The sequence below is a fragment of the Flavobacterium sp. TR2 genome (genome assembly GCF_025252405.1).
Taxonomy (GTDB): domain Bacteria; phylum Bacteroidota; class Bacteroidia; order Flavobacteriales; family Flavobacteriaceae; genus Flavobacterium.
This window is the reverse complement of the sequence record NZ_CP104307.1, coordinates 1-230,686: the sequence shown is the minus strand read 5'-3', so window position 1 is coordinate 230,686 and position 230,686 is coordinate 1. Positions and strand designations below refer to the sequence as shown.

General features: G+C 35.3%; 206 protein-coding genes, 10 tRNA genes, 6 rRNA genes, 2 pseudogenes and 1 riboswitch (1 of these 225 cut by a window edge). Of the genes and pseudogenes, 93 read left to right on the top strand and 131 right to left on the bottom strand.

Annotation, left to right across the window (positions count from 1 at the left end):
* The 4 genes from N4T20_RS01120 to N4T20_RS01105 form a co-directional block, all read right to left on the bottom strand.
* On the bottom strand, positions 1–110 hold the beginning of the coding sequence (locus tag N4T20_RS01120; RefSeq protein ID WP_260671327.1) for an antibiotic biosynthesis monooxygenase. The gene continues 238 nt to the left of window position 1, outside the view; the window shows 110 of its 348 coding nt (coding positions 1–110); it begins with the start codon at positions 108–110; the stop codon falls past the left edge of the window.
* Positions 111–164: 54 nt separating this feature from the next.
* On the bottom strand, positions 165–1,025 hold the full coding sequence (locus tag N4T20_RS01115) for an alpha/beta fold hydrolase (RefSeq protein WP_260671326.1): 861 nt from the start codon (positions 1,023–1,025) through the stop codon (positions 165–167).
* A 170-nt stretch (positions 1,026–1,195) separates the two neighbouring features.
* A complete protein-coding gene (locus N4T20_RS01110) occupies positions 1,196–1,975 on the bottom strand; it encodes a zinc ribbon domain-containing protein (protein ID WP_260671325.1) in 780 nt (259 codons plus the stop codon).
* Between the two features lie 3 nt (positions 1,976–1,978).
* Complete coding sequence (locus N4T20_RS01105) at positions 1,979–3,073, bottom strand: Nif3-like dinuclear metal center hexameric protein (protein ID WP_260671324.1); 1,095 nt, start codon at positions 3,071–3,073, stop codon at positions 1,979–1,981.
* Between the two features lie 225 nt (positions 3,074–3,298).
* Between N4T20_RS01105 and N4T20_RS01100 the strand changes: the two genes are divergently transcribed.
* The 3 genes from N4T20_RS01100 to lpxK are packed head-to-tail and all read left to right on the top strand — an operon-like array spanning position 3,299 to position 4,826.
* The gene (locus N4T20_RS01100; protein WP_260671323.1) at positions 3,299–3,541 is read left to right on the top strand and encodes a DUF2683 family protein; all 243 of its coding nucleotides are present in this window, start codon (positions 3,299–3,301) and stop codon (positions 3,539–3,541) included.
* Positions 3,517–3,798: a Txe/YoeB family addiction module toxin gene (locus N4T20_RS01095; protein ID WP_260671322.1), complete on the top strand. Its 282-nt coding sequence runs from the start codon at positions 3,517–3,519 to the stop codon at positions 3,796–3,798. Before N4T20_RS01100 ends, N4T20_RS01095 begins: the two co-directional genes overlap by 25 nt.
* A 5-nt stretch (positions 3,799–3,803) precedes the next feature.
* Positions 3,804–4,826 carry a tetraacyldisaccharide 4'-kinase gene (lpxK, locus tag N4T20_RS01090; protein WP_260671321.1) on the top strand — a complete coding sequence of 341 codons (1,023 nt, stop codon included), beginning with the start codon at positions 3,804–3,806 and terminating at the stop codon, positions 4,824–4,826.
* On the opposite strand, the gene N4T20_RS01085 is transcribed toward lpxK, so the two are convergent.
* From N4T20_RS01085 to lipA, 3 genes are all read right to left on the bottom strand, one after another.
* Positions 4,823–6,994, bottom strand: a complete 2,172-nt coding sequence (locus N4T20_RS01085; RefSeq protein WP_260671320.1) for an ATP-binding protein — start codon at positions 6,992–6,994, stop codon at positions 4,823–4,825. The genes lpxK and N4T20_RS01085 overlap by 4 nt on opposite strands.
* A 29-nt stretch (positions 6,995–7,023) precedes the next feature.
* Complete coding sequence (gap, locus tag N4T20_RS01080; RefSeq protein ID WP_260671319.1) at positions 7,024–8,019, bottom strand: type I glyceraldehyde-3-phosphate dehydrogenase; 996 nt, start codon at positions 8,017–8,019, stop codon at positions 7,024–7,026.
* 102 nt (positions 8,020–8,121) lie between these two features.
* A complete protein-coding gene (lipA, locus tag N4T20_RS01075) occupies positions 8,122–8,988 on the bottom strand; it encodes a lipoyl synthase (protein ID WP_260671318.1) in 867 nt (288 codons plus the stop codon).
* Positions 8,989–9,314: 326 nt separating this feature from the next.
* Here lipA and N4T20_RS01070 point away from each other — a divergent pair, with 326 nt between their 5' ends.
* Positions 9,315–10,181 carry a M48 family metalloprotease gene (locus N4T20_RS01070; protein WP_260671317.1) on the top strand — a complete coding sequence of 289 codons (867 nt, stop codon included), beginning with the start codon at positions 9,315–9,317 and terminating at the stop codon, positions 10,179–10,181.
* Between the two features lie 56 nt (positions 10,182–10,237).
* On the opposite strand, the gene N4T20_RS01065 is transcribed toward N4T20_RS01070, so the two are convergent.
* From N4T20_RS01065 to N4T20_RS01035, 7 genes are all read right to left on the bottom strand, one after another.
* Entirely contained in the window at positions 10,238–10,618 is a 381-nt protein-coding gene (locus N4T20_RS01065) for a PH domain-containing protein (protein WP_260671316.1), read from the bottom strand.
* 125 nt (positions 10,619–10,743) lie between these two features.
* Positions 10,744–11,571 carry an energy transducer TonB gene (locus tag N4T20_RS01060; RefSeq protein WP_260671315.1) on the bottom strand — a complete coding sequence of 276 codons (828 nt, stop codon included), beginning with the start codon at positions 11,569–11,571 and terminating at the stop codon, positions 10,744–10,746.
* Positions 11,572–11,729: 158 nt separating this feature from the next.
* Positions 11,730–12,281, bottom strand: a complete 552-nt coding sequence (locus tag N4T20_RS01055) for an RNA polymerase sigma factor (RefSeq protein ID WP_177212169.1) — start codon at positions 12,279–12,281, stop codon at positions 11,730–11,732.
* Positions 12,272–13,378, bottom strand: a complete 1,107-nt coding sequence (locus N4T20_RS01050) for a glycosyltransferase (protein ID WP_260671314.1) — start codon at positions 13,376–13,378, stop codon at positions 12,272–12,274. The genes N4T20_RS01055 and N4T20_RS01050 overlap by 10 nt, the downstream gene beginning before the upstream one ends.
* Before the next feature lie 85 nt (positions 13,379–13,463).
* Positions 13,464–14,078 (bottom strand): FMN-binding negative transcriptional regulator, encoded by a 615-nt coding sequence (locus N4T20_RS01045; protein ID WP_260671313.1) that lies wholly within the window; start codon positions 14,076–14,078, stop codon positions 13,464–13,466.
* 120 nt (positions 14,079–14,198) lie between these two features.
* A complete protein-coding gene (gene murB, locus N4T20_RS01040) occupies positions 14,199–15,212 on the bottom strand; it encodes a UDP-N-acetylmuramate dehydrogenase (protein WP_260671312.1) in 1,014 nt (337 codons plus the stop codon).
* A 108-nt stretch (positions 15,213–15,320) separates the two neighbouring features.
* Positions 15,321–16,424, bottom strand: coding sequence for a pyridoxal phosphate-dependent aminotransferase (locus N4T20_RS01035; RefSeq protein WP_260671311.1), 1,104 nt, complete (start codon positions 16,422–16,424; stop codon positions 15,321–15,323).
* 177 nt (positions 16,425–16,601) lie between these two features.
* On the opposite strand from N4T20_RS01035, the gene N4T20_RS01030 reads away from it, so the two are divergent.
* The gene (locus tag N4T20_RS01030) at positions 16,602–17,333 is read left to right on the top strand and encodes a hypothetical protein (RefSeq protein WP_260671310.1); all 732 of its coding nucleotides are present in this window, start codon (positions 16,602–16,604) and stop codon (positions 17,331–17,333) included.
* Between the two features lie 91 nt (positions 17,334–17,424).
* Here the strand turns inward: N4T20_RS01030 and N4T20_RS01025 are convergent, their stop codons facing one another.
* The 3 genes from N4T20_RS01025 to recF form a co-directional block, all read right to left on the bottom strand.
* Positions 17,425–18,471, bottom strand: a complete 1,047-nt coding sequence (locus tag N4T20_RS01025; protein ID WP_260671309.1) for a glycosyltransferase family 4 protein — start codon at positions 18,469–18,471, stop codon at positions 17,425–17,427.
* A gap of 86 nt (positions 18,472–18,557) precedes the next feature.
* Positions 18,558–19,235 carry a DUF2461 domain-containing protein gene (locus N4T20_RS01020; RefSeq protein ID WP_260671308.1) on the bottom strand — a complete coding sequence of 226 codons (678 nt, stop codon included), beginning with the start codon at positions 19,233–19,235 and terminating at the stop codon, positions 18,558–18,560.
* Between the two features lie 158 nt (positions 19,236–19,393).
* Complete coding sequence (gene recF, locus N4T20_RS01015) at positions 19,394–20,473, bottom strand: DNA replication/repair protein RecF (RefSeq protein WP_260671307.1); 1,080 nt, start codon at positions 20,471–20,473, stop codon at positions 19,394–19,396.
* Positions 20,474–20,716: 243 nt separating this feature from the next.
* Here recF and N4T20_RS01010 point away from each other — a divergent pair, with 243 nt between their 5' ends.
* The 7 genes from N4T20_RS01010 to N4T20_RS00980 all read left to right on the top strand — a co-directional run bounded on the left by N4T20_RS01010 (position 20,717) and on the right by N4T20_RS00980 (position 27,790).
* The gene (locus N4T20_RS01010; protein WP_260671306.1) at positions 20,717–21,499 is read left to right on the top strand and encodes a tetratricopeptide repeat protein; all 783 of its coding nucleotides are present in this window, start codon (positions 20,717–20,719) and stop codon (positions 21,497–21,499) included.
* A gap of 86 nt (positions 21,500–21,585) precedes the next feature.
* Entirely contained in the window at positions 21,586–22,158 is a 573-nt protein-coding gene (ribH, locus tag N4T20_RS01005; protein WP_260671305.1) for a 6,7-dimethyl-8-ribityllumazine synthase, read from the top strand.
* A gap of 234 nt (positions 22,159–22,392) precedes the next feature.
* Entirely contained in the window at positions 22,393–22,974 is a 582-nt protein-coding gene (locus N4T20_RS01000) for a DUF6624 domain-containing protein (protein WP_260671304.1), read from the top strand.
* 159 nt (positions 22,975–23,133) lie between these two features.
* Entirely contained in the window at positions 23,134–25,074 is a 1,941-nt protein-coding gene (gene mutL, locus N4T20_RS00995; RefSeq protein ID WP_260671303.1) for a DNA mismatch repair endonuclease MutL, read from the top strand.
* Positions 25,071–25,820, top strand: a complete 750-nt coding sequence (locus N4T20_RS00990) for a rhomboid family intramembrane serine protease (protein ID WP_260671302.1) — start codon at positions 25,071–25,073, stop codon at positions 25,818–25,820. Before mutL ends, N4T20_RS00990 begins: the two co-directional genes overlap by 4 nt.
* A gap of 42 nt (positions 25,821–25,862) precedes the next feature.
* Entirely contained in the window at positions 25,863–26,726 is an 864-nt protein-coding gene (locus tag N4T20_RS00985; protein WP_260671301.1) for a rhomboid family intramembrane serine protease, read from the top strand.
* Positions 26,727–26,743: 17 nt separating this feature from the next.
* Complete coding sequence (locus N4T20_RS00980) at positions 26,744–27,790, top strand: endonuclease/exonuclease/phosphatase family protein (RefSeq protein WP_260671300.1); 1,047 nt, start codon at positions 26,744–26,746, stop codon at positions 27,788–27,790.
* A 148-nt stretch (positions 27,791–27,938) separates the two neighbouring features.
* Here N4T20_RS00980 and N4T20_RS00975 read toward each other — a convergent pair whose 3' ends face one another.
* The 7 genes from N4T20_RS00975 to N4T20_RS00945 form a co-directional block, all read right to left on the bottom strand.
* Entirely contained in the window at positions 27,939–28,553 is a 615-nt protein-coding gene (locus tag N4T20_RS00975; RefSeq protein ID WP_260671299.1) for a WbqC family protein, read from the bottom strand.
* 97 nt (positions 28,554–28,650) lie between these two features.
* Positions 28,651–30,204: a signal peptidase I gene (lepB, locus tag N4T20_RS00970; RefSeq protein WP_260671298.1), complete on the bottom strand. Its 1,554-nt coding sequence runs from the start codon at positions 30,202–30,204 to the stop codon at positions 28,651–28,653.
* Positions 30,205–30,262: 58 nt separating this feature from the next.
* A complete protein-coding gene (gene dapB, locus N4T20_RS00965) occupies positions 30,263–30,964 on the bottom strand; it encodes a 4-hydroxy-tetrahydrodipicolinate reductase (protein WP_260671297.1) in 702 nt (233 codons plus the stop codon).
* A gap of 40 nt (positions 30,965–31,004) precedes the next feature.
* Positions 31,005–31,565 (bottom strand): DUF5683 domain-containing protein, encoded by a 561-nt coding sequence (locus N4T20_RS00960; protein ID WP_260671296.1) that lies wholly within the window; start codon positions 31,563–31,565, stop codon positions 31,005–31,007.
* Complete coding sequence (locus N4T20_RS00955; protein ID WP_260671295.1) at positions 31,565–32,467, bottom strand: ParB/RepB/Spo0J family partition protein; 903 nt, start codon at positions 32,465–32,467, stop codon at positions 31,565–31,567. Before N4T20_RS00955 ends, N4T20_RS00960 begins: the two co-directional genes overlap by 1 nt.
* A 5-nt stretch (positions 32,468–32,472) precedes the next feature.
* Complete coding sequence (locus N4T20_RS00950; protein WP_008464569.1) at positions 32,473–33,240, bottom strand: ParA family protein; 768 nt, start codon at positions 33,238–33,240, stop codon at positions 32,473–32,475.
* 211 nt (positions 33,241–33,451) lie between these two features.
* Positions 33,452–33,856: a septal ring lytic transglycosylase RlpA family protein gene (locus tag N4T20_RS00945; RefSeq protein WP_260671294.1), complete on the bottom strand. Its 405-nt coding sequence runs from the start codon at positions 33,854–33,856 to the stop codon at positions 33,452–33,454.
* A 227-nt stretch (positions 33,857–34,083) separates the two neighbouring features.
* On the opposite strand from N4T20_RS00945, the gene N4T20_RS00940 reads away from it, so the two are divergent.
* Positions 34,084–36,255, top strand: a complete 2,172-nt coding sequence (locus tag N4T20_RS00940; protein WP_260671293.1) for a glycoside hydrolase family 55 protein — start codon at positions 34,084–34,086, stop codon at positions 36,253–36,255.
* 380 nt (positions 36,256–36,635) lie between these two features.
* Here the strand turns inward: N4T20_RS00940 and N4T20_RS00935 are convergent.
* Positions 36,636–36,710, bottom strand: a tRNA-Pro gene (locus N4T20_RS00935).
* Positions 36,711–36,887: 177 nt separating this feature from the next.
* On the opposite strand from N4T20_RS00935, the gene trxB reads away from it, so the two are divergent.
* Complete coding sequence (gene trxB, locus N4T20_RS00930; protein WP_260671292.1) at positions 36,888–37,835, top strand: thioredoxin-disulfide reductase; 948 nt, start codon at positions 36,888–36,890, stop codon at positions 37,833–37,835.
* A 138-nt stretch (positions 37,836–37,973) separates the two neighbouring features.
* Here trxB and N4T20_RS00925 read toward each other — a convergent pair whose 3' ends face one another.
* From N4T20_RS00925 to N4T20_RS00905, 5 genes are all read right to left on the bottom strand, one after another.
* A complete protein-coding gene (locus tag N4T20_RS00925) occupies positions 37,974–38,834 on the bottom strand; it encodes a DUF2807 domain-containing protein (protein WP_260671291.1) in 861 nt (286 codons plus the stop codon).
* Between the two features lie 83 nt (positions 38,835–38,917).
* Positions 38,918–39,652 carry a head GIN domain-containing protein gene (locus tag N4T20_RS00920; protein WP_260671290.1) on the bottom strand — a complete coding sequence of 245 codons (735 nt, stop codon included), beginning with the start codon at positions 39,650–39,652 and terminating at the stop codon, positions 38,918–38,920.
* Positions 39,653–39,655: 3 nt separating this feature from the next.
* Positions 39,656–41,413, bottom strand: a complete 1,758-nt coding sequence (locus N4T20_RS00915; protein WP_260671289.1) for a PspC domain-containing protein — start codon at positions 41,411–41,413, stop codon at positions 39,656–39,658.
* Positions 41,414–41,416: 3 nt separating this feature from the next.
* The gene (locus N4T20_RS00910) at positions 41,417–41,749 is read right to left on the bottom strand and encodes a PadR family transcriptional regulator (RefSeq protein WP_008464689.1); all 333 of its coding nucleotides are present in this window, start codon (positions 41,747–41,749) and stop codon (positions 41,417–41,419) included.
* 153 nt (positions 41,750–41,902) lie between these two features.
* Positions 41,903–42,382, bottom strand: a complete 480-nt coding sequence (locus N4T20_RS00905; RefSeq protein ID WP_260671288.1) for a DUF4870 domain-containing protein — start codon at positions 42,380–42,382, stop codon at positions 41,903–41,905.
* 230 nt (positions 42,383–42,612) lie between these two features.
* On the opposite strand from N4T20_RS00905, the gene N4T20_RS00900 reads away from it, so the two are divergent.
* On the top strand, positions 42,613–43,065 hold the full coding sequence (locus N4T20_RS00900) for a DUF4442 domain-containing protein (protein WP_260671287.1): 453 nt from the start codon (positions 42,613–42,615) through the stop codon (positions 43,063–43,065).
* A gap of 177 nt (positions 43,066–43,242) precedes the next feature.
* Here the strand turns inward: N4T20_RS00900 and N4T20_RS00895 are convergent, their stop codons facing one another.
* The 7 genes from N4T20_RS00895 to N4T20_RS00865 form a co-directional block, all read right to left on the bottom strand.
* Complete coding sequence (locus tag N4T20_RS00895) at positions 43,243–43,404, bottom strand: hypothetical protein (protein ID WP_260671286.1); 162 nt, start codon at positions 43,402–43,404, stop codon at positions 43,243–43,245.
* A gap of 100 nt (positions 43,405–43,504) precedes the next feature.
* Entirely contained in the window at positions 43,505–45,748 is a 2,244-nt protein-coding gene (locus N4T20_RS00890) for a multicopper oxidase family protein (RefSeq protein ID WP_260671285.1), read from the bottom strand.
* Between the two features lie 186 nt (positions 45,749–45,934).
* Positions 45,935–48,475 carry a heavy metal translocating P-type ATPase gene (locus N4T20_RS00885; protein ID WP_260671284.1) on the bottom strand — a complete coding sequence of 847 codons (2,541 nt, stop codon included), beginning with the start codon at positions 48,473–48,475 and terminating at the stop codon, positions 45,935–45,937.
* 315 nt (positions 48,476–48,790) lie between these two features.
* Entirely contained in the window at positions 48,791–49,351 is a 561-nt protein-coding gene (locus tag N4T20_RS00880; RefSeq protein WP_260671283.1) for a helix-turn-helix domain-containing protein, read from the bottom strand.
* A 2-nt stretch (positions 49,352–49,353) separates the two neighbouring features.
* Complete coding sequence (locus N4T20_RS00875) at positions 49,354–49,881, bottom strand: DUF3347 domain-containing protein (RefSeq protein ID WP_260671282.1); 528 nt, start codon at positions 49,879–49,881, stop codon at positions 49,354–49,356.
* Between the two features lie 99 nt (positions 49,882–49,980).
* Positions 49,981–50,337 (bottom strand): hypothetical protein, encoded by a 357-nt coding sequence (locus N4T20_RS00870; protein WP_260671281.1) that lies wholly within the window; start codon positions 50,335–50,337, stop codon positions 49,981–49,983.
* Between the two features lie 69 nt (positions 50,338–50,406).
* Positions 50,407–51,240: an AraC family transcriptional regulator gene (locus tag N4T20_RS00865; RefSeq protein WP_260671280.1), complete on the bottom strand. Its 834-nt coding sequence runs from the start codon at positions 51,238–51,240 to the stop codon at positions 50,407–50,409.
* Between the two features lie 103 nt (positions 51,241–51,343).
* Here N4T20_RS00865 and N4T20_RS00860 point away from each other — a divergent pair, with 103 nt between their 5' ends.
* The 4 genes from N4T20_RS00860 to N4T20_RS00845 all read left to right on the top strand — a co-directional run bounded on the left by N4T20_RS00860 (position 51,344) and on the right by N4T20_RS00845 (position 59,805).
* A complete protein-coding gene (locus tag N4T20_RS00860; protein ID WP_260671279.1) occupies positions 51,344–52,510 on the top strand; it encodes an MFS transporter in 1,167 nt (388 codons plus the stop codon).
* Positions 52,511–53,133: 623 nt separating this feature from the next.
* Complete coding sequence (locus tag N4T20_RS00855; protein WP_260671278.1) at positions 53,134–56,376, top strand: TonB-dependent receptor; 3,243 nt, start codon at positions 53,134–53,136, stop codon at positions 56,374–56,376.
* A 17-nt stretch (positions 56,377–56,393) separates the two neighbouring features.
* Entirely contained in the window at positions 56,394–58,196 is a 1,803-nt protein-coding gene (locus tag N4T20_RS00850; protein WP_260671277.1) for a RagB/SusD family nutrient uptake outer membrane protein, read from the top strand.
* Between the two features lie 37 nt (positions 58,197–58,233).
* Entirely contained in the window at positions 58,234–59,805 is a 1,572-nt protein-coding gene (locus tag N4T20_RS00845) for a DUF4957 domain-containing protein (RefSeq protein ID WP_260671276.1), read from the top strand.
* Positions 59,806–59,932: 127 nt separating this feature from the next.
* Here the strand turns inward: N4T20_RS00845 and N4T20_RS00840 are convergent, their stop codons facing one another.
* The 4 genes from N4T20_RS00840 to N4T20_RS00825 form a co-directional block, all read right to left on the bottom strand.
* Complete coding sequence (locus N4T20_RS00840) at positions 59,933–60,505, bottom strand: pentapeptide repeat-containing protein (RefSeq protein ID WP_260671275.1); 573 nt, start codon at positions 60,503–60,505, stop codon at positions 59,933–59,935.
* A 25-nt stretch (positions 60,506–60,530) separates the two neighbouring features.
* Positions 60,531–60,731, bottom strand: a complete 201-nt coding sequence (locus N4T20_RS00835; RefSeq protein ID WP_260671274.1) for a hypothetical protein — start codon at positions 60,729–60,731, stop codon at positions 60,531–60,533.
* Between the two features lie 70 nt (positions 60,732–60,801).
* Entirely contained in the window at positions 60,802–61,722 is a 921-nt protein-coding gene (locus N4T20_RS00830) for a helix-turn-helix domain-containing protein (RefSeq protein WP_260671273.1), read from the bottom strand.
* Between the two features lie 2 nt (positions 61,723–61,724).
* On the bottom strand, positions 61,725–62,288 hold the full coding sequence (locus N4T20_RS00825) for a DUF6642 family protein (RefSeq protein ID WP_260671272.1): 564 nt from the start codon (positions 62,286–62,288) through the stop codon (positions 61,725–61,727).
* Positions 62,289–62,458: 170 nt separating this feature from the next.
* Here N4T20_RS00825 and N4T20_RS00820 point away from each other — a divergent pair, with 170 nt between their 5' ends.
* From N4T20_RS00820 to N4T20_RS00805, 4 genes are all read left to right on the top strand, one after another.
* Positions 62,459–63,064, top strand: a complete 606-nt coding sequence (locus N4T20_RS00820; protein WP_260671271.1) for a nucleosidase — start codon at positions 62,459–62,461, stop codon at positions 63,062–63,064.
* A 320-nt stretch (positions 63,065–63,384) separates the two neighbouring features.
* Positions 63,385–65,187: a glycoside hydrolase family 2 protein gene (locus N4T20_RS00815; protein ID WP_260671270.1), complete on the top strand. Its 1,803-nt coding sequence runs from the start codon at positions 63,385–63,387 to the stop codon at positions 65,185–65,187.
* A 98-nt stretch (positions 65,188–65,285) separates the two neighbouring features.
* Positions 65,286–65,915 carry an MgtC/SapB family protein gene (locus tag N4T20_RS00810; RefSeq protein WP_260671269.1) on the top strand — a complete coding sequence of 210 codons (630 nt, stop codon included), beginning with the start codon at positions 65,286–65,288 and terminating at the stop codon, positions 65,913–65,915.
* A gap of 11 nt (positions 65,916–65,926) precedes the next feature.
* Complete coding sequence (locus N4T20_RS00805) at positions 65,927–66,451, top strand: GNAT family N-acetyltransferase (protein ID WP_260671268.1); 525 nt, start codon at positions 65,927–65,929, stop codon at positions 66,449–66,451.
* Between the two features lie 9 nt (positions 66,452–66,460).
* On the opposite strand, the gene N4T20_RS00800 is transcribed toward N4T20_RS00805, so the two are convergent.
* On the bottom strand, positions 66,461–67,261 hold the full coding sequence (locus N4T20_RS00800; RefSeq protein WP_260671267.1) for an AraC family transcriptional regulator: 801 nt from the start codon (positions 67,259–67,261) through the stop codon (positions 66,461–66,463).
* Positions 67,262–67,328: 67 nt separating this feature from the next.
* On the opposite strand from N4T20_RS00800, the gene N4T20_RS00795 reads away from it, so the two are divergent.
* Positions 67,329–68,465 (top strand): Atu1372/SO_1960 family protein, encoded by a 1,137-nt coding sequence (locus tag N4T20_RS00795; protein WP_260671266.1) that lies wholly within the window; start codon positions 67,329–67,331, stop codon positions 68,463–68,465.
* A gap of 75 nt (positions 68,466–68,540) precedes the next feature.
* Here the strand turns inward: N4T20_RS00795 and N4T20_RS00790 are convergent, their stop codons facing one another.
* From N4T20_RS00790 to N4T20_RS00770, 5 genes are all read right to left on the bottom strand, one after another.
* Positions 68,541–69,380 (bottom strand): DUF4249 domain-containing protein, encoded by an 840-nt coding sequence (locus N4T20_RS00790; RefSeq protein WP_260671265.1) that lies wholly within the window; start codon positions 69,378–69,380, stop codon positions 68,541–68,543.
* A 4-nt stretch (positions 69,381–69,384) separates the two neighbouring features.
* On the bottom strand, positions 69,385–72,003 hold the full coding sequence (locus N4T20_RS00785) for a TonB-dependent receptor (protein ID WP_260671264.1): 2,619 nt from the start codon (positions 72,001–72,003) through the stop codon (positions 69,385–69,387).
* A 101-nt stretch (positions 72,004–72,104) separates the two neighbouring features.
* Complete coding sequence (locus N4T20_RS00780; RefSeq protein WP_260671263.1) at positions 72,105–72,947, bottom strand: FecR family protein; 843 nt, start codon at positions 72,945–72,947, stop codon at positions 72,105–72,107.
* 11 nt (positions 72,948–72,958) lie between these two features.
* A complete protein-coding gene (locus N4T20_RS00775) occupies positions 72,959–73,168 on the bottom strand; it encodes a hypothetical protein (RefSeq protein ID WP_260671262.1) in 210 nt (69 codons plus the stop codon).
* Positions 73,169–73,214: 46 nt separating this feature from the next.
* Positions 73,215–73,736, bottom strand: coding sequence for an RNA polymerase sigma factor (locus tag N4T20_RS00770; RefSeq protein ID WP_260671261.1), 522 nt, complete (start codon positions 73,734–73,736; stop codon positions 73,215–73,217).
* A 287-nt stretch (positions 73,737–74,023) separates the two neighbouring features.
* Between N4T20_RS00770 and N4T20_RS00765 the strand changes: the two genes are divergently transcribed.
* Positions 74,024–74,596 (top strand): hypothetical protein, encoded by a 573-nt coding sequence (locus tag N4T20_RS00765; RefSeq protein ID WP_260671260.1) that lies wholly within the window; start codon positions 74,024–74,026, stop codon positions 74,594–74,596.
* 3 nt (positions 74,597–74,599) lie between these two features.
* Entirely contained in the window at positions 74,600–76,720 is a 2,121-nt protein-coding gene (locus N4T20_RS00760) for a cation:proton antiporter (protein ID WP_260671259.1), read from the top strand.
* 119 nt (positions 76,721–76,839) lie between these two features.
* On the opposite strand, the gene N4T20_RS00755 is transcribed toward N4T20_RS00760, so the two are convergent.
* From N4T20_RS00755 to N4T20_RS00745, 3 genes are all read right to left on the bottom strand, one after another.
* A complete protein-coding gene (locus N4T20_RS00755) occupies positions 76,840–77,097 on the bottom strand; it encodes a hypothetical protein (protein ID WP_260671258.1) in 258 nt (85 codons plus the stop codon).
* Between the two features lie 71 nt (positions 77,098–77,168).
* Positions 77,169–77,579 (bottom strand): ACT domain-containing protein, encoded by a 411-nt coding sequence (locus tag N4T20_RS00750; protein WP_260671257.1) that lies wholly within the window; start codon positions 77,577–77,579, stop codon positions 77,169–77,171.
* 77 nt (positions 77,580–77,656) lie between these two features.
* Positions 77,657–77,730: transfer RNA gene (locus tag N4T20_RS00745), tRNA-Met, on the bottom strand.
* Between the two features lie 150 nt (positions 77,731–77,880).
* On the opposite strand from N4T20_RS00745, the gene N4T20_RS00740 reads away from it, so the two are divergent.
* Positions 77,881–78,273 (top strand): START-like domain-containing protein, encoded by a 393-nt coding sequence (locus N4T20_RS00740; RefSeq protein ID WP_260671256.1) that lies wholly within the window; start codon positions 77,881–77,883, stop codon positions 78,271–78,273.
* 54 nt (positions 78,274–78,327) lie between these two features.
* Positions 78,328–79,164 carry an aminotransferase class IV gene (locus N4T20_RS00735; RefSeq protein ID WP_260671255.1) on the top strand — a complete coding sequence of 279 codons (837 nt, stop codon included), beginning with the start codon at positions 78,328–78,330 and terminating at the stop codon, positions 79,162–79,164.
* On the opposite strand, the gene N4T20_RS00730 is transcribed toward N4T20_RS00735, so the two are convergent.
* From N4T20_RS00730 to N4T20_RS00700, 7 genes are all read right to left on the bottom strand, one after another.
* Positions 79,161–79,721, bottom strand: coding sequence for a YqgE/AlgH family protein (locus N4T20_RS00730; protein WP_129748031.1), 561 nt, complete (start codon positions 79,719–79,721; stop codon positions 79,161–79,163). The genes N4T20_RS00735 and N4T20_RS00730 overlap by 4 nt on opposite strands.
* Before the next feature lie 127 nt (positions 79,722–79,848).
* The gene (locus tag N4T20_RS00725) at positions 79,849–80,121 is read right to left on the bottom strand and encodes an HU family DNA-binding protein (RefSeq protein ID WP_008464760.1); all 273 of its coding nucleotides are present in this window, start codon (positions 80,119–80,121) and stop codon (positions 79,849–79,851) included.
* A 180-nt stretch (positions 80,122–80,301) separates the two neighbouring features.
* Entirely contained in the window at positions 80,302–81,249 is a 948-nt protein-coding gene (fmt, locus tag N4T20_RS00720) for a methionyl-tRNA formyltransferase (RefSeq protein WP_260671254.1), read from the bottom strand.
* Positions 81,249–83,144: an ATP-dependent DNA helicase RecQ gene (locus N4T20_RS00715; RefSeq protein ID WP_260671253.1), complete on the bottom strand. Its 1,896-nt coding sequence runs from the start codon at positions 83,142–83,144 to the stop codon at positions 81,249–81,251. The genes fmt and N4T20_RS00715 overlap by 1 nt, the downstream gene beginning before the upstream one ends.
* Before the next feature lie 66 nt (positions 83,145–83,210).
* Positions 83,211–83,744: an ATP-binding protein gene (locus tag N4T20_RS00710; RefSeq protein WP_260671252.1), complete on the bottom strand. Its 534-nt coding sequence runs from the start codon at positions 83,742–83,744 to the stop codon at positions 83,211–83,213.
* 392 nt (positions 83,745–84,136) lie between these two features.
* Entirely contained in the window at positions 84,137–84,703 is a 567-nt protein-coding gene (locus tag N4T20_RS00705; protein ID WP_260671251.1) for a hypothetical protein, read from the bottom strand.
* A 17-nt stretch (positions 84,704–84,720) separates the two neighbouring features.
* Positions 84,721–85,635: a S9 family peptidase gene (locus N4T20_RS00700; protein WP_260671250.1), complete on the bottom strand. Its 915-nt coding sequence runs from the start codon at positions 85,633–85,635 to the stop codon at positions 84,721–84,723.
* A 263-nt stretch (positions 85,636–85,898) separates the two neighbouring features.
* Here N4T20_RS00700 and N4T20_RS00695 point away from each other — a divergent pair, with 263 nt between their 5' ends.
* From N4T20_RS00695 to N4T20_RS00680, 4 genes are all read left to right on the top strand, one after another.
* Complete coding sequence (locus tag N4T20_RS00695) at positions 85,899–86,195, top strand: DUF493 family protein (RefSeq protein ID WP_035649758.1); 297 nt, start codon at positions 85,899–85,901, stop codon at positions 86,193–86,195.
* 4 nt (positions 86,196–86,199) lie between these two features.
* Entirely contained in the window at positions 86,200–86,919 is a 720-nt protein-coding gene (locus N4T20_RS00690; RefSeq protein WP_260671249.1) for a DUF4290 domain-containing protein, read from the top strand.
* A gap of 87 nt (positions 86,920–87,006) precedes the next feature.
* Positions 87,007–88,320 carry a UDP-N-acetylglucosamine 1-carboxyvinyltransferase gene (gene murA, locus N4T20_RS00685; protein WP_026727609.1) on the top strand — a complete coding sequence of 438 codons (1,314 nt, stop codon included), beginning with the start codon at positions 87,007–87,009 and terminating at the stop codon, positions 88,318–88,320.
* A 148-nt stretch (positions 88,321–88,468) separates the two neighbouring features.
* Positions 88,469–89,344: a cation diffusion facilitator family transporter gene (locus tag N4T20_RS00680; RefSeq protein ID WP_260671248.1), complete on the top strand. Its 876-nt coding sequence runs from the start codon at positions 88,469–88,471 to the stop codon at positions 89,342–89,344.
* A gap of 201 nt (positions 89,345–89,545) precedes the next feature.
* On the opposite strand, the gene N4T20_RS00675 is transcribed toward N4T20_RS00680, so the two are convergent.
* From N4T20_RS00675 to N4T20_RS00665, 3 genes are all read right to left on the bottom strand, one after another.
* Positions 89,546–92,035: a DUF5686 and carboxypeptidase regulatory-like domain-containing protein gene (locus N4T20_RS00675; RefSeq protein ID WP_260671247.1), complete on the bottom strand. Its 2,490-nt coding sequence runs from the start codon at positions 92,033–92,035 to the stop codon at positions 89,546–89,548.
* Between the two features lie 160 nt (positions 92,036–92,195).
* A complete protein-coding gene (gene aroQ, locus N4T20_RS00670) occupies positions 92,196–92,609 on the bottom strand; it encodes a type II 3-dehydroquinate dehydratase (protein WP_198858214.1) in 414 nt (137 codons plus the stop codon).
* Positions 92,610–92,734: 125 nt separating this feature from the next.
* Positions 92,735–93,295 carry a porin family protein gene (locus N4T20_RS00665; protein WP_260671246.1) on the bottom strand — a complete coding sequence of 187 codons (561 nt, stop codon included), beginning with the start codon at positions 93,293–93,295 and terminating at the stop codon, positions 92,735–92,737.
* Between the two features lie 305 nt (positions 93,296–93,600).
* On the opposite strand from N4T20_RS00665, the gene N4T20_RS00660 reads away from it, so the two are divergent.
* From N4T20_RS00660 to N4T20_RS00645, 4 genes are all read left to right on the top strand, one after another.
* Entirely contained in the window at positions 93,601–94,221 is a 621-nt protein-coding gene (locus tag N4T20_RS00660; RefSeq protein WP_260671245.1) for a porin family protein, read from the top strand.
* A 217-nt stretch (positions 94,222–94,438) separates the two neighbouring features.
* Entirely contained in the window at positions 94,439–95,020 is a 582-nt protein-coding gene (locus N4T20_RS00655; RefSeq protein WP_260671244.1) for a porin family protein, read from the top strand.
* A 78-nt stretch (positions 95,021–95,098) separates the two neighbouring features.
* Positions 95,099–95,995: a site-specific tyrosine recombinase XerD gene (gene xerD, locus N4T20_RS00650; RefSeq protein ID WP_260671243.1), complete on the top strand. Its 897-nt coding sequence runs from the start codon at positions 95,099–95,101 to the stop codon at positions 95,993–95,995.
* 148 nt (positions 95,996–96,143) lie between these two features.
* Positions 96,144–97,664, top strand: coding sequence for a sensor histidine kinase (locus tag N4T20_RS00645; protein WP_260671242.1), 1,521 nt, complete (start codon positions 96,144–96,146; stop codon positions 97,662–97,664).
* A gap of 74 nt (positions 97,665–97,738) precedes the next feature.
* Here the strand turns inward: N4T20_RS00645 and rny are convergent, their stop codons facing one another.
* The 3 genes from rny to N4T20_RS00630 form a co-directional block, all read right to left on the bottom strand.
* Positions 97,739–99,298, bottom strand: a complete 1,560-nt coding sequence (gene rny / locus N4T20_RS00640) for a ribonuclease Y (RefSeq protein ID WP_111363704.1) — start codon at positions 99,296–99,298, stop codon at positions 97,739–97,741.
* Positions 99,299–99,507: 209 nt separating this feature from the next.
* Positions 99,508–99,801, bottom strand: coding sequence for a cell division protein ZapA (locus N4T20_RS00635; RefSeq protein WP_260671241.1), 294 nt, complete (start codon positions 99,799–99,801; stop codon positions 99,508–99,510).
* 4 nt (positions 99,802–99,805) lie between these two features.
* Entirely contained in the window at positions 99,806–100,096 is a 291-nt protein-coding gene (locus N4T20_RS00630; RefSeq protein WP_008464802.1) for a hypothetical protein, read from the bottom strand.
* Between the two features lie 180 nt (positions 100,097–100,276).
* On the opposite strand from N4T20_RS00630, the gene N4T20_RS00625 reads away from it, so the two are divergent.
* The 3 genes from N4T20_RS00625 to N4T20_RS00615 all read left to right on the top strand — a co-directional run bounded on the left by N4T20_RS00625 (position 100,277) and on the right by N4T20_RS00615 (position 105,246).
* Entirely contained in the window at positions 100,277–101,959 is a 1,683-nt protein-coding gene (locus N4T20_RS00625; RefSeq protein ID WP_260671240.1) for a M23 family metallopeptidase, read from the top strand.
* A 12-nt stretch (positions 101,960–101,971) separates the two neighbouring features.
* On the top strand, positions 101,972–104,437 hold the full coding sequence (locus tag N4T20_RS00620; protein WP_260671239.1) for a TonB-dependent receptor: 2,466 nt from the start codon (positions 101,972–101,974) through the stop codon (positions 104,435–104,437).
* Between the two features lie 89 nt (positions 104,438–104,526).
* Complete coding sequence (locus N4T20_RS00615) at positions 104,527–105,246, top strand: hypothetical protein (protein ID WP_260671238.1); 720 nt, start codon at positions 104,527–104,529, stop codon at positions 105,244–105,246.
* A gap of 415 nt (positions 105,247–105,661) precedes the next feature.
* Here the strand turns inward: N4T20_RS00615 and N4T20_RS00610 are convergent, their stop codons facing one another.
* The 5 genes from N4T20_RS00610 to N4T20_RS00590 all read right to left on the bottom strand — a co-directional run bounded on the left by N4T20_RS00610 (position 105,662) and on the right by N4T20_RS00590 (position 111,942).
* Positions 105,662–106,363 carry a DUF2971 domain-containing protein gene (locus N4T20_RS00610; protein ID WP_260671237.1) on the bottom strand — a complete coding sequence of 234 codons (702 nt, stop codon included), beginning with the start codon at positions 106,361–106,363 and terminating at the stop codon, positions 105,662–105,664.
* Between the two features lie 126 nt (positions 106,364–106,489).
* Complete coding sequence (locus N4T20_RS00605) at positions 106,490–108,319, bottom strand: ABC transporter ATP-binding protein (RefSeq protein WP_260671236.1); 1,830 nt, start codon at positions 108,317–108,319, stop codon at positions 106,490–106,492.
* 270 nt (positions 108,320–108,589) lie between these two features.
* The gene (locus N4T20_RS00600; protein ID WP_260671235.1) at positions 108,590–110,317 is read right to left on the bottom strand and encodes a phospho-sugar mutase; all 1,728 of its coding nucleotides are present in this window, start codon (positions 110,315–110,317) and stop codon (positions 108,590–108,592) included.
* Between the two features lie 129 nt (positions 110,318–110,446).
* Complete coding sequence (locus N4T20_RS00595) at positions 110,447–111,403, bottom strand: glycosyltransferase family 2 protein (protein WP_260671234.1); 957 nt, start codon at positions 111,401–111,403, stop codon at positions 110,447–110,449.
* An 8-nt stretch (positions 111,404–111,411) separates the two neighbouring features.
* Complete coding sequence (locus N4T20_RS00590; protein ID WP_260671233.1) at positions 111,412–111,942, bottom strand: DUF4199 domain-containing protein; 531 nt, start codon at positions 111,940–111,942, stop codon at positions 111,412–111,414.
* Positions 111,943–112,190: 248 nt separating this feature from the next.
* Between N4T20_RS00590 and N4T20_RS00585 the strand changes: the two genes are divergently transcribed.
* Entirely contained in the window at positions 112,191–112,445 is a 255-nt protein-coding gene (locus N4T20_RS00585) for a type B 50S ribosomal protein L31 (protein WP_008464817.1), read from the top strand.
* A gap of 256 nt (positions 112,446–112,701) precedes the next feature.
* The gene (locus N4T20_RS00580; RefSeq protein WP_260671232.1) at positions 112,702–113,877 is read left to right on the top strand and encodes a GlmU family protein; all 1,176 of its coding nucleotides are present in this window, start codon (positions 112,702–112,704) and stop codon (positions 113,875–113,877) included.
* A 140-nt stretch (positions 113,878–114,017) separates the two neighbouring features.
* On the opposite strand, the gene N4T20_RS00575 is transcribed toward N4T20_RS00580, so the two are convergent.
* The gene (locus tag N4T20_RS00575) at positions 114,018–114,461 is read right to left on the bottom strand and encodes a PepSY-like domain-containing protein (protein ID WP_260671231.1); all 444 of its coding nucleotides are present in this window, start codon (positions 114,459–114,461) and stop codon (positions 114,018–114,020) included.
* Positions 114,462–114,704: 243 nt separating this feature from the next.
* Between N4T20_RS00575 and N4T20_RS00570 the strand changes: the two genes are divergently transcribed.
* From N4T20_RS00570 to N4T20_RS00550, 5 genes are all read left to right on the top strand, one after another.
* Positions 114,705–116,339: an ABC-F family ATP-binding cassette domain-containing protein gene (locus N4T20_RS00570; protein ID WP_260671230.1), complete on the top strand. Its 1,635-nt coding sequence runs from the start codon at positions 114,705–114,707 to the stop codon at positions 116,337–116,339.
* Between the two features lie 201 nt (positions 116,340–116,540).
* Positions 116,541–117,695 (top strand): OprO/OprP family phosphate-selective porin, encoded by a 1,155-nt coding sequence (locus N4T20_RS00565; RefSeq protein WP_260671229.1) that lies wholly within the window; start codon positions 116,541–116,543, stop codon positions 117,693–117,695.
* Positions 117,696–117,720: 25 nt separating this feature from the next.
* Positions 117,721–119,154: an anion permease gene (locus N4T20_RS00560; RefSeq protein ID WP_260671228.1), complete on the top strand. Its 1,434-nt coding sequence runs from the start codon at positions 117,721–117,723 to the stop codon at positions 119,152–119,154.
* A gap of 240 nt (positions 119,155–119,394) precedes the next feature.
* Positions 119,395–120,540, top strand: coding sequence for an OprO/OprP family phosphate-selective porin (locus N4T20_RS00555; RefSeq protein ID WP_260671227.1), 1,146 nt, complete (start codon positions 119,395–119,397; stop codon positions 120,538–120,540).
* Positions 120,541–120,560: 20 nt separating this feature from the next.
* Complete coding sequence (locus tag N4T20_RS00550; RefSeq protein WP_260671226.1) at positions 120,561–121,991, top strand: anion permease; 1,431 nt, start codon at positions 120,561–120,563, stop codon at positions 121,989–121,991.
* Here the strand turns inward: N4T20_RS00550 and N4T20_RS00545 are convergent.
* Positions 121,988–122,290: a GNAT family N-acetyltransferase gene (locus N4T20_RS00545; protein WP_260671225.1), complete on the bottom strand. Its 303-nt coding sequence runs from the start codon at positions 122,288–122,290 to the stop codon at positions 121,988–121,990. The genes N4T20_RS00550 and N4T20_RS00545 overlap by 4 nt on opposite strands.
* A gap of 292 nt (positions 122,291–122,582) precedes the next feature.
* On the opposite strand from N4T20_RS00545, the gene N4T20_RS00540 reads away from it, so the two are divergent.
* Together N4T20_RS00540 and N4T20_RS00535 are read left to right on the top strand one after the other, a co-directional pair.
* A complete protein-coding gene (locus N4T20_RS00540; protein ID WP_260671224.1) occupies positions 122,583–123,239 on the top strand; it encodes an alpha/beta hydrolase in 657 nt (218 codons plus the stop codon).
* A gap of 134 nt (positions 123,240–123,373) precedes the next feature.
* Entirely contained in the window at positions 123,374–123,880 is a 507-nt protein-coding gene (locus tag N4T20_RS00535; protein WP_260671223.1) for a hypothetical protein, read from the top strand.
* Positions 123,881–124,033: 153 nt separating this feature from the next.
* Here the strand turns inward: N4T20_RS00535 and N4T20_RS00530 are convergent, their stop codons facing one another.
* On the bottom strand, positions 124,034–124,549 hold the full coding sequence (locus tag N4T20_RS00530; RefSeq protein WP_011921618.1) for a hypothetical protein: 516 nt from the start codon (positions 124,547–124,549) through the stop codon (positions 124,034–124,036).
* Positions 124,550–124,718: 169 nt separating this feature from the next.
* Between N4T20_RS00530 and rpmH the strand changes: the two genes are divergently transcribed.
* A complete protein-coding gene (gene rpmH, locus N4T20_RS00525; RefSeq protein ID WP_008464848.1) occupies positions 124,719–124,880 on the top strand; it encodes a 50S ribosomal protein L34 in 162 nt (53 codons plus the stop codon).
* Between the two features lie 142 nt (positions 124,881–125,022).
* On the top strand, positions 125,023–127,878 hold the full coding sequence (gene carB / locus N4T20_RS00520) for a carbamoyl-phosphate synthase large subunit (RefSeq protein WP_260671222.1): 2,856 nt from the start codon (positions 125,023–125,025) through the stop codon (positions 127,876–127,878).
* 69 nt (positions 127,879–127,947) lie between these two features.
* Here carB and N4T20_RS00515 read toward each other — a convergent pair whose 3' ends face one another.
* Genes N4T20_RS00515 through N4T20_RS00500 form a run of 4 tightly spaced genes read right to left on the bottom strand, consistent with a single transcriptional unit; the run spans position 127,948 to position 130,040 of the window.
* A complete protein-coding gene (locus N4T20_RS00515; protein WP_260671221.1) occupies positions 127,948–128,487 on the bottom strand; it encodes a DUF4252 domain-containing protein in 540 nt (179 codons plus the stop codon).
* 1 nt (position 128,488) lies between these two features.
* On the bottom strand, positions 128,489–129,064 hold the full coding sequence (locus N4T20_RS00510) for a DUF4252 domain-containing protein (RefSeq protein ID WP_260671220.1): 576 nt from the start codon (positions 129,062–129,064) through the stop codon (positions 128,489–128,491).
* Between the two features lie 18 nt (positions 129,065–129,082).
* Positions 129,083–129,544, bottom strand: a complete 462-nt coding sequence (locus N4T20_RS00505) for a hypothetical protein (protein ID WP_260671219.1) — start codon at positions 129,542–129,544, stop codon at positions 129,083–129,085.
* Positions 129,531–130,040, bottom strand: a complete 510-nt coding sequence (locus N4T20_RS00500; RefSeq protein ID WP_177212268.1) for an RNA polymerase sigma factor — start codon at positions 130,038–130,040, stop codon at positions 129,531–129,533. The genes N4T20_RS00505 and N4T20_RS00500 overlap by 14 nt, the downstream gene beginning before the upstream one ends.
* Positions 130,041–130,210: 170 nt before the next feature.
* On the opposite strand from N4T20_RS00500, the gene N4T20_RS00495 reads away from it, so the two are divergent.
* Positions 130,211–131,668, top strand: coding sequence for a S41 family peptidase (locus N4T20_RS00495; RefSeq protein WP_260671218.1), 1,458 nt, complete (start codon positions 130,211–130,213; stop codon positions 131,666–131,668).
* Positions 131,669–131,746: 78 nt separating this feature from the next.
* Here N4T20_RS00495 and N4T20_RS00490 read toward each other — a convergent pair whose 3' ends face one another.
* The 9 genes from N4T20_RS00490 to N4T20_RS00450 form a co-directional block, all read right to left on the bottom strand.
* Entirely contained in the window at positions 131,747–132,775 is a 1,029-nt protein-coding gene (locus N4T20_RS00490) for a YncE family protein (protein WP_260671217.1), read from the bottom strand.
* 3 nt (positions 132,776–132,778) lie between these two features.
* Positions 132,779–134,632, bottom strand: a complete 1,854-nt coding sequence (locus N4T20_RS00485; protein ID WP_260671216.1) for a TonB-dependent siderophore receptor — start codon at positions 134,630–134,632, stop codon at positions 132,779–132,781.
* 26 nt (positions 134,633–134,658) lie between these two features.
* A riboswitch (cobalamin riboswitch) is annotated at positions 134,659–134,865 on the bottom strand.
* A gap of 65 nt (positions 134,866–134,930) precedes the next feature.
* A complete protein-coding gene (cobC, locus tag N4T20_RS00480) occupies positions 134,931–135,464 on the bottom strand; it encodes an alpha-ribazole phosphatase (protein ID WP_260671215.1) in 534 nt (177 codons plus the stop codon).
* Positions 135,449–136,234, bottom strand: a complete 786-nt coding sequence (locus tag N4T20_RS00475) for an adenosylcobinamide-GDP ribazoletransferase (protein ID WP_260671214.1) — start codon at positions 136,232–136,234, stop codon at positions 135,449–135,451. The genes cobC and N4T20_RS00475 overlap by 16 nt, the downstream gene beginning before the upstream one ends.
* Positions 136,235–136,862: 628 nt before the next feature.
* Positions 136,863–137,285 carry an IS200/IS605 family transposase gene (tnpA, locus tag N4T20_RS00470; RefSeq protein ID WP_260671213.1) on the bottom strand — a complete coding sequence of 141 codons (423 nt, stop codon included), beginning with the start codon at positions 137,283–137,285 and terminating at the stop codon, positions 136,863–136,865.
* 67 nt (positions 137,286–137,352) lie between these two features.
* Positions 137,353–139,032, bottom strand: coding sequence for a nicotinate-nucleotide--dimethylbenzimidazole phosphoribosyltransferase (cobT, locus tag N4T20_RS00465; RefSeq protein ID WP_260671212.1), 1,680 nt, complete (start codon positions 139,030–139,032; stop codon positions 137,353–137,355).
* Between the two features lie 147 nt (positions 139,033–139,179).
* Positions 139,180–139,689: a bifunctional adenosylcobinamide kinase/adenosylcobinamide-phosphate guanylyltransferase gene (gene cobU, locus N4T20_RS00460; RefSeq protein ID WP_260671211.1), complete on the bottom strand. Its 510-nt coding sequence runs from the start codon at positions 139,687–139,689 to the stop codon at positions 139,180–139,182.
* A 19-nt stretch (positions 139,690–139,708) separates the two neighbouring features.
* A complete protein-coding gene (locus N4T20_RS00455) occupies positions 139,709–140,089 on the bottom strand; it encodes a four helix bundle protein (RefSeq protein ID WP_260671210.1) in 381 nt (126 codons plus the stop codon).
* Positions 140,090–140,119: 30 nt separating this feature from the next.
* On the bottom strand, positions 140,120–140,482 hold the full coding sequence (locus N4T20_RS00450) for a DUF5522 domain-containing protein (RefSeq protein WP_260671209.1): 363 nt from the start codon (positions 140,480–140,482) through the stop codon (positions 140,120–140,122).
* A gap of 94 nt (positions 140,483–140,576) precedes the next feature.
* Between N4T20_RS00450 and N4T20_RS00445 the strand changes: the two genes are divergently transcribed.
* From N4T20_RS00445 to N4T20_RS00430, 4 genes are all read left to right on the top strand, one after another.
* Positions 140,577–141,719, top strand: coding sequence for an ABC transporter substrate-binding protein (locus N4T20_RS00445; RefSeq protein ID WP_260671208.1), 1,143 nt, complete (start codon positions 140,577–140,579; stop codon positions 141,717–141,719).
* Position 141,720: 1 nt separating this feature from the next.
* Entirely contained in the window at positions 141,721–142,746 is a 1,026-nt protein-coding gene (locus tag N4T20_RS00440; protein WP_409559628.1) for a FecCD family ABC transporter permease, read from the top strand.
* Between the two features lie 188 nt (positions 142,747–142,934).
* On the top strand, positions 142,935–143,288 hold the full coding sequence (locus N4T20_RS00435) for a GxxExxY protein (protein WP_409559627.1): 354 nt from the start codon (positions 142,935–142,937) through the stop codon (positions 143,286–143,288).
* A 97-nt stretch (positions 143,289–143,385) separates the two neighbouring features.
* On the top strand, positions 143,386–144,162 hold the full coding sequence (locus tag N4T20_RS00430) for an ABC transporter ATP-binding protein (RefSeq protein ID WP_260671207.1): 777 nt from the start codon (positions 143,386–143,388) through the stop codon (positions 144,160–144,162).
* Positions 144,163–144,292: 130 nt separating this feature from the next.
* Here N4T20_RS00430 and N4T20_RS00425 read toward each other — a convergent pair whose 3' ends face one another.
* Both N4T20_RS00425 and N4T20_RS00420 read right to left on the bottom strand, forming a co-directional pair.
* Positions 144,293–144,751, bottom strand: coding sequence for a tRNA (cytidine(34)-2'-O)-methyltransferase (locus N4T20_RS00425; RefSeq protein WP_260671206.1), 459 nt, complete (start codon positions 144,749–144,751; stop codon positions 144,293–144,295).
* Between the two features lie 39 nt (positions 144,752–144,790).
* Positions 144,791–145,369, bottom strand: a complete 579-nt coding sequence (locus tag N4T20_RS00420; protein ID WP_260671205.1) for a pseudouridine synthase — start codon at positions 145,367–145,369, stop codon at positions 144,791–144,793.
* Positions 145,370–145,770: 401 nt separating this feature from the next.
* Between N4T20_RS00420 and N4T20_RS00415 the strand changes: the two genes are divergently transcribed.
* The 3 genes from N4T20_RS00415 (at position 145,771) to N4T20_RS00405 (ending at position 150,790) form a co-directional block, all read left to right on the top strand.
* Complete coding sequence (locus N4T20_RS00415) at positions 145,771–146,145, top strand: hypothetical protein (protein ID WP_260671204.1); 375 nt, start codon at positions 145,771–145,773, stop codon at positions 146,143–146,145.
* A 154-nt stretch (positions 146,146–146,299) separates the two neighbouring features.
* Positions 146,300–147,052 carry an SDR family NAD(P)-dependent oxidoreductase gene (locus tag N4T20_RS00410; protein WP_260671203.1) on the top strand — a complete coding sequence of 251 codons (753 nt, stop codon included), beginning with the start codon at positions 146,300–146,302 and terminating at the stop codon, positions 147,050–147,052.
* A 309-nt stretch (positions 147,053–147,361) separates the two neighbouring features.
* The gene (locus tag N4T20_RS00405) at positions 147,362–150,790 is read left to right on the top strand and encodes a T9SS-dependent choice-of-anchor J family protein (RefSeq protein WP_260671202.1); all 3,429 of its coding nucleotides are present in this window, start codon (positions 147,362–147,364) and stop codon (positions 150,788–150,790) included.
* Between the two features lie 145 nt (positions 150,791–150,935).
* Here the strand turns inward: N4T20_RS00405 and N4T20_RS00400 are convergent, their stop codons facing one another.
* Genes N4T20_RS00400 through N4T20_RS00380 form a run of 5 tightly spaced genes read right to left on the bottom strand, consistent with a single transcriptional unit; the run spans position 150,936 to position 155,033 of the window.
* Entirely contained in the window at positions 150,936–151,445 is a 510-nt protein-coding gene (locus N4T20_RS00400) for a MepB family protein (RefSeq protein ID WP_260671201.1), read from the bottom strand.
* 45 nt (positions 151,446–151,490) lie between these two features.
* Positions 151,491–153,152 (bottom strand): hypothetical protein, encoded by a 1,662-nt coding sequence (locus tag N4T20_RS00395; protein WP_260671200.1) that lies wholly within the window; start codon positions 153,150–153,152, stop codon positions 151,491–151,493.
* A complete protein-coding gene (locus tag N4T20_RS00390) occupies positions 153,149–153,700 on the bottom strand; it encodes an RNA polymerase sigma factor (protein WP_260671199.1) in 552 nt (183 codons plus the stop codon). The genes N4T20_RS00395 and N4T20_RS00390 overlap by 4 nt, the downstream gene beginning before the upstream one ends.
* Before the next feature lie 51 nt (positions 153,701–153,751).
* A complete protein-coding gene (locus N4T20_RS00385; RefSeq protein WP_260671198.1) occupies positions 153,752–154,150 on the bottom strand; it encodes a hypothetical protein in 399 nt (132 codons plus the stop codon).
* 7 nt (positions 154,151–154,157) lie between these two features.
* Positions 154,158–155,033, bottom strand: coding sequence for a protease complex subunit PrcB family protein (locus N4T20_RS00380; RefSeq protein ID WP_260671197.1), 876 nt, complete (start codon positions 155,031–155,033; stop codon positions 154,158–154,160).
* Between the two features lie 186 nt (positions 155,034–155,219).
* Between N4T20_RS00380 and rmuC the strand changes: the two genes are divergently transcribed.
* The 4 genes from rmuC (at position 155,220) to N4T20_RS00360 (ending at position 158,754) form a co-directional block, all read left to right on the top strand.
* A complete protein-coding gene (gene rmuC, locus N4T20_RS00375) occupies positions 155,220–156,593 on the top strand; it encodes a DNA recombination protein RmuC (RefSeq protein WP_260671196.1) in 1,374 nt (457 codons plus the stop codon).
* Between the two features lie 44 nt (positions 156,594–156,637).
* Positions 156,638–157,186, top strand: coding sequence for an acyl-CoA thioesterase (locus N4T20_RS00370; protein ID WP_260671195.1), 549 nt, complete (start codon positions 156,638–156,640; stop codon positions 157,184–157,186).
* Between the two features lie 42 nt (positions 157,187–157,228).
* On the top strand, positions 157,229–157,624 hold the full coding sequence (locus N4T20_RS00365) for a VOC family protein (RefSeq protein WP_260671194.1): 396 nt from the start codon (positions 157,229–157,231) through the stop codon (positions 157,622–157,624).
* A gap of 563 nt (positions 157,625–158,187) precedes the next feature.
* Positions 158,188–158,754 (top strand): YceI family protein, encoded by a 567-nt coding sequence (locus N4T20_RS00360; RefSeq protein ID WP_260671193.1) that lies wholly within the window; start codon positions 158,188–158,190, stop codon positions 158,752–158,754.
* 3 nt (positions 158,755–158,757) lie between these two features.
* On the opposite strand, the gene N4T20_RS00355 is transcribed toward N4T20_RS00360, so the two are convergent.
* Positions 158,758–159,669, bottom strand: a complete 912-nt coding sequence (locus N4T20_RS00355) for a TIGR01777 family oxidoreductase (protein ID WP_260671192.1) — start codon at positions 159,667–159,669, stop codon at positions 158,758–158,760.
* 98 nt (positions 159,670–159,767) lie between these two features.
* Between N4T20_RS00355 and N4T20_RS00350 the strand changes: the two genes are divergently transcribed.
* Together N4T20_RS00350 and N4T20_RS00345 are read left to right on the top strand one after the other, a co-directional pair.
* Positions 159,768–160,427, top strand: a complete 660-nt coding sequence (locus tag N4T20_RS00350) for a TetR family transcriptional regulator C-terminal domain-containing protein (protein ID WP_260671191.1) — start codon at positions 159,768–159,770, stop codon at positions 160,425–160,427.
* A complete protein-coding gene (locus tag N4T20_RS00345) occupies positions 160,427–161,731 on the top strand; it encodes an ABC1 kinase family protein (RefSeq protein ID WP_260671190.1) in 1,305 nt (434 codons plus the stop codon). The genes N4T20_RS00350 and N4T20_RS00345 overlap by 1 nt, the downstream gene beginning before the upstream one ends.
* A 219-nt stretch (positions 161,732–161,950) precedes the next feature.
* Here the strand turns inward: N4T20_RS00345 and N4T20_RS00340 are convergent, their stop codons facing one another.
* From N4T20_RS00340 to N4T20_RS00290, 11 genes are all read right to left on the bottom strand, one after another.
* Positions 161,951–163,246: a cryptochrome/photolyase family protein gene (locus N4T20_RS00340; RefSeq protein WP_260671189.1), complete on the bottom strand. Its 1,296-nt coding sequence runs from the start codon at positions 163,244–163,246 to the stop codon at positions 161,951–161,953.
* A gap of 62 nt (positions 163,247–163,308) precedes the next feature.
* Entirely contained in the window at positions 163,309–163,779 is a 471-nt protein-coding gene (locus N4T20_RS00335) for an SRPBCC family protein (RefSeq protein WP_260671188.1), read from the bottom strand.
* 61 nt (positions 163,780–163,840) lie between these two features.
* The gene (locus N4T20_RS00330; RefSeq protein WP_260671187.1) at positions 163,841–164,281 is read right to left on the bottom strand and encodes a sterol desaturase family protein; all 441 of its coding nucleotides are present in this window, start codon (positions 164,279–164,281) and stop codon (positions 163,841–163,843) included.
* A 235-nt stretch (positions 164,282–164,516) separates the two neighbouring features.
* The gene (locus tag N4T20_RS00325; protein WP_260671186.1) at positions 164,517–165,356 is read right to left on the bottom strand and encodes a phytoene/squalene synthase family protein; all 840 of its coding nucleotides are present in this window, start codon (positions 165,354–165,356) and stop codon (positions 164,517–164,519) included.
* Positions 165,357–165,359: 3 nt separating this feature from the next.
* Positions 165,360–166,826: a phytoene desaturase family protein gene (locus N4T20_RS00320; RefSeq protein ID WP_260671185.1), complete on the bottom strand. Its 1,467-nt coding sequence runs from the start codon at positions 166,824–166,826 to the stop codon at positions 165,360–165,362.
* 39 nt (positions 166,827–166,865) lie between these two features.
* Positions 166,866–167,765 (bottom strand): MerR family transcriptional regulator, encoded by a 900-nt coding sequence (locus N4T20_RS00315; RefSeq protein WP_260671184.1) that lies wholly within the window; start codon positions 167,763–167,765, stop codon positions 166,866–166,868.
* A 211-nt stretch (positions 167,766–167,976) separates the two neighbouring features.
* The gene (locus N4T20_RS00310; RefSeq protein WP_260671183.1) at positions 167,977–168,477 is read right to left on the bottom strand and encodes a tetratricopeptide repeat protein; all 501 of its coding nucleotides are present in this window, start codon (positions 168,475–168,477) and stop codon (positions 167,977–167,979) included.
* A gap of 209 nt (positions 168,478–168,686) precedes the next feature.
* A tRNA-Lys gene (locus N4T20_RS00305) sits at positions 168,687–168,759 on the bottom strand.
* 138 nt (positions 168,760–168,897) lie between these two features.
* Positions 168,898–168,980: transfer RNA gene (locus tag N4T20_RS00300), tRNA-Leu, on the bottom strand.
* A gap of 43 nt (positions 168,981–169,023) precedes the next feature.
* Positions 169,024–169,096: transfer RNA gene (locus N4T20_RS00295), tRNA-Lys, on the bottom strand.
* Positions 169,097–169,136: 40 nt separating this feature from the next.
* Positions 169,137–169,209: transfer RNA gene (locus N4T20_RS00290), tRNA-Lys, on the bottom strand.
* Positions 169,210–169,335: 126 nt separating this feature from the next.
* On the opposite strand from N4T20_RS00290, the gene N4T20_RS00285 reads away from it, so the two are divergent.
* Positions 169,336–169,854 (top strand): shikimate kinase, encoded by a 519-nt coding sequence (locus N4T20_RS00285; protein ID WP_260671182.1) that lies wholly within the window; start codon positions 169,336–169,338, stop codon positions 169,852–169,854.
* Here N4T20_RS00285 and N4T20_RS00280 read toward each other — a convergent pair.
* Both N4T20_RS00280 and N4T20_RS00275 read right to left on the bottom strand, forming a co-directional pair.
* Entirely contained in the window at positions 169,846–170,346 is a 501-nt protein-coding gene (locus N4T20_RS00280) for a phosphoribosyltransferase domain-containing protein (RefSeq protein WP_260671181.1), read from the bottom strand. The two genes, N4T20_RS00285 and N4T20_RS00280, sit on opposite strands and share 9 nt — an antisense overlap.
* A gap of 144 nt (positions 170,347–170,490) precedes the next feature.
* Positions 170,491–170,883: an RNA-binding S4 domain-containing protein gene (locus N4T20_RS00275; protein ID WP_260671180.1), complete on the bottom strand. Its 393-nt coding sequence runs from the start codon at positions 170,881–170,883 to the stop codon at positions 170,491–170,493.
* A 79-nt stretch (positions 170,884–170,962) separates the two neighbouring features.
* On the opposite strand from N4T20_RS00275, the gene N4T20_RS00270 reads away from it, so the two are divergent.
* Positions 170,963–172,135, top strand: a complete 1,173-nt coding sequence (locus N4T20_RS00270; protein WP_260671179.1) for an FKBP-type peptidyl-prolyl cis-trans isomerase — start codon at positions 170,963–170,965, stop codon at positions 172,133–172,135.
* A 171-nt stretch (positions 172,136–172,306) separates the two neighbouring features.
* On the opposite strand, the gene N4T20_RS00265 is transcribed toward N4T20_RS00270, so the two are convergent.
* From N4T20_RS00265 to N4T20_RS00250, 4 genes are all read right to left on the bottom strand, one after another.
* Positions 172,307–173,260: a transketolase family protein gene (locus tag N4T20_RS00265; RefSeq protein ID WP_066033734.1), complete on the bottom strand. Its 954-nt coding sequence runs from the start codon at positions 173,258–173,260 to the stop codon at positions 172,307–172,309.
* 73 nt (positions 173,261–173,333) lie between these two features.
* Positions 173,334–174,185, bottom strand: coding sequence for a transketolase (locus N4T20_RS00260; RefSeq protein ID WP_260671178.1), 852 nt, complete (start codon positions 174,183–174,185; stop codon positions 173,334–173,336).
* A 246-nt stretch (positions 174,186–174,431) separates the two neighbouring features.
* On the bottom strand, positions 174,432–174,731 hold the full coding sequence (locus tag N4T20_RS00255) for a hypothetical protein (protein ID WP_260671177.1): 300 nt from the start codon (positions 174,729–174,731) through the stop codon (positions 174,432–174,434).
* A gap of 117 nt (positions 174,732–174,848) precedes the next feature.
* Positions 174,849–175,706 carry a polysaccharide deacetylase family protein gene (locus N4T20_RS00250; RefSeq protein WP_260671176.1) on the bottom strand — a complete coding sequence of 286 codons (858 nt, stop codon included), beginning with the start codon at positions 175,704–175,706 and terminating at the stop codon, positions 174,849–174,851.
* Between the two features lie 264 nt (positions 175,707–175,970).
* On the opposite strand from N4T20_RS00250, the gene tgt reads away from it, so the two are divergent.
* The 10 genes from tgt (at position 175,971) to N4T20_RS00200 (ending at position 186,261) form a co-directional block, all read left to right on the top strand.
* Complete coding sequence (tgt, locus tag N4T20_RS00245) at positions 175,971–177,101, top strand: tRNA guanosine(34) transglycosylase Tgt (protein ID WP_026727521.1); 1,131 nt, start codon at positions 175,971–175,973, stop codon at positions 177,099–177,101.
* 104 nt (positions 177,102–177,205) lie between these two features.
* Positions 177,206–178,294 (top strand): LptF/LptG family permease, encoded by a 1,089-nt coding sequence (locus N4T20_RS00240; protein WP_260671175.1) that lies wholly within the window; start codon positions 177,206–177,208, stop codon positions 178,292–178,294.
* Entirely contained in the window at positions 178,281–179,171 is an 891-nt protein-coding gene (locus tag N4T20_RS00235) for a DMT family transporter (RefSeq protein WP_260671174.1), read from the top strand. Before N4T20_RS00240 ends, N4T20_RS00235 begins: the two co-directional genes overlap by 14 nt.
* A gap of 112 nt (positions 179,172–179,283) precedes the next feature.
* Positions 179,284–180,237, top strand: coding sequence for an acetyl-CoA carboxylase carboxyltransferase subunit alpha (locus tag N4T20_RS00230; protein ID WP_260671173.1), 954 nt, complete (start codon positions 179,284–179,286; stop codon positions 180,235–180,237).
* A gap of 140 nt (positions 180,238–180,377) precedes the next feature.
* On the top strand, positions 180,378–181,922 hold the full coding sequence (gene dnaB, locus N4T20_RS00225) for a replicative DNA helicase (RefSeq protein WP_260671172.1): 1,545 nt from the start codon (positions 180,378–180,380) through the stop codon (positions 181,920–181,922).
* 128 nt (positions 181,923–182,050) lie between these two features.
* Entirely contained in the window at positions 182,051–182,401 is a 351-nt protein-coding gene (locus N4T20_RS00220) for a hypothetical protein (protein WP_260671171.1), read from the top strand.
* A gap of 15 nt (positions 182,402–182,416) precedes the next feature.
* A complete protein-coding gene (locus tag N4T20_RS00215) occupies positions 182,417–183,052 on the top strand; it encodes a hypothetical protein (protein ID WP_260671170.1) in 636 nt (211 codons plus the stop codon).
* Positions 183,053–183,082: 30 nt separating this feature from the next.
* Entirely contained in the window at positions 183,083–183,874 is a 792-nt protein-coding gene (locus N4T20_RS00210; RefSeq protein ID WP_260671169.1) for a sensor histidine kinase, read from the top strand.
* 115 nt (positions 183,875–183,989) lie between these two features.
* Positions 183,990–184,655 (top strand): response regulator transcription factor, encoded by a 666-nt coding sequence (locus tag N4T20_RS00205; protein ID WP_260671168.1) that lies wholly within the window; start codon positions 183,990–183,992, stop codon positions 184,653–184,655.
* A gap of 346 nt (positions 184,656–185,001) precedes the next feature.
* Positions 185,002–186,261: an asparagine synthetase B gene (locus tag N4T20_RS00200; protein WP_260671167.1), complete on the top strand. Its 1,260-nt coding sequence runs from the start codon at positions 185,002–185,004 to the stop codon at positions 186,259–186,261.
* A 1-nt stretch (position 186,262) separates the two neighbouring features.
* Here the strand turns inward: N4T20_RS00200 and N4T20_RS00195 are convergent, their stop codons facing one another.
* The 10 genes from N4T20_RS00195 to thrS all read right to left on the bottom strand — a co-directional run bounded on the left by N4T20_RS00195 (position 186,263) and on the right by thrS (position 196,378).
* A complete protein-coding gene (locus N4T20_RS00195; protein WP_260671166.1) occupies positions 186,263–187,066 on the bottom strand; it encodes an endonuclease/exonuclease/phosphatase family protein in 804 nt (267 codons plus the stop codon).
* A 380-nt stretch (positions 187,067–187,446) separates the two neighbouring features.
* A complete protein-coding gene (locus tag N4T20_RS00190; RefSeq protein ID WP_260671165.1) occupies positions 187,447–188,115 on the bottom strand; it encodes a response regulator in 669 nt (222 codons plus the stop codon).
* A gap of 8 nt (positions 188,116–188,123) precedes the next feature.
* A complete protein-coding gene (locus tag N4T20_RS00185; protein ID WP_260671164.1) occupies positions 188,124–189,911 on the bottom strand; it encodes a tetratricopeptide repeat-containing sensor histidine kinase in 1,788 nt (595 codons plus the stop codon).
* Positions 189,911–191,689, bottom strand: a complete 1,779-nt coding sequence (locus tag N4T20_RS00180) for a tetratricopeptide repeat-containing sensor histidine kinase (protein ID WP_260671163.1) — start codon at positions 191,687–191,689, stop codon at positions 189,911–189,913. The genes N4T20_RS00185 and N4T20_RS00180 overlap by 1 nt, the downstream gene beginning before the upstream one ends.
* A gap of 110 nt (positions 191,690–191,799) precedes the next feature.
* Complete coding sequence (locus tag N4T20_RS00175; RefSeq protein ID WP_260671162.1) at positions 191,800–192,234, bottom strand: carboxymuconolactone decarboxylase family protein; 435 nt, start codon at positions 192,232–192,234, stop codon at positions 191,800–191,802.
* Between the two features lie 105 nt (positions 192,235–192,339).
* On the bottom strand, positions 192,340–192,885 hold the full coding sequence (locus tag N4T20_RS00170) for a Crp/Fnr family transcriptional regulator (RefSeq protein WP_260671161.1): 546 nt from the start codon (positions 192,883–192,885) through the stop codon (positions 192,340–192,342).
* Between the two features lie 134 nt (positions 192,886–193,019).
* A complete protein-coding gene (rplT, locus tag N4T20_RS00165; protein WP_008464948.1) occupies positions 193,020–193,364 on the bottom strand; it encodes a 50S ribosomal protein L20 in 345 nt (114 codons plus the stop codon).
* Between the two features lie 175 nt (positions 193,365–193,539).
* Positions 193,540–193,737, bottom strand: a complete 198-nt coding sequence (rpmI, locus tag N4T20_RS00160; protein WP_026727505.1) for a 50S ribosomal protein L35 — start codon at positions 193,735–193,737, stop codon at positions 193,540–193,542.
* Positions 193,738–193,860: 123 nt separating this feature from the next.
* Positions 193,861–194,415, bottom strand: coding sequence for a translation initiation factor IF-3 (gene infC, locus N4T20_RS00155; RefSeq protein WP_095931668.1), 555 nt, complete (start codon positions 194,413–194,415; stop codon positions 193,861–193,863).
* Positions 194,416–194,431: 16 nt separating this feature from the next.
* On the bottom strand, positions 194,432–196,378 hold the full coding sequence (thrS, locus tag N4T20_RS00150) for a threonine--tRNA ligase (RefSeq protein WP_260671160.1): 1,947 nt from the start codon (positions 196,376–196,378) through the stop codon (positions 194,432–194,434).
* A gap of 1,055 nt (positions 196,379–197,433) precedes the next feature.
* Here thrS and N4T20_RS00145 point away from each other — a divergent pair.
* From N4T20_RS00145 to pafA, 12 genes and pseudogenes are all read left to right on the top strand, one after another.
* Positions 197,434–198,947, top strand: a 16S ribosomal RNA gene (locus N4T20_RS00145).
* A 132-nt stretch (positions 198,948–199,079) separates the two neighbouring features.
* A tRNA-Ile gene (locus N4T20_RS00140) sits at positions 199,080–199,153 on the top strand.
* Positions 199,154–199,262: 109 nt separating this feature from the next.
* A tRNA-Ala gene (locus N4T20_RS00135) sits at positions 199,263–199,339 on the top strand.
* 183 nt (positions 199,340–199,522) lie between these two features.
* Positions 199,523–202,405 (top strand): 23S ribosomal RNA (locus tag N4T20_RS00130).
* 166 nt (positions 202,406–202,571) lie between these two features.
* Positions 202,572–202,681: ribosomal RNA gene (rrf, locus tag N4T20_RS00125) — 5S ribosomal RNA — on the top strand.
* Together the 16S, 23S and 5S rRNA genes with 2 tRNA genes alongside form the textbook arrangement of a ribosomal RNA operon.
* A 113-nt stretch (positions 202,682–202,794) precedes the next feature.
* Positions 202,795–203,957: pseudogene (locus N4T20_RS00120) on the top strand (IS3 family transposase); the annotation flags it as partial.
* 961 nt (positions 203,958–204,918) lie between these two features.
* Positions 204,919–206,432: ribosomal RNA gene (locus N4T20_RS00115) — 16S ribosomal RNA — on the top strand.
* A 132-nt stretch (positions 206,433–206,564) separates the two neighbouring features.
* Positions 206,565–206,638: transfer RNA gene (locus tag N4T20_RS00110), tRNA-Ile, on the top strand.
* A 109-nt stretch (positions 206,639–206,747) separates the two neighbouring features.
* A tRNA-Ala gene (locus N4T20_RS00105) sits at positions 206,748–206,824 on the top strand.
* Positions 206,825–207,007: 183 nt separating this feature from the next.
* Positions 207,008–209,890, top strand: a 23S ribosomal RNA gene (locus N4T20_RS00100).
* Between the two features lie 166 nt (positions 209,891–210,056).
* Positions 210,057–210,166, top strand: a 5S ribosomal RNA gene (rrf, locus tag N4T20_RS00095).
* A 343-nt stretch (positions 210,167–210,509) separates the two neighbouring features.
* Positions 210,510–212,129, top strand: a complete 1,620-nt coding sequence (gene pafA, locus N4T20_RS00090) for an alkaline phosphatase PafA (RefSeq protein WP_260671159.1) — start codon at positions 210,510–210,512, stop codon at positions 212,127–212,129.
* Between the two features lie 124 nt (positions 212,130–212,253).
* Here the strand turns inward: pafA and ald are convergent, their stop codons facing one another.
* A complete protein-coding gene (gene ald / locus N4T20_RS00085; RefSeq protein WP_260671158.1) occupies positions 212,254–213,372 on the bottom strand; it encodes an alanine dehydrogenase in 1,119 nt (372 codons plus the stop codon).
* Positions 213,373–213,573: 201 nt separating this feature from the next.
* On the opposite strand from ald, the gene N4T20_RS00080 reads away from it, so the two are divergent.
* Positions 213,574–214,032, top strand: a complete 459-nt coding sequence (locus N4T20_RS00080; protein ID WP_260671157.1) for an Lrp/AsnC family transcriptional regulator — start codon at positions 213,574–213,576, stop codon at positions 214,030–214,032.
* Positions 214,033–214,095: 63 nt separating this feature from the next.
* Here the strand turns inward: N4T20_RS00080 and N4T20_RS00075 are convergent, their stop codons facing one another.
* Both N4T20_RS00075 and N4T20_RS00070 read right to left on the bottom strand, forming a co-directional pair.
* The gene (locus tag N4T20_RS00075) at positions 214,096–215,544 is read right to left on the bottom strand and encodes a glyceraldehyde-3-phosphate dehydrogenase (RefSeq protein ID WP_260671156.1); all 1,449 of its coding nucleotides are present in this window, start codon (positions 215,542–215,544) and stop codon (positions 214,096–214,098) included.
* Between the two features lie 200 nt (positions 215,545–215,744).
* Positions 215,745–217,145, bottom strand: a complete 1,401-nt coding sequence (locus N4T20_RS00070) for a trypsin-like peptidase domain-containing protein (RefSeq protein ID WP_260671155.1) — start codon at positions 217,143–217,145, stop codon at positions 215,745–215,747.
* A gap of 161 nt (positions 217,146–217,306) precedes the next feature.
* Here N4T20_RS00070 and dapF point away from each other — a divergent pair, with 161 nt between their 5' ends.
* The 4 genes from dapF (at position 217,307) to N4T20_RS00050 (ending at position 220,846) form a co-directional block, all read left to right on the top strand.
* Complete coding sequence (gene dapF, locus N4T20_RS00065) at positions 217,307–218,089, top strand: diaminopimelate epimerase (protein WP_260671154.1); 783 nt, start codon at positions 217,307–217,309, stop codon at positions 218,087–218,089.
* Positions 218,090–218,140: 51 nt separating this feature from the next.
* Positions 218,141–218,674: a GNAT family N-acetyltransferase gene (locus N4T20_RS00060; RefSeq protein WP_260671153.1), complete on the top strand. Its 534-nt coding sequence runs from the start codon at positions 218,141–218,143 to the stop codon at positions 218,672–218,674.
* Between the two features lie 10 nt (positions 218,675–218,684).
* The gene (mltG, locus tag N4T20_RS00055; protein WP_260671152.1) at positions 218,685–219,725 is read left to right on the top strand and encodes an endolytic transglycosylase MltG; all 1,041 of its coding nucleotides are present in this window, start codon (positions 218,685–218,687) and stop codon (positions 219,723–219,725) included.
* Positions 219,726–220,207: 482 nt separating this feature from the next.
* Positions 220,208–220,846 (top strand): peptidoglycan-binding protein LysM, encoded by a 639-nt coding sequence (locus N4T20_RS00050; protein ID WP_260671151.1) that lies wholly within the window; start codon positions 220,208–220,210, stop codon positions 220,844–220,846.
* Positions 220,847–220,887: 41 nt separating this feature from the next.
* On the opposite strand, the gene scpA is transcribed toward N4T20_RS00050, so the two are convergent.
* The 9 genes and pseudogenes from scpA to dnaA form a co-directional block, all read right to left on the bottom strand.
* Positions 220,888–223,020 (bottom strand): methylmalonyl-CoA mutase, encoded by a 2,133-nt coding sequence (gene scpA / locus N4T20_RS00045; RefSeq protein ID WP_260671150.1) that lies wholly within the window; start codon positions 223,018–223,020, stop codon positions 220,888–220,890.
* A gap of 44 nt (positions 223,021–223,064) precedes the next feature.
* The gene (locus tag N4T20_RS00040) at positions 223,065–224,429 is read right to left on the bottom strand and encodes a methylmalonyl-CoA mutase subunit beta (protein ID WP_260671149.1); all 1,365 of its coding nucleotides are present in this window, start codon (positions 224,427–224,429) and stop codon (positions 223,065–223,067) included.
* 14 nt (positions 224,430–224,443) lie between these two features.
* Positions 224,444–224,776, bottom strand: a complete 333-nt coding sequence (locus N4T20_RS00035; protein ID WP_260671148.1) for a septum formation initiator family protein — start codon at positions 224,774–224,776, stop codon at positions 224,444–224,446.
* A gap of 215 nt (positions 224,777–224,991) precedes the next feature.
* Complete coding sequence (gene udk / locus N4T20_RS00030) at positions 224,992–225,600, bottom strand: uridine kinase (RefSeq protein WP_008467967.1); 609 nt, start codon at positions 225,598–225,600, stop codon at positions 224,992–224,994.
* Between the two features lie 275 nt (positions 225,601–225,875).
* The gene (locus N4T20_RS00025) at positions 225,876–226,757 is read right to left on the bottom strand and encodes an SDR family oxidoreductase (protein WP_260671147.1); all 882 of its coding nucleotides are present in this window, start codon (positions 226,755–226,757) and stop codon (positions 225,876–225,878) included.
* Positions 226,758–226,831: 74 nt separating this feature from the next.
* A pseudogene (locus N4T20_RS00020) lies at positions 226,832–227,958 on the bottom strand (methionine aminotransferase).
* Positions 227,959–228,008: 50 nt separating this feature from the next.
* On the bottom strand, positions 228,009–228,722 hold the full coding sequence (locus tag N4T20_RS00015) for an SAM-dependent methyltransferase (RefSeq protein ID WP_260671146.1): 714 nt from the start codon (positions 228,720–228,722) through the stop codon (positions 228,009–228,011).
* Between the two features lie 60 nt (positions 228,723–228,782).
* On the bottom strand, positions 228,783–229,250 hold the full coding sequence (locus N4T20_RS00010; protein WP_260671145.1) for a low molecular weight protein-tyrosine-phosphatase: 468 nt from the start codon (positions 229,248–229,250) through the stop codon (positions 228,783–228,785).
* 8 nt (positions 229,251–229,258) lie between these two features.
* Complete coding sequence (dnaA, locus tag N4T20_RS00005; RefSeq protein ID WP_095931847.1) at positions 229,259–230,686, bottom strand: chromosomal replication initiator protein DnaA; 1,428 nt, start codon at positions 230,684–230,686, stop codon at positions 229,259–229,261.

The following is a 230,686-nucleotide window of genomic DNA, read 5'->3' as shown; positions in this document are numbered from 1 at the left end:
GAAATAAATCCTTCAATGTTATCTAATTCTGGACGCAGACTAGCTGCAATATCCAGATACTCTTCTTTCTTTCCTTCATGAGGAACAACTTCAAAAATTACAGCGATCATTTTATTTGAATTATAAATTATGAATTATGAATTATGAATTATGAGTGACCTATGTCACTTTGAATCTTCTGAAAATAAAAACTCAATCACTTTGTCATACAATTCATCATCATGCATTCCGTGTCCTAAACCAGTGGTTTCAATAAATTGACTGTTTTTCCAATTGCTGGCTATTTTTTTACCTTCGGCAAAAGCCACAATATTATCTGAAGTGTCATGGGCAATCAATCCGGGAATATTAAATCCTGAAGCAAATTTCTGTCCCGAAAAATCTTCTAGCTTGAAATTGAAGCGATCCATAAATTTGCTTTCTAAAAGTGAAAACATTTTAGTGTTGAGACTCAGCATCGAAACATAGTTGTCGATCAAAGTTTTTAGATCTGATGGAGCGCCTAGAATAACCATTTTGTTAATGCTCGTATCTGGAAATAAGTGCTGATGATAAACACAGGCAGCGCCACCAATAGAGTGCCCAATAATAATTTCTGGCTGATATTTTTCTACCGCTTTATTGATGAATTCTGCATAAAGAGGAACATTAAATTCTTTTCCGCTGCTTTGTCCGTGAGCGGGTGCATCGATGGCGATTATGGTGCTTCCTGATTTTTGAAGATGGGGCAGTGTTTTTTTCCAGCGTGCAGCATTGCTTTCCCATCCGTGGACCAAAAGAATTTTGGTTTCATTTCCTTTCCAAATATAGGTTTGAAAATGGTGTTCGTTATGATGAAATGTTTCGGTCTCGGTATGTCGCAAAACTTTTGGAAGGGCTTCTTTTTGCAGTCTTCCAATTCTTGGCTGGCTGAAAAGAGCATAAGAAAGTTCCATAGCTTTTTGCGGACGCACATAACTTAAAAAATTGATATAAGAGCCAACAGATTTTAAAGTGATAAAGCGAATTCCTTTTTTAATTTTCAAAACTTAAATTTTTTCTAAAGATAAAAAAAGGTCTGCCACAAATTGCACAAAATGACCACGTTTTTTATTCTCACTATTAATAGATGGAAAAAGAATTGGTTGAAATTAGTGGAATTTGTAGCGAATAAAAAGCAAAAAAAAAAAGTCCCGATTTAATCGGGACTTGATATTTAGAATTTTGCGAACAGTTGTTCCATTTTCTCTTTTTCTTCTTCAGCTAATTGAGTGTCAACTAAGATTCTTCCAGAGTGCTCATCTGTGATGATTTTCTTTCTTGAAGCAATTTCTACCTGAGTTTGTGGTGGAATTGTAAAGAAAGATCCAGCAGAAGCTCCTCTTTCGATAGAAACTACAGCCAATCCGTTACGAACACTGCTTCTGATTCTGTTGTAAGCGGCTAATAATCTTTCTTCGATTTGTGCAGCATACTCAGCAGATTTTTCAGTTAAGAAAGCCTCTTCTTTCTGAGTTTCAGCCATAATAGCATCCAATTCAGATTTTTTATGTTTCAAATGAGAGCTTTTAGCGTCAAGTTTTTCTTTTAAGTTAGAAATAACTTCTTTTTTGTGCTCGATAGAAGCTTTCATTTCTTTGATTTGCTTTTCAGCCAATTGAATTTCTAATTCTTGAAATTCAACTTCTTTTGTCAAAGAATTAAATTCTCTGTTGTTACGTACCGATTCTTGTTGTTTAGTGTACTTTTTAATAACCTCTTTATGCTCCTCAATAGCAATTTTCTTTGCTTTGATTTGCTCCTCAATCACTTCAAGTTCACCTTTCAGTTTCTCTGAACGAGTGCTCAAACCTGCAACTTCATCTTCTAAATCTTCAACCTCTAAAGGAAGTTCTCCTCTAACGTTTCTGATTTCGTCAATTCTAGAGTCAATAAGCTGTAAATCGTATATTGCTCTTAACTTGTCCTCAACACTTAATTCTTTCGTATTCGTCATATTTTATAAGTACTTAACTGGATTTGTATTTTCTTCCGATAAAATGATTGCAAAATTAAGAATTTTTTTTCGAAGATAATCAACAATATAATTTTTTGTATAGCGTTCGCTCTCAAAATGACCAATATCCGCCAAAAGCAGCTTGTTTTCAGCTTCGTAAAACTGATGATACTTCAAATCGGCAGTCAAAAAAGCATCGGCTCCGGCACTAATTGCGTTTTTAATGGCAAAACTTCCTGAGCCTCCTAGAACAGCTACTTTTTTTATTTTTTTGCCTAAAAAAGCAGAATGGCGAATTCCGTTGGCAATCATTTTATCTTTTACAAAATGCAGAAAGTCTTTTTCATTCATTTCAGTTTCAAATTCGCCAATCATGCCTAAGCCAATATTTTGGTGTGCGTTTTCGAGATTGTAAATTTCGTACGCTACTTCTTCGTAAATGTGATTGGCAAAAAGCGCTTTTAAAATGCGGGATTGCAAATATTTTTCAAACGTAACTTCGATTTTGATTTCTTGAGTTTCGGTCAGTTCATGACGCTCGCCAATTACAGGATTACTTTCAGAATTTCCTTTGTATGTTCCAGTTCCTTCAGAGTTAAAACTGCAATTATCGTAGTTGCCAATTGTTCCTGCACCTGCCTCAAATAATGCTTTTCTAACTTTATCGGCATTGTCGGGAACGGTATAAGTGACAAGTTTTTGAATGAAATTATTTTTAGGAACCAGTATTTTGGTGTTGGTAAGTCCTAATGCATCGCAGAAAATTTTATTGACTCCTTGCGAATGATTGTCAAGCGCTGTATGAACTGCAAAAATGGAAATATCATTTTTGATCGCTTTTAAGATGGCACGCTCGACATAATTTTTACCTGTAATCTTTTTAATTCCTGAAAACAGAATCGGATGAAAACAAACTACCAAATTGCAGTTTTTAGCAACGGCTTCGTCAATTACATTTTCTAAGGCATCATGACAGACCAAAACGCCTGTGCATTCGGTTTCAGAATTTCCAACTAAAAGCCCGACATTGTCAAAATCTTCGGCGTAAGCCAAAGGTGCCATTTCTTCAAGAGCAGATATTATATTTTTGATTTTCATTTTGAGTTTTGTTTCAAGTTTAAAGTTTCATGTTTTGTCTGTTCATCGAAACTTTAAACAAATTAACGAAAAAAATTATACTTCAAAGTTCGAAGTGAGTTGATAATTGGTTTTAGAAACAGCTTGCCTAATGTGGTTTTATAAGTAGGTCATTTACGTAATGTAAACTATGATGTAAACTAAGTTAGCGACTTTTCGTATATTTGTAAATCTAAATCAAAAGTCATGACAACTATAAAAATTAACGAACGTACAAAGACGGGGAAGGCATTTATGGAAATGTTCGAAACTTTTTTTAAAGGTCTTGATGGCATTGAAATTGTTGAATCTGATGATTATGGACAGGTTAATGAGGAACAGAGTACTTACAATCCAGAGTTTGTAGATATGGTTTTGAAATCTGCTAAGGATAAAAAAAGCACAGAAATTAATCCAAATGATGTATGGGGAAGTTTAGGATTGAAATAAAAGAATTAGCAAAAAAACAAATTATTCAGCATTATAAGTCAGGAGATAAAAAGAGTATTAAAAATATTGAGAAAATTCTTTTAGAGCTTTCTGAAACTCCTTTTGAAGGAATTGGAAGCCCTGAGCCTTTAAGATATGAACTTGCTGGTTTTTGGTCAAGACGAATAAATCAAAAAGACAGAATGATATATTATCTAGAAGATGATACTGTGACAATTTTTGTTGTGTCTGCAAAAGGTCATTATTCTGATAAATAACTTCTATGAACTTACTTCGAAAAATACTTTTCCCATTTGCCATTTTATACGGATTTATTACTTCGATCCGTAATTTTCTTTTTGACAAAGGAATTTTAAAATCTGCTTCATTTGATCTTCCTGTTATTGCTGTCGGGAATTTGAGCGTTGGCGGAACTGGAAAAACGCCGCAAATCGAATACTTGATTCGCTTATTGTCTGACAAATATAAAGTAGCGACTTTGAGCCGCGGCTACAAAAGAAAATCCGAAGGTTTTGTTTTGGCTGACGAAAATTCGAATGCCGAAATTTTGGGAGATGAACCTTTTCAGTTCTATCAGAAATTCCCAAATGTGATGGTCGCTGTAGATGCTAATCGTACTAACGGAATTCAGCAGCTGCTTTCGCAAAATGAAAAGCCAGAAATTATTTTGCTGGATGACGCCTATCAGCACAGAAAAGTAAAAGCTGGGTTTTATATTTTACTGACTTCTTACGGCGATTTGTATGCCGATGATTTTATGCTGCCAACAGGAAATTTGAGAGAAAGCAGGAGTGGAGCAGAAAGAGCTTCTATTGTTGTGGTAACAAAGTGCCCTAAAATTTTGACGGAAGAAGAGCAGACAGAAATTAAATTAAAACTGAAGTTAAAATTTCACCAGCAAATCTTTTTTACTTTCATAGATTATGATCTGGTGATTTATGGTAAAAACGAAAAAATTGCTGTTGGCGAAATTAAATCAGAGTCAAAATTGCTGCTGGCTGGAATTGCAAAACCAAAACCATTTTTTGATTATTTAAAAAATGAAAACGATGAATGTCTCACTTTTCCAGATCACCATCATTTTTCTGATGCAGATTTAAGTGCAATTCGGAACAAAGCAAACGGAAGGAAAATAATTACCACCGAAAAAGATTATGTGCGTTTGAAAGATTCTGAGTTAGTTGATTTATTGTACTATCTGCCTATCAAAAGTTCTTTCATCAACCATCAGCAAGACTTTGACGCTACAGTTTTAGAGTATATCAAAAATAGCTTAGAATCTTAGTTGAAAAACTTAGCAATAGTAGTATAGAAATCGTCTGGGACAAAAGGTTTTGTAATCACATCATCCATTCCGAAAGAAAGAAGCATATCGCGGTTTTCGTCAAGCGAAATTGCAGTTAAGGCTATAATCGGAGTAGTTTTGTCAAATTCGCGAATCAATTTCGTTGCCGTTGTGCCGTTAATGCCAGGAAGATGAACATCCATTAGAATCATATCAAAACGCTTAATTTTTAAAAGTTCAACAGCGTCTTCTCCATTATCAATAATCTCGCAGGTAATGTCTTTGTTTTCCAGCATCTTACGAGTGATCATCTGATTGATTTTGTTGTCCTCAATCAATAAAATAGATTTGTTTTTCAATTGGTTGTCATTATATGGTTTTACTTCTTCGATTACTTCCAATGGCTCGTTGTTGATTTTGAAATTTAATTTGAAGGTAAACGTAGAACCTTTGCCTACTTCACTCTTTAATTTTATTTCGCCTCCTAAAAGTTCAATCAATTTTTTTACAATAGTAAGGCCAAGACCCGTTCCGCCATATTTTCTATTTACTTCAATAGAGCCTTGAGAGAAGCTTTCAAAAACCGTTTGAAGCTTATCTTCAGGAATCCCTATTCCGGTATCAACAATTTCGAAATACACTGTCGCATTATCCTCTTCTTGCGAGTATAATTTAGCAATAACATTTACGTGTCCGTTTTGAGTAAATTTTAAAGCATTGTTGATTAAGTTAAGTATGATCTGAGATAGCTTTGTAGGATCTCCAATTAAATTGTCAGGAATCGCCTTGTCTATTTCTAAGTTGAAGTAGTTTTTGTTGGCTGTCGCCAGCTCTTTTAGCGAACTTTGAATGTTAAAAAGCAATTCTTTCAAATTAAAGCTGATATTTTCAACTTCAGCTTTGGTCGAATCAATTTTATTGATCTCTAAAATTTCATTGATAAAAGTGGTCAAATAGTTGCCCGAGAATTTTAGAGACTCTAGGTATTTTAATTGTTTTTTCTTTGGCTTATCTTCAAGCAGGATATGCGTAATTCCGTTAATAGCATTCAACGGTGTCCGGAGTTCATGGCTTACAGTTGATAAAAACTCAGATCGGGCTTTCGATGCTTTTTCTGCTTTGTTTTTAGCCAAAATCAATTCTTTGTTTTTCTCGCGAAGCAGTAAATTGTTCTGGTTTCGTATAATATTGTTTTTGTACAGCGCCAAACTCAAAAGAGACAAAATCGAAATCAAGGCAATTGCCAGAATGCTGACTAGCTTAGAATAGCGATAGGTTTTAAGCTGAAATTTTTCTTCGCTTTCCTTTTTGATGGTATTGTTTAAAGATTGATTTTTTTTGAATTTTTCGTATTCATCCAAATCAACTTTGGCATTTTTTAGTTTTAAAAGATAATTTTCGAGCTGGTAATGCTCGTCTAAATACGAATACGCGAGATCATAATTTTTGTTTTGCTTGTAATATTGGCTTATCGCTAAAACAATTTTCGATTTTTTTTGAAGATCATTGATTTTATCATTGTAGTCTAATGCTTTATCAAAATATATGATAGCCGAATCATTTCTTTTGAGTTGTCCTTCAATTAAGCCAAGCTGATAGTATGCATCTATTTTTGTTTTAATAATGGCATTATTATCTGGCTTTTTGGTGATTTTTTTAAAAGTTTTTGCAGCTGATTTAAGGTCGTTATTGGTTTTAAAAGCTAAAGCCTTTTGATAATTTAATACTTCTGCATTATCTTTAATATCCAGCTGTTTTAATAAATCCTGAGCTTTTGTGTAATATACAGAGGCTGTTTTATAGTCGCCCTTGGCGGTATTGGTTACGCCAATATAATGCAGAGCCAAAACTTTTGTGCAGCTAGGTTTTAAAGTGTCAAATAAAGAAACTGTTTTGTGAAAGTTTTTTAAAGCGTCTTCAAATTTTCTCTGGTTATAATAAATTTTACCCAGCTTGAAAGTCTGATTGGCCAGATTCTCCTTTTTGCCATTTTCCTCGCAAAAATTAATCGACTTCTCTGTGTAAAAAATGGCCTGATTGTACTTTTTATTGTCCAGATTAGAATTGGCAAGCTTGTTATAATAGGTCACGCTATCCGTATTCTTCTTGGCTTGAGAATACAAAAACGAGTTAAAAAAACAAACAACAATAAAAAGACAGTATTTCATGTATGGCAATGCTTTTACAATGAATCTTATTATTTTCTTATCAGTAAAATTAAATCAATCAATCTTGATGAATAGCCAATCTCATTATCATACCAGCCTACAACTTTTACCATTTTATCGATAACCGAAGTTAGCTGAGCATCAAATAAGCAAGAATGTGTGTTGCCAATCACATCAACCGAAACAATTGGATCTTCGGTGTAATCTAATATTCCTTTTAAATTTGTTTTTGAGGCTTGTTGAAATGCTTTATTTATTTCTTCAATGCTTACGGCGCGTTTTACATTGAAGGTTATGTCTGTTAATGAACCGTCTGGAACTGGGACTCTAATACCACAGCCACCCATTTTATTATGCAATTTAGGAAAAATTTTTGTTAATGCCTTAGCTGCACCCGTAGTTGTTGGAACAATCGACTGGCTGGCGCCTCTCGCACGGCGTAAATCCTTATGTGGCTGGTCGTGAAGGCTTTGGTCTGTCGTAAAAGAATGTATAGTGGTAATGTAAGCTTGTTCAATTCCGCACAATTCCTCGATAATTTTGATCATCGGAGCAGCATTGTTTGTGGTACAGCTTGCATTTGAAACTATATTTTCATTTCCGTCCAAAATATGTTCGTTTACCCCAAGAACTACTGTTTTTATAGTATCAACTTCTGATGGAGCCGAAAGAATTACTTTTTTTGCTCCAGCTTCCAAATGCGCATTTAATTCTTCATGCGTTTTATATTTTCCTGTCGATTCGATCACAATATCAATCGAATGCGATTTCCAATCTATGTTTGAAATATTCTTTTCGTGAAAAAAGAAAAATTGCTTTCCGTCTACTATAATATTGTTTTCATCGTGGCTTACTGCGTAAGGTAAAACGCCATGAATACTGTCATATTTAATTAAATGCGACATGGTTTTATTGTCTGCAATGTCATTTATAGCAACAACTTCGATTTCGGGATGATTTAAAAGCAAACGGAATAAATTTCTTCCAATTCTTCCAAATCCATTAATAGCAATTCTTGTTTTCAATTATTTGTTTTATTCGTTTAATTGTTAACGTTCAATTTGGTTTCAATCGTTAAGCGTTTCTGAAATTAAGCGATTTACCAAGTTAAACGATGAACCTAAAATTTATAAAATATGTTTTTGTGCTTTGTATGAAGAACGAACTAGCGGGCCACTTTCTACGTGTCTGAAACCTAATTCAAGACCAAATTTCTCATATTTGGCAAACTGTTCTGGTGTAATGAATTCTTTTACAGGAAGATGTTTTTTACTTGGCTGTAAATATTGTCCAATTGTTACAACATCAACATTTGCATTTTTCAAATCGGTCATCGTCTGAAAAACCTCTTCTTCAGTTTCTCCAAGACCTAGCATAATTCCAGATTTGGTTCTGTTGATTCCTTTTTCTTTTAAATAACGAAGAACTTCTAGGCTTCTGTCATACTTAGCCTGAATACGAACCTCACGAGTCAAACGTCGTACAGTTTCCATGTTGTGAGAAACCACTTCAGGATTTGCCTCTACGATACGATCTAGATTTCTTTCAATTCCTTGAAAATCTGGTATCAATGTTTCAAGAGTAGTCTGAGGATTCATTCTTCTGATGGCTCTTACAGTTTCCATCCAGATAATAGAACCGCCGTCTTTAATGTCGTCTCTGTCTACACTGGTAATTACGGCGTGCTTGATATTCATGATTTTAATAGAACGGGCAACTTTTTCAGGCTCATCCCAATCTACTGTTTCAGGTCTCCCGGTTTTTACTCCGCAGAATCCGCAAGAACGGGTGCAGATATTTCCTAAAATCATAAAAGTCGCTGTTCCTTCACCCCAGCATTCTCCCATATTAGGGCAGCTTCCAGAAGTACAAATGGTATTTAAACTATATTTATCAACTAAACCTCTAAGTTCAGTATATTTTTGTCCGATAGGTAATTTTACTTTCAACCACTTAGGTTTTGTGGTTTGTATATTTTCAGTGACTGTTTCCATATATCAATGTTCAAAGTGCAAAGATACGGAATGTAGTTTATTTGAAGATTTGTTTGAGCCTTAATTTAGCAGTTTGGCATCAAAAACCAGTAATACTACGCTTTAATAATGTGCAATAAAAGAGTTAAATACCTGTATTAAAGCCACTCTTTTAGATTTAATCGTGTTTTTCTTTTTGTAAAAGGCAAAAGCAGTCATAATTATGGCAAAGAGTTGTGTTTTAGTCTTTTAAAATTTATACCTTTAAATGTTAAAAAAACTAGATTTCTGATTGAAATATGAAATCAGTTTTGTAGTATATTTGTTATTAAATTAATAAAGTAAAAATGAAAAAGAAATTTATTGTATTGGGGGTTTTATTGGCTGCTTTTAGCTTTACTAAAACAAATGCGCAGATTAATCTTGGAGATAAAGCAATTGGAGCAGTTCAGAAAGGGGTTACGAGTTTTACTTTTAGTAATGCCGATGCCGCTAAGCTTTCTAAAGAAGCAGTTGATAAGTTAGATGCAGAACATGAAATTGCTGGCCCAACAGACGGTTACACCTTAAGATTAAATCGTGTTTTTGGAAAACACGCAACTGGTGACGGATTTACTTTAAATTATAAAGTGTATAAATTGAAAGAAGTAAATGCTTTTGCAACGGCAGACGGAAGCGTTCGTGTGTATTCTGGATTAATGGATATTATGGATGATAATGAATTAGTGGCTGTAATTGGGCACGAGATCGGTCATGTAGCAAACAATGATTCTAGAGATGCTATTCGTGCAGCTTACCAAAAAGAAGCGCTAATGGAAGGTGCGGCTTCACAATCGGCTACTGTGGCTACAGTGACAGACAGCCAGCTTGGAAAAATAGGAAGCGCAATTATTGATAGCAAATACAGCCGCAAGCAAGAATCGGAAGCAGATTTGTTTGCTTACAATTTTATGAAGAAAAATGGTTATGATGTAAATGCTGAAGAATCGGCTTTTAGAATTTTGGCTAAAATGAGTGAAGGAGCCGAGGCTTCATTTATTGACCAGATGATGAGCTCACATCCAGACTCTAAAAAAAGAGCTGATGATGCTAAGAAAAGAGCAGAAAAAGATGGTTTGTATAAGCCGTATGTGCAGCAAAAAATTGTAAACACAGCTCCAGCAACAACTAAAAAAACAACTACCACAAAGAAAACAACGACAAAAAAGAAATAAAAGTTGTTTCTTGAATTATAAAACCCGGCAAGTCGAAACTTGCCGGGTTTGTTTTTTTATCCTAATACGTGAAAAGCAAGAATCTTTTGCACTTCATAAACATTAACCGATTTATTGAATTGCTTTACAATACTTGGCAGCTGTTCGCTAGAAATCCAAATTTTTAATTCGGCATCTAGATCAAAAGTTCCAGCGGTTTCTACGCTGAATCTTGTGATGTTTTTGTAAGCGATAGATTTATACTCTGTCTTGCTGCCGGTAATTCCTTGTACATCTACCAAGATTAATCTTTTGTTGGTAAAAATGAAAGTATCGCGGATAAGTTTAAAACCCATTTCGATTTCTTCATTTGCTGTTAAAAGCTGTCCGTACTTCTTAATTAAATCTTCTTGGCTTACTGAACCTGCGTTTCCAAGAATAGCTGAAAATATTCCCATTATTTTGTTTTAATTAGTTAAAATGAATTCCATTTTGGAGCAGTAAATGTAGTTGATTTTAAAATGAATGTAAACAAAAAAGCAGAACCTAAGTTCTGCTTTCTCACTTTTTCAAAATATTTGTATTATTCTACTTCTGTTTTTATTGTGATTGGAAGATTGTATGCAGTTCGTACTGGCTGCCCGTTAAGAATTCCTGGAGCCCATTTTGTTTTTAATGATTTTAAAACTCTAACGGCTTCTTTTCCCATTCCATAACCAGGATCATTTCTAACAATAATGTCAGTAAGCGATCCGTCTTTTTCCACTACAAAGGATATATACACTTTTAGTGTTTTTTCTACATCAAGTTCTGGTCTGTTGAAATTGTTTCCAACATACTTGTAAAACTGAGCGATTCCGCCTGGAAATTCAGGTTGTTTGTCCAAAATTGCAGAAGAAACAGGCCCTTCAATTTTAGGCGCTACTGAAGCAACAGCTCCATTACCGTCTCCACCTCCTGTTGTAGGCATTGAATTGACTGCAGTTCCATTTCCTTTTGCATTGTCTACAGCTGGTACATTTTCTGTGTTTGGAGCAATTTTCTCAACTGCTTCTTCTGGTTTTGTAACCACTGGGTTGATTAATTGACTAGCGTCTGTCGATTTTACAGCGCTTTGCTCAACTACTGGCGCAGGCGGAGCAGGCGGCGGCGGTACAACAATTGGGTCAACGTGCACAATTGTTGGTTCGTAAATCTGAGGTTCTGGCTCAGCTTCAACAGGCGAAGTCCTAATTTTACTAATAAGTACCGGTGCACTTCCTAAAGCCGTTATTAACAATAAACCCATAAAGAGAGCTGTAACAGAATTTTTGGAATTCTCCTGGCGTAATTGGTACGCGCCGTATTCTTTGTTTTTGTTCTCGAAAACAAGATCGGTCCACTTGTTTTCATAAATGCTTAATTTAGACATAATTTTTGGGTTTTAAGGTTAAGTAACTTTAAATCATACGCAGAAAAGGTTTTAGGTTTGAGCTAACAACGTAAAAGTTGTAGTTTTAGTGTTGTGGAAATGTGTTAATTTTAAGAATAAAGCTAAGAATTGTTTATTCTTTATTTAAAGATAGTAAATTATCTATTACGTTCGATAATTTCAGCTAATAATTTTTTAGCGCGCAAAAGTTTTACTTTAACACTGCTTAAAGGCTCGTCAATCTTAGCAGCAATTTCCTGATAAGACATTTCTTGAAAATAACGAAGCTGAATTACTTCTTGGTAGTGCGGTTTAAGTTCTTTGATGCATAAGAGCAGACGAGAAAGATTCTGTTCTTTAATTAAGGCATCTTCTGCAGATGGAGTAGGGTCGGCAATATTGTATGCCTGCTGGTCTTCGTTGTCTGTGATTTCTATAAAAAGATTGGTTTTCTTTTTTCGCAGCAAATCAATGTAGACATTTTTTGCAATCGCAATAAGCCAGGTGTTAAACTGAAATTCAGGATTATAAGAGGCTATTTTGTCAAAGGCTTTAGAGAAAGTTTCTATGGTAATATCTTCTGCAGTAGTTTCATTTTCGGTACGTTTGAGCATAAAAGCATATACTTCATTCCAATAATGATCTAATAAAAAAGTAAAGGCGATCTGATCGCCTTTTTTTGCTTTTTCTATTTTAGAATTTATTTCCAATATACGGGTTTTGAAAAGATATTAGTTATAAAGATATTAATTTGCGTTAATATCAGCGCTATCTCAACAACTGGAAACCAAATTTTGATATCTTTTTCTTTTAATTTTCCTGCTGAAAATCCAACGACTGTCCATACAACAGTATAGCGTGTTGCTAAAATTGCTAATACGGCAATCCATTGAAATTGAAAAGCTAATAGTATAATAACTAATAAAAAGAAAAATAATTGTGAAAGGAAGAATAATCCCAATTGCATCTTATCAAAAAACTTATAATGTTCTGCAGTAGAAATATGCCTTCTTTTCTGAGTAAACCATTCCTTAAATGTTTTCTTAGGTTCTGAATATGTAAAACTTTCAGGCGTATAAGAAATGGTGGTGTTTGTTTTGTTTGCAGCTTGATTGATGAATAAATCGTCATCGCCAGAGCGAATCTGAATATGATCAATAAAACCATTTACATTAAAAAACTCTTCTTTTTTATAAGCAAGATTTCTGCCGACTCCCATATAAGGAAGCCCCATCTTTGCCCAAGAAAAATATTGCATAGCCGTTAGAACAGTTTCAAAACGGATAATTTTGTTTAAAAACGAACGCTCTATTTTTTCATAGCCGCCATAACCCAAAACGATCGTTTTGTTCATGGTAAACTGCGAAGTCATAGAAGTGATCCAATCTTTAGAGCTTGGAAAACAGTCTGCATCTGTAAAAAGCAGATAATCTTTTTTTGCCGCTTTTATTCCAAGTGTTAAGGCGTATTTTTTATTTCCCCAGAAAGCCTCGTTATTTTCAACTTTTACTAAACGGATATTAGAAAATTGTTTTTCAAATTCTTCAAAAACCTCAAGAGTTTCATCGCTTGATGCATCATCAATTAAGACAATTTCAAAATCAGGGTAATCTTGCTGAGCCAAAAGCGGAACGTATTTTTTTACATTCTCTTCTTCGTTTTTAGCGCACACAATTACAGAAACCGGAAGATTTTTAGGCTTCAAGTGCTGCGGTCTGGCAAAAGCAAATTTTCCAAAAACTCCGAGATAATAAAAAAGTTGAACTGCAACAATAGCAATAAAAAAGTAAAATATGTATATAAGCATCTGATTTATTTGATTCTATTAATTTCACGTTTTGCGACTGCAAATGTACTTATCAATTCGCTAAATTCAATAGCCAAAACCGATTTTACTTTCTGCATTTTGACATTTCTTTTGCAACAGCAATAGACTGAGGGTTTTCGGTTTTTTCCAATTCCGAAATTATGTTTTTATAATTGTGATCGTCGCGATTTTGGGAGAGTTTTTTGGTAGCTTGAATTTCTTCAATTTCGATTTCAAAACCAAAGATTCCTCGAGCTTCTCGCATGGTTTTTTGAGATAAATCTTCCACGCGAACTGGATTTTTAGAATTTGCTTCGTATTTATCTACCAGTTTTTTTAATTGTTCTACCGAAGTGTCGTAATCAACAATCTTGATTCTGCCATAAATATGTACGGCTATATAATTCCAAGTCGGAACATTTTCATGATCGTACCAAGACGAAGAAATGTAGCTATGCGGACCTGTAAAAATGGCCAAAACATGATCATTTGCTGCAAAACCTTCAGCTTGCGGATTTAGTTTTGAAATATGCCCTTGCAAAATTTCTTTTCCTTCGGCATTCAATTCCAATTCTATCGGGATATGCGTGGCGCATAACTTTCCGTTCGTCTGATTAATCAGGATTCCAAAACTGTTTTCTTTCAAAAAAGCTCTGATTTCTTCCTGATTTTCGTTTTTGTATAAATCTGGTGTATACATGATCTTGTTGTTTATACAATTTGTCACATTGAGCGAAGTCGAAATGTTTTTTAGCAATGACTTCAACTCTGCTCAGTCTGACAATGGGTTAAATTTGTGGCAATTAGAGAAAATGGTGCTTTAAATCACATTCACTTCTGCTTCTATTTGAATGCCGAATTTTTCAAAAACCGTTTTTTGAACTTCTTTTGAAACAGCTAAAATTTCTTGTCCTGTTGCATTTCCGTAATTCACCAAAACCAAAGCCTGATTTTTATGAACTCCTGCATCTCCAAAACGTTTTCCTTTAAAACCAGCCTGCTCAATAAGCCATCCTGCCGGGACTTTTACTTCAGTTTCTGAAACTTCGTAGAATTTCATTTCTGGAAATTTCTGGTGGATTTCTTCAAAATCAGATTTTAATAAAATTGGGTTTTTAAAGAAACTGCCGCTATTTCCCAATTCTTTCGGATCTGGCAACTTGCTTTGTCTGATGGCAATTACAGCATTGCTCACATCTTTTAAAGTTGGTTCTGTAATATTATTTTTGGCCAATTCGGCCAAAATATCTCCGTAAGAAGTATTGATTTTATGATTGCGTTTAGTCAGTTTAAAAATAACCGAAGTGATAATGTATTGGTCTTTTGCTTCATGTTTGAAAATACTTTCGCGGTAGCCAAAATTACATTCAGCGTTGTTAAAAGTTTTCATTTCCTGAGTCGCAATGTTCATAGCTTCGCAAGAAACAAAAGTATCTTTGATTTCAGTTCCATACGCACCAATATTTTGAACTGGTGTCGTGCCAACATTTCCAGGAATCAGAGACATATTTTCTAAACCGCCAAAATTGTTGTCAATTGTCCAAAGAACAAAATCGTGCCAAGTTTCTCCTGCCTGACTTTCAACCCAAACAAAGTCATCGTCTTCTTTTGTGATTTTTTTTCCTTTTAAATCGATATGAATGACCAAAGCGTCAATGTCTTTAGTTAAAAGCATATTGCTTCCGCCTCCCAAAATAAATTTTTTCTCGTTTTTGTTTGCTGATAAAATCGTTTTTAGTTCAGCAATAGAATGAACGGCAACAAATTGTTTGGCACTGGCTTCAATACCGAAAGTATTGTATTTTTTTAAAGAAAAATTGGATTGGATTTCCATAAATAAAAGGCTTTTTAAGTTCCGAAACTTCGGAAAAATTCTGAGATCAAAAGTAACGATTATAATTTATTTGAATAGATTTTCTGTAAAAAGACTTTTTTCTAAATTTTACTTTATTGCTTCAATAAATCGTTGCATTTCTTTCATGGTGCCGATAGTTATTCTAGTCCATTTTCCGTTTTCTTCGTAGATTTTTGTTCCCTGTATATTATGATTTTCCAATTGTTTGAAGAAGTCTTTTTTGTAATTATCGAGAGAAAAATAGATGAAATTTGAATGAGATGGAATACACGTTAAATTGAGTTTACTAAGCTGTTCAACAGTATATTTTTTTACTTCTTCATTGGCGGCTTTTACCTGCTCAATAAATTTAGTGTCATTTAATGATGCTATAGCGGCGTTTGTTGAGACTACAGTTACAGATAAATTGGGAGATGATTTTAAAGCGCTGAGTTCTTCAATTGTTGAAGCGGCAGCAACGGCATAGCCTACGCGTGCACCAGCCAAACCGTACATTTTTGAAAATGTTTTGGTAATAATTAAATTTTTGTTTTCGATGGCAAGGCTGCTTAATGATTTTTCTTTTGTGAAATCGAGATAAGCCTCGTCGATAAAAACAATCGCATTTTTAGATGCTTCTTTTACAAAAGAAACTAATGCTTCGTAATCGCATATTGTGCCCGTCGGATTGTTTGGATTGCAAATGTAAATCATCTTTGTATCAGAATCGATGGCTTTCAGCATTGCGGTCAGATCGTGTTTTTTGTCTGCAGTTAATGGAACGGTGATTTTTTTTAAACCCAATTTTTCGGAAGGAAATGTCCAATAATTAAAAGTGGTTTCGGCCAATATAAAATTCCCTTTTTGCAAAGCGGTATATTGCAGAACCAAATCTAAAATCTCCGTCGATCCTGCACCTAATAAAATATTTGAGTTTGAAACATTGTTTTTTGTAGCAATAAGTGCAATTAATTCGTCTGAAAGATTCCAGCCGTAACGATTGCTGCTATTAATGCTTTTTTGCATGGCAACGCGTGCAAGTGGAGAAGGACCGTACGGATTTTCATTAGACCTCAGTAGAATAGGGGAATTGTCTAAATTTTGAGAAATATGATTTTCTGCTAACGGATTGGCAAACGTTTCAAAGGGAGTAATACTTAATCCTATTGCGCCCAAACCTATTTGTTTTAACCAGTTTCTTCTATTGCTCATGATTGTTTAAGAATTAAATTAGACAATTCGTTTTTAACAATATGTCGTTGCATTTTAATAAAAGTTACGGTCTGATTTTTGCGTGCAAAATTATTTGAAGCGATTCGGTGTTAAGTTTTAAAACTGATTGATATTCGCTGATTTTTAAAGGTTTAATAGTTTAAAAAAAATAAAGAGATGGCTGTCAAGAAAAGCAAAGGATTAGATTTAAGCAAGAATATAATGACCATGTTGTTTCTTTTTGTTCAATCGATAATTTCTGCACAAGTTGATGTATATGGAGATTGGAGGATTGACAAAATATTAGGTTTGGATGATTTTCAGGAATATTCAATGGTTAGAAAAGAGGAACAGAATCATTGGGGAAATCTGCTGACGCTAAATCTTAATGGAACATTTTTGTCTGGAAATAGAGCTCCATGCGGGAATGATATTTTCAGAAGTGTTTCCGGAGATTTTATAAAGATCGATGATTCGCATATTCGCTTTATTGTAAAAAGAAAATCGTCAACCAGTTTTAATAAAGTAAATAATTCAGAATCAAAGTTGAATGAAGACTTGGGGATTTTTTATATTTATAAAGATTCAAATTCTATTAGGATGATTCCAAGTAATGGAGTTTTACAGGAAGATAAAGACAAAATGCGTTATGCTCAGATGCTCGATTCTTTTGGGAAAGAATGGAAAAAGTATGATTTTGTCTGGGAAAGTACAGCTGAAAATCAGCCGGATGAAATTCTGAAAGACTGTAAAGACAAAAGAAAAGAGATTGATTTGTCTAATTATAGAATTGTGTTTTCTAAAACTGAAAGCTACGGGAATGTTTTTCTTTTAAGAGAAAATGAAAATTATCATTATATGGTTTATGATGCTGTGAGCAAAAGAGTTTCTTTGGCTTATCCAAAATAAGTTTTGGTTTAACCGCAAAGACGCAAAGTTTGCGCAAAGTTCGCTAAGCTTCGCGTTCATAGCGTAAACGCTTGCGAACTTTAGGGTTAAATTAATTTCTAGAATCAATCAATTTATGATATCGATCAGCGATAACCTTCATATTAATATCATAATTCGCATTTTCTTCCACAAATTTTCGATTCTGAATAATTGCCTCATTTCTTAATTCAGCATTTTTAAAAGACCAGATTAATTCTTCGGCCAGCATTTCAATATTATCAATTTCAATTAACTGACCGTTTTCGCGATGCGTAATCCAGCTTTGGTTCCCAGGAATATCAGAGACTAAGGGATAACAATTGCAAGCCATTGCTTCAAATAAAGATGCCGAAACACCTTCGGTAATGGGCATACTGATATAAATATTGGATTGTTGCAGTAATTTTGGAAGTTCTGTATTCGGAATTCTTCCTGTAAAAATCACTTTGTTTTCTATTTGGAGTTCTTTTGCTAAATCTTTTAAAAATTGCAATCTATTTCCGTCGCCAACAATGGTTAAAGAAAAATCAAATCCTTTTTGGTTTAAAATTCCGAAAGCTTTTAAAATTGAATCATGACGATATTCTGGCTGGAGAGAACGCGTTACAATCGCTTTAATTTTGTTTGAATTATTGGTTGAAGGTGTGAAAAGAGATAAATCGATTCCTTTGGGAAGAACCAAAACTTTGCTCATGTCGACGCCAACTGCTTTCATGTGGATGCTCATGACGGGTCCCCATGCATGAATCAAATGTGCTTTTTTGAAAGCATATTTCTGAATGAATTTTTTAAATGGATATAATTTAGACTCTTCTGGCCATAAATCGGTCCGACCCTGCTGTGCGATAGCAATGGTTTTTGATCCTGATAATGCGGCAAGAAAACCATAACTGGTGGTTCTTTCTGCAATCACCATGTCTGGTTTTTCTTTTTTAATTATTTTTCGAATGGAAATAGGAGCGAAAAAATACTCTAAGATACGTTTCGATCTGTAGTTGTTTGATGTTTGAAGTTCCCAAGTGATAATTTCAAAATCGCCAAATTCTTTAAGGCCTTTCATCCAAGTGATAGCATCGGCGCGGTAAGATTCTCCAAGAAAAAGTATTTTCCTATTCATTTATAAAAGTTTTCCACCGCGAATTTCACAAATTTTAGCTAATTAATTTGTGCCAATTCGTGAAATTCACGGCGATCTAATCTTTTTTAGAATTCTTCAGTGTCTAAAGCGCGGTTAATGAATTCGTTTAGCGGCTTTAGAGCAATCAGTTTTTGGCTTATCTTTTTTACGAAATCTTTCTGTGTGACTTCAGAAATGTCATATTTTTGAGTCGCTGTAAAACTCTTCAATTTTAGGAACTCAATAGCCGGATGGTCTTTTTCGTAACCTCTCGGCATACTTTTTAAAGAATTATTTTCGTTGAAATCTAAACTTCCAAATTCCTTTTTAAAGTTTTTATCGTTTAAAATTTCCTGTAGATCATCATAGAAAAAAGCAATTTCTTTGCGGACTTTTTTCAAATCTTCCGATTCAGGAGAGTAGAATCCGCCTGCGATAAAACTGGCGCCTTTTTCGATATGAACATAATATCCGGTACGGTTCAAGCCTTTTGTTCCGCCAGACATCCAGATTCCTAAATGTGCTTTATAAGGCGATTTGTCTTTAGAAAAACGAATATCACGATTGATTCTAAAAGTACAGTTTTTAACTTCCAATAATTCTAATGAAGGATCGAGCGGTTTCATTGCGTCAAGAAAATCGCTTACCAATTGATGGTAATCTTTTTTGAAAACTTCGTATCGTTTTTTATTCTCCTGAAACCATTCTCGGTTATTGTTCTTTTTTAAATCGTCTAAAAATTGCAATGATTCTTTCGCTAACATATTCTGTGTTTTTTGATTGCAGTTGTTTTTATGAGTGCCGCTAATTGCACGAATTTACGCTAATTTTTTATTTCGTGTTGATCAACTTTGACAAAGTTTTAAACTTAGTCAAAGTTTTTAATTAGTGTAAATTCGTGTAATTCGTGGCAGAAAAACTCTTATAAATTGAATATCTTATAAGTTTGATGCGTCGATTTTACAATCGCTTCGGTTCTTTCTGGGTGTGTGTCTGAAATAAAAAGCTGTCCAAATGTTTCGCTGTTAACCATTTCTACAATTTTGGCTACGCGCGTTTCGTCCAGTTTGTCAAAAATGTCATCAAACAAAAGAATTGGTTTTACGCCGCTTTGTTTTTTCAAGAATTCAAATTGAGCCAGTTTCAAAGCAATCAAAAAAGATTTCTGCTGTCCCTGCGATCCGAATTTTTTTATCGGGTGCGAATCAATCTCAAAAGATAAATCGTCTTTGTGAATTCCCACACTCGTGTATTGAAGCGCGCGATCTTTATTGATGTTGTCCTGTAAAAGCGTTAGAAGGTCTTTTTCAAATAAATGGCTTTCATAAACCAGCTGTACGCTTTCTTCAGATCCGGTTATAACTTGATGATGTTTATTAAATATAGGTATAAACTGCTCTAAGAAATCTTTTCGTTTTTCAAAAATCGATTTTCCGTAACCTTGCAATTGTTCATTATATATAGATAAGGTATCATTATCAAAAACATGATTCAGTGCAAAATATTTTAAAAGGGCATTTCGTTGCGTAATTACTTTCTGATACTGTATTAATTCGTGGAGATATGTAGTGTCTAACTGTGAGATTACACTGTCCATAAACTTACGGCGCGTTTCGCTTCCTTCAATAATTAAATCACGATCTGCGGGCGAAATAATTACTAGCGGAATGAACCCGATATGATCTGAAAATTTATCATAAGGTTTACCGTTTCGCTTTAGCACTTTTTTTTGTCCTTTTTTCAAACTGCAAACAATCTGTTCGGTTCTTTCGTTCTTTTCCAGTTCTGCATCAATAACGAAAAATTCTTCGCCGTGTTTGATGTTTTGAACAGCAAGCGGATTAAAATAGCTTTTTCCGTAAGCCAGATGGTAAATAGCGTCGAGCACATTGGTTTTTCCAATGCCATTTTTGCCCACAAAACAATTGATTTTGATGTCAAAATCAAAACTTGCTTCTGAAAAGTTCTTGTAATTGAATAATGAGATTTTGTTTAAATGCATTTTTTTTGGGACTCCACGTGTAAAATTTACCCTTTTTGAACAGTAAAAATTTGAGGCTGCAAATTACCGAAAATTATCGATATAATTAGCTTTAGCACATTCTTAGGCTCATTTATTTTACCGCTTCCGCGAAAGAACAAGCGGATATGAAAAATATTTATTTTAAAATAGTGATAAAATTGAAATTTTTTACCTCAGTTTCAAGAAAAATTTTATTTTTGCCGTTCACTAAATAAATTTTAAATGGCAACTTACAATAAAAGAGGATATAAGACACCAAAAGAAAAGGAAGTAAAAGAGGTAGTTACTGAAGAGCAACAAGTAATTATTGACGAAAAGGACAGTACTACAGCTGGAGTTTTCTCAAAATTAGATGAAACTGCTTCAAAAACTGAGGACTGGGTGGCTAAAAATCAAAAAATCATTATTGGTTTAGTTGCTGGTATCGCAGTTGCTACAATTGGATATCTGGCTTACCAAAAATTTATCGCAACTCCTAAACAAGAAGAAGCTGCAAGTGAAATGTTTGTTGCTCAACAAAACTTTGAAAAAGCGGTAAATGGTGTTTCTAGCGATTCATTATTCAAATTATCATTAAACGGTTCAGAAGGTAAATTCGGATTTATTAAAATCGCTGACGAATATTCTGGAACTGATGCTGGAAACTTAGCAAACTACTACGCTGGTATTGCTTACCTAAACACTGGTAAATTTGATGAGGCAATTAAATATTTAGGTGAATTTAAATCTGATGATGTAGTCTTAAGCGCTTTGGCTAAAGGGGCGACAGGAGATGCTTACTCTCAAAAAAATCAGCAAAAAGAGGCTTTAGATTTTTATGTAAAAGCTGCTGAATCTAACAAAAATGATTTTACAACGCCTCGTTTCTTATTAAAAGCTGGAAAAACTGCTTTAGCTTTAGGACAAAAAGAAGATGCATTGAAATATTTTAATGATATTAAAGATAATTACGACAGTACTCCAGAAGCGGCGTCTGTTGATGCTTTGATTGGATTAGCGCAATAAAAATTTTATCCCGAGGCTTCGAGATTAGATTTAAGATTGTAGATTTGTAATTAAGAATTTAAAATCAAAAATCTAAAATATAAAAGATGGCTACTCAAAATAAAAATCTATCAGAATACGATAAAAACACAATCCCAAACGCGAAAGACTTTCGGTTTGGGATTGTTGTTTCTGAATGGAATGATACTATAACAGAAGGACTTTATAATGGTGCTTTTGATGCTTTGGTTGATTGCGATGTTCCTGCTCAGCAAATTATCCGTTGGAATGTTCCAGGAAGTTTTGAGCTGATTTATGGAGCAAAAAAAATGCTTCAAACTCAAAATGTTGACGCGGTTATCGTAATTGGATGCGTTATTCAAGGAGAAACAAAACATTTTGATTTTGTCTGCGAAGGTGTTACGCAAGGAATTAAAGACTTGAATGTTCAAACGGATATCCCAGTTATTTTCTGTGTTTTAACAGATAATAATATGCAGCAGTCAATTGATAGAAGCGGGGGAGCTCACGGAAACAAAGGAACTGAAGCGGCGATTGCTGCAATAAAAATGGCGTACATTCGTCAGCAGGCTTCAATGTCTCATGCTTTCAATCAGCCATTATTGACTTCGGGAGCACTTCAAATTGAAGATTCTCCGAAAAAAATAGAAAACGAATAAAGCACATTTGTTTTAAAAATATTAAAACCTATACTGTTAAAAGTGTAGGTTTTTTTTATGTTTTTTTTGTGATTCTATTAAGTTCTGTCAAATTCGGAATTATATTACATTTGAGTTAGTCTTTAATTAAGTTTCTATGAAAAAATATCTACTTTACGCTTTTGTTTTATGTTTGAGCCAAAGCTATGCTCAGAAAAAAATCAATGAAAATTTGAAAAAGAGCTCGATTCAATTATGAAATCGGATCAGATTCTTAGGGAATATATCAATTTTGGTACTTCTGAAAGTCGAAAAAAAGAAATAGTAAAAGAACTCGGGCGCGAAAATGATCCGAATTTTAGAAACGGCATTTGGCTAGAAATGCAAAAAAGAGATTCTCTTAACTTGATTAAGGTTGAAGAAATTATTAGGCAGTATGGTTATCCAGGAAAAAGTTTAGTTGGGGAACCAACCAATATTGCGGCATGGTACGTTATTCAGCACAGTTCAAAAATTGGAGATTATTTGCTAATGATTGAGCAGGAAGCGAAAAAAAAGGAGATACCTTTTACTTACTTTGCTAAAATGCAGGATCGTTATCTAACCCAGCAAGGAAAAGAACAGATTTATGGTACACAGGGTCAGATGAAACAAATAACAAACAAGCAAACAGGAAAAAAAGAGTTTTTTAATTATGTTTCTCCAATTCAAAATCCTGCTAAAGTTAATGATCGAAGAAAGAAAGCAGGATTTACAACGACGGTTGAAGAAAATGCCAAAGAAATGGGGATGGAATACAAAGTTTATACCTTAGATGAAATCAAGAAAATGGATTAGTTTTTTTGTGTCTAAACGGTAATCTTTCTGTTTTTTAGACTATTGTAGTTTTTGTTTTTTTTATGATTAATCATATTCTAAAAGCCGACCAAAATTCACTAAATTTGTACTTCTTGGTTTGCAAAAACCTAATCTAAACTTTAAAACTATTTTTGCTTAATGTCGAGTATTATTCAATTGCTTCCTGATCACGTTGCTAACCAAATTGCTGCTGGAGAGGTGGTTCAAAGACCAGCTTCAGTCGTAAAAGAATTGTTGGAAAATGCGGTCGATGCCAAAGCAACTGATATCAAATTAATTATAAAAGATGCCGGTAAATCGCTGGTGCAAGTTATCGATAATGGGGTCGGAATGACCGTTACCGATGCGCGCCTGTGTTTTGCCCGTCACGCAACTTCCAAAATACGTCAGGCAGAAGATTTGTTTTCGCTTGGAACAAAAGGTTTCCGTGGAGAAGCTTTGGCTTCTATTGCGGCGATCGCGCATATGGAAATGAAAACCAAGCAAGATCAGGACGAACTTGGAACTCATATTGTAATTGAGGGAAGTAAATTTATTTCGCAAGAAGTAGCCGTTTTGCCAAAGGGAACTTCCTTTGCAGTTAAAAACCTGTTTTTTAATATTCCTGCTCGCCGTAATTTCTTAAAGTCAGATACGGTTGAATTTCGTCACGTAATGGATGAGTTTCAGCGAGTGGCATTGGCGCATCCTAATATTCATTTTAGTTTTTATCATAACGGAAGCGAAATGTATAATCTTCCAGCAGCAGGATACCGCCAGAGAATTGTGGGTATCATGTCTGGAAAAACAAATGAAAAATTAGTTCCGGTAAACGAAGACACGGAGATTATCAACGTTCAAGGTTTTGTATGCAAGCCTGAATTTGCAAAGAAAAACAGAGGAGAACAGTTCTTTTTTGTAAACGATCGATTTATAAAAAGCAGTTTCTTGCACCATGCAGTAATGTCTGCCTACGACGGATTGCTGAAAGACGGGTCTCAGCCAAGCTATTTCTTATACTTGCAAGTTCCCCCAAATACAATCGATATTAATATTCATCCGACTAAAACAGAAATCAAGTTTGATGATGAACAGGCATTGTATGCTATTTTAAGAGCGTCTATCAAACATAGTTTGGGGCAGTTTAACGTTGCTCCGGTCCTAGATTTTGACCGCGATGCCAATTTAGATACGCCTTATCATTATAAAGATGTAGAAGCAGAAATTCCGACCATTCAGGTTGATGGGACTTTTAATCCTTTTACAGATGATAAAACCAATCAGCATTATAGTAAAGCTGCTTCAGGATCATCAGGATATAGTTCAGGGGCATCTTCATCATCTTCGTCAGGAGCGTCTTTTTCAGGATCGTCTTATTCTGGTTATTCTAAAAGAGTCGAACCAACCGCAAGCTGGGAAAGTTTATATGTTGGTTTAGATGTCGAAAATCCTGAAAGTATAGAAAGTTCGCCATTTACATTCGAAAATGAAGAGGTAACCTCTTCTTTATTTGATGATGAAGAAGTAGAACAGGCAACACAGAAAACCTATCAGATTCATAAAAAATATATTGTATCACCAATAAAATCAGGAATGATTATTGTCGATCAGCAGCGTGCGCATCAGCGAATTTTGTACGAACAATTTTTGCTGAATATGACCGTTAATCAAGCGGCGAGCCAACAGTTGCTTTTTCCTCTAGATTTATTTTATTCGGCTTCTGAAATGGAGCTGATTGAAGAACTAAAACCTTCGCTAGCCACAACCGGATTTGTTTTTGATGAAAGTAAAACAGATCATGTTGTAATTTCGGGAATCCCTGTAAATATTACTGAAAGCGAAGTTCCGCAGGTAATAGAACAATTGTTGAGCGATTTGCAGGATGGAATTCCAGCAAACAGTTACAGCCAAAATGATACAATAGCCAAATCGATGGCTAAAAGTTTAGCGGTCAAAACCGGATCTTATTTGACCGAAAAAGAACAAGATAATTTGGTAAACGGTCTGTTTGCCTGCAAAGATCCAAATATTTCACCTTTTCAAAAACCTACCTTTATCACTATGCGTGTTGAAGATATAGATAAAAAGTTTGCTTTATGATGAATATGACTCCAGTAGTTAAACAACTGCTAATTATTAATATTATATTTTTTATTGGTTCGCAATTGGTTCCAATTTCTTATGAATATCTTGCGATGTTCTTTCCGGAAAATCCCAATTTTAAAGTTTGGCAGCCTATTACCCATATGTTTATGCATGGCGGAATTATGCATATTGCTTTTAATATGTTTGCATTGGTTTCTTTTGGATCTGCTTTGGAGCATTTTTGGGGTGGTAAAAAGTTTTTGTTTTTCTACATTTCATGCGGTTTAGGTTCTGCATTGCTTCACACGGCGGTAAATTATTACTTTTTTGAGGATACAATTAATGTTTTGACGGCTAATGGTTATCATAAGGCCGATATATTGAATATTTTAAGTCAGGGGAAAATAGATACCAGATGGCAGACTTTAGTTAGTGCAGCTCAATTTGATGGGTTTACAGGCGCGTATATAGGAACTGTTGTCGGGGCTTCTGGTGCTATTTATGGTTTGCTGACGGCTTTTGCATTTATGTTTCCTAATGCAGAATTAGCGCTTTTGTTTATCCCGATTCCAATTAAAGCTAAATATTTTGTTCCTGGACTTTTATTGATGGACTTATTCTTAGGTGTAAAAGGAACTTCTTTGTTTGGCGGAGGCGGCACAGGGATAGCTCATTTTGCACACGTTGGTGGTGCAATCACTGGTTTTTTAATGATGTGGTACTGGAAAAAGAATCAGTTTAATAACAACCGTTGGAATTAATTTTTAACTTTAAAGTGCAAATTCTAAAATAAAAGAGTTTCTATGAATATTCTAGATGATTTAAAATTACAATATAGATTAGGAGGTATTGCCATGCGTGTTATGTATTGGAATATAGCATGTTTTATTGTATCGCTTATTTTCTTCTATAACTATTCAAATGGGTTATTTAATTTTCCGAGTTGGATTGCTTTGTCTTCAGATCCTCAGGTTTTTATGTTTAAGCCTTGGACTTTTTTGACCTACGCTTTTTTTCATGACGGATTTTTTCATCTGTTGTTCAATATGATGGTGCTTAATTTTGCAAGCACTTTGTTCTTGACTTATTTCACTCAAAAGCAATATTTAGGCTTGTATCTTTTAAGTGCTCTTTTTGCGGGGGTGGCTTTTGCATTGAGTTTTTATTTTTCTAATATCAGCGGTTCTATTGTTGGCGCATCGGCGGCTATCATGGCCATCTTAGTGGCAGCGACAACTTATTCGCCTTTGATGAATGTTCGCTTATTCTTATTCGGAAATGTTAAGCTTTGGCATATTACGGCTGTTATTATAATTTTGGATTTAATGCAGTTCCGTTTAGGAAATATGGGCGGACATATTTCGCATCTTGCTGGTGCTTTCTTCGGCTTCATTTATATTAAACTGCTTCAGAATGGCACCGATTTAAGCATTGTTGTTTCTAAAACGCTTGATTTCTTCGTAAATCTTTTTAGAAAATCTCCTACGACCCCATTTACAAAAGTTCATAAAAATTACAAAAGACCTGCAGAAAAGACAACGTCAAGAATTGTTACGAAAGATAAAACACAGCAGCAGATTGATGAAATTTTAGATAAAATAAGCCAGTCAGGATACGATTGCCTGACTAAGGAAGAAAAAGAGTTTTTATTTAAAGCTGGAAAATAAACTTGTAGGAGATAAATATGAAAAACCTTTCTTGGTTTAATAAAATAATGTTCTTTTTGAACATAGTGCTGACTGTGCTTACATTTAGCATCTATGTTTTGCCTTTTTTAGCACCTAAAAGTTTTCCGCTTTTATCGGTGCTTACTTTGTTTATGCCAGCCTTTTTTGTGGCCAATGTATTGTTTTTTGTCTATTGGGGCATTCAATTTAAAAAACGCCTTATTTTATCAGGGCTAGTTTTGCTGACAGGGATTACATTTATCAGTAAATTTTATAAGTTTTCTGGAAAAGAGTACGTAAAAGACGAAAAGGATTTTTCTGTAATGAGTTATAATGTCCGTTTATTTAATGTTTTTAAATGGCTGGATCGAGATGATATTCCGTCAAATATTAAAGCTTTTATAGACGAAAAAGATCCTGATATTTTATGCATTCAAGAATATTCAAATTCGGCACATTTGGATTTAAAAGTATATCCGCACCGTTACATTTTTATTGATGGCAAAAAAATTAAAACAGGCCAGGCTATTTTTTCTAAGTTTCCTATTATCGATCAAGGAAATATCATTTTTCCTAAGTCGGACAATAATGTGGTTTATGCGGATATTAAGCGCGGAAAAGATATTATTCGTGTTTACAATATGCACTTGCAATCCATTAAGATTTCTCCTGATGTAAGTGAAATTTCGGATGATATCGATAATGTCAATCAGAAGAAATCGCAGCGCATTTATGCTAGAATCAGCAAAGGATTCACGCAACAGCAAGAGCAGGCTGAAATTTTTAAAGAGAACATCAAAAAATGCAACTACCCAATCATTATCTGTGGCGATATGAATAATAGCCCGTTTTCGTATGTGTACAGAAACATAAAAGGAAAATTGAAAGATGCTTTTGAAGAAGCGGGAGAAGGTTTTGGCGCTACTTACAAATTCAAATATTATCCTGCTAGAATCGACTATATTTTTATGGATAGCAAAATGAAAGTGAAGGAATTTGAAAGCTTCTCTGATTTTGAAAATTCAGATCATTATCCAATCATGACAAGACTTTCGATGGAATGATTTATTAGTCGAAAGTCAAAAGTCGAAAGTCAAAAGTCAAAAGTCAAAAGTCAAAAGTCAAAAGTCAAAAGTCGAAAATCAAAAGTGGAAAGCCAAAGGTTAATAAAGATATATGAGAACTCATAACTCATAATCCACAACTCATAATTTAAATTATTTTCTGTGTCTTCAAGTAATCCATTGCAAATTTACCTTCGTTAAAAAGCAAATCCAAAACGCTTAAATTGTTGATGAAACCATGTTTGTCATCAAATACCTGAGTATATTTTTCAAACGAATTAGCATCTTTTTTACCGTTTGCCAAGTATCTGAAATCGGTAAAGTCGGTAACTTCATGGAAATATTCAGCTGTTTTTCCAAATTCCAGTTTCATTCGAAGGCATTTCGTGACAACGTCCAGAACTTCGAAGTTCAAGTCCATTAAAAATTGATGTTTTTTCTCAAAAATAGGAGCGATATCATCTTCGAAGTACTCAAAGAACGGAGAACTTCTGTATGCTGCTTCAAGCGATTTAAAATGCTGTTTCTGCCAATCAAATTCGTTTTCAATCAAAATGTCTTTCGTCTTCTGATGCGTCGCTTTAGAATGCTTAACGGGAATGTTTAGCAATTGAATTCCATTCGGACTATAGATGTAAGTTCTATTTCTATTGGTCTGTTTCTGAAAATTATCTTCCATTTCAAAAGTAATGCTGTCAGATTGCGCTATTACAGCAAAATGGCTAATAGATGGGAAATAAGTCGGAAGTATTAAGGAATTCATTTCGTTTTGTTTCAAGTTTAAAAGTTTCAGGTTTCAAGTTTCAAATTTTGCGTGAACTTGAAACTTGAAACCTGAATCAAAAATAACTTATTTTTTATTATGCTTTATTTTCTCTTCTTTTTTTCCAGATAAAATCTCCAACGAAGTAGATGGCAAGAAGTATTAGGAAATATTTGAAGTAAGATTGAGGCTGGCCTTCGCCGTCTACAGTGGTAAAAACTCTGTTCCAGCGAACTTTATTGATGCCTTTTCCGTTTGTATCCCAGCTCATCCAAATGAATACTGGTTTACCTACGATATGATTTTCTGGCACATAACCCCAATAGCGGCTATCTTCTGAGTTATGACGGTTGTCTCCCATCATCCAGTAATAGTTTTGTTTGAAGGTATATGTTGTTGCCGGCTTACCGTTGATTAAGAATTTTGAACCTTGTAATTCTAACGTGTTTCCTTCGTAATTTGTGATTATCTCTTTGTAAAAAGGAAGAGATTCATTTGTTAATGCAACAGTTTTTCCTGCCTCGGGAATATAAATTGGTCCCATATTGTCTTGGTTCCATTTATTGATGTGAGGGAAAATATCGTTGTTGTTTCCTGTGTCAACTTTTCTAATAACGGCAGTAACTCCAGGAGTGTTTTTAAACCTTTGAGCTCCAGCTTCTGTTAAGGCACCTAAATAAAGGGTGTCTCTTTTTTCGGTTCTAAAACCTGCAGGATCTGTGATGTCTAATTCTTTGAAGATTGTTTCAAAGTCAATAGGTGTTTTTCCGTCCAATGCTACAGCATATGAATACTGTGGTTTTGCTCTTTCTGGCAGGGCTAATTTTTTTCCGTTAATGAAAACGTAACCATCTTTTATTGATAAGCTGTCTCCAGGAATACCAACACATCTTTTTACGTAATTTGATTTTTTATCAATCGGTTTGATAACGCCCGGTCTTCCTTTTGGTTCAAAGAAATAATGCACTGTATCGACTGGCCAGTTAAAGACGACGATATCGCATCGGTTTATTTTTTGAATAGCAGGTAATCTAAAATATGGCAATTGCGGCCAGCTTAAATAAGATTTGCTTTTAGTTAAAGGAATAGAGTCATGAACCATTGGCAATGCAACAGTTGTCATCGGGACTCTAGGGCCGTAGTTTAATTTGCTCACAAATAAGAAATCGCCAATCAATAAAGATTTTTCTAATGATGAAGTCGGGATGGTGTAAGGCTGTACAACATAAGTATGCACTAATGTTGCCACTATAATGGCAAAAAGCAAAGAACTTACAGTATCTGCCGCTTTGTTTTCGGGAGTTAATTTACGGTCTTTGTTGTACTCTAATTTTTGAGTGTAGTTGACAACATAGATGTAAAAGCCTAAAGTGAAAAGACCTAAAATAGTGTCTAAAGTACTTTTTTTGCCAAAAGTTCTTAATGTTTCTACCCATACAACTGGAAACATAATCAGGTTGATGATTGGGATGAAAAGCAATAATGTCCACCATGTTGGGCGTCCGATAATTTTCATTAAAACAATTGAATTGTATACCGGAATTGCTGCTTCCCAGCTTTTTCTTCCTGCTGCCTGATACAATTTCCAAGTTCCAAGAAAATGAATGATTTGAACGGCTAAGAAAAATACGAACCAAGAGTAAAGTGTCATAATAATTGTATTTTAAGTTTCAAATTCAAGATTTGTTTTCTCTTAAATTTTAGTCAATTTATTGTAAGTTTAATACGTCTTTCATTGAGAAAACTCCCTGTTTTCCAGCAAGCCATTCTGCAGCGATAACAGCGCCAAGAGCAAAACCTTCGCGGTTATGGGCAGTATGTTTGATTTCGATGCTGTCAATAGGAGAATCGTAAGTTACTGTGTGTGTTCCAGGCACTTCGCCAATTCTTTTTGCTTCAATATGAATCTGATTGTTTTTGGCATCTTCTAAAGTCCATTCTGAATAGCTGCTGTTTTCAATAACACCTTGGGCTAAAGAAATAGCTGTTCCGCTTGGTGCATCAAGTTTGTGGATATGGTGGATTTCTTCCATCGAAACTTTATAAGAATCGAATTGATTCATGATTTTCGCTAAATATTCATTAAGTCCGAAGAAAATATTTACTCCTAAACTGAAATTTGAACTAGAAATAAAACCTCCTTTTTTCTCGTTGCAAAGCGCAATCATTTCGTCATAATGTTCTAGCCATCCTGTTGTTCCCGAAACCACAGGAACGTTAGCGTTAAAAGATGCAGAAATATTGTTTACTGCTGCTGATGGAACGCTGAAATCGATAGCAACATCAGCTGTTGAAAGTCCGTCATAGGTGTTAAATTCATCTTTCTTTAAAACTATTTCATGACCTCTTTCTAAAGCAATTCTTTCGATTACTTTACCCATTTTTCCGTATCCTAAAAGCGCAATTTTCATTATGATTTATTTTTTGATTTTTTAAATAGAATGCAATCTATTAAAACTTATAATTAAAGGTTAGTCCGACGTTTGGTTTAAATGTTACATCGTCAGGATAAATTTCTGGACGCATTGAAAGCCGTTCGTTTACGTTAAACTGTATCAATGCGGCATCAACATTGGCATCGATAATATTTAAGACATAGAATCCGACAACAAACAAAGCAGATAAATCTCTGTTTCTCTGATAGAATTTTTGCCCTTCAATAAGACGATTGTCATCCAAAAATTGATATTTGTCATCGTTATAGCCTTCTAATCTTCGTTTGTAGGCGTCGCGATAATCGTGGTATTTTTTGTTGTTGTCTATATAGAAATATAAACTCGTTCCGATTGCTCCGTAAACCAATGGGATTTTCCAATATTTTTTGTTGTATGCTTGGCCTAAACCTGGTAAAATAGCAGAATAAAAAGCTGCTTTTGCTGGTGTAAGCGGGTCTATTTCTTGTAATGCAGTAGTGTCTTTTACGACCAAAACCGTGTCTTTTTTTACCTGGGCAAAAAGAGAAACGGTTCCTGTTAGAAAGAACAATAGACCAATGGGGACAATTTTATTCACTATCCGTTTATTAATTTTATAATTCTGTTAAAGTCGGCTTCAGAATTAAATGGAATTGTAATTTTTCCTTTTCCGTTGCCAGCGACTTTTATATCAACTTTTGAGCCAAAATAATCGTTGAAAGTGTGTTTTTGTGTTTCTCTAACAATAAATCCAGCATCAGCTTTAGGTTTGCCATCTGCTTTTGGCTGCTGGCCTTCATGGTAATTTTTAACTAAAGCTTCTGTCTCGCGAACAGATAAGTTTTGGCTAACGATTTTTTGATAAATATCAGTCTGAACGTCTAAATCTTCGATGTTGATAATTGCTCTACCGTGGCCCATACTGATAAAACCATCGCGAATACCCGTTTGGATAATTGGATCTAGTTTTAAAAGACGCAAATAGTTGGCAATTGTCGAACGTTTTTTTCCAACTCTTTCACTCATTTGTTCTTGAGTTAATTGAATTTCGTCAATTAAACGTTGGTATGATAAAGCAATCTCGATTGGATCTAAGTCATGACGCTGAATGTTTTCAACCAAAGCCATAACTAATGATTCGTTGTCATTTGCAATACGAATATAAGCAGGAACATGAGTTAGGCCTACTAATTTTGATGCACGAAGACGACGCTCTCCAGAGATTAACTGGTATTTATTAAAATCTAATTTACGAACAGTAATAGGTTGAATTACACCAAGTTCTTTGATTGAAGTGGCTAACTCGCGTAACGATTCTTCATTAAAATTGCTTCTAGGCTGAAACGGATTTATTTCAATCGCACTTATTTCAAGCTCAATAATATTTCCAACAACCTTGTCAGCATTTTTGTCTTCTACTGATTTAATGTCGTTTTCCGGATCTTTTAATAAGGCAGATAATCCTCTTCCTAAGGCTTGTTTTTTAATTACTTTTGTCATAAAAACTATTTACTGTTTTTCTTTATAATTTCCTGTGCTAAATGAATGTAGTTTACGGCACCTTTGCTTGTCGCATCATAATTAATGATACTTTCTCCAAAACTCGGAGCCTCACTTAATTTTACATTTCGCTGAATTACAGTGTCAAAAACCATATCATTGAAGTGTTTTTGAACTTCTTCCACAACTTGATTAGATAAACGTAATCTTGAATCGTACATAGTAAGCAGTAAGCCTTCAATGTCAAGATCTGGGTTGTGTATTTTTTGAATACTCTTAATAGTGTTCAATAATTTTCCTAGTCCTTCAAGCGCAAAATATTCGCATTGAATAGGAATAACTACAGAATCTGCTGCTGTTAATGCATTCAGGGTTAACAGACCTAGAGAAGGGGCGCAGTCGATAATGATGTAGTCATATTCTTCTTTTGCTTCTTCCAATGCTTTTTTAAGCATATACTCACGGTTTTCCTTGTCAACCAATTCAATTTCGATAGCAACAAGGTCAATGTGAGCAGGTATCACATCTACGTTTGGTGCTGTACATTTTAAAACGGCTTCTTTTGGTGTTACAGTATGCTCAAGTATTTGGTACGTTCCGGTTTCAACTGTTTCTACGTCAATTCCAAGGCCTGATGTGGCATTGGCCTGTGGATCAGCGTCGATCAATAATACTTTTTTCTCTAAAACACCTAATGAGGCAGCAAGATTTACTGATGTAGTAGTCTTTCCAACGCCTCCTTTTTGATTAGCAATAGCAATGATTTTGCCCATTTATTTTCTGAATTTTGAACCGTAAAAATACAATTATTTATGGTTTCTGAAAATCTATTTTGTTAACATTTGCGAAAGTTTGCTTAATCGGGGATTCATGGGTGTTTGGCAGAAAATAATTTAAAATTATCTTCAAAATTTTAAATTATTTAATCGATGTTTTTGCTGTAAAAAAGCGAGAATCTAAAAATTTTATCTTTAGAAATAGAATTTATTTTACAATTTCAATAGTTACAGATAGCAAACCGCTTTTTTTATTGGAAGCAATTTCCATAAAGGCTCTTTTGCTGAGATCAATTTCTCTTCTTTTGACATATGGGCCTCTGTCAATGACTTCTACAATTGCGAATTTCTTATTTGCTTCGTTTGTTATTTTTAAGATTGTTCCAAAAGGTAATTTTTTATGGGCTGCAGTAAATTTATTATTGTTGAACCTTTTGCCGCTTGCTGTTTTTCTGCCATTAAATTTGTCATGGTAATAAGAAGCATGAGCATTTTTTTTGTATAAAACACTTTCTCTAACTGATGCAAATGTATTAATAGCTGTTTTGGTTTTTTGCCGTGCAATTGCGATGATAGAAAAAATTAAAGCAATATATAGTGCAATCTTTTTCATTTCTTTTTTCTTTCTGATTGTGGGCAAAAAAAAGCTATTCAAGAAAATCAGATAGGTTTAATAAGGTTTATTTATCTTAAAAAAAGGTAAAAACTTCCCGTTTTGTAGTGTTTTTGATGAGAAAATTGAGCCTGAAAACGGACATAAACGTTAGAGATTATTGCTATTTTGGGCTTTCTTAAAATTATAAGTATTACAATCTATCAAACCACAAAATGAACATTCTTATGAGGAAAAAAGTAATCTCATTATTGACCGTATTTGCATTTATGATGCTTTTCTGCAGTTTTGTCCCACCTTATTGGACTAACGAAAAAAATGAAGGAAGTAAAAATATAGAACGTAAAATTGTTTACAGCAAAAAGAAACATACTATCACATTATCATGGTCAGCTTTTGGTACCTCTGGAAATTATACAATTACAAGAGGAGGCAGCCGTCTAGCATCTGATTTTTTGTCGGTAGGATCAACTTCTAAATTGACATTTACCGACAATAAGCCAAATGCGAATAAATACGAGAACTATTATAAAGTTAGCCGAAATGATATTACGATTGTGATTTCGCTCGAAAATCAGATTTTTGGAGATAATATGTATTTCTATGATAGAAAACATGAAAAAGCTGATGCAGCGCGAAACGAAATTAACTCACAGTTTAGCAGTATTGGTTTAGGGGGCGCGAACGGCGAGTGGACAACAAAACGCCAGGCTTATTATTTTAAACCAAATGTTAATGGGCAGACGTATGATGTTGGCGGTTCTGGTTCGGCATCATCGGCAGAAGCCAATGCTATCGAGTTAGGGTTTTATTCTCATATTGGAGGATTGGGCAAAGTGCCTTCAGATGTTAAATTGGGAGCAATATTTACAAGGCCTCATCTTTCTGGCGGGGCAAATGCAACTTGCACATTTTGGCGCTCTGTAGAAAATATAGAGGTAATGCGCGATTTCTCTTGGGCAGTTTCTCAATCAACTAGTGCTCGAAGACTGCTGATAGAAAGCACTTCAAAATATATTTCCGATATTGGAAATACAAATTTTTGGGGCAGTGGCGGTTTTATTGCCGATGCTCATTACACAACTTCAAGGCCAAATTGGGGAGGACAGCAGCAATGGTATACTCGAAATACAGTTTTTCCATCGGGTTCTGGAGCCATGGGAGGTTCATACAATATGGTTTGGCAGGGTTGTGTAAATCCTCCGCAGGCAAATGAGTCTAATTCTCCTATTTCGACAACACCAATTATTAGAGAAAAGCCTTTTCTTTTTATTGGTGATGATGGAGAATATAAAGTGTTTATTCCGGCATGGCAAAAAGATCGAGTAGGAGTTTCTTGGTCCGCAGCAAATATGGGTGAAGGAAAAATTCAAGATTTGATTTCAAGCTGGTACGTTGCTAAAGAAGGAGATACTGATGCTGAGATTAATGCCGCATTGAAAGCAGGTAAGAATATCTTTTTTACTCCTGGACATTATGCATTGAATGCTCCTATTCAAGTAAATAGAAAGGATGCCATACTTCTTGGTGCCGGAATCGCTTCTGTAACGCTAGAGCCTACAGAAAAAAATACTTGGGGCTGCATTTTTGCAGATGATAAAGACGGAATTATCATTGCTGGACTTTTAATGGATTCATTAAATAGTACTACATATCAAGTTAGGATTGGAAATGAGGGGGCAAATGCCGATCATACCGCAGATCCTATTTTGCTTAGTGATATAACTTGCCGTGTAGGAGGAGTTCAGTCAAAAAATATTCAGATTCAAGCTTCTATGCAGATAAATAGTAATAATGTGGTGGGAGATCATTTTTGGTTGTGGCGAGCAGATCACGGTTCGCAGAAAGGCGGAGACGCACGTTGGTTGAGAGATAGATGTAAAAACGGACTTGTAGTTGCTGGTGATGATGTCACGCTTTATGCATTGTTTGTGGAGCATTATCAGGAATATGAAGTGTTGTGGCTTGGAGAACGAGGCAGAACGTTTTTCTTTCAGAACGAGCCGCCATACGATGCGCCAAACCAAGCAAGTTGGAGTAGTCAAGGTGGAAAGGTTGATGGTTACGCAGCCTTTAAAGTTGCGAATACTGTAAAAGAACATCATACAATAGGAATGGGGTCATATGCTGTTTTTACTGGTACTGACGGAAATGTGAATAAGAAAAACGGTTTTGAAATTCCAAACAGTCCAAACGTGAAATTGGAGAAAATGTGCATTACTCGTTTTGCAGGTTCTGGAAATATTCAAAATGTTATAAATGGTACAGGTGGAAGCACTGCTACAGGAGTAAAACGTCTTGCGTCATATAATAATGGAGAAGGGGTACAACCTTTTGATGAAGAATTTATTTTGCCTAATAAAGAATCTTATCCTTCTTATATAAGTATGGAGAAATAGCAGGAACGATTTTTTTGCCACGAATTCACGAATTATTTTTTCAAATCTTTTCTATCATTTGTTCGGATTAATTCGAATAATACTAGCTAAAGTGTTTAAAAAGAAAATTCGTGAATTCGTGGCGAATACTATTTATTTCGTTTCTAGTATGTTTACGAAATAGCTAACAAAGTAGCAAAGTTTTTTATTTGAGTTTAAAGCAAAAAAAAAGTCTCTTCAAATAAATGAAAAGACTTTTGTCGGGGTGGCAGTCCCGAAAGCTTTCGGGAGAATCTGCGGCCTTCCCGATCAGAATCGGGACGCGATAACCTTTTGCTAATGTTTTTATTTTGAGTTTATTGCAAAAAAAAAGTCTTTTCAAAAAAATGAAAAGACTTTTGTCGGGGTGGCAGGATTCGAACCTGCGGCCTCCTGCTCCCAAAGCAGGCGCGATAACCGGGCTACGCTACACCCCGAAGATGTAATTTTTGTTGTAGTGCCCGAAAGCGGATGCAAAGATATAAATAAATTTGATTTGTAAAAGGAAAAAATGAAAATAAATAAAACTTATTTTGAGATAGTTATTTAGGATTTATTTTCGTCTGTATTTTTTATAATAAAGTTTACATTTGCAACTCAAAAAAACTATTACTATGTCAAATACAATCGAAAAAATTAAATGCCTTATTATAGGTTCTGGTCCTGCAGGTTATACTGCGGCAATTTATGCAGCCAGAGCTAACATGAATCCAGTACTATATCAAGGAATGCAGCCTGGCGGTCAATTGACTACGACAAATGAGGTTGAAAATTTTCCTGGTTATGTTGATGGAGTTACAGGACCAGAAATGATGATTCAGCTACAGGAACAAGCAAAACGTTTTGGTGCAGATATTCGTGATGGGTGGGCAACAAAAGTTGATTTTTCTGGAGATATTCATAAAGTTTGGATTAATGATACAATCGAATTGCATTGCGAAACTGTAATTATTTCGACAGGCGCTTCAGCTAAATATTTAGGATTGCCATCAGAACAGCACTATTTAAATATGGGTGGTGGAGTTTCTGCTTGTGCCGTTTGTGACGGATTCTTCTACAGAAACCAAGATGTTGTTATTGTTGGAGCGGGAGATTCTGCGTGCGAAGAAGCGCATTATTTATCTAAGCTTTGTAAAAAAGTGACGATGCTGGTGAGAAGCGATAAATTTAGAGCTTCTAAAATTATGGAAGAGCGTGTTCGTAAAACTGAAAATATTGAGATTTTAATGAATCACGATACTGTAGAAGTTTTGGGAGATAACAACGTGGTTCATGCTGTTAAAGCTTTAAACAAAACAACTGGCGAGACAATCGAAATTCCTGCAACTGGTTTCTTCGTTGCAATTGGGCACAAGCCAAATACAGATATTTTTAAAGATTACATTACGCTTGACGAAACGGGGTATATCATAAACACTCCAGGTACATCTAAAACAAATGTTGAAGGTGTTTTTGTAGCGGGCGATGCTGCAGATCATGTATATCGTCAGGCAATTACTGCTGCAGGTACAGGCTGTATGGCGGCATTGGATGCTGAAAGATATTTGGCTTCAAAGGAGTAAGTTAAAAAGTTTCAAGTTTCAAGTTTCAAGTTCCAAGTTGTTGAAACTTTGAAATCTTTCTATAAAAAAATCCCAGTCTAACAATTTTCAGACTGGGATTTTTCTTTTCGTTATATTGATTTTTAAACTTTAAAAAGTTTACAAAGTTGTTGCTTTTGGTTTTGCTGCGCCTGGCTTTTTGATCAGTTTGGCTTCTTCGCTAAAGCGTGTAAGTTCTATTTTTGGATCACCATACAATGAAATTTCAGACTTATCTCCAGCTGCTATTGCGATCGTGTTTTCTGCTAAAATAGTAGCAATGGCAGAACCTTCAGCTGTAACATTTGCATCTTTCAAGGTAAATTTTACTCCCGTAAAAACAGTGTTATTGTCCAATCTGATGGTTGCTTTTTCAGCAATGCCTTCAATTGCAGCAGTGGCTTTTTGGTACAAATCACATTTGAATTTTATTGCAGAAACCAATGTTTTAATTCCGGCATTTTTGCTCAATTGCAGATTTCCATCTTCAGCTTTTAAATTTAGCTCTGTTCTAGATTTATCATCCGCAATTAAATTGAATTTTTTTGAATTTACATTCAAATACAATTTAGAGAAGTCCATACAATTCATTGTAATATCGTCTAATTGCAATTCTTGAATGGCATACACAATAGCTTCATTTTTAGTGATCACTTTATTCAATGATTTAGTATAAGTGACCTTAACAGATAGTTTTTTGAAAATAGTAGACTCTTTATTGGTGTATAATCGAAGCGTTTTTTCTCTTAAATCCATTCCTACAATATCGTGCAGGTTGTCATCGGCTTCAATTTTGATTTCGTTTTTTTCTCCTTGCTCCAAGTAAACCTCCAAATTATCATCGACCTCAAGAGCGTCAAAACTTCCAACTTCTTTTACTGAGGTAGTTACAATTTTAGAACCTTTAATTCTTTCTCTTTTTTGAGCAAAAGTTAGAGTTGCAACAAATAATAATAGGAGTAGGGCGGTACTTTTTTTCATTAATTCTAGATTTGATTTTGACAAATATAAAAAAATCATCCACTTGCGGTGAATGATTTCGTTTATATTTAACAGTTCATTTTTTAGCTTTTGCTTACGTTTCCTCCTGAACTTTCAGATTTTTCAACCGTTTTAGGATTGCCGCCATAATTGATGTTTCCTCCGCTAGAGGCCTCTGCTTTTAAACTTAAAATCGGACGTACAGAAATTGTTCCTCCGCTAGATGCATCGGCATGAACATCATTTGCCATTAATTTTTCTGCATCAATGCTTCCGCCGCTAGAAACCGAAGTAGTTAGGCTTAGCGCTTTTCCTTCGATATCTACAGAACTGCCGCTTCCTGCGTCTATTGAGATTCTATCAGATTCTATATTAACATCCATTGATGCTGCGCTCGAAACTTCTAAAGTAATATCTTCTCCTTGCACAAGTCCATTAGTTTCAACAGTTGATGCACTCGAAGCTTCTATTTTATGGATAGCAGGCATTTTTACGGTTACTGTTTTTGATGTAATATTGCGGAAAGAGCTGTATTTGCACTCAATAATAAGGGTTCCGTTTTCTACTTTGGTAACTATTTCTTTTTGTAGATTGTCATCGGCTTCAACTGTAATTTCTGTTACATCAGACTGCTCAACAACCAAATCGATGGCATTGCTTACAGAGATATTTTTAAACTCTCCTTGAACAGTTCTTTTTTCTTTGGTAACATTTCCGCTTCCTTCAATTGAGTTCATGTTAAAGTTGCATGAAGCAAACAATAAAGCTGTAACAGTTGCAATTATAAATTTCGTAATATGAATGATTATTTTTATCATGGTTTAGTTAATTTTGATTATCACTCCGTTTTTATCAGTAGTTAGTCTTCCTTTAGTTTTTTTTCCGTTTAAAACTTCTTTTCCATTAATTTTAACCGAAACTTCTTTTATAGTGTCATTTGCGCTATCAGTGTCATTTTCGTAATTATTCTCATAATCATTTTCATAATTATTTTCGTAATCGTTGTCATTTTCTTCGTCAGCAGGGCAGTTTAAACATTTTACTTTAGTTCCGATAACTTTGTAATTGTAATCTCCTTTATAATTCAATTCAAAGAAATTATCATCTGAATTGTAATAGTCTCTAACAGAAGAATCTGGTTTAACTAATTGCCCTTCTGGTAAATAAAGGTAAATGTCAACTTCCTGTCCTCTAAATTTATTCTTTACATCTGTCAGAAAATAGTTGTCCAAAATTAAATGATTTCCGCTAATTTGAAACTTATAATTAATTTTTTCTGCTCTCTTTTTAGCGTTTGTAAACGAGTTTCCTCTTGCGCTTTTTTCAATCTGAATGAACGGAGTCGATTCGTCTGTGTGCAATACGTGAAGACGCACATCATTTGAGTAGATCAATTCGTTGTTTGCCGAGTCTTGTACAAATTCAAATTCTCTATAGTGGTTCAAACTTTTTGTATAGTAATCATTGTATTTGAATTTAATGTATAAAGTGTCAGTTGGTTTGATTGCCAAAACTTTTTTATCTACTACTTTGTTGTCGTATGAAATTTCAGTTGCCTGTTTAATCCCAATGCTAGTAAGAATTGCAATAGAAATAATCCAAAGAGCTAAAAGCGTATATTTTGTAATGTTCCCGATTGACTTTAAGTTTGGAGACAACAGTTTAAATCCTAAAAGAGTTAAGAAGAAAAACGGAATCCCAACAGCAAAGAACATTAATAGTCCAAATGACCAAAGCGGGTATTCTGTAAAGTTTCCTGCGTCAATAAAATTCTGCCAAGGAAAATCGATAAAAATGTTAGTCCCTAAGGTAAAAACGCCAATCAATAGCATGATTAAGGTTGAAATCCCTGATATGATTAGAATCACTCCTAAAAACTTAGCAAAAATTTTAAAAACCGTCATGATAAAGTCTCCAAACGAACTACTTATTCTCCCAGCTCCCGACTTTACCTGGTTTCCCATTTTGTCATAATCTGCATTTTTGAATTTTTCAGAAAGCGAATCAATTTCTTCACGAACTTTTTTTTCGATGTTCGAAATGGTTACCGGTTCTCCAGTCATTTCCAATTTTTCTGAAGTTGTAACTGCTTCAGGAGTTACAATCCAAAGAACGAAGTAAGCTAAAATTCCTGTTCCAAAACCTGCAAAAACGAAGATTAAGAATATGATTTTAATCCATACAGCGTCAATTCCAAAGTAATGTCCTAAACCTGTAGCCACACCTCCAATCATACCTTTTTCTTTATCTCGGTATAATTTTTTGTGTTTTCTTGCACCATAATTATTGAAAGATTGATTTGGATTTTCTTCATCCTCAATTCTATAATCTTCTGGCTGTCCCATTACCGCAATCACTTCGTCAACATCTTTCAGTCCAACAACATGTTTTTCGCTTTTTTGTTTTTCTGTCAACAATTCAGAAACACGCATTTCGATGTCTTTAATGATTTCATCCTGACCAGATGAATTGTTAAGTGATCGTTTTATGGCGTCAAAGTAGCGTGTCAATTTTAAGTATGCATCTTCATCGATGTGAAAAAACATCCCGCCTAAGTTAATATTTACTGTTTTGTTCATGACTTATTGATTTTGATTGGTGATTAGATTTACGGCATCAGATAATTCTGTCCAAGTGCCGCTAAGTTCGTTTAAAAAAGTTTGTCCTATCTCGGTTAGTCCATAATATTTTCGTGGTGGCCCAGAGGTCGATTCTTCCCAGCGATAATTTAGCAAACCGTCATTTTTTAATCTAGTTAACAACGGGTAAACGGTTCCTTCTACAACTAGTAATTTTGCGTTTTTTAAAGTGTCTAATATTTCAGATGTATATGCGTCTTTTTCTTTTAGAACTGATAAGATGCAAAACTCAAGAACACCTTTGCGCATCTGTGCTTTTGTGTTTTCAATGTTCATAATTTCATTTTGTTTTTTTTTGATTGAACAATTCGTTTTTTGATTGATGATGATTTGATTGATGATGATTTGATTGATGATGATTTGATTGATGATTGATGTTTCGGCTATAACTTTTAATTTTTTAATGTCTCGCTGAGCGAAGTCAAAGTGTTACTTTATAAAAGGTATCGTGATCGGATATTTGTATAATTCTCCGTTTGAAGCTTTTATAGAAGCGTAGATTACTAAAAAGAATTCAACAAATTTTAATAATCCGAAAAGTATAACAGCTGTAATTCCGACACTTAGCATTCCAATATTTCCTTCGAAGTTAAAATTTCTAATTACAAGATTTTCGTTGTACATGAATGCTTCGATTGGGATATTTTGCAAAACAACTGTTATAAAAATTGGTATTGCAATTAGCGCTAAAATCAATGAATAAAGCAAAATACTTAATTGAAAGTTCAATGCCTGTTTTCCGTGATGGTCTGCAAATTCAGATTTGTCCTTATAGTTGGTCCAAATGATTAGCGGAAAAATATAGTTCCCAAACGGAATTATATATTGGCTTAAAGTACTCAAATGAGTAAATGCTGCTGTATTCTTTTCTGATGTTTTTTCCATGATGAGTGGTGTTGTTGTTTCCATGATTAAAAGTATATAGTAATTTCTTATGCAAATATATGTCTAAAAAACAGTATCTTGTTTTGCATAGTACTAATTATTAACAAAAATTTAACAAATTTAAAACTGTAAATCAGCCTTTAAATTGCTTGAAATCATCTGAATCCCTTGTGCTTATTGGCCTCTTTTCGATATGTCAATAATTTATTGTGCGTGCATAGTTTTTTTGTATTTTTACATAAAAAATATATCCTATGGCACTTTCGGTATCAAAACTTAATAAATTCGTCTTATTCAAATTGCCTTCTGCATACATTTGCGGGGTACGTGTAAAAGATATAAATGATAGCAGCTGTACAGTTACAGTAAAACACAGATGGATTAATCAGAATCCGTTTAACTCGATGTATTTTGCTGTTCAGGCCATGGCGGCAGAATTGACCACAGGAGCTTTGGTGATTTCTCAAATTCAGGAAAGCGGCAAAAAGATTTCGATGTTAGTAGCCAACAATAAAGGAAACTTCACAAAAAAAGCAACAGGCCGAATTACATTTGTCTGCAAAGACGGACATTTGATTGCCGATGCCATAAAAAAAACAATTGAAACAGGGGAAGGCCAGACATTCTGGATGAAATCTATTGGAACAAATGAAGAAGGCGTTCAGGTTTCTGAAATGGATTTTGAATGGAGTATTCGAGTGAAATAGTTTTAAATCTTTTGCCACGAATTTCCCGAATTGGCACTAATTTAAAGTTGGAAAACTAAATGAGTTATTCAATTTACACAAATTAATTCGCGTTAATTCTCAAAATTCGTGGCAAAAATAAGCATAAAGAAAGGCCTCAAAATATTTGAGGCCTTTTTCTTGAAATTAGATTTTCATTTATTTTTTAACGCAGCAAGATTTTTTGTCTTTTTTATCTGTCGATGTCTTTTTGCAGCAAGATTCTTTTTTAGCTTTATCTTTTGTCGCCGGTTTGGTTTCTTGCGCCATTACGCCGATTGAAAATAAAGCAACTGTTACTACGGTGATTACTTTTGTCATTTTTTTAAATGTTTTTTGTGTTAGAGATTATAATTGGTGATCCAAATATATAAAGATTCTATTGAGTTGATTCTTACAAAAAAGTTAATGTTTTTATAATTTAATAATTCAAATTAACTCCAAAACCAATTCCCATATCGCTGTCATAATGCGTTGTGATTCCGAAGTTTCGACCAACGATATATTTTAAACCAGCCATATATTCTTTATCGGTGTTCCACATTAGATTCATTCGAAGGCGCTGAGAAAGCGGAATGTCTTTTCGTTCAAATTGCAAGCGAACATTTCCATCTGTATAAACCTCAACTTGGGCTTTTATGAGCATCGGCAACGTATATTCGAGACCTGCACTAAAAACCGAACGATTGTCTTTGGTATTTTTCTGTCCCCAAAGGTTTTGTTCCTGTTCGTCTATTCCCATTTTTCGGTATCTCCAGTCAAAACCAATAAAAGGCATCAGCCATTGATTTTTTCCAATATATCGTCCAATATGCGTTTCGGTTTCATAACCATGTTTGTCGTTATAACCCAATCTCCATTCTGTTCCGATGCTCCAACGTGTGTTGCTTAACATGGCTTCACCATCGTTTCCGTTGGTTGCAAAATCATTTTCAGCCCTAAAATGAAACATTCTGTCATCCATTTTCAGCATTTTAAAGGCCATTTCAGGATGATGAATCAACGGATTTGGAGCTGAATTTTCGTAAGTAAAAATTCGTCCCATTCCAGCCATCATGTGATACAAAATATGGCAGTGAAAAAACCAGTCGCCGTCTGCATTTGCCTGAAATTCGATTGTATCGGTTTCCATTGGCATAATATCAATCACATTTTTCAAAGGAGAATAATCGCCATGTTCGTTCAAAATTCTAAAATCATGACCGTGCAAGTGCATGGGGTGGCGCATCATGGAACCGTTGTACAAAACGATGCGAACGTTTTCTCCTTTCTTAATTAAGATTTTATCGGTTTCAGAAACCACTTTATTGTCTAGACTCCAAACGTAGCGATTCATGTTTCCGGAAAGCGTAAAACGCAATTCTTTTACCGGAGCATTTTTTGGAAGGTTCGTTTTAAAAGGAGACTTCAGCATTCCGTAGTTTAAAGTCACAATTTCGGAAGTTTCAGTGCTGTCGCTTTCCATTTTCATGTCTTCCATATTATGCTTCGAATGGTCCATTGCGGGTTTTGCATTTTCGTCTTCGCCTGAAATTTCTGGATACATTACGGCATTCATATCCATTTTATTCAAAGACATATTCATGCCCATGTCATTCATGTCGCCATTCATTTTCATCATGTCGTTCATCATTTTCATGCCTTCAAAGTATTTTAATTTCGAAAGATAATGAACAGGCTGTTTTTCTCCATTTCCTAAAAACAAAGATGCAGATCCCGTTCTGTCTTCAGCCGTAGCCAAAAAGGCAAAAGATTTATGGTTCTCGGGAATTGTAACCACAACATCATAAGTTTCAGAAACGGCAATAATCAAACGATCGACTTCTACAGGTTCCACGTCATTTCCGTCGCTGGCTACGACTGTGATTTTTCCTCCGCCATAAGTCAGCCAGAAATAACTGGAAGCACCTCCATTTGCAATTCGCAGTCTTACTTTTGAGCCTGGTTTAAGATCTGAAAACTGCTGTTCGTTTTTCCCGTTGATTAAAAATTTTTCATAATAGACATCGCTGACATCCATTGCGTTCATTCGTTTCCATTCGTTGGTCACTTTAGTCGAAAAATGTCCTTGCTTAATGGCTTCGGCATAACTTTGAGTCGTTCCTTTTTTAATCGCAAACCAATCGTTGGCGTTGTGCAGCATTCGCTGAATATTCTCTGGTTTCAAATCTGACCATTCGCTCAAAATAACGGGAATTGTCGGTAAATCATCAATTCCTTTTCGAATTGTCGGATCGTCTTTTTTCTTATTGATGATAAAAAGTCCGTACAGACCAATTTGTTCTTGTAACCCCGAATGGCTATGATACCAATATGTACCGTTCTGAATAATTGGAAAAGTATATTTATGAGTCGTTCCAGGTTCAATAGGCATTTGCGTCAGGTACGGAACTCCGTCTTCTTTATTTGGCAGAAACAGTCCGTGCCAGTGCATCGAAGTCGTTTCTTTTTTTAATTCGTTGTGCACATAAATTTCCGCAATATCGCCTTCGGTAAAAGTCAGAGTCGGCATCGGAATTTGTCCGTTTACCGCAATCGCTCGTTTTTCTTTGCCCGAAAAATTGACAATCGTATCGCGAACGTGCAAATCGTAACGCACGACTTTTTGAGCCTTCAGCTGAAAAGCAATTAAAGAAAGAATCAGTATATATTTAATTTTAATCATGGATTATAATTTTAAATCAATTGAACATAATTGAATTTTAACACATAGAGACATAGATTTTTTTGTCTAAAAAAAGAGAATAAAGAAACTAGTTTCCACACATAGCTATGTGTATTGATGCAAGTGAAACGCCTTTATGCGCAATGCAAAGTTATGTCTCTATGTGTTGAAATAATTACTCCCAATTTACAATTTTAGATTTCTCAATCGCAAAGCATTGACGATTACTGAAACGGAACTCAAACTCATGGCCACTGCTGCCAGCATCGGTGAAAGCAAAATTCCTAAAAATGGATATAAGATTCCCGCAGCAATTGGCACACCCAACGTATTGTAGATAAAGGCAAAGAATAAATTCTGTTTGATGTTTGACATTACCGCATGGCTAAGGTTTTTTGCTTTTACAATTCCGTTAAGATCGCCTTTTACCAAAGTGATTTTAGCGCTTTCAATCGCAACGTCAGTTCCTGTTCCCATTGCGATACCAATATTGGATTGAGCTAAAGCAGGTGCGTCGTTGATTCCGTCTCCAGCCATTGCTACAATTTTTCCTTGTGCTTGCAGTCGTTCAATTTCTTTTAACTTATCTTCTGGAAGACAATCGGCTTTAAAAGAGCTCAAGTGCAAATGATCTGCAACTGCTTTTGCAGTATTATGATTGTCGCCTGTCATCATGATAACCTCAACGCCTTGGGCAATTAATTCTTTAATGGCTTTTGCACTATTTTCTTTGATAGCGTCGGTAATGGCTACAAAACCTAAAACGCTATTTTCTATTGCGATGTACGAAATAGTTTTTCCTAAATTCTGTTCGGCAGTTACTTTTTGTTCTAAATCATTAGAAACAGGAGCGCCAATTTCTTCCATTAGTTTTTTATTTCCTAAAGCAACTTTTATATTTTGGATAGTTCCTAAAACGCCTTTTCCCGCAATAGTTTCAAAACCTTGAACTTCTTTGAAAGAGCTGTTTTTTGCTTTCGCGAAATTGACTACGGCCAGCGCCAAAGGATGTTCGCTATGCTGATTTAGAGAAGCAATGTTTTGAAGCAGAAAATCTTCGTCATTATTAACTGCATATATTTTTTCTACAGACGGTTTTCCTTCAGTAATAGTTCCTGTTTTATCAGTAATCAAAACATCGATTTTGTTCATGTTTTCGAGTGCTTCAGCATTTTTAATCAAGATTCCGTTTTGGGCACCTTTTCCAACGCCTACCATAACCGACATTGGAGTTGCCAGTCCGAGAGCACAAGGGCAGGCGATAATTAAAACGGCAATCGCATTGATTAATCCGTAAACGTAAGCAGGTTCTGGACCAAATTTTGCCCAGACAAAAAAGGTTACAATTGAAATGATAACTACAGTTGGCACAAAATATTTAGAAACGCGATCGGCTAATTTCTGAATTGGAGCGCGAGATCTGCTGGCATCATTCACCATCTGGATAATCTGCGAAAGCATGGTTTCTGAACCTACTTTTTCGGCAATCATGACAAACGATTTTGTTCCGTTTATAGTTCCGGAAATTACGGGGTCGCCCGTTTTTTTGTCTACCGGAATTGGTTCTCCCGTAATCATAGATTCGTCGATGCTGCTTTCGCCAGTTGTTATTTTTCCGTCAACCGGAATTTTTTCTCCTGGTTTTACGCGAAGCAAATCGCCTTTTTTAATGTTATGGATCGAAATCACTCTATCATTTCCGTTTTCAACCAAAGTCGCTTCTGTTGGAGCTAATTTTAATAATTCTTTTATGGCTCCATTCGTTTGCCCGTGTGCTTTGGCTTCGAGTAATTGCCCTAACAAAACTAAAGTGATTATGACAGTTGCAGCTTCAAAATACAAATGAATGGTTCCGTGATGCGATTTGAATTCGGATGGAAATATATCCGGAAAAAACATTCCGACAATACTAAACAGGAAAGCGACGCTGGTTCCAATTCCTATTAATGTAAACATATTCAAGTTCCATGTGATAATGGATTTGTAGGCGCGAACGAAAAACATCCAACCCGCATAAAACAAAACGGGAATCGAAAATAAAAGCTGAACCCAATTCCATTTTTCTATTGACATGATATTGTACAGCGGATTATTTGGAATCATTTCTGACATTGAAATGATGAAAATTGGAAGCGTAAACAAAATCGCAATTTTCATTTTCTTCAATAAATCCAAATAGGTTTTGTTCTCTTCGCTTTCAGAAGCCTGCATTGGGACTAGATCCATTCCGCAAATCGGGCAATCGCCTGGCTCGTTTGAAACAATTTCCGGATGCATCGGACAAGTAAATTGTGTTGCAGTTATGGCAACTTGCGGCACTAAATCCATTCCGCAGACTGGGCAGTCCCCTGGTTTATCGTATGTTTTATCTCCTTCACAATGCATGGGGCAGTAATAAACGCCATTTGCACTGTGCTGGTGTACTTTTTTAGCTTCTGTTTTATGATGATTATGATCATGATGCTCTTTTTTGTGGCTTGAGCAGCAAGATTTAACGGCAGCTTCTCCATGTTTTTTAGGAGAATCCATTTCAATAGTATAATTTCCCGCGGCAGCTAAAACTTCTTGGAATTTTTCTGTCGGAATATGTTTTTCCATGGTAATGGTAGCCGTTGGCGGATTCAGCGTAACTGCTGCATGAACGCCTTCGACTTCATTCAGAGTTTTTTCTACTTTTTTGCGGCAGCCGTCACACGACATTCCTGAAATTATATATTGATGAGTCATTGTATTGGTTTTTAAGTATTACAATGCAAATTTCCGAAGTATCTCTGAGTTTGGTTTGTAGAATTTTGGGAATGATTTGTAAGATTTACTAAATGCTGTTTTTTAACGCAAAGGGCGCAAAGAATTGCGCAAAGAGCACTAAGTTTTGTTTGTTTAAGGAGTAGAGAGTTCTCAAAGCTTTGCGCATAAAAAGTTAGCCACAGATTAAAAAGATTAACACAGATTTTAAAATCCTTTTAATCCTTATAGTCTGTGGCTAAAAAACTTTGCGAACTTTGTGTAAACCTTAGTGCCTTTGCGGTTAAATAAAAAAAACTACAAATTCTCAATCTGAATACGTTTATTATCTTTTGACTGTTTGAAAGACGTAGGAGTAAAGCCTGTGATTTTCTTGAATTGATTGCTTAAATGGGCCACATTGCTGTAGTTGAGCATATCGGCAATTTCGCTTAACGAAAGTTCATTATAAATCAATAATTCTTTTACTTTTTCGATTTTTTGGCTAATGAAATACTTTTCGATAGTAGTGTTTTCTATTTCAGAAAATAAATTGCTTAGCGAATTATAGTCCTGATTCAGATTTTCGGCTAAATAATCGGACAAGTTGATTTTAAGATCGTTGTTTTTATGATGGACCAAATCGACAATCAGGTTTTTTATTTTTTCAACCGTTTTTGTTTTTTTGTCATCAATTAAATCAAAACCTAGAGCTTGAAGATTTTCTAATAGAATCTCTTTCTGCTTATCGCTGATTTCTTCGTTTAGTTCCACTTCTCCCAATTCTACAGCAGTAGGTTGAAGTCCGAGCTTTTCGAACTCAGACTTCACTACCATTTTGCATCGGCTGCACACCATATTTTTGATGTAGAGCTTCATATTTATTTGATTGTTTCTACTACATTTCCGCAAGTAAGCATAGAAGAACCATAGTAAGGGTTTTTAACTGCTTTTTCTTTGCTTAACCAATCAGCGTCTGCCATTGGGCAATATTGTTTGTAGATTGGTTCTGTCGGACTTGAAACTTTTATCAAGTCGTAAGTGCTTTTGGATAAAGATTTGAAAGACTCGCGCTGTTTTTTAAGATCTGTTGTAGCAGAAATACTTTTGGCATCGGCAGTTAGTTTTTTCATAACTTTCATCCAAACAGTATGTTCGTTGCTTTTTAATTTATCCATTTTTACCGCAGTAATTGCAGTCAGTAGGTCTTTGGCTTTTGCCGAAGCCAATTTGCTGTCGCTTTTAATCAAGGCATCTTTTACAGTAAAGTAAGCATCATAAACCGATTGCAATTGAGAATCTGCAATTTCGACCGCTGTCAATTCAGAGTTATTGTTTTTTGCCTGAATAGTATTTGCGCTAAATAATACTGTAAGCGCCGTTGCTAAAACTATGATTGATTTTTTCATTGTATATTATATTTGGTAAAGGATTTTAATTTCCTTTAAAATTAATTAAAAAATTTGATTTCAAAAAAGACCCAATATGGGCTATCACAAATACAATAATTATATTTTAGGCTTTAGCCAAATAGAAGTAAAACCAGAAGAAATAGCGGCATTACTATAAGATGAAATAGTGTTTTTTAAAGAGAAATTGAAAACATCGTTTTGTAAATCAAAATCATTTGAAGTTAAAAGAATGTTTAAGGTTGAGGTGTTGCAGCCCGAATGGCGGCATTTTCCATCACAATTATGCTTCTCTTGTTTTGAAGTTTTCTTTTCGCAGCATTTGTTAGAACAGCTGTTTTCTTCTTTAGCGGCAATTTCTTTGGTATGTCCAGTATTGCACGCATGAGCATAACTCGGATTCAAAAAGAAAACAAGTGTTATAAAAAGCATTATTATATGGATTTTCTTGCTCAAAGAAATTGTTTTAGAAATACAAATTTAGATAAAAATGTTAGAGGAAATAACTTTTTAAGATTTCGCTAACTAGAGTTTCTTAAAATCGGTTGGTTTCATGTTCCTGCGTTTTTTAAAATAATTGGTCAAATGGCTTTCGTCGGTAAAACCAAATTCGTACGCTATCTGTTTAATCGGAAGCTGATTGTTGTGGAATCTTTTTTCGATTAAAGTCATTCTCAAATTATGAATGTATTCGCGATAGCTTATGCTGAATGTCCTTTTAAAATAAGCGCTAAAATAGGTGTGGGCAATATTAAAATGTTCTGCAATCACTTTAACCTGAACCAATTTGGGCTGATAGATGTTTTGATGAATATAGTTTGCAATCTGCTCACTGTCAAAATGTGCCGATTTCATCTGAAGATTCATGCAGCGAATGGTTTCTTTAATTAAGCCAAAAATGGAAAGAATCTGATAGAAGACAATAGGCGAAGAGGTAACATCAATATATTGGTTGTAGGTTACGATATTTTCGACTGTATTTTTTAAAATCGTTCTGCAGGGTTCGTCAAACTTCAAAACGGTTTCTTTAAGGATTTTGTCCCGCATGAAACTTTCGGGTGTGTTTACCAGAAACTCATCGCAAGTCAAATTCTGTTTGGAGTTAAAATAATTATCTGTGAATTTGATAAAAATAAATCGCGTGCTTTTCTTTATATCAAAATAATGCTCATCATCTGGCGAGATAACAAATAAATCTCCCGCTTTGTATGGGAGCAGATTATTATTCAAATGATGGATGCCGCTTCCTTTCTTGATATAAATGATTTCGTAATAGGTATGCGTATGCGGAGGAAGATGAAATTTTTCTTCTTCAAACTCATCAAGAACAAGCGTTTTGAACTGGTTTAATTTCGGCATAACTTAAATATACAATTTTATGTCACAAATTTACAACTTATTTCTGGCGTAGCGGTGTTAATTTTGCCACGTAGAAATCTATTCCTTTCTACATCACATCAAAATGAAAAAAAGTCTTATTGCACTCTCATTAGGAGGGTTAACTATTGGAATTACAGAATTTGTAATGATGGGATTGCTCCCAGATATAGCTTCAGATATGAAAGTTTCAATTCCAGTTGCCGGATATCTAATTTCGTCTTATGCACTTGGAGTTGTTATTGGAGCGCCTTTGCTGGTAATAGCAGGAAGAAATTATGCGCCTAAGAAAATGCTCTTAATTTTAGCCCTAATGCTGGCCGTTTTTAATGCTTTGTCAATTATTGCTCCCGATTATAATGTTTTATTTGCTTCCCGATTTCTTTCCGGACTGCCGCATGGTGCTTTCTTTGGAGTGGGAGCGGTAGTCGCAAGCCGTTTGGCTGATAAAGGGAAAGAAGCTCAGGCGATCTCGATTATGTTTGCCGGTTTGACAATTGCCAACTTAATAGGCGTACCGATTGGAACTTATATCGGGCACCATTTTATTTGGCGCTATACTTTTGTGCTTATTGCTTTTGTTGGCTTATTGACATTTTTGGCTATTTATTTATGGATGCCAAATCTTGAAAAGGGCGAAAGTGTAAATATGAAAACACAGCTTCAGTTTTTTAAGAAAACAGAAGCATGGCTAATAATAGGTATAACCGCAATTGGTTTTGGAGGTCTGTTTGCTTGGATAAGCTATATTGCTCCTCTTTTAATTAATGTATCAAAGTTTTTGCCAGAAGATGTTTCGTCTATCTTGATTTTGGCAGGATTAGGAATGGTGGTCGGCAACTTTGCAGGCGGAAAACTCGCAGACCGTTTTTCACCAGCTCCAACAACATTGGCTTTGTTGCTTGTAATGTCTACCGATCTGGTTTTGGTTTACTTTTTCTCCTTCAACCAATATATGTCCTTATTTCTGACTTTCTTAACGGGTGCTATTTCGTTCTCAGTCATAGCTCCAATTCAAATGCTGATGATCCGTACGGCAAAAGGCGCAGAGATGATCGCTTCTGCATCTTTGCAAGGAAGTTTTAATATTGGAAATGCTTTAGGGGCCTTTCTTGGCGGATTGCCTCTTGCTGCTGGATTCAGTTATTCTTCACCAAACCTTATTGGAGTTGGAATGTCTGTGATAGGAATGGTTATTACATTCATATTGATGAGGTTACATCGAAAGCAGCTTCAAGTGCAGCCCATATAAATTTAAAACATTCAAATTTTTAAGCCCTTAACTTTTGTTTAAGGGCTTTTTTGTGCTTGTACAGATGCAAACTTATAGTCAAAATTACTTTTTCGGTTGCTTTGTAAATTTTATTTATAGGTAAAATCATTGTAAATTTTAAAATATAAACGAAATCGCCCGATTTTTTTTAGGATAGCTTTAACTTTTTAAGTGTAAAAATAACACCTGATAATTTCGTAATTAATATTCATGTAATCGATTGTTTTTTTTGTAATAATCGAATCAAATGAACGATTAATAATAATATTTTTAATATTTTAAAGTGGAATAAATTGTATATGTCACATTAAAAAGCACTAAAATTTCTGATATGTAATTTTATTTATGAAATTTTTGGGAAATTTTATTTTTCGTTTAAAAAAAATATCTATGTTTGTGTAATCGATTACAACTTTTTTTTGATTGTTCGAAATCGATTAAGTATTGAAGAAAAAATAGAGCAGAAATAAAGCTTTAATGAAGAGGTAAACCAATTACTGTTAAAATAAAACCACAAATATTAACTATATAATGAATTGAAAGTAACCACAAAAAACCACTTAAACCCAAAAGAAAACTTTTATCAACTTAAACAATCAACCATGAACTTTAAAGAACTATTAAACAAAGGAGCAAATTTTTGCTTTAATCTTGTTTTCTTACTGTGCTTATTGATCGGCAGTCAAGTATATGCACAGGGCACAACGATAGAGGGAACCGTGAAGGATGCCGCGGGACTTTCTCTTCCTGGGGTAAACGTCTTAGAAAAAGGAACTAAGAACGGAACTTCTACCGATTTTGACGGGCATTATAAATTAAAACTGACCAATCCGAAAGCTGTATTGAGTTTTTCATTTATAGGTTTTCAGAGCATTAATGTTCCAACAGAAGGAAAGACTAAAGTAAATGCAACAATGATTGAAGATGCTAATAACTTGAATGAAGTTGTTGTAATTGGATATGGTACGGCTAAGAAATCTGATTTGACTGGAGCCGTTTCTACTATTTCGGGTAGCGATCTGAAAAAAGTGCCGGTAGCAAATGTTGCCGAAGCTTTAACAGGCCGTATAGCAGGTGTACAGGTAACTGCAGCCGAAGGTTCTCCAGACGCAGATATTAGAATTAGAGTTCGTGGAGGTGGTTCTCTTACTCAAGATTCTTCGCCATTGATTATTGTGGATGGTTTTCCTATCAACAATATGAATGATATTTCTTCATCTGATATCGAAACAATGACTGTTTTAAAAGATGCCGCTTCAACTGCAATCTACGGATCACGTGGTGCAAATGGAGTAATTCTTATTACTACAAAAAGTGGAAAAGATGGAAAAATGTCGGTGAGCTTTAATATGTTCTATGGTATGAAAAAGATAGCTAAAGATATTGATGTTTTGTCGCCTGAGGATTATACAAAATGGCAATACGAATATGCTTTGCTTTCTCAAAGCGGAACAAAAGTGCCTACTAATCCAGATTCATACACTAAGTATTTTGGAAATTGGGAAGATCATGATATGTACAATGGTTTAAAAGGTGATGATTGGCAAAAACAAATCTTTGGACGCACAGGTGAGGTACAGAGCCGTGATTTAGGAATTAGAGGAGGAACAGAAAAGCTTAATTATAACTTTAATTATGCTCACTATGATGAAAAAGCGATCATGGTAGGTTCAGACTACAAAAGAAATAACTTAGCATTAGCCTTAAAAAGTAAACTAAATGATAAGATTGATGTTGCTTTTACAATGCGTTATTCAGATACAGAGATTGATGGCGGCGGGGTAAATGAGCAAAATGAGAAATCTTCTTCAGATTCTCGTATGCGTACTGTTGTGGGATATGCGCCACTTCCGGTACCAGGCCTAACATCGGGTGATACTACTGGAGACGGAACAGATGTGCTGATAAATCCTTTTACAGCAATATCAGATAATAATGCTCAACAGTTTCGTAAAAACTTTAATATGTTAGGAAGTTTTGGATGGGAGATTGTAGACAATTTAAAACTAAAAGTAGATTTAGGTCTAGATAATTCTAATATCACAGATTATCGTTTTTATGGACAATCAACTTATTACGTAAATAATGCGCCAACAGCTGTATTGCAAGGTTTGCCTGCAATGATTATGTCAGATGGTAAACAGGAACGCTTTAGAAATGCTAATACGCTAAATTATGACTTCAAAAAAATAATGGGAGAAGATCATCATTTGACTGCTCTTATTGGGGAGGAAAGTATTACATATAGTACAAATACTGTAACAAGTACAATACATGGATATCCTAGTTTTTTTGATTTTGAAAAAGCAAAAACACTTACTACGCAGGGTACTCCTCAAGCAGTAGATAATTATTATAGCCCTGATGACAGATTATTATCTTTCTTCGGACGTGCAAATTATGACTACAAAAACCGTTATATCCTTTCGGCTACATTTCGTGCAGATGGATCTAGTAAATTTTTAGGGGCGAATCGTTGGGGATATTTCCCGGCTTTTGCAGGCGCATGGAAAATGTCAGAAGAAAATTGGCTAAAAAATAAAAGTTGGTTAAGCCTTTTAAAATTAAGAGCAAGTTATGGTGAAGCAGGTAATAACAATATCCCTGTTGGACAGCAAATTCAAATTTTTCAGTCAACACCAACAACATGGATTAATGGAGTTACCAGTGTTTGGGCACCTTCTAAAACAATGCCTAATCCTGACTTGAAATGGGAAACGACAGTTACTCAGAATATTGGTTTAGATTTTGCATTTTTCAAAAATCGCTTAAGTGGTAATTTTGATATCTACAAAAATCTAACGAACGACTTATTGCTTAATTTCCCAGTTTCAGGAGTTGGATATGATTTTCAATACCGTAACATGGGACAAAACCAAAATAAAGGTTTCGAGGCTACTATAAATGTTGTTGCAATTGAAAAAGCTAATTATGGATTGAATTTTTCATTAAATATGGCAGTAAACAAAAATCGTGTTAACTCATTGGGTATTATGAGTGACTTTGGGCAAGCTACAGGATGGGCTTCTTCACAAATTGGAGACGATTATCTTATCGCAGTTGGTTCTTCGTTAGGAAGTATGTACGGCTACAAAAATGATGGAAGATATGAAGTTGCAGATTTTGATTATGTTGGAGGAAAATATGTTTTAAAAAGCGGGGTAGTTAATACTTCTACTTCTTTAGTTGGTGATGGAAGTAGTCTTAAGCCTGGAGATATGAAATTAAAAGATATTAATGGAGATGGTAAAGTAGACATTAGCGATAAAACAGTTATTGGTCATTATAACCCTAAAAGTTCAGGAGGTTTTGTTATTAACGGTAATGCTTATGGCTTTGATTTAATGGCCGCTTTTAACTGGAGTATTGGTAATGACGTATACAATGCTGATAAAATTGAATTTTCGACAGCTACTGCTTCGGGAGAATATAAGAACTTAAATTCTACGATGGCAGATGGAAAAAGATGGACAAACTTAGATCCTGCTACGGGTCAATTGGTAACTGATCCAACAGCATTGGCAAATTTAAATGCAAATACAACTATGTGGTCTCCGTACATGAGACAAGCTATATTTACTGATTGGGCAGTTGAAGACGCATCGTTTTTAAGATTAAATACTTTAACATTAGGATATTCAATGCCAGAGATGTTTACATCGAAACTTGGAGTTTCTAAATTGAGATTTTACTTGACAGGAAGCAATATTTTTGTTTGGACGAATTATTCGGGATCAGACCCAGAAGTTTCAACAAAAAGAAAAACTCCACTTACTCCGGGGGTTGATTCAAGTCCTTATCCAAGAAGCAGACAGATGATCTTTGGAATGAATCTTAATTTCTAATTTTAAACAATCACAAAATGAAAAATAAAATAATAATAGCGGGATTGATTATTGCGGCTTTATTTAGTTCTTGCCAGCAATTTGAAGATGACTATTTAGAAACAGATGCAAAATCAACATTAGAACCATCTTTGATATTTTCTGAAGTTGCACTTGCAAAAGGAGCTATTGATGGAATAAAAGTGCCATTTGCAGAGACTAATTCTTATAGAGGAAGATTTTTACCATATTATGGATTAAATACAGATACAGAATGGTACAATACCTCACAAACAGCGGGAGATAAAGCAGATTTGTGTGTGTATGATGCGAAGCCAACCAATACAGAAATGAATACAACTAATAATGCTTTTTCAATGATGTACTCTGGTATTGAGCGTGCTAATATTTGTATTAAAGGTCTTCGTCAGTATGGGAATCCTGAACCAGGAACAGAAATGGGACAGCTATTAGGAGAAGCTTTAACATTAAGAGCGATCTATTATGCTGATTTGCTTAAATCGTTTGGCGATGTTCCTGCTCGTTTTGAACCTATCACTACTGCTACGTTATATTTGCCTAAATCTAGTAGAGATGTTATTTATAAACAATTAATTGCAGATTTAGGTGAGGCATCGACATTGGTGGCATGGCCAAATGAAACGGCTTATACAAATACGGTAGAACACGTAAATAAGGCTTTCGTAAAAGCATTCAGAGCACGTTTGGCTTTGGCTGCAAGTGGTTATCAGCAATATCCTGATGGAGTAAGAAGAAGCAGCGATCCAGAGCTTTCAGTTGCGAATATGTATGCATTGGCACTAAAAGAATCTCGTGAAGTGATTCAAAGTGGTTCTGCTCATTTAGAATCTACTTTTGAAGGATTATGGAGAAAATACAATCAAGAAGTTACTACTGCTGGAGGAGAATCGCTTTGGGAACTGCCTTTTTCTGATGGACGTGGTAGAATGTTGTTCACTTTTGCTGTAAAACACACGGCTGCTGCAGATCAATTTCAAGCGAATGGAGCTAACCGTGGAGGTGTAGCAGGTCCGTTGCCATTTGTTTTCTATGACTATGATCAAGCCGATACACGCAGAAATGTTACGTGCGTACCTTACAAATATGGTAATGCAGTAAATGGTATTGCAAAACAAGAATTGGGTACTCTAGATACATGGTACTTTGGTAAATATCGTTACGAATGGATGAAACGTTATGTGACTTCAACCAACGATGACGGGGTTAATAAAATGTATATGCGTTATGCAGAAGTGCTTCTTATTGCAGCAGAAACTGCAAACGAATTAGAAGGTCCAAGTGCAGCGATGCCTTATTTGAAAGAAATTCGCAGAAGATCATTTTCGTCGGCAGATCAAGCTGTAAAGGTTGAAAACTATGTAAATGCTTTAACTAGTAAAGACGCAATGTTTAATGCTTTAGTTGAAGAAAATAAATACGAGTTTACTGGAGAAATGGAGCGCAAACAAGCACTTATCCGTTGGAACTTGCTTAAAGCAAACCTAGATAAAGCGAAGCAAAAAATGGCAGAATTGTCTACTCGTACTGGACAATACGCAGATGTGCCGGCAACTCTGTATTATAAATATCAAGCAGATAATGTAAGTTTAGATATCTACGGACTTAATCGTGGAGAAACTACAAATCCAGGAGTATTGTATTCTTCTACTCCATGGACATGGACAGGAACTGCTGCAGATGCTAAGATAGCTTCATTGTATAAAGCAGGAGTGAACCCTGATAACAGACAATTCTGGCCAATATGGCAAGTGTTTCTTGATGCAAGCAATGGTCAGTTAAAAAATGATTACGGTTATTAAAATCTTTCAAAAAACTAATAATAAATTATAAGTTATTATGATGAAAACAATAAAAATATTTAAAGGATTAATAACCGTATTACTTCTTTCAGTGGCAGTTTCTAGCTGTGAAAGTTATAATGAAGCGTTATTAGACGATATAGGAAATACAAGAGAATTTTCTCCCATTGGACTTAAAGCCACTATCAGAAACTCAACCACAGTTGAGTTAAATTGGACGGTTAAATCAGGTGAAAATGCAGATCACTATGTAGTTGAATTTAGTGCTGATGATCCTAGTTTTACAACAATTTATAAAACGGTAAATGTTGCCCCTTCAGAACTTCCTGTAAAAGTAGCATTAGAAGGAGAAACAGTTTATTCTATTAGAGTAAAAGCAGTAACTAATGGCTTAGAAGATTCTAAATGGTCAGTAATAACAGCTACAACATTATCAGAACAGATCATGTTTCCAGTTCAAGATGCAGATATTCAAGCAACTCAGGTTACATTGAGATGGATTCCTAATAGTACTGTAACACAAATTACGGCCATGCCTGGAAATATTGTCCACACCATTACAGCAGCTGAAAAAACTGCGGGAGTAGCTACACTTACAGGTTTAACACCAGAAACTGCTTATACTGCAATTTTATTAAATGGAACAAAGAAAAGGGGGAATGCAACTTTTACTACCGGAATTGACATTGGAACTGGAATATTAGTAAAAGAAGGAGATAACTTCATTCAGAAAATTACTGATGCGCCTTCTGGATCTGTTTTAGTTTTCATGCCAGGTGATTACACAGCTCAAACAGGTACAATAGCGATAAATAAAACAATAACGCTAAGAGGTTTAAGACCAGAAAACAAGCCAAAACTAAAAGTTAATTTTACTTTGGCTAATAATTCTGCAAATTCAGCAGAAATAGTGAATTTCTCTTTAATTGATATTGATTTAAGCGGAGCAGGAACAACTGGTGGCGCGATTGCAATTAGTTCTCCAGCAGCAACAAATTTAGGAGATGTTTTAATTAGCGGTTGTTATGTTCATGATTTCCCATCTCAATTAATGTATGGAAATGCATTGGCGAAATTGAAATCGTTCTCTGTTGATAATAGTATTATTAAAAATGTAAATACTGCTTCTGGTGCTGATTTCATCGACTTTAGAACTGCTTATGTTGGAAGTGTTTCTTTAACAAAAAGCACATTTGATACTTGTTCATCTCGTGATTTCATACGTTTGGACGCAGCAACAGGTTTAACAGGAACAGGTTTAACAAGCAATGTCTTAATTGATGGATGTACAATCTATGCGCCTACATTGCCAGCAGCAAGCAGAATTTTGTATGTGCGTTTTGTTTCAAATGCCTCAATAGTACGTAATACATTACTTGTGGTTGGATCAGCTTCTTATACGAACAATGCGGCAACTGCTGCTCCAGGGTTTTCAAACAATAATAATTTTAATTCGCCTAATTTGCAGGTTACAGGAAGTAATAATAGACCAGATGCTTCTGCAACTATATTAGATCCTCAATTTACAAGTGCGGCGACAGGCGATTTTACAATTAAAAACCAAACATTAATTGATAGAAAAGTAGGAGACCCTCGTTGGATAAAATAAAAATCGTGGTTGATTAAATAGAAAAAGCGGGATGCAGTTTAGATTGCAATCCCGCTTTTTATTTTCAGCCTTAGTTTTTAGTCATGGGGGGTATTTGAAAACGAGACTGGAACTAAAATTTAAGCAATCACTCGATCAATAAATCAAATTTCCCTAATAGACCTGCAAGTGCTGCTTGCGAAACTTTAGTCCCTTTAATTCTATTTTCTGACGGATCAAATGCATAGTTTCTAGAAGTTCTAAAATCGGTTTTTTCTAAAATGCTTTCCACGAAAGTGGCACCAGAAAGATCGCAGTTTTTAAAAATTGCCAGCGATAAATCGGTATTGGAGAAATCAGCTTCCTTTAAAGAACAATCTGTAAAATTAGTTTTCTTTAGCTTTTTATAAATAAATGTTGAATAGTCCAGAATGCAGTCTTCAAAGTTCATGGCAAATAAAAAGCTATTGCAGGCACTAAAATCCAATCCCATTAATTTGCAGCCAATGAATCTGATGTTTTTCAATCCAGTGTTTCTTAAAACGGCCAATGAAAGATTGCAGTTTTTAAAAGTAGAATCCATAAAATCAATATGGCTCAAATCACTTTTAGAAAAATTGCAGTTAATGAATTCGCAGTTTGCAAATTCGGTATTGGCTAAACTTTGCTCCGAATAATCGATCGATTCAAAAGTTTGGTTTTGGTATAATTTGGATTCCATATAAAATTTGAAGGCGTGTAAGATTCTATTCTAATTCGATGCAATCAAAAACAGGATTGTTTTGAAGTAAAGCCGCAGCATTCAATTCACTGTCAACTCGCAGAATGTTGTCGCAATCTTCGAGGTCAAAATTCCACAAAGAATCGGGCAGTAATTCGTTTAGGAGAACAGAAGCCGATTCGAATTTGGCTTGGCTATCAACGGAAGTTTTAAAAACATAAATCATAATTTGCATTTTTGAGGAAGCAAATTTCTGAAAAACGTCTGCATATTTGTTAGGACTCTCTAATCAATAATTAGGATTTATCAATCATTTTTCGGTATTGGACAGGCGAAATTCCTTCTGTTTTTTTAAAGAAACGGCTAAAGTAAGATTGATCTTCAAAGCCTACTTGCGCTGCGATTTCACCGACAGAAAGCGTGGTTTGAAAGAGCAGATATTTAGCCTCCAGCAATATGTTTTCGTCAATCCATTTTACAGCTGATTTTCCTGTTATGGCCTTAACGCATTTATTCAGATGGTTTGGAGTGATATTTAATAAAGAAGAATAATAATTTACCTGATGCTGGGTTTTGATATGATCATGAATGAGCTCTTTGAATTTTGCTGTAATGGCTTCTGCGGCAGAAATGTTTTTAACCGTTTTAACAGCATTTTTATTCATTTCATAAAATAGCGTAATCAGATACGATTGCACAATATTCAAATCTGCAATTGTAGTTTCAGAATATTCCTTTTTCAATCGTTCTAAGATATTTGCAATTGGGGCAACATCCTCGGGAGCCACTTTGATTTTTGGGTTTCCAGAAATTTTCAAAAAATCGAAATCATTCAGTAATTCACGGCTGCCGTATTTTCTAATTAAAATGTCGGGATGAAATTGGCAGATGTATCCTTTATGGATATTATTGACATTATCAAGCGAAAAAATCTGACCAGCCGGAACCATAATCATTTCGTTATCGGTTGTGATAAATTCCTGATAGCCTAATTTCATCACGTGCTGACCAGAAGAAATAAAAATTAAAGTATGGCAAGAATGTTTAGAAGGCGGAACAGGATGCTGCATCTGCATCATCTCTTCAATTTCAAGACAGAAAAAATGATCCGAATTTGATTTGAAAAGCAAATGAATAGGATTGTCTTCTCCTAAAAATTTCTCTCGAAATCCTTTCGGTCCATAAGTTTTTATTTTCTCTGCCTGCTTCTTTCTCATTTTTAATAATATAATCTAAAGTCAAGCAGTTTGCACAAATTGTAATGTTTGGCATAAAGATCTTCTACCACTTCAATCAAATTGTCGTTTTCCTGATACAGACTAAAAAAAGCTTTGTCAATAGTGCTGCAGCTGGCAATTTTATTGTAGGTAGAACCATAACCAGAAATAGCTCTTGCGCCAGTTATATCCAAAAAGTATTGCGCTTCTTCTTCGTTTAAGTCTAAAACTTTAAGATTGGCAAAATGAATGATTTTACCTTTCATTTTCCCTTCAAACAATTCGGCAATTTCTTCAATGCTGTAATAATAATCGTGGAGGCAGATGTTGTTTTCCTGACCGGGCATGGCCAGATAAATAATTTCATAATCCTTGAAATTATGATCTTCATACAGCAAGATATTCAAGCTTTCTTCTAAACCCTCGATGGTGTCGCACGTTTTATGAATGCTCGAAATGCCTTGGTCAATAGCCAATTCTTCCAGACACTTTACCACATTGGTTTGGGTATGATCGTCTATATCTCGAACGCCTTCTAGGCAGAAAATAAATTTTTCATTATCCATGCAGTTTTCCTTTCTGTTTTTAATCTTTTTGGAGGTTCTAGCAAAAGTATTTTTTATATCATAAAATCCAATAGAGAAATGAGACTTTAACGTCTTTTTTGGATTTTAAATTTAGGTTAGAGCAGCGTAAATTTTTAAGCGTATTTTTGTAAACCGAAAATAAGTTACATATGATACAAATTAACCAAACAGCATCTTTTGCGATTGAAGATATATTATTCTGTTTTGCTTTAGAATCTGAAGCGGCAGAAGTTTTTAAAGGCCATAATGTCTTATTCACCGGAATAGGAAAAGTAAATGCGGCTTACGAATTGACAAAAGCCATTCTAAAGAAAAAGCCTGCTGTTATCGTAAATCTGGGTTCGGCGGGAAGCAGCTTTTTTCAAAAAGGCGATGTAATCTGCTGCACCAAATTTGTTCAAAGAGATATGGACGTTCGCGGTTTGGGTTTTGCACTATACGAAACGCCACTTTCTGGTTTGCCGCCAGTTTTAGAATATGGATTATTAATGGACAATCTTCAAGAAGGCATCTGCGGAACAGGCGATAATTTCGAAATGGAACATAAATCTGATGCCTACAATGTGGTCGATATGGAAGCTTACGCGCTAGCCACGATCGCGATGAAAGAAAATATTCCGTTTTTGAGTTTAAAATATATTTCCGACGGAGCTGATGATAACGCCGCAGAAGACTGGACGGTTCAAGTTCACAAAGCAGCAATTGCCTACGGTAAAATTTTAGGATTGATAAAAGAGACAGAAGAAGCAGTTTAAAATTGAGATAATCGCTTTTAAGAAACTGCTCCAGTGGAGCAAAATATTTATAGCGAATTAAACACCAAAATGTAAAAGCTCCAGCGGAGCGGCACACAAGCCATTTCTTAATTGAAGTGGTTTTTTTATTTAATGCAATGCTGAGAAAGAAAGAAAAAATGACAAATTACGCTTTATACTATGAAATTGATAAGTATTTGATGGGTTATTTTTCAGTAATATGGGATGTTTGTTTTACTAGTGAATTTGAGAAACTTTTTAACTTTATAAACTTCATATTTTACTAACTAATGACCTTCACAACCAAAATGATTTTAATTATGAAAAGAATAATAATGCTGTGCTGTATGTTTCTGCTGATTGGAAAAACAATAGCACAGGAAATTCCGTTGGTGTCTAATATTTCATCTCGAAACAATGTTACTTTAAACGGAAAATGGAGCTACATCGTAGATCCGCTGGAAAATGGATATTTTAATTACCGTTTAGAGCCTTTCAAAGACAACGGATTTTTCGAAAATAAAAAATGGAACACCACAGAATTGAGCGAATACAATTTTGCAACCTCAGCAGTAATGGATATTCCGTCTGATTGGAATTCGAAAGATCAAAGACTGTTTTTTTATGAAGGAACGGTTTGGTTTCAGAAAGACTTTAATTACAAGAAAGATGCAAAAACCAAAGGAATCCTTCACTTTGGAGCGGTCAATTACGATGCAAAAGTGTATGTAAACGGAAAATTGGCAGGAACACACATTGGAGGTTACACGCCTTTTAATTTTGATGTTACCAATTTATTAGTTGACGGAAATAATTTTGTGGTTGTAAAAGTCGATAACAAACGCCATAAAGACAATGTGCCAACAGTAAATATGGATTGGTGGAATTACGGCGGCATTACAAGAGATGTGACTCTGGCTCAAGTTCCGAATACGTATATCGAAGATTATCTGGTTCAATTGGATAAAAAAGAAAAAGGGAAAATTTCGGGCTGGATAAAATTGAATAGTGAAACTGGAAATCAGTCTGTCTCGGTTTCAATTCCAGAATTAAAAATCAAAAAGAGCGTTACGACCGATGCTAAAGGAATGGCCTATTTTGAGTTTAAAGCCAATCCCGTTTTATGGACGCCCGAAAAGCCAAAATTATACGAGGTAACCATTTCTAAAGCAGATGAAAATATTGCAGACCAAATTGGTTTTAGAACGATCGAAACCAAAGGCAAAGAAATTCTGCTAAACGGAAAAAAAGTTTTTTTAAGAGGTATCAGCATTCACGAAGAAGCGCCTTTTAGATCGGGAAGGGCATGGTCGCAAGAAGATGCAATTACGTTATTGACTTGGGCAAAAGAATTGGGTTGCAATTATGTTCGTCTGGCACATTACCCGCACAACGAAAACATGGTGAAAGAAGCCGAAAAAATGGGACTAATGGTGTGGTCTGAAGTTCCGGTTTATTGGACTATTTCGTGGACAAATCCAGATACGTACGCTAATGCCGAACGTCAGTTGCACGACATGATTTATCGAGACAAAAACCGTTGCGGAATCGTAATCTGGTCCATTGCCAATGAAACTCCTCATGGCGATGATCGAGATGTTTTCTTGAGCAGACTGGCAAAATACGCGCGTACGCAGGACAATTCTCGTCTGATTAGTATGGCGATGGAAGTTACTTCGAGCTCAAATAATATCAATACGCTTCATGATAATATGAATGAGTATGTCGATATTGTAAGTTTTAATCAATATTTGGGCTGGTACAGAGGAACAAACGAGTCATGCAAGGATATGCAATGGGTAATTCCGTACAACAAACCTGTTATTATCAGCGAGTTTGGGGGCGAAGCTTTGCAAGGCCTTCATGGTGATAAAAAAGAACGCTGGAACGAAGAATATCAGGAGGAATTGTACATTCAAAATACGCAAATGTTTAATCGCATTGAAGGCTTGGCTGGTGTTTCTCCTTGGATTTTGGTCGACTTCAGATCACCAAGAAGACAGCTGCCCAATATTCAGGATTTCTTCAACCGCAAAGGATTAATTTCTAGCAACGGAATTAAAAAGAAAGCTTTTTTTGTCATGAAAGACTGGTACAAACAAAAAGAAGAAGAATACAAGTAAAGCAAAAGAAAGCAGAAAACCTTCAAAGTCATTTTTGATTTTGGAGGTTTTTTTATGTTTTTTACTTAATTTTATTTGAGAAAATTAGAAGACTTTAAATGGAATTAGAAATTGTCATAAGATTGCTATTAGCAGCATTTTGGGGAGCTTTAATTGGAGCCGAAAGAGAATACCGGGGAAAAGCGGCCGGCCTTCGAACGACCATAATGATTTCGGTTGGCGCTTGTTTCTTTACATTTATGTCCCAGTGGATTGGTGGAGCTGGAAATCCAGATAGAATAGCCTCTAACATTGTGACCGGCTTAGGGTTTCTTTGCGCTGGAGTAATTTTTAGATCAGATAATAATGTCAGTGGCATTACGACGGCGGCTACGATATGGTCGGTTGCTGCAGTAAGCATGGGAGTAGGAGCAGGATATTATTTTGCATCGGCTTGTGCGGCTGTTATGATTCTTTCAATTCTTACGCTGCTTACATTTCTTCAAGATAAAATAGACTTCATCAATGAACATAAAACGCTCCGGATAACCTTTAAGCGCTCAGATAGCGGTCATGTAAGGTGCAAAGAGCTTTTTTCAACTTACAACGTAAAATCAAAACTGATCACACAGCACCGCAATTTGGATCATATAGTTTTAGAATGGCAGATACACGGTTCTAAAAAGTCTATAGATTCTCTGTACGCAGCGCTTTTGCAGGATCCTGTTTTTGAGGAATTGGTATTATAACAATAAAAACTATGAATTTTAATTTACAGCCCATTTTAGAAAATGACTTTTGCATTTTATCTCCTTTAGAAGAAAAAGATTTTGAAGCTTTGTACAAAGCAGCTTCCGATCCTAAAATTTGGGAACAGCACCCAAATAAAGACCGATGGAAAAAAGAAGTCTTTCAGAATTTTTTTGAAGGAGCCATGAAAAGTGAAGGGGCTTTTAAAATTATTGATAAAGAAACTGGAGAAGTTATAGGAAGCACAAGATTTTACGATTTCAACCCAGAAGACGACAGCATTTTTATCGGTTATACTTTTTACGCGGTTTCACACTGGGGAAAAGGCGTGAATCAAAGTGTAAAAAAGACCATGCTGGATTATCTTTTTCAATATGTTTCAAAAGTGAAATTCCATATTGGTTCAGAGAATATCCGATCGCAAATTGCAATTTCGAGAATAGGTGCCAAGAAAATAGCCGAAGAAGAAGTGGCTTATTTTGGAGAAAAGCCAAAATTGAATTTTGTATATCAAATAAACAAAGAAGATTGGTAACCTAACGAATCATTTTCGAGTTCTAGGTTTCTCTTTAATAACTGAAAAATAAGAAGTGCTAAAAGCCGAAAGACTTTTGTAGCCAACCATAAAAGCAATTTGGGTCAAGGTATATTGATTGGTGTCAAGAAGTTCAATGCTTTTTAGAATACGAATCAACTGCAAATATTTCTGAATGGTAATATTGGTATGCTGCTTAAAAATGCGCTGTAAACTCCGAACCGACATTTGTGCGAGTTTAGCCAGTTCGTCGATATCAAAAGCATATTGATAATTTCTGTTGATTTCGTTGCAAACCGGAATCAAACGATTATCTGCGGGAACTGGAATTTGAAGGGAATTGTTTTCTTTGCAAAACGAAGGCAGACTGATTAAAAGCGCATTTAAAAAGCTGGTTTTTTCTTCATTGTCAATTAATTCTTTGTCCCATTTAGAGGCATACAAAATCATTTCTTTCAAAACAGAAGGTGCTGAAAATACGTGTACATTTTGAAAAAAATCTTTTTCAGGAATCGACTTAAAAAGCATAATCATCAGATTTACTGTTTTAGATTCTGAAGTAATGCGGTGTTCTTTGGCTGAAGGTATCCAGATAACATGATTTTGAGGAACGAGATATACTTTTTCGTCCATGTGAAAATATTGATAACCCTCTTCGACAAAAGTTAGCTGAGAACGATGATGTTTGTGTTTATAATCATCATGTTTCCAATTTGTATCATACCACACATAAGCATTGGTCGTTATGTCGTCGACATAATGGCCTTCGCTTTTTTCAGATAATCCGCATTTTAAACTGGCGTTTTGCATATACTTTTTGGCAAAGTTAATAAAAACGCCATTGCTATTTTTGTGAATCAATATAATTTAAAGTAACATGAGAAAACTGCAGCTTTTTTTAATAGCGATTTTTGCACTGACTAGTATTGTAATTACGGCGCAAAATAAAACGGCAAATGTATTAGTGCTCATTCATTCTGATAATGGAGGAACGTATGAACTGGCGAAAGAAATAGCAAAAGGAATAGAAAGCGAACCGAATGTTCGTGCAGTAATTAAGCAAGTAAAAGCTTCTGCAAATGCAAAACTTAAAGATGTGCCAGTTGCTACAGTTGATGAGCTAAAAACGTATGATGGAATTGCATTTGGCTCTCCCGTTTATTTCGGAAATATTAGTACACCAATGAGTGAATTTCTTTCAAAAACAGTTGATTTATGGACGAATCATGCATTAGAAGGAATGCCTGCAACCGTATTCATGTCGGCAGGAAGCGGGGCTGGAAAAGAATTGGCTTTACAGTCTTTTTGGAATAGCCTTGCCGTGCACGGAATGGTTTTGATTTCAAACGGAATTAGAGGGACAGAAAAAATAGATAAAAAGATTCCGCAAGGAAATTCGGTTTTAGGAACTACGAGCATGGCTTCTTTAAAAGATGTGCCAAGACCAACTAAAGATGAACGCTACTTGGCAGAATTGCAGGGTAAAAACTTTGCAAAAGTTGCATTGGCGCTAAAAGGAACTTTTTCGAAAAAAGAAATCGCAGAAAAGCCGCAAACGCCAATTAATGATGTCTTAAAAGAAAAGAATATCATATTGCCGCAGGTGCCAAAACCAGCAGGAAATTATCAGCCTTATGTACGTGCAGGAAATTTGATATTTATTAATCAGGTCGCTTTAAAAGACGGAAAGATTTTAAATCCCGGAAAATTAGGCGTAAATCTGGATGACCAGCAAGTGAAAGAAGCAACGCAAGCAACAATGCTTAATGTGATTTCGGTATTGAATGAAGCTCTTGATGGAGATTTGAACCGCGTGAAACGATGCGTACAGCTTACGGGAATTTTCAATACCAAAGATGATTACACTAAACACGCAGATTTAATGAATGTAGCTTCCAATTTGACGGTTGAAATATTTGGAGAAAAAGGAAAACACGCCAGAGCCACTTTCGGTGCTTCGTCTATACCCGTGAATTCTTCGGTTGAAATACAAGCCGTTTTTGAAGTGGAATAAAAATAAAAATGCTTTTTAAAAGAAAAACCCTTAGACAGTACTGTTTAAGGGTTTTCTAATTGGTATTGAAAAGATTTATTTCACCAAATACTCAATCTGATCGGCTTCGCAAAGTCTGAAATAGCCAAAAGCAAAATTATTGGCATCAGTAGTATTTACAATGTTTCCTCTAATATTTCCCGGCGGAACAAGAAATGGATTGGCACTTGAAGCTTCTAGAATTAATTTCCAGTAATTGAAGAAGTTTTTAGAAACGCCTCTGTGCGTAATTTTTAATGTGCTGCCCGCTTTCATATCTTCATGAGAATATCTCGTGCTGATTTCGTTTCCATTATAAAACTCATCATTTGTAATTTCGTATTCAGGATAAATCAAGAATGGACCTTGATAATCGGTTACATAAAAATTAACCTCATCTGCTGGATCGTTGTAATAAAAAGTCACTTCGATAACATCTTTTCCTCCAAAATCAGGAACAATTTTCTGTTCGATTTTATTGATTGGAGTAGCAGAAGTAAGTTTTTCGACAGCAGTAAAACTTTGTCCTTCGGCAGTAACAAGTAACTTGTAATCTGCGTTAAGTACAGGAACAAAATTGGTGCATTTGTACACTCCTGCTTCAGTTTCGTTAAACGTAAAAACATCGCCGTTGCTGTTTTCTACTCTCACTTGAGCGCCCGAGACCTTTGGTGTAGAACCGTTGTAATATGGAGCCGTTTTACTTATTTTTATAGTTTGTTCTTTTCCGTCAGTTCCTTTTTTCCAAAGAATTTCGGCATCGATAACCAATTTGGTTTCCCCAGTTTTAAGATCCAGATTGACCACATCCTCGCACGAAGCAAAAGAAAAAACAAAAAGAAGACTTATTAATGCCAGCGCTCTATTCATTATCGTATATTTTTTCAATTTATTCATAGCATTAAAATTTAAAATTATAAGAAACCCCAGGAACAATTCCGAAAATAGAAAGTCTTCTGGTTTCATTTGCGCCTGTATCTTCATTGGTCGTAAAACTCATAGAAGCGGCATTTTTTCTGTTGTAAATATTGTAAAGGCTAAATACCCAATAGCTCTGCCAGCCTTTCTTTTTGTCTGGTTTTGGCGTGTACGTAGCCGCAACATCTAAGTGATGGAAAAGTGGCAATCTGTTTTCATTTCGCAAAGAATAGTTTGGAACATGAATTCCTCCCATTTCATAATAGCCATTCGCATACGTTACCGGCTGGCCAGACTGCAAAGTGAAATTCCCATTAAAAGACCATTTCGGATTCAGTTCATAACTTCCCACAATGCTCAGATTGTGCAATTTGTCATATCCAGACAAATACCAATCGCCGTTTGCAATTCCTGGTTCTTCAGGAGTTCTTCCGGGAGTTTTTTGCTCAGCGCGAGATAAAGTGTACGAAATCCATCCGGTGAAAACGCCCGTGTTTTTTCTGAAAAGCAATTCCATTCCGTAAGATCTGGCTTTTCCGTTTAAAATTACCTGCTCAATATTGTTGTTAGCCAAGATATCAGCGCCGTCAATATAATCAATACGATTTTGAACATTTTTATAAAATAATTCGGTTTCTAAAGAGTAATCTCCGTCTCTGAAATTTCTGAAATAACCCATAGCATACTGATCCAAAAGCTGAGGTTTGGTAAATGGTCCGCTTGGAGTCCAAATGCTCATTGGCAGTGGAGACTGGGTGTTTGATAAAATATGAATGTACTGCGCCATTCGGTTGTAACTCGCTTTTATAGAAGTTTCGTCGTTAAACGCATAAGACAAAGCCGCTCGAGGCTCAAAATTATTAAACTTGCTGATGGTCTTGCCTTTTCCGTACGAAATGCTTCCGTTTGGCGTTCCTTCTTCATAAATTTTATACAGCGGATTATATACTACGGCCTGGCCATTTTCATAAGTATTGATCGTTTCGTCTCCCAAACGATAAAAGGTGCTGTAGCGAAGTCCGTAACGGAAATTCAGTTTTTCGGTAATCTGATTTTCAAAATCAACAAAAGCAGAAGCCTCTAAAGCATATTTTTTATCCAGCTGCATATAATTGAACTGAGAATCTGGAGCAGTCGGCTGTACAACACCTGGATTGAAGTTGTAATACAAACCATCGATGCCATAATTGATTTTGAACTTTTCTGACTGCTGAAAATTCCAATTGTATTTCAAGCCGTAGCTCTGAATGTTGCTGTCCCATTTGAAACTTTCAATAGGTATTTCTAGATTGAATCTGTAATCGCTGTAGAAAGTAGATAAATTGCTGTTTAAACGATCAGAAAATTTATGCTTCCAGCTTAAAATCCCCATGGTGCTTCCGTAAGTGCTTGCAAAACGATCGCTGATGTCGAATATATCATTTCCGAAGTAACCAGAAAAAGACAGCGAGTTTTTAGCATTAAAACGATAATTGAATTTTGTATTCAAATCGTAAAACATGGCAGAGTTTTTATTGTCACTTAGTTTTAGAAATAAATGTGCGTAAGATGCACGTCCAGAAACGATAAACGAACCTTTTTCTTTTTGTAAAGGCCCTTGAACAAGCAAACGACTCGAAATTAGACCGATTCCTCCGTTTACTTTATATTCTTCAAAATCTCCCGTTTGCTGCGTAACATCCAAAACAGAAGAAACACGTCCTCCAAATTTTGACGGAATTCCTCCTTTGTATAAATCTAAACCGTTTACGATATCAGCATTAAAAATAGAAAAGAATCCAAACATATGAGAGTCTGCGTACACAGGAGCGCCATCCAAAAGAATCAAATTCTGGTCGGCAGCACCTCCGCGTACATTAAAACCTGAAGAAGCTTCTCCTGCATTGGTAACTCCCGGCAAAGTTAAAATTGATTTTAACGGATCTGGCTCTCCCATGGCAACAGGAATTCTTTTGATTTCCTGCATTGTAAGCTTGTTAACACTCATTTGAGTGGTTTTAATGTCAACCGCTTTACTGTTCATTACAATAACTTCTCCCAATTGCTGACTGTCAGAATCTATGTTGAAGTTGGTTTTAGTGTCGTCTGAAATCGAAACCCGTTTTTCTTCATTTTTAAAACCAACATAGCTCACCTGTACGGTATAAGTTCCGTTTGGCAGATCAATGCTGTATTTTCCGTTAGCGTCTGTTACAACTCCCGTTTCCAGTTCTTTAATAAAAATATTGGCACCAATTACAGGCTGCCTTTCATCATCATAAACGTGGCCGGTCAGCTTGCTTTTTTTTTTGGCTGGCTTCTGGTTTTGAACTTTCTGCTTTACAAAAATATTGTTGCCGACGATCGAAAACTGTACAGTCGAAGTTTGATTTAATTCTGTAATAAGCTTGCTGATTTCGACATTTTTGTAGGTATTTTTCTGTGTAAAATACTTTTTACTGGTGTCGATCTGGTCTGTAAAAGCAAATTTAAAATCGGTTTGACTTTCAATCTGTTTGAAGAATTCTTTTAAAGTTACATTTTGATCTACAGTTACCGTGACGCTCTGGGCAGACATACTTAAACTGAATAAAAAAAAGCACGCTGAAATTATATGCTTCATGAAATTTTGTATTTTTGAATATTATTAAATGGATAACTTAATGTTATCTTGAACATTAGGAGGATGTGTAGTTTCGCGGCTTGCATCCTTTTTTGTTTTTTTTATTGAAAAGTGATCTGTCTTAAATCTTCATTTATTTCAAAGTTTAGGTTATACATTTCGGATAGTAATTGTAAAATTGTTTTTAAATCTTCTCTTTTATTGATTCGGATAGTGATTTTCTGATCGAGATTTTCTTTTGGAATATTGACTTTGTAGCCATAGTTTTCCTCAATATAACGACTGATAACAGATAGTGTTTCGTTGTCAAAATCTACAAATCGGCTAAACTCTGTTACCGAAACAGTTTGATTTCCGTATGTGAATTTATCGCCTGGTTTCAAAATCCATTTTTGGCTTTGGCCTTTTACATTCATCTGAACGCTTCCCTCAAAAAGTTCAACAGTCACGTGTTCGTTTTCAGATTCTTTAACCGTAAAAGAAGTTCCTAAAACAGTCGTGGTTGTTTCGTCGCAAAAAACCTGAAAAGGATGCTGTTTGTCTTTTTTTACATTAAAATAGGCCTCGCCTTCAATTTCTATTTTTCTGTTTAAAGCAAAATTGGCTCCATAAGAAATTTTAGAGTTTGGACTCAATTCTATTTTTGAACTGTCTGGTAAAACGACATATTTTATTTTCGCTGTCAGGTTTTCAATTACAGTCTCCGCAACCACAGCATTTTCATTGGTAGATTCGCTGCTGAAATAAAATCCAGTTCCAATAAGTGCAAAAAGTAAAACCGAAGCCGCAGCATAAAGATGCCAAGGCCTAAACTTTCTTTTCTTCTCAGAAAAAGTTTTGGCATGAAATTGTTCCCACGAGGCTTCTTTGTCGCTATCAGAATGAGAAAGGGGAGACTCTTCCCATAACTTTTTAAATTCCTCGTCAAATTTCTTTTTATCCATCTTTTTAGATTTTAAATGATTTGACAATGAAAACCTTGTTTGGTGAAGACACCGTAAACCATTTCTTTAATGTCTCGGTTGGTTTCGATTTTGAGGATGTTTTCGCGTCCCTGGCGATCAAAATTTATGATACAATCAGAAATGATAAACTGTAAATGAGCCACAAGCAAGCTTGCCTCTTTCTTTGTTTTAACATTAGTTTTATACGCTTCGATATGCATTTTTAGTTCTTGTTTTTTAGTATAACAAACGAGAACTAAAAAGTTCCTAATGGTTTTCGATTTTTTTTCGAATAAATTTACTGGCGAGATAAATATGATTGGCAATGGTCTTTTCAGAAAGATCCGTTAATTCTGCAATCTCCTTATAGCTAAGGTTTTCCAGTTTGTGTAAAGTAAATATTTTTTGCTGCTGTTCTGGAAGCTGATTAATGAAATTTTGAAGTTTTTCTTGTCTTTCTTCAAAAATTCCTGAGTCAGTGTCCTCATCCAACATTTCAACTTGAGAAGGATCAAGCTGTACTATTTTGTTTTCTCTGTTAACATGATTGATGATAATGTTCTTGCAGATAACAAACAGCTGTTTGTCGAACAAAACCTCCTCGTTAAGCAGTTCTCTTTTATTGTAAAGTCTTATGAAAGTTTCCTGTACAAAATCTTCGGGAGCAAATACAGAAGAATTGAATCGCTTGGCAATATTTATCAGTTTGTCATAATAGCTGAAGTAAACTTCCTTAAAAGCCGCTTCATTACCTTTTTTTAAACTTATAATAAATTTTTTATTGTCCATAACGAAAATATCGTGACTAGCTTCCTAGTCTAAACTCATTGGTTTCAATATTATTGTATTCTGAAATTGAGTAAATCGTAATCAAAAATGTAATAAGTTACAAAGAACCGTAATTTATTTAAGATTGGACGCTTTTGTGTAATAAATGTTACAATTCTTACGCTTCTTTTTTTATTTTTAAAAGCAGATTGGCAAACCAGATGCTTCTTAACATTGGTATTTTTGGCGGTATTGCAGTGCTAAACCAATTTTTATCCTTAAATTGTTGGTTACAAAATTTAACTCCTATGACGCTGCAAAGACTTTTAGTTTTAACCCTTATTCCTCTCTTAATTTCATGCACTAATAAAAAAGAGCAAGAACTTGCAGAAAGAGAAAACGCGCTTCTGGAACGCGAACAGAAATTTGCCGACAAAGAAGCCGAATATGAATTATTGTTGAAGATGAAAGACAGTCTTCAATTGGCTGTCCAGATAAAAGATACCGTGCCTAAAATACAAGTATGGCCAGATAGTCTAAAGATTAAATGGAACAGTAAAATGATTTGCAGAGAATCTAATTGCACCAATTATGTTATTGGAGACCAGCGCACAGAAGTCTGGGATTTTGCGTCAGATTCTACAGGAATGTATGCCAATGTATTAAGCAATAAAGAGATTAAAAGAGTTTTTAGAGGCCAGTACTTGGCCAATAAAATAGTGCTTGATTCTGCCAAAGAAAGTTCTGCTAAAAGCAATATTAAAATTAAGGTCGTATTGGATGATATTAAAAAGAATGTCATTAGAGGGACGCAGACAATAACAGGACAAGACAATTGTACCGCAAAATTTTCAGTAGAACTTACGCCATCTAAAAAATAATTTATGTTTTTGAGTATACATCATATAACTCTCCCGATAGAAGACCCGCTTTTAAAATTTCTTATCGAAATTGTCATCATATTGTGCATTCCTCTTTTGTTGAATAAAATTAAAGTGCCGCATTTGTTAGGGCTTATCATTGCAGGAGCTGTTGTTGGCCCTAACGGTTTTGGAGTGCTTTCAAGAGACAGCAGTGTTGTGGTCACTGGCACAACAGGATTGCTGTATATTATGTTTTTGGCTGGATTGGAAATTGATATGGCCGATTTCAAAAAAAATAAGTGGAAGAGCATCACCTTTTCTCTTTATACTTTTGCTGTCCCTTTTGTTTTGGGGCTTGTTGGCGGTTACTATATTTTAGGTTTTTCGTTATTGACTTCGGTGCTTTTTGCCAGTCTGTTTTCGTCGCATACTTTAATTGTATATCCCATGATCAGCAGTCTGGGAATTGCTAAAAATCTTGCGGTAAATGTAACCGTGGGCGGAACCATGATTACAGATGTTCTTTCTCTTCTTGTTTTGGCTGTTGTAGTCGGAATGTCGCAGGGGGAAGTGGGAACAGCATTTTGGCTGAAGTTATCCATTTCGATGGTTCTTTTTGCTTTAATTGTCCTGCTGGTTTTTCCAATAATTGCCCGCTGGTTTTTTAAGAAAGTAGAAGATAAAATTTCGCAGTATCTTTTTGTTATTGTTATGATTTACCTCGCTGCGCTTCTGGCAGAACTTGCAGGAATAGAATCTATTATCGGAGCATTTTTTGCTGGATTGGCATTAAACCGATTAATTCCGCATACCTCATCGCTAATGAATAGGGTAGAGTTTGTGGGGAATGCCATTTTTATTCCTTTTTTCTTAATAAGCGTTGGAATGCTTATTGATTTTAGCGCTTTTATACAAAGTTGGGAAACCTTGTGGGTGGCTTTAATTATGATGATTGCCTCAATTGGAGGAAAATATTTTGCAGCAATCTTAACTCAGAAAACATTTAAACTTACCAATGATGAAGGCAAACTGATTTTCGGAATGAGTTCGGCTTCTGCAGCAGCCACTTTGGCCTCTGTTATGGTTGGATACAATATCATTATTGGAGAAAATGATGCAGGCGAACCCATAAGGCTTTTGAACGACCATGTTTTAAATGGCAGCATACTTCTGATACTGGTTTCATGTACTGTTTCTTCATTCGTTTCTATGGCGAGCGCCCAGCGAATAGCAGATGTAGACAAAGACAATAAGGTATCGGGGAATAGTGAAGAAAAAGAAAATATTCTTTTGGCGCTTAACCATGAAGATACCGTAGAAAAAATGGTAAATCTGGGGCTTATGGTAAAAACATCGACCAATACAGATCGTATTTTTGCTGTAAATGTTATTAATGAAGAAGAAAATGAATCGTCGGTAAAAAATGCAGAAAAAATTCTGGAAGCAGCTGTTAAAGCAGCTTCCGCGGCAGATGTCAAACTGAATCCGATTACGCGCCATGATAATGATACAGCCAGCGGAATCAGTAATGTTATTAAAGAAAAAGAAATTACCGACCTCATTGTAGGATTGCAGGGCAGAAAAGGCTTTTCGGCTTCTTTTGTGTACAATTTGTACAACGGCTACCTTCGAAATAAAAACATAAATCTGATGGTTTATCATGCAGTCCAGCCTGTATCGACAATCAAAAAATATGCTGTGCTCATACCTGAAAATGCAGAAATGGATGCTGGTTTTTTTCATTCGATGTTAAGAATCTGGAACATAGGGCGCAATTCGGGTGCAAAAATGAGTTTCTACGGAAAAGACAAAACCATGCAGATTTTGAATAGAATTGTAAAGAAAGCATCAATAGAAGCTACATTCAACACAATTGGTTCTTGGCAGGAAGCCCAAGAAATTGCTTTTGATTTAGGAGAAGACGTCGGATTAATACTTATGATGGCTGATAAAGGAATGCATTCCTATGTTCCGCGTATGCAGGATGTGCCAGATCTTCTTAATAACAGAGTGAGCAATAAAAACTATATTCTCATTTATCCTTTTACCAAAACAGAAGTAAACACTACAGAGAAAAGAGCCGTCAGCAGTCACGACGATTTTGTAGAGATTGGTAAAGTCATTCGAAATATTTTTAAATAAAAACAAAACCCTTAAACAGAAATGCGTTTAAGGGTTTTGTTTTTTATATCGATAAGCTGATAAAAAGTATTGCCGATGATCTGCTTTATCTTTTAAAGCATTATATTCTCTTTGAAATATTATTCATTTTTCTGCTCCAAATCTGCTGCAGAAATTTGATCTAAAATATTAGTCTGATTCGGAGAAATGTAATTTTTGTTTTCAGTAACCTGCTCTTTCTTGAAAAGCAAATCTAATGCATTGTACAATTTTAATAAAACATCTTTGTCTTCTTTAGCAATATCCAAGGCAGTGTTGAAATTAAAAACATAATTATTAGAATTACGTACTTCTACTTTGATTGTTTTAGATGTGATCTTAAATTTTACTATGTCCATATGTTATCAAATTACCTTTGCAAAATAACTATTTTAATGGCAGTTATTGCGGTTATTTTTTGATTTTTTAATTACAAAGAATTTTTGCTGTCTTGTTTTAACTTCAACAGTACATCCATTGCCCTTAGAGCATCGCTTTCATCGACAAATATATGGTCGTGTAAATAGGCGGCAACGACATTGCAGCTAATATTAGCATTGCCCAAAGCCTGAGAAAAAGCAGCAGTCAAACCTACCGCGGCCAAAGAAGAATGAACTTCTAAGGTTATCCAAGAAGCAACGTAGGAAAAACTAAGATTAAGCTCTTCTGCGAAACGCTTTTCTAATACTACAGTAATTCCTTCCTTTTCTTTAAATAAAAACAAAATTTTTGAAAAAGGAATGTGATCTATAGAATCCACTTTTGTGAAAACATATTTTCCGTCATTCAAAACAGGATTAAGATTCTCTAAAATAGTATTCAAATTTGTTTCGCCTTCCATAAAATTAGGATAGATTTTTTATTTAAAAAATAATAAAAAACCCTTAAACATTTCTGTTTAAGGGTTTTATCTTCTTGTAGCGAGGACGGGAGTTGAACCCGTGACCTCAGGGTTATGAATCCTGCGCTCTAACCAACTGAGCTACCTCGCCTGGACTGCTATCATGAATTCCTGATTGCGGGTGCAAAGATAGAAATAATATTAAAGCACGCAAGCATAAAATGAAGAAAAAAAAATATTTTTAAAAATGCATTGTTTTTGGACATATATTCTTATATTTCGAAAAAAATTAAAGTAGCACATGGATTCAAAAATACGTTACGAAATCGAGTTTCCGATTAATTCTTCGCCACAATTATTGTATCAATATATATCAACGCCGTCAGGTTTACAAGAATGGTTTGCTGACAACGTTAATTCAAGAGGTGAATTTTTTACTTTTATCTGGAATGATTCGCAGGAAAGAGCACGTTTGGCTTCAAAAAAATCAGGAGAAAAAGTAAAGTTCAAATGGGTTGATGACAGCAGTAAGGATACTGAGTATTTTTTCGAACTCCATATTTTAGTTGATGAATTGACTAAAGATGTATCGCTTATGGTGGTAGATTTTGCTGATAAAGAAGAAATTGGCGAAGCTAAACAATTATGGGAGAACCAAATCTCAGATCTAAAACATCTTATCGGATCTGTTTAGCAAAAGTCTATTTTATACCTTATATTTGCCCTGAACAAAATTCAGGGTTTTTTTATGATTAATTTTAACGGAAACATAGCGCAAGAAGATACTATTTTAACTCAAAACCGCGCTTTTTTATACGGAGACGGTATCTTTGAAACAGTAAAAATTATTAACGGAAAAATCTTGTTTCTTGAGGATCATTATTTTCGGCTAATGGCTTCTATGCGAGTAGTGAGAATGATGATTCCGATGAATTTTACAATGGAATATTTTGAAGATCAGATTCTTGCTTTGGTAAACGAACAAGGAATTGCCAATTCTGCACGAGCAAGGATTACCGTTTTTAGAAATGATGGCGGACTCTATCTTCCAAAAACAAACGATATCTCATTCTTAATCAAAGCAACTCCGCTTGAAAATACATTCTACAGCATAAATTCAAACGAATACGAAGTAGATTTGTATAAAGACTTCTATGTTACAAAACAATTATTATCGTCTCTTAAAACGACTAATAAGATGATCAATATTACAGGAAGCATTTATGCGCATGAAAATGACCTTGCCAACTGTATTTTGCTGAATGACAGTAAAAATGTTGTAGAAGCGCTTCAGGGCAATATTTTTATGGTAACAGGCAAAAAGCTTATTACACCTCCAGTTTCAGAAGGTGCTTTAAACGGTATTATGCGTAAACAGATTTTAGCGCTGGCTAAAAAAGTAGACGGGATAGAAGTGTTAGAAGAAGTAATTTCGCCGTTTGACCTTCAAAAAGCAGACGAAATATTTCTAACTAACGTAATCATGGGAATACAGCCGATAACTAAATATCGAAAAAAGGAGTTTACAGCTAATCTGGCTCATTTACTAGTGCAGAAACTAAATGAATCCATTTCTGAAAATTAATTCAGATATGGATTTTCGGGTGCATTAGACCAAATAAGATAATCGCCGCCAAGCTCTATAATCTGCTCTTTCCAAAAGTGAGTAGTAGATTTGCCGATAATTTTATTTTTGTAATTATTATCAGCAATAATCCAAGAGTTTCCTTGCATCTCATTCTCAAGCTGATTTTCTTCCCAACCGGTATACCCTAAGAAAAAACGAATATTGTTTTTGCTTATAGATCCGTTGTTTATTAGATCCTTAGTGGACTCAAAATCGCCTCCCCAATAAATTCCATTTGAAATCTCAACACTATTTGGGATTAAATCTGGAATATTGTGAATAAAATAAAGGTTGTCTTGTTCTACAGGGCCGCCGTTATATATCTTAAAGTTAGCATCAATCTCGGGAATCAAGTCATTAATAGTATATTTTAATGGCTTGTTAATTATAAAACCTATTGATCCTTCTTTGTTATGGTCTGCTAATAAAATTACCGATCTGTTAAAAGATAAATCTCCAATTATTGAAGGCTCGGCAATAAGCAGGTGTCCTTTTTTTAATTTTTCTGAAATCATACGGTTACAATTTTTATTAAATTTAATCATAAAAAAATTAAAATCACAAAAAAAATCGTTAAACCGCATAAAAAAACCTTCCAGAAGGAAGGTTTTAATTATATTATAAGTTTAGAGAACTTTCTTATTAGTTCACTGCACCTTCTAATTCAGCACCAGCTTTAAATTTTACAACGTTCTTAGCTGCGATTTTGATAGTTTTTCCTGTTTGAGGGTTTCTACCGTCTCTAGCAGCTCTTGAAGATACTGACCATGATCCGAAACCTACTAATGAAACTCTTCCTCCTTTTTTCAAAGTAGTTCCTACATTACCTAAAAAAGACTCTAAAGCTAATTTCGCCGCAGCTTTTGTAATTCCTGCATCAGCAGCGATAGCATCGATTAATTCTGATTTGTTCATAATAATTAGTTATTAATTGTTGGTTAAAAAAAATTGTTAATACACAAATTTAGTAGGAAATCCGTTGCGTGCAAGTGTTTTCTTTGTTTTTAGCAAAAATTGTTAATAACTTGCTTTTTTTGTTCATAAAGGGTGTTGTTTGTCGATAAAAAATAGGTACAAACCCCTGTTTTACTGACTTTAATACACTTTTGCAACGTCAGAAAAACTTACCCCATTTAATATTTCGGAGGCAAGCATTCTCTTTTTTCCTGGAAATTGTAGACTTAATAACTGAATAAATCCATCTTTTATTGCAATCTTGATTTCTTTTTTACTGCTAATTAGCCTTCCAATCTCATAAGGATGTGATTCTGAGATTAGTTTTGCCTCATAAATTTTAATATTAAGCTCTTCGTTTTGGTCTTTTAAATAACACCAAGAAGCAGGATAAGGGCTCAAGCCGCGAATTAAATTGTTGATTTCTGCTCCAGATTTTGTCCAGTCAATTTTACAGTTTTCTTTATTTAGTTTGTAAGCCGTTTTGATATCGTCGTTATCTTCCTGAATTGTAGTCTCAACATTTCCATTTTCAATAACCTTTAAAGTGTCAATTACGGTTGTGCTTCCTAGGTGCATCAAGCGATCGTGCAATTGTCCGGCAGTTTCCTCTGGCTCAATGTCAATTGCAGAATTTAAAATCATTGCACCCGTATCAATTTTATCATCAATGAAGAATGTTGTAACGCCTGTTTTGGTTTCTCCGTTGATAATTGCCCAGTTAATAGGAGCTGCTCCGCGATAATTTGGAAGCAATGATGCATGAAGATTGAAAGTTCCGAGACTTGGCATTTCCCAAACCACTTTTGGAAGCATTCTAAAAGCAACTACAATTTGTAAATTAGCATTTAGCGCCTTTAATTCGGCTAAGAAATTTTCGTCTTTCAAATTGGTAGGCTGCAATAAAGTAAGATTGTTGGCAAGCGCATATTCTTTTACGGCCGAATATTTTATTTTTTGCCCGCGTCCAGCTGGTTTATCTGCAGCAGTAATTACGCCAACAACTTCATAGTTATTTTTAATAATGGTGTCCAAAATGCCAACCGCAAATTCTGGCGTTCCCATAAATATAATTCTCAATTTCTCCATTATGATTTTAAAGTGTATTTATTATTCGCTTGTATGATGATGTGATTGTTTTCGAGCAATTCTTGAAGAACCGATAAAATGTCTTTGGCGTCCATTTTTATCTGGTTTTCAATTTCTCTCGAAGTCAACGAAGCTGTTCTGAGTAAAGAAAGGATCTTGTCTGCAATAGAATCGGCTTCGGTAATTTTTCCTTTTTGCGTAATGCAGTAAGAACAAATGCCGCAGTTTTCTGTTGTTTCTTCTCCAAAATAATTCAAAACCAATCTGTTTTTGCAGGTTTTGGTGTCCTTTATATAATGAAGAACAGATAAAAGCTGTTCTTTTTTAACTTCATTTTGCTTTTCTAAATATTTTGAGACTCTATTTATTGTCAGGTCGTCTTCTCGAACTTCATTAAATAGTACAGTGGCATCATTATTTTTAGACTTATATTCAATGATTTCTTTTTCTTTTAGTTTTTCCAAAACAGCAATGACCTGCTCTTCAGATCGGTTTGATTTTTTCGCAATTAATCCCAGATTCAAATTAGATTTTACATCATAAACGCCGGGATAAGTTCTTAAAATCGCCAGAATAATTTCTTCGTCGCTTGGGTTCAAGCTCATGTATCGAATCACTTCTTTAGATTCAATTAAAAACTGAATGCTGATTTTCTCTGAGAATTCTTGGGACATCGTGATAATTCCCTGCTGATTCAAAAACTGTAAAGCGTTGTACGTTTTAAGAGTAGGGAACTCGTATTTGTTGCAGAAATGATTCAGTTTGAATGAAAAAGATTCGTCTAAACCTTCTCCGTAAGCAATCTGAAAGTAATTGCAGAGTTTAATGTACATCGTTTTCAGAAACTTTTTGTCTGGAAGAATGTTTAAAAACTGCTGCTCAGTCTGTATAGAATCTGAATTATTATACAAAAGAACCGAAAAAGCTTTAGCGCCATTTCGTCCTGCGCGTCCTGATTCCTGATAGTAATTTTCTAGATTTTCTGGAAGCTGCGTGTGAATTACGGTTTTAACGTTGTCTTTGTCAATTCCCATTCCGAAAGCATTTGTAGCCACTATAACTTGCGCCTGCTCTGACATCCACAACTGCATATTTTTGTCTTTTTCTTTTGACGAAAGTCCCCCGTGATAATACGTTGCCGTAAAACCAAGCGACTGCAATTGCGAAGACATATTCAAGCACGCCTTGCGATTTCGCACATATATAATAGACGGCTGCGGATTTTTCTTGAGAATCTGTTCGGTGCGGTACAATTTATCTTCGACTTCAAAAACCATGTAAGCGATATTTTTTCGCTCAAACGACTGCTGAAAGTGATTTGGATTTTTTAATTCTAATTGCGTTCTGATATCTTCAATAACTCTCGGAGTAGCCGTTGCTGTTAAAGCCAAAAACGGAATTTTAGGAAAGTATTTTTTTAGTTCTGCAATTTTAAGATAGGCAGGTCTAAAATCATGTCCCCACTGCGAAACGCAATGCGCCTCATCAATAGCAATTAAATTGATGGGCAAGTTTTTAATGCGCTCCAGAATCCAGTCCGATTGCAGTCTTTCGGGAGAAAGATATAAGAATTTGTAATTCCCGTATTGGCAATTGTCAAGAAGGTCAATCAATTCCTCAGTATGGATGCCGCCAGTAAGAGCAATCGCCTTAATATCTCTTTTCTGCAGATTCATCACTTGATCCTTCATTAAAGCAATCAGTGGTGAAATAACTAGGCAGATGCCTTCCCGCATCATGGCAGGAACCTGAAAACAAATAGATTTTCCGCCACCAGTCGGAAGTACGGCAAAAGTGTCCTGTCCATCAAGAACAGAATCTATAATTTCTTTTTGCAGCGGTCTAAAACTGTCGTGTTTCCAGTATTTTAGAAGAATATCCTGCGCTCCAAGCATGGCGTAAGTTTTAAAGTTAAAAATTTAGAAAACAGTTTCTAGTTTTTGCAACTTTAAACCATACTGCTAAATTTTGTCTAAGATATAAAGAATTCTGTTTTCAACCGTATCTTTTGGAACCTCAATCAGTTCGTAACCATATTTTTTATAGGTTTCCACAAGATGGTTTTGAATTTTAACTGCTTGATCGAAATTTTCGTAACGCTCTGCATCGCTTTGGTAAATTTCTTCCCATGGCGGCAGAATAAAAGTTTTAGAATATTTATAGTCTTCGCAAGCCTTAATAAAACTTTCCGGATATTCATCGCCAATGTAATCCATATAGGCTACAACATCTGGAATTCCGCGATCAATAAAAACCACATTATCAGGTTCTTCAAGAGCATTTTTGTATTGTTCAATACGACCTTCCAATAACATTTCGCTAAACAAAAGCGGCTGTTCCAGAAACAACTGTTCAATGCCTTCCTGCTGCGCTTTCATGGTAACCTGTCTAGAGATTTCAGGGTAGCAGCAAAAGCCACGAGCTACCAATTCGTTAATAAGTGTTGATTTTCCAGTACCAGGTCCGCCAAGCAAGACTATAATTTCTTTTTGCACTATTCTAAAAATAAAGCGCAAATTTACCTAAACTTATTTATAATTAAAAAGAATATTTATCAGAAACGAAAGATTTGATATTTTACTAAACAAAAGTTGCTGATTGAGGAAGGAAAATGGTTTTGTTTTAGCAAAGTGAAAAGTCCCGTGAGGGACGACATATTTATAGAAATATTGAATACAATAAATCAAAAGCTCCAGCGGAGCGACATATTTTGCGTGATTTATATGTCGCTCCGCTGGAGCTTTTGAATGGGGTGAAATTATTTTTCTATAAATATTTTGCTCCGCTGGAGCAGTTTTCATTTGAGTTGCCGTTGGTTTTAACCAATGGGTTTAACTGTTTTGAGATTTATGGCTTTAGCCTAATATCTGTAGCTATTTCTTTTTTATTATTTTGGGATATCTTCTAATAATTTTCCATCAAAATCAAGAATATATCTGTTTGATTCAAAATCTACTAAAAGTATAACATTATTTTTAATAGTAAACTCTTCACTGCCTTCAGGATTTACCCAAATATCTCTTCCTCCAAAACTCCAAATAATCTCTCCATTTTTTGTTATTCTGAAAATTTCTAATTCTCCATGAATAAGGAAATCTTCTTCAAGTTTGTAAAAACAAAAGTTGGTGAATTGATCAAACTCTTTTTGCCATATAATTTCTAATGAAGGAATCTTTAAACAGTAAATTTTATTTGAAACTCGAATCCATATTTTATCATCTTCAATAATGCATGAGTTTTCATATATTCCTGTCGCGCCCTCAGTTTCACAAATTATTACACTTGAAATTTCAATTCCATATTCTTTAATAATGACGGCATGCTTAGTGGTAGGTTGAAATTTACTTTCTTCAAAATAAATTTTTTGATATTGACGGAAATTATTATTTGAATTTAAAATGTAATTTTTATCATCAATAACTTCAATTTCAAAATTTTTATAATCAATTTTCATTGTTCTTCTTTGAAAAATTACTCACAAAACAAATATTTCCCAGAATCTTTTCCCTTTTTATTGGAAGGAACAATCAGATGCGATTGGAATTTTTTGTCCTTCAGAACATCATTCACAAAATCTAAAACATATTGCTGACCTTCGTGGAAAAGATAACCAGAGAATTCATGTCCGCCACCGCAGAAAGTAATGAGTTCGATGTCTTTATGCAAATCGGCCATTTGATTATAAACGGCATAAGAGCCAAAAAGAATCAGCCAGCCCGAAGCATTTGTTGGGCAAGAACGGTGCGAGCCTGCTGCGTACGAAACGGTGTCGTCATTATTTCCATGCGCCAATAACATCGGAATTGCTTTTTCTTTCGTAATCAGATTTATGTCTTGAATGGCTCCCGAACCTCCAATAAAACCTTTGTATTTGAAGTTTTCCGGCAGATTGCTTTTGTATAAATTCATCAATTTATAATCCCAAAAAGAAGCATGAAAGCCGATTTCGGCACCTGCACTAATTCCGGAAATAAATATTTTTGAAGTGTCAAGATTATATTTATCAGCATTCTCAATTAAAAAAGCTGTTGCTTGCCACATATCGCTTACGCCTATCTGAATTGCTTTTATTTTTTCTGTCAAAGTTCCTTTACAGCCAAAATCTTTTCCTTTCATATATAAACTATACGAAATGCTTGCTACGGCATAGCCATTTTGCGACATGAATTTTCCGAAATCTTTCTCACTTGTGCGCTCTCCGCCAGAAAAACCTCCGCCAAAAGCAAACATGATCAGCGGAATTTTCTCGCCTGCTTTTTTCTTTGGCAGATATAAATCTAAATCCAGCTTTAAAGTGTCATTTTGGAAATAAGTGAGTGTTTTTATTTCTTGTGCCTGAATTGAATTTAGCGTAAGAACGATAAAAAGTAAAAGGAATTTTTTCATTTGAAATGGTTTTAATCTCGCAAAAAGTCGTGAAGTCACAAAGTTTTTTGCCACGAATTTCACGAATTTTCGCTAATTTTTATTTTTTGATTTGCCAAGTTAATTAAAATTGGTGAAATTGAATTTAAGATTGAATAATTTGCGCTAATAAGTGTAATTCGTGGAAAAAAAACACCTTGTATTTTTAGAGTCAAAAAATCTAAAATCTAAACTCAGAAATCTAAATTCAAAAACCGTATATTTGCGTTTATTTTTAATTACGAATGGAGAACGATAAAGAAAAAAATACAGCCGAATTTTACGAAAGACTGAAATTGGAGCTTGATAATGCAAATACTTGGCCAGCAGAATACTTGTACAAATTTATTGTGCCATCTGTGGCAGATAATGTCGAGCGTGTTGAGAAAGCTTTTGATAGAATGGGGGCGGTGATTAAAACAACAAAATCGAAAACGGGTAAGTTTACCAGTGTTTCTGTAGATGTTACTATGCACAGCTCAGATGATGTGATCAGTAAATACAAAGAAGTTTCTACAATTGAAGGTATAGTTTCATTATAATCTTATGATCGAAAAATATAAAAGAGAAGCCGCAAAAGATGTTGTCTATAATTTGGAATATAATTCTGAAAGACAGCGCTTAATTATCCCAGAATATGGTCGTCATTTGCAAAAACTTATTGATCAGGCAACTGCAATCGAAGATGATGAAACGCGCAATAAAGCCGCAAAATATATCATTCAGGTTATGGGAAGCCTAAATCCGCATTTGCGAGATGTGCCAGATTTTCAGCATAAGCTTTGGGATCAGCTTTTTATTATGTCAGATTTCAAGCTGAATGTAGAATCGCCTTATCCGATTCCGTCTAGAGATGTTTTGCAGTTAAAACCAGAGACTTTGCAGTATCCGCAGAACTTTCCAAAATACAGATTTTATGGTAACAACATTAAATATATGATTGAGGTTGCCAATAAATGGGAAGAAGGCGAAATGAAAAATGCATTGATAATGGTCATTGCCAATCATATGAAAAAATCGTTCTTAAGCTGGAACAAAGACACCGTAAAAGACGATGTGATTTTTGAACATTTATATGAATTATCTGGCGGTAAAATCAATTTGCTGCACAGTACAGAAGAATTGCTGAATACAACAGACTTAATGCGTACCAATAAGCGTATGTCTAATAAAACAGCTTCTGGCGCACAGCCAAAAACTCAGAATAACAAGAATAACAAAGGCGGTCAAAAAAAGAATTTTCAAAAAAACAATAATCAAAAATAAAGAGGCTAAGATGCTAAGTTTCTAAGATGCTAAGATTTTAGCTCAGAACCTTAGAATCTCAGAACCTTAGAACCTTAACAAAAATCTATGGGAATTTTTAAAATCGAAGGAGGTACTCCTTTAAAAGGAGAAATCACTCCGCAAGGAGCAAAAAATGAGGCATTACAAATTTTATGTGCCGTGCTTCTAACAGGAGAGAAAGTGAAAATTAATAACATTCCTGATATTATAGACATCAATAAATTAATCACTTTGTTGGGGAATTTAGGGGTTAAAATTCAACGTAACGAACCAGGTTCAATTACTTTTCAAGCTGATGAAGTTAATGTAGGCTATTTAGAAACTGAAGCTTTCAAAAAAGAAGGAGGAGCGCTTCGTGGTTCAATTATGATTGTTGGTCCGCTTTTGGCTCGTTTCGGAAAAGGATATATTCCTAAGCCAGGTGGAGATAAAATCGGTCGCCGTAGATTAGATACACACTTTGAAGGGTTTATTAACCTTGGAGCAAAATTCAGATATAATAGAGAAGATCATTTTTACGGAGTAGAAACTCCTGAAGAAGGTCTTAAAGGTACAGATATGCTTCTTGATGAGGCTTCTGTAACTGGAACCGCAAACATTGTAATGGCTGCCGTTTTAGCAAAAGGAACGACTACAGTTTACAACGCTGCTTGCGAACCTTACTTACAGCAATTATGCAAGATGCTAAACTCTATGGGAGCTAAAATTACTGGAGTTGGGTCTAACTTATTGACTATAGAAGGTGTTGAAAGCCTTGGAGGATGCGAGCACAGAATTCTTCCTGATATGATTGAAATTGGTTCTTGGATTGGTCTTGCGGCTATGACAAAAAGCGAAATCACAATCAAAAATGTAAGCTGGGAAAACTTAGGTTTGATTCCAAATACTTTTAGAAAACTAGGAATTACCGTTGAAAAACGTAATGATGATATTTATATTCCTGCTCATAAAGATGGATATGAAGTAAAAACAGATATTGACGGTTCTATTTTAACTATTGCCGATGCGCCTTGGCCAGGATTTACGCCTGACTTGTTAAGCATCGTTTTGGTTGTGGCAACTCAAGCAAAAGGAGATGTTTTAATTCACCAAAAAATGTTCGAAAGCCGTTTATTCTTCGTAGATAAGCTAATCGATATGGGAGCAAAAATTATGTTATGCGATCCGCACAGAGCTGTGGTTATGGGGCATAATTTCGAATCTCAATTGAAAGCAACTACAATGTCATCTCCAGATATTCGTGCAGGAATCTCATTGTTGATTGCGGCGCTTTCTGCAAAAGGAACAAGTACGATCCAGAATATTGAACAAATCGATCGAGGATATGAGCGTATCGATGAGCGTTTGAGAGCAATCGGCGCAAAAATCGTGAGAGCTTAAATAAAAGTTAGCCACGAATTACACAAATTGCACTAATTTTTAATTTTTGAAATTCAATTACATGATTAAATATTAGTGAAATAAAACAGAATGTTAGTCTTCGTGTAATTTGTGTAATTCGTGGCAGAAAAAAAATAAATGTCTTTAAATGACAAACGAACAAAAAGCTATAAAAGCTACTATTTTTAGTATAGCCGGAAACACCTGCTTGGCCCTTATAAAAGGTCTCGCAGGTTTTTTTGGCAATTCTTATGCCTTAATTGCAGATGCAATTGAATCGACAACAGATATATTCGCATCTTTTTTGGTGCTGTTTGGAATCAAATATTCAAACAAACCAGCCGATGAAAATCATCCTTATGGGCATGGTCGGGCAGAACCTCTGATTACTTTTTTGGTTGTCGGATTTTTAATCACTTCTGCCACAATTATTGGTTACGAAAGTATTGCCAATATTGGAACTTCGCACGATTTGCCTAAATCTTGGACATTATATGTTTTAGGAGCCATTATTATTTGGAAAGAATATTCTTTTCGTTTGGTAATGAAAAGAAGCAAACAGACTAATAGCACTTCACTAGCAGCTGACGCGTGGCATCATAGAAGTGATGCTATAACTTCTGTGGCTGCATTTATCGGAATTTCGATTGCCTTGATTATGGGAAAAGGCTATGAGTCTGCTGATGATTGGGCGGCGCTTTTTGCAGCGTTTTTTATTCTCTATAATAGTTACAAAATTTTCAGACCTGCGCTTGGCGAAATCATGGATGAAAATCTAAATGAAGACTTAGTAGAAGAAATTCGCGTTGTAGCCCTTACAGTTCCTGGTATTTTAGGAACTGAAAAATGTTTTATCCGTAAAGCTGGAATGAAATACCATGTTGATTTGCATGCTATCGTTTCAGCAAAAATTTCGGTTAAAGAAGGGCATGATTTGGCACATAAACTGAAAGATACACTCAGAGAAAAAAATCCCGAATTAGGACATGTATTGATTCATGTTGAACCAGATGATTATTCTTAAGCTGCAAAGGTTCAAAGCTTCAAAGGGACAAAGGTTTTTTAGCTGAAACTTTTGTCAAAGATTGAAATAAAAAATCCGTTTATTCTTTTAAGAGTAAACGGATTTTTTTAAAATATATTTTTGTCAGTTTAAGCAAAGTCAAGAGCTGCGTTAGGGATTTTGACTTTGAACCTCTGAACCTTTGCGACTTTGAACCTTGTCTTAATCTAACGCATTCAAAATCTTCAATCCAAACACGACGCCGTTTTGCTGAATGCCGCTTTGATATGAGTGAACGTAATCGATTCGGAATAGTTTGAATTTCCCAAAACCTAAATTGTCTAAACCAACAGTAAACTCAGAATAAGGTTTTCGGTCGGGAATGGCTAAAGCGTGAAAACCAATATTCATAGTCGATTTTAAAAGATTCAGCAGCGGAATTTTATTCATGATAAATCCAGTATCATTGTATTCGGTGTGCATTTCAAAATAACTGTCGTTGGTGCTGTTAGAATAATAAGGCATCATATTAAAAACATTCAAATAGCGATCGCTTGTTCCGATATGAGTTTGGTTTCCATTAAAATGTCTGTAATCGATAAACGAAATATTCTCTGCATTAAAGAATTTGCCAGCTCTAAAATTGGTTCCTAGAAGCCCTTTGTTTCCAAGAGAGAAATCGTATTGGACAGAAGCGCCAATCCTTTCATATTCGTATTTTTTTTCGCTTGCAGCAAATGTTTTTTCGAAGGCCAGATAAACTGTAGGATATTTGTCGTTTTTGATATTAAATCTTCCATCAGGTCTTGAGATGTATTTATTTCCAAAGTTGATTCTCGTTGTCACAAGAGCTTTAAACAAATGGTGCTGGTCAAATGCTGGAGTTGTAAAATCATTTGGAGCCAAAGGATTATTCGAAGAATAGATGTCATCTTTTTTAAAGAAAGAATAATCGGTTGTATTGAAAAGCGGTTTTCGCTGTTCGTAGCCAACTTTTCCAGTAAGATTTATTCCGTTCGCAATATCTTGCCCGTAATTGATTTCTGCAAATTCCAAGTTGTACAGCTTCATATAATTGTCTTTAAAAAACAATGAGCTTATAGAATTGACAAATTTAGAAATAGGTTCGGCACTATTAAACTGAGCTACTTTTGTCCCTCCAGATCCCCAAATAGTCGCATAATTGATGTTGTTGAACCGATGGCTAAACTCACCAATAACACGAAAACGCTCATCTGAAAAGCCATAATTAAAAGTAGTGCTTATTGAAGTATTTGTTCCTTTTTCCTCATCCCATTTTTTAAAAGAGAAACCTGAATCCAGATTAAAACCTTGTACGGTATTGAAGCTTAAAGAAGTAATGTTCAATAAACCTTTATAATCAAAAGAGTATCTTTTGAAAGTGTTTTTGTAATCATAGCCCATTAAAACATCCCAAACCTTAAATTTGTTGTTTTTTGCGTCAATAGAATCGGTATATTTTTTTGATTTTCTAATAGTCTGCAGACTGTCTTTTTTGGCATAATCAGAGCTTTCTTCTATCGTTAGCGGAATTGGACGGATTTCATTCCAGAAAGCGTCGTCCTTCTTATTGGCATTGAGTTCAAAAGCAACAATCTCTTTTCCGAAAGTTTTCTTGTCAAAAGAAGCTGGAAATTCATAATTAGAATATACATAATTGAAATTGCCAGAAAATTTCACGCCAAAAATACCCGCATTAAAAGAAAGTGTCTGCGCATTTTTGGACCATATTTTGTTTTTTGTGTTGTAGCTAAAGCTCTGTTTTAGAGTCATAACTTCTGTAAATTCATTTTTCATTCGATAACCTTTGATGTCTAAATCAATGGCATAAATCGCAAAACTGTCATCGACAATATAAATGTAGCCCTCAAAAACGGGCTCTTTATCACGTTTTGGTATTACTTTGATTTTATTAATCTGCTGATTATTATCATCATAAAAAGTGCTTTCCAGTTTGTACTTGTAGTAATTGAATGCATTATCGGCAATAGGAGAGATGAGTTTTACGTCAAAATCTAAAGTGTTGTCGTAAAAATCATAAGTCGATAAAGCAGCTGTGTTGTAGCTATAACCGCGGTTGTTTCCAGAAATTTTAGAGGCTATAATTTTTTCCTTCAGGTTGTCTGGCTTTTCAAAAGTAACTTTAGAGATAGTTTCAGATAAATACAAAATTCCTGTTCCTGTCGAATCTAGATTTGAAGCCATATCATCGCCCAATTCTACTTTCTTGCCCAGAATTTTTTTAGGAAGGTCTTTAACTTTAAACATTCCTTTCGAATAAAAATCGGCTGTATATCTTCCGGTCTTGTCCGAGTTTTCTTTTTTATTTGCTATTGCACTTTTTATAATAGCGTTTGCAGGATTGTTTTTAGGATCAATGATGACTTCGTTTAATGCAAAACTTTCTTCTTGAAGGCTAACATCCATATTGACTTGCCTTGTGGCGGCAAGAACAGTTACTTTTTTGGTTTTATAGCCTAAATATTGAAAAGTGATGATGTTTCCTCCAATTTCTTTTACGTTCAGCTGATATTTCCCCTGTTCATTTGTAGTGGTTCCAGCATAAGTGTTTTCTTCAAAAACGGATACAAAAGGAAGCGGATTTCCTTTGTCGTCTGTTACAGTCCCTCTGATTTGGGCAAAATTGGAAATCGAAAAGAATAGAAAGGCAAATAAAGTATAGTTTCTCATACAAGTGTAGTATATCTTACAAAAATATAATAAGTTAAATCTGAGCTTATTAATAATTTGTTAAATTGAATGAGCAAGAGTTTGTCTAACTGAACGAACCCGAAGCTCATTTGCCTGCAAGTCTTCTCGCGAAGCTTCGGGATCGTTTAATGATTTTATGCTATAAGAAAGACTGGATTGCCAGCTCGTAACTCTTAAGTCCGAAACCTAAAATAACGCCTTTTGCATTTCCAGATAAATACGACTGATGTCTAAAACTTTCGCGCGCATAGGTATTCGAGATGTGAACTTCAATTACTGGAGTGGTAACCGCTTTCATAGCATCGCCCAATCCTATAGAAGTGTGTGTGTAGGCACCAGCGTTTAGAATAATTCCGTCAAAAGTAAAACCGCATTCTTGGATTTTACCAATCAATTCCCCTTCAATATTGCTTTGATAATAAGAAAGTTCGATGTTTGGGAATTTTTGTTTCAACGTTTCAAAATAATCTTCAAAAGTCTGGCTCCCGTAAACTTCGGGTTCGCGTTTTCCTAATAGATTCAAATTCGGTCCGTTGATAATGCAGATTTTCATAGGTGCTTTTTTATTTTGATAGATTGACATTGCAATTGATTTTTGCAATAGTCATTGAACTTTGTAAAAATAAAAAAACCGCACTAATAATTAGAGCGGTTTTTATAAAAGTATGTGATATTCTTTTAGAACATATATCCAGCTGAAAGTTGGAATACAGAGTTTTTAAAATCAGCTTCTTTTGAAATCTCTGTCAAACCTATTCCGTAACGAGCTTGAACAAAAAGACCTCCAACAACTTTTAATCCTAAACCTGCATTAAGAGAGAAGTCAAATGTGTTTGGATCTGCCACATCAAATTCTTTTTTCTTGCTAACAAGGAATGACGCCTGTGGACCAAGTTCTAAACTTAGAGATTTTGTCATATAGATTTTTGCCATTACAGGAATAGCGATATAACCCATTTCGTTTTTAAATTCTGAAACAGCATTTTTATAAGTTGCTCCTTGTGTAGTATATAAAAGCTCTGGTTGAATTGAGAATTTTTCTAATAATTTAAGTTCAGCTACAAGCCCTGCATGGTAACTTGTAATTCCTTCTTTGTCAACAGAAATTCCATCAAAATCAGAACCTCCAGTTTGGTTTGCAAAATTAACCCCTGCTTTAACCCCGATTTGTACAAATTGTGCGTTTACTGCCGCTGATGTTGCAATGAACATAACAGCTGCTAAAAGTATTTTCTTCATAAAAAGGTTTTTAGAATTTTAAAAAGGTTTTTAAATGTGGTATATAAATGTTATTTGTGAATCAAAACTACATATTTAGCATTTTATTGCATTATATTTTTGATTAAATAATTAATAAAATTCCCATTCAAAATGTTTTTTTGCATAAAATTTTGTGCTAATATTCTTTTAAGTTTTTGATTTCCAAGATGTCTATGCCGATTTTATTTTTGTCTTATTTTGATGTTTTTTAAGCTTATTGCTGAATTTTTTTTGTAGTCCAAGCCCTACTTTTGGCAAATATTAATCAAATAATAGTTTATACAATGAAAAAAAAATTTTTAGTTGCTATTGCGGTAATGGTGTTTAGTTTTACAAATGCGCAAAATGTTAAGTTTGGAGTAAAAGGGGGAATAAATCTTTCAACTTTTACAGGTGATATTGAAAATGTGTCATCTAAAGTAGGTTTTCAAGCAGGAGGTTTTGCCGAGCTAAAGCTTTCAGATAAGTTTTCTATTCAGCCAGAGGTTTTATATTCTGCTCAAGGTGCAAAAATTAAAGAAAATGGAGAAACTTACACTTATAAAGAAAATATTAACACAAGCTATTTGAATGTTCCTGTATTAGCAAAATATTACATTGTTAATAAATTTAGCGTAGAAGCTGGTCCGCAAATTGGCTTTCTATTAGGTGCAAAAAGCAAATGGGAGGAAACTTCTTCTGAAGGAGAAAAGTATTCTGGAAATGAAAGTGTTAAAGATTCTTTTAAAAGCGTTGATTTCGGACTAAATGTTGGTGCAGGATATGATTTTACAGAAAACATATCAGCAGGCGTTAGATATAATTTTGGAATGTCTAATATTTTTAAATCATCTGATCCTCTTGATTCCTCTGATTCAAAAATTCATAACAATGTAATTTCATTATCTGTTGGTTATAAATTCTAAAAAAAAGATGTTTTGATAATTTTTTTGAAGCTTTTCTCATTTTGGGAAAGGCTTTTTTATTGAATTTTTGTGCTCGAAATTTATTTTTTTTAAGCTGGCTTAATCTTAAATTAACAATCAATGTGTTAGTTACTATTTTATTTGTTAAATTCCTAATGTAGTTTTATGAAGAATATTTTTATATTTGACCCATTAATTTAACCCAAAACAAATTAGAATGAAAAAAATTATTTTATCTGCCATTGCTATTATGGCTTTTGCATTCTCAAATGCTCAGGAAACAAGATTTGGAATAAAAGGAGGTCTTAATATTACAACTTTTGCAGGTGGAAATTATTGGGACGCTAACTCTTTAGTAGGTTTTCAAGTAGGAGGTTTTGCTGAGATTAAAGTTATTGAAAGATTGTCTATTCAGCCAGAGCTTTTATTTTCTACTCAGGGCGCTAGAATTCAGGTGATTGGTGATAACGATTTTGATACTAAATTAAATTATATTAATGTGCCTGTTTTAGCGAAGTTTTATATCACAAAACAATTTACTGCTGAGGCTGGACCACAATTAGGATTTTTAGTTTCTGCTAAAAGTGAAGGCAGAGATGTGAAAGATGGTTTCAAATCTGTTGATACAGGATTTAATTTCGGACTTGGATATAACTTTACTGATAACTTCTCAGTTGGTGCTCGTTATACAGTAGGTTTGTCTAATATTGCAGATAATGATGCAGATACTTGGGATGAATATTACGATAGTCCAAAAAACAGTGTTTTTGCTATAACTGCGGCTTATAAATTTAATTAAGAAATTAAAAATTTTTTAAAGAACCTTCCTCAAAACAGGAAGGTTTTTTTATGCCAAAAAATTACTTACTTTGTAAATATGAATTGGAGCAGATATATAAAAGATTATCAGTCGTATTTGAGGATTGAAAGGGGATTGTCTAAGAATACAATAGAAAACTACGGCTTTGATATAGAACGTTTGTGCCTTTTTTTAGAAACCAATCAGATTGATGTTTCGCCAATAAAAATTTCCGATGAAACTTTACAGCAGTTTATTTACACGGTCGCTAAAGAGGTAAATCCGAGGTCACAGGCACGGATTATTTCTGGACTTAAAAGTTTTTTTAATTATCTGGTTTTTGAAGATTATAGAAACGATAATCCTTTAGAATTAATTGAAGCGCCAAAAACAGGCCGTAAATTGCCCGATACTTTATCGCTTCAGGAAATAGATGCTTTAATAGAAATAATAGATTTAAGCACCAATGAAGGCGAGCGAAACAGAGCCATGCTCGAAACTTTGTACGGTTGCGGATTACGTGTTTCAGAATTGATTACACTGAAAATTTCGGATCTTTTTTTTGATGAAGGTTTTGTCAAAATTACTGGTAAAGGAAACAAGGAAAGATTTGTGCCAATAGGACCGTTAACTCAAAAGTACATTGATATTTATAGAAATGCTGTTCGCTGTAATCTCAATATTAAAAAAGGAGCCGAAGATACTTTGTTTTTAAATCGCCGCGGAAATCAGCTGACTCGTGCAATGGTTTTTACTATCATAAAAGACCTTGCTCAAAAAATGGGACTGCAAAAAAGCATAAGTCCCCATACATTGCGTCATTCTTTTGCTACACATTTACTAGAAAACGGAGCAGATTTAAGATCAATTCAATTAATGCTTGGACATGAGTCTATTACAACAACAGAAATTTATGTGCATTTAGATCGGAGCTTTTTGAAGGAAGTAATGCATAGTTTTCATCCGAGAAAATAATTTACTCGATTATGCATATAATATTGTAAAAATTTATATATTGTGTTAAAATCTTGTTGTAATAAAAGCAAAAGAGTAAAAATCCATGATTTTTCTTTCTTTTTCAAGGGGAGTGCTAGAGTATTTTATTTACATTAAAAGGTAGTATATGGTTTTTGATTTGTATGGAAATGAAGATTGCTTAGAGGTAAATAATTTTTACAAAAAATTGTTGGCCGAAATGCCCGACCTGCTTTTTCAGTTTGTTATTGACGCTGATAATAATTACACTTTTCCACTTGTAAGTAAATCGGCAGATGAGATATTTGAACTTTCTGCAGCGGATTTTAATAATGATATAAAGGTTATAGTTTACGATCGAATTTTAACGCAGGATCGTGAATTTTTTTTTCAGTCTTTGGTCAAGGCAAGAAAGGAAATAAAGCCTTGGGAAATTGAATTTAGAGCAGCTCTTCCTAAAAAAGGGATTCGCTGGTTTAAAATTGTGGCTAAAACCGAATCTGCAGCAAATGGAAATGTGATTTTTTATGGTCATGTTTCGGATATAACCGAATTAAAAGATAAAGAAGAAAAGCTTCGGATTTCTGAAGAACGTTTTCAGTTTGCTCTTGATGCTTCCACGGCTGGAATTTGGGATTGGGATATGGTTACCAATAGTGTTTTTTACTCTTCATTGTCCCTTAAAATTTTGGAACTGGAATCTACTGATATTTTTGATGACCCCGAACGCTGGGATAAAATCGTTCATCCAGACGATCTTCCAAAATACTATTCAGATATTCACGAACATTTTGATAATAAGATTCCATACTACGAGAATTATCATCGGGTAATGACTTCAAGTGGCAATTACAAATGGATTTTGGATCGGGGAAAGGTTATTAAACGTGATGAAAACGGAAAGCCTTTACGCGTTATTGGAACTCATACAGATGTTTCTGCTCAAAAAGAGAAGGAGCTGGAGCTAATGAAAACAATGAAACTGTATAGCGATCAAAATAGCCGTTTGCTGAACTTTTCGCATATTGTTTCTCATAATTTAAATACGCAAGCTGGAAATATAAAATCGATTTTAGATCTTATTGATGCTGATGTTAGCAAACAGACTGTATCAGAAATGCTGGAATATTTGCGCGCTGTTTCTAACGATTTAAATGATACCATTTCAAATCTGACTCAAATCGTAAAAACGCAGAGTAATATTAATATTGCTGTAGTACCGCTTAAGCTCTGTGAGTATATCGAAAAAACTATTTCGACCATCAAAGGTTACGATAAACAGCGTAATGTCACTATTGTAAACAACGTCCCGAAGTATTTAACGATTAATTTTAATCCGGCGTATATGGAAAGTGTTTTGCTGAATTTTACAACAAATGCAATTAAGTACGCACATCCAGATCGAGATCCAATCATAACTTTTGATTTTGCAATCGAACCAGAAGGTTTTAAATCGCTTAAAATTACAGATAACGGTCTCGGAATCGATTTGAAGGTTTATGGAGATTTGTTGTTTGGTATGTATAAAACCTTTCATAAGCATGAAGAAGCGCGAGGTATTGGTCTGTATATTACAAGAAATCAAATTGAAGCGATGAAAGGAACTGTTGAAGTAGAAAGCGAAGTAGGAGTGGGGACGAGTTTTAAAATTATTTTTAATGATATGTAAGCTTGCGATAAGCTAGATATAAAAATAAAGGGCTGTCAATTGACAGCCCTTTATTTTTATGATGTTCCTTAGATTTATTTAGCAATATTTACAGCTCTTGTTTCTCTAATAACTGTAACTTTTACCTGTCCAGGATAAGTCATTTCGGTTTGAATTTTTTGTGAAATTTCGAAAGATAAGTTTGCAGCATTATCATCAGAAACTTTTTCACTTTCTACAATTACGCGAAGCTCTCTACCAGCTTGGATGGCGTAAGCATTTTTAACTCCGCTGAACCCGTAAGCTACATCTTCAAGGTCTTTCAAACGTTGAATGTATGAATCAAGAACCTGACGTCTTGCGCCTGGTCTAGCTCCAGAAATCGCATCGCAAACTTGAATAATTGGAGACAGAAGAGATTTCATTTCAATTTCATCGTGGTGCGCTCCAATAGCGTTGCATACTTCTTCTTTCTCTCCGTATTTCTCAGCCCACTGCATACCTAAAAGTGCGTGTGGCAAGTCGCTTTCTGTGTCTGGCACTTTTCCGATATCGTGTAATAAACCAGCTCTTTTTGCCAATTTCACGTTTAGTCCTAATTCTGCAGCCATGATACCGCAAAGTTTAGAAACTTCTCTTGAGTGCTGTAATAAGTTTTGTCCGTAAGAAGAACGGTATTTCATTCTACCAACAACTTTAATTAATTCTGGGTGCAAACCGTGAATTCCTAAGTCGATAACCGTACGTTTTCCAACTTCGATAATTTCGTCGTCGATTTGTTTAGCTGTTTTAGCAACAACTTCTTCGATACGTGCTGGGTGAATACGTCCGTCAGTTACTAATTTGTGTAAAGACAAACGGGCAATTTCTCTACGAACAGGATCGAAACAAGAAAGGATAATTGCTTCTGGCGTATCGTCAACAATGATTTCTACTCCTGTTGCAGCTTCAAGCGCTCTAATGTTACGTCCTTCACGTCCGATAATTCTACCTTTTACATCGTCAGATTCAATGTTGAAAACAGAAACGCAGTTTTCAACCGCTTCTTCTGTTCCTACTCTTTGAATAGTGTTGATGATGATTTTTTTAGCTTCCTGCTGTGCAGTCAATTTTGCCTCTTCAATTGTTTCTTGAATATGAGACATTGCTTTTGTCTTAGCTTCAGCTTTTAAGCCTTCTACCAATTGTTCTTTTGCTTCTTCAGCAGAAAGACCAGAAATTACTTCTAATTGCTGTAATTGGCTTTTGTGAAGTTTATCAACTTCAGCTTGTTTTTTGTCTAAAACTTCAATTTTATTGTTGTATTCAGCAGTTTTAGCTTCAAAATCTTCGTTTATTTTTTTAGCTTTAGAAAGTTCGTTAGAAACTTGAGATTCTTTATCGCGGACGCGTTTTTCTACTTCAGCAACTTTTTTGTCACGTGCTAAAATTACTTGTTCGTGCTCTGATTTTAATTCGATAAAACGCTCTTTTGCTTGAAGAATTTTGTCTTTTTTGATGTTTTCAGCTTCTAAATTAGCGTCTTTTAAGATAGAGGCTGCTTCTTTTTTAGCGTTTTTAATTAGGTTTGAAATATTACTTTTCTCGATAATTTTAGCTATTGCAAATCCTGCCGCAATACCTACAATACCAATAATGATCGTTATGATGTCCATGTTTGTTAGGGTTTATATATAAAAAAAGCCTACATTAATTGCTTGTATAAACTCGTAAAGACAAGTTTTGAGCTAACTCACTGTTCAAGTTTCCCAGCCAAAAGGAGGGCATACTATAGTAGCGACGATTTGCTCATTCTAAATTGTTAGTGTTGAGTTTACCAAATGTGAACTAATGTAGGCAGTATCTTAGTTTCTGTAAAGAACGTTTAATTTTCGAGATATTGATCTAAAAGCGTATTCAATCTTTTAATTCTTTCGATAGTCTCTTCTCCATCGATTGCATTATCAATATGTTTTTGTTCTACCTGCGATGCAAATTGCAATGCGCACATAGCTAGAACATCTTGTTTGTCACGAACCGCGTAATTTTCTTCGAACTGCTTGATCATGGCATCAATTTTTTTAGAAGCACTTCTAAGTCCTTCTTCCTGAGCCGGTTCAACCGTAAGTGGGTAAACTCGGTCGGCAATTGATATTTTAATTCTAAGCTTTCCGTCCATATTATTAATCTGATAGTTGTGCTATGCAGTAATCAATTTCGCGAATTAATGAATTTATTTTAAGCTTTGTCTCTCTCTTGTTATTGTCGCTGCCGAGCAACGAATTGGCTATCTTAAGTGTTTCATTTTGCTTCTTCAAAGCTTCCATTTCCTCAGATTGTTTCTGGATAATTTGCGCAGCTTTGGCTAGTTCTAATCGTAATACTTGATTGTTTTGTTCAAAGGCTTTTGATTTCTCAAAAAGCTTTTCAACTTTATATTCAAGAGTATCAATTATTTCTGCAATTACACTCATTATACATCCTATTCATTACTTAATCATACAAAGTTAGTATTCCTTTTTATTAATGCAATTTTTTATCGATTTTTTTACATTAAAAATAAGCAAATAAATGAAATTCAAGTTATTGTGTTTTTATGGCGATTATCTTCGGTTTTCCCCTGTTAATTTTTTATCTTAGCAAAAATGTTCCCTATGAGATTTTCTGTCCTTGCCCTTCTGATTTGTAATTTTATTTGTGCGCAAACGCAATATCCTAAAGACTATTTTCGTCCTCCACTAGATATTCCAATGCAGCTTTCCGGTAATTTTGGGGAGTTGAGACCCAATCATTTTCATGCTGGTTTTGATTTAAAAACCAATCAGAGAGAAGGTTTGAGCGTACACGCAATTGCTGATGGGTATGTTTCGCGAATTAAAATTTCGACTTTCGGAAACGGAAAATGCATTTATATTACGCATCCAAATGGTTATACTTCTGTTTATGGGCATTTGCAGACGCCAACTGGTGCAATTTTAGATTATGTAAAAAAAACGCATTACAAAGAAAAGGCGTATGAAATTGAAATGTTTCCAAAACCTGGAGAACTTCCAGTTGCAAAAGGCGATATAATTGGGCTTTCAGGAAATACGGGTTCATCAGAAGGGCCGCATCTTCATTTTGAAATAAGAGATACAAAAACTGAATTTGTCATCAACCCAATTTTCTTTGGCTTTGACCAAAATATAAAAGATACCAAAAAACCTACCTTGTCTAGTTTGTATGTTTATCCTTTGGATAATGCAACGGTAAATCAATCTAAACAGCCTTTGCTGGTTAATATGGCGCTTCAAAAAGACGGAACTTACTTGGCTTCTAAAGTTAAAGCAAACGGAAAAATTGGTTTCGGGATTAATGCCGTTGATACCGATGATGTTTCGCATAACAAAAATGGGGTCTTTAATGTTTCGACTTTTTTAAACGGAAATCAGAATTATAATTATCAGTTTAATACGTATTCTTTTGATGAAATGCGTTATGTAAATGCTTTGATCGATTATTCTAGATATAAAAAATCGGGACAACGTGTACAGAAACTTTTTATGAAAACGCCTTTTGCTTTGAGTATTATCAAAACAGATTCGCTTAGAGGTATTGTAAAAGCAGAGCCTAATCTAACTTCGAATTATAAAATTGAGGTTTCAGACTATTTTGGGAATATGAATTCGATTACGGTTCCAATTGAGTTTGATGCTGCAACACCGTTTGTAGAAGCTGAGCCTGCTAACGGGCAGTATTTTATCAAATATAATAGAGATTCGAATTTTGAGAAAGATAATATGTCGGTTTTCTTTCCAGCTGGAACTTTTTATGATGATTTTAATATGAATTTTGATGTGAGAAATAATAAAATTTATATTCACGATGATACAGTGCCTGTGCATTCTAATTTTACGATTACCATAAAAGATTCCTCTTATCCAGAAGCTTTACGAGATAAACTTTATATTGGAAAAGGAACAAGTTACAACGGTACCATTAGAAAAGGGGATGTTTTTACGGCAAAAGCCAAAATATTGGGCACATACGGATTGGTTCTGGATACGATTGCTCCAGTGGTTAAAATTGCAAAACCCATAGAAGGAAAATGGATTAGCGATCAAAAGAAAATTGACTTTACGATAAACGATTCTTTGTCTGGAATTAAATCTTACAACGGCTATTTGAACGGAAGTTGGGTTTTGTTTGAATACGAAAATAAACTCAGAAGAATTACTCATACTTTTGATGATCAGTATTTGGCGGAAGGAGAAAATATTTTGAAAGTTGAAGTTGTTGATAATGTAGGAAATACTACTATCTTTGAAACTCGTTTTTTTAGAAGTCAACAAAAATAAAACCCGAAATCTTTGAGTTATAACAGGTTTACATTCGCTTTTCTCTTTTTATTTTTCAGCTGTATCGCATTAGCTCAAAACGCCCGTATTAAGGGATTGATTTTAGATAGTGAAAAACATCCTGTTATGGGAGTAAATGTTTCTTCACAAGATGCTTTTGTGCAGTCTGACTCTAATGGCTTTTATGAAATTGTAATTCCGTCAAACAAAAAAGTCTCTCTAATTTTTACTCACGTTTCGTTAAAAATGATGAGTTTGACCGTTAGTTTGAAAACAAATGAAGTGTATGTTTTTAATCCGATCATGAGTAATTCTGAAGAGCAAATGGGAGAAGTTTTTGTTTCTTCTGGAAATAGAAAACGAGTTCAAGGAATTACATCTGTTGACACTGAAACCATAAAAAAGATTCCAGGTGCAAACGCAGGAATCGAAAATATTCTGAAAACGCTTCCCGGGGTTAATTCAAATAACGAATTGAGCACGCAATATATGGTTCGCGGCGGGAATTATGATGAAAACTTGGTTTATGTAAACGAAGTAGAAGTATATCGCCCATTTTTAATTCGTTCTGGACAGCAGGAAGGACTTAGTTTTACCAATACTGATTTGGTTCAGAATGTTGAATTTTCTGCGGGCGGATTTCAAGCTAAATTTGGAGATAAATTGTCTTCTGTTTTAGATATCACCTATCGCAAGCCAACTCAATTTGGAGCAGCATTTGAAGCCAGTTTTTTGGGCGGAAGTGCGGCAGTCGATTTGGTTTCTAAAAACAAAAAATGGTCGGCCGTAACAGGAGTCCGTTATAGGAACAACAGCCTTTTGGTCAATAGTCAAGATACAGAGACCAATTACAAACCGACTTTTGGAGATATTCAGACTAATGTGAATTATGATATTTCTGAAAAATGGCAAATGAGCTTTTTAGGAAATATTTCTCAGAATAAATATTCGTATGAACCTTTGGTGCGCCAAACTAATTTTGGAACGGCAGATCAGCCAATGGCGCTTGCGGTTTATTACGACGGACAGGAAAAAGACCAATACAATACCTATTTTGGAGCTTTAAAAACGACTTATAAAGCATCGCCTACACTTACGCTGAAATTAATTGGGTCTTTATTTCATACCACAGAAAAAGAGCATTTTGATATTTTGGCACAATATCGTTTAGGAAATGTAAATACTGAAGATCCTGAAGATGCCTCTGCAATTGATTTTACCCGCGGAATTGGTTCTCAACTAAACCATGCCCGAAATGACTTGGATGCCTTAATCGCAAATATTGAACTGAAAGGAACTAAAGACTGGAAAGAAAGCCAGTTAGAGTTTGGCTTAAAATATACAAGAGAATCAATTCGAGATCGAGTAGTGGAGTGGGAAGTGATTGATTCGGCAGGGTTTTCTATAAACCCGCCTTTGGTTATTCTTCCAAAAAATAATCAGCCTTATACGCCTTACACGGGACCGCTTTTGCCTTATCAAAATATTCGAGCGACTAATTTCAATACTATAAATCGATTTTCGGGTTATGCGCAATGGAACAAGCAGTCGGAAATTGGTTCGAGCCAGATTTGGTATCATCTGGGAGCGCGTTTTCAAGGCTGGAATGTTGCGGGAGCTTTAGAAGAAGGAAAAACACAGTTTGTAGTAAGTCCACGTGCGCAATTTGCCATAAAACCAGATTGGGATCGCGATATGGTTTTCAGGATTTCGGGCGGATTGTATCATCAGCCTCCATTTTACAGAGAATTACGTGATTTGGACGGAGTTGTAAATCCGAATGTAAAAGCTCAGGAAGCCATTCATGTGGTTTTAGGAAATGATTATGATTTTAAAATGTGGAACCGTCCTTTCAAATGGGTGACGGAGCTTTATTATAAATCGCTTTCTGATGTAAATGTATATTCGATTGACAATGTCCGAATTCGTTATGTTGCCAACAACAATGCAAAAGCTTATGCGCAAGGCCTTGATTTTAGATTAAACGGAGAATTTGTGCCGGGAACTGAATCTTGGGTGAGTTTTGGATATATGAAAACTGAAGAAAATTACGAAAACAAAGGCTACATTGCTCGTCCGACAGATCAGCGTTTGAAATTTGCGATGCTGTTTCAAGATTATATGCCAAACATTCCAAGCGTAAAAGTATATTTGAATTTGGTTTACAATACAGGTTTGCCAGGAGGTGCGCCAGCATATACTGATCCGTATCTGTACCAAAACAGATTAAATGATTACAGAAGAGCTGATATTGGTTTTGCAAAAGTTTTTGTAGATGCTAGTACGCAAAATACAAAAAAAGGCTGGCTGAAAAACTTTAAAGAATTGGCTGTTGGGTTAGAAATTTTTAATCTTTTCAATAATCAAAACGCCATTACAAATACGTGGGTTCGCGATGTGTACTCAAAAAATCAATATGCGATACCAAATTATATGACTTCGAGGGTTTTTAACGTTAAGATAAATGCGAGGCTGTAATGTAGTTTTGCGATTCTTTATAAAATTCAATAAAAACAAAAAATACAATCAAAAATAGTATATTTGATAATCGTATATAATCATTGTAGATGAAAAAGTATTTTAAATATATCGCCCTAATACTTGTCGGAACAGTAATCAGCTGCCGAGAAGAAGTTCAGAAACCAAAAGTAAGTTACGGCGCTTCAAACAAAGTAAGTGTTGCTAAAACCGATTCGACTCAAATCGAAATTGCAGATCTTCCGATTCAGTTGGAAGGAACTGATTATTTAATTCATCCAGTTGGAGACTTAAGAGTTTATGAAAGGGGTTCTAAAGCGCGTTTTGGTTCTTCAAGCGTAAATGATGTGAGTTTTACGATTTCTAATTTAGGCGAATATGAAATTACAGGATATCTTCAGAATTTAAAATTCCAAAAAGTTGATTCAGATTCTATCCGACCTTTGTCAGATAAGCCAGTTTTGATTTTAACGGCTACTTATTTGAAAACAGTTGCCGACAGAACGCATAATAATGTGATGGTTTACACGCTGACGGATTCAGATACCAATAAAGATGGTAAAATAGACACTAGCGATATCAAAACTTTATATTTAAGTGACATTAGCGGAGAAAATTTCACCAAAGTTTCTGCAGACCTTCAAGAGCTGGTAGATTGGAGCTTAATCGAGTCTAAAAATCGTTTGTATTTTAGAACTATCGAAGATACCAACCAAAATGGGCAATTTGATAAAAATGATGTGTTGCACTATAATTATATAGATTTGGCTTCAAAAAAATGGGAAGTGAAGAACTATAAACCGATCTAAGAGTTTAAGTTGTTAAGGTTCTCGGAGGCTAAGATTCTAAGTTTTTTCGCCACAGATTTTGAGGAGAAAGATTTTTATAAAAAGAGAGGCTGTTTCATTAAGTAGAAACAGCCTCTCTTTTTTAAATGGTTTTCATTAATGAAAAAGCGTTTTTCATTTTTATAAGCCGACTCGTCATTCCGTAGAAATGTCTAGTCGGTAGAAAAAAATCATGCCAGCCAATTTACGTTCCGGAACGTTTAAATGCGCTGCATTGTAAAAAAAATGTATCAAAATCAAACGTTCCAACGGAACGAAAAATAACCGTAACTATTTAATTTTTCTACCAATGAAATGTTCCTGCGGAACATCATCAGTAACTGAAAAATTAAATCTGTGGTTAAAAAAAACTTAGCTCCTCAGAACCTTAGCACCTTCAAATCAATATGTCACTTTCCAGATCCGATTTTTCAATTTCGAAACCAAAACCTAGGCGTTCTACCAACTCAATTACCAGTTTTTTGTACCAGTTTTCAGATTTCGGATGGATGTATATCTTCTCGATCAATTGATTGATGTCTACATTGATTTTTAACCCGTCGTTTAATTTGATATCGCTTTTTGAAGTGTCACTCAAGATTCGGACTTCTCTTTCGTATTGGAAACTTTTTCTTTTAAATAAAAATGGAAAGAATAAATCATCAAACGGAATGTATTCTTTTTTGTAGTCAATGTATTTTACTTCGCCAATGTACTGGTCAAAATTGTTTTCGGGTTTTACAGCTTTTTGCAGTCTTTTAATTGTGGATTGAATAGCTAGACCTTCATTATTTTTGGTAAAAATCTGCCACATGGCAAAAGATTCATATTCGTTGATGTGCCAGCTGCTGATCGCTACTTTTTCGCGATGCGTTTTGTAATAATTTAAAAACTCAGGATTGTCTACGGCAAGTTTTTTAATCTCTTCATACGTAGGTTCGCTAAAAGTTCCTTCGTATTGGTCTTCAAACTTGTCTGAACGTGACATGAAAAGTTTTTTCGAAAGCAATAAATCAAGAAATTTAGATAGGTCTAGATACTTCCAAACAATAGTATCGGGATCGTCAGGAAGTTTTATGTTGGGGTTGTTAAGATACATTTTCTGAAAGAATTAAATTTCAATCTTTAACTATCCTAAAGTTATAAAAATAAACACAGATTAAAGAAATTAAACTGAGTTTTAATATTTCCTTAATCTGTGTTAGATTATTTTTATGTGAAAAGCTTACGATTCGAAAGACTGCATCGTTACCAGCTTATTGTACGTTCCGTTTTTTGCAATCAATTCGTCGTGGGTTCCTTGCTCAACGATTTTTCCTTTTTGCATTACCACAATCACATCTGCTTTTTGAATTGTTGAGAGACGGTGTGCAATCACAATTGAAGTTCTGTTCTGCATCATATTTTCAAGTGCCACCTGCACAAATTTTTCGCTTTCAGTATCCAATGCCGATGTTGCTTCGTCTAAGATCATAATCGGCGGGTTTTTAAGAACGGCACGAGCGATAGATAGTCGCTGTTTTTGTCCGCCTGAAAGTTTGTTTCCGCTGTCTCCGATATTGGTGTAGATTCCTTGCGGAAGATCTTTTACGAATTCATATGCGTTTGCAATTTTTAGCGCTTCGATAATTTCGTCGTCAGTAGCGTCTAATTTTCCTAAAGCGATATTTGCTTTAATAGTGTCATTAAATAAAATACTGTCTTGTGTTACTAGCCCCATCAAGCTGCGAAGCGATTGCAGGTTCATGTCTTTAATATTGATGCCGTCAATAGAAATAGATCCATCATTAACATCGTAGAAACGAGTCAATAAATTTGCAATCGTACTTTTACCGCTTCCAGATTGTCCAACAAGCGCAACGGTTTGTCCTTTTTTAATTTTAAGAGAAAAATCTTTTAAAACAGTTTCTTCCTCATATTTAAAGTTTATATTTTGAACCGTGATGTTGTCATCAAAAGTTGTTTTTTCGATTGCATTTTCTTTAGAAACAATAGTGTTTTCTTGTTCTAAAATTTCAAGAACACGTTCTGCTGCGGCATTTCCTCTTTTTACTCCGTAAGAAGCTTTAGAAATGGCTTTTGCAGGAGTTAGAATATTATAAGCTAATCCCATATACGCGATAAATGCAGCACCTTCTAAAGTTTTATCAATCAAAACCATCTGGCCTCCATACCAAAGCAAAATGGCAATAACTGTAATTCCCATAAATTCACTGGCAGGAGAAGCCAAGTTCTGACGGTTGCCAATGCTATTTGATAAAGTAAAAAAGCGTTCTGTAGAATCTTGAAAAACTTTATTAAAATAGTTTTCAGAATTGTATCCTTTTACCACTTTTAATCCGCCAATTGTTTCCTCGATTGTAGAAAGAAACTTTCCTTGTTCTTCTTGGGCTTTGCTAGATTGTTTTTTAAGCTGTTTTCCGATTAATGAAATGATGTATCCAGAAACAGGAATAAAAATGAAGACGAATAAAGTCAGTTTGGCACTGATAATAAGCATCGTAGCTATGGTAAAAACAATCGTTAAAGGTTCTTTTACAATAAGCTCTAGGATTGCTAAGAAGGAGTTTTGAACCTCGTTTACGTCTGCTGAAATTCTAGAAATTACATCTCCTTTTCTTTTTTCAGAATAAAAAGCCAATGGAAGTTCTAATGTTTTTTTGTACAATGCATTTCGCATATCCTTTAAAACGCCATTTCTCAAAAAATTGATGAAAAACATAGCCAAATAATCAGCTAAATTTTTCAATAAAAAGATTGAGATGATTATGGCCACCATGACAGACAATACATAGCCAGATTCATGAGTTCCTTTTGAGGTGGTGATATAATAGCTTAAATAGTTTTCCCCATATTCTTTAATGTGCAAAAGGCCATTGTATACGGGCTTTACATTGTTTTCTTTGGTTTTGTCAAATAATACCTGAAGCATCGGTATTAAAGCAACAAACGAAAGTGTGCTGAAAAGCGCATACAAAATATTGAAAAAGATATTTAAGAACGCATACTTCTTATATGGGTATATAAAAGGAACTATTTTTTTGAAATTACTCATTTATTTTTGAATATTATTTTTCTGCTTTGCTAATGCTCTTTTAAGTCATAGCAATATTTTTTTGTTGTAATTAAATTTGTTCTGGAAAATTTTTACTGCACAAAATTAATTTAATTGGTGTGGTTTCAATTTCTTTTTGCTTTTTTTTATTAAAAAACTCTGATTTGCATTTGTTCAAAATGTAAATCAGAGTTGTAAAAATTGAACTTAATCAATTGTGCAGACATTGTCTGCAAAATTGCAATATGAAGAGTTTGTCACTCATTGTTATTATTTCAATTGCATATCTGCAATGATATTCTGAATTTTCTGGTCTAAGAAACTTTCTGCTTCATCAAAATCTGAAACTGATTCGATTTCAGCATTTACACTAATGTAGAATTTAATCTTAGGCTCAGTTCCGCTTGGTCTTGCACAAATTTTAGATCCGTCTTCTGTGTAATAAATCAATACATTCGATTTCGGAATATCCATAGTTGATTCTGAACCGTCTAATAAATTTAAAGCAATAGACGATTGGTAATCTTCGACCATTATAACTCTTTGTCCGTTAATTTCTTTCAGAGGATTCTCGCGCAAATCAATCATCATTTGGTTGATTTCCTGTAAACCTTCCATTCCTTTTTTTGTTAAAGAAACTAAGAATTCTTTGTAAAAACCATTTTCAACATAAAGCTGTAAAAGTTCTTTGTAAACAGAGCTTCCTGCTGCTTTGGCTTGAGCGGCAACCTCGCAAATCAATAAAGTAGCGGCAACAGCATCTTTGTCTCTAACGGCATCACCAACCATAAATCCGAAACTTTCTTCGCCACCTCCAATAAATTCAAGTTCAGGAAAATCTTTGATCATTTTTGCGATCCATTTAAAGCCAGTCAGACCAACTTTACACTCAACTCCATAACTTGTCGCCAATTCCATCATCATTGGAGTTGAAACGATTGTTGAACCAACGAACTGTTTTCCATTAAGTTTGCCTGCTTTTTTCCATTGTTTCAATAGGAAAGAAGTCATTAAAACCATCGTTTGGTTTCCGTTCAACAAAATCATTTTGCCGTCATTGTTGCGAACAGCAACTCCTAAACGGTCGCAGTCAGGATCTGTTCCTACTACAATGTCAGAATCTGTTTTGTCTGCCAGAGCCAAAGCCATAGTTAAAGCTTCTGGTTCTTCTGGATTTGGAGATTTTACAGTTGGGAAGTCTCCATCTGGTATAGCCTGTTCAGGAACAATATGAACATTTTTATATCCAGCTTGAGCTAAAACATCTGGAATTGATTTTATAGAAGTTCCGTGCAATGAAGTGAAAACAATGTGAAGATTGTCTTTGGCTTCAGCTGGAGTACTAAAACTTGCATTTTCGATAGACGATTTTATAAATGCCTTGTCAAGTTCTGTGTCAATATACTGAATCAAACTTTCGTTTGCGTTAAATTTGATTTTGTCATAACCTAAACTTTCAATCACATTGACAATTTCTTTGTCTTGCGGAGGAACAATCTGTCCTCCATCTTGCCAATATACTTTATAACCGTTGTACTCTGGCGGATTGTGAGAAGCCGTTAAAACAATTCCGCATTGGCATTTTAAATATTTAAGAGCAAAAGATAATTCTGGAGTTGGTCTCAAATCAGAAAACAAATAAACCTGAATTCCGTTTGCAGAGAAAACATCGGCTACCACTTTTGCCAGCGTATTACTGTTATGACGGCAGTCATAAGCAATAACAACTTTCAATGGTTCGTTTGGAAAAACCTTATGCAAGTAATCAGATAATCCCTGAGTGTTTTTCCCAAGCGTATATTTGTTGATTCTGTTATCTCCAACGCCCATTACACCGCGCATTCCACCAGTTCCAAACTCTAAGTTTTTGTAAAAACTCTCTTCAAGTTCTTTTGGCGAAGTAGTCATTAATTCCTTAACAGCGGCTTGCGTTTCCTGATCAAATGTTGGTGTTAGCCATTCATTTACGGCGTTTAATATATTTGGTGCGATATTCATGTAATGTCTTTTTAAAATTTTAATTAAAGATAAGTTTTTTTTCAGGAGCTAATCCTGCTGTACACTATATCTTTTGTGGTGAACCCCACCACAAAAGGATGCCGTTCCCATCAGGGCTAGGGCTTTCCGTTAAAAATTAACCTCTCGGGCTACTTTATATCGAGCTTCATTATTTTTTGTTCTTAAAATAATTTCGCCCAAGAATCCTGCTAAGAATAGCTGAGTTCCAAGAACCATTGTAGTTAAGGCAATATAAAACCACGGATTGTTTGTAACCAGGCTATATTTCATTCCGGTATACATATGGTATAGTTTTGAAATTCCAATATATCCAGCCGCTAAAAAGCCGATAATAAACATTAAAGAGCCCATAGCGCCAAATAAGTGCATTGGTCTTTTTCCGAATCTTGATAAAAACCAAATGGTAATCAAATCTAGGAAACCGTTTATAAAACGTTCCATTCCAAATTTAGTTTCACCATATTTTCTAGCTTGGTGAATGACTACTTTTTCGCCAATTTTTCCGAATCCTGCATTTTTAGCCAAAACAGGAATATAGCGGTGCATTTCTCCAGAAACTTCAATGTTTTTTACCACAACATTTTTGTAAGCTTTCAATCCGCAGTTGAAATCATTCAGCTCAACGCCAGAAGTTTTTCTAGCCGCCCAGTTAAACAATTTTGACGGAAGATTTTTTGCCACAACAGAATCGTAGCGCTTCTTTTTCCAGCCAGAAACTAGATCGTATTTCTGAGCCGTAATCATTTCGTACAATTCAGGAATTTCATCTGGGCTATCTTGCAAGTCAGCATCCATTGTGATAATAACATCGCCTTTAGCTTTTGCAAAACCAGCGTGTAAAGCCTGAGATTTTCCAAAATTTTTCATGAAACGAATCCCTTTTACATTTGGGTTTTCGTTAGAGAAACCTTCAATAATCTGCCAAGAATTATCTGTACTGCCATCATCTACAAAAATGATTTCATAAGAGTAATTGTTAGACTGCATCACTTTAATGATCCAAGTATAGAGTTCTTTAAGTGATTCCTCCTCGTTTAGAAGCGGTATAAGTATAGATAAATTCATTTATATTTTTATTCTTGTGTAGATTTGCTTTTAAAAAATGCGGCGAAAATTAATCCGAAAATTGCGCTTATAACCATAGCAAAAACAGATCCTTTTAATAATTCAAAAGTAGAATACGGATTGCTTTCTTTCATTTTAGCAACAGCTTCGTTAATTGCAGAGGCTGGCGTGCCAAATTTCTGCATCATACCAACAGTATATTTGATCATAATTTCGCTCAAAGTGTCTTTTGCGCCCGGATCAATTACATTAAATAATACAATGTTGAAAGTTGTAGAGATTAAAATACCAATTACTGCAGCTATAAAATAAGTAGTAAAAGCATCTTTAAAAGGAAAAACACCGTTTAAATCTTTCTTAGTTTTAGAAAGTAGGATGATACTAATTGTAAGACTTATTACGATTCCTAGTATTCCCATCCACCAAGCTGTAAATAAGTTTAAATCAACAGCATAGATTGTAGCGGTAACCAAAGCCGATGCAATTCCGATCATTACACCATACGTAACTCCATTCTTTTTTATAACTTCATTAATCATATTTCGCTATGTTTAAAATTAATCCACAAATATAGTAATTCCCACTATAATCGGATATAAAAAAAGCTTTTCGAAATAAACTAAAAAAAAGTAGGCTAACTGTTTGTTTATTAAAAAAGAATTGTAAATTTGCACACTCAAAAATAATTAAATTTTTAAACAAAAAAGAGTGTTATTTGTTTACACCTTTTTCTAACCATGAAAAAGCTTCAAAATAAAGATACTCCAAACAATAAATAAAAGAAAAGATGAAAAAAGGAATTCACCCAGAAAATTACAGATTAGTTGCATTTAAAGACATGTCGAATGATGAGGTTTTTATCACTAAATCTACTGCAGATACAAAAGAAACAATTGAAGTTGACGGAGTTGAGTATCCAGTTGTAAAAATGGAGATTTCTAGAACATCTCACCCTTTTTATACTGGTAAATCTAAACTTATCGATACTGCAGGACGTATTGATAAATTCAAAACTAAATATGCTAAACACGCTAAAAAATAATAGCTGTTTTAAATTATACAAAAGCCTTCCAATTCTGGAAGGTTTTTTTTTGTTTTTTTATTAGCCACGAATTCACGAATTATTCTTTTGTAAAGCTTATGTTTAAAGTATTTGTGAAATCAGTAGTATGATGTAATTTGTATCAATTCGTGAATTCGTGGCTATTTACATATAAACTTGCTTAATGTAAAACATAAATATTTGTAACTTTGAAGCCAGGTAACCAAATCAAATTTTAACAAACACTCAATTATTTATGAACTACATTCTTTTCGACGGTCCCGTTCGGAATGCTTTATTACCCTTTACTTTTACACGGCCAGTAGCTGATATTTTGGTAGGAATTATGACAATTCGCCAGAAATGGGAAAAATATCTTGGTTCTACCATCACTACGATAACTGAAGAATATTTGTCTGAAAAATTTCCGATGGTTGAAATGGAGGAAAATATAATGATCAACGCAGCATATTTGCCAAATGATACGCTTGCTGAGATGGTTTCTAATTTGACAGAAAATCAGGCAATTTTTAAAGGAGAAGACGTAATTGCATTTTTTGCGAACGAAAATCAGGAAGAAGTCGATTTTGATTCTTACGAAATTATTCATTACAACGAAGATTGTATTACTATTGAACATACTTGGGATATTTTCTCTAAAAATGATGCTGCGATTCGTCAGGATTTTAAATATCTGACCGAAGACCGTACATCTCAGCCAATTCCTAAAAGTGTCAATGTAATTTCGCCAGAGAATATTTTTATCGAAGAAGGGGCAAAACTAGAGTTTGTGACTTTAAATGCATCGACCGGTCCTATATATATAGGTAAGAATGCTGAAATTATGGAAGGAACCGTAATTCGCGGACCATTTGCTTTATGCGAAAATGCAATGGTAAAAATGTCGGCTAAGGTTTATGGCGCTACAACGGTTGGGCCTGGATCAAGAATAGGAGGAGAAGTGAAGAACTCAGTACTTTTTGCCAATTCAAATAAAGGTCACGAAGGATTTTTAGGAGATTCTGTATTAGGTGAATGGTGCAATATTGGCGCAGATTCTAATAATTCGAATCTGAAAAATAACTACGAAGAAGTGAAATTATGGAGCTATGAAACAGAAGGCTTTGCTAAAACGGGACTTCAGTTTTGCGGTTTAATGATGGGAGATCACAGTAAATGCGGAATCAACACAATGTTTAATACGGGTACTGTAGTTGGTGTAAGCGCTAATATTTTTGGAAGCGGATTTCCTCGCAACTTTGTTCCAAGTTTTTCTTGGGGTGGTGCGGCAGGATTTACGACTTATGTAACTAAAAAGGCTTTTGAAACAGCAAGATTAGTGATGAGCCGAAGAAATATAGAATTCGATGCAACTGAAGTAGCAATTATGGAACATATTTTTGAAGAAACTAAAAAATGGAGAAAAGACTAACTTTAATGAGATGATTAGAAAATTAGTCAATTAGATAATTTTTTGCAAACCCGACAGGTGTTAAAAAACTGTCGGGTTTTGTTATTTTAAGGTTTTAGAGAATTTTCTAATTTTCCAATTAGCATATTTTCTAATTGAACCTATTTATCAATTTTAATAAAATCTCCTTTTAGGTTGAATTTCAATTCTAAACCGTTGCTCAATTTAGTTTCGTAGCCAGAACTTCCAAGTTCTATTTTGGTTACATCTTCTTTAGGGAAATTAGTTTTTATATAAGATGCAATTTTTTTCGGAATAATAGATTTTGGAATTTTTCCAGTTTTAGCATCCACTTCTTTCCAGTTTCCTTTTTTGTCAAATTCAATTTCAATTTTATTGTCAAACTGAACTTTGTATTCTGTAGAAAGAATTTCTTTGTCTTCCAGTATATAGCTCGGTTTTTTAGATCCAAAATGTGTTTTTAAGAATGTTTGTGCGTTTGCTGGTAGAGCTTCTTTTTTAATTACAGTTTTTTGTGCGTTTGCAGAAAACCCAAATAGTAATCCTGCAATTAGGCAAACGGTCAGTTCTAGTTTCGCTTTCATATTTTACTGATTTATAAATTCTTATACAAGGTAAGGCGAAAATTTCAAAATAGGAAAAAACCATTTAGGTTTCGTTCTTTATTGTTAAAGCATTATTTAATTAATAATTTGCCTAATGGACACATTTTCATAATTATCTAATTTTCAAATTGCCTAATTATCTAATTAATCTATCTTTGCAGCACGAAAAAAAATGGGTGGTCAAATAAACGATTAACCGATTAAACAAATTAACAAAGACAAATGATTACAGTTAACGATATTTCGGTTCAGTTTGGCGGAACTACACTTTTTAGCGATGTTTCTTTTGCTATTAATGAAAATGATAAAATTGCCCTTATGGGTAAAAATGGTGCGGGAAAATCGACACTTTTAAAAATAATTGCGGGTGTAAATAAACCTTCTACAGGAAATGTTTCGGCACCAAAAGAAGCTGTAATTGCTTACCTGCCTCAGCATTTGCTTACCGCAGACGGTGCGACTGTTATGGAAGAAGCGTCAAAAGCTTTCAGCGACATTTTTAAAATGAAAGCTGAAATCGACGATATCAATGAGCAGCTGACCGTTCGTACTGATTATGAAAGTGACGAATACATGAAATTGATCGAAAGAGTTTCTGACTTAAGCGAGAAATTTTATGCTATTGAAGAAATAAATTACGAAGCCGAAGTTGAGAAAATTTTAATCGGTTTAGGTTTTGAAAGAGAAGATTTTACACGTCAGACTTCGGAGTTTTCAGGAGGATGGAGAATGCGTATCGAATTAGCAAAAATCCTTTTGCAAAAACCAGATTTGATATTGCTGGATGAGCCAACCAACCACATGGATATCGAAAGTATTCAGTGGTTAGAAGATTTCTTGTTGAATCAGGCAAAAGCGGTTGTGGTGATTTCGCACGATAGAGCGTTTGTAGATAATATTACAAATAGAACTATCGAAGTTACTATGGGAAGAATTTACGATTACAAAGCAAAATACACTCATTACTTAGAATTAAGAAAAGACCGCAGAATCCATCAGCAGAAAGCATATGATGAGCAGCAGAAAATGATTGCAGAAAATCGTGCTTTTATTGAGCGTTTTAAAGGAACATTCTCTAAAACAGATGCCGTTCAGTCTCGCGTGAAAATGTTGGAAAAACTAGAAATCGTTCAGGTTGACGAAGTAGATACATCAGCTTTGAGGTTAAAATTCCCGCCTGCGGCACGTTCTGGACAATATCCGGTTATTGTAAAAGAAATGTCAAAAGCTTACGGAGATCATGTGGTGTTTAAAGATGCAAACATTGTAATCGAGCGCGGACAGAAAGTGGCTTTTGTTGGAAAAAATGGTGAAGGAAAATCGACAATGATTAAAGCCATTATGAAAGAAATTGGCGTTGACTCAGGAAGCGTAGAAATCGGGCATAATGCGCAAATTGGGTATTTTGCTCAAAATCAAGCGGCTCTGTTAGATGAAAATGCAACTATTTTTGAAACAATTGACAGTATTGCGGTTGGTGATATCAGAACGCAAATCAAAAATATCTTAGGAGCTTTCATGTTCCAAGGAGATGATATTACCAAAAAAGTAAAAGTGCTTTCAGGAGGAGAAAAAACGCGTCTGGCAATGATCAAATTGCTATTGGAGCCTGTTAACCTGTTGATTTTGGATGAGCCTTCGAACCACCTTGATATGAAAACCAAAGATATTATAAAAGATGCTTTGAGAGATTTTGACGGAACTTTGATCTTGGTTTCTCACGATCGTGATTTCCTTGATGGATTAGCAACTAAGGTGTTCGAGTTCGGAAATAAACGCGTAAAAGAACATTTTGAAGATGTTGCCGGTTTCTTAGCGCATAAAAAAATGGACTCGATGAGAGAGATAGAAAAATAAGTTAAAATACTTCTAGATTAAAAAAAAAGCATAAGTTAATTCTTATGCTTTTTTTTGTTTGTAAGAATGGCTGAAAAAATAAAGATTCGTAAAATTACAAAACATGATTTATATCAGGTTTTTAATAAATGCATCGAATTAAATTTACAGTAAGAATAATCTTTCAAAGATTGTAATTTTTGTAAATTTAATTTTATAGTTATGAGTCAAAAGTATGTTTTTTTTGGTTTTAGGTTTTATTTCCTTCTTTTGTTGTTACCTCTTTTGTCTATTGGGCAAACTGCAGATTCTAAGTCGCAGGAAGAAGTAAAATATCCACAATTTAAATTTCAGGGGCTTTTTCAGGCGCGCTATTTAAACGGTTTTACGGATGGGATTGATGCTGCAACAGGGCTTCATCATTCAGATGGAAATGCGGTAGAAAATACATTTGATATTAAAAGAATGCGCTTAGGGGTTACAGCAAAATTAGTCGATCATCTTGATGTTGTTGTTTTAATGAATTTGGCCGATTTCAAATCTGACCCCAAAGGAAAAGTTTTAGAAAATGCTTTTGTAAGATATGTTTTTAATGAAAAAATTGGTTTTCTGGTAGGTCAGTTCAGACCAGCATTCGGAATTGAAGAACTGAATCCGGCCGATATTTTAAAATCATTTGATTACTCAAACCAATATGCGGAATTTGGAAATAATGGCTGGACAAGTTTTCAAATTGGGGCTTCAGTTTTTGGTGCCTTTGGGTTAGGTAAAGTCCCAGTAACATATGCAGTTTCTGCTGTAAACGGAAACGGGAAAGACCAAGTGTCTGATAAAGATAATGGCAAGCAATACTCTTCACGCCTTGGCTTTGGGTTAGACAAAAAACACAACATTAATTTAGGAATAAATGGCGGAACTGGTGAGGTGTTTAACCATAAAGTATTTGCTGTTGGGCTCGATTTCACAGCTGATTTTAAATTGGCAGATAAATTACTGCTTCAAACCCAACTTGAAGCAAAACAAGGAACAAATCACTTTTTATATTATTCTCTTCCAATAGCTTCAAGAACTAAAAATCTAGACGATTATCAGATGAGAGGCGCTTATTTTTTGCCCAATTTGAGATATGAGTTAAAACATAAAAATTTGACAGCGATTGAGTTCTCTTGCCGATATGAATATTTTGACAGGAATTTTAAAATTGATTCCAATGCAAGGCAAACTTACACGCCAATGGCCAGTTTAGAATTTGGAAAAGGGTATACGGGCAGAATTGAGATGGGGGTGCAGTTTGATAATTACAAACAGAACATTCCAAATACTACAGCATACGATAGCAACTTGTTCATTATACAATTTCAAGGGCGATTTTTTTAAAATATAGCGATTTAATTACAGCATCATGAAAGAAATAAATATTAAAAACTCATTAATTACACTTGTTTTTGGTTTAGCTATTTGGTTTGTGCCCGTACCAGATGGGCTTTCGCCAGAGGCTTGGCACCTATTTGTTATTTTTATCTCAACAATACTTGGGATTATTTTAAAAGCCGCACCAATGGGTACCATGTGCATGATTGCGGTTGCGGTTACTGCTTTTACGCAGGTTTTGGCGCCAGAAAGTGCTGGAGATTCAATTACGTTGGCTCTAGGAGGTTTTGGGAATAAAGTAATTTGGCTCATCGGAATATCGTTTTTTATTGCCAGAGGTTTTATTAAAACAGGACTTGGAACTAGAATTGCTTTTTTATTCATAAAAATATTTGGAAAAAGTTCACTCGGCTTAGCTTACGGTTTAGGGTTGGCAGATCTAGTTTTAGCACCTGTCGTGCCAAGTAATACGGCAAGGGGTGGAGGAATAATTTACCCGATTATGAAATCAATGTCTATCAATTTTGGTTCAGACCCAGACAAGCCTGAAACGCATAGAAAATTGGGATCGTTTCTCACATTAAGTAGCTATAATGTCAATCTAATTGCTTCATCAATGTTTTTAACGGGGACAGCCAGTAATCCGATGTGTCAAAAATTTGCAGAGAATTTAGGTATTAAGATTAGTTGGACATCATGGGCGCTTGCGGCATTAGTTCCGGGTATGGCTGCTTTTTTTGTAATACCATTTTTGCTTTACAAAATTTATCCGCCTGAACTGAAAAATACAGGCGATGCTCCAAAGGTAGCGGCGCAAAAACTGAAAGAAATGGGAGCGATTTCAAAAAATGAATGGCTGATGCTTTTAACTTTTGCTATTTTACTATTTCTTTGGATGACTGGAGATCTGTTTTCGATAGATGCTACAACAACGGCATTCATAGGTTTGGTAGTTTTATTGCTAACTTCTGTTTTAACTTGGGAAGATGTAAAAGGAGAAAAAGGAGCTTGGGATACCGTAGTATGGTTTGCGGTTTTGGTAATGATGGCAAGTTCTTTGGATAAATTAGGATTTATAAGCTGGTTTAGCGAGATCGTGAAACAGCATATGATTGGGATGAGCTGGGAAATAGCTTTTATAATTATCATTGCAGTATATTTTTTCAGCCATTATATTTTTGCAAGTGCAACCGCTCACGTTGCTGCTATGTATGCTGCCTTGCTGGCAGTTGGGGTATCTCTTGGAGTTCCAGGGTTATTTCTGGCTTTTATGTTAGGATTTGTAGGATCGCTTTACGGAACATTAACGCATTATGGGCACGGACCAGCGCCAGTTTATTTTGGAAGCGGATATGTAGATTTGAAAAATTGGTGGATAAAAGGATTGATTACAGGACTTGTAATGTTACTCATTTATCTGACTATTGGAGGTTTATGGCTGAAAATTTTAGGTTTTGTCAATTAAAAAAATAAAAGATGTTTTTAAAAGCACAAGTTCAAACTTGTGCTTTTTTATTTTAGTAACAGTATTTTAATGCAATTTTTTTTACATAAAATATCTTTTTTTGTTACTTTAGTGTTTCCATTTCGCATTGACTATAAGCAGTTAATTTTTTGGTTTTAAGAATTAAGAGCAATTTCTTTAAATCGCTCTGTAAGCATTAATATTTCCATTTATTTTAAGCCTATGAGTAAAAGTCTACTAATGCCATTTTTTTTCCTGTTTTTTATAACGCCAACTTTTTTACACGCCCAAGGTGACTTGAATCAGGGAGCTGATAAAGCGGATAAAAAAGAGAATGAAGAAGTAAAGTATCCGCAGTTTCAGTTGAAAGGACTGCTTCAGGCGAGATATTTAGAGAGTTTTGGAGATAATGTAGATGTCTTGGGAACTCAGCACTCAACAGGAGATGCTACGCAAAGTTCCTTTGATATTAAAAGAATGCGTGTCGGATTAAATACCAAATTAAGCGAAACCACAGAAATTGTAATACTGGTTAATTTAGCAGATTTTAAATCGGATACAAAGGGGAAAGTTCTGGAGAATGCCTACGGAAAATATACTTTCAATAAATATATTGCTTTAACAGGAGGACAATTTCGTCCAGCCTTTGGTATTGAAGAGCTTGTTCCGGTAGATATTATTAAGTCTTTCGATTTTTCGAATCAATATTATGAATTCGGTAAAAACGGATGGACCAGTTTCCAAATTGGAGCATCGGCAACAGGAGCTTTTGATATTGGAAAAATCCCAGTAAATTATGCCGTTTCAATTTTAAATGGAAATGGAAAAAATGTAGAAATGGACAAAGACAACGGAAAACAATATTCTTCGAGATGGGTTTTGGGATTGTCAAAAGAACATAAAATTAATTTAGGTCTAAACGGAGGTTTTGGTAAAGTTTTTAAAGAAGATGTTTTTGCAATTGGAGCAGATGTTACCGGTGATTTTAAATTAACCGATAAGTTTAGTTTTGATTTGCAGATAGAATATAAGCAGGGAACAAATCATAACTTATATTATTCTTTGCCAGCCGATGGAAGAACAGATAATGTTGCCGATTATCAAATGCGCGGTATCTATTTCTTGCCAAACTTTAGATACACCGTAAATTATCAAAAACTTACAGCGCTTGAATTGTCATGTCGTTACGAAACTTTCGACCCAAGCTATAAAATCAATTCAAACGTGCGTACCACTTACACGCCAATGGTTAGTTTAGAATTCGGGAAATCGTATACAGGCCGTATCGAAATGGGATTCGAAATTGACAGATTCGATAAAAGTATTCCAGGTACAACGACCTATGATAACGATTTATTTTTAATTCAGTTACAGCTCAGAATTTAATTCACTTAATTTTTGTTTTTATGAAAGAAGTAAAAATTCCTCAGACTTTAATTACGCTGGCAGTTTTAGTTGCCATATGGTTTGTTCCAGCTCCAGAAGGCGTTGTGACAGAAGCTTGGCATTTATTTGCCATTTTCGTAGCTACCATTTTAGGAATCATCTTAAAAGCAGCTCCGATGGGAACGATGTGTATGATTGCAATTGCCTTGACAGCCATGTCTCAGGTATTGGCTCCTGGAGATCCTGGAAAATCGATCACATTAGCATTGAAAGGATTTGGAGATAAAGTAATCTGGCTTATCGGAATTTCGTTTTTTATAGCAAGAGGGTTTATAAAAACAGGTTTGGGAAATAGAATTGCTTTTCTATTCATAAAAATATTTGGGAAAAGTTCTTTGGGGCTTGCCTATGGCTTAGGATTGGCAGATTTAGTCTTGGCGCCAGCCGTTCCAAGCAATACCGCTAGAGGAGGAGGAATTGTTTATCCTATTATGAAATCTATGTCTATGAGTTTCGGCTCAATGCCAGACAAACCTGAAACGCATAGAAAATTAGGAGCTTATTTGACTTTGAATAGTTATAATATGAACTTGATTGCTTCTTCAATGTTTTTGACAGGAACGGCAAGTAACCCAATGTGCCAGAAATTTGCGCTTAATTTAGGAATAAAAATAAGTTGGATGTCATGGGCAGCGGCAGCAATTGTTCCTGGGTTGTGCGCTTTTATTGTAATTCCGTTTGTTTTGTATAAAATTTATCCTCCAGAACTAAAAAAAACTGGCGATGCTCCGCAGATTGCAACTCAGAAACTGAAAGAAATGGGGGCAATAACAAGAGATGAATGGATGATGCTGCTGACATTTTTTATTTTGCTTTTTCTTTGGATGACAGGAGATTTGTTTTCTATTGACGCCACCACAACAGCCTTTATAGGATTAGTGATTTTGCTTCTAACTTCTGTGCTGACTTGGGATGATGTAAAAGCCGAAAAAGGAGCTTGGGATACTATTGTTTGGTTTTCTGTTTTAGTAATGATGGCCAGTTCGCTCAATGAGTTAGGTTTTATCGCGTGGTTTAGCGATTTGGTAAAAGCAGAAATTGGCGGACTAAGCTGGCAGATGGCTTTTCCGATTATTGTCTTAGTCTATTTCTTTAGCCATTATCTTTTCGCAAGTGCAACCGCACACGTTGCAGCAATGTATGCGGCCTTACTTGGTGTTGGCGTTTCGCTCGGAATTCCGGGATTATTGCTAGCTTTTATGCTTGGTTTTGTCGGATCTCTTTACGGAACTTTAACCCATTATGGCCACGGTCCAGCGCCCGTATTCTTTGGGAGCGGTTACGTTGACCTAAAGAGTTGGTGGGTCAAAGGGCTTATAACGGGTTTGGTTATGCTCTTAATATATATGACAATAGGAGGATTATGGCTCCGAGTTATTGGATATTTTTAGATTCTAATTCCAGGAGGAAGCAATTCTTTATATCTAGGATTTTTTTTGAAAAACGAAACAATCTTTGGATGAATTGGAACTACTCTGTAATTTTTTTCAGAACTTAAGTCTAGTATATTTTTAAGTAAAGTGTTGATCGTTTCTTCGTTCTCGTATGAATCAGGCTTGTTGATTTTGGTTAAAAAAATCTTTTTTTCTTGAAATTGATATTCAACTGCTATCATTCCTTCAGGAATAATAGTTTCGAATTGGCGTGCAAATGTGTTGTCTTTGATTTCCATAGTTACAGAAGTTTCCATAGTAATTTCTTGTTAGGTTATTGGTAAATAGTGAATTTGGGACTCGAAATAGTATTGAAAGAAAATTCTTTATAAGAGCTAAAATCAAAAAATATTTCGAAATGCAAAGGTAATCATTTGATTTTCAATATTAAATTATTTTTTGCAGCTATAAACTTTAAGTTATTGTTTTGAAGTTTGTTTTTTTAAGCCAAATGCAATAAATAGGTCTAAAATTTGATTATCATGATATTAAAAAAAGTAACTTTATTTTTTAGAATAAATATCCTAATGGTAATTTCATTTTAATATTATGAGTAAGATTCCAGTTTATTTTATGCCGGGTTTGGCAGCGAGTTCATCTATTTTTGAAAGAATAAAATTGGATGAAAATATTTTTGAAACGCATCTTTTAGAATGGGAAATTCCAAATCCGAAAGAATCCTTATCAGATTATGCACTTCGAATTAGCAAAAATATCCAACACGAAAATCCTGTTTTAATTGGGGTTTCCTTTGGCGGAATCTTAGTGCAGGAAATTTCGAAACATATCAAAGCGCGTAAAGTAATTATTATTTCGAGCGTTCGAAGCAATCTGGAATTTCCTAGAAGAATGAAAATAGGGAAGAGAACAAAAGCTTATAAACTTATCCCAATGCAGCTGATTCTTAATATTGAAAAGCTTGCCAAGTTTTCTTTTGGCGAAAAAGTCAATAAGAGAATAAAATTATATGAGAAATTTCTATCTGTTCGCGATTTGGGCTATCTGCAATGGGCTGTAGAAAGCGTAATCTTATGGGATAGAGATAAAATTGACGAAAATGTAGTGCATATTCACGGAGATCAAGACGAAGTATTCCCGATTAAATACATTGATAAATGCATTTTGGTAAAAGGAGGAACGCATATTATGATTCTCAATAAGTATAAATGGCTGAATGAGAATTTGCCTTCGATAATTTTGGAGTAAAATTCCAAATTCAGAACCTTTGCCAAAGTTTGAAACTTTGGCAAAGGTTTGCGTAAAGTAACCAGAAAGCTTGTCCTCCTGAGCGAAGTCGAAGGATGCGCTAAGTAGCTCCATAAAGTAATTCAAGAAAAAATATGAGAGTTAGTGTAATTGTTTTGGTGTTAATTTTGGTTGGATGCAAATTTCCCAAGAAAGATTTTGATTTTACTTTTTTTAAATGGAACATTCATGAAACGTATTATCTAAAGTTTAATTCATCGGACACACTTTATTATGTAGATGTTTCTGGATATAATAAAGAAGAAAGTTTTTTTACAATTTTAAATAAAGAGGAAAAGGAAAGGATTCAAAATATATTGGATACTTTATCCTTTCCTAAGGAGGAAAGTTTTGAAAACAGTAAAGTTGAGGATGGGCAAACTAATGCTTTTTTGTTAAGGAGCGGAAATCAGTTTAGAAAACTTAAGATTCATGGTCATAATGGACCAAATCGATTTTGGCTATTTGGAAAATCATTAGATAAATTGAGAATTAATCATCAATTTATTAAAACGAATAAAAAAGTGGATTTAAAAGAAATAAAAAAAATGGTAATTATGCCAATTCCTTCCGAATTTGTTGTTGATACTTTGGCCGATTGAATATATTAGACATGAGGTCCTTCGACTCCACTCGGGAAGACATAAAATGAGAAAAAATATAAACTCAATGTCTACAATTAAAAAATCCCAAACTCTCCTGACACTTCGGGATGCAATTTGGGATTTTAAATATTTTGGAATTTAAAAAAATCTTTAGATTTTTTTCATCTGTTCTTTCATCATAGAGATTTGCTCTTTCAGCATACCTTGTTTGTCTAATTTTTTAGCTTCGTTTAATAAATTAGTCGCTTCAAGTTTTCTTCTGCGTGACATTGCTACTCCTGCAAGGTTTAATTTAGCAACAGCTAAATCCATATCCATTGATAGCCCAAGTTCGATTGCTTTTTTGAAATGTTTCTCTGCTTGGTTGATATTAGTTTGAGATAACATGATGCCTTGTAGGTAATTTAAGTATCCTTGTTGTTTTCTTACTAATGCACCTTCTGGATTTTTGATATATGATAACCATTTATTTGCGCCTTCGAAGTCTTGTTTTCTTAATTTAAGGAAGGCTAAAAGGATAAATTCGTTTTTGAAATAAAGAAAAATCGGAATTGCAGTCAATAATATAAGAAAGATTCCATTTCCGATATTACTTTCTGTAAATTGCCAGATGCCCGCCACTACTAGAAGTCCGGCCAAAATAAGTTTAATATTTTTGTGAAACATAATTAATGTAAATTTGTGATTGCAAAGATAGTAAAAGGAATTAAAAATATTTTTATAAAAGTACTTGCCAGAAAAAAAAGTCTTTGTATATTTGCACTCGGTTTTTGAACAACGATATCCAAAACCAAATAAACGAGTTAATAGATACCATTTTTAAAGATACAAAGCAATGAGCAAAAGAACATTTCAACCATCGAAAAGAAAAAGAAGAAATAAGCACGGATTTATGGACAGAATGGCTTCTGCGAATGGAAGAAAAGTTCTAGCGCGTAGAAGAGCAAAAGGAAGACATAAATTAACTGTTTCTAGCGAGCCTAGACACAAAAAATAATGTTTGTATAAACATACATAAGGCGATTACTTTTTTAGTATCGCCTTTTTTTATACCTTTTCGGTAAAAATTTTTCCAACTTTCTAGTTTATAATGCACTAGAGAGGTTTTAAATCGTAAATAACTACACAATACATACAAAATGCCTAAAGACACATCAATAAAATCAGTTTTAATAATAGGTTCAGGACCTATTGTTATTGGCCAAGCTTGCGAATTCGATTATGCGGGATCTCAATCTGCACGTTCGATTCGTGAAGAAGGAATTGAGGTTATCTTGATTAACTCGAATCCAGCGACGATTATGACCGACCCATCTATGGCCGATCATATTTATTTGAAACCTTTAACGACAAAATCGATTATTGAAATTCTTAAGGAACATCCGCAAATTGATGCAGTTTTACCAACAATGGGAGGACAAACTGCTTTGAACTTGTGTTTGGAAGCTGAGGAAAAAGGAATCTGGCAGGATTTCGGAGTAAGATTAATCGGTGTTGATGTAAATGCAATTAATATTACTGAAGACAGAGAGCAGTTTAAGCAGCTTTTAGAAAAAATTAATGTGCCAACTGCACCAGCAAAAACGGCTACTTCTTACTTGGAAGGAAAAGAAATTGCTCAAGAGTTTGGTTTTCCGCTTGTAATTCGCCCTTCGTTTACGCTTGGAGGAACTGGAGCAGCGGTAGTTTATAAAAAAGAAGATTTTGATGAGCTTTTAACCCGCGGACTTGAGGCTTCTCCAATTCACGAAGTTTTGATTGACAAAGCTTTAATGGGGTGGAAAGAGTACGAGTTGGAGCTTTTAAGAGATAAAAATGACAACGTTGTAATTATCTGTTCTATCGAAAACATGGATCCAATGGGAATCCACACCGGAGACTCGATTACAGTTGCGCCAGCGATGACTTTATCTGATACAACTTTCCAAAAATTACGTGACTACGCTATCTTAATGATGAGAAGCATCGGAAATTTTGCAGGAGGATGTAACGTACAATTCGCAGTTTCTCCAGACGAAAAAGAAGATATCGTAGCAATTGAGATCAATCCTCGTGTGTCTCGTTCTTCTGCTTTAGCATCAAAAGCAACTGGATATCCAATTGCGAAAATCGCTTCTAAACTAGCTTTAGGGTACAATTTAGATGAGTTGCAAAACCAAATTACAAAATCTACTTCGGCTCTTTTCGAACCAACTTTAGATTATGTAATCGTAAAAATACCTCGTTGGAACTTCGACAAATTTGAAGGTTCAGATAGAACTTTAGGCCTTCAGATGAAATCTGTAGGTGAGGTTATGGGAATCGGGCGTTCTTTCCAGGAAGCGCTTCATAAAGCAACCCAATCACTAGAAATTAAGAGAAATGGTTTAGGCGCTGACGGAAAAGGATATAAAAATTACGAACAGATTATCGAGAAACTAACTTATGCAAGTTGGGATCGTGTTTTCGTAATCTATGATGCAATCGCAATGGGAATTCCGTTGAGCACTATTCACGAAATTACAAGAATCGATATGTGGTTCTTGAAACAATACGAAGAGCTTTATACTTTAGAAAAAGAAATTTCAAACTACAAAGTTTCAAATCTTCCTAAAGAATTGTTGCTTGAGGCGAAACAAAAAGGTTTTGCAGATAGACAATTAGCTCACATGATGAGTTGTTTGGAAAGTGAAGTGCACACTTTACGTATGGACATGAACATCAACCGTGTGTTTAAACTGGTTGATACGTGTGCGGCTGAGTTTAAAGCTAAAACACCTTATTACTATTCAACTTTTGAGGCAGAAATCGAAAAAGCAAACGGAGAGCGTTACGTAGATAACGAAAGTATCCTTACTGATAGAAAGAAAGTAATTGTTTTAGGTTCTGGGCCAAATAGAATTGGGCAAGGGATTGAGTTTGATTATTCTTGTGTGCACGGAGTTCTAGCGGCTAAAGAATGCGGTTACGAAACGATCATGATTAACTGTAATCCTGAGACAGTTTCTACAGATTTTGACACTGCTGATAAATTATACTTCGAGCCAGTTTTCTGGGAGCATATTTACGATATCATCCAGCACGAAAAACCAGAAGGAGTTATTGTTCAGCTTGGAGGTCAGACTGCTCTTAAACTTGCAGACAAGCTTTCTAAATACGGAGTGAAAATCATCGGAACTAGTTTTGATGCGCTTGACTTAGCTGAAGATAGAGGACGTTTCTCTGACTTGTTGACTGAATTGCATATTCCTTTCCCAAGATTTGGAATTGCAGAAACAGCAGATGAAGCTTCAAAATTAGCTGATACTTTAGATTTTCCACTTTTAATTCGTCCTTCTTACGTATTAGGGGGTCAGGGAATGAAAATTGTAATCAACAAAAAAGAGCTTGAAGAGCACGTTATCGATTTGTTGAAAGCAATTCCAGGAAACAAATTATTGCTGGACCACTATTTGGCTGGAGCTATCGAAGCAGAAGCTGATGCAATTTGTGATGCTGATGGAAATGTTTACATCATCGGAATTATGGAGCACATTGAGCCTTGTGGAGTTCACTCTGGAGATAGTAACGCAACATTGCCTCCTTTCAACTTAGGAGAATTTGTAATGCAGCAGATTAAAGACCACACGCATAAAATTGCTAGAGCTTTAAAAACGGTTGGTTTGATCAATATCCAGTTTGCAATTAAAGACGATACAGTTTATATCATCGAAGCAAATCCAAGAGCTTCAAGAACGGTTCCGTTTATTGCAAAAGCTTACGGAGAGCCTTATGTAAACTACGCAACAAAAGTAATGTTGGGGCACAATAAAGTAACTGATTTTGATTTCAACCCGCAATTGAAAGGTTATGCAATCAAACAGCCCGTTTTCTCTTTCAGTAAATTCCCGAACGTAAACAAAGCGTTAGGGCCAGAAATGAAATCTACAGGAGAAAGCATCTTGTTTATTGATGACTTAAAAGACGATCAATTCTACGAATTGTACTCTAGAAGAAAAATGTATTTGAGTAAATAATCTCAGATTCTATTATAAAAGAAAAAGCTCCAATTATGGAGCTTTCTTAATTTTATAAGTAAGATGATTTTATTTTTTAAGCAATTGTTCTAAAGGTTTTAACTGCTCCATATCTATTTTTGAGTTTTGCAAAACAGACATTAACGTCATAATATTATTTGGGTTCATATCTTCGCCTAACACACGAACTACTGCAAAACCATTTTCTTTTCTGTTGGCAAAAATGACAAACTCTTTAATGTTGTCGTCGCTTCCAACGTAGCTTACAGATGCGCCTTCTTTTCCAGACCCAAACTTCATCAATTCTTGATATTTAGGATCTTTTAATATGGTTTTTACTTTGTTTCTTTCTGCTTCAAACTCTGTTTGATTATTTTGATTAGCTTTAAAAGCCAAAATGTTCATTTTGTCAAACGAATTTAAAGCTTCATTCTGTTCGGCTGATAATTTTGCTTTGTCAACATTCAAAATGTTTGGTGAAATATCCAAAGCTATAAAGTCTTTTTTCTCCGAATTCTCAACAAAATATTTTTGCAATGATGGTTCAGAATTACAGCTCCCCAAAGATATGAGAGCTGTAAGTGCTAAGATGAAGATACTTGTTCTCATTTTATTTTTTGCCTTTAGAAGCTTTCTTTAAGTCTGTACCGCCAGGAAGCTGCATTTTGTCTGTTAATACTGAAATCTCGTTTAAGTCAAAGTTCCCAGTTAGAGATAGTAAAACGGTTTCATCATTTTTTGCACCGTCCACATACATTAAAAGTTCTTTTATCTGTGTGTCTGTAGCGCCAGATTTTACCATAATTCTAACGTTTTTTCCGCCATCGTTTACTCGCATTAATTCTTCTAAACCGGCAGTTTTCACATATCTATCGGCAGTAGCTTTCATGTCTGCTTCGATTTTTGGATTTTTAGTGGTAAATACTTTTAAGTAATCCAGCTTTTTGATTAGTGCAATATATTGCTGCGTCTCCTTGTCAGAAGTATCAGTTTTTACTTTGCTCATTAAATCAAACATTTTTTTGTTTACAATTACAGAGGTTACATCATCCTGACCATCAAATTTGTCAAAGGCACTTTGTGCATAAAAAGTGGTGGAAACTAATGCGAAGACTAAAGTTATAATGAAATTTTTACTCATGCTTAGTTTATTGTTTTTTTGGTATTCGTGAATCGTTGATTTCATGATTATTTTTTTGTTTAATTACTGTTTAAAAATTTTGTTTTTTGATTGTTCGTATTCTTTAATGTAGTGTACACTTTCAATACCTACATTAACATTGTTTGATAATAAAGCCAAAGCCTTTTGAGTTGCTTTTAAAGCTTCTTCGGGATCATCGTAAGTTCCTAATTCGGTTTGCGAAGCTACTGCAGTAGTGTCGTTTTTTTCGCTAACAAAAAAGTAAGTTCCGATTCCCAGCAAAACAACAGCAGAAGCTGCAATCGATAACCACGCTACATTTCGTTTCTTAGTTTCTAGTGGAATTTCATACGTCGATTTCTGTTCTTTTGCTTGAGAGAAATATCCAAACATAGGTTTGTACTGCTCCAAATGCTGCGCAACATTTGATGAAGAAAAATATTCTTTTAATTGATTTTCTTCGGCAATAGAAGTTTCTCCCTGAAAGTATTTTTCTAATATATCTTCTATTTTATTTAGTTCCATAAAGGTGTGTATTTGTCATTGATTCTCTAATTTTTTTTCTTGCTCTCGAAAGTGCCACTCGTATTGCGGTTTCGTTCATATTTACGATTTTGGCTATTTCTTCAAATTCATATTGTTCTACATCCCGAAGCTGAATTAATAGCTGCATCTGTTCTGGCATCTCGTTTATAATTTTTTCAACCCATTCTAAACTGTCTTGGTCTTCTAATTTTTTGTCCAATTGCGGCTGCCGATCGGTAAAATTATTGTGGACAATCTGAAGGTTACTGGCTCTTTTCGATTTTAATTGGTCAAGGCAGTAATTTTTTGTCATGGTCATAGCCAATGCTTCAACACTATTGTAGCTTTCTAGATTGTCTTTTTTGTTCCATAATTTTACCATCACTTCCTGAGTTGCATCTTCTGCTTCTTCAGTGCTGGTAAGCAATCTTTTTGCCAGACGAAAAACTTTGTCTTTAAAAGGATTTATTAATTCTATAAATACAACTTGGTTCATTAATATGATGGTTAATCGTTAGCTTATATATTCAAGACGAGGCACAATTATATTTGTTACAGCAAAAAATAAAAAACTTTTTTATGTAAAAAAATACTGCTTTTAATGATGAAGCTAAAACTAAAGATACTACTTTTACGTTTATTCAGAATATAGATAACCTACTTGATATGAAAACAACTTTAAAGAGTGTTCTTTTTCTCTTTTTATTCGCATTTTCTTTGCAATCTTGTGAAGATCAGGATGATGTTGCAGCTCCAGCAGACTTGCAGGTCAACAATTTTATTTGGAGAGGATTAAACGAAGTTTACTTATGGCAGCAAGATGTGCCAAATTTAGCCGATGGACGCAATTTGCAGCCCGATTTTAATCAGTTTTTAAAAGGGTATTCGCATCCCGAAGATTTGTTTGAAGATTTATTGTATAGGCCAGAAAGTAAATATCCAAACGGTGATGCGGTTGATCGCTTCAGCTGGATTGTTGACGATTATACTGTTCTAGAACAGGAGTTAAGCGGTGTCACAAAAAATAATGGTGTCGATTTTAGACTGAGCCGCGTGTCTTCAGGATCAAATGATGTGGTAGGTTTTGTACGATATATTATACCCAATTCAGATGCGTCTACAAAAGCAATTAAGCGAGGCGATTTGTTTACGAGTGTAAATGGAACAAAACTTACGGTTTCAAACTACCAAGATTTATTGTTCAATAAGGACAGTTATACGCTAAACTTAGCAGATTATAATGGAAGCAGTTATGTTTTGAACGGAAGGTCGGTTGATTTGACTAAAACGGTTTTAGAAGAAAATCCTATTTTCATTAATAAAGTCATTACTTCTGGAGGGCGTAAAATTGGCTATTTAATGTATAATGGTTTTTATTCGGGTTATGACGATAAATTAAATCAAGCATTTGGAGAATTAAAAACACAAGGAATTACAGACTTGGTTTTAGATCTTCGATACAATGGAGGAGGAGCGGTAACTTCAGCAATCAGGCTTTCTAGTATGATAACAGGGCAATTTGACAATCAGGTTTTTGCCAAAACTCAGTTTAATGCGAAATGGATGAAAGATATGACTGCTGACGATTTAGAAAGTTTGAATTACAGGTTTGTGAATAATATTGATGGCAAAGCGCTAAACAGCTTAAATTTAAGCACAGTCTATATTATTACAACTGCAAGTACAGCATCTGCGAGCGAGTTAGTCATTAACGGATTAAAGCCGTATATTAATGTGGTTCAAATTGGAGAGACTACAACAGGTAAAAATGTTGGATCGTATACAATTTATGATTCGGAGACATTATTTACAAAAAAAGGAATCAATCCAAATCATAAATATGCTATGCAGCCTTTGGTTTTTAAAATATCAAATTCTGCTGGTTTCGGAGACTATGCACAAGGTTTGCAGCCTACTTATGTGCAAAGAGAGTATTTGGATACTTATGGTGTTTTAGGAGAAACATCTGAGCCTTTGCTTAATCTGGCTATTTCAAAAATTACAGGATCTACTGCGAAAAGAATTCTTAATGATTCTGAACCAGAACATCCGTATTTAACAGATTCGAAAATCATAAACGGATTAAGACACGGAATGTATTTTCAGAATGCTCCAAAAAAATAAAATCTAATAAATAGAAAAGGCTTTCATCTCTGAAAGCCTTTTCCATAAAAAAAACAAAAACTAATTCTAAGGATAAAATTAATCGTTAAAGTAGAATCCGTTTGGACCTACACCGACAGTTAATTCTTTTAATAAGCTTCCGCTCAAGTTATAAATGTATGCTTTGCTGTCTGTTTTAAAGTTTCCGCCGTCTGAAAGGAAAATACGGTTGTCATTTACTGCAAATCCATATAAATAGCCTATGTTTGAAGAAGCTTCAAAAATTGGACTAGCAGCAGCTGTTGTAGCAGATGGGCTGATAGAATATACAGCATTTCCTACGGTGTAAAATACTTTGTTGTCTTCTATATCCAAATATCCAGCTACTCCTTGAGATTGTGGAATTTCGATTTTAGAAACTGATTTGTCAGCGATTTTTACTTTTATAATTTGGCTGCTTTCCGTATAAGATGGGCGTAAGATAAAAAGAGTTCCATTTTCTTCTTCAATAGAATCTGAACCAGAACCAATTGTTATTGGATTTTCTAAAGTCTTTGTGTTGATATTGTAAATTGAAAGCTTGTCGCTGCCCATAGGATCTGTAATGTATAATTTTCCGCTTTCTTCCACAATTCTATTTCCAGTGGTGTTTAATGCAATTTTTGATTCAACAAGATTTGTCGCCAAATTGATTACAGCTATATAATCGTCTGTAACAGAATCATAAGAATTTGCATTTGTCACATACGCTTTTCCGTCTTTTACAACACCATATCTTGGGTTAGCCAATCCGCTGTCAACTTTAGCGATTAACTTAAAAGAATAACGGTTTACAATATTTATTACGTTTGATCCACCAGCGATTATGTACGCTCTATCTCCGCTAAAAAATATGTTTTGAGCAAATCTTCCAAGCACGTCAGAACCATTTTCTGTTTTATAGGCGTCTTTTGTAAAAATGCTAAAATCATTGCTGGAAAATGATACTGTTCCAGCATCTGTGCTTCCTTCATTTAAAATAAAAAAACCATTGTCGTAAGCACCTTTCGGGCCATCGTTGTCATCACTTGAACAAGAAGCAAATAACGAGATGCTTAACGCTATTAAAAGTAATTTACTGAACTTCATATATTAAAATTTTAAGGTTAAATACATATTGAAATTACGACCAGGCATTGGTCTGTTTTCTAGACTTTCGTAATCCTTATTGAAAAGGTTTAAAACTTGAAAGCCTACTTTGAAAGAATCTAAAAACTTAAGATCATAATCGATTCCGATGTTTGAAACGGTATAATCATTAATGATTTCATCAGGATTGTTATCGGCTCTCGTGTAAACAAAACCGTTATAAAGAATTTGATAATAAGCATTTATTTTATTTCGAGAATACGAAACAGCTCCTGTTGCTTTATTAAATGGAACAAAGAAAATCTGATTTTTCGTTTTTTCATCCTGCGAAACGGTATAGGCATAAGTGGCATTTAAAGCAAAATTGTTTTTGCCATAACTTTTTTTCCAGCCTAACATGGTTTCTGTACCATAACTATTTACTTTGTCTTGATTTTGTGGAGTCCAAATGCCGTTTGCGCCTGGAACCCATTGCAGCATATCTGTAATTTTCATATAATAAAAATTCTGCGTCCAAGACCAATTTTTGAATGTAAAAACGTTGCCAATTTCGCCCTGATAAGAACTTTCGGGTTTTAAATTTGGGTTTCCTCCTTCGTCCCAATACAAATCGTTGTAAGTTGGAATTCTAAAATTTCTAGAAACATTCAGTTTTAGATTGTACCAATCGTTAAATTTATAAGAAGATCCTAAATTGAATAAAACGGGCGATTTGTAATTATCTGTAATTTCTTTTCTAACTCCGAATTCATTTTTCCAATTAGCGCCAAAATCTTGCGTAACCAACAAAGAAGCAGAACTTATTTCGCGAATATGACTGCCAAAGCTTGTTCCGTAACCATTTGTTCTGCTGTAATCTACAATTCCGTTAAGATGTGTTTCTTTAAATAAATGATAATCAACATCTAACTTTGTAATTAAGTTTTCGGTTTTTCCGTACGTGTAAAATTTTAAAGAGTTATCAGCAAAATATTGATAGTTTTCAAAAATGTAAGCAGTTTTGAAGTTGGTTTTCACTTTTCCGAAACTTCCATCGTATTCCAATAAGTTTCTGTTAAACCCATTTATGTATTTGCTTTTCGTTTCAGATTCTGTAACCAAAGAAGTATTGCGGTCGGTGTTTGAAGTCTGGCTGTAAAGTTTTAAAATATGATTTTTGTTGAATTTGTAACCGGCATTAGCGCTCAAAGTAACAATATCGTATTGCCCGTTCTGATTCCACCTCTGTTCGCCTCTCCAAGTATATCGATTTAAATATTTATAATCGTTTGTCGAACTGTTTTTTGACAATCCGATTTGAGCACTCCATTTTTTGTTAGAAATAGAAGTTTTATAATTAATTCCAATCGTATTAAAGCTTCCGTAATCTAGTCTTAAATTATTCTCAAATCGATTAAAGAATAACAAATCGTTGTTTAAATGCACAGTTCCTCCAACTGCTCCGCTTCCGTAAATGACGCTTCCGCCGCCTGCTTTTACACTTATTGAGTTGTAATCTGCGCCCGAAATGGTATTAAAATCGGTGCTTCCATTCATTTGTGAATTAATATTGATTCCGTTCCAGATTACGGCTGTTTGAGAAGAAGTAGTGCCTCTAAAAGAAACTGTAGAAAGCATTCCGCGACCATATTCTTTAAAATATATTGTAGAATTAAAGTTTAGAAGATCGGTTAGAAGAGCTTCGTTTTTATTGACAACAGAATCATTTAATTTTAAAACAGACTGTGAAACTGAATATTTTTTTAAGTTTTTGTCTGAAACCAATACCTCTTTCAAACTGGTAATAGAATCGCTCTGCGCCGAAATAATCTGGCACATTACAAATAAACAAAAAGCAAAAAGTCGTTTTAAAGTCATAATTTCTTCACTCTTTTTCCCGAGAGGTCGATAATTGTTACAAAGGCAGGTCTCCTGGCTCGCGTCTTGCTGTTTACCTTCCCATCGCGCGGTGCACGACAGTGGTTTGTAGTTAACAGCAAGCATTCTTTTTAGAACTTAGCTTACAGTTGCGGGTACAGCTCAAGAATTTACTTGATTCCCTTTTAATGTATTTTTAAATTAAAAACACAACCTTAATTTGCTGCAAAGATAAAGTTAAAAATATTGATTATTCAAATTTGTTTTGCGTTTCATGAAAAATTATAAATTATTTGCATTAAAAATCGATTTTTATAACTTCTCCGAAATCAACTTTATTGTTGAAGGCATCCTTTAAAGGCAGTGAACTTTGATGGCACAGAATGCTTCTGATGATTCCGGCATGAGCCACAATAATAATCGGCTGCTTTATTTTTGAAATTTTATCAGATAAAAAGTGACCTACTCTTTCATGCAGTTCGACAAAAGATTCTCCGTTTGAAACTTTGATATTGACAAAATCTTCCATCCAAGGATTGAGTTCTTCAGGCGGAATTTCGTTCCAGCTTTTCAATTCCCAATCGCCAAAATTCATTTCTTGTAAGCGCTCGTCTTCCTGATAAGAAATGGCTTCTATATTTTTTTGAATGTGTTTTGCTAAAATAACACAGCGCTGTAAGGGACTCGAGAAAATAAGTGCTTCTGAGGGAAGTTTAGAAATAATGCCATCAAAAATTTCATCAAACGGAGTTATAATATCAACATCTGATTGTCCGTAACAAATTCCTTTTTCGCAGACTGTTTCGGTATGGCGAACTAGATAAATTTCCATAAAAATAAAATGCTTAAGTAAAATACCACTTCACAAACCTGCTGTGTTGCTCCAAGGCAATCTCCAGTGTAGCCGTCAATCCATTTTTGAAAATATCGGGCTAAAAAATATCGTGCTGCAAAAACGGGAATTAGTATTAAAAGAAATTTCAAATCGAAATAAGAAAATACAATCAGCGGAAATAAACCAAAAAAGAAAGAACCAAAAACTTCTTTCCAAGTATATTGTTTTGCAATCGGTTTGCTTTTACTGGAAGCATCATCACGAGAATATTCATGTGTGAAAATAATGCTGATTGCTCCTAAACGGCTCAGAGAATGTGCAGATATAAACAATAAGAAAATGAAAAAATAATCTTTTTCAAAAAGTAAAACAGATTCTGAAAGCAGTTTGAACTTCAATAAAAAAAGCAAAACCAATCCAATTGCTCCATAAGCACCAATGGCACTGTCTTTCATAATCATTAAGATTTTTTCTTTGGTCCAGCCTCCGCCAAAACCATCGCAGACATCCGCAAAGCCGTCTTCATGAAAGGCTCCTGTTGTTAAAATAGAAGTAATGATTGCCAGTATTACAGCAATTTCAGCAGATAGAAAAAATGAGAAAAAATAAAAAGCCAGAAATGAAATACTCCCAACAATCCATCCAATAAAAGGAAAATATCTCGTTGCTTTGTTTAAATAATCTGGATGATGTGTAATGTTTTTGGGGCATGGAATTCTAGTGTAAAACATTAGACAGGTGAAGAAAATGTGAAGTTCTTTTTTCATTTGATTATGATTATTTGGCTAAAGCCTTCTTTAGGAGCAAATTTATAACCTCCAGATAAATCTGGAGGCAATTCAAAAGTAAAATTAAAAAAAATGTTTTTTTGATGAATTTCCAACATCTTTAGATGTTGGTTTATTTATGGAGATTCAGAAAGGCTTTAGCTAAATTTTTTTAATAGTGTTTTGAACTTAAATTTGATTGTAAATAGATCATATTCAGTTGGATTATGATTATTTGGCTAAAGCCCTCTTTGAGGCAAATTTATAACCTCCAGATAAATCTGGAGGCAATTCAAAATTAAAATTAAAAAAATGTTTTTTGATGAATTGCCAACATCTTTAGATGTTGGTTTATTTATGGAGATTTAGAAAGGCTTTAGCCGATTTTCTTTTTTTTTAACAGTGTTTTGAACTTAAATTTGATTGTAAATAGATCATATTCAGTTGGATTATGATTATTTGGCTAAAGCCCTCTTTGAGGCAAATTTATAACCTCCAGATAAATCTGGAGGTAATTCAAAAGTGAAATTTTAGAAAAAATATTTTTTTGATGAATTGCCAACATCTTTAGATGTTGGTTTATTTATGGAGTTTTAGAAAGGCTTTAGCCAAATTTTTTTTAAGAATGTTAGAACTTAAATTTGATCATAAATTCTTCATACTCTTCTTGAAATGTTTTCTTTTTGTGATGTTCTTCTTGATTTTTAATATAATCTCGAACTTTATCTACTATAGATTCTGAAACTGAAACGGCAAAATATTCATCCTGCCATTCGAATTTATTTTTTGTTAATTGATTTTTATTAATCCAATATGAAGATTCTCCTTTTAAAAGCTGTATTGTTTTTTGAATATTTTGATCATTCCCTAATGAAATTAAACAATGACAATGATCTGAATACCCACTGATGAAATCAAGATAGATTTCTTTTTTTAAAGCATTTTCTTGTATGTGTTGCCATACTTTTCGGCGAAGTTCGATTGAATTTAAAAACGGAAATCTGTTTTTGGTGCTCCAGACACAGTGAATGTAAATTTTAGTAAAAGGCATATATAGCATTTAAAAATAACTTCAAATTAGAAATTCAAAGTTATAAACTTTAAATCTAAAAAGAAAGTTATTTCCTACTTACTCCCGCGCTTTCAAAACTAGCCATTTCATTTAAAAAAGCTTCAGCCGATTTTAAAATAGGAAAAGCGACAGCGCAGCCAGTGCCTTCTCCCAAACGTAAATCCAGATTTAAAATAGGTTTTGCTTCCAAATAATTTAATAATTCAGAATGTGCTTTTTCAGCAGAACAATGGCAGAAAACAGCATTTTGTTTGATATTTGGGTTTATTTTTGAAGCAACCAAATACGCTACAGTACAAATGAAACCGTCAACCAGAATTAGCATTTTATTTTCAAAAGCAGTGAGCATACCGCCAGCCATTTGAAGGATTTCAAAACCCCCAAAATAAGAGAGTTGCGACATCAATTTGGCTTGACCGGAATAACTTTCGATTGCCTTCTTGAGCAAATTTTGTTTTAAGAGCAATTTTTCATTTTCGACTCCAGTTCCTTTTCCGACACAATCTTCAATAGGGAAACCTGTTAAAATACTCATTAAAACAGACGCAGTAGAAGTATTTCCTATGCCCATTTCGCCAAACCCAATGCAATTTGAACCAGACTTTGCGATATTTTCAACAATCGATTTTCCTTTCTCAAAACACAGTTGGACTTCAGATTCGCTCATAGCTGAAACATGAAGAAATGATTGGGTTCCTTTGGCAATTTTTGCATCGATTAATTTTGCATTAGTCGGAAAATCATAATTAACGCCAGAATCGACAATAGACAATTCAATATTATTCTGATTGCAAAAAACGTTTATAGCCGCACCGCCATCCAGAAAATTATTGACCATTTGTCTCGTAACATCTTGCGGATAGTCGCTTACGCCATGATTTGCGATTCCGTGATCGGCAGCAAAAACTACAATATTTGGTTTTACGATTTTCGGATTCAAAGTTCCAAAAACCGTTGCCATTTGGAAAGCCAAAGATTCTAAAGTTCCCAAAGAACCAACAGGTTTAGTTTTCGAATCTATTTTGTCTTGTAAAAGGGTGCTGAAATCAGATTTGTTTTCAGTAGAATTTTCTGATCTCAATTTAAAAGCGGGAATATTTATTTGATGAATTTCATTGATTTCGGTGCAAATGGGAGCTTCCGATTTTTGTTTCCAATGCAATTGCTGCAGCATTGGCTGATTGTTATAGTTTGTTGCTGGTTTTCCGATGCAGAAATAGCCAAGCGGTTCGATATTTTCGGGTAAATCAAGTATTTTTTTAAACTGGTAATAGTTCAGAATCGAAACCCAGCCCATTCCATAACCTTGTTCTGTCAACGAGAGCCAGATATTCTGTGCCGCACAAACCGAGCTGAATTTTACCGCTTCATTACTGCCGATTGTTCCAATTGTAAACTGATTTAAAACAGAACGGTCATAAGCAATGATGAGCCCGATCGGAGCTTCTTCAATTGCTTCTAGTTTAAGCGATCTGTAAAGTTCTTTCTGTTCGAGATTGTCTGTAAGTGCTTCGGCTTTTTTATTGTAATCTAAAAAAAGCTTTTTAATAGACGTTTTAACCTCATTAGATTTAATGAGATAATATCTTGTCGCATCGGTCAGCCCAACAGATGGAGCCCAATGCCCTGCCTGTAATGCTTTCTGAATTACTTCATCAGGAACTTCATCGGCTGTAAAATGTCTTGTGTCGCGGCGGGATTTTAATATATCGTCTAAATTACTCATTTCTTTAAATTCCAAATTTTAAATTCCAATTTCAAAATATGAAAACGGAAAGATTCTAGTAAAGGTAAAGCATAGCTTTGGAATTTGGAATTTAAAAACTGGAATTTCGTTTCAATTTATTGGAATTTGGAATTTCTGTATTGAGATTTAACCTTTTATTTTAACTGGAATTCCAGAAACCATTAATACAACTTGATCTGCGTTTGCAGCAAGAAACTGATTCATCCAGCCTTGAAGTTCTACAAACTTTCTCCCGATGTGCGTTTCTGCATGAACGCCCATACCAATTTCATTTGTTACAATAATGATATTGGCATTTTCGTGTTTAGCAATAGCGAGAAACTCTTTTTGGGCTTCTTCCAGGCTCAAAGCCACATCATTTTTAGTATCGATAAAAAAATTAGTAAGCCATAACGTTACGCAATCTATCAAAGCTGTTTTTCCAGAAAAATCAATTTCGCTTAAGTATTTCTCTTTTTCAATATTTGTCCAATGTTCGTCTCTTTCCTGCTGATGGCGGTCAATTCGATTTTGAAAATCAGCATCCCATTTTCGGGCGGTTGCTACATATAAAGGAGAGTTGGAAAGTTCTAAAGCAAGTTTTTGTGCGTATCCGCTTTTTCCAGAACGTTCACCGCCTGTTATTAGGTAAATCATTTTGTGTAATGGTTAATTATTAATTGTTAGTTGTTAATTTTTTTGCGTCTAATTGATTTTTGGAAGTTTTAAGTATACTGGTTATTAATTTTAGTATTGTAATTGCATCGTCATAAATGTTTTCGAATTCTTTTTCGCTGAGATAATCAGTGGCTTTTAATAATTCGAGCCAATAGACAGTTTCATTAGCTTCCTTTTGAGCAATTGCAAATTTATGAATAAAATCACTTTTACTTTCAGCATGCTCAGCTTCTCGAATCATTGCACCAACACAAGTGCCAGATCTTAAAAGTTGTTTAGCAAGGATAAATTCTTTTTTACTAGTATTTAAATATTGATAAAGTTTGACAATCCTTATTGCAAAATCAAAGCTTTTATTTCTAACAATGTTATTTTTCATAACTAACAATTAACAATTTATAATTAACAATTAATAAGGGCAATGTCGGCAGTTATTTCCGCAGCAGGTTCCTCTTTTTAGGTGAAACCAAGCTTTAAAGACATAATTGCCATTTTCGATGTAATAATCAATGCCTTCAATTAAATGATCGGTTTTGGGCAATAGCATAGCCTTATTTTTAAGTGCTTTTTTAGGAGTAACAGTTTCGATATAAGCGTCAATTTTATCTTCGCAGGCTTCCTTAAAACACATAGGGCAAAGGCAGTCGCCTCCTTCTGAAAGATTGAAAATAGGCGGATAATCATTACACCAGCACTTATTTTCGGGTGAAGTGTCGCCGCATGAAAAAGCGGCCTGACAACTGGAGCAGATTTTTGTTCTTGTGACATTCATCAAATAAATGGCTATTTGTTTAAATTTGTACGAATAAAGGTAAACAAAAAAAATAGAAATTGATTTACCTTTGTGCCCACACAAAACATAAAATATGAAATATTTTTTCCATAAATTACCAGTCGTTTTTTTACTTTTTATAGTAATTGGATGTAAGAAGAATGAAGCGCAAGATGTTGTAAAATCTACGGCTGACAAAGAAAGCATCGAATTTGCGTCGGGACTTTCAATTGTAAAAAACGAGGGCTATTCAATTGTAAATGTGGTAAATCCGTGGCCAAATGCTAAGGAGAAATTCACTTACATTTTAGAGGAAAAAGATGCGCAAATTCCAGACAGTTTAAAAAAATATCCAGCTATAAAAGTTCCGTTAGAAAGTGTTGTGGTAACTTCAACAACAAATATTCCTTTTCTAGAAATGTTGGAAGTTGAGAATAAATTGGTCGGATTTCCGCACACCGATTATATTTCTTCAGAAAAAACAAGAGCTTTAATTGATAAAGGTTCGGTGAAAAATGTTGGACAAAATGAAAAATTGAACATCGAACAATTAATAGAATTATCGCCAGATTTGATCGTAACTTTTGGTGTTGATAATAACAATCCGATGTTGGATAATCTTAAGAAAAGCGGTTTAAAGGTTTTGATTCAAGGCGATTGGATGGAGCAGTCTCCGCTAGGAAAAGCCGAATGGATTAAGCTTTACGGGGCTTTGTTCGGAAAAGAAGATAAAGCAAAAGAACTTTTTGATAAAATCGTAGAAAGCTACAATCAGGCAAAAAAACTCGTTGCCGATAAACCTGCAACTTCAAAAGTATTGTATGGCTCTATGTATGAAGATGTTTGGTACGTTGCCAAAGGAAACAGCTGGGTGGCGCAGTTTATGGAAGACGCAAAATCTAATTATTTATGGGCCGATCTAAAAGGAACAGGAAGCGAAGGCCTGTCTTTTGAAAAAGTGTTGGATAAAGCGAAAACGGCAAATGTATGGATCGCTTCGGGATCGTTTAAAAGTTTGGATGAATTGCAAAAAGCAAATCCGCATTATGCAGAATTTGATGCTTTCAAAAATAAAACAGTTTACAACTTTGAAGGAAAGATGGGAGCAACAGGTGGAACGGTTTATTATGAACTGGCTCCGAGCCGTCCCGATTTGGTTTTAAAAGATTATATCAAGATTTTTCACCCAGATTTATTGGCGGGCTACGAATTTACTTTTGCATCAAAACTGAATTAAATTGGCGAATAAAAAAAGAAATACCATTTTATTTGTCGTATTGACTTTGGGACTTTTTATAATGTTTTTTGCCAGCATTAGTTTAGGATCAGTTACAATTCCGTTAAAAGATGTTGTAGCAAGTCTAACAGGGAGTCAGGCAACAAAATCGACTTGGGAATATATTATCATTAATTATCGTTTGCCAAAAGCTATTACAGCTGTTTTGGTCGGAACAGGACTTTCAATGAGCGGACTTTTGATGCAGACTTTGTTTCGAAACCCGCTTGCAGGGCCTTACGTTTTAGGGTTAAGTTCTGGCGCAAGTCTTGGCGTTGCTTTTGTGATTTTGGGAGCAGGATTTCTGCCTTCTTTTTTAAGCGTAATTGCGTTATCGTCTTACGGAATCGTTTTGGCTTCTACTTTAGGAAGCACGCTGGTTCTTTTCTTGGTCTTAGTTGTTTCGCAAAGATTGCGAGACACAATGGCTATTTTGATCGTAGGATTGATGTTTGGAAGTTTCACCACTGCAATCGTAAGTGTTCTGACTTATTTTAGTACGGCAGAACAGCTTCAGAAATTTACTTTCTGGTCCATGGGAAACCTCGGAAATCTTTCTTGGACAACCATCGGAGTTTTAACTTTCTGTGTTACCATCGGATTGCTTTTAAGCGCCAAAAGCATCAAACCGCTGAATGCTTTGCTTCTTGGAGAAAACTATGCAAAAAGTATGGGTTTGAATTTTAAACAGGCAAGGTTAGTCATCATATTTGCAACCAGTATTTTATCTGGAGCCATTACAGCATTTGCAGGTCCAATTGCATTCGTAGGTTTAGCGGTGCCTCATATTGCAAAATTGACTTTCCAGACGAGTAATCATACCATTTTATTTTGGAGCACTTTATTTTTCGGTTCGATAATAATGCTGTTTTGTGATATCGTTTCACAAATGCCAGGCTTTGATGTCACACTTCCCATAAATGCAGTTACATCTATAATTGGCGCACCAGTTGTTATTTGGCTTTTAGTCAGAAAAAGAAATTTTTAAGTTAAAACCTACAAAATAAAGCGTATCTTAGTTTTTTAAACACATAGAAACATAGTTTTAAAAGCCGGTTAAAGGCGTTTCACTTTTTTTAAAATAAACATAGACTTTGTGAAAAATCAACTTGTTTCTCGACTAAATTAAGATAATTGTAACTCAGAAGTTTTAATGTAATTGGGGCGTGTATAGAGGTGCACAAAACTATTGGAAGAGGATTGTTGGAAAGTGTCTATCACGAATGTTTGAAAGAAGAATTGAGTCATCGTAAAATAAATTTTCTGATAGAAATAAAGGTGCCACTGGTTTACAGAAATAAAGAATTGAATACGAATTTAAAATGTGATCTCTTTATTGAAAATTGCCTAGTTGTAGAATTGAAAGCTGTATCAGAATTAAATCCATTGTATGAAGCGCAGCTTATGACGTATATGAAACTTTTAAGAGCTCCTAAGGGCATTTTAATTAATTTTAATTGCTTTAATATTTTTAAAGAAGGCCAAAAAACATTTGTAAATGAATATTTCAAATTGCTGCCAAAGTTCTAAGTTCAAAAGCTATGTGTTAATTTACAAGTAAATTTTAAAATCAACTTTCAGTAAAATACAAATCTATGTTTCTATGTGTTTAAAAAATTAACTCGAAATGAAAAACATCCTATCAACTTCTAATCTAAATATTGGATACCAATCCAAGAAGGGAGTTACGACTATTGCTGAGAATCTTAATCTTAACCTTGAGGCTGGAAAACTAATTACTTTAATAGGCGCAAACGGAATAGGGAAGTCTACATTATTGCGAACGCTTACTGGGATTCAGAAACCTTTATCAGGAAATGTTTATTTGAACGAAAGAAAGATTTCAGATTATCAGCCTCTAGAATTGGCGCAAAATCTTAGTTTGGTTTTAACCGAAAAGCTCCCGCCAAGCAATCTCTCTGTTTTCGAATTAGTCGCTTTGGGCCGACAGCCTTACACCAATTGGGTCGATAAATTGTCTGATGAAGATGTTTTAAAAGTTGAGAAAGCAATGCAATTGACGCAAATCGAGCACTTAGCCTCAAAAAAACATTTTCAAATTAGCGATGGGCAATTGCAGAAAGTTTTAATAGCAAGGGCTCTAGCTCAAGATACACCGTTAATTATTTTAGACGAACCGACGACGCATCTTGATTTGCTGCATAAAGTTTCCTTGTTTAAATTATTAAAGAAACTGACACAAGAAACTCAAAAATCTATATTGTTTTCCACACACGATATCGATCTGGCTATTCAGTTAAGTGACGAAATGATTATGATGACGCCAGAAAATATAGTGCAAGATCAGCCGTGCAATTTAATTTCGAATGGAAGTTTCAGCAATTTGTTCAAAGACGAACATATTATTTTTGATGCTGAAAAAGGGAAGTTTATTGTGAATTAGTTTTGTTAGGAGCAAATCCTGCTGTCCGCTATATCTTTTGTGGCGAACCCCGCCACAAAAGGATGCCGCTTCCATCAGGGCTAGAAGTCCCGTTTTCAGAAGAAGCTTTTTCGATTAAACAGTTAAACGATTAAACTTTCTTCAATCCAATTTGTCTCTTGGCTTCACCAACCACAAAAGCAACCGAGTTGGCAATATTGAAACTGCGAATAAGCGGAGACATCGGAATAGTTAAATGATTTTCGAATCTTGCCATAAATGCGGCACTCAAACCAACGCTTTCTTTTCCGAAAACCAGCCAGTCGCCATCTTGAAATTCATTTTCTAAATAGGATTTATCAGAATGCGAACTCATTAAAAAAACGCGAGAATGATCTGGAATCTGCGCAATCCATTCCTCTACATTTTGATATTCCGTAACATCAAGATGAACCCAGTAATCCAGTCCGGAACGTTTTAGATTTTTGTCATTAATAACAAATCCGAAAGGATGAATTAAATGGAGACGGCTTTCTGTGCCTACGCACAATCTGCCTATATTTCCGGTGTTATTTGGTATTTCTGGTTCTACAAGAACTACGTTTAGCATCTTTATTTTAGTTATGAATTGTGAGTTATGGATTATGGGTTACTGAAAATTATCTAATTGAAAATCGGATACTTCCAAAACTTCACCCGCTTTTAGGTTTTGCAAATATACATTTCCTATTCGAACACGCACGAGACGCAGCGTAGGAAAACCAACTGCGGCAGTCATTTTCCTAACCTGACGAAACTTTCCTTCATTTATAGTGATAGAAGCCCAAGAAGTTGGACCATGACGTTCGTCTCTTATTTTTTTTGCTCTTGGGCCAAAATCTGGAACCTCAGTGACAATAAAAGCAGAGCAGGGTTTGGTTTTGTATTTTCCTCCGTCAAAACCAATCTCGACACCTTTTTGCAACTGTTCAATCGCTTCAGGAGTTATTACGCCATCAACCTGAACGTAATATTCTTTATCGACTTTTTTGCTTCTAATTTGTTCGCTGACTCTTCCATCGGTTGTCAGCAAAAGCAAACCTTCAGAATCTTCATCCAATCTTCCAATTGCCATTGTGCCTTCTGGAAAATTGTGCAATTCGCCCAAAAGCTTTTTCTTTCTTTTTAATTCATAAATAAATTGGCTCAAATAGCCGTAAGGTTTAAAAAGAATGAAGTGTCGGTGCATTTTTAATTTTTTGCAAAGATAGTTCCTTTCCTAAAATTAAGACCAATTTACTGCTTTTGCGTTTTCATTTTTTTAAGCCATTGATAGACAAACCAGATAGCGGTAACAATAAAAATGGCAATTAAAATCGAGTAATAGTTTTCGAAAAAATCATGAAAGTAACTTCCAATTAAAATATAAGCGGAAGCCATGCAAAGTTTGATCAAGATAAATTCAGAATTAGACCAACTGGTTTTGATTTTGAAGAAATTCATAATAATTGAGGTTGTTAAGTTGCTTTGAATAAAGGTAATAAATAAAAAAGCAGATGGCAATTATAAAAGAAAGGCAATAAAAATTCATAATCTTTTCGCATTTACAATTCGTAATATTATAAAGTAATCGTAAAAAAGAATAATGCTATGGAAACAAATGATTTAGGAACAAAAAAGATAAACGGAACGCAGAAAAATAGTGATGAATCTAAAGGAAAAAACGTTTCGCACGATAAAGAATTAAAAGACGCAAAACTCAACAAAGAGTTAGTCACAGATGCAGACGGTGATAAAAAGATTGTGGAAAGGGCTCGAAATGAAAATGAAGATATTAATGCAACGCTTCATCAAATAAATCCTGATAATCCAAATGCAAATCGTGGAGTTGAAACAGAAGAAGAGGCAAATAAAACAGTAGAGAATAAAGACCGTAATTCTGATATAACTCCAAATCGATATCCAAATTCACATCCAGATAATCATAAGAATCGCGGAAACATGAAACTGGATGGAGAAAAATAAGACAATACGGAATTTTGATCAAAATTGGGCCAATTTAATGTCAAATAACATAACATTAGCGGTTAGCGTTAATGTTGTTTTAAACTCTTTTTAAAGTTTTTCTATCGGTTGATATCTTCGTAAATTAGAGGAATCAATTAAAAACATATATAAAATGGCACTTTTAGAAAATAAAGTAGCTTTTGTTTCAGGCGGCGGTTCGGGAATCGGACGCGCGGTGGCAGAAGCCTACGCTCGAGAAGGAGCAAAAGTTGTAGTATCTGATATAAATGTAGAACACGGTGAAGAAACCGTAAAAATGATAAAGGAAAAAGGAGGAGAAGCTTTTTTTGTAAAAGGAGACTCGTCTAGCGCAGCCGACAACAAGCATATGGTTGAGGTTGCCGTTTCCAAATATGGCCGATTGGATATTGCCTGCAACAACGCAGGAATAGGAGGGCCGGCAAAACCAACTGGCGAATATGAACCAGAAGCTTGGGATAGAGTTATCGCATTAAATTTAAGCGGTGTTTTTTATGCTTGCCGCTACCAATTGGAGCAAATGGAGAAAAATGGCGGAGGAAGCATTGTAAATATTGCTTCAATACACGGGCAAGTTGCTGCGCCAAATAGCGTCGCTTATACCGCAAGCAAGCATGGCGTTGTGGGTCTGACTAAAAATATTGCCGTAGAATATGCGCAGAAAAATATTCGTTGCAATGCTGTTGGACCAGGTTATATTGAAACAGCACTTTTAAAAGATAATCTCGATAAGGAAAGGCTGCAGGCAATTGCTGCAAAATCTGCAATGAACCGATTAGGGACAGCAGAAGAAGTTGCGGAATTGGTAGTTTTTCTAAATTCTGATAAATCATCATTTACAACGGGAAGTTATATTATTGCCGATGGCGGTTATACCGCGGTTTAATAATTTTTAGAGAATATTATTTTGAATTAGTAAAAGCAGTAAGCGAAAGTTTGCTGCTTTTTTTATTTTAAAAACCCATATTATTTGTAAGAAACGTAGCGTTTTCGGGGGTTCTTTCAATGTTAATTGTTTTGAATAATGTTTTGTTTTGAGTGTTTTTTGTTGGTTTTATTTTATTATATTTAGTGTTCTGATAAGTTTTGGTGAAAAATATTTATAAAACACTAAACATTAAGTTTATGGTTTTGTAATATTAGCTTAACTTTAAAGGCAATAAATTTGAATTCTAAAAACTCTATTCTTTAACGTATGAAAAAACTCTACTTTTCGCGCCTTCTTTTGGCTCTTTTATGTTTTTTTTGTCTTTTTTCGGGGAATCTTTTTGCACAGTCAAATCCAACTCCCCAAAGTATACCTTATCTTCAGAAGTTTGACGGATTAGCGGCAAATTCTACTACTTATCCAGCTGGTTTTCAAGGTTGGCTGGTAAGCGCAACTCAGAATACATCAAGTTACAGTACAGCGTTATCTGGTGATAAGGCTTTAATAGCTAACAGTACGGCAAATATTAATAGTGGTAATATTCACAACTACAATGGAAAAATAGGTTTCTTAAATACCACTTCAGCTGATCTTTCAATAGGTTTTGCTTTTTCAACATTTGAAAAAACGGATATTTGGGTTATGTATGATGCGATGATCATACGAAACCTTTATGACGGAGCGTCTAATAATCGTCTTCAGGAAATGGCTTTGCAATATCGTGTTGGAACTAGCGGACCTTTTATAAATGTACAAGGTTCTGAATATTCTAATGATAGTAAAACCGTGCAGACTGGATCAGTTACCGAACCATTAGATAATCGTGTAACAAAGAAAATAGTTAAATTGCCATCTGATTGCGATAATCAAACTGTAGTTCAGATAAGATGGATTGCAAGATTGATGTCGGGATCAAGTGGTTCTCGCCAGTCTTTTGCAATTGATAATATCGATATTAGAAGTGATAATAAGGCGCCTATTACTGAAGCAGGTTATCCGAAAGTAAGCAATGTTTTATCTTCAGGTTTTGACTTTACTAATAAAATAGATGAGGTAGGAAAAACGTATTATGTTTTGCTGCCAAACGGCAGTGCTGAGCCAACGCCAACACAAATAAAGGCAGGCCAGGACGCCGCAGGAAATGCAGCTTTGCAATCTGGTTTCTTAGATATAACAGATCAATCGCAGGAGTATAAAAAAAGCTTTACGGGATTAGCTTTAAATACAGGATATTCTATTTTTTCTGTATCAGAGGATCTTTTCGGACATCAACAAACGGCAGTTAGTAAAGTTGATGCGGCAACTTTGAGTGTGGCAAGTCCTGAAATTTCTACAACGACTTCTACTTTAGATTTTGGTATTTTAGAATCTAATCATGACTTTAAAACTTTAAGCTATCAGGTTCAGGCTACAGATCTTACGGATAATTTGGTTTTAACTTCTTCGGCAAATTTTACAATCTCTAGAGATAATAACACTTTTGCTTCATCACTGACATTTTTTCCTGCTGATTTTGCTTCTAACGTAACTCCAACAGTATATGTAAAATTTACGCCAAATGCAGTTTCTGGTTTCAGTGGGCAGATAACACATGAATCTACAGGAGCGGTAACAAAAACAGTGGCATTGGCTGGAATTGGAATTGATCCTTTTAAACAGAATTTTGACGATCCTAATGTTTTAGCTAACAGTGGCTGGACACAGTATGATGAGGCAGGGCCTTTAAATAAATGGGGGTACACTGCTGTTGCTCGAAATGTAAATTCTGGAACTGGAGCCGTTTTAGTTAATGGATATTCGGATACTGGAGCAAGTAAAGACTGGCTGATTTCGCCTAAATTGCGCTTGAATAATTTTGGCAACTTCCCATTGTTATCTTTTTACTCTCGTAAATTTTATGCTGGGCCTGGTTTAAAATTAATGGTTTCAACCAATTATGATGGCGTAAGTAATCCAAATACGGCAACATGGGTAGAAATAGACGGTAAATTCCCGACAAACACAGGAAGCTATGTGCAATCTCAATACATTAAATTGACAGATTATAAAACAGATCATACTTATCTGGCTTGGGTTTATGAAACGACAAAGGGAGGAACAAACTTTGCGTCTGAATGGTCATTTGATGATTTTGCTGTAACAGACGAGGCGGGTTATGTAGATTTGAATCCTGTTTTAGATTTTGGCGTTGTCAATGTAAATACAATTTCAGATGCCCAATCTTTTAATTTTAAAGCAGAAGGTTATGGAGACATTACAATTGCCGCTCCAGCATCATACAAAATATCGGCAGATAATATTTCGTTTTCATCAAGTATCGTAGTTACAGCTGCCGATGCTTTGGCGGGAAAAACGCTTTACGCGAAATTTGAGCCAACAGTAAAACAATTTAAAATATCAGGTTCTTTAACAGTAACAGGAAGTTCATTAAACAAACAAGCTGGAGCCTTGACAGGATCTTCTCTGCCAAAATCAGAAACTTTTGATGTGGTTACTTATAATTTAGAATTTTTTGGTTCAGATAATCCTAGTAATGGACCTGCAGACAATGCACTTCAAATCGAAAACGTGGCAAAAGTGATGAATAAATTGGATGCTGATGTTTATGTGGTTCAAGAAGTTTCTAGCGACGCTGCTATAGACGATTTAATTCTGAAGCTAAATGTAAACGGAAAAACATTCAATAAGACTACTTCTCCAGTATGGTCATATTCATGGGACCCGAATTCAGACCCAAGTTTTCCGCCTCAAAAGCTAGTCGTTATTTATAATACTCAAACTGCTACTTTGAAAAAAACTCGAGTAATGTTTAAAGAGTTTTATGACGAATTGGTTGCAGGCACTAAAACTTTGGCAAATTATCCGCTTCCGGCAAGTAACCCACCAGTGCATCCAAGTTCAGGATTCTTCTCTTCAGGGCGTTTGCCTTATATCGTAACTTTAGAAACCAATCTTAACGGAGTTAAGAATGAAATTAAGGTTATAGACGTTCATGCCCGTGCAAACAGCGGTTCTGACATGACAACATATACCAGACGCAAGTATGATACGCAAGTTTTTAAAGATAGTTTAGATGCGCATTATCCAAATGACAATTTAATTATTTTGGGAGATTACAACGACGATGTGAAAAAATCAGTTTTTGGCACCAACAATCCATCAACTTACGAAAACTTTGTTACAGATACCAGCAACTATAAAGCGCTTACTTTAGAAATAAGCCAGGCTGGTGCTTTCAGCTTTTTAACTTCGGGCGGATTCTTAGATCATATTATGATTTCTAATGAATTGTTCGATCAATACATAGATCAGTCAACAGCGGTTTACGATCCAAGAAATGATATTGCAAATTACACCACAACAACTTCAGATCATGGACCTGTAATTGCTCGTTTTCAATTGAAAAGTGTTCTTTCTACGCCAGATTTCGGAAAAAACAATTATTTTGTAAAAGCGTATCCAAACCCTGCAACAGATGTTTTGAATTTTGATGTTAAAACAACGCAAGGAAGAGATTTAAAAATCAGATTATACGATTTTAATGGTCGTGCGATTGGAAACCCGATTAGCGTTAAAAATGAATCTGAAGTGAGTACCGCAGTTATTGCTGTAGGCAATTTAGTTTCTGGAGTTTATTTCTATACCGTTACAGAAAACAATAAAGTGATTTTTAAAGATAAAGTTATTAAGAAATAATAACGATTTTCTTTATAACTCCTGAGGGGTGAAATATTTGTAGCTTCCATGTAGCTTTATGCTGTAAACATTTATTATTTGCTATAAATATTTCGCTTCTATGAAGCTTAAAAAAACAAAGGCAGTCATTTTGAGACTGCCTTTTTTATGAAAATATCTTTTTGAATTTTTCTAAATCAAAATGACCAGAATCTGAAAAGTTGAAAAAATAATCCAACTGCCAACGCTGCGTTTTCTGCGCTTGTTTGCTTGTGGTTTCATCCCAAGGCGGATAAACTCTTGTCGCTCTGATTCCTTCTTTTGCTTGGGTAGAAAAAATACCTTTTTCCAATAATGTTTTTTTTGGGAAAACAAACTGTCCCCAATTTTGATCTTTTCGAACCGTTACAATCACAAAATCGATAGTGTCAGAATAATCAAAAGGTTCAATTATGCCTTTTTGATTTCTTTTCCATAAAGTAACAAACTGACCTGTTTTGGTTGGGGTGATTTTTGATTCTCTATAACAGATGTTTTTATTGTTGAGCATAAATCGATATGCGCTGTATTCTTCGCTTTCGTTTTCTTTTTGCAAAGAGGCTAGCAATAATCCTGCTTGATCAAAAGCGATTTCTTTGCTTAGCAATAAATCAGGCGAACCAATAGTAAAACTCATAAATTCTATTCTAAAAAATTGCCTGAAAATTACTGAAAATTGGCTTTAGAAATTAACATTCAATCCAAAATTTAATCCCCATTGGAACTGATTGAAAGACTGGCTGTTTAACGGATTGATATAATAATTTACAGCAGGCTCAACAAAAACATTGGTTTTTTTGTACACGCGATATTGAACTGTACTGCTCAAAGTAGAACCATAAACGTAATCATTGGCATTTATATTCTCTCCAATAGAATGTCCGTCTAGAGCTACATTGTTAGAAATTAATTTACCCACAAAACCTCCAGTATTTAAGTTAATGCTAGCTTTATTTTTATTAAAAACAGAATAAGAAACCTCAAGAGGCATTTCTACATATCTTAAATTCTGATCCAATTTACCCGTTTGCACGTTTTCGTTTTTCATAGCTTCTTTGGTACTATTCGAAATCAAAAGATAATCTTGGCTTGTCGGGTCTGCAGTGGCAACGGGACTGCTATTGCTGTCAGCATATAAAGTTCCTGGATTAAAAAAAGCATTGTTTTTGGCGCTTACATACGATACATTGGCAACGCTCTGGCCTAATTCGCTAATTTTTAATCCAGAACCTACGGCCCATTTTTTGTTAATGCTGTATTTTGTTTTTACACCATAAGAATTAGACTGTTTCGAATCGTTTACGTTTCCTAAAGTTTTATCGTTTTTAGTATTTTCAGAACTTGCCACACCTGCAAATACGGCAACGGCCCATCTTTCGTTTTTATTGATCAGATTATCTTTTTTCTCTTTTTCTTCTTTTTCCTTTTCAGGAGCCAAAATTCCTTTTTCTAAATTCTGAAGTTCTGCCAGTTGCATAGAATCTGTTTTGCTTAAACTGTTGGCAGTTTTCAGATCGTCTTTTATGATGACAGCTTTATCAGTTCGCTTCGTTTCGTTTTTACCCGAAAATGAATTGTTAGAATTATATCCATTGCTTGCAAAAGGATTGTTATGGGCAGCAGCATTCTGATTATTGAAGGCAAGGTTTTTATTGTTTTTTGCGCCAAGCTGTTCTTCAAAAATAGAATTTGAAAGCTGTTTTTTTGCTGTAGAATTGAATTTGCTTTGTTTTCCAAATGCAATTCGCTCTTCAGAAATTCCTTTGCTGGAAGATTTTGCGTTGTTTTCTAAAACAGATTTTTTAGAAGATTTTAGAATAGATTTTTCCTCTGACGCGCTAGGGTTCTGAAATGCAACAGATTGGTTTGGAGCATTTGCAGGAACAGCAGCATTAGATTGAGAATCTTTTTTATTGGTTTTGCCCTTAGAATTTGCTTGAGCTACAGAAGTCTCATGAACTTGAATTCCTGATTCATTATTGAATTGATTTTTTACGCCATTTTCATTCAAAGAATCAATTTTTTTGCCGGTATTTTTATTTAGATCTAGATTCTTGCTTTTAGAATTATCTTTTGCGTTTTTGTCAAGAACAATGCTATTGCTATTTTTTTCTAAACCGCCATTGTTGAGGTTATTATTTTGAGACGAATCGGTAAAATGTAAAATTGAAGGCAGAAGCAACCCTAATAATAAGCATGCAGCAGCCGACCACCAAAGAACAACTCTCTTCTTCTTTTTTGGTTTGTCTAATTTTTCTTCAATCTGACTCCATAATTCAGGAGGCGGAACACTCGAGAAGTCTTCCATTGATGAAAAAATATCTTCTATTTTTTGCTTCTTCATGCTGTTTTAAAATTTTTTATGCTCAAAATTCGCTTTTGTAATAAATGTTTGGCGCGATTTAGGTTTGATTTCGATGTCCCTTCGGAGATTTTTAATAGTTCGGCAATTTCTCTGTGCTTCATTTTTTCGAATACATAAAGGTTAAAAACCGTTCGATATTGATCTGGCAAATCCCGAATGTATTCCAGCAGTTTTTCCTGTTCTATCGGAATAGCTTCAAGTTCCTCTTCTTCAACAAAATCCGTGTCGGGATCAAAAACATCTAAAAAGAAACTCTCTTTTTTCTTTTTATTTAAAGTTTCGATGAGTTTGTTTATAAAAATCCGTTTCAGCCAGCCCTCAAAACTTCCTTCAAATTTATATTGGCTTATTTTCTGAAACGCAATTACAAAGGCTTCCTGAAAAACATCTTTCGCATCATCTTCATTCTTCATATACTTCAAACATATCCCATACAGAACAGGAGAGAACAGCTGATAGATTTTCAGCTGTCCCTCTCTGTCATTTTTAATGCACAGTTTGATATATTTTTCTAAATCGTCTTTCAAGAAATGGTTTAAATTTGGTTTTGCAAAAATAGTTTTAAATAGCTTACCAAACTATCTTTTAAAAATAGTTCGAGTACCGTCTTGACCGTTGCTTACAATTGTTAGGTTTTGATTGTCAAGGTTTTCTATTACATAAGTTTTGCCTTCAAATGTAATGAGATCATGTCCTGAATTATCAGCAGATTCTTTGCCTTTTTCTATTTGATAAGCGCTATTTCTAATTTCTACATTGTTTTTATAGGTAATAACCCTTCCGTTTTCTGTAAAAACAACTTTTTTAGTAAATCCGATTGTCTGTGGTGTTGCCACGTAAGGATTATCAGATCCTCCAATAGATTTTTGCCAAATCCAAGTGTTTACAATTGATCTTGCAGCATCTCCAGAATTATGTACAGAAATCATTGAAGTAAAAAGAAAACAGATAGCAAAAGATAAAAAGAGTTTTTTCATGACTATACTATTTTAAGCTTACAATTTTTTCCTGAATCGCTTTTTTGAAAAGTTTTATTTCGGTGCTTTGATCTTCAGTATCATTATTGTCGATGTAAACTTTAGTAACGTTTGCTCCTTGACGAAGTTCAAAATAAATTCCGCCTTGGTCAGCAGCGTCAGGCGCGCCATACGTTTTTGTCTGTCCTTTTAAAGCCAAAATCTCTGCAGGAACATTTTTTAAGAATGCAGTATATTCGCCTCTCTTAATTGTTGGCGTATATCTGTATTGTCCAAAATCATATTGGCCTGCTGCAACGTTTAAGAATTTTAACGTATTGTAATCGTTGATCTGATAGAATTTTTGGCAGTCACCACCCGTACATAGATTACTGAAACTTCCAATAATCATATTGTCAGGACTTTCTTTTGTTTTATTGAAAATCATTCCTTTTGATGTTTTCGGGATCAAAACAAAATCAGAAGGATAAGTAGTAGCTTGAGTTACGTTTTCTCCTTCAGCAGGAACCTTTTCGTAGTAATTCACAACAATTTCGCAATTGTTTTCTATGATAGAGCTAATCACGATGTCGTAACCGCTTGTAGGTTTAGCGCCAGCAAAAATTCCGACCAAGTATTCTTTTGAAAAATCAATATTTGGGTCGCTTGCTACAGGACAGCTGTTAGGGTGTTTTGTAAAATACTCATCCATTTTTTCTTGAGATCCAATAGCAACTGCTGCTGGATTGTTTGGTTGCGTTTTTACGCTATAATTGCATGAGAAAGGAAAACCGGTAAAATTTACAACTGTATTAGCTCCGCAATCTACATAGTTATTTCCATCATTAAGGGAACAGGCACTAAATCCAAAGGCTACAAACAAGCCCAACATTAATTTTTTCATAATCTTTTTAATAGGTTTATATCTTGTAGATAGCGTTTTAAAAAAAAGGTTGCGTTGAGACTAAATTTTTTTTGAAAAAAATAAAATGTTGGTTTAGTTTGAATTGAGCATGAATTAGTGAAATTTCTATTTTAAAAATTAAGTACTACGTATTATTGAGTACTTTTACGTAAAATTAACTTAGTTATGACCGATTATTTACCGTTTTTATTAGGTTTTGCTGTGGCGCTTTTTGCAGGCATATACGTAGGCAGAACGCTTTCTGTATCCAAATTTCAGTCAGAGAAAGCCATTTCTGAAGAACGATTAAATGCATTAAACGGGCAATTGCAAATGCTGAAAGAACAATTTGAAAGTGAAAAAAATAATTTTCAGAAACAATTGCAGTTCAATATTTCTGAGAAAGAAAACATTCGAACCGAGAAAGACAGCTTGGCAATCCAGCTTTCTAAAAAAGAAGTAGATTTTGAAAATTTATGGGAACGCCATAAAGAGCAAAAAAGCGAAATCAATGAGCTTCAGGAAAAATTCACCAAAGAATTTGAAAATCTAGCCAATAAAATCCTCGAAGAAAAATCGGCAAAATTTACCGAACAAAATACCGTAAACATGAAAAATATCCTGACGCCTTTGCAGGATAAAATTCAGGTGTTTGAACAAAAAGTAGAGCAAACCCATAAAGAAAGCATCGATTATCATGCGGCACTTAGGCAGCAGATTATTGGTTTGAGCGAAATGAACGCGCAAATGAGCAAGGAAACCTTAAATCTGACTAAAGCGCTAAAAGGCGACAGCAAAATGCAGGGAAATTGGGGCGAATTGGTTCTGGAACGTGTTCTGGAAAAATCGGGATTGGAGAAAGGAAGAGAATACGAAGTGCAGCAGAGTTTTACCAATAGCGAAGGAAATCGCGTTTTGCCAGATGTTGTAATCAATCTTCCTGACGGTAAAAAAATGATTGTCGATTCTAAAGTTTCTTTGTCGGCTTATGAAAAATGGGTGAATGAAGAATCAGAGCTTTTAAAAATAGAATTTCTTAAGGAACACGTTATTTCCATAAAAAGGCACGTGGAGCAGTTAGGAAACAAAAATTATCATGATTTGTATCAAATGGAAAGCCCAGATTTTGTCCTGCTTTTCATTCCGATGGAACCCGCTTTTGCCGTTGCCTTAAACGAAGATCCAACATTATACACCAAAGCTTTTGATCGAAATATTGTCATTGTAACGCCAAGTACGCTTTTGGCTACATTAAGAACTATCGATAGTATGTGGACCAATCAGAAACAGCAGGAAAATGCCTTAGAAATAGCAAGGCAGGCTGGAGCTCTTTATGACAAGTTTGAAGGTTTTGTAACCGATTTAGTCAGAATTGGGAATAAAATAAAAGACACCAAAACGGAATACGAAAGCGCCATGAACAAATTGGTTGATGGAAAGGGGAACCTGATTTCGAGTGTAGAAAGGTTGAAAAAAATGGGAGCAAAGGCAAAGAAATCGCTTCCAGACAATATCATTGCACGAGCAATAAATTCAGATGAAAATGAATTATTGAATTAAAATAATAGAATACAGCTAATCAAAAAAATACCAAAAACAAAAACATGACTACAGACTTTAAACCCGTTTCTTCTTCAAAAGTTAGCATATCAGAATTGATGCTGCCATCGCATACTAACTTTAGCGGAAAAATTCACGGAGGATATATTTTGCAATTACTGGATCAGATTGCTTTTGCATCGGCATCCAAATTTAGCGGCAATTATTGCGTAACAGCTTCTGTTGATACGGTAAACTTTCTGAAACCGATTGAAGTTGGAGAGTTGGTGACCATGAAAGCTTCTGTGAATTACGTGGGAAGAAGTTCTATGGTGGTCGGCATTCGCGTAGAAGCAGAAAATATTCAGACCGGAGTGATTAAACATTGCAATTCGTCTTATTTTACAATGGTTGCCAAAGATAAAGAAGGCAAAAGCGTTCAGGTTCCGGGATTAATCTTGTCAAACTTAGAAGAAGTGCGTCGTTTTAGAAAAGCAATAAAACATATTGAAGTTCGAAAAGAAGTGGAAGAGCACGAAAAATTGGCCAATATAAATTCGATCGAAGATTTAGCGAGCCTAGAAAAATATAATGTCCTCTTAGAAATCAGCTAAAATTTCTTATATTTATTTGATGCACATTAAATATTAGAAATTATGGTCAAGTTTGGATATACGATTTTATATGTTGAAAATGTCGAAGAAACGATTTCGTTTTATGAAAACGCATTTGGTTTTTCGAGAAAATTTGTCACGCCAGAAGGAGATTATGGCGAGTTAATTACAGGAGAAACAACACTTTCATTTGCTTCGAAAAAATTAGCCTCAAAAAGTTTGCCTGATGGCTTTATCGAAAGCACTTTAGAAGACAAACCTTTTGCCATAGAAATTGGTTTTGTAACAGATAATGTTCCTGAAGTTTTGCAGAAAGCAACTTCTTTTGGCGCTGTTATAGTCTCAGAACCGATGGAAAAACCTTGGGGACAGATTGTTGCATACGCACGAGATTTAAATGGTTTTTTGATTGAAATTTGCACAGAAGTTAAAGGTTAATGTATTCGTTATAAAAACGAAGGTAAAGTCCGTACGGGACATTTTGCCATTTGTTTACCAATATGTAATTCCTAGCGGAATTATTATGATGAAAATGTCGAGATAGAGGACATATTTAGTAAAAAAATATCCCGTAGGGATTACACACTGATAGATATGTAATTCCAGCGAAACATTTCAAAAATGTGTAATGAGTAAATATCCCGTAGGGATTACACATTGGTAGATATGTAATTCCAGCGAAACATTTCAAAAATGGGTAATAAATAGATATCCCGTAGGGATTACACATTGGTGGAAAAAAAAATATGCGTCATCAACATTTTGTCGCGTAGGGACATTTTATTTTTTTATGTCATTTTCGTTCAAAAATTCACAAATTTTTAGCATTACTCGCAGAACTTTCAATGGAGAAATTTCGTAACTTTAAGTGTAATTATTGGGTTACGGAATTTTTTCACTGAGTATTGCCGTTCGATTTTTCAGATTAATCAGAATCTGATTTTTTATTTTCTCTTGGTCAGAATAAATTGAATGACATAATTGTTTAAATGTAGACGATTATGAAAACAACTACCTTACTATTTTTACTTTTTACCGCCTTTTCTGTCCTTGCCCAAGACAAGTTTTTTACCAATACAGGAACAATAAACTTTGAGGCTTCTGTTCCTATGTTTGAGGAAATTAGAGCAGTAAATAGACAAGTTGCCATACTTTTAGAACCTAAAACAAGTACTTTTATCTGTACTGTCATTGTCAAAAATTTCCGATTTAAATTAGATCTCATGCAAGAGCATTTCAATGAAAATTATATGGAAAGCAATCGTTATCCTAAAGCAGTTTTTAAAGGTAAGATTGAAAAATTTGATTTGAAAGATATTAATGAAGTTGAAAAAGAATATCAGATAAAAGGAAAGTTAAACCTGCGCGGCAAATCGAAGGAGATTACTGTGAATGCTTTGATTAAAAGAGTTCCAGAAGGAATCCAGATCATTTCAGATTTTCCAATTGTAGTATCCGATTTTAATATTCATATTCCAACTCCTATTGCGGCAAAAATTGCAACAACTGCCAATACAGAATTGACGGGTATAATCCGCAGCGATGAGACCATGCTTACCTTGAAGTAAAAACTACTTTATGCAATTTATAAGCGACTTTTCTAAATCGGTAAATTGAAATTCAAAACCTGCTTTCTGAATTTTCTCAGACGAAACACGCTGTCCTGTTAAGACCGCTTCGCTCATTTTTCCAAGTAGAATTTTAAGGACAAATGGCGGCACTTTAGGAAGCCATATAGTGTAATCGTAGAGTTTGGCCATGGTTTTAGAAAATCTCGCATTTGTAGTATTGTCGGTAATGCAAGCATTGTACGGACCTTCTAGTTTGGTATCTTCTATACTTTTTAAATAAATCTGGCACAAATCTTCAATATGAATCCAAGGAAGATATTGTTTGCCTGAGCCCAAAACTGCGCCAAAACCAGATTTAAATGTAGGAATCATTTTTTTTAAAAAGCCTTCGTTTTTGCCTAAAACGATGCCAGTCCTAATTTTGACTGTTCGAATATTTAAAGAACCGATTTTATCTGCGGCACTTTCCCATTTCTGGCAGGTTGTGCCTAGAAAATCATTCGCAGGAGCAGAATTTTCGGTGCAAATTTTATGGCTTGTAATAGCGCCGTAAATTCCGATGCCTGAAGCAGAAACAAAAGCTTCCAGTTTTTTATTGTTTTTCTCTAAAATAGAATAGATCATTTCGACCGGTCTTACGCGGCTTTCAATAATAGCTCTTTTGCGCCTTCTGGTCCATCTTTTTTCGACTATTCCTTCGCCGGCAAGGTGAATAATGTAATCAGCATTAAGAATCGCATTTTTATCAATATAATTCTTCTTGATGTCCCATTTGTAATACGTAACTCTTTGCGTATTTTTTCTCTCAGAACGGCTCAAAACAGATACAGAAAATCCAGCTTCAATCAGGACATCTGTCAAATGTTTTCCGATGAAACCGCTTCCGCCTGTTAATAGAACATTTTGAGCCATAATAGTTTATAATATATTTAACAGTCTAACTTGTTTAAGGATTAGTAAAGGTACTTAAACAATGTTTACCTTTATGGCAAATTCTAAATTTTAATAAAATGGCGACTAAAAAAAAGGTAATTACCAAAGATGATATCGTTTCAAAATATATGGAAGAAGTTCTGGAAAAAGGGCAAAAACCAAAATCAGTTTATCATTTTGCCAAAGAAAATGATTTTACAGAAGCTGAGTTTTATGCTTTTTTTGGAACATTAGAAGGTTTAGAAAAAGAAATATTCAGGCTGTTTTTTGAAAATACAGTCAATCTGCTGCATAAGAATGAAGAATATCAGCAATATGATATGAAGAACAAAATGCTAAGTTTTTATTTTACTTTCTTTGAAATCCTGACTGCCAATAGAAGTTATGTCTTGCAATCGCTAAAGATTGATAGAAATCCGCTTAAAAATTTAGTTCAGTTGACTTCGCTTAGAAACAGTTTCAAAGAATATGTTTCTGAAATCCTGACAGATGATTATAGACTGGAACAAGAAAAATTTCAAAAATTTCAGGAAAAAGCTATTCAGGAATCCTCATGGATACAGCTCATGATGGCAATCAAATTCTGGATGGAAGACGAATCTCCTGCTTTCGAAAAAACAGATATTTTTATTGAGAAGTCAGTAAATGCCTCATTTGAATTGATGAATGTTGCGCCAATGAATCATCTGATAGATTTTGGGAAATTTTTGTTCAAAGAAAAAGTATACAGCAGATAATGAAAACAATCGATTATATTCCGACCTCAAAAATTGAGCGGGCAGGAAAATTGGTTCAGACAGGCGCTAAAATCGGTGTAAACTATGTAAAACATTATGCCGAAAAAATTGTTAACCCAGATCTGACCCGTGATAAATTAAATGAGAACAATGCCGAAGATATTTATGATGGACTAAAAAGCTTAAAAGGAAGCGCCTTAAAAGTGGCTCAAATGTTAAGCATGGACAAGAACTTTCTGCCGCAAGCCTACGTAGAAAAGTTTTCGTTATCTCAGTTTTCTGTTCCACCTCTTTCTGCTCCATTAGTTTTAAAAACTTTCAAGAGCAATTTTGGAAAAACACCGTACGAGATTTTTGATGAATTTAACCCAAATTCTGTAAATGCGGCAAGTATTGGTCAAGTGCATTTGGCGAAGAAAGGCGATAAAAAACTTGCCGTAAAAATTCAATATCCAGGTGTTGCCAACAGTATTTCGTCCGATTTGGCTTTGGTAAAACCAATTGCCATAAGAATGTTTAATCTCCAAGGAAAAGATTCTGATAAATATTTTAAAGAAGTCGAAGACAAGCTGATTGAAGAAACCAACTATTTGCTGGAATTAAAACAAAGCCAGGAAGTGGTTGATGCTTGCAGTAAAATCGAAAACATCAATTTTCCGAACTACTATCCGGAGTTTTCATCGGAGAAAATCATTACGATGGATTGGATGACGGGAATTCATCTTTCTGAGTTTACAGCAAAAAATACCGATCAGACAGCGGGCGATAAATTAGGTCAGGCACTTTGGGATTTCTATATGTATCAAATTCATGTTTTGCGAAAAGTTCACGCAGATCCGCATCCGGGAAACTTTTTAGTTGACGATCAAAATCAGTTAATCGCTTTGGATTTTGGCTGTATGAAACAGATTCCAGAAGATTTTTACACACCGTATTTTGAATTGATCAATAAAAATGTCATTACAGACCAAAAGCTTTTCAACGAGAAATTATTCGAATTGGAAATTCTTCGCCAAGACGATACTCCTGCTGAGGTAGCATATTTTACCGAGATGTTTCATGATTTGTTGTCGCTTTTTACAAAACCTTTTCAAAATGAAACTTTCGATTTTGCCGATGAAGAGTTCTTTAACGCTATTGCGCAATTAGGAAAACGCTTTTCAGAAGATACAAATCTGAAAAAAATGAACGGAAATAGAGGTTCTAAGCACTTTATTTACATGAACCGCACTTTCTTTGGTTTGTACAATTTAATGTTCGATTTGAAAGCTAAAATTGTGGTGGATAATTATTTGAAGTATTAGGTTTTTTTGTTTCAGGTTTCAAGTTTCACGTTGACCGAATTTTAAACATAGAACTTTGTCAAAGTTTAAAACTTTGACAAAGTTTTTTTTTGTCTAGTTTGTCTTCCTGAGCGGAGTCGAAGGGTCGCAAAGAGAGGACACGCAGTACTTAACCTGAAACCTGAAACCTGAAACCTGAAACCTGAAACTTGAAACTTGAAACCTGAAACAAAAACAACATCATTTCAAAATCCCAGCCTTATAAGTCGCAATTGCGCGATCTCTAGCAAAAGCATGATCGATCATTGGTTCGTTGTAGCCAAGATCAAATTCGGGAATCCATTTGCGAATGTATTCTCCTTTTGGGTCAAACTTTTGCTGTTGGATTTCAGGATTGAAAACTCTAAAGTATGGTGCGGCATCGCAGCCTGTACCTGCTGCCCATTGCCAATTTCCTACGTTTGAGGCCAATTCAAAATCCAAAAGCTTTTCGGCAAAATAAGCTTCGCCCCACTGCCAATTGATGAGCAAATGTTTGCAGAGAAAACTCGCCACCACCATGCGAACGCGATTGTGCATATAACCAGTTTCTTTTAACTGGCGCATTCCAGCATCAACCATTGGGTAACCTGTTGTTCCGGAGCACCAGCGTTTAAAATCATCTTCGTTATTTCTCCATTGGATGCCGTCATAATTAGATTTGAAATTATGATTGACACAATTTGGAAAACTGAACAAAATCTGAATAAAAAACTCTCTCCAGATTAATTCGCTTAAAAAAGTCTGATTTTTTCGGTTTGCCCAATTTACCAGTTTTCGAATGCTGACCGTTCCAAAACGCAAATGAGGCGAAAGATAAGAAGTGCTGTCCAACGCAGGAAAATCTCTGGTTTCTTTGTAACTCGCAATCTGCGTTAAGTTATGAGGCTGAACATTTATGGAACTTCTTTCAAAACCAATGGCAGCTAAATCGGGAAAGTTAAATTTATTTTTGGCAAAATTGGACTGAAATGGAATCGAATCGTATTCTGGAGCCGAACCAGAAAAATTATATTTTTCAAGCCATTTGTTTTTGTACGGAGTGTAAACCGTATAGGGAAGTCCGTCTGCTTTTGCAATTTCTTTTTCCTCAAAAATAACATGATCCTTAAAAGAAAACGATTTGATGCTATTTTCTTTTAGCAGTGCAGTTATTGCAGCGTCTCGTTTAATCGCAAAAGGTTCGTAATCTTTATTGAAGAAAACGCTTTGAATGTCAAATTCTTCTGCAAGTGACTTCCAAACTTCTTTTGTTTTTCCTTTTTTAATTAAAATGGAAGAATCAATTTGGCTCAATTCTGAATTTATCTTTTCAAGAGAATCGTAAATGAAAGTTACTCTCGCGTCATTTTTTGGAAGATGGTCCAGAATATCATCATCAAAAATAAAAAGAGGCACGACAGGATAATCAGCTTGCAGCGCATGAAATAATCCTGCATTGTCTTCTAAACGCAAATCACGTCTGAACCAGAAAATGGTAACTTTTTGTTTTGTCATTGTTGTTGGTTTTCTGCCACGAATTCACGAATTGATGGCATGAATTTTTGAGTTTATATTTTTTAAGCTTTTTTAGAATTAAACAATTCTTCGATTTTATTAAATCTATAATCGAAAATGCTTTTGAGTTTGTTTTTTACGATTAAGCGGTTCATGATTCTTCCCAAAATTCCGAGCGGAAGAGCGTAATGAACAATGTCTGTCATTTTTGTTCCTCCATCTGGCGCCGGTTCAAAGAAGTGTTTGTGATGCCATAATTTATAAGGCCCAAAACGCTGAATGTCTACAAAATACTCATTTTCCTTGCAGGCCGTAATTTCGGTTACCCAAGAAATTTTGATTCCGAGAAGCGGTTTTAAGGTATAAGTGATTATTTGTCCATGATACATTAGTTTTCCATCGTAATCTTGAATTTGGAAATTCATATCGTCTAGCGTAATCGTTTGAAGGTTTTTAGGGCTCGAGAAGAAATCCCAGCAATCTTCTACGCTTGCATTTATATGCTGTATGGTTACTATCTTGTGTAATTTCATAATCAAATTGTTCTTAAAATATGCGAGCGTTAAGGATTACTTCACTGTCTAATGTTTTAAGCTACATCTTATAATATTTAAACGGCACGAAAAGCATTCCAAAACATTCTCCTTTTTCTTTGTTAAGGTGCTTATGATGTATTTTATGTGCTTTTCTGAGTCCGATGAGGTATTTGTTTTTGGTGTTTTTAAACCATTTAAAGCGCTGATGGATCAAGACATCGTGAATTAAAAAATAACAAACTCCGTAAAGCGTGATGCCACAGGCAATGAAAAACAAGTAATTGAACCCGCCTTCAACGCCAAAATAGAATAAGATAATGCTAGGAGTGGCAAAAATGACGAAGAAAATATCGTTGCGCTCAAAAGTGTTTTCATATTTCGGCTGATGATGATCGGCATGAAAATACCACATAAAACCATGCATCACGTATTTATGAGTTAGCCAAGTAACACATTCCATGAACAGAAAAACGCCTAAAAAGATTAAAAAAGAAATCATTTTACAAATGTTGAGGTTTTAAAATTATCAATTTATTGTTTTTGAGTGTAGCTTTAGATTATAAAAGGTTGACTCAAAAGGATTTTGTTTTGTTTTTAAACAATTAGAAATATAGATTTTTATTATTCCCAAAAAAATATAGAAAGAAACTAGTTTCTAATACATAGCTATGTTTGCTCATGCAAATGAAACGTCTTTTGTAGACATAGTATGCTATGATTCTATGCGTTTAAAATTAAACCAGCTTCAATTTATAAGTCACAAAAGACTGCGCTAAAAGTCCCGCTTTAGTATAATTGGAAACCCGAATTCTAGAATTTCCAATTTCGTAATAAGGAGTGTTTTTTAGCTTTTGGAGTAATTTTTTATAATAAACGTAAGCAGTATAAACGCCAAATTTTGCTTCGATTGGCAATTTTACAATTCCCTGATAAGCAATTCTGAAATCTTCTTCAATTTCTTTGATGATTTGGTTTTTTGAATCTTCGTTAAAGTTATTCAGATTCACACCGGGAAAATACGCTCGGTTCAAGATCGTGCTGTCATCTTTTAAATCCCTCAAGAAATTCACTTTCTGAAAGGCAGAGCCCAATCGCATGGCTTCATGTTTTAGCTGTTCGTATTTGTGCTCTTTTCCAGAAACAAAAACCTTTAGGCACATTAAGCCCACAACATCGGCAGAGCCGTAAATGTAGTCTATATATTCAGTTTGGGTCTGATAATTGGATTTGATAAGATCCATTTTCATGCTTTTAAGAAATGCCTGAACCAAATCGTCTGTGATGTTGTATTCTTTGACAGTGTGCTGAAATGAATTTAAAATCGGATTTAAGCTGATGCCCAATTGCACTGCTTTGTAATATTCTTTTTCAAAATCTTCAATAAGATATTCCTTTTCGTAATCATGAAAAGAATCTACAATTTCATCGGCAAAACGAACAAATCCGTAAATGCTGTAAATGGCATCTCGAATACTTGGCGAAAGCATTTTAACAGCAAGCGAAAATGATGTACTGTAACTTTTGGTTACCAGTTTGCTGCATTTGAAAGAAACGGCGTCGAATAGTGATTTCATTTTTTAAGATCTAAAAGATTTTTGAATTAATTCAGCGGCTAGTTTTCCTGAAATTAATGCGGGCGGAACACCCGGGCCAGGAACGGTTAATTGTCCTGTGAAATATAGATTCTTGACCTTTTTGCTTTTTATTTTCGGCCTTAAAAAAGCCGTTTGCAATAAGGTATTGGCCATTCCGTAAGCATTTCCTTTGTAAGCGTTATAGTCATTTACAAAGTCATTTTTGCAGAATGATCTCTTAAATATAATGCTATTTTTAATTTTTTGTTGGGTAAGTTCTTCAAAACGAGTGATTATCTTTTCAAAATATTCTTCTCGCAATGCTTCAGTATCTTCGATTCCGGGAGCAAGCGGAATTAAGAAAAAACCAGACTCCATGCCGTCTGGCGCTGCAGTTGCATCTGTTTTGGACGGAAAATTAGCGTAGAATAAAGGGGCGTCAGGCCATTTTGGATTGTCGTAAATATCTGCCGCGTGCTGATTGAAATCGACATCAAAAAACAAAGCGTGATGCGAAATGTTTTCTATTTTTTTATTGAAGCCAACAAAAAATAGGAGAGAAGAAGGCGCAAAAACTCTGCTTTCCCAATATTTTTCAGAATACATTCGATGCTCTTTTTCGAGTAATGTTTCAGAATGCTGATAGTCGGCACCGCTTAAAACAATATCTGCTTTTATAATTTCTCCATTTATTACAATTCCTGTGGCGTTTTTGTTTTCAACGATTATTTGATCAATTGAAGCATTGGTTTTGATCGTAACGCCAAGTTCTAGAGCCAATTTTTCGATTCCTCGAATAACGTCAAACATTCCAGTTTTTGGATGCCAAGTTCCTAAGCCGAAATCGGCATAATTCATAAAATTGTAAAACGAAGGCGTTTTGGTTGGCTTAGCTCCAAGAAATAAAACCGGAAATTCGAGAATCTGGACTAATCTTTCATTCTTGAAATTTTTTCTAATATCAGAGCTTACAGTATTAAAAAACTGATTGAGTTTTAATGCGGTTTCTTTTGTGATTAACTCAAGAGGAGAAATCCCCGGACGATAAACCAGATTCTTAATTGCAATGTCATAATTGCTTTTGGCTTGATCGATAAAGTTTTGCAATTTTTGGCCACTTCCTTTCTCAATTACCTCAAAAGAATGTTTTATTTCCTCTAAGTTGTCACAAATGCTGACAAAATCATTAATTCCAAAATAAACCCTATAGGCTGGATTTAATTTTATCAGTTCGTAGTAATCGGAAGGTTTTTTGTTGAAATCCTGAAAAAAGCGTTCAAAAACATCGGGCATCCAATACCAGCTCGGGCCCATATCAAAAGTAAAACCATCTTCTTTAAATTGTCTTGCGCGCCCGCCAATTGTACCATTTTTTTCATAAATAGTAACCTTGTTTCCTTGCTGGGCAAGATAACACGCGGCTGCCAAAGAAGAGAAGCCTGAGCCTATTATTTGGATAGTTTTTCTCATTTGTTTAACAAATATAAGAAAAACTTAAACAAAAATATCTTAAAGCATATTAATAGTTTCTTCCATCGAATCAAAAATGCGGATTCTGTCGGTTAAAACTTTGCTGTCTATGTATTCCACCATCTTACCCATAAGCCAGATTTCATTGTTATTGTGCAATAATTTCTGTCCCATCGATTTTACATATTGATTAATTACGCTTCGATCCGGCTGAACAGTCATAAAAGAAATAAATGTAATGTTCTCAAAATGTTTGGTTAAATCCTGTAAATTCTCGATTGGCATACTTTCTCCAAGATAAATGGTTTTGTAGCCTTTATCAAGAATCTCGTATTGCAGATACAGCAATCCGATCTGGTGAATTTCGTTTAACGGAAGTGATAAAACAAAAATTCGGTCGGTTTTAACCGGCTTTCTAATTTGAAGACTCTCAGTATAAATCAATATTTTCTGCTTGATTAAATGACTCATAAAATGTTCATTTGCAGGAGTGATCGTTTCAGACTGCCATAACAATCCCAGCTCTTTTAATAGAGGCAGAAAATGTTCTTTAAAAACTTCTTTAAACGTTTTTTCGGTAATAAGCCAATCGAATGTATTGAAGAATAACTCTTGGTCAAAGTTCATCATTGCCATTTTAAAGGAAGTGATGGCGTAGTTTTGAGAGTTTTTTCTAGAAATTATTTCACGTACCAGCTGTGGTATTTTTTCTTCAGGATAAGTTGCAATTTTAGAAATTTTATAGCCGTATTCGTGCAGTAACGTAATGTTTAAAAGTTTCTGCAGGTTTTGGAGATTGTAAAATCTAATATTTGTATCGGTTCGCATAGGTTCAAGAATGTTGTATCTCTTTTCCCAGATGCGTATGGTATGCGCTTTTATTCCAGATAAGTTCTCAAGATCTTTAATGCTGAAAACAGTTTTTATATTGTTTATCATTTTTCGCGATTAAGTCAACAAATGTAAAATAAAATCTTATATTCGACCTTAAAACTACATTAAAAAGATAGAGAATTAGGGGTTTACGTATTTAAAATATATTTTTTACCTAAAATCAGGTATATATTTTCTAAGAAATATATTACTTTGATAAAAAGAACGGCCTGCATATTTTATTATGCAGGCCGTTTTTTGGATTTTTAGATTTTGATTATTTACAGAAAGTCGCTTTGTTTTTTATTGCACTCTGGCTTCCCAATTCGATTGCTTTTGTAAAATCTTTGCATGAATTTTTTTTGTCACCGATTTTATTGTAGGCCAAACCTCTTAAATTGTAAGCAATATAATCTTTCGGATTTAAACCTAAAGAAGAGGTGCAGTCATCAATTGTTCCTTGATAGTTTTGCAGTTTGTAGTTAACATTAGCTCTGCCAGTAAAAGCATCAGCATTCATGCTGTCTAGCTCTATCGTTTTGCTGAAGTCGGCTTGAGCTCCTTTTAAGTCATTTAATTTGAGTTTTGCCACACCGCGGTTTTGGTAGGCTTCGACAAATTTAGAATTCATACTGATGGCTTTAGTATAATCGGCAATTGCACCTTTGGTATTGCCGGCCTCAGCTTTTTTCATGGCTTTATCAAAATAGCCAGTTGCAGATTGTGCCCAGATAGAGCACGTCATCATGATTAATGATGCTAATAGTAGGTTTTTCATAAAACTAATTTGGGATTAGTGATTTAATTATTTCTCAACGAATTTAAGAAAGTTTTTATTTTGTAAGAGAATTTCTTTTTGAAATAATGGCTGGAGATTGAAGAAATTGTACAAGGAAAATTTAAAGCCGTTTTATAAAACGCTAATTTTTGGTTCTGATAGTTCTTAAAAAGAAAAAGGTCAAGTAAAATAAATTACCTGACCTTTTGTGACCCGACTGGGGCTCGAACCCAGGACCCCATCATTAAAAGTGATGTGCTCTACCGACTGAGCTATCGAGTCTTTTGTTTTCTTCAATGAGGGTGCAAATATAAGTACTTATTTTAGCTTTTCAGCTGTTTTTTGAAACGAATTTTAAATTAATTTCAAGAAAAAATCTAAAGTCTTATTTTACAATGAAATAGATTTTGTGTTTTTTTGTGACCATGGAGGGATTTGAACCCTCACGCCCTTACGAGCACCACCCCCTCAAGATGGCGAGTCTACCGTTTCTCCACATGGCCTAAAAAGGAAAAAGGTCGAGTAAAATAAATTACCCGACCTTTGTGACCCGACTGGGGCTCGAACCCAGGACCCCATCATTAAAAGTGATGTGCTCTACCGACTGAGCTATCGAGTCATTGCTTTCAAGAAATTTAATTTGTTAATCACAAAATTTGTGACCCGACTGGGGCTCGAACCCAGGACCCCATCATTAAAAGTGATGTGCTCTACCGACTGAGCTATCGAGTCATTTAATTTCTTGAATGCGGGTGCAAATATAAGGAGTTTTTTTTGAAGTTTCCAAGCTATTTTATCATAAATTTGTCTTTTTTTTGGAAAAATCTCCAATTGCTTAGTTTATAAGGTTTTATTAATATGAAAAAAATTGTACTGTTAGGTTATATGGGTTGCGGAAAGTCAACAATAGCCCAAAATTTGTCAAAAATTACAAATATTCCATTCTTAGATTTGGATAAATGCATCGAAGAAAGAGCAAATTTATCCATAAATGAGATTTTTGAAAAGCATGGGGAAGTCTATTTTCGAAAATTAGAGCATGAAATGTTTGTCGAATTGCTGCAGTCTTCTGAAAATAATATAATAGGTTTAGGTGGCGGAACTCCATGTTATGCCAATAATCATGAATTGCTAAAAGGAGACGATGTTGTATCTATATATTTAAAAGCATCGATCGATACCTTATATAATAGATTGGTTTATAATAAAAGCAAACGTCCTTTGATTGCAAATATGAATGAGGAAGAAATGAAAGAGTTTATCGCGAAACATTTATTCGACAGAAGTTTCTACTACAATCAGGCAAAACATAAAGTTTCGGTAGATGATAAATCTGTCGAAGAAACGGTTCAGGATATTTTAGAAATTTTAGCTTAAAAAAGCATAATCGCCATTTTCTGAATTGAAGACCACTTGAACGTGTTCCAATAAAGAAGTAGAAAGCGAGATTCCTTTAAAATCTGCTTTTACAGGATATTTTTTATGATTTCGGTCAACAAGCACGGCTGTTTTGAATTTTTTAAGCGGAACGTCTAAGAAATGACGGACAGCGTAAATTAATGTAGTGCCTGAGTTTAAGACATCGTCAACCAGAACCAGGCCTTTGTTTTTGTATTCTTCAGGGCTTAAAGAAGTCTGTATCGCTTCTTGCGGATTTTGTTTGTTTATTTTCACTTCGCAGATAGAAACCTTTAAGGTAGAAATGCTGCTGAGCGCCGAAGCAATCTTTTCGGCAAAAACAAATCCGTTCGAAGCTATCCCAGCAATGACAACTTCTTCTTCGTCTACAAAAGTCTCGTAAATTTGGTAAGCGATACGTTTTATTTTATGCTCGATTTCTTGATGGGTAAGAATAATATTGCTGCTCATGATGTATTTTTTTGCTAAGATAATTAATTTATCCCGATGGCTTCGGGACCAATATATAAAATCAAAATTCCAATCTTGGCTTTTTGACTCTATACTTTTTAGGATATGATTTTATAAGATTTAGAGATTTGATGAATTTGGAATTTATTCTGTTTCTTCTTCGTCATCGTAAATTTCGTCTCCGTAATCGTCGATGTCTCTTCGGTCTTTTTTGGTTGGACGTCCAGCACCGCTTCTTCTATAATGTTCTTTGGATAGTTTTAATAACTCTAAATGAGCAAAAGCCTCTGGCGGGGTTTCGTTTTTCTGGTATAAATCGACCAATTTTGCCCCAACACGATTTTGCGGAATATCTAAAACTGTTATAATTTGTGTAATTTGATCTTTTCTAAATGTAATTCGGTCCGTAGGGAAAACTTCTTTTGAAGGTTTTGCAATCTGTCCATTTACAGTGATTTGATTCTTTTTGCAAGCCTCAGTAACCATGTTTCTGGTCTTGTAATAACGAACGCACCACAAGTATTTATCTATTCTCATAATTTTTCTAAAATCCAAGTTAAATTCTTTACAAAAATAAATCAATATTGTATCTTGCGCACCTAAAAAAATGATAATAATGAATAAATTTAAATATTATTTTGTTTTGTTACTTGCTGGTCTTGCCATCGTTTCTTGTAATAAAAAGGATGATGATGAGGTGGTAGTGGTTCCTTTGAGGGATTATGCGGTGCAGTATAAAGCAGATAATGATTCGATTGAAAAATATTTAAAGACTAATTATATTGTTGTAGATAAAACTACTTTCGATGTTACAATAGCAAAGATTCCAGCAGGAGGAACTCAAGTTTCTATTTGGGATCAGCAAGAGTATCCTTTGAAAATTAGACCTGTTTCTAGCCGTGGTGTTGATTATAAAGTTTATTATCTAAGTTTTAGAGAAGGTGTTGGTGAGAGACCGTGTAATTTTGACGAGGTTACGGTTTCATATACAGGAACTTTTTTAGATAATAAGCAGTTTGATAGTTCTTACGGAGTTGAGCGTAATTTTAATTTAGATATTTATGTCACAGCACCTATTGTAGATGGATGGCCTGAGATTATGCCGCAATTTAAAACAGGAATTCGTAATCCAGCTGGTGCCGATGGAAGTTTTACATATGACGGCTATGGTGCTGGAGTAATGTTTTTGCCTTCAGGGTTGGCATATTATGGAAATCCTCCTGCAGGTATTCCGCAGTACACTCCTTTAGTGTTTAGTTTTAAATTATTAGCTTTAAAACGATCAGATATTGAGTACAACGCTTCTACGCAAACAAAAGTAGGCGATGGTGTGCCAAGTTATTTGGAAGATCTTAATGGTGATGGATATCTTTATGATCCGAGAGATACTGCAAGATATCCTACTTTGTCAGACGACAAAATAGAAGATACTGATAAAGACGGAATTCCTGACTTTTTAGATTTGGATGATGATGGAGATGGCTATACAACTAGATTTGAACTTACAAAACCTAGTGGTCAGGTAGGTTGGGGAACATTAGATGGGGCGCCTTTTTATTTTGGTATAAGAAACTATTATCCTTGGGATCCTATGACTGATGACGCTAGCACGCCAAATGTTGATGAAACTGAGCCAAGAGGAATTCCTAGAAGGCCTACTGGTAAACTTAAAGATGAAAATGCAGCTGAATCTATTGATAATCCGAGAAGTTTTGTTCCTGAAGATTATACAGCAGCTGGACGATTAAGAATTCATTTGGATAAAACATATCCTTATCAAAAGAAATAATAAATAGTATTGAAAAATGAAAAGTCTCAAAATGTAAATTTTGAGGCTTTTTTTATGGGTAAATCTAGCTGGAAGATTTTGATCTGTTAGTTTGTTTAAAGAAAAGACAAGGCAATAAAAAACCTCGAAATTTATATTTCGAGGTTTCTTTATAAGTAGGAAAGTTAAAAATTACTTTCTTTTGATTACTCTTTCTACAGCTTCAACAATTGCTTGATTGTTTAATTTGTATTTCTCCATTAATTGTTCTGGAGTTCCAGATTCACCAAAACTATCTTGTACCGCTACAAATTCTTGCGGAGTTGGATTGTTTAAAGCTAAAACGCCTGAAACGCTTTCTCCAAGACCTCCAAGGTAATTGTGCTCTTCTGCAGTAACTACGCATCTTGTTTTAGCAACCGATTTAAGGATTGCTTCTTCGTCAAGAGGTTTAATAGTGTGAATGTTGATTACTTCTGCAGAAATTCCTTTTTCTTCTAATTTTTCAGCAGCAATAAGAGCTTCCCAAACTAAGTGTCCAGTTGCAATGATAGTTACATCAGTTCCTTCGTTTAATAAAATGGCTTTTCCAATTACGAATGGCTCGTCAGCAGGAGTAAAGTTAGGTACTACTGGACGTCCGAAACGCAAGTATGCAGGACCGTGGTGATCTGCTAGTGCAATTGTTGCAGCTTTAGTCTGGTTGTAATCGCAAGTATTGATTACTGTCATTCCTGGCAACATTTTCATTAAACCAATATCTTCTAAGATTTGGTGAGTTGCTCCGTCTTCTCCTAAAGTTAAACCAGCATGAGAAGCACAGATTTTTACATTTTTATCTGAGTAAGCAACAGATTGACGAATCTGATCGTAAACTCTTCCTGTAGAGAAGTTGGCGAAAGTTCCTGTAAAAGGAATTTTACCTCCAATTGTTAGACCTGCAGCGATTCCGATCATATTTGCCTCAGCAATTCCGATTTGGAAAAAACGCTCTGGGTGATTTTTTTTGAACTCATCAAATTTTAATGATCCAATTAAGTCAGCACATAATGCTACAACATTTTCGTTTTTTTGACCTAATTCTGTCATTCCCGCTCCAAAACCAGAACGAGTATCTTTGCTTCCTGTATTTTCGTATTTTTTCATTTTTGTTTTTGCTATACGCAATAGGCTGTAGGCAATAGGCTTAAAGCTTAGTGCTTACTGCTTAAAGCTTTTTTTAGTAATCAACTTGATCTTTAGAGTAGTTTTGCGCTAGTGCATTTTTTAATTGCTCATCATTTGGAGCTTTACCATGCCAAGCGTGTGTATGCATCATAAAATCTACACCGTTACCCATTTCTGTATGCAATAAGATGCAAACTGGTTTTCCTTTTCCTGTTCTTGATTTAGCATCTGTTAAACCAGCAATAATGGCATCGATATTATTTCCTTCTGTGATTTCTAATACATCCCAGTCAAAAGCTTCAAATTTTGCGCGAAGGCTTCCCATTGCCAAAACTTCGTCAGTTGTTCCGTCAATTTGTTTGCCGTTAAGGTCAATAGTAGCGATAATGTTGTCTACTTTTTTGGCAGAAGCATACATGATAGCTTCCCAGTTTTGGCCTTCTTGCAATTCTCCGTCTCCGTGCAAGCTATATACTATATGATTGTCTTTGTTTAATTTTTTAGCTTGAGCTGCTCCCAAAGCTACAGATAAACCTTGTCCTAATGAACCAGATGCCATACGAACTCCAGGTAAACCTTCATGAGTTGTTGGGTGTCCTTGTAAACGAGAATTTAATAATCTAAAAGTAGCAAGTTCTGAAATTGGAAAATAACCGCTGCGTGCTAAAACGCTATAAAATACTGGTGAGATATGACCATTTGAAAGGAAAAACAAGTCTTCTCCAATTCCGTCCATATCAAAACCTTCTTTGCGGTCCATAATATTTTGATATAGTGTAACCAAAAATTCAGTACAACCTAATGAACCGCCTGGGTGTCCAGAGTTTACAGCATGTACCATTCTAAGAATATCTCTTCTTACTTGGATCGTTAAATCGCTTAATTGTTGTGTGTTAGGCTTCATTTTATATGTAAAAGTTAAACTGGAGCAAAAGTAATTGTTATTTTGCGGGGAGACAAATGATTTTTTGCTTTAGTTTTACAGCAATTGTTAAATTTTGCTATTTTTTTTACATTATGAGAAAAAATGTAACGGGTGTTTTGCTTTTTAATGCCTTGTAAGTGTGTTTTTTACGGTTTTTTGCAAAGTGTAAAAAAAGCCCTGCAATTTTGTAGGACTTTGTGTAGGGAATTAAGGAAAAATTGCCTGTCATTCGGTGTCGCCTTCGCTGTAATAATTGTTTTCTTCGTCTTCAGAGCCTATTTCTTCTTGCTCGTCGTCTAGTTCAGCACCAGGAATGTCCAAGTCATTTCCAATTTTATCGCTATTTTGTTTCCATTCGTTGTTATTATCAGTGATGGTTTTATCTCTTGAAATATTTTCGGGATTAATGTCTTCTAATTTATCTTCACGGTTGTAAATGTCTTCATTTTCCGGATAATTTAGATTTTCCAGATTTCTTTCTATTTCATTTTCTTTTGCTGAGTGATTGTCTTCTGAATTTATCATGATTTCTAGAATTAAAATGTTATTGTTAAAGTTATGAAATCTATATTGTAAGTTTTTACATTTTTAAAATCAGAGTCTTATACTATTTGCATGAAAGAAAATGATCTATCGGTAGTTCTATAATTGTCCAATTTCTTTCCAAGTGACCAATTGGATATTGTGTTCTTCTAGTTTTAATTTGCATTCCTCGCTTGTAAAAAAATCAAAGTCAATTTGACGCCATTCCGAACCAAAATTTGGATGGTTGACAGTAATTCCCTGCATTTCAAAATCATCAAAAGCGGGATGGAGCAAGAAAACATTAAATCCAGGAATTACATTGTCTAAAGCTTTTTCATACGATTTTTTAAGTTCCCCTTTTTCAAAATCATGATAATATCCAATTAAGAGATTGTCAGCTAAAAGAGTGTTTTCAAAATTGTATTCTTCATCAGACAAAGAAACAGATTCTACAAAGCTTTTATTGATGAAAACAGGCAAATTATACGTTCTTCCAAGCTCTTTGTAAATCTCCAAAATTTCTGGCGTTACGCCTACGCTGCACATATGCGAGTCGAGATGTGTAGGCTGAATGCCAAATTGCAAAGCTTTTTCAATTTGAGCTGTAAGTTCTTTTTTTACCTCAGAAGGCTTTGCATTGTTTTTGAAATCTTGTCTGGTTTTGTAAAAATAACCGTTTTGATCAACTAGACTCGAAACTTCAGAAATTGGAAGGACAGGGCCAAATTTATAATTTTCCCATTCGCAAGTCAGCGTAAGATGAATGCCGCAGTCATAATTCGGATTGCTTTTAGCAAATGTTGCCATTTCAAAAAACCACGGACAAGGTACCATTATGCTGTATGAATTTACAGAGCCGTTTTGAAGAGCCTTTATTGTTGCCTGATTTTCTGAATGTGATAATCCAGCGTCATCGGCATGAATCATTAATAATTTTGTGTTTTCAGGGTATCCTAGTTTTTGCGCTAAGTTCATAATTGCTTTGTTTGGGTTAATGGCGTGTAGATTTTAATCGATTTTGTTTTTATAGTGTTGCATCTTTCAGAACCTCTTCATTCTGATGTTACTAGAAGCCATTTTTAACTGATTTTATTCAAATTTAAAAAATTCTAAAGTTTAGGTTTTAGATTGTTTTTGAATTAACTCAATTTTATAATTTACAAATTATCTAATTAATTAAATTTCCGTGAAATTAACTTATCTTTGCCGTCCCGAACGGTCGGGAGAAAAATGAAACAAATGAAGTTCGATTTATTACAAAAAGATCCGCAGTCTAAAGCAAGAGCGGGAAGTATAACTACTGATCACGGCGTAATTGAAACGCCTATTTTTATGCCGGTTGGAACGGTTGCATCTGTAAAAGGGGTGCATCAGCGTGAGCTTAAAGAAGAAATAAATCCGGATATTATTCTTGGAAACACATACCATTTATATCTGCGTCCTCAGACCGAAATTTTAGAAAAAGCGGGTGGATTGCATAAATTTATGAATTGGGATCGCAATATTTTGACCGATTCTGGCGGATATCAGGTATATTCACTTTCATCAAATAGAAAAATTAAGGAAGAAGGAGTGAAATTCAAATCGCATATTGACGGTTCATATCACTTTTTTACACCAGAAAATGTAATGGAAATTCAGCGTACCATAGGAGCTGATATTATTATGGCTTTTGACGAATGTACACCTTATCCTTGCGATTACCGCTATGCGCAACGTTCTATGCATATGACGCATAGATGGTTGGATAGATGTATCAATCATTTGGAAAAAGTGCCTTATAAATATGGTTATGAGCAAACATTCTTCCCGATTGTTCAAGGAAGCACTTATAAAGATTTGCGTCGCCAGTCGGCTGAATATATTGCTAATGCAGGACAGCAAGGAAATGCAATTGGTGGACTTTCTGTTGGTGAACCAGCTGAAGAAATGTACGCAATGACAGAAGTTGTATGCGAAATTCTTCCAGAAGACAAACCTCGATATTTAATGGGGGTTGGAACTCCGATTAATATTTTAGAGAATATCGCGTTAGGAATTGATATGTTCGATTGCGTTATGCCAACTCGTAATGCTAGAAACGGAATGTTGTTTACGGCAAACGGAACCATCAATATAAAAAACAAAAAGTGGGAAGCCGATTTTTCTCCAATTGATGAAATGGGACACACTTTTGTTGATACAGAGTATTCAAAAGCATATTTGCGCCACTTGTTTGCTGCTAATGAATATTTAGGAAAACAAATTGCTACGATTCATAATCTTGGATTTTATATGTGGTTGGTTCGTGAAGCTAGAAAACATATCTTAGCAGGCGATTTTAGACCATGGAAAGAAATGATGGTTAAAAATATGAGCCAAAGACTTTAATTAAAAAGTTTCAAGTTTTTTAGTTTCAGGTTTCAAGTTTCAAGTTCTATTGAGAACTTGAAACTTGAAACCTGAAACTAAAAACAAAACAAACCAAAAAATCTATGCTAACAATAATAGATAAATACATCTTAAAGAGATATCTAGGGACTTTCTCTGTCATGTTGCTTTTATTTGCGCCAATCGGAATTGTTATTGACGTTTCGGAAAAGGTGAATAAAATGCTTGAAAACAAGATTCCGTTTGGAGATATTGCTTTCTATTATTACAATTTTACCATTTACTTTATTAATTCCCTGTTTCCGATATTTTTGTTTTTGTCGGTAATCTGGTTTACATCAAAATTGGCCAATAATACTGAGATTATTGCTATTTTGAGTTCGGGAATTTCGTTTACACGTTTCTTGCGTCCTTATATTATAGGCGCAACAATTGTTTCGATCTTTGTATTGCTTATGGGATTTTTTATTGTTCCTGCAGCCAGTGAAGGTTATAATAATTTTAGATATACGTATCTGAAAGGAAACGGAAAAGAACTCATGCGAGGCGAAAACACTAATGTTTTCAGACAAATTAACGATCATGATTTTATTTTCGTAAACAGTTTTAATGAAGAATCTAAAACGGCTTTCAATTTTACTTTAGAGCATTTTGAAAAGGAAAAACTGACCTATAAAATCACAGCGAGCCGCATCAAATGGGATCCTAAAAAGAAGATTTACGTTTTATACGATTATACCAAAAGAACAGTAGGGGAGTTAAATGATGTAATCGAAAAGTACCCTGAAAGAAATGTGCCTTTTAAATTTGAATTGGCCGATTTAACGCCTGTAGTTTATATTGCCGAAACGCTGACTTTAGGTAAATTAATTGATTTTATTGAAAAAGAAAGAAAAAGAGGTTCAGGAAATATCAATACCTATTTGGTTGTTCTTTATAAAAAATATAGTATTCCGGTTTCGGCATTTATTCTGACGATTATTGCAGTTTCAGTTTCTTCTATGAAACGCCGTGGAGGAATGGGAATGAACCTTGCAATTGGAATTGCAATTGCGTTTTCATTTGTGTTTTTTGACAAAATCTTCGGTACGCTTGCCGAAAAATCTACATTCTCACCTTTATTAGCTGTTTGGTTCCCGAATATTGTTTTCGGAATCTTAGCAGTTTACTTATTACGTAATGCGAAACGATAATTTAAAAAGTTATTTAAATCTTCACTTAATTGTTTTTATCTGGGGTTTTACAGCCATTTTGGGCGCTTTAATTACAATTGATGCCGATAATCTGGTTTGGTACAGAATGCTGATTGCCATGATTTTTCTGGGCGGGTTTATTGCATTTAAAAAACAGTCTTTTCAAGTTCCTGTAAAAGAATTTTTCAAGCTGATTTTTGTCGGATTGCTGATTGCATTGCATTGGATTTTCTTTTTTAAGGCAATTCATGTTTCAAATGTCTCCATCACGCTTTCCATTTTTTCTTTAGGAGCTTTTTTTGCCTCATTATTAGAACCCTTGTTTTATGGTCGAAAAGTGCTTTGGTATGAAGTTTTCTTCGGACTCATAATTATTGCAGGTTTAGGATTGATCCTTCAGGTTGAAATAAAATACCTTACGGGTGTTTATTATGCCTTGGCAGCAATCATTTTAGGAGTTTTGTTTACTTTAATGAACGGGAAATTAATTTCAGACCACGAGCCTTCTGTAATTACATTTTATGAGTTTGGCGCAGGAGTTTTCTTTATCACGATTTATTTTTTGTTTCAAGGAAAATTCACTCCAGATTTCTTCCAAATGTCTTTAAACAATTGGGCTTTATTATTGATTTTGGCTTCAATCTGTACGGCTTATGCGTTTACCGCTTCGGTAAAAGTCATGCAGCGATTAACGCCCTATACTGTCATGCTAACGACTAATTTGGAGCCAGTTTACGGAATTGTATTGGCGTATTTTATCTTAGGCGGAAAAGAAAAAATGAGCGTCGAATTTTACATCGGAGCCGTTATAATAATCATAACAGTTATTTTAAACGGTGTATTCAAACATTATCAGAGTAAGAAAGAAAACTTGTAATAGATTACTTATTTTTAAATTACATTTTTATACTTTAAATAACAATTAACTTCGCCAATGATATAATATTTTTATATTTGCGGTTCGATTTACAAACAAAATTCAAAAATCCATGGAATATTTAGATTTTGAGCTTCCAATTAAAGAACTTGAAGAACAGTTAGAAAAGTGCGTTATTATTGGAAAAGAATCTGACGTTGACGTAACGCCAACGTGCAAGGAAATCAACAAAAAATTAGTAGAGACTAAAAAAGAAATATATAAAAACCTTACGGCTTGGCAGCGTGTGCAATTGTCAAGACACCCAAACAGACCTTATACTTTAGACTATATCAAAGCAATCTGCGGCGATACGTTCTTAGAACTTCATGGAGATAGAGGTTTTAAAGATGATAAAGCAATGGTGGGCGGTCTTGGTAAAATAAACGGACAATCGTTTATGATTATCGGTCAGCAAAAGGGAACTAATACAAAAACACGCCAATACCGTAATTTTGGTATGGCAAATCCTGAGGGATACCGTAAAGCTTTGCGTTTGATGAAAATGGCAGAGAAATTCGGAATTCCAGTTCTAACTTTGGTAGACACTCCGGGTGCATATCCAGGACTAGAAGCTGAAGAAAGAGGGCAGGGAGAAGCTATTGCTAGAAATATCTTCGAAATGGTTCGTCTGCAAGTGCCAATCATTACAATTATTGTAGGTGAAGGTGCTTCTGGTGGAGCTTTAGGAATTGGTGTTGGAGACCGTGTTTATATGTTGGAAAATACTTGGTACTCTGTAATTTCTCCAGAATCTTGCTCTTCTATCTTATGGAAAAGCTGGGAGTATAAAGAGCGTGCAGCAGAGGCATTAAAACTGACTTCTTCTGACATGAAAAAACAAAAACTTGTTGATGATGTGATTCCAGAACCGCTTGGTGGAGCGCATTATGACAGAGAAACTACTTTTAAAACAGTAGCGGAATATATTACAAAAGGATATAACGAATTGAAAGACTTATCAACAGCCGATTTAATTGCCCAAAGAATGGACAAATACAGTAATATGGGCGAGTTTAAAGAGTAAATTCATATAATATGATTAAAAATCCGAAGCCCTGCGGTTTCGGATTTTTTTTTGGTTATGAACAAATCGGTATTATTTATAAACAATTATTAGTTATAACTCGATAGCAGATTTTTTTTTAATTTTGCTACTTTCGCTATATGGAAAATTTCAAAAATTTAAACCCAGTTAAGGTCGACAAAACCACAATTATCAACTTAGAAAAAGGGAAATTGCCGCCACAAGCTCTTGATTTAGAAGAGGCTGTGCTTGGTGCAATGATGATTGATAAAAAAGGGGTTGATGATGTGATTGATATTTTGCAGCCTGATGCTTTTTACAAAGATGCTCACAAATATATTTTTGAAGCGATTTTACAACTTTTTACCGAAACTCAGCCAATCGATATCTTAACAGTTTCGACTCAGTTAAAGAAAAACGGAAAGTTGGATTTGGCGGGTGGAGATTTTTACTTGATACAGCTAACGCAAAAAATTGCTTCTTCGGCGCATATCGAATTTCACTCGCGTATCATTCTTCAAAAATTTATTCAAAGAAGTTTGATTAGAATTTCTTCAGAAATTATTGAAGCGTCCTATGATGAAAGTGCAGACGTTTTTGATTTATTGGATCAAGCTGAATCTAAATTATACGAAGTTACACAAGGAAATATCAAGCGTAGCTCTGAAACCGCACAGAGTTTGGTTCTACAAGCTAAGAAGAAAATTGAGGAGATTTCTAAAAAAGAAGGATTAAGTGGTGTAGAAACTGGTTTTCATAATCTGGATAAGCTAACCTCAGGATGGCAGCCGAGTGATTTAATTATTATCGCGGCGAGACCAGCGATGGGAAAAACGGCATTTGTACTTTCTATGGCTAGAAACATTGCTATACAATATGGTCATGGAGTTGCTTTATTTTCTCTGGAGATGGCATCTGTTCAGTTAATTACGAGGCTTATTTCTTCTGAAACAGGATTGTCATCAGAAAAATTGCGTACCGGAAAATTGGAAGCTCACGAATGGACAATGTTGAGTACTAAAGTAAAAGATTTGGAGAAAGCGCCTTTATTTATTGATGATACCCCTTCGCTTTCTATTTTCGACTTAAGAGCAAAATGCCGTCGTTTAGCGTCACAGCATGGTATTAAGATTATCATTATTGATTATTTGCAGTTGATGACTGCAGGAGGAAATGCTAAAGGAGGAGGAAATCGTGAGCAGGAAATTTCGACAATTTCCCGAAACTTAAAAGCTTTGGCAAAAGAACTTAACGTTCCGGTTATTGCACTTTCTCAGTTGTCGCGTGCTGTAGAAACGCGTGGTTCCAGTAAACGTCCATTGCTTTCGGATCTTCGTGAATCTGGAGCAATTGAGCAGGATGCCGATATCGTTTCGTTTTTATATCGACCAGAATATTACAAAATTGAAGAGTGGGATGATGAAGAGGCTTCGCCAACTGCTGGTCAAGCTGAAATTATGATTGCAAAACACCGTAATGGTGGTATTGAAAACATTCGTTTAAAATTCTTAGGACACCTAGGAAAATTTGATAATCTTGATGAATTTACGGGCAGTTATGATGATTTGCCTTCAAAAATGAATCACGATGATAATTCGTTTATTACTAATAATCTGCCTTCGGCCAACGAAGCGTTCGGAAGTAATTTAAATGATGACGATGACGACAGCGATGTTCCGTTCTAAAATATTAAAGCCTTATTTTTAAGGCTTTTTTTATGCATTAATGTTAATTCTTACAATAAAAATCAGTAGTTTAGCCAAACCAATTACAAACTAACAATTTTTTATTAACCAATTAACAAATTTAAATTATGAATGAAGAAACTTTTCCGGGACCTATTCAGATTCCTGTAGAAACCGCAAATGAGTGGGAAAAAAGATACGACGATGATAACGCTATCGAAGACTCTAAGAAAAAAGTAAAAGCTTTCCTAATACCAAGAAAAAGTTTGGAAAAAGTGCTTGACCTTGAAACAGAAGCTGTTTGGGCTTATTTAGGGATCAATGATCAAAAAGAAAAAACATTGCTTTTTGTAGGTGCCGAATATAATAAGGAAACTAAAAAATGGGATAATGTTTATGGAATCGGCGAAGGAATGGACGGTGAAGTAGGCGGAGGAGATGTCGTATATGATGGCGCAAGACCTAGCCCACCGTATTAATTAAAAGTTTTTAGAATGGATGATTTTTTAATATATTCAAGTTATTTGATTTTATTGATTAATCTTGTACTATATACATTTAGCTTTTTCCAAAAGGAAAAAGCTAATGTTTTTTTTGTCTCTTATTTGGCCTTTTCAACTGTGTTGCAATTTTCAATGGAGCTGGTGTATCACTTAGGTATGAATAATTTATTTCTCGTTAATATTTTTTTTATAGGCCAAATGATCATACTAGGACTTTTTTATAACTCACTATTTTATAACAAAGCTCAAAAAATTTTCGTCAAGGTTTCTTTATTAATTGCTTTGTTGATTTTATTAGTGCAATTCTTGATGGATTCGAGTCAGTTCTTAAAGTTTAATTTATTCGAAATTACTTTAACTTCCTTACTTATAGTTGTTTTTGCACTACTTCATTTTTATAATATGCTTACAGAAAACAAAAAGTATTATTATATCAGCATGGGAATAGTTTTTTATTTGCTGGCTAGTACGGTTTTGTTTTTAATTGGCAATCTTTCAACAGGATTAAGCGCTGATTTAAAGTATTTAAGCTGGCAGTTAAATGCTTTCTTGCTCATAGTCTATTACTTGATTATTTTATTTGAATGGAAAGTAAGTTTTTCGGAAAGCACAAGTCTCGAAAACTAGTTTGTAATTATATAAACGTAAAATAAAGATATGAATACAGGTCGCATTCCTGAGAAAGAACTCGTAGCCATAATATTATATATCTCTTTGTTTTTTATAATTGTTGCAGTCGCATTAATTATATTCTTTTATTTTTCTAGAAAAAAAATCATTCAGAAGGAATTAGAGAAAATAGATTTAATACTTCGGTATCAAAAAGAGCAATTGCACGCTATTATTGTAACGCAAGAAGAAGAACGCAAAAGAATTGCGCAAGATCTTCATGATGATATTAGTTCAAAATTAAATATAGTTTCTTTAAATAGCCATTTGCTTACGGCTCCAAATCTAACTGAAGCAGAAACGGCGGAGATTACAGAAAATATAATCAATTTGACTACCAAAGCTTTAGATAATTCTAGAAAAATAGCACATAATTTATTACCGCCTGTTTTCGAAAAATTCGGTTTGCACGCAGGCATAGAAGAATTATGCGGGGAATTTGAAAGCAGTAAATCAGTTAAGATCTATTACAAAAACGAGATTGATTTTGATGAAAAGGACATAGACAGGCATTTGCACGTTTTTAGAATTCTGCAGGAATTGATGAATAATTCCATTCGTCACGGAAAGGCGACAGAAATATGGATTTCTTTTTCTAATAATGACGGAACAAATACTTGTTATTATGAAGATAATGGCGTTGGCTTTGATTGCTCAAATGCAGAAAGCCAAAAAGGCTTAGGGATGAAAAATATTGATAGCCGAATATCATTTTTGGAAGGAACAATAGAAATTAACTCTGAAATTAATAACGGAATTGTTGTAAATTTTACTTTTTAGGTCGAATTAAGTGATTTATTAAGGTTTTTAGTCAATAAAATAAGGTATTTAGACTTTTTCTAATTCATATTTTGTAATTTCGGTATACCAAATTTAACGACCAAAAACAAATAAGATGAATGCTGCTATTAAAATTGCCCTAGTCGATGATGAAATTTTGTTTCGAAAAGGAATTTCTTTTTTACTACAGAGAGAAGAAAATATAGATGTTATTTTTGAAGCTTCAAATGGCGATGAGCTTATTTCGCAATTAAATGAAAGAGAAATAAAGCCAGACATTATAATAATGGACTTAAAGATGCCGGTCTTAAACGGAGTCGAAGCCACCAAAATTATTAAAAAACTGTTCCCCGATATTAAGATTATTGCGTTGACCAGCTACGACACAAAATCTTTTATTGCAAATATGATTCAAGTTGGCGCAGTAGCTTACTTAATAAAAAATACTACCCCAAAAGATTTGATTCATACAATTAACGAAGTTGCAAAGAAAGGATTCTATTATAATGAAAATGTTCTAAAAACAATTCAGGAAACCATAGTTTCTCCGAAAAATACAAGAGGCGGCTTAGAGACTAATTTTCTTTCACCGCGCGAAATCGAAATTTTACAATTAATCTGCCAACAGAAAACAACTGCAGAAATCGCAGAACATCTTTTCTTGAGTCCGAGGACCATAGAGGGGCATAGAAATAATTTATTGCTTAAAACAGAATCACGAAATATTGCAGGTTTGGTTGTGTATGCTATTCAGAATGAATTGGCTGTTTTGACAATCTAGAAAATTACGCTGTCAGAAATTGAATCGACAATACATAATACAATATGATTGTGATTACAAGGACGCATAGTCCTATTTTCTGAATTATATTCAGACCCTTTTGTTGGTTTTTGCTATCATTAAACTTCATAATGGTTATTATTTACAGCGATTAGTTCTATAAACCTGGGATAGCAAATTTATAGAGAATAATCTACCAAAGTATAGGTGTTTTTACCTGTTTTTTAATTGTTTATAATCATTCTTCATTGCAATTATTTTATTTAACATTCCATTATGCCACAAAAGGGGCGAAGCATTTATTTTTTGCAGTTACCTTTTATATCTTTACTAAAATAATTTTCTGATGAATAAGAGCTTATTCTACATTTTTATATTGCTAACTGCATTTAATGCAAGGGCTTCGTTTATCTTACTTCCGATGGATGAATCTACACAGCAAAATCATTTAAAGGCATACGGAATTACTTATTGGTGTTTGAGTAGAGATTATAAGGCGAGTTGGCTTTTAAATTACCGTGGAGGTTCTTTTTTGCTTCCTGACGCTGATGAAATTAGAAAAGAATGTAAAATAAGAGGTGTTAGTTTTGAAGTGATTTCAGATAGCGAACAAGCCTCTATATTGAATGAAATTTCGAGCCCTTCTCAGAATATGGAATCTGTAATTCTGGAAAAAGCTCCTAAAATAGCCGTTTATACTCCAAAAGGGAAACAGCCTTGGGATGATGCTGTGACTTTGGTTCTTACTTATGCCGAAATTCCTTTTACGCCAATTTATGACGAAGAAGTTTTAAGCGACCAATTATTAATGTATGATTGGCTGCATCTGCATCACGAAGATTTTACCGGGCAATACGGAAAATTTTATGCAGCTTACAAAAATACGCCTTGGTATATAGACCAGAAAAAAGATGCTGAAGCTTTGGCGGCAAAATTAGGATATGCAAAAGTGTCTCAAGAAAAAGGTGCAGTTGCAAAAAAAATTAGAGATTTTGTAATTGGCGGCGGGTTTATGTTTGCCATGTGCTCTGCGACAGATAGTTTTGATATTGCACTTGCTGCAGATGGCGTAGATATTTGTGAAACTATGTTTGACGGTGATCCAAGCGAATCGAATTATCAATCAAAATTAAATTATAATAATTCTTTTGCCTTTAAAAATTTTACTCTAGAAAGAAGGCCAGAAGTGTATGAATTTTCAGATATCGATATGACAACAAAAAGGAGAGTGTTGATGGAGAAAGATTATTTTACGCTAATGGAGTTTTCTGCCAAATGGGATCCGATTCCGAGTATGTTATGCCAAAATCATACGCAATTGGTAAAAGGCTTTATGGGACAGACGACTTCATTTGATACTTCATTGATAAAATCAAATATTCTCATTATGGGTACGTGCGAATTGAATGGAGAATCGAGATATATTCATGGAGAAAAAGGCAAGGGAATGTTTACTTTTTTTGGAGGACATGACCCAGAAGATTTTCAGCATCAGGTTGGAGACCCGCCAACGGTTTTAGATTTGCATCCGAATTCTCCAGGATACAGATTGATTTTGAATAATGTTTTGTTCCCGGCAGCTAGAAAAAAGAAGCTTAAAACCTAAATTAGTTTAAAGAAAATTCAAACCAAATCGGAATGTGGTCTGATATTTTTCGTGCTTCTTGGAGTGAATCAAAACCTTCATAAAATTTAATGATTCCAGAATTGATGACCTTTACATTTGCTGTATTGTAAAAGATATTATCAAATTCAGAGGCAAGGCAAACATTGTTTTTGCATTTATGTTTGAGAGTCGTTTTTTGATTTTTTAAAACAGGTGCATACCCCATTTTTTTTAACGGATTAAAAACAGAATGTTTTTCGGGGCAGTTGAAATCGCCTAAGAAAACGAGATTTAAATCTGGATATTCGTTTGGCAGAAATTTAAAATATTTGATTTCGGTTTCGGGCTGTTTTTTTTGCGTAATGGCATGAAAACTAACCAGTGTGATTGTTTTTTTGTTAATTTCAAATGTGGCAAAATAGGGCTCACGATCAATTTCTAAGTTAAATTTTCTCTCTAGCCAAGGTTTGCTTTTCAATTTAGCTTTATGAGTTTTCCAAATAAATGCATAACGTTCCGTTTTGTAACTGCTGCTAGAGGTAGGATCGCTTATTCTGTAATCCCATTTGTTTCCTTTTTCGTTAAGTAATTCTGCAAGCTTAGCAACGGTTTGCGCACCTCCATTACCAGCAACAACTTCTTGAATGGCAATGATATCATAGCTGGAAATTGTTTTGGCAATATTATTTAAAACGATATCAGATTTAGATTTTCCAAAGTTCTGAATATTCCAAGATAGGACTTTGGTTTGCGCAAAAGATAAAAATGTAACTAATAATAAGAGAAGGCTAAGATTTTTTTTCATGTAAAATTTAATGCAACTAAGATATAGATTTTCTCTTTCTGCAATAATTAAGCCTTACTTAAAACTGATTAATGTTTTTTATATCGATTTTTTAACGCTGTTCCAATAATGATAATTTGCAGCACTAACAATGCTGGAATAAATATTATTTTCCAATCGATCTCGAGCCAGCCCGTTTTTTCAGAAATAAGCGCGAAACTAATTGATAAAAAGAGACAAAGTAACATTGTTTTCATAATAATTTTGTTTTGTGTAGTATTAATTTTAGAGAAAATAATACTTGCTTTACTTTTTGGTTTCATTGGTAGGCTGTAGGTTATTACAAATTTAGAGGTCTAAAAAATGTAATCCTTACGGAAACCCGTAAAGCGTGATAAAAATTACACCAATCCGAAATCTTTTGCGATTGCAATCAAATGCACATTGTTGTTCGCTTTAAAGTAAATTTTCAATTTATTGATTCTTTTCTCGATACTGCTCGTTCCGTTTGGCGTTATAGACAAGTCTTTAAATTCTTTAGAAATGCTTTCTAAAATGTAGCCTTGTGATAAAAGCTTTAAAATTGAAATATCGTATGATTCTATTTCAATTAGAGACTTATCGTTGAAACTAAAAGACAAATCAGAAGAAAGTATTTTTTCTTCATTATTGAATGTGCTTTCAATAGCATTTCTTAACTCAGCAATACTATTTCTTCCTTTAGAAACATACGCATTGATGCCTAATTCATTAAAAAGAGTTTTAATTCTGTAGCTTTTGTCTTCTATAGAAAATACAATCTTTTTTAATTCTGGCTGTACATTATTTATAGCGCCAATAAGTTCATCACCGCTATTTAAATTTACCTTTCTATGATCAGATTTAAATGATAAATCGGTAATTAGTAAATCATATGGTTCTTTGTCTGCCACTGCCTTTTTTACTTTAAGCAAACCTTCGTCGCAATACTTCACGTGATGAATTACAGGAACTTGCAACTCTTCTAGCACTTGAACAACTGCAATGCTGATACTGTCTAGATCTTCGGCAACTAAAACTTTTTTAAACATATATTGTGTTATATTGGTAATTTGAAACTTATTTTAAAACCACTTTCTGAATTTGCGTCAAAATTAATTGTTCCTTTTATTGTTTCAATACGGTTTTCCACATTTTGTAGTCTTTTTTCTAAAATACTATTTTCTGAAGTAATCTCATTACTATTATCAGTGTAATAAATTACTAGGTTTTTGTCTATTTCCTTGGTAATAATGCTTACTAAACTCGAACTGTTAGATTTTTTCATGTGGAATAATAATTCTTGTAAAATTCGATAGAGTATTATTTTTTTATTCTTGTCAATTTTATTCCAAGGAATTGAATCAAAGCCATTGAGGATAATATTTACATTTTGAGTTTTGTATTCTGAAATCATTTCCTTTAATGCGCCCACGTATCGATCATCTGTGAGAACTTTGCTATTTTCTCTCGATATGTTTCTAGTTTTCGAATAAATGCTATTTAAACTATTGAGCAGTTTTTCTTTATTGCATTTGTCTTCTAGATTATAATCCTGAATAAATAATAATGTCTCATATATGTTTGAGTTAAGTTCACTATGCAATTTCTGAGATATTCTCATTTCACTTTTAAGCATAATGTCGTTTTTTTCCCGTTTGCCTTTCGTAGTGATATAAAATATTAAAAAAAGGATAATAAATAGACTTAAAGAAATTACGACGTAAGAAATATAGCTTCTGTTTTTTTGTCTTTGCAATTGTAATTCTCTCTCTGCTTTTTGATTTTTGAGTTCAAAGTTTTCTTCTTTATCTTTCTTTGAGTCGTATATGACGTCAGCAAATTGATTTTTTGCCGTTTTTCTGCTTAAATAGAGGCTATCATTTTTTCGAGTATAAATTTTCCAGTATTTTTTTGCATTTTCGGCCTTGTCCATCTCAAGTAGATCGGCTAATCTGTCGATTTCATTCCCAGCTGATTTTGCTCGTTTTGCAGCATGATATGATTGCTCCGCATAAAATTTTTTAAGTTCTGGATTATAATATTTTGAATAATAAAGATAATAGCCAAAATAGTTGGCAATTAGCTCAAAATCATTATTGTATGGAATAGTTAATTCCAAACTTTCGTCAAGACATTTTAAAGCTTGTTCTTTATGGTTTCCAAGGCCTATGTACGCGAGAGCTAAATTATACAACATACCTGAACGTACAATGTTTGTATTTGAAGGTGTAACTTTATCTACAATTTTGTACTTGGATATTGGTTCTAATATATCTTTTGCTTCTTGGAATTTTTTTTGTTGGACATAAACAAATGCAATTTCAGATAATATTCGCGCTTTTCTAAATGTGGATATTGCTGTTTTTAATGCTTTTCTATGGTAATAAAGCGCTTTTTCGTTATTATAAGTATAAAAATAGTTGAAAGCCATAAACGTGTAAGCATTAATGGCATATTTTTTACTAGATGTTTTTTCTAAATAAGGAAATGCTTTTATAAGGTTAGTTTCCGCTTCATAAAAATTGCCATATCGTTGCAAGATTTCGACCATGTAGTTTAATGAACCAACATATTCATCTGCATAATCTTCTTTCGGATCACATAGCAATTGTGTTTTGTTGAAGTAAAAATAGGCACTGTCATATTTTCCGGCATCAAAAAAAACATGAGCTTTTTCTAATGTTTTTTTTATTTTAATTGATAGATCGATTTTAGGAAGTTTTTTTTGCTGTTTTTTTGTTTCAGAAAACTGTACGAAAAAAAGTGCAGCTAAGATCACACAAATGATCAGCAAACAAAAAAGAATAATTTTCTTTTGAAAAAAGCGGAGCAAGTTTTTAATCATTATACTGGGAATTTAATTAAAAGCTTAAAACCTTTTCCAAAATCTGAATGAATTTCAACCTCACCTTTTATAGCTCGAATTCGATTTTCAATATTATGCAAACCATTTTTATGAACCATTTTGCTTGAATCAATTCCTTTTCCGTTGTCGGTATAATTAATTATAATAGTGTTGTTTCTCTTTTTAAAAGTGATGGCAACTAAAGTGGCGTCACTATGTTTTTTCATGTTGACCAGCAATTCTTGGATGATTCTGTACACAGATGTTTTTTTAATTTCATCCAACTGATTCCATGAAATTTCATCTAATCCATTTATTAGTAAGTTTATTTTAGGCGTATTAAACCCGGAAATCATTTCTTTAAGTGAAATTGTAAAATTTTGATTGCCTAAAATTGGATTGTTTTCTTTTGATACATCCCGTGTTCGAGAATAAATATCATCTAGTTTTTTCAATAAGTGGCTTCGGTTTTCTTCAGCAGAAAGATTTCTATTCTCAACAAAAGCCAGTGTATGATAAATGTCATTAGCCAGTTCGTCATGCAGTTTTTTTGAAATTCTAGTTTCGCTTTGATAAGCTGCTTCAATTTTTTGACGATTATTTCGTGCATTTAAATAGTAATAAACAAATACAATCAAGCATGATACTAAAATAATGATGATATATGAGATAATATTTTTACTTTCCTGTTTTTCTAATTGAAGTTCGTTTTTGATTTTTTGAGCCTTTAATTTTAAGTTTTCCTCTTTCTCCCTTTTAGAATCATATTTCATTTTTGCAAATTGATTTTTTGCTTTTTGTCTGAAGGCATAAATGCGATGATTCTCTTTTATATAAAGAAGAGCCTTTTCTTTTATCTCAGCGGGAGAATTAGTGTTTTCTATAATAAATTTTAATGCAAGTAAGCGATTATTGCTATTGTCAGATAATGTGTAGTTTTTGTAGCTTAATTTGGCATACATCATCGCTAAAGACTTATTGTTGTGATAATATTGGGCAAGATTATAATACGTTTTGCCTAAACCATCTTCATTCTTTGCCTCAGAGTTTATTTGTATGCTCTTTTCAAAAAAAGCCAAAGCTTTCCCATTCTTGAGTTTGAAATAACAAAGACCGATATAATCTAGTACTTTGGCATAATATATTGGCTTTTCCTGTACAATTTTTTCTTTGCTTATGGATAAGAAAATTTGCAGTGCTTTATTGTATTTACCTTGGTCAAGATAAATAGTAGCGATATTGTTTTTTGCTTCAAGTATATTGATTCTGTCTACCTTCAGAGCAAATGCTTTGGAGTAATAGTAAATAGCATTTGGATAATCGTAAGTATAATAATAGTTTCTGCCCAAAACACTGTAAATGTTCCATACGTGATTTGGATCGTTTATTTTCTTTAAATAAGGAACTGTTTCTGTTGCTGTCTTAGTGCTTCCAATAAAATCTTCGTGGTCTTGCTGAATTTCGGCCATATAGTACATACAATAAACATAGCTTTTGGCATCTTCATTAGGATTGCATTTTGTTCTTGCTCTGTTGTAAAAATAAAATGCACTATCAAACTTTTTATTTTTGTAGAATGAATCAGCTGCATTTATATTCTTTTCGATTTCGACCTTATTATTTGTAGTATCTGCCGTAAAGTTTTTTCTTTTCTGACAGGCAAAAAAAAGCGTAAAAATTAGAATTATGTATAGTGAAAATTGTATTCCTTTTGGTTTCATGCGCCAAAAATAAATAATTCCAGAAACCATGAAAGAGTATAAATACGGTATTTTCAATTATTTTCATTTTTTCTTTTTTTTAATTCTGATTATTAAATAAATACGAAAAGCCCTTTTTTTATAAGGGCTTCAAAGCGTTATGAGCTTGTAAATATTCTCTTTATAAATTATTCTGCTCTCATTCCGGTTGTAATTCCGATTCTGTTCCAAGCATTAATTGTGATGATCGCTAAAATGATTTCGGCAAGGTATTTTTCATCAAATAATTTGGCTGCATTTTGATAAACTTCTTCAGAAACGTGATTGCTTATTAAAGTAATTTCTTCAGTCAAAGCTAATATTGCTTTTTCTTCTTCAGAATAAAAATCGGCTTCTCGCCACGCGCTTAGCAGATATATGCGCTCCTCTGTAACCCCTAGTTTTCTGGCATCGGCAGTATGCATTTTGATACAATAAGCACAGCCATTGATTTGTGAGGCGCGAATTTTAATCAATTCTTTATGAACAGGAGTTAATGAAGTTGAAGAAATATATTTTTCTAAACCTAACATGGCTTGATAAGCTTCTGGAGCAACATTCGGGATAACGATTCTTGGTTTCATTTTTATATGTTTTAAAAGTTCATTACAAAGGTCAGTAATGTATGCTTTTAAAAACTTGAACTACTTCAAGAAATTCAAATCAGACTTTTCCGGCTCTTATTTTACTCATAAATTCAGCCGAAAATCTAAATAGGAAGCAAGCATATATTGCGGAACGCGCTGAACAAATTCAGGGAAATGGTCATTAAAATGATGGTATCTTTCTTCAGCAGACATCGTAAACAAGAATTTAATTCGCATTTGCATCGCACCGAAGCTTTTTTGAGTAACGATTCTAAAGTATCTTTCAAGATTTGGAATTTCAATCAGGAGCGACTCTAAAACCGTTTTATCGAGAGCAATAACTTCTGAGTTTTCAACTGCCTGCAAATAAAAACTAGATGGTGTATGATTATGATAGCTCAAATAATCGGTTATCCACCAGTTTTCAATGCCAAATTGAAGAGTTTGTTCTGCACCTTTAGAATTAATGATATACTGGCGCATACATCCTTTTGCGATAAAATACATTGTATTGCATATTTGCCCTTCCTGCAATGCATGATCTTTTTTCTTAATCCGCGAGATAGCAAGACAAGACTCCAGCAAATCAATCTCAGAAAGCTCTAGATTAATAAACTTTTGAATATGATGGATAAGCGCGTTCTGCATTTTAAAGAAAGTTAATTATAGTAAATGTAATTTATTATTTGGTAAAGATTGTCGTAAAAACAAAAAACCATCCGAATTAACGGATGGTTTTTTTATAATAAGTAAGTAATCTTAAATTGAGTTTATAAAACGTTTTATTTTACTTTATTAAGAATAGCTTTGAAAGCTTCTGGGTGGTTCATAGCTAAATCTGCAAGAACTTTACGGTTCAATTCGATTCCATTAGCTTTAACTTTACCCATGAATTGAGAATAAGACATTCCCTCTAATCTAGCTCCAGCGTTGATACGTTGAATCCATAATGAACGGAAATTTCTTTTATTCTGTTTTCTGTCACGGTAAGCGTAGCTCATCGCTTTCTCTACCGCGTTCTTAGCAACTGTCCAAACGTTTTTACGTCTACCAAAGAAACCTTTGGCTTGCTTCATTATTTTTTTTCTTCTTGCTCTTTTAGCAACTGAATTTACCGATCTTGGCATAATTTTAATGTTTTTTTGTAGCAGGCGTCCTGAATTGAATCAAAGGAACTTAAAGCCATACTCCAAGGTTATATAAATAATTTTTTAACCTAAAGAAGATCTTTAGTCAAATGTCGAAAGCCAAATGTTGAAAGAAAATTTCTTTTGACTTTAGGACTTTCTAACTTTAGACTTATTAGATAATTCTTAATTGTTGTTTGATGCTTTTCATATCTGTTTGGTGAACTAGCGCTGAGTGTGTCAAAGCTAATTTACGTTTTTTAGATTTTTTAGTCAAGATGTGACTTTTAAAAGCATGCTTTCTTTTAATCTTTCCAGAGCCAGTAACTTTAAAACGTTTCTTAGCGCTAGATTTTGTTTTCATTTTAGGCATTTTTCCTAGTGTTTTAATTTATTCTTACTTACTTATATTTTTTAAGCTTTAGGCTTTAGGCTGTAAGCTTTAGGCAAATGTTTTTTGCTTAAAGCTTACAGCTTATTGCTTAAAGCCAAATAATTATTTTTTCTTTTTAGGAGCAATGAACATAATCATTCTCTTTCCTTCCAAAACTGGCATAGCCTCAACTTTACCGTGTTCCTCTAAATCTTGAGCAAGACGTAATAATAGAATCTGACCTTGATCTTTGTAAATGATAGAACGTCCTTTGAAGAAAACGAAAGCTTTTAATTTAGCTCCTTCTTTTAGGAATTTTTCAGCGTTCTTTCTTTTAAACTCATAATCATGCTCATCTGTCTGAGGACCAAAACGAATTTCTTTTACAACAACTTGAGATGATTTAGCTTTAAGTGCTTTATCACGCTTCTTTTGTTCGTAAACAAATTTCTTGTAATCCATGATTTTGCAAACCGGCGGTTCCGCATTTGGCGAAATTTCAACTAGATCCAATTCAAATTGATCAGCTAAACGTAACGCATCAGCGATTTTAAAAACTCCAGGTTCAATGTTTTCACCTACAAGACGTACTTCAGGAACACGAATAAGATTGTTTATTCTGTGCGCATCTTTTTTTTCTACTCGAGGTTGAAAACCTCTGTTACTTTTTATTGCTATGACTTTCTAATTTAAGTTAAACTGTAAATACTTTTAATGTCTTTTTTATTTCTTCGTCTACAATCGAAGCAAATTCTTCGATAGAAACTGTGATATTGCCTTTTCCTTCTTGCCCGTGACGACGAATAGAAATCGTACCGTTTTTCTCTTCTTCCTCACCAACGATAAGCATAAATGGAATTTTCTGCATTTCTGCATCTCTAATTTTCTTACCGATAGTTTCATTTCGGTTGTCAATTAGGGCGCGAATTTCGTGATTTTCTAGCAAATCTAAAACTTTTTTAGCATAATTTTCGTATTTCTCGCTCAAAGACAAGATAATAGCTTGCTCAGGCATTAGCCAAAGTGGGAAATTTCCTGCGGTATGTTCTAGTAAAATCGCTATAAAACGTTCCATAGATCCAAAAGGAGCTCTGTGGATCATAACAGGGCGATGTAATTCATTATCAGCGCCTTTGTATGTCAATTCAAAACGCTCTGGCAAATTGTAATCTACCTGAATCGTTCCTAATTGCCATTGTCTTCCCAAAGCATCTTTTACCATAAAATCTAGTTTCGGACCGTAAAATGCAGCTTCACCATATTCTACAACAGTATTAAGACCTTTGTCTTTTGCTGCATTAATGATAGCATTTTCAGCCTTTTCCCAGTTTTCATCTGTACCAATATACTTGTCTCTATTTTCCTGATCTCTCAATGAAATCTGAGCGGTGAAGTTTTCAAAACCTAACGAACCAAATACATATAGTACAAGGTCAATTACTTTTTTGAACTCTTCATCCAACTGCTCTGGAGTACAGAAAATATGTGCATCATCCTGAGTAAATCCTCTAACACGAGTTAAACCATGTAATTCGCCAGATTGCTCATATCTGTAAACAGTACCAAATTCAGCATATCGCTTAGGTAAATCTTTATATGACCAAGGTCTTACATTGTAAATCTCACAGTGGTGAGGACAGTTCATTGGTTTTAGTAAAAATTCTTCACCCTCAGCAGGAGTATGAATTGGTTGGAAACTGTCAGCTCCATATTTCGCATAGTGCCCAGAAGTAACATAAAGCTCTTTCTGTCCAATATGTGGACTCACAACTTGCTCGTATCCAGCTTTCTTCTGAGCTCTTTTTAAAAATTGCTCCAAGCGATCTCTTAATGCAGCTCCTTTTGGCAGCCATAAAGGCAGTCCTTGACCTACTTTTTGAGAAAAAGCGAATAATTCAAGTTCTTTTCCTAATTTACGGTGATCACGGCGTTTTGCCTCTTCAAGAAGTTCAAGATATTCAGTTAAATCTTTTTGCTTAGGGAAAGAAGTTCCGTAAACACGAGTTAACTGTTTATTTTTCTCGTCACCTCTCCAGTAAGCACCAGCAACGCTCATAATTTTCACAGCTTTGATAATTCCAGTGTTTGGAATATGTCCGCCACGGCATAAATCAGTAAAAGTTGAGTGGTCGCAGAATGTAATAGTTCCATCTTCAAGGTTTGAAATCAATTCAGTCTTGTAAACGTTATCTTTATACATCTCCAATGCTTCCGCTTTAGTTACCGGACGCATTTTAAAGTCAAACTTTCCTCTTGCAATTTCAAGAATACGATCTTCGATTTTTTTGAAATCAGCCTCAGAAATTTTCTGATCTTCAAAATCTACATCATAATAAAACCCATTAGCAATTGCTGGTCCTAGAGTTAATTTAATTCCAGGGTACAATTCCTCAAGCGCTTGAGCCATTACGTGCGAAGTTGAATGCCAGAAAGCTTTTTTACCTTCAGCATCATTCCAAGTATATAATATAAGATTACCGTCGGTCGTTAATGGAGTTTCGGTTTCAATAGTTGTACCATTAAAAGATGCAGAAATAACATTTCTTGCAAAACCTTCGCTAATGTTTTTAGCGACCTCCATTGGAGTTACGCCCGAAGCGAACTCTCTAATTGACCCATCGGGTAAAGTAATCTTGATCATTGTTTATAATTTTGTGAATGCAAATATACATGATTACAAAAATACATACAATATATATGTACAAGATTACTTTATTATAATAAGTATGTTTTCTTGCGCTACATATATAAGAGCAATTCGCTTTTACAACCCGACAGGTTTTGAAAACCTGTCGGGTTTATTTGTATAGGTATGTTCGCAATCAAATTCCCGTTTTTCTGTAGAGACGCACTGCAGTGCGTCTTATGCTCGACATATATAAGGGTGGTTTTTGAAATTAGGTTTTTTCAGGAGCTGTTTCCCGCTATGCGCTGCAATCTTTTTGGGCCGAAACCCGGCCCAAAAAGGATTTCTCCCGAGGCTTCGGGACTATCGGGGCTAAAAATGCGGTTTCAGGAGAGGCGTTTGGGGAAATGGAAGATTTCGAAATCATGAAAAAACTTTTGAAAAAGGCGCCAAATGCTGAAAATCCGATAAAAACTGATGCCGGGAAGTATGGCAAAATAAGAAAATGCCAGCCATTCCAAGAAAAACCTTACGCGCTATGAAAAATATCCAGAGTGTAAACTCCGTGTTATGAGAAGGTTAGGAAAAAAGCGGAAAAAAGATTTAAAATAATCGTTGAAAAGAGTTGGAAAAGCGGAAAAAGGCGCTACTTTTGCACCCGCAACAGCGAAAAACGCTCTTAGAAATTCCGGCAGCTTCAGAAGATCAGCGAAAAGAAATTTTCGAAAAAAAAGATTGGAAAAAGCTTGCGGGAAAAGAAAAAGCTTTTTACATTTGCACCCCGCAAAACGCGGAAAGTCCATTGAAAGATCGGAAGGGGAATTGGAAAAGTGAGGCGAAAAAAAGCTTCAAAAATTTTTTAAATTTTTCTTGCAGGAAACAAAAAGAATTTTTAGTTTTGCACCCGCTTTGAAACACAAGTGGAATACAGAAGAAACAACGTTCGTAGACATATTGAATTGACAGCCGTCTTATCTTAAAGATAAGACAACAAAAGAATAAGAGTAATGGAATCGAGAGATTCGAAAAGAACCGATAGAAGAGGCATCGATAATATAATATTAAAATATACGATGAAGAGTTTGATCCTGGCTCAGGATGAACGCTAGCGGCAGGCTTAACACATGCAAGTCGAGGGGTATGCCGATTTATCGGCAGAGACCGGCGCACGGGTGCGTAACGCGTATGCAATCTGCCTTCCACAGAGGGATAGCCCAGAGAAATTTGGATTAATACCTCATAGCATCATGTTCCGGCATCGGGATATGATTAAAGTCACAACGGTGGAAGATGAGCATGCGTCCCATTAGCTAGTTGGTAAGGTAACGGCTTACCAAGGCTACGATGGGTAGGGGTCCTGAGAGGGAGATCCCCCACACTGGTACTGAGACACGGACCAGACTCCTACGGGAGGCAGCAGTGAGGAATATTGGTCAATGGACGCAAGTCTGAACCAGCCATGCCGCGTGCAGGATGACGGTCCTATGGATTGTAAACTGCTTTTGTACGGGAAGAAACACTCCTACGTGTAGGAGCTTGACGGTACCGTAAGAATAAGGATCGGCTAACTCCGTGCCAGCAGCCGCGGTAATACGGAGGATCCAAGCGTTATCCGGAATCATTGGGTTTAAAGGGTCTGTAGGCGGTCTTGTAAGTCAGTGGTGAAAGCCCATCGCTCAACGGTGGAACGGCCATTGATACTGCTGGACTTGAATTACTGGGAAGTAACTAGAATATGTAGTGTAGCGGTGAAATGCTTAGAGATTACATGGAATACCAATTGCGAAGGCAGGTTACTACCGGTGGATTGACGCTGATGGACGAAAGCGTGGGTAGCGAACAGGATTAGATACCCTGGTAGTCCACGCCGTAAACGATGGATACTAGCTGTTGGTGGCAACATCAGTGGCTAAGCGAAAGTGATAAGTATCCCACCTGGGGAGTACGAACGCAAGTTTGAAACTCAAAGGAATTGACGGGGGCCCGCACAAGCGGTGGAGCATGTGGTTTAATTCGATGATACGCGAGGAACCTTACCAAGGCTTAAATGCAGACTGACCGATTTGGAAACAGATCTTTCGCAAGACAGTTTACAAGGTGCTGCATGGTTGTCGTCAGCTCGTGCCGTGAGGTGTCAGGTTAAGTCCTATAACGAGCGCAACCCCTGTTGTTAGTTGCCAGCGAGTGATGTCGGGAACTCTAACAAGACTGCCAGTGCAAACTGTGAGGAAGGTGGGGATGACGTCAAATCATCACGGCCCTTACGCCTTGGGCTACACACGTGCTACAATGGCCGGTACAGAGAGCAGCCACCTCGCGAGGGGGAGCGAATCTATAAAGCCGGTCACAGTTCGGATCGGAGTCTGCAACTCGACTCCGTGAAGCTGGAATCGCTAGTAATCGGATATCAGCCATGATCCGGTGAATACGTTCCCGGGCCTTGTACACACCGCCCGTCAAGCCATGGAAGCTGGGGGTGCCTGAAGTCGGTGACCGCAAGGAGCTGCCTAGGGTAAAACTGGTAACTAGGGCTAAGTCGTAACAAGGTAGCCGTACCGGAAGGTGCGGCTGGAACACCTCCTTTCTAGAGCCTGAAATGTTAGCCGGAAGGCACGTTTGGGAAATGGGATGCCAAGACTGCAGGTTTTGGATCTTGAAATTGCATTACTCTTGCTGTTAATTTAAAGAAATAAACTTTTAAGTAAAAAAAAAACAGAGTCTCGTAGCTCAGCTGGTTAGAGTACTACACTGATAATGTAGGGGTCGGCAGTTCGAGTCTGCCCGGGACTACTTTTTAAAGCTTAAAGAGAAGGAAATTCTGGATGCTGGGATTCGCCAAAAGAAATTAGAGAAGAATAAGAAATCTAAAATCTGAATTCAAAAATCTAAAATTGAAAATGGGGGATTAGCTCAGCTGGCTAGAGCGCCTGCCTTGCACGCAGGAGGTCAACGGTTCGACTCCGTTATTCTCCACCAAGGGCTATAAGCTATAAGCTGTAGGCCGTAAGCTGAGAAAGCCTAAAGCATACTGCTTTAAGCCTAAAGCATAAGAAAGTTCATTGACATATTGGGATAAGAAAATAATAAGAAAGTAGAAAGCGTTTTTATTAGCGATAATAAAAACAAAGAAAAACGGTCATAAATGATTTTATGATTGGTGCAATAAGCAAAATAAGGGCGCATGGGGAATGCCTAGGCTCTCAGAGGCGATGAAGGGCGTGATAAGCTGCGAAAAGCTGCGGGGACGGGCACACACCGACTGATCCGCAGATACCCGAATGGGGCAACCCGCTATATTGAAGATATAGCACACCGATAGGTGGGCAAACCCGCTGAACTGAAACATCTAAGTAGGCGGAGGAGAAGAAAACAAAAGTGATTCCGTAAGTAGTGGCGAGCGAACGCGGATTAGCCCAAACCAGAGCTGTTACGGCAGTTGTGGGGTTGTAGGACCGCGATATTTCATGCATAAGGAACCGGAAGCTTCTGGAAAGGAGCGCCATAGAGGGTGACAGCCCCGTACGGGCAACAAATGTAATGGATAGCGGTATCCTGAGTAGGGCGGGGCACGTGAAACCCTGTCTGAATTCGGCGGGACCATCCGCTAAGGCTAAATACTCCTGAGAGACCGATAGTGAACCAGTACCGTGAGGGAAAGGTGAAAAGAACCGTGAATAACGGAGTGAAATAGATCCTGAAACCATGCGCCTACAAGCGGTCGGAGCCCTTTAGTGGGGTGACGGCGTGCCTTTTGCATAATGAGCCTACGAGTTAACGCTGCTGGCAAGGATAAGTGGTTAAGCCATGGATCCGCAGCGAAAGCGAGTCTGAATAGGGCGCTTTAGTCAGTAGTGTTAGACGCGAAACCGTGTGATCTACCCATGGGCAGGTTGAAGCTGTGGTAACACACAGTGGAGGACCGAACCGGTTGACGTTGAAAAGTCTTCGGATGACCTGTGGGTAGGGGTGAAAGGCCAATCAAACTCGGAAATAGCTCGTACTCCCCGAAATGCATTTAGGTGCAGCGCATAAATAAGTTATATAGAGGTAGAGCTACTGATTGGATGCGGGGGCTTCACCGCCTACCAATTCCTGACAAACTCCGAATGCTATATAATGTTTCTATGCAGTGAGGGCTTGGGTGCTAAGGTCCAAGTCCGAGAGGGAAAGAACCCAGACCATCAGCTAAGGTCCCCAAATATATGCTAAGTTGAAAGAACGAGGTTTGTCTGCCCAGACAGCTAGGATGTTGGCTTGGAAGCAGCCATTCATTTAAAGAGTGCGTAACAGCTCACTAGTCGAGCGGACGAGCATGGATAATAATCGGGCATAAGCATATTACCGAAGCTATGGATTTGCATGTATTTGCAAGTGGTAGGGGAGCATTCTGACAGGGCAGAAGGTATTCCGTAAGGGGTGCTGGACCGGTCAGAAAAGAAAATGTAGGCATAAGTAACGATAATGCGGGCGAGAAACCCGCACACCGAAAAACTAAGGTTTCCACAGCTATGCTAATCAGCTGTGGGTTAGTCTGGACCTAAGGCGAACCCGAAAGGGACAGTCGATGGCCAACGGGTTAATATTCCCGTACTTCTTATTGCTGTGATGGGGTGACGGAGTGATGAAAGCGCCGCGAACTGACGGAATAGTTCGTTAAAGCACCTAGCTATATCTTTTATAGGCAAATCCGTAGAAGATGGCGAAATGCGATAGTACTCGGAGTCTTCGGACAAAGAGATAGTGCGCCTAAGGGCTTCCAAGAAAAACCTCTAAACTTCAGGCAGTAAGAACCAGTACCGTAAACCGACACAGGTAGTTGAGGAGAGAATCCTAAGGTGCTCGAGAGATTCATGGCTAAGGAATTAGGCAAAATAGACCTGTAACTTCGGGAGAAAGGTCGCCCCGAGCAATCGGGGCCGCAGTGAAGAGGTCCAGGCGACTGTTTATCAAAAACACAGGGCTCTGCAAAATCGCAAGATGAAGTATAGGGCCTGACACCTGCCCGGTGCTGGAAGGTTAAGAGGAGATGTTATCTTCGGAGAAGCATTGAATTGAAGCCCCAGTAAACGGCGGCCGTAACTATAACGGTCCTAAGGTAGCGAAATTCCTTGTCGGGTAAGTTCCGACCTGCACGAATGGTGTAACGATCTGGACACTGTCTCAGCCATGAGCTCGGTGAAATTGTAGTAACGGTGAAGATGCCGTTTACCCGCAGTGGGACGAAAAGACCCTGTGCACCTTTACTATAGCTTAGTATTGACCTTGGATAAATGATGTGTAGGATAGGTTGGAGACTATGAAGCGGCGTCGCCAGGCGTTGTGGAGTCATTGTTGAAATACAACCCTTTGTTTATCTGAGGCCTAACCCCGCGATGTGGGGGACAGTGCTTGGTGGGTAGTTTGACTGGGGTGGTCGCCTCCAAAAGAGTAACGGAGGCTTCTAAAGGTTCCCTCAGTACGCTTGGTAACCGTGCGTAGAGTGCAATGGCATAAGGGAGCTTGACTGAGAGACATACAGGTCGATCAGGTACGAAAGTAGAGCATAGTGATCCGGTGGTTCCGCATGGAAGGGCCATCGCTCAAAGGATAAAAGGTACGCCGGGGATAACAGGCTGATCTCCCCCAAGAGCTCATATCGACGGGGGGGTTTGGCACCTCGATGTCGGCTCGTCACATCCTGGGGCTGGAGAAGGTCCCAAGGGTTGGGCTGTTCGCCCATTAAAGTGGCACGCGAGCTGGGTTCAGAACGTCGTGAGACAGTTCGGTCTCTATCTACTGCGGGCGTTAGAAATTTGAGTGGATCTGATTCTAGTACGAGAGGACCGAATTGGACAAACCTCTAGTGTATCTGTTGTCCCGCCAGGGGCACCGCAGAGTAGCTACGTTTGGAAGGGATAAGCGCTGAAAGCATATAAGCGCGAAACCCACCACAAGATGAGATTTCTTTTAAGGATCGTGGAAGATGACCACGTTGATAGGCTACAGATGTAAAGGCAGTAATGTCACAGTCGAGTAGTACTAATAATCCGTAAGCTTATGCACAGACTTTTTCCTCCCGGGCAATCGGGAGGAAGGAACTTTCTAAAAAATAAAGCTTATTTGTTTCTTTATCCCAGTATGTTAAAATATTTGCCCGTCGCGGGCAGTCTTTAAGCCGAAAGATTAAAGCCGAAAGGCTTTAAGACTTGTGACTTTGGACTAAAAACCTTAAGGTGGTTATTGCGGCGGGGCTCACCTCTTCCCATCCCGAACAGAGAAGTTAAGCCCGCCTGCGCAGATGGTACTGCAGTATTGTGGGAGAGTATGTCGTCGCCTTTCTTTTGAAAACCCCATCCGTTACGGATGGGGTTTTTTTGTATGTGTCTCGTCCTGAAAAAAGTTGACTATAATTAACTTAATTATGTCACTAACAAGAGAAGTATTTAAAAGAATTGTGCTTGCTTACACTTAGTGAGGCATTCAAAAAACAGGTTGTAAAAGAATTTGAACTGGGATTATTTTGCAAGGCAGATCTTCGCCGTCGTTACCAAATCAGAAGTCATAGCTGTATCGACAGTTGGTTAAGAAAATATGGTAAATTTACATATCTGAAAAAACTAACACTGGGACGGCCTGTGAAAGATCCTCAATCTCAACGCATCAAAGAACTCGAAGCTCAATTAGCTAAGAAAGAGCGAGAATTATTGGTCTTTAAAAAGTTTATTGAAATAGCCGAACGCGAGTTAAAAATCGAGATTGTAAAAAAGTCTGGTTCCAAGCAGTCCAAGAAATAAATCGTATATACAGGGTTAGCTCTTGTGAAATATGCCGATTGTTTGGATACAGTAAACAAGTATATTACAAACGCAAATCACATCTGTTAAAGTCAATTCCTGACAAAGGGCATCTCAAATCTTTGGTAATGTCGGTTCGTCAAAAGCTGCCAAAAACCGGTGGCAGAAAACTGCATTATATGCTGAAAGATGATTTAAAAAGATATCAAATAAAGATTGGCAGAGATAAATTGTTTGATTTTTTACGTGATGAATATTTATTAGTCCCTAAAGCTAGAAGATATTACAAGACAACAAATTCAAGACATTGGATGCGTAAATATCCAAATTTAATAAAAGAAATCAAGCTCAATAAGCCTGAGCAGGTTTGGGCTGCTGATATTACTTATCTAAGAACTAAAGAACAAACGTATTACCTGCATTTGATAACAGATGCATACTCGAAGAAAATTGTAGGTTATAATTTATCGGATAATTTAATGGCTTCTTCTATATTAGAAGCTTTAAAGATAGCTGTTGGCAATATGAAATACGGTAGAAATCTCATACATCATTCAGATAGAGGTCTTCAATATTACAGCAAAGAGTACACGGAATATTTATCCCAAAGCAAGATTCTGATAAGCATGACACAAAACTATAATCCATATGAAAATGCAGTCGCAGAAAGAGTAAATGGTGTTTTAAAAGAAGAATTTGGATTATCTGAAATCTTTGAAGATTTTGAAAATCTGAAAAAGCAAGTTCTCGAATCTATTTTATTTTATAATCAAATAAGAGTGCATTTATCAATAAATATGCTGACTCCAAATCAAGCACATTAACAAAATCAAATCAAACTCAAAAGATGGAACAAAAATAAATCGGAACAGAATTATTTTTGTTCCGATTTAACTAATTTTATATTACTAATCGAGTCAACCTTTTTCAAGACAACTCATTTATATATAATATAAGTATGTTTTGCCATGCCGATCGGAGCCGAAGCCATTTAAGATTTGCGGTTTTAAGTATAATCGGGAGCTATTTCCCGCTATCGGCTCCAATCTTCCGCTTTTTAAGAAAAAAGCAGAAGGATTTCTCCCGAGGTTTGGGGACTGTCGGGGCTATGGATCCGGTTTTCGGAAGAAAGCGGAGAAAAGCTTGGCGCCTTTAGAGCCAGAAAAGCGGGAAAAACGGCTTTCGCGCCTTAGCGGCTTTGCGGCGAAACGCCCCAACGGGAAGAGATATACAGAAAAGTCTTACAAGTGTTTAAAAATATCTAAAACGTAAACGATCCGCTGTCAGCGCATTAGGAAAAAAGCGGAAAAAAGATTTAAAATAATCGTTGAAAAGAGTTGGAAAAGCGGAAAAAGGCGCTACTTTTGCACCCGCAACAGCGAAAAACGCTCTTAGAAATTCCGGCAGCTTCAGAAGATCAGCGAAAAGAAATTTTCGAAAAAAAAGATTGGAAAAAGCTTGCGGGAAAAGAAAAAGCTTTTTACATTTGCACCCCGCAAAACGCGGAAAGTCCATTGAAAGATCGGAAGGGGAATTGGAAAAGTGAGGCGAAAAAAAGCTTCAAAAATTTTTTAAATTTTTCTTGCAGGAAACAAAAAGAATTTTTAGTTTTGCACCCGCTTTGAAACACAAGTGGAATACAGAAGAAACAACGTTCGTAGACATATTGAATTGACAGCCGTCTTATCTTAAAGATAAGACAACAAAAGAATAAGAGTAATGGAATCGAGAGATTCGAAAAGAACCGATAGAAGAGGCATCGATAATATAATATTAAAATATACGATGAAGAGTTTGATCCTGGCTCAGGATGAACGCTAGCGGCAGGCTTAACACATGCAAGTCGAGGGGTATGCCGATTTATCGGCAGAGACCGGCGCACGGGTGCGTAACGCGTATGCAATCTGCCTTCCACAGAGGGATAGCCCAGAGAAATTTGGATTAATACCTCATAGCATCATGTTCCGGCATCGGGATATGATTAAAGTCACAACGGTGGAAGATGAGCATGCGTCCCATTAGCTAGTTGGTAAGGTAACGGCTTACCAAGGCTACGATGGGTAGGGGTCCTGAGAGGGAGATCCCCCACACTGGTACTGAGACACGGACCAGACTCCTACGGGAGGCAGCAGTGAGGAATATTGGTCAATGGACGCAAGTCTGAACCAGCCATGCCGCGTGCAGGATGACGGTCCTATGGATTGTAAACTGCTTTTGTACGGGAAGAAACACTCCTACGTGTAGGAGCTTGACGGTACCGTAAGAATAAGGATCGGCTAACTCCGTGCCAGCAGCCGCGGTAATACGGAGGATCCAAGCGTTATCCGGAATCATTGGGTTTAAAGGGTCTGTAGGCGGTCTTGTAAGTCAGTGGTGAAAGCCCATCGCTCAACGGTGGAACGGCCATTGATACTGCTGGACTTGAATTACTGGGAAGTAACTAGAATATGTAGTGTAGCGGTGAAATGCTTAGAGATTACATGGAATACCAATTGCGAAGGCAGGTTACTACCGGTGGATTGACGCTGATGGACGAAAGCGTGGGTAGCGAACAGGATTAGATACCCTGGTAGTCCACGCCGTAAACGATGGATACTAGCTGTTGGTGGCAACATCAGTGGCTAAGCGAAAGTGATAAGTATCCCACCTGGGGAGTACGAACGCAAGTTTGAAACTCAAAGGAATTGACGGGGGCCCGCACAAGCGGTGGAGCATGTGGTTTAATTCGATGATACGCGAGGAACCTTACCAAGGCTTAAATGCAGACTGACCGATTTGGAAACAGATCTTTCGCAAGACAGTTTACAAGGTGCTGCATGGTTGTCGTCAGCTCGTGCCGTGAGGTGTCAGGTTAAGTCCTATAACGAGCGCAACCCCTGTTGTTAGTTGCCAGCGAGTGATGTCGGGAACTCTAACAAGACTGCCAGTGCAAACTGTGAGGAAGGTGGGGATGACGTCAAATCATCACGGCCCTTACGCCTTGGGCTACACACGTGCTACAATGGCCGGTACAGAGAGCAGCCACCTCGCGAGGGGGAGCGAATCTATAAAGCCGGTCACAGTTCGGATCGGAGTCTGCAACTCGACTCCGTGAAGCTGGAATCGCTAGTAATCGGATATCAGCCATGATCCGGTGAATACGTTCCCGGGCCTTGTACACACCGCCCGTCAAGCCATGGAAGCTGGGGGTGCCTGAAGTCGGTGACCGCAAGGAGCTGCCTAGGGTAAAACTGGTAACTAGGGCTAAGTCGTAACAAGGTAGCCGTACCGGAAGGTGCGGCTGGAACACCTCCTTTCTAGAGCCTGAAATGTTAGCCGGAAGGCACGTTTGGGAAATGGGATGCCAAGACTGCAGGTTTTGGATCTTGAAATTGCATTACTCTTGCTGTTAATTTAAAGAAATAAACTTTTAAGTAAAAAAAAAACAGAGTCTCGTAGCTCAGCTGGTTAGAGTACTACACTGATAATGTAGGGGTCGGCAGTTCGAGTCTGCCCGGGACTACTTTTTAAAGCTTAAAGAGAAGGAAATTCTGGATGCTGGGATTCGCCAAAAGAAATTAGAGAAGAATAAGAAATCTAAAATCTGAATTCAAAAATCTAAAATTGAAAATGGGGGATTAGCTCAGCTGGCTAGAGCGCCTGCCTTGCACGCAGGAGGTCAACGGTTCGACTCCGTTATTCTCCACCAAGGGCTATAAGCTATAAGCTGTAGGCCGTAAGCTGAGAAAGCCTAAAGCATACTGCTTTAAGCCTAAAGCATAAGAAAGTTCATTGACATATTGGGATAAGAAAATAATAAGAAAGTAGAAAGCGTTTTTATTAGCGATAATAAAAACAAAGAAAAACGGTCATAAATGATTTTATGATTGGTGCAATAAGCAAAATAAGGGCGCATGGGGAATGCCTAGGCTCTCAGAGGCGATGAAGGGCGTGATAAGCTGCGAAAAGCTGCGGGGACGGGCACACACCGACTGATCCGCAGATACCCGAATGGGGCAACCCGCTATATTGAAGATATAGCACACCGATAGGTGGGCAAACCCGCTGAACTGAAACATCTAAGTAGGCGGAGGAGAAGAAAACAAAAGTGATTCCGTAAGTAGTGGCGAGCGAACGCGGATTAGCCCAAACCAGAGCTGTTACGGCAGTTGTGGGGTTGTAGGACCGCGATATTTCATGCATAAGGAACCGGAAGCTTCTGGAAAGGAGCGCCATAGAGGGTGACAGCCCCGTACGGGCAACAAATGTAATGGATAGCGGTATCCTGAGTAGGGCGGGGCACGTGAAACCCTGTCTGAATTCGGCGGGACCATCCGCTAAGGCTAAATACTCCTGAGAGACCGATAGTGAACCAGTACCGTGAGGGAAAGGTGAAAAGAACCGTGAATAACGGAGTGAAATAGATCCTGAAACCATGCGCCTACAAGCGGTCGGAGCCCTTTAGTGGGGTGACGGCGTGCCTTTTGCATAATGAGCCTACGAGTTAACGCTGCTGGCAAGGATAAGTGGTTAAGCCATGGATCCGCAGCGAAAGCGAGTCTGAATAGGGCGCTTTAGTCAGTAGTGTTAGACGCGAAACCGTGTGATCTACCCATGGGCAGGTTGAAGCTGTGGTAACACACAGTGGAGGACCGAACCGGTTGACGTTGAAAAGTCTTCGGATGACCTGTGGGTAGGGGTGAAAGGCCAATCAAACTCGGAAATAGCTCGTACTCCCCGAAATGCATTTAGGTGCAGCGCATAAATAAGTTATATAGAGGTAGAGCTACTGATTGGATGCGGGGGCTTCACCGCCTACCAATTCCTGACAAACTCCGAATGCTATATAATGTTTCTATGCAGTGAGGGCTTGGGTGCTAAGGTCCAAGTCCGAGAGGGAAAGAACCCAGACCATCAGCTAAGGTCCCCAAATATATGCTAAGTTGAAAGAACGAGGTTTGTCTGCCCAGACAGCTAGGATGTTGGCTTGGAAGCAGCCATTCATTTAAAGAGTGCGTAACAGCTCACTAGTCGAGCGGACGAGCATGGATAATAATCGGGCATAAGCATATTACCGAAGCTATGGATTTGCATGTATTTGCAAGTGGTAGGGGAGCATTCTGACAGGGCAGAAGGTATTCCGTAAGGGGTGCTGGACCGGTCAGAAAAGAAAATGTAGGCATAAGTAACGATAATGCGGGCGAGAAACCCGCACACCGAAAAACTAAGGTTTCCACAGCTATGCTAATCAGCTGTGGGTTAGTCTGGACCTAAGGCGAACCCGAAAGGGACAGTCGATGGCCAACGGGTTAATATTCCCGTACTTCTTATTGCTGTGATGGGGTGACGGAGTGATGAAAGCGCCGCGAACTGACGGAATAGTTCGTTAAAGCACCTAGCTATATCTTTTATAGGCAAATCCGTAGAAGATGGCGAAATGCGATAGTACTCGGAGTCTTCGGACAAAGAGATAGTGCGCCTAAGGGCTTCCAAGAAAAACCTCTAAACTTCAGGCAGTAAGAACCAGTACCGTAAACCGACACAGGTAGTTGAGGAGAGAATCCTAAGGTGCTCGAGAGATTCATGGCTAAGGAATTAGGCAAAATAGACCTGTAACTTCGGGAGAAAGGTCGCCCCGAGCAATCGGGGCCGCAGTGAAGAGGTCCAGGCGACTGTTTATCAAAAACACAGGGCTCTGCAAAATCGCAAGATGAAGTATAGGGCCTGACACCTGCCCGGTGCTGGAAGGTTAAGAGGAGATGTTATCTTCGGAGAAGCATTGAATTGAAGCCCCAGTAAACGGCGGCCGTAACTATAACGGTCCTAAGGTAGCGAAATTCCTTGTCGGGTAAGTTCCGACCTGCACGAATGGTGTAACGATCTGGACACTGTCTCAGCCATGAGCTCGGTGAAATTGTAGTAACGGTGAAGATGCCGTTTACCCGCAGTGGGACGAAAAGACCCTGTGCACCTTTACTATAGCTTAGTATTGACCTTGGATAAATGATGTGTAGGATAGGTTGGAGACTATGAAGCGGCGTCGCCAGGCGTTGTGGAGTCATTGTTGAAATACAACCCTTTGTTTATCTGAGGCCTAACCCCGCGATGTGGGGGACAGTGCTTGGTGGGTAGTTTGACTGGGGTGGTCGCCTCCAAAAGAGTAACGGAGGCTTCTAAAGGTTCCCTCAGTACGCTTGGTAACCGTGCGTAGAGTGCAATGGCATAAGGGAGCTTGACTGAGAGACATACAGGTCGATCAGGTACGAAAGTAGAGCATAGTGATCCGGTGGTTCCGCATGGAAGGGCCATCGCTCAAAGGATAAAAGGTACGCCGGGGATAACAGGCTGATCTCCCCCAAGAGCTCATATCGACGGGGGGGTTTGGCACCTCGATGTCGGCTCGTCACATCCTGGGGCTGGAGAAGGTCCCAAGGGTTGGGCTGTTCGCCCATTAAAGTGGCACGCGAGCTGGGTTCAGAACGTCGTGAGACAGTTCGGTCTCTATCTACTGCGGGCGTTAGAAATTTGAGTGGATCTGATTCTAGTACGAGAGGACCGAATTGGACAAACCTCTAGTGTATCTGTTGTCCCGCCAGGGGCACCGCAGAGTAGCTACGTTTGGAAGGGATAAGCGCTGAAAGCATATAAGCGCGAAACCCACCACAAGATGAGATTTCTTTTAAGGATCGTGGAAGATGACCACGTTGATAGGCTACAGATGTAAAGGCAGTAATGTCACAGTCGAGTAGTACTAATAATCCGTAAGCTTATGCACAGACTTTTTCCTCCCGGGCAATCGGGAGGAAGGAACTTTCTAAAAAATAAAGCTTATTTGTTTCTTTATCCCAGTATGTTAAAATATTTGCCCGTCGCGGGCAGTCTTTAAGCCGAAAGATTAAAGCCGAAAGGCTTTAAGACTTGTGACTTTGGACTAAAAACCTTAAGGTGGTTATTGCGGCGGGGCTCACCTCTTCCCATCCCGAACAGAGAAGTTAAGCCCGCCTGCGCAGATGGTACTGCAGTATTGTGGGAGAGTATGTCGTCGCCTTTCTTTTGAAAACCCCATCCGTTACGGATGGGGTTTTTTTGTATGCGGAATTTTGGTCCGCAAAAAAAAAGCTCTTGCAGCGCCGCAGGCCCGAAATCCCTCTTCCGTAGGGCTGCGTTAGGGATGGGAGCGGCATTTTTTTGCGGGATATGCAGGGCTTCTTTTTCCCGCAGACCCCGCCCGCAAAAGATACAGCGGACAGCACGGCCCGAAGGGAAACGCTATAAGCATTTGAAGCTTGGTGCTAAAAGTGTTAAATTATAGTCAATTGTTGGAGGTTAAATATTGATAGTTTAGACTTTTTGGATTTGAATGAGTATTTTTGTGTTTAAATTACTTTTTAAATATGAAGAAAAATATTTTATTGTTAGCGCTTCTTGCTGTAACGGGCTTAAGTGCGCAACAACGTCCTAAGTTAGTTGTGGGTATAGTTGTCGATCAAATGAAAATGGAGTATTTGTACCGCTTTTCAGATGATTTTTCTCCAAATGGCTTTAAAAGATTAATGAATGATGGATTTACTTTCCAAAATATGCATTACAATTATATGCCAACTTATACTGCTCCTGGACACGCTTCAATCTACACTGGTACAACTCCGGCTACTCACGGAATTGTTGGTAATGAATGGTTCAGCAGAACTCTTGGTAAAGAAATGTATTGTACTGATGATGCCAGTGTTAAAACTGTAGGTGATGGTACGGCAGAAGAAGGTGCTATGTCTCCTAAGAATCTTCAAAGTACTACAATTACAGATGAAGTTAGAATGGCTACTAATTTTACTGGAAAAGTTATTGGATTAAGTTTAAAGGATCGTGGTGCTATATTGCCAGCTGGACATTTTGCAAATTGGGCATTTTGGTATAGTAAAACGGGATCATTTATTTCAAGTAGTTTTTACGGGGAAAAATTGCCAGAATGGGTGTCTGAATTCAATAATGAAAAAAACTACTTAAAATATATTAATAAAGGTTGGGATTTGTATAAACCTGCTTCGGTTTACAATGAAAGTCTTCCAGATAATAATCCGTACGAAGGTAAACTATATGGAAGTGCAGCTCCTGTTTTTCCTTACGATTTGAAATCTATGTATGAGAAAAATGATGCTGGAATTATTAGAGCGACTCCTTTCGGAAATGACTTGTTAGCTGAATTTGCAAAGAGGGCTATTGAGAAAGAAGATTTAGGGAAAGATAATATTACTGATTTTTTAACGGTTAGTTTTTCCTCTACAGACTATGTAGGGCACTTATTGGGGCCAAGATCGATGGAACTTCAAGATACTTACTTGAGATTGGATCAAACGATTGCTGATTTTTTAGCTTATCTTGATAAAACGGTTGGAAAAGGAAATTATTTACTTTTCTTAACAGCTGATCACGCTGGAGCTGAGAATGTGATTTACTTAAAAGATCGTAAATACAATGTGGATAATTATCCTTCAAAAGATGTTAAGAAAAGTTTACAGGATTTTTCAACTAAGACTTTTGGTGTAGATTTGATTCAGAATTATTCAAACTTTAATGTTTTCTTCAATAAGCAAATTATTAAGGATAAGAAATTAGACCTTGATAAAGTCAAAGATGCTTTTAAAAAGTTTTTAATTACTCAACCGCAAGTAAAGAAGGTTTATGCAGAGGAAGAAGTTTTAGCTAATGCTGGAAATGATTATGCTCTTAATTTTGTAGCAAAAGGTTATGATGTTACTCAAAATGGAGATTTAGTAATTGTTGATAAACCTGGTATGATTGAATATACACCGACAGGAACATCTCACGGTACAATTTATAGCTATGACACGCACGTTCCTGCTATTTTCTATGGTTGGCATATCAAAAAAGGGGAATCTTACGATAAAAAAGCGATTACGGAAATTGCTCCAACTATAGCACAGAAAATTAAAGTTACTTTTCCAAATGGAACTGAGGCTAAAGTTATGACTGAAGTTTTAGACAATAAGAAATAAAAGTATCCTATTTTGAAAAACCTGTCTTCATGACAGGTTTTTTTATGTCACAAAAAAAAAGGCTTTTCAATTAAGAAAAGCCCTTTGTAATAGTGATTTAGTAAGCACTTATTAAGTATTAGCACTATGCGTTTGCTAATACTATTTCTTCGTTAAAAGGAAGATTCCAAGCTTCTGCAACTCCTTTGTAAAGGATTTTTCCATTTGCTACGTTTAATCCTTTATTTAATTCTTCATTTTCTGCACAAGCTTTTTCCCATCCTTTGTTTGCTAATTGTACAGCGTATGGTAAAGTTGCGTTTGTTAAAGCTAAAGTAGAAGTGTAAGGAACAGCTCCTGGCATATTAGCTACACAGTAGTGAACGATATCATCAATGATGAATGTTGGGTTTTCGTGAGTTGTAGGAGTACAAGTTTCAATACATCCTCCTTGATCTACGGCTACGTCAACAACTACAGTTCCTGGACGCATTAATTTAAGCATATCACGAGTAATTAAGTGTGGCGCTTTTGCTCCTGGAATTAAAACTGCTCCAACAATTAAGTCTGCATCTTTAATCGCTCTTGTGATGTTGTAGTGGTTAGACATTTCTGTGTTTACGTTTGCTGGCATGATATCGTCCAATTGACGTAAACGTGGTAAGCTTAAGTCCATGATAGTAACTTGAGCACCTAACCCAGCAGCCATTTTTGCAGCTTGAGTTCCTACGATTCCTCCACCTAAAACTAATACTTTTGCTGGTGGCACACCTGGAACACCTCCCAAAAGAATTCCTCTTCCTTTTAATGGTTTCTCTAGGTATTTTGCTCCTTGTTGAATTGCCATACGACCAGCAACTTCAGACATTGGAACTAATAATGGTAAACTTCTGTCTGTTTTTTCTACTGTTTCGTAAGCTAAACAAACGGCACCTTTTTCAAGCATTGCATGAGTTAATTCTTCAGAAGAAGCAAAGTGGAAATAAGTGAATAATAATTGATCTTTTTTGATCAATGGGTATTCAGAAGCGATAGGCTCTTTTACTTTAATGATCATTTCTGCAATTGCATAAACTTCTTCAATAGTTGGTAAAATTACCGCACCAGCTTGAGCATATTCTTCATCTGCGAAACCACTTCCTAAACCAGCAGTAGATTGTACATAAACTGTATGTCCGTGTTTTTTCATTTCTGAAACACCTGCAGGAGTTAAAGCAACTCTGTTTTCATTATTTTTTATTTCTTTAGGAACACCTATTATCATTTTGTTATATTTTTTTGTTTTTATTGAATTTGTTTTACAAATCTACAGATAGAGAATAAATTATGGTTTAATGCTTAATAAATAAGAAAATATTATTTTATTTTTTATTTTTACAGAAAAAAATTCTGTTTAGAGGCAGGATTTATTCCTCAAAAAGAAAAAAAGACTAATTCGCTCTATTTTTAATCAAACGTTTTCGTTATGGCTTTAGATGAAATTGACAGAAAAATATTGCGCCTTTTGCAAGAAGACGCGCATTACACTTTAAAAGACATTGCAAACAAAATAAATTTGTCTTTAACTCCTGTTCATGACCGAGTGAAACGTCTTGAAAAAGATGGTATTATCGAGAAATATGTGACGCTTTTGGATAAGAAAAAACTCGGAAATAATTTGACAGTTTATTGCCAAGTTACGCTAACAAAACAGACTTATGATACATCGGAAGGATTTAATCAGTCAATATTGAATTTGCCTGAAGTTGTCGAATGCAATTACGTTTCAGGTAACTTCGATTATATGCTGAAAATCATAATTCCAGATATGGAAAGCTATCATCATTTTCATCAAAAAAAATTATCGGTTCTGCCTGAAGTTTCTTTAATAAATACGGTTTTTGTGATTTCGGAAGTAAAGAGCACTACGGTTCTTCCTATTTAGGCAAAACAAAAAACCATCAAGAGAATCCTGATGGTTTTAAGAAAAAAAGTTAGTTTGGTTGAATTAATAATAAGTATAACGTCTTACTTTGGCAATATATTTTGCTAAGCGAATTACTTGATGGCTGTATCCATATTCGTTATCGTACCAAATATACAATACAATGTTTTTTCCGTCTTTTGAAACAATGGTTGCATTACTGTCATAAATAGATGGGGCAGAAGTCCCAACAATGTCAGACGAAACCAATTCGTTATTTAAAGAATATTTAATCTGCTCTACCAGTTCTCCTTCAAGAGCATATTTTTTCATGATTTTATTAATTCCTGCAATCGATGTTGCTTTTTTAACTTCTAAATTTAAAACAACAAGAGATCCATTAGGAACAGGAACGCGAATAGCATTTGAAGTTAATTTGCCTTCTAGCGTTGGTAAAGCTTTCGCTACAGCGCTTCCAGCTCCAGTTTCAGTAATAACCATATTCAAAGCCGCTGCTCTACCGCGACGGTATTTTTTATGCATATTATCAACTAGATTTTGGTCGTTTGTATAGGCATGAATTGTTTCCAAATGTCCTTTTACGACTCCAAGAGTTTCTTCAACCGCTTTTAAAATAGGTGTAATAGCATTTGTTGTGCAAGATGCGGCAGAGAAAATATTTACTTCATCTGGATTAAAATCATTATGATTAACGCCATGCACAATATTTGGAATACCTTTTCCAGGAGCAGTTAACAAAACTTTGCTCGCTCCGTTTGATGTTAAATGCCTTTTTAATGCTTCTTCGGTAATAAATGCTCCAGTATTGTCAATTACCAAAGCATCGTTGATTCCAAATGCAGTATAATCGATTTCTTCTGGCGAATTTGCTGTAATGATGTGAACGGTTGTTCCGTTTATAATTAAGGCATTGTTTTTAGCATCGGCTATTACAGATCCTTGAAAATCTCCGTGAATTGAGTCGTATCGCAATAGAGAAGCTCGTTTCTCTAAACTTGTTGCGTCATTTTTATCACGAGTTACAATTGCTCTTAGGCGTAATTGGTTTCCTTTTCCAGTTTTAGACATTAGCTCTCTTGCCAATAAACGTCCAATTCTTCCGAAGCCATATAAAACAACATCTTTTGGTTTGATTTCTTTTGAAGATTTTGCTTTTTTCAATTTTTCAATAACAAAATATCTCGCGTCAGGATATTTTTCATCTTCTAAACGATACTCATAAGTTAGTTTTCCAAGATCTATTTTTGCTGGCGGAAGATCTAAAGACAAAACTACTCTTGCGATTTCAACCGAATCAAAAATGGTGATTGGTTTGCCCACAAATTCACCAGCATATTGATGAAGATTAATAATATCGCTAACGTTTTTATCCAGTAACTGATTCTTGAATAAAACCATTTCGATTGATTTGTCATACCATAAGTCGCTTATGATTTTGATTAATTCGACACCTGCTTTTCTTCGGTCGACTTGTAAGGATACCTCTTTTTGGTACAATGATTTGTTACTCATAATTGAAAAAATAAAATGCTCACTATTTTAAAATTTTGCGCAAAAGTATCTATTTCAATCGATTTCGTAAACTATTTTAGCATTTATTTTTGAAAATAAAAAAGCCACCTTAAATTCTTAAGATGGCTTCTTTTAGTTTTGAACCTTGGCATCAGTTTCTCCGTTTTTTGATTCAGAAAACCGATGTTCAGTATTGTAAGTTAAATTATGATTCTGAAAACCTCTCCATTTCTGTTGATCATTTCAATTCGAACGCTTTGACCTTCGTCTTTTTTGCTTAAAAGTTTTGAAACTGTTTCAACGTTTGTTGCTTTTACATTGTCAATGCTTAGAATAATATTTCCTAGCAATTCGTTTTGATATTGCATTAAATTCTCATTGGTGATGTTTTTAATTTTTACACCATAGTCAATTCTGAACTTTTTCTTGTCGGCTGCGTCAATGTTCTCTAATTCAATTCCTTTAAATTCAGCGCTATAAAATTCGTTTTTACTTAAAGTAACAGGAACAGTTTTAGTTTTTCCGTCTTTAATATACGTTACTTTTACAACATCGCTCGGACGTTTTGTATTAATGTATCCTGATAAATCTGCGTAAGTGGCAATGTTTTGATCATCCAATTTTACAATGATATCACCTTTAGTTAAACCAGCTTTTTCAGCTCCAGAATTTTTTGAAACCCTATTAATATAGAATCCTTGTGTTTCTGTTACTCCTAATTCTTTAGAAGCTGTTGCATTCAATTCGCCTCCTTCAACTCCAAGAATACCTCTTTGTACATTTCCGTATTCCATAATATCCTCAATAATTTTTCTGGCAATATTTGAAGGTACTGCAAAAGAATAACCAACGTAAGAACCTGTCATTGAAGAAATCATAGTATTAATTCCGATTAATTCACCTCTAGCATTTACTAACGCTCCACCGCTATTACCTGGGTTTACAGCAGCATCAGTCTGAATGAAAGATTGGATTCCGCTTTGGTCTAAATTTCTGGCTTTCGCCGATACAATCCCTGCAGTTACAGTTGAAGTTAAATTATAAGGATTTCCAACTGCCAACACCCATTCGCCGACTTTTACATTATCCGAATTTGCAAAAGCAGTGTAAGGAAGCTTTTCATCAGCATTGATTTTCAAAAGAGCAATATCCATTTTAGAATCTGTACCGATTAATTTTGCTTTGTAGGATTTTTTATTGTTTAAAGTAATTTCAATTTCTGTAGCATCTTTAATTACGTGATTGTTCGTAACAATGTATCCGTCTTCAGAAATAATTACGCCAGAACCAGTTCCTACTTGTTCTTGCTGTTGCTGTCCGCCGTATCCGTAGAAAAATTCAAGCATTGGATTGCTGACAGTTCTTCTAGAAACATTTTTTACGTGAACAACGGTATGGACAGTTTTGTCTGCGGCTTCGGTAAAATCTAGTATTTCAGCTCCTAAACCAACGTTTTTTCCGTAAGAGTTAGGGGCAAGAGTTACAACAGAATTTCCTTTTCCAAAAAAAGAATTGTTGCTTTCAAATAATAACTTGTAAGCACCAAGAGTAATAGCACCACTTAATAATGACACTAAAAATAAGGCTGAAAATCTTTTCATATTAGAATTTGTAATTAAGTTATTAGAATTAAAGTTTCATGTTTTATTTAACGTAAAATTACTTCAAAAAATTATTTGTAAAAACGGTTTAACGCTCTTTAACAATGATTAACATTTCATTAATTAATAGTTCGTACTTTTGCATTTCTAACAACTAAAAAATGCAAATAGAATTTTATAAATACCAAGGTACCGGAAACGATTTTGTAATGATTGACAACCGTACAAATTTCTTTCCAAAAGATGATGTGAAACTTATTGAGCGCCTGTGCGACAGACGTTTCGGGATTGGAGCAGACGGATTGATTTTACTTGAAAATGATACTGAAACTGACTTCAGAATGGTTTACTATAACTCTGATGGAAATCAAAGTTCGATGTGCGGAAACGGCGGCCGCTGTCTTGTTGCTTTTGCTAACCAATTGGGAGTGATTGATGACAAAACTACGTTTATCGCTACTGACGGGTTGCATCACGCGTCTGTGAATGCTGACTCAATTGTTTCTTTGCAAATGATCGATGTTAACGAAATTCAGAAAAAAGATTCTTATACTTTCCTAAATACCGGTTCGCCGCATCATGTTCAAATTGTAGATGATTTGGAACATTATAATGTAAAAGAAAATGGTGCCGCAATTCGTTATGGTGAATTGTATGGAGAAAAGGGAAGCAATGTCAATTTTGTTAAAAAGGTAGATAACGATACTTTTTCTTTAAGAACATATGAGAGGGGAGTTGAAGATGAAACTCTTGCCTGCGGAACTGGAGCCACAGCAGTGGCGATTGCCATGAATGCCATTGGAGAAACAGATAAAACTTCGATAAATTTAAATGTTGAAGGCGGAAAACTAGTTGTTTCTTTTGATAAAGACAATGATGGTTATACAAACGTTTTCTTGACAGGACCTGCAAAATTCGTTTTTAAAGGAACAATTGAGATTTAATGGATAAATTCCAAATTTTTTAAATTCCAAATTCCAATTTAAAATTTTCAGATGATAACATTAAAAGGCGATTCGATTTATTTGCGGGCACTCGAACCTCAAGATTTAGAATTCATTTATTCTATAGAAAATGATGAAAATATCTGGGAAGTAAGCAATACGCAGACTCCATACAGCCGTTTTTTGATTAAGCAATATTTAGAGAATGCCCATCAGGATATTTATGAAGCAAAACAGCTTCGTTTGGCAATCTGTCAAGATGAAGATTTTCCTGCAATTGGGTTGATTGATTTGTTTGATTTTGATCCTAGAAATAATAGGGCAGGAATTGGCATTGTCATTCAGAAAGAAGAAAACCAAGGAAAAAACATTGGTTCTGAGGCTTTAGAGCTTTTAATAAAATATTCTTTTCATAATTTAAACCTGCATCAATTGTATGCAAATATTGGTGTGCAAAATGTAGCGAGTATTGCACTTTTTACTAAATTTGGTTTTAAGAAAATCGGAATAAAGAAAGACTGGATTTTGTATCATAACCACTATCATGATGAAGCAATTTTTCAGCTAATTAATAAACAAATTTAAATTTTAAGCTTTGAGTCTAAAAAAAATAATCACTATAAGTGCTGTAGCCATCATTTCAGTTTTGTTGATTTATGGTTTTATATTAATAAGTAAAATATTTAGTTCTAATACTAAATTTGAAGAAAAAGAAGTGTACGTCTATGTGCCAACAGATGCAAACTATGCTGATGTAAAGAAAATATTGGCGCCTTACGTAAAGAATTTTGACAATTTTGAATTGGTTGCCGAAAAAAGAGACTATCCGCAAAATGTAAAATCGGGTCGTTTTCTTTTAAAGAAAGATATGAATAATATCGATCTAGTGCGAGCAATGCGTTCTAATATTCCGGTTAAGTTGGTTTTTAATAATCAGGAGCGTTTAGAAAATTTTGCTGGAAGAATTGGAAAAGAAATTGAAGCTGATAGTTTATCTCTATTGAAAGCGATTAAAGATTCGACATTCTTAGCAGCAAACGGATTTAATGAAGATAACGTTTTTGCAATGTTTATTCCAAATACTTATGAGATTTATTGGAATACATCGGCAGAAAAGTTCCGTGATAAAATGATAAAAGAATATCATAATTTTTGGACAGCTGATAGAATCGCTAAAGCAAAAGCACAAGGTCTAACACCTGTACAGGCAACAATTCTGGCCTCAATTGTGCACAAAGAATCTGTTAAAAAAGATGAAAGGCCTCGCATTGCCGGAGTTTATTTAAATCGTTTGCGATTAGAAATGCCTTTGCAAGCAGATCCAACAGTTATTTATGCTTTAAAATTAAGAGACAATAATTTTGACCAAGTTATTAAAAGAGTTTTTTACAATGATTTGGTAATGAGGTCTCCTTACAATACTTATGTCAACAAAGGACTTCCCCCTGGACCAATCGCGATGCCTGATATTACAGCATTAGAAGCAGTTTTGAATCCTGAGAAGAACGATTATATTTATTTCTGTGCAAGCGTTGACCGTTTCGGATATCACGAGTTTGCTGCAACACTGGCAGAACACAATGTAAATGCAAAAAAATATTCTGACTGGATCGCAAGTCAGGGAGTAACTAGATAATTTAATTGTCCGTTAAAATATTTATAATCGAAGCCAATATTGCTTCGGTTTTTTTTATTTCTTTTGAAGTAAAATGCTTTTGGAATTGAAAAATTATGAAATTGCTATTTTGTATGTTTTTTGCGTTGAAGTAATAAAAAAATAAACATTTTTTAATGTCAAATTTTATAAAATTCAGAAAGCGGTTTTCAAGATTTGCATAAAAAATGATGATTTTTACATAAGTAAATTCTTTCTTTTTGGTGAAATTTGCTTAAAATTTATATAAAAAACGATTTTTTTTGATCTCAATTTTCGGTTTTGGAGTCGAAAAATAGAAACTCAAAATCTTTCGGAATCCATTACTATAACTGGGATGAAAGCGATTTACGATTTTACGTAAAAAACGCTAATGCCTTGGTTTTAAGCATATTTTTAAAATAGCTTATCTTTGCAGCGTAGAAATTTCAAGAGGGTGACAGCGTCTTGAAGAAAAACAATTTATGATAAAGAAATGGTATTTTTATGCGAGTTTAGTCGTTATTATTACATTTTTAAGTTTGGGATTTATTCCCTCAGAAAAAGAAACCAAACCTTGGTTTTTAATTGAAAAAACAGATGGATCAGAATACATTTTTCCATCAAAAGAAAAGGATGATTATCCAAACACCAACGTCCCATACACAGGAAATCATCTTATAGGATTTAAAGAAGCAGTAGCTTTTAAAGAATCGCAAGGGCAATACAGACTAGTAAATTCCCTTGGTTATATGGGTAAATATCAATTTGGTTCTAAAGCTTTGAGAGCAATTGGAATTAATGATAACAAAGCCTTTTTAAAAGATCCTGCTCTGCAGGAAAAAGCTTTTATGGCTTTATTGGCCAAAAACAAATGGATTTTACGTAACGAAATCGAAAAGTACGAAGGCAAAATCATCAGCGGTATTGAAATTACCGAATCTGGAATTTTAGCCGCAGCGCATTTAGGCGGTGCAGGTTCTGTAAAGAACTTTTTCAAAAATAAAGGAAGCAGACATTTTAGAGATGCTTTCGGAACATCTTTGAAAAGCTATATGAGAGATTTTGCAGGTTACGATCTTTCTTTTATAGAGGCTGATAGTAACGCAACAGTAAACGACTAAATGAAAAAAAGAAAAATCCCTTTTAAAAGGGATTTTTCTTTTTAATCGATTAAAGCTTCTAAGATTTTTATAGCCGCTTCGCTTATTTTAGTTCCAGGTCCAAAAACCGCCGATGCACCCGCATCAAACAGGAATTGATAGTCTTGAGACGGAATAACACCGCCCACAATTACCATAATATCTTCTCGTCCGTGTTTTTTTAATTCTTCAATAACTTGAGGAACCAATGTTTTGTGTCCAGCGGCAAGTGATGAAACTCCCAAGATATGAACATCATTTTCGACAGCTTGTTTTGCCGCTTCTGCCGGAGTTTGAAATAAAGGGCCAATGTCAACGTCAAAACCTACATCTGCATAACCTGTTGCAACTACTTTTGCACCACGGTCATGGCCATCTTGTCCCATTTTAGCAATCATAATTCTAGGGCGTCTTCCTTCTTGTTTTGCAAAAACATCTGCCAGTTGTTTCGCCTTTTCAAAATTCTCGTCATTTTTTATCGCTGCACTATACACTCCGCTAAAAGATTTAATTTGTGCTTTAAAACGGCCAAAAACAGTTTCCAATGCCGTACTGATTTCACCTAATGTAGCTCTGTTTCTAGCGGCTTCAATCGCATTTTCTAATAAGTTTCCTTGCCCAGTTTGCGCACAATGGATTAATTTTTCTAGTGACTTATTTACTTTTTCAGTATCTCGAGTTCGTTTTAATTCTTCAAGACGTTCCACTTGCTGCTTACGAACTAATTGATTGTCTACATCAAGAATATCTAAAGGATCTTCTTTTTCTAAACGGTATTTGTTAACGCCAACAATAATATCTTGTCCGCTGTCAATTCTTGCCTGTTTTCTTGCGGCAGCCTCTTCAATTCGAAGTTTCGGAATTCCTGCTTCAATTGCTTTGGTCATTCCGCCGAGTTCTTCAACTTCCTCTATTAATTTCCAAGTTTTCTCAACAATGTCGTTTGTCAAACTTTCAACATAATAACTTCCTGCCCAAGGATCTACCGTTTTAGTGATTTTAGTTTCCTCTTGAAGAAATATTTGAGTATTTCTGGCAATTCTCGCAGAGAAATCTGTTGGAAGCGCGATAGCCTCGTCTAAAGCGTTTGTATGCAAAGATTGCGTTCCTCCAAAAGCGGCAGCAGCAGCTTCTATGCAAGTTCTGGCAACATTGTTAAACGGATCTTGTTCTGTCAAGCTCCATCCGCTGGTTTGGCAGTGTGTTCTCAGTGCCAATGATTTATCGCTTTTAGGATTAAACTGCTGTAATAATTTTGCCCAAATCATACGGCCGGCCCTCATTTTGGCAATTTCCATAAAATGATTCATTCCGATGGCCCAAAAGAAAGATAGTCTCGGGGCAAAATCATCAATCGTCATTCCTGTTGATAATCCGGTTCTAATGTATTCTAATCCATCGGCCAAAGTATAGGCTAATTCAATATCTGCAGTTGCTCCAGCTTCTTGCATATGGTAGCCAGAAATAGATATCGAATTGAATTTCGGCATTTTTTTGCTCGTAAATTCAAAAATATCTGCGATAATTTTCATTGAAGGAGTTGGAGGGTAGATATAAGTATTTCGTACCATAAACTCCTTTAAAATATCATTTTGAATTGTTCCGGCCAGTTTTTCGGGACTAACGCCTTGCTCTTCTGCGGCAACAACGTAAAAAGCCATAATAGGTAAAACGGCTCCGTTCATTGTCATGGAGACAGACATTTCATCTAACGGAATCTGATCGAAAAGCACTTTCATGTCTTCTACAGAATCAATGGCTACACCTGCTTTTCCAACATCGCCAACAACTCTTTCATGATCTGAATCATAACCGCGATGCGTCGGTAGGTCAAAAGCAATAGATAGCCCTTTTTGACCTGCAGCTAAATTTTTTCTGTAAAATGCATTGCTTTCTTCAGCTGTAGAAAATCCTGCATATTGGCGAATGGTCCACGGGCGTCTGACATACATGGTAGCGTATGGTCCGCGTAAGTTTGGCGCAAAACCAGCTCCGAAATCAAGAAATTCCAACTCTTCGATATCTTTCTCCGAATAGTTTTTTTTGATTTCAATTCCTTCAGCCGTCGTAAAGTTGTCTGTCGAGTTTTGTTCTTGACTTTCAGCTTTCGACTTTTGATTTTGAAGAGTAATATGTTTAAGGTCTTTTCTAATCATTGAGACACTTTTTTTGAATTTTTAATTAATTACGTTTCCAGAGATTATTCCAATTCCAATCTTTTCTGCTCCATTTTCTCTGCCAATCTTTTTTCTATAATTGGAGTAATTAATGTTTTTCTTGGTTTGATTTTCACAAAAGGAAACAATTCTAAATCATGTTTCATTCGGTCTTCTTTGTTCGGGTATTTATTCGTGCCTAACAAAATTTCTTTTTTAGAATCGAATAATTCCTGCTCTTTATTGGCACTTTCTTGAATTTTCTTTTTAATTATGCCATCATTTAAAAGCTTCAAGAAACCGCCGTTTGCTTCAATATCTTTAAATAAAGCCAAGCTTTTTTCTGCCAATTGCATGGTTAAACTTTCGATATAATAACTTCCATCAGCAGGATTGTTTACTTTATCAAAATAACTTTCGTGCTTTAAAATCAAAAGCTGGTTTCTTGAAATTCGATCCCCAAATTCGTTGTCTTTATGGTACAACGCGTCGTAAGGTAAATTGGCAATGGCATCTGCGCCCCCTAAAATTGCAGACATACACTCGGTTGTCGTACGCAGCATATTTACATTGTAATCGTAAATCGTTTTATTGCGTTTTGTTGGGGTTGCCAATATATGACATTTGATTTTCGAATTATACTCCGCAGCGATTAAATCAAAAAGCATTCGAAGGGCGCGAAGTTTAGCAATTTCGAAAAAATAATTTGTTCCGACAGAAACTTCAAAAACTATAAATTTTGTATTATCAGCAAAACGGTTCAAATATTCGTTTGCTTGTGCTAAGCTGTATGCAATTTGCTGTGTGATGTTTGCTCCAGAATTTTGATATAAACCTAAATCTACACTCAATAAATTTAAATTGGCTGTATTTTTAAAAAGTAAAGCTAAGGTTTCAAAATTATTTTTCTCAGAAGTTGTAAACCAATTTCCCTCTCGCGCCAAATGCCCAATTGGATCAAAATTGCAGTAAAAATTAGCTTTTTTCTGGATTGAAATAGTGTCTAATTTTTTAACGAAATCGATTGAGATAAAACTGAAATTAAAGTAAACGGTTTTGTTTTCTAAAGGAAGATTTTCTAGTAGTTTTTGAACATCAATTTTATCATTTTCGATTGTAAAACGAAGGCTTTCTGCACCTCTTTCCAAAGTGTTTAAAGCTCTTTCGATAGATTTTTCTACATCAAAAACAAAGATATTCTGGCAGATTTTAAAATCTGACGCTTGAGTATTTACATCTGCAGCTTTTGTAAACTCGTCGCTGTGGTAAAATGGTTTTACCTGAATATCTTCTGGTGAATTCCAAATAACAGTTTGATTGTAATCGGCTCCATCTAATTCAAACTGAATTTTTTGTTTCCATTGTTTGGATGAAATCGGATTAAAATCGTCGAATAGGTTAGTGGCCATTGTATTTTTTTTGATTATTCTTTTTCTTGGATAGTATCTCCTTCAAATTGTATGATATAAATATCTTCGCTGTCTTTTTTCATGAAATATTTTTCGCGAGCGTATTTTTCAATTTGTTCTGGATTTTTGAGCAGTTTGATCTGCTCCTGATCTTTTTTGATTTCGTCCTGATAATATTTTTTATTATCCTCAAGTTCGTGTATCTGCTCGTCTAAAAAGCGATGGTCAAAATAAGAGTAATTATCTAAAAACAACATCCAAACAATAAAAAACAGCAAAACCCAAACGTATTTGTTTCCAAGGTATTTAAACCATCTTTTGTCTTTGTATGGATTTTTAAATTTCATTTTAACGAATATTTCTTTTGTATTTTAGTGTTGTCTTTAGCCCTGATTACTTTACCGAGTCGTTGTTTTTTATTTGTGTTCAGTGAACTTCGTTTGAGCCGGTATCTCCCGATTTAGAAAACAAAGCTTTTTTGCCGTAGGTTTTCTTTATCGGGAACAAAAGCGAAAGCGGGAACCAGCTCCTAGATTATTATGGTTTAAATTTACGATAAAAATTATGAAATTCTCTGATTAATTACAGCACGAACTACATCAATGGCTACCGTATTGTATTTGTCATTCGGGATAATGATGTCTGCAAAAGCTTTAGATGGTTCTATAAATTGCTCATGCATAGGTTTTAACGTTGTCTGATAGCGGTTTAAAACTTCGTCAATATCACGGCCTCTTTCAGAAATGTCTCTTTTTAAACGACGAATTAATCTTTCATCAGAATCTGCGTGAACAAAAATCTTGATATCGAACATATCGCGCAATTCAGGATTTGTTAAAATTAAGATTCCTTCCACAATCATTACTTTTCTCGGATGTGTCGAAACCGTATCGTCGGTTCTGTTATGCTGAATAAAAGAATATACAGGCTGATCGATAGTCTCACCAGCTTTTAACGCTTTTAAATGTTTTACCAATAATTCAAAATCTATGGCACGAGGGTGATCAAAATTGATTAATGCTCTTTCGTCAAAAGATAAATTATCGGTTTGTTTATAATATGAATCTTGAGAAATTACGCCAACTTCAGTGTCTGGCAATTCGTTCATAATTTGGTGTACTACCGTTGTTTTTCCACTTCCTGTTCCTCCTGCAAGTCCAATAATGAGCATAAAATTTTTGTTAGATATTTGTTTGACAAAATTAATAATTTAACTGAATTCCTAAACATATTATGTGATTTAACCATATAACTAATGTAAGCAAATTTAAGTAGCAGAATATTTAAATAAAACAGTATTTAGCTGAACTAATATTACTTATATGGTTAAAATGATTATTAATTATATGCTAAAAAGTATAAAAAAAATCCCGAAAGTAAACCTTCGGGATTTCGTGCAATCAGTATAGATTAAAAAAATATTCTGAATTTAGTAAGCACTTGTAATTATTTATTCTTTTTTGCTTTAATCATCATTTCAAGCTGATCCCAAAGTTCTTCTGGAATTGCTTCTAGCAAGTTGAATTGTCCAGCGCCTTTTAACCATTCGCCGCCATCAATCGTGATAACATCTCCATTGATGTAAGATGAAAAATCGGAAACTAAATAAGCAGCCAAATTGGCTAATTCCTGATGGTCTCCAACTCTTTTTAGCGGCACTTTTTTAGCCATATCAAATTTTTCTGAAAGGTCGCCAGGCAGTAATCTGTCCCAAGCGCCTTTTGTTGGGAAAGGTCCCGGTGCAATCGCGTTAGAGCGAATTCCGTATTTAGCCCATTCTACGGCAAGACTTCTGGTCATTGCCAAAACTCCCGCTTTTGCCGTAGCACTAGGCACAACATAAGCAGATCCTGTCCAAGCGTAAGTAGTTACTATATTCAAAATCGTTGCCGAAGTCTGTTTGGTGTCGATCCAGTGTTTTCCAAAAGCAAGCGTACAGTTTTTAGAACCTTTAAGCACGATATCTATTACAGTATCAAATGCATTTGCAGATAGTCTTTCTGTTGGAGAAATAAAATTTCCTGCAGCATTATTTAAAAGAACATCAACTTTTCCAAAAACTTTTAAAGTTGCTTGCAGCATATTTTCTACTTCTTCGTAATGGCGAACATCACATTGAAGAGGTAGACATTTACCGCCAGTTTGGCTTTCCAGTTCAGCAGCTGTTGTTTTTAGTTTTTCTAAATCTCTAGAAGTAATCGCTACTTGAGCGCCCAATTCTAAGAAATATTTTGTCATTGCTTTTCCTAAACCGCTTCCGCCCCCAGTAACTACAATAACTTTGCCTTTTAAGGCATCATCGCGTAACATTTTATCTGTATAGCTCATACTTTTCTTTTTTTACAATATTAATTAAAAAAATAGGATGCACGCATAATATTGTTATAAAATTTTAATAAACTTTATATTTCGCACAGTTTTTTTGCTGCTGATTCGAGAGTCAAATTATCTTTTGCAAAGCAGAAACGAATCAATTTCTGGTCTTTATGATCGGAGTAAAATGTTGAAATTGGAATTGCTGCAACGCCATGATCGATGATTAGATTTTTGCAGAAAGAACATCATCTTCATCTGAAATGTTGGCATAAGAAGCAACCTGAAAATAAGTTCCCTCGCAAGGTTTCAATTCAAATCGGCTGTTTTGAAGCAGTTTTTGGAAATAATCACGTTTTTCCTGATAGAATTTTCCGAGTAGATTGACATCAACAACATCTAAATATTCGCTGATGGCAAATTGTGAAATGCTATTTACGCTAAAAACCAAAAACTGATGCACTTTCTTGATTTCTTTCATTAAATATTCTGGCGCAATCGTATAGCCAATTTTCCAGCCTGTTATATGAAATGATTTTCCAAAAGAAGAAACCATTACACAACGGTCTAAAAGGAAATCTTTGGTATGTGCCGAGATATGTTTTTCTTCGAAAGTAATATACTCGTAAACTTCATCGGATAAAATGATAATGTTTGGATATTTTTCAAGAAGATTTTTTAACTGAATAAAATCATTTTCGGTTAAAATTTTCCCCGTCGGATTATGCGGATTATTGATAATCATCAAGCTTGTTTTTTCCGAACAAGCTTTTTCGATTCTTTCCCAATTTGGCGTATAATCGTCATTTAAAGCTACTCGAACGGGTTTTGCTTTACAAAGTAAAACAGGAGATTCGTACGAATCATAGCTCGGGTCGAGAATAACTACTTCGTCATTTTCTTTTACTAAAGCCAAAATTGTGGTGAAAATTCCCTGCGTTGCGCCCGCTGTAACCAAAAGTTCAGTATCTGGATCGATTGTTCTGTTATAAGAATCCTGAGTCAGCTTCGCAATTTTGTTCATCAGGGGCGGATAACCTGCCATTGGTGTGTATTGATGCACATTTTCTTTAGCTAATCGGGCAACAATATCTGTCAGTCTTTCATCTACGGGGAAGTTTGGAAATCCTTGAGAAAGATTTATGGCATTGTATTCGGCTGCCATTTTTGACATTACCGTAAAAATGCTTGTGGTTACTTTTGGGAGTTTGCTCATGGTGAAGTCTGATTAGGGAAACTTTTTGAGATATAATCGTTAGTTTGCCACTACATTTTATGAATAATAAAAATCGCAGGACGTTTATCAATGTCAATTTTTAATTTTTTCCAATCTGAAACTTTCATGGTTTTTATGAATTCTGTTGGCAAAGTAATATCAGCGGCAATGCAAAGATGAGTTGCTGGACTTAAAATCTGCAAAAGGTCTTCAATCAGTTTGTTATTTCTGTACGGAGTTTCAATGAATAGTTGAGATTGGTTTTTATCATAAGATAATTTCTCGAAATGACGAATTGCCGATTTTTTCTCGTCTTTATCAATTGGCAAATAACCATTGAAAGTAAAACTCTGTCCATTCATTCCAGAAGCCATCATGGCCAGTAGGATAGAAGAAGGACCGACTAAAGGCACAACTTGAATTCCTTTTTCATGTGCCAGTTTTACAATTGCAGCACCAGGATCGGCAACTCCAGGGCAGCCGGCTTCGCTCATTAGCCCCATGTTTTTTCCATCCAGCAAAGGTTTGATAAAATCGTTATGTTCGCTGGTTTCTGTTCTTTTGTTTAAAGTAAAAAGCACCAGTTCAGATTGTTTTTTTTCGGGATAAACTGCTTTTATTGATTTTCGGGCTGTTTTATCATTTTCAACAATATAATGGTCGATAACTTCTATCGTTCTTCTAACAGTTTGCGGCAAAACATCCATCGGATCGCTTTCGCCCATTGTAGTTGGAATTAGATATAATTTTCCGAAAGATTTCATGTGCTTTTGTTTAAAATTAAAAAATTCAACTATCTCTTTTTTAGAAACAATTGAATCTGATTAGGAGTGTTTTTTAAGAAGCTGATCTGCAATTAGATCAGTCACTTCGTCTAACATTTTATAAACGTTTTCAAAACCGTTGGCAGAACCGTAATACGGATCAGGAACATCGACGTTTTCGTTTGGGAATAAATCGTTTAAAATTAAACGGACTTTATTTTTATGTTCTGGAGTTTTAGCCAAATGGAGAACATCTCTAAAATTTGAATTATCCATCACGTAGATATAATCAAATTCATCAAAATCAGAGACTTTTATCTGTCTTCCTTTTTGCGAGCTGATATTGATTCCGTATTTTTTGGCAACTTCAATAGAACGTTTGTCAGGACAATGGCCCACGTGCCAAGAACCTGTTCCTGCAGAATCAACTAAAAAAAGATCTTGAGGCAATTTAGAGGCTAAAATTCCTTCCGCTAAAGGAGATCTGCAAATATTCCCTAAACAAACCATTAAGATTTTTACAGGCATGGGGCGTATTAAAGCGTTAGTTTTTTATTGATGTCTTCAACAAACTTTTTAAATTGTTTGTCTGTAGAAACTAAGTTGTCTACTGTTTTGCAAGCATGAAGAACAGTTGCGTGATCGCGATCTCCAATTTGCGAACCAATATTAGCCAAAGAAGCTTTGGTGAATTTTTTAGCAAAGAACATGGCTAATTGTCTTGCTTGCACCACGTGCCTCTTTCGAGTCTTAGATTGAAGTGTTTCAATATCTAATTGGAAATAATCTGAAACGATTTTTTGGATATAATCGATAGAGATTTCTCTTTTAACGTTTTTAACAAATTTCTCTACAACGCTTTTTGCCAGTTCGATCGTAACTTCTTTTTTGTTGAAAGAAGATTGGGCGATTAACGAGATAATTGCGCCTTCCAATTCTCTAACATTTGATTTAATGTTTCGAGCAACATATTCTAAAATATCTTCTGGCATTTCAACACCATCACGATATAAAATATTTTTTAAGATTGAAATACGAGTTTCGTAATCTGGCTGATGCAATTCTGCAGACAATCCCCATTTGAAACGAGACAATAATCTCTGCTCGATATCCTGCATATCAACAGGAGCTTTGTCAGAAGTTAAGATTACTTGTTTTCCGTTTTGGTGCAAATAGTTGAAAATGTGGAAGAATACGTCTTGTGTTCCAGATTTTCCAGATAAGAACTGAACGTCGTCAATAATTAAAACATCGATTAGCTGATAAAAGTGAATAAAATCATTACGATTATTCTTTTTAACAGAATCAATGTATTGCTGTGTAAAAATTTCAGCAGAAATGTATAAAACGGTTTTTTCTGGATATTTGTCTTTTACTTCTACACCTATAGCGTGCGCTAAGTGTGTTTTCCCTAAACCAACTCCTCCAAAAATCAATAAAGGATTAAATGAAGTGCCCCCTGGTTTATTGGCAACCGCCATACCAGCAGAACGGGCTAATCTATTGGAATCTCCTTCTAAGAAATTGTCAAAACTGTAGTTCGGATTTAACTGAGACTCAATTTTTAAATTTCTGATTCCAGGAATTACAAAAGGATTTTTTAGTTCGGGATTTAAGTTTTTAAACGGAGCATCAACCTCTTGCGGTTTCATTGGCACTCTGTTGGCACTTGGCAGCTGCTCGGTAAACGGCTGTTTATTGCCATAAGTGTTCTCCATTTTAATTTTATAGAGTAACTTTGCGTTTTTTCCCAGTTCTTTGGTAAGCGCAACTTTCAATAATTTTACGTAATGCTCTTCGAGCCATTCGTAGAAAAATTTACTTGGAACCTGAATGTATAATGCGTTATCGGTTAGCTCAACTGATTTGATTGGTTCGAACCAAGTTTTATATGCTTGGTCTTGAATATTATCCTTTATAAAGGACAAACAGTTTTCCCATACCGATTGAGCAGTTTTAGTCAT

Coding starts and splice junctions, on each gene's coding strand:
- N4T20_RS01110 (WP_260671325.1), bottom strand. CDS start 1,975: ATGACGAATACGAAAGAATTAAGTGTTGAGGACAAGTTAAGAGCAATA.
- N4T20_RS01105 (WP_260671324.1), bottom strand. CDS start 3,073: ATGAAAATCAAAAATATAATATCTGCTCTTGAAGAAATGGCACCTTTG.
- N4T20_RS01100 (WP_260671323.1), top strand. CDS start 3,299: ATGACAACTATAAAAATTAACGAACGTACAAAGACGGGGAAGGCATTT.
- N4T20_RS01095 (WP_260671322.1), top strand. CDS start 3,517: ATGGGGAAGTTTAGGATTGAAATAAAAGAATTAGCAAAAAAACAAATT.
- lpxK (WP_260671321.1), top strand. CDS start 3,804: ATGAACTTACTTCGAAAAATACTTTTCCCATTTGCCATTTTATACGGA.
- N4T20_RS01085 (WP_260671320.1), bottom strand. CDS start 6,994: ATGAAATACTGTCTTTTTATTGTTGTTTGTTTTTTTAACTCGTTTTTG.
- lipA (WP_260671318.1), bottom strand. CDS start 8,988: ATGGAAACAGTCACTGAAAATATACAAACCACAAAACCTAAGTGGTTG.
- N4T20_RS01070 (WP_260671317.1), top strand. CDS start 9,315: ATGAAAAAGAAATTTATTGTATTGGGGGTTTTATTGGCTGCTTTTAGC.
- N4T20_RS01065 (WP_260671316.1), bottom strand. CDS start 10,618: ATGGGAATATTTTCAGCTATTCTTGGAAACGCAGGTTCAGTAAGCCAA.
- N4T20_RS01060 (WP_260671315.1), bottom strand. CDS start 11,571: ATGTCTAAATTAAGCATTTATGAAAACAAGTGGACCGATCTTGTTTTC.
- N4T20_RS01050 (WP_260671314.1), bottom strand. CDS start 13,378: ATGCTTATATACATATTTTACTTTTTTATTGCTATTGTTGCAGTTCAA.
- N4T20_RS01045 (WP_260671313.1), bottom strand. CDS start 14,078: ATGTATACACCAGATTTATACAAAAACGAAAATCAGGAAGAAATCAGA.
- murB (WP_260671312.1), bottom strand. CDS start 15,212: ATGGAAATCCAATCCAATTTTTCTTTAAAAAAATACAATACTTTCGGT.
- N4T20_RS01035 (WP_260671311.1), bottom strand. CDS start 16,424: ATGAGCAATAGAAGAAACTGGTTAAAACAAATAGGTTTGGGCGCAATA.
- N4T20_RS01030 (WP_260671310.1), top strand. CDS start 16,602: ATGGCTGTCAAGAAAAGCAAAGGATTAGATTTAAGCAAGAATATAATG.
- N4T20_RS01025 (WP_260671309.1), bottom strand. CDS start 18,471: ATGAATAGGAAAATACTTTTTCTTGGAGAATCTTACCGCGCCGATGCT.
- N4T20_RS01020 (WP_260671308.1), bottom strand. CDS start 19,235: ATGTTAGCGAAAGAATCATTGCAATTTTTAGACGATTTAAAAAAGAAC.
- recF (WP_260671307.1), bottom strand. CDS start 20,473: ATGCATTTAAACAAAATCTCATTATTCAATTACAAGAACTTTTCAGAA.
- N4T20_RS01010 (WP_260671306.1), top strand. CDS start 20,717: ATGGCAACTTACAATAAAAGAGGATATAAGACACCAAAAGAAAAGGAA.
- ribH (WP_260671305.1), top strand. CDS start 21,586: ATGGCTACTCAAAATAAAAATCTATCAGAATACGATAAAAACACAATC.
- N4T20_RS01000 (WP_260671304.1), top strand. CDS start 22,393: ATGAAATCGGATCAGATTCTTAGGGAATATATCAATTTTGGTACTTCT.
- mutL (WP_260671303.1), top strand. CDS start 23,134: ATGTCGAGTATTATTCAATTGCTTCCTGATCACGTTGCTAACCAAATT.
- N4T20_RS00990 (WP_260671302.1), top strand. CDS start 25,071: ATGATGAATATGACTCCAGTAGTTAAACAACTGCTAATTATTAATATT.
- N4T20_RS00985 (WP_260671301.1), top strand. CDS start 25,863: ATGAATATTCTAGATGATTTAAAATTACAATATAGATTAGGAGGTATT.
- N4T20_RS00980 (WP_260671300.1), top strand. CDS start 26,744: ATGAAAAACCTTTCTTGGTTTAATAAAATAATGTTCTTTTTGAACATA.
- N4T20_RS00975 (WP_260671299.1), bottom strand. CDS start 28,553: ATGAATTCCTTAATACTTCCGACTTATTTCCCATCTATTAGCCATTTT.
- lepB (WP_260671298.1), bottom strand. CDS start 30,204: ATGACACTTTACTCTTGGTTCGTATTTTTCTTAGCCGTTCAAATCATT.
- dapB (WP_260671297.1), bottom strand. CDS start 30,964: ATGAAAATTGCGCTTTTAGGATACGGAAAAATGGGTAAAGTAATCGAA.
- N4T20_RS00955 (WP_260671295.1), bottom strand. CDS start 32,467: ATGACAAAAGTAATTAAAAAACAAGCCTTAGGAAGAGGATTATCTGCC.
- N4T20_RS00950 (WP_008464569.1), bottom strand. CDS start 33,240: ATGGGCAAAATCATTGCTATTGCTAATCAAAAAGGAGGCGTTGGAAAG.
- N4T20_RS00945 (WP_260671294.1), bottom strand. CDS start 33,856: ATGAAAAAGATTGCACTATATATTGCTTTAATTTTTTCTATCATCGCA.
- N4T20_RS00940 (WP_260671293.1), top strand. CDS start 34,084: ATGAGGAAAAAAGTAATCTCATTATTGACCGTATTTGCATTTATGATG.
- trxB (WP_260671292.1), top strand. CDS start 36,888: ATGTCAAATACAATCGAAAAAATTAAATGCCTTATTATAGGTTCTGGT.
- N4T20_RS00925 (WP_260671291.1), bottom strand. CDS start 38,834: ATGAAAAAAAGTACCGCCCTACTCCTATTATTATTTGTTGCAACTCTA.
- N4T20_RS00920 (WP_260671290.1), bottom strand. CDS start 39,652: ATGATAAAAATAATCATTCATATTACGAAATTTATAATTGCAACTGTT.
- N4T20_RS00915 (WP_260671289.1), bottom strand. CDS start 41,413: ATGAACAAAACAGTAAATATTAACTTAGGCGGGATGTTTTTTCACATC.
- N4T20_RS00910 (WP_008464689.1), bottom strand. CDS start 41,749: ATGAACATTGAAAACACAAAAGCACAGATGCGCAAAGGTGTTCTTGAG.
- N4T20_RS00905 (WP_260671288.1), bottom strand. CDS start 42,382: ATGGAAACAACAACACCACTCATCATGGAAAAAACATCAGAAAAGAAT.
- N4T20_RS00900 (WP_260671287.1), top strand. CDS start 42,613: ATGGCACTTTCGGTATCAAAACTTAATAAATTCGTCTTATTCAAATTG.
- N4T20_RS00895 (WP_260671286.1), bottom strand. CDS start 43,404: ATGACAAAAGTAATCACCGTAGTAACAGTTGCTTTATTTTCAATCGGC.
- N4T20_RS00890 (WP_260671285.1), bottom strand. CDS start 45,748: ATGATTAAAATTAAATATATACTGATTCTTTCTTTAATTGCTTTTCAG.
- N4T20_RS00885 (WP_260671284.1), bottom strand. CDS start 48,475: ATGACTCATCAATATATAATTTCAGGAATGTCGTGTGACGGCTGCCGC.
- N4T20_RS00880 (WP_260671283.1), bottom strand. CDS start 49,351: ATGAAGCTCTACATCAAAAATATGGTGTGCAGCCGATGCAAAATGGTA.
- N4T20_RS00875 (WP_260671282.1), bottom strand. CDS start 49,881: ATGAAAAAATCAATCATAGTTTTAGCAACGGCGCTTACAGTATTATTT.
- N4T20_RS00865 (WP_260671280.1), bottom strand. CDS start 51,240: ATGCCGAAATTAAACCAGTTCAAAACGCTTGTTCTTGATGAGTTTGAA.
- N4T20_RS00860 (WP_260671279.1), top strand. CDS start 51,344: ATGAAAAAAAGTCTTATTGCACTCTCATTAGGAGGGTTAACTATTGGA.
- N4T20_RS00855 (WP_260671278.1), top strand. CDS start 53,134: ATGAACTTTAAAGAACTATTAAACAAAGGAGCAAATTTTTGCTTTAAT.
- N4T20_RS00850 (WP_260671277.1), top strand. CDS start 56,394: ATGAAAAATAAAATAATAATAGCGGGATTGATTATTGCGGCTTTATTT.
- N4T20_RS00845 (WP_260671276.1), top strand. CDS start 58,234: ATGATGAAAACAATAAAAATATTTAAAGGATTAATAACCGTATTACTT.
- N4T20_RS00840 (WP_260671275.1), bottom strand. CDS start 60,505: ATGGAATCCAAATTATACCAAAACCAAACTTTTGAATCGATCGATTAT.
- N4T20_RS00835 (WP_260671274.1), bottom strand. CDS start 60,731: ATGATTTATGTTTTTAAAACTTCCGTTGATAGCCAAGCCAAATTCGAA.
- N4T20_RS00830 (WP_260671273.1), bottom strand. CDS start 61,722: ATGAGAAAGAAGCAGGCAGAGAAAATAAAAACTTATGGACCGAAAGGA.
- N4T20_RS00825 (WP_260671272.1), bottom strand. CDS start 62,288: ATGGATAATGAAAAATTTATTTTCTGCCTAGAAGGCGTTCGAGATATA.
- N4T20_RS00820 (WP_260671271.1), top strand. CDS start 62,459: ATGATACAAATTAACCAAACAGCATCTTTTGCGATTGAAGATATATTA.
- N4T20_RS00815 (WP_260671270.1), top strand. CDS start 63,385: ATGAAAAGAATAATAATGCTGTGCTGTATGTTTCTGCTGATTGGAAAA.
- N4T20_RS00810 (WP_260671269.1), top strand. CDS start 65,286: ATGGAATTAGAAATTGTCATAAGATTGCTATTAGCAGCATTTTGGGGA.
- N4T20_RS00805 (WP_260671268.1), top strand. CDS start 65,927: ATGAATTTTAATTTACAGCCCATTTTAGAAAATGACTTTTGCATTTTA.
- N4T20_RS00800 (WP_260671267.1), bottom strand. CDS start 67,261: ATGCAAAACGCCAGTTTAAAATGCGGATTATCTGAAAAAAGCGAAGGC.
- N4T20_RS00795 (WP_260671266.1), top strand. CDS start 67,329: ATGAGAAAACTGCAGCTTTTTTTAATAGCGATTTTTGCACTGACTAGT.
- N4T20_RS00790 (WP_260671265.1), bottom strand. CDS start 69,380: ATGAATAAATTGAAAAAATATACGATAATGAATAGAGCGCTGGCATTA.
- N4T20_RS00785 (WP_260671264.1), bottom strand. CDS start 72,003: ATGAAGCATATAATTTCAGCGTGCTTTTTTTTATTCAGTTTAAGTATG.
- N4T20_RS00780 (WP_260671263.1), bottom strand. CDS start 72,947: ATGGATAAAAAGAAATTTGACGAGGAATTTAAAAAGTTATGGGAAGAG.
- N4T20_RS00775 (WP_260671262.1), bottom strand. CDS start 73,168: ATGCATATCGAAGCGTATAAAACTAATGTTAAAACAAAGAAAGAGGCA.
- N4T20_RS00770 (WP_260671261.1), bottom strand. CDS start 73,736: ATGGACAATAAAAAATTTATTATAAGTTTAAAAAAAGGTAATGAAGCG.
- N4T20_RS00765 (WP_260671260.1), top strand. CDS start 74,024: ATGACGCTGCAAAGACTTTTAGTTTTAACCCTTATTCCTCTCTTAATT.
- N4T20_RS00760 (WP_260671259.1), top strand. CDS start 74,600: ATGTTTTTGAGTATACATCATATAACTCTCCCGATAGAAGACCCGCTT.
- N4T20_RS00755 (WP_260671258.1), bottom strand. CDS start 77,097: ATGGACATAGTAAAATTTAAGATCACATCTAAAACAATCAAAGTAGAA.
- N4T20_RS00750 (WP_260671257.1), bottom strand. CDS start 77,579: ATGGAAGGCGAAACAAATTTGAATACTATTTTAGAGAATCTTAATCCT.
- N4T20_RS00740 (WP_260671256.1), top strand. CDS start 77,881: ATGGATTCAAAAATACGTTACGAAATCGAGTTTCCGATTAATTCTTCG.
- N4T20_RS00735 (WP_260671255.1), top strand. CDS start 78,328: ATGATTAATTTTAACGGAAACATAGCGCAAGAAGATACTATTTTAACT.
- N4T20_RS00730 (WP_129748031.1), bottom strand. CDS start 79,721: ATGATTTCAGAAAAATTAAAAAAAGGACACCTGCTTATTGCCGAGCCT.
- N4T20_RS00725 (WP_008464760.1), bottom strand. CDS start 80,121: ATGAACAAATCAGAATTAATCGATGCTATCGCTGCTGATGCAGGAATT.
- fmt (WP_260671254.1), bottom strand. CDS start 81,249: ATGGAGAAATTGAGAATTATATTTATGGGAACGCCAGAATTTGCGGTT.
- N4T20_RS00715 (WP_260671253.1), bottom strand. CDS start 83,144: ATGCTTGGAGCGCAGGATATTCTTCTAAAATACTGGAAACACGACAGT.
- N4T20_RS00705 (WP_260671251.1), bottom strand. CDS start 84,703: ATGAAAATTGATTATAAAAATTTTGAAATTGAAGTTATTGATGATAAA.
- N4T20_RS00700 (WP_260671250.1), bottom strand. CDS start 85,635: ATGAAAAAATTCCTTTTACTTTTTATCGTTCTTACGCTAAATTCAATT.
- N4T20_RS00695 (WP_035649758.1), top strand. CDS start 85,899: ATGGAGAACGATAAAGAAAAAAATACAGCCGAATTTTACGAAAGACTG.
- N4T20_RS00690 (WP_260671249.1), top strand. CDS start 86,200: ATGATCGAAAAATATAAAAGAGAAGCCGCAAAAGATGTTGTCTATAAT.
- murA (WP_026727609.1), top strand. CDS start 87,007: ATGGGAATTTTTAAAATCGAAGGAGGTACTCCTTTAAAAGGAGAAATC.
- N4T20_RS00680 (WP_260671248.1), top strand. CDS start 88,469: ATGACAAACGAACAAAAAGCTATAAAAGCTACTATTTTTAGTATAGCC.
- N4T20_RS00675 (WP_260671247.1), bottom strand. CDS start 92,035: ATGAGAAACTATACTTTATTTGCCTTTCTATTCTTTTCGATTTCCAAT.
- aroQ (WP_198858214.1), bottom strand. CDS start 92,609: ATGAAAATCTGCATTATCAACGGACCGAATTTGAATCTATTAGGAAAA.
- N4T20_RS00665 (WP_260671246.1), bottom strand. CDS start 93,295: ATGAAGAAAATACTTTTAGCAGCTGTTATGTTCATTGCAACATCAGCG.
- N4T20_RS00660 (WP_260671245.1), top strand. CDS start 93,601: ATGAAAAAAAAATTTTTAGTTGCTATTGCGGTAATGGTGTTTAGTTTT.
- N4T20_RS00655 (WP_260671244.1), top strand. CDS start 94,439: ATGAAAAAAATTATTTTATCTGCCATTGCTATTATGGCTTTTGCATTC.
- xerD (WP_260671243.1), top strand. CDS start 95,099: ATGAATTGGAGCAGATATATAAAAGATTATCAGTCGTATTTGAGGATT.
- N4T20_RS00645 (WP_260671242.1), top strand. CDS start 96,144: ATGGTTTTTGATTTGTATGGAAATGAAGATTGCTTAGAGGTAAATAAT.
- rny (WP_111363704.1), bottom strand. CDS start 99,298: ATGGACATCATAACGATCATTATTGGTATTGTAGGTATTGCGGCAGGA.
- N4T20_RS00635 (WP_260671241.1), bottom strand. CDS start 99,801: ATGGACGGAAAGCTTAGAATTAAAATATCAATTGCCGACCGAGTTTAC.
- N4T20_RS00630 (WP_008464802.1), bottom strand. CDS start 100,096: ATGAGTGTAATTGCAGAAATAATTGATACTCTTGAATATAAAGTTGAA.
- N4T20_RS00625 (WP_260671240.1), top strand. CDS start 100,277: ATGAGATTTTCTGTCCTTGCCCTTCTGATTTGTAATTTTATTTGTGCG.
- N4T20_RS00615 (WP_260671238.1), top strand. CDS start 104,527: ATGAAAAAGTATTTTAAATATATCGCCCTAATACTTGTCGGAACAGTA.
- N4T20_RS00610 (WP_260671237.1), bottom strand. CDS start 106,363: ATGTATCTTAACAACCCCAACATAAAACTTCCTGACGATCCCGATACT.
- N4T20_RS00605 (WP_260671236.1), bottom strand. CDS start 108,319: ATGAGTAATTTCAAAAAAATAGTTCCTTTTATATACCCATATAAGAAG.
- N4T20_RS00600 (WP_260671235.1), bottom strand. CDS start 110,317: ATGAATATCGCACCAAATATATTAAACGCCGTAAATGAATGGCTAACA.
- N4T20_RS00595 (WP_260671234.1), bottom strand. CDS start 111,403: ATGAATTTATCTATACTTATACCGCTTCTAAACGAGGAGGAATCACTT.
- N4T20_RS00590 (WP_260671233.1), bottom strand. CDS start 111,942: ATGATTAATGAAGTTATAAAAAAGAATGGAGTTACGTATGGTGTAATG.
- N4T20_RS00585 (WP_008464817.1), top strand. CDS start 112,191: ATGAAAAAAGGAATTCACCCAGAAAATTACAGATTAGTTGCATTTAAA.
- N4T20_RS00580 (WP_260671232.1), top strand. CDS start 112,702: ATGAACTACATTCTTTTCGACGGTCCCGTTCGGAATGCTTTATTACCC.
- N4T20_RS00575 (WP_260671231.1), bottom strand. CDS start 114,461: ATGAAAGCGAAACTAGAACTGACCGTTTGCCTAATTGCAGGATTACTA.
- N4T20_RS00570 (WP_260671230.1), top strand. CDS start 114,705: ATGATTACAGTTAACGATATTTCGGTTCAGTTTGGCGGAACTACACTT.
- N4T20_RS00565 (WP_260671229.1), top strand. CDS start 116,541: ATGAGTCAAAAGTATGTTTTTTTTGGTTTTAGGTTTTATTTCCTTCTT.
- N4T20_RS00560 (WP_260671228.1), top strand. CDS start 117,721: ATGAAAGAAATAAATATTAAAAACTCATTAATTACACTTGTTTTTGGT.
- N4T20_RS00555 (WP_260671227.1), top strand. CDS start 119,395: ATGCCATTTTTTTTCCTGTTTTTTATAACGCCAACTTTTTTACACGCC.
- N4T20_RS00550 (WP_260671226.1), top strand. CDS start 120,561: ATGAAAGAAGTAAAAATTCCTCAGACTTTAATTACGCTGGCAGTTTTA.
- N4T20_RS00545 (WP_260671225.1), bottom strand. CDS start 122,290: ATGGAAACTTCTGTAACTATGGAAATCAAAGACAACACATTTGCACGC.
- N4T20_RS00540 (WP_260671224.1), top strand. CDS start 122,583: ATGAGTAAGATTCCAGTTTATTTTATGCCGGGTTTGGCAGCGAGTTCA.
- N4T20_RS00535 (WP_260671223.1), top strand. CDS start 123,374: ATGAGAGTTAGTGTAATTGTTTTGGTGTTAATTTTGGTTGGATGCAAA.
- N4T20_RS00530 (WP_011921618.1), bottom strand. CDS start 124,549: ATGTTTCACAAAAATATTAAACTTATTTTGGCCGGACTTCTAGTAGTG.
- rpmH (WP_008464848.1), top strand. CDS start 124,719: ATGAGCAAAAGAACATTTCAACCATCGAAAAGAAAAAGAAGAAATAAG.
- carB (WP_260671222.1), top strand. CDS start 125,023: ATGCCTAAAGACACATCAATAAAATCAGTTTTAATAATAGGTTCAGGA.
- N4T20_RS00515 (WP_260671221.1), bottom strand. CDS start 128,487: ATGAGAACAAGTATCTTCATCTTAGCACTTACAGCTCTCATATCTTTG.
- N4T20_RS00510 (WP_260671220.1), bottom strand. CDS start 129,064: ATGAAATCAACGATTCACGAATACCAAAAAAACAATAAACTAAGCATG.
- N4T20_RS00505 (WP_260671219.1), bottom strand. CDS start 129,544: ATGGAACTAAATAAAATAGAAGATATATTAGAAAAATACTTTCAGGGA.
- N4T20_RS00500 (WP_177212268.1), bottom strand. CDS start 130,040: ATGAACCAAGTTGTATTTATAGAATTAATAAATCCTTTTAAAGACAAA.
- N4T20_RS00495 (WP_260671218.1), top strand. CDS start 130,211: ATGAAAACAACTTTAAAGAGTGTTCTTTTTCTCTTTTTATTCGCATTT.
- N4T20_RS00490 (WP_260671217.1), bottom strand. CDS start 132,775: ATGAAGTTCAGTAAATTACTTTTAATAGCGTTAAGCATCTCGTTATTT.
- N4T20_RS00485 (WP_260671216.1), bottom strand. CDS start 134,632: ATGACTTTAAAACGACTTTTTGCTTTTTGTTTATTTGTAATGTGCCAG.
- cobC (WP_260671215.1), bottom strand. CDS start 135,464: ATGGAAATTTATCTAGTTCGCCATACCGAAACAGTCTGCGAAAAAGGA.
- N4T20_RS00475 (WP_260671214.1), bottom strand. CDS start 136,234: ATGAAAAAAGAACTTCACATTTTCTTCACCTGTCTAATGTTTTACACT.
- tnpA (WP_260671213.1), bottom strand. CDS start 137,285: ATGCCTTTTACTAAAATTTACATTCACTGTGTCTGGAGCACCAAAAAC.
- cobT (WP_260671212.1), bottom strand. CDS start 139,032: ATGAGTAATTTAGACGATATATTAAAATCCCGCCGCGACACAAGACAT.
- cobU (WP_260671211.1), bottom strand. CDS start 139,689: ATGATTTACCTAATAACAGGCGGTGAACGTTCTGGAAAAAGCGGATAC.
- N4T20_RS00455 (WP_260671210.1), bottom strand. CDS start 140,089: ATGAAAAATAACATTGTTAGAAATAAAAGCTTTGATTTTGCAATAAGG.
- N4T20_RS00450 (WP_260671209.1), bottom strand. CDS start 140,482: ATGAATGTCACAAGAACAAAAATCTGCTCCAGTTGTCAGGCCGCTTTT.
- N4T20_RS00445 (WP_260671208.1), top strand. CDS start 140,577: ATGAAATATTTTTTCCATAAATTACCAGTCGTTTTTTTACTTTTTATA.
- N4T20_RS00430 (WP_260671207.1), top strand. CDS start 143,386: ATGAAAAACATCCTATCAACTTCTAATCTAAATATTGGATACCAATCC.
- N4T20_RS00425 (WP_260671206.1), bottom strand. CDS start 144,751: ATGCTAAACGTAGTTCTTGTAGAACCAGAAATACCAAATAACACCGGA.
- N4T20_RS00420 (WP_260671205.1), bottom strand. CDS start 145,369: ATGCACCGACACTTCATTCTTTTTAAACCTTACGGCTATTTGAGCCAA.
- N4T20_RS00415 (WP_260671204.1), top strand. CDS start 145,771: ATGGAAACAAATGATTTAGGAACAAAAAAGATAAACGGAACGCAGAAA.
- N4T20_RS00410 (WP_260671203.1), top strand. CDS start 146,300: ATGGCACTTTTAGAAAATAAAGTAGCTTTTGTTTCAGGCGGCGGTTCG.
- N4T20_RS00405 (WP_260671202.1), top strand. CDS start 147,362: ATGAAAAAACTCTACTTTTCGCGCCTTCTTTTGGCTCTTTTATGTTTT.
- N4T20_RS00400 (WP_260671201.1), bottom strand. CDS start 151,445: ATGAGTTTTACTATTGGTTCGCCTGATTTATTGCTAAGCAAAGAAATC.
- N4T20_RS00395 (WP_260671200.1), bottom strand. CDS start 153,152: ATGAAGAAGCAAAAAATAGAAGATATTTTTTCATCAATGGAAGACTTC.
- N4T20_RS00385 (WP_260671198.1), bottom strand. CDS start 154,150: ATGAAAAAACTCTTTTTATCTTTTGCTATCTGTTTTCTTTTTACTTCA.
- N4T20_RS00380 (WP_260671197.1), bottom strand. CDS start 155,033: ATGAAAAAATTAATGTTGGGCTTGTTTGTAGCCTTTGGATTTAGTGCC.
- rmuC (WP_260671196.1), top strand. CDS start 155,220: ATGACCGATTATTTACCGTTTTTATTAGGTTTTGCTGTGGCGCTTTTT.
- N4T20_RS00370 (WP_260671195.1), top strand. CDS start 156,638: ATGACTACAGACTTTAAACCCGTTTCTTCTTCAAAAGTTAGCATATCA.
- N4T20_RS00365 (WP_260671194.1), top strand. CDS start 157,229: ATGGTCAAGTTTGGATATACGATTTTATATGTTGAAAATGTCGAAGAA.
- N4T20_RS00360 (WP_260671193.1), top strand. CDS start 158,188: ATGAAAACAACTACCTTACTATTTTTACTTTTTACCGCCTTTTCTGTC.
- N4T20_RS00355 (WP_260671192.1), bottom strand. CDS start 159,669: ATGGCTCAAAATGTTCTATTAACAGGCGGAAGCGGTTTCATCGGAAAA.
- N4T20_RS00350 (WP_260671191.1), top strand. CDS start 159,768: ATGGCGACTAAAAAAAAGGTAATTACCAAAGATGATATCGTTTCAAAA.
- N4T20_RS00345 (WP_260671190.1), top strand. CDS start 160,427: ATGAAAACAATCGATTATATTCCGACCTCAAAAATTGAGCGGGCAGGA.
- N4T20_RS00340 (WP_260671189.1), bottom strand. CDS start 163,246: ATGACAAAACAAAAAGTTACCATTTTCTGGTTCAGACGTGATTTGCGT.
- N4T20_RS00335 (WP_260671188.1), bottom strand. CDS start 163,779: ATGAAATTACACAAGATAGTAACCATACAGCATATAAATGCAAGCGTA.
- N4T20_RS00330 (WP_260671187.1), bottom strand. CDS start 164,281: ATGATTTCTTTTTTAATCTTTTTAGGCGTTTTTCTGTTCATGGAATGT.
- N4T20_RS00325 (WP_260671186.1), bottom strand. CDS start 165,356: ATGAAATCACTATTCGACGCCGTTTCTTTCAAATGCAGCAAACTGGTA.
- N4T20_RS00320 (WP_260671185.1), bottom strand. CDS start 166,826: ATGAGAAAAACTATCCAAATAATAGGCTCAGGCTTCTCTTCTTTGGCA.
- N4T20_RS00315 (WP_260671184.1), bottom strand. CDS start 167,765: ATGATAAACAATATAAAAACTGTTTTCAGCATTAAAGATCTTGAGAAC.
- N4T20_RS00310 (WP_260671183.1), bottom strand. CDS start 168,477: ATGAAAAACCTACTATTAGCATCATTAATCATGATGACGTGCTCTATC.
- N4T20_RS00285 (WP_260671182.1), top strand. CDS start 169,336: ATGAAAAAAATTGTACTGTTAGGTTATATGGGTTGCGGAAAGTCAACA.
- N4T20_RS00280 (WP_260671181.1), bottom strand. CDS start 170,346: ATGAGCAGCAATATTATTCTTACCCATCAAGAAATCGAGCATAAAATA.
- N4T20_RS00275 (WP_260671180.1), bottom strand. CDS start 170,883: ATGAGAATAGATAAATACTTGTGGTGCGTTCGTTATTACAAGACCAGA.
- N4T20_RS00270 (WP_260671179.1), top strand. CDS start 170,963: ATGAATAAATTTAAATATTATTTTGTTTTGTTACTTGCTGGTCTTGCC.
- N4T20_RS00265 (WP_066033734.1), bottom strand. CDS start 173,260: ATGAAAAAATACGAAAATACAGGAAGCAAAGATACTCGTTCTGGTTTT.
- N4T20_RS00260 (WP_260671178.1), bottom strand. CDS start 174,185: ATGAAGCCTAACACACAACAATTAAGCGATTTAACGATCCAAGTAAGA.
- N4T20_RS00255 (WP_260671177.1), bottom strand. CDS start 174,731: ATGATAAATTCAGAAGACAATCACTCAGCAAAAGAAAATGAAATAGAA.
- N4T20_RS00250 (WP_260671176.1), bottom strand. CDS start 175,706: ATGAACTTAGCGCAAAAACTAGGATACCCTGAAAACACAAAATTATTA.
- tgt (WP_026727521.1), top strand. CDS start 175,971: ATGAAGTTCGATTTATTACAAAAAGATCCGCAGTCTAAAGCAAGAGCG.
- N4T20_RS00240 (WP_260671175.1), top strand. CDS start 177,206: ATGCTAACAATAATAGATAAATACATCTTAAAGAGATATCTAGGGACT.
- N4T20_RS00235 (WP_260671174.1), top strand. CDS start 178,281: ATGCGAAACGATAATTTAAAAAGTTATTTAAATCTTCACTTAATTGTT.
- N4T20_RS00230 (WP_260671173.1), top strand. CDS start 179,284: ATGGAATATTTAGATTTTGAGCTTCCAATTAAAGAACTTGAAGAACAG.
- dnaB (WP_260671172.1), top strand. CDS start 180,378: ATGGAAAATTTCAAAAATTTAAACCCAGTTAAGGTCGACAAAACCACA.
- N4T20_RS00220 (WP_260671171.1), top strand. CDS start 182,051: ATGAATGAAGAAACTTTTCCGGGACCTATTCAGATTCCTGTAGAAACC.
- N4T20_RS00215 (WP_260671170.1), top strand. CDS start 182,417: ATGGATGATTTTTTAATATATTCAAGTTATTTGATTTTATTGATTAAT.
- N4T20_RS00210 (WP_260671169.1), top strand. CDS start 183,083: ATGAATACAGGTCGCATTCCTGAGAAAGAACTCGTAGCCATAATATTA.
- N4T20_RS00205 (WP_260671168.1), top strand. CDS start 183,990: ATGAATGCTGCTATTAAAATTGCCCTAGTCGATGATGAAATTTTGTTT.
- N4T20_RS00200 (WP_260671167.1), top strand. CDS start 185,002: ATGAATAAGAGCTTATTCTACATTTTTATATTGCTAACTGCATTTAAT.
- N4T20_RS00195 (WP_260671166.1), bottom strand. CDS start 187,066: ATGAAAAAAAATCTTAGCCTTCTCTTATTATTAGTTACATTTTTATCT.
- N4T20_RS00190 (WP_260671165.1), bottom strand. CDS start 188,115: ATGTTTAAAAAAGTTTTAGTTGCCGAAGATCTAGACAGTATCAGCATT.
- N4T20_RS00185 (WP_260671164.1), bottom strand. CDS start 189,911: ATGATTAAAAACTTGCTCCGCTTTTTTCAAAAGAAAATTATTCTTTTT.
- N4T20_RS00175 (WP_260671162.1), bottom strand. CDS start 192,234: ATGAAACCAAGAATCGTTATCCCGAATGTTGCTCCAGAAGCTTATCAA.
- N4T20_RS00170 (WP_260671161.1), bottom strand. CDS start 192,885: ATGCAGAACGCGCTTATCCATCATATTCAAAAGTTTATTAATCTAGAG.
- rplT (WP_008464948.1), bottom strand. CDS start 193,364: ATGCCAAGATCGGTAAATTCAGTTGCTAAAAGAGCAAGAAGAAAAAAA.
- rpmI (WP_026727505.1), bottom strand. CDS start 193,737: ATGCCTAAAATGAAAACAAAATCTAGCGCTAAGAAACGTTTTAAAGTT.
- thrS (WP_260671160.1), bottom strand. CDS start 196,378: ATGATCAAGATTACTTTACCCGATGGGTCAATTAGAGAGTTCGCTTCG.
- pafA (WP_260671159.1), top strand. CDS start 210,510: ATGAAGAAAAATATTTTATTGTTAGCGCTTCTTGCTGTAACGGGCTTA.
- ald (WP_260671158.1), bottom strand. CDS start 213,372: ATGATAATAGGTGTTCCTAAAGAAATAAAAAATAATGAAAACAGAGTT.
- N4T20_RS00080 (WP_260671157.1), top strand. CDS start 213,574: ATGGCTTTAGATGAAATTGACAGAAAAATATTGCGCCTTTTGCAAGAA.
- N4T20_RS00075 (WP_260671156.1), bottom strand. CDS start 215,544: ATGAGTAACAAATCATTGTACCAAAAAGAGGTATCCTTACAAGTCGAC.
- N4T20_RS00070 (WP_260671155.1), bottom strand. CDS start 217,145: ATGAAAAGATTTTCAGCCTTATTTTTAGTGTCATTATTAAGTGGTGCT.
- dapF (WP_260671154.1), top strand. CDS start 217,307: ATGCAAATAGAATTTTATAAATACCAAGGTACCGGAAACGATTTTGTA.
- N4T20_RS00060 (WP_260671153.1), top strand. CDS start 218,141: ATGATAACATTAAAAGGCGATTCGATTTATTTGCGGGCACTCGAACCT.
- N4T20_RS00050 (WP_260671151.1), top strand. CDS start 220,208: ATGATAAAGAAATGGTATTTTTATGCGAGTTTAGTCGTTATTATTACA.
- scpA (WP_260671150.1), bottom strand. CDS start 223,020: ATGATTAGAAAAGACCTTAAACATATTACTCTTCAAAATCAAAAGTCG.
- N4T20_RS00040 (WP_260671149.1), bottom strand. CDS start 224,429: ATGGCCACTAACCTATTCGACGATTTTAATCCGATTTCATCCAAACAA.
- N4T20_RS00035 (WP_260671148.1), bottom strand. CDS start 224,776: ATGAAATTTAAAAATCCATACAAAGACAAAAGATGGTTTAAATACCTT.
- udk (WP_008467967.1), bottom strand. CDS start 225,600: ATGCTCATTATTGGACTTGCAGGAGGAACAGGAAGTGGAAAAACAACG.
- N4T20_RS00025 (WP_260671147.1), bottom strand. CDS start 226,757: ATGAGCTATACAGATAAAATGTTACGCGATGATGCCTTAAAAGGCAAA.
- N4T20_RS00015 (WP_260671146.1), bottom strand. CDS start 228,722: ATGAAATCTTTCGGAAAATTATATCTAATTCCAACTACAATGGGCGAA.
- N4T20_RS00010 (WP_260671145.1), bottom strand. CDS start 229,250: ATGCCTGTAAAAATCTTAATGGTTTGTTTAGGGAATATTTGCAGATCT.
- dnaA (WP_095931847.1), bottom strand. CDS start 230,686: ATGACTAAAACTGCTCAATCGGTATGGGAAAACTGTTTGTCCTTTATA.